This is a genomic window from Methyloversatilis discipulorum, from assembly GCF_000385375.1.
GTDB lineage: Bacteria > Pseudomonadota > Gammaproteobacteria > Burkholderiales > Rhodocyclaceae > Methyloversatilis > Methyloversatilis discipulorum_A.
Genome location: NZ_ARVV01000001.1, coordinates 2,863,840 through 3,088,971 on the forward strand (window position 1 = coordinate 2,863,840; position 225,132 = coordinate 3,088,971).

Annotated in this window: 212 protein-coding genes and 1 tRNA gene (2 of these 213 cut by a window edge); 71 read left to right on the forward strand and 142 right to left on the reverse strand. The window is 66.4% G+C overall.

Features of this window, described 5'->3' with window-relative positions; genetic code table 11:
* From METRZ18153_RS0113425 to METRZ18153_RS0113455, 7 genes are all read right to left on the reverse strand, one after another.
* A protein-coding gene (locus METRZ18153_RS0113425; protein WP_020165206.1) for a transglutaminase family protein crosses the window boundary here: on the reverse strand, positions 1–89 show its 5' end (the start). The gene continues 721 nt to the left of window position 1, outside the view; 89 of the gene's 810 nt are visible here — the first part of the coding sequence; the start codon lies at positions 87–89; its stop codon lies off the left edge, out of view.
* Between the two features lie 11 nt (positions 90–100).
* Positions 101–1,051 (reverse strand): alpha-E domain-containing protein, encoded by a 951-nt coding sequence (locus METRZ18153_RS0113430; protein WP_020165207.1) that lies wholly within the window; start codon positions 1,049–1,051, stop codon positions 101–103.
* A gap of 2 nt (positions 1,052–1,053) precedes the next feature.
* Positions 1,054–2,475, reverse strand: coding sequence for a circularly permuted type 2 ATP-grasp protein (locus METRZ18153_RS0113435; protein WP_029143767.1), 1,422 nt, complete (start codon positions 2,473–2,475; stop codon positions 1,054–1,056).
* Between the two features lie 211 nt (positions 2,476–2,686).
* Positions 2,687–3,874 (reverse strand): beta-ketothiolase BktB, encoded by a 1,188-nt coding sequence (gene bktB, locus METRZ18153_RS0113440; protein WP_020165209.1) that lies wholly within the window; start codon positions 3,872–3,874, stop codon positions 2,687–2,689.
* Between the two features lie 20 nt (positions 3,875–3,894).
* Complete coding sequence (locus METRZ18153_RS0113445; RefSeq protein WP_019917615.1) at positions 3,895–4,821, reverse strand: CobD/CbiB family protein; 927 nt, start codon at positions 4,819–4,821, stop codon at positions 3,895–3,897.
* Positions 4,822–4,961: 140 nt separating this feature from the next.
* The gene (locus METRZ18153_RS0113450; RefSeq protein WP_020165210.1) at positions 4,962–5,555 is read right to left on the reverse strand and encodes a CoA pyrophosphatase; all 594 of its coding nucleotides are present in this window, start codon (positions 5,553–5,555) and stop codon (positions 4,962–4,964) included.
* Positions 5,555–6,220: a retropepsin-like aspartic protease family protein gene (locus METRZ18153_RS0113455; protein ID WP_020165211.1), complete on the reverse strand. Its 666-nt coding sequence runs from the start codon at positions 6,218–6,220 to the stop codon at positions 5,555–5,557. The genes METRZ18153_RS0113450 and METRZ18153_RS0113455 overlap by 1 nt, the downstream gene beginning before the upstream one ends.
* Between METRZ18153_RS0113455 and METRZ18153_RS0113460 the strand changes: the two genes are divergently transcribed.
* A complete protein-coding gene (locus METRZ18153_RS0113460) occupies positions 6,210–6,914 on the forward strand; it encodes a type 1 glutamine amidotransferase (protein WP_020165212.1) in 705 nt (234 codons plus the stop codon). The two genes, METRZ18153_RS0113455 and METRZ18153_RS0113460, sit on opposite strands and share 11 nt — an antisense overlap.
* Positions 6,915–6,970: 56 nt before the next feature.
* On the opposite strand, the gene METRZ18153_RS0113465 is transcribed toward METRZ18153_RS0113460, so the two are convergent.
* From METRZ18153_RS0113465 to METRZ18153_RS0113490, 6 genes are all read right to left on the reverse strand, one after another.
* The gene (locus tag METRZ18153_RS0113465) at positions 6,971–7,456 is read right to left on the reverse strand and encodes a YajQ family cyclic di-GMP-binding protein (RefSeq protein WP_020165213.1); all 486 of its coding nucleotides are present in this window, start codon (positions 7,454–7,456) and stop codon (positions 6,971–6,973) included.
* Positions 7,457–7,473: 17 nt separating this feature from the next.
* Positions 7,474–7,788: a pyrimidine/purine nucleoside phosphorylase gene (gene ppnP, locus METRZ18153_RS0113470; RefSeq protein ID WP_008062806.1), complete on the reverse strand. Its 315-nt coding sequence runs from the start codon at positions 7,786–7,788 to the stop codon at positions 7,474–7,476.
* Between the two features lie 114 nt (positions 7,789–7,902).
* Positions 7,903–9,135 carry an argininosuccinate synthase gene (locus METRZ18153_RS0113475; RefSeq protein ID WP_020165214.1) on the reverse strand — a complete coding sequence of 411 codons (1,233 nt, stop codon included), beginning with the start codon at positions 9,133–9,135 and terminating at the stop codon, positions 7,903–7,905.
* A 31-nt stretch (positions 9,136–9,166) separates the two neighbouring features.
* On the reverse strand, positions 9,167–10,090 hold the full coding sequence (argF, locus tag METRZ18153_RS0113480) for an ornithine carbamoyltransferase (RefSeq protein WP_020165215.1): 924 nt from the start codon (positions 10,088–10,090) through the stop codon (positions 9,167–9,169).
* Between the two features lies 1 nt (position 10,091).
* Entirely contained in the window at positions 10,092–11,279 is a 1,188-nt protein-coding gene (locus METRZ18153_RS0113485) for an aspartate aminotransferase family protein (protein ID WP_020165216.1), read from the reverse strand.
* Positions 11,280–11,535: 256 nt separating this feature from the next.
* Positions 11,536–11,721, reverse strand: a complete 186-nt coding sequence (locus METRZ18153_RS0113490) for a hypothetical protein (protein WP_020165217.1) — start codon at positions 11,719–11,721, stop codon at positions 11,536–11,538.
* Between the two features lie 190 nt (positions 11,722–11,911).
* Between METRZ18153_RS0113490 and METRZ18153_RS0113495 the strand changes: the two genes are divergently transcribed.
* Positions 11,912–12,382 carry a DUF3579 domain-containing protein gene (locus METRZ18153_RS0113495; RefSeq protein ID WP_232416046.1) on the forward strand — a complete coding sequence of 157 codons (471 nt, stop codon included), beginning with the start codon at positions 11,912–11,914 and terminating at the stop codon, positions 12,380–12,382.
* A gap of 210 nt (positions 12,383–12,592) precedes the next feature.
* On the opposite strand, the gene rpsT is transcribed toward METRZ18153_RS0113495, so the two are convergent.
* Positions 12,593–12,865, reverse strand: a complete 273-nt coding sequence (gene rpsT / locus METRZ18153_RS0113500; protein ID WP_019917602.1) for a 30S ribosomal protein S20 — start codon at positions 12,863–12,865, stop codon at positions 12,593–12,595.
* A 143-nt stretch (positions 12,866–13,008) separates the two neighbouring features.
* On the opposite strand from rpsT, the gene murJ reads away from it, so the two are divergent.
* A complete protein-coding gene (murJ, locus tag METRZ18153_RS0113505; protein WP_020165219.1) occupies positions 13,009–14,547 on the forward strand; it encodes a murein biosynthesis integral membrane protein MurJ in 1,539 nt (512 codons plus the stop codon).
* Positions 14,548–14,563: 16 nt separating this feature from the next.
* Complete coding sequence (locus tag METRZ18153_RS0113510) at positions 14,564–15,190, forward strand: YbhB/YbcL family Raf kinase inhibitor-like protein (RefSeq protein ID WP_020165220.1); 627 nt, start codon at positions 14,564–14,566, stop codon at positions 15,188–15,190.
* On the opposite strand, the gene METRZ18153_RS0113515 is transcribed toward METRZ18153_RS0113510, so the two are convergent.
* The gene (locus METRZ18153_RS0113515) at positions 15,176–16,726 is read right to left on the reverse strand and encodes a glycoside hydrolase family 17 protein (RefSeq protein WP_029143768.1); all 1,551 of its coding nucleotides are present in this window, start codon (positions 16,724–16,726) and stop codon (positions 15,176–15,178) included. The genes METRZ18153_RS0113510 and METRZ18153_RS0113515 overlap by 15 nt on opposite strands.
* A 4-nt stretch (positions 16,727–16,730) precedes the next feature.
* The gene (locus tag METRZ18153_RS0113520) at positions 16,731–19,304 is read right to left on the reverse strand and encodes a glycosyltransferase (protein WP_020165222.1); all 2,574 of its coding nucleotides are present in this window, start codon (positions 19,302–19,304) and stop codon (positions 16,731–16,733) included.
* Positions 19,305–19,502: 198 nt separating this feature from the next.
* Here METRZ18153_RS0113520 and METRZ18153_RS0113525 point away from each other — a divergent pair, with 198 nt between their 5' ends.
* From METRZ18153_RS0113525 to METRZ18153_RS0113535, 3 genes are all read left to right on the forward strand, one after another.
* Positions 19,503–19,898, forward strand: coding sequence for a hypothetical protein (locus tag METRZ18153_RS0113525; RefSeq protein WP_157257244.1), 396 nt, complete (start codon positions 19,503–19,505; stop codon positions 19,896–19,898).
* A gap of 63 nt (positions 19,899–19,961) precedes the next feature.
* Entirely contained in the window at positions 19,962–20,687 is a 726-nt protein-coding gene (locus METRZ18153_RS0113530) for a response regulator (RefSeq protein ID WP_020165224.1), read from the forward strand.
* Positions 20,684–22,105 (forward strand): ATP-binding protein, encoded by a 1,422-nt coding sequence (locus METRZ18153_RS0113535; protein WP_020165225.1) that lies wholly within the window; start codon positions 20,684–20,686, stop codon positions 22,103–22,105. The genes METRZ18153_RS0113530 and METRZ18153_RS0113535 overlap by 4 nt, the downstream gene beginning before the upstream one ends.
* Before the next feature lie 120 nt (positions 22,106–22,225).
* Here METRZ18153_RS0113535 and METRZ18153_RS0113540 read toward each other — a convergent pair whose 3' ends face one another.
* Positions 22,226–23,059 (reverse strand): tetratricopeptide repeat protein, encoded by an 834-nt coding sequence (locus METRZ18153_RS0113540; RefSeq protein WP_020165226.1) that lies wholly within the window; start codon positions 23,057–23,059, stop codon positions 22,226–22,228.
* A gap of 213 nt (positions 23,060–23,272) precedes the next feature.
* Between METRZ18153_RS0113540 and METRZ18153_RS0113545 the strand changes: the two genes are divergently transcribed.
* Positions 23,273–25,411: a 4Fe-4S binding protein gene (locus tag METRZ18153_RS0113545; protein WP_020165227.1), complete on the forward strand. Its 2,139-nt coding sequence runs from the start codon at positions 23,273–23,275 to the stop codon at positions 25,409–25,411.
* A gap of 4 nt (positions 25,412–25,415) precedes the next feature.
* On the opposite strand, the gene moaE is transcribed toward METRZ18153_RS0113545, so the two are convergent.
* The 8 genes from moaE to METRZ18153_RS0113585 form a co-directional block, all read right to left on the reverse strand.
* Entirely contained in the window at positions 25,416–25,874 is a 459-nt protein-coding gene (moaE, locus tag METRZ18153_RS0113550) for a molybdopterin synthase catalytic subunit MoaE (RefSeq protein ID WP_020165228.1), read from the reverse strand.
* Positions 25,875–25,895: 21 nt separating this feature from the next.
* Complete coding sequence (gene moaD / locus METRZ18153_RS0113555; RefSeq protein WP_020165229.1) at positions 25,896–26,150, reverse strand: molybdopterin converting factor subunit 1; 255 nt, start codon at positions 26,148–26,150, stop codon at positions 25,896–25,898.
* Between the two features lie 5 nt (positions 26,151–26,155).
* The gene (locus METRZ18153_RS0113560; protein WP_020165230.1) at positions 26,156–27,373 is read right to left on the reverse strand and encodes a molybdopterin molybdotransferase MoeA; all 1,218 of its coding nucleotides are present in this window, start codon (positions 27,371–27,373) and stop codon (positions 26,156–26,158) included.
* Positions 27,370–27,864 (reverse strand): molybdopterin-guanine dinucleotide biosynthesis protein B, encoded by a 495-nt coding sequence (gene mobB, locus METRZ18153_RS0113565; protein ID WP_020165231.1) that lies wholly within the window; start codon positions 27,862–27,864, stop codon positions 27,370–27,372. Before mobB ends, METRZ18153_RS0113560 begins: the two co-directional genes overlap by 4 nt.
* A 148-nt stretch (positions 27,865–28,012) precedes the next feature.
* Positions 28,013–29,050, reverse strand: a complete 1,038-nt coding sequence (locus METRZ18153_RS0113570; RefSeq protein ID WP_020165232.1) for an isocitrate/isopropylmalate family dehydrogenase — start codon at positions 29,048–29,050, stop codon at positions 28,013–28,015.
* Between the two features lie 127 nt (positions 29,051–29,177).
* Positions 29,178–29,897 carry a DNA polymerase III subunit epsilon gene (gene dnaQ, locus METRZ18153_RS0113575; RefSeq protein ID WP_020165233.1) on the reverse strand — a complete coding sequence of 240 codons (720 nt, stop codon included), beginning with the start codon at positions 29,895–29,897 and terminating at the stop codon, positions 29,178–29,180.
* Between the two features lie 67 nt (positions 29,898–29,964).
* A complete protein-coding gene (rnhA, locus tag METRZ18153_RS0113580; RefSeq protein WP_020165234.1) occupies positions 29,965–30,399 on the reverse strand; it encodes a ribonuclease HI in 435 nt (144 codons plus the stop codon).
* A gap of 30 nt (positions 30,400–30,429) precedes the next feature.
* Positions 30,430–31,167 carry a class I SAM-dependent methyltransferase gene (locus METRZ18153_RS0113585; protein WP_020165235.1) on the reverse strand — a complete coding sequence of 246 codons (738 nt, stop codon included), beginning with the start codon at positions 31,165–31,167 and terminating at the stop codon, positions 30,430–30,432.
* 75 nt (positions 31,168–31,242) lie between these two features.
* Here METRZ18153_RS0113585 and gloB point away from each other — a divergent pair, with 75 nt between their 5' ends.
* The gene (gene gloB / locus METRZ18153_RS0113590) at positions 31,243–32,004 is read left to right on the forward strand and encodes a hydroxyacylglutathione hydrolase (RefSeq protein ID WP_020165236.1); all 762 of its coding nucleotides are present in this window, start codon (positions 31,243–31,245) and stop codon (positions 32,002–32,004) included.
* 21 nt (positions 32,005–32,025) lie between these two features.
* Here gloB and METRZ18153_RS0113595 read toward each other — a convergent pair whose 3' ends face one another.
* Positions 32,026–32,982, reverse strand: a complete 957-nt coding sequence (locus tag METRZ18153_RS0113595; RefSeq protein WP_043363908.1) for a GGDEF domain-containing response regulator — start codon at positions 32,980–32,982, stop codon at positions 32,026–32,028.
* A 725-nt stretch (positions 32,983–33,707) separates the two neighbouring features.
* Here METRZ18153_RS0113595 and METRZ18153_RS21225 point away from each other — a divergent pair.
* On the forward strand, positions 33,708–34,697 hold the full coding sequence (locus METRZ18153_RS21225; protein WP_269744945.1) for a transglycosylase SLT domain-containing protein: 990 nt from the start codon (positions 33,708–33,710) through the stop codon (positions 34,695–34,697).
* A gap of 39 nt (positions 34,698–34,736) precedes the next feature.
* On the opposite strand, the gene METRZ18153_RS0113605 is transcribed toward METRZ18153_RS21225, so the two are convergent.
* Genes METRZ18153_RS0113605 through METRZ18153_RS0113625 form a run of 5 tightly spaced genes read right to left on the reverse strand, consistent with a single transcriptional unit; the run spans position 34,737 to position 42,399 of the window.
* Positions 34,737–35,780, reverse strand: a complete 1,044-nt coding sequence (locus tag METRZ18153_RS0113605) for an NAD(P)H-dependent flavin oxidoreductase (protein WP_020165240.1) — start codon at positions 35,778–35,780, stop codon at positions 34,737–34,739.
* A 25-nt stretch (positions 35,781–35,805) separates the two neighbouring features.
* A complete protein-coding gene (locus tag METRZ18153_RS0113610; protein ID WP_020165241.1) occupies positions 35,806–37,827 on the reverse strand; it encodes an ABC transporter ATP-binding protein in 2,022 nt (673 codons plus the stop codon).
* Positions 37,788–39,248 (reverse strand): ABC transporter permease, encoded by a 1,461-nt coding sequence (locus METRZ18153_RS0113615; protein WP_020165242.1) that lies wholly within the window; start codon positions 39,246–39,248, stop codon positions 37,788–37,790. Before METRZ18153_RS0113615 ends, METRZ18153_RS0113610 begins: the two co-directional genes overlap by 40 nt.
* Positions 39,248–40,225 carry an ABC transporter permease gene (locus METRZ18153_RS0113620; protein WP_020165243.1) on the reverse strand — a complete coding sequence of 326 codons (978 nt, stop codon included), beginning with the start codon at positions 40,223–40,225 and terminating at the stop codon, positions 39,248–39,250. The genes METRZ18153_RS0113615 and METRZ18153_RS0113620 overlap by 1 nt, the downstream gene beginning before the upstream one ends.
* On the reverse strand, positions 40,222–42,399 hold the full coding sequence (locus METRZ18153_RS0113625) for an ABC transporter substrate-binding protein (protein WP_020165244.1): 2,178 nt from the start codon (positions 42,397–42,399) through the stop codon (positions 40,222–40,224). The genes METRZ18153_RS0113620 and METRZ18153_RS0113625 overlap by 4 nt, the downstream gene beginning before the upstream one ends.
* Before the next feature lie 134 nt (positions 42,400–42,533).
* On the opposite strand from METRZ18153_RS0113625, the gene METRZ18153_RS0113630 reads away from it, so the two are divergent.
* On the forward strand, positions 42,534–43,412 hold the full coding sequence (locus METRZ18153_RS0113630) for a DUF6279 family lipoprotein (RefSeq protein WP_020165245.1): 879 nt from the start codon (positions 42,534–42,536) through the stop codon (positions 43,410–43,412).
* The gene (locus METRZ18153_RS0113635; RefSeq protein ID WP_020165246.1) at positions 43,409–44,035 is read left to right on the forward strand and encodes an LON peptidase substrate-binding domain-containing protein; all 627 of its coding nucleotides are present in this window, start codon (positions 43,409–43,411) and stop codon (positions 44,033–44,035) included. Before METRZ18153_RS0113630 ends, METRZ18153_RS0113635 begins: the two co-directional genes overlap by 4 nt.
* Positions 44,036–44,063: 28 nt before the next feature.
* On the opposite strand, the gene METRZ18153_RS0113640 is transcribed toward METRZ18153_RS0113635, so the two are convergent.
* Complete coding sequence (locus tag METRZ18153_RS0113640; protein ID WP_020165247.1) at positions 44,064–44,810, reverse strand: sulfite exporter TauE/SafE family protein; 747 nt, start codon at positions 44,808–44,810, stop codon at positions 44,064–44,066.
* A gap of 97 nt (positions 44,811–44,907) precedes the next feature.
* Between METRZ18153_RS0113640 and METRZ18153_RS0113645 the strand changes: the two genes are divergently transcribed.
* The 3 genes from METRZ18153_RS0113645 to METRZ18153_RS0113655 all read left to right on the forward strand — a co-directional run bounded on the left by METRZ18153_RS0113645 (position 44,908) and on the right by METRZ18153_RS0113655 (position 48,244).
* Positions 44,908–45,831: a LysR family transcriptional regulator gene (locus tag METRZ18153_RS0113645; RefSeq protein ID WP_020165248.1), complete on the forward strand. Its 924-nt coding sequence runs from the start codon at positions 44,908–44,910 to the stop codon at positions 45,829–45,831.
* Between the two features lie 69 nt (positions 45,832–45,900).
* Positions 45,901–47,040: a rhomboid family intramembrane serine protease gene (locus tag METRZ18153_RS0113650; protein WP_020165249.1), complete on the forward strand. Its 1,140-nt coding sequence runs from the start codon at positions 45,901–45,903 to the stop codon at positions 47,038–47,040.
* Between the two features lie 16 nt (positions 47,041–47,056).
* The gene (locus METRZ18153_RS0113655) at positions 47,057–48,244 is read left to right on the forward strand and encodes a Y-family DNA polymerase (protein ID WP_020165250.1); all 1,188 of its coding nucleotides are present in this window, start codon (positions 47,057–47,059) and stop codon (positions 48,242–48,244) included.
* Positions 48,245–48,579: 335 nt separating this feature from the next.
* On the opposite strand, the gene METRZ18153_RS0113660 is transcribed toward METRZ18153_RS0113655, so the two are convergent.
* The 15 genes from METRZ18153_RS0113660 to guaB form a co-directional block, all read right to left on the reverse strand.
* Positions 48,580–51,924, reverse strand: coding sequence for an EAL domain-containing protein (locus tag METRZ18153_RS0113660; RefSeq protein WP_020165251.1), 3,345 nt, complete (start codon positions 51,922–51,924; stop codon positions 48,580–48,582).
* Positions 51,924–52,370, reverse strand: coding sequence for a response regulator (locus METRZ18153_RS0113665; RefSeq protein WP_020165252.1), 447 nt, complete (start codon positions 52,368–52,370; stop codon positions 51,924–51,926). The genes METRZ18153_RS0113660 and METRZ18153_RS0113665 overlap by 1 nt, the downstream gene beginning before the upstream one ends.
* Positions 52,367–55,375, reverse strand: coding sequence for a PAS domain S-box protein (locus tag METRZ18153_RS0113670; RefSeq protein ID WP_020165253.1), 3,009 nt, complete (start codon positions 55,373–55,375; stop codon positions 52,367–52,369). The genes METRZ18153_RS0113665 and METRZ18153_RS0113670 overlap by 4 nt, the downstream gene beginning before the upstream one ends.
* On the reverse strand, positions 55,372–56,385 hold the full coding sequence (locus METRZ18153_RS0113675) for an ABC transporter substrate-binding protein (protein ID WP_020165254.1): 1,014 nt from the start codon (positions 56,383–56,385) through the stop codon (positions 55,372–55,374). The genes METRZ18153_RS0113670 and METRZ18153_RS0113675 overlap by 4 nt, the downstream gene beginning before the upstream one ends.
* Before the next feature lie 208 nt (positions 56,386–56,593).
* A complete protein-coding gene (locus METRZ18153_RS0113680) occupies positions 56,594–59,470 on the reverse strand; it encodes a PAS domain-containing sensor histidine kinase (protein ID WP_232416047.1) in 2,877 nt (958 codons plus the stop codon).
* Positions 59,454–60,560: an HD-GYP domain-containing protein gene (locus METRZ18153_RS0113685; protein ID WP_269744946.1), complete on the reverse strand. Its 1,107-nt coding sequence runs from the start codon at positions 60,558–60,560 to the stop codon at positions 59,454–59,456. Before METRZ18153_RS0113685 ends, METRZ18153_RS0113680 begins: the two co-directional genes overlap by 17 nt.
* A gap of 150 nt (positions 60,561–60,710) precedes the next feature.
* The gene (locus METRZ18153_RS0113690) at positions 60,711–61,451 is read right to left on the reverse strand and encodes a DUF4198 domain-containing protein (protein ID WP_029143772.1); all 741 of its coding nucleotides are present in this window, start codon (positions 61,449–61,451) and stop codon (positions 60,711–60,713) included.
* Positions 61,452–61,467: 16 nt separating this feature from the next.
* Positions 61,468–63,939, reverse strand: a complete 2,472-nt coding sequence (locus METRZ18153_RS0113695; protein WP_029143773.1) for a TonB-dependent receptor — start codon at positions 63,937–63,939, stop codon at positions 61,468–61,470.
* Positions 63,940–64,055: 116 nt separating this feature from the next.
* Positions 64,056–65,063 carry a FecR domain-containing protein gene (locus METRZ18153_RS0113700; RefSeq protein ID WP_020165259.1) on the reverse strand — a complete coding sequence of 336 codons (1,008 nt, stop codon included), beginning with the start codon at positions 65,061–65,063 and terminating at the stop codon, positions 64,056–64,058.
* Entirely contained in the window at positions 65,060–65,572 is a 513-nt protein-coding gene (locus tag METRZ18153_RS0113705; protein WP_020165260.1) for a sigma-70 family RNA polymerase sigma factor, read from the reverse strand. Before METRZ18153_RS0113705 ends, METRZ18153_RS0113700 begins: the two co-directional genes overlap by 4 nt.
* 297 nt (positions 65,573–65,869) lie before the next feature.
* Positions 65,870–66,343: a nucleotidyl transferase AbiEii/AbiGii toxin family protein gene (locus METRZ18153_RS20245; RefSeq protein WP_332308878.1), complete on the reverse strand. Its 474-nt coding sequence runs from the start codon at positions 66,341–66,343 to the stop codon at positions 65,870–65,872.
* Positions 66,232–66,510 carry a nucleotidyl transferase AbiEii/AbiGii toxin family protein gene (locus METRZ18153_RS21160; protein WP_232416048.1) on the reverse strand — a complete coding sequence of 93 codons (279 nt, stop codon included), beginning with the start codon at positions 66,508–66,510 and terminating at the stop codon, positions 66,232–66,234. Before METRZ18153_RS21160 ends, METRZ18153_RS20245 begins: the two co-directional genes overlap by 112 nt.
* A complete protein-coding gene (locus tag METRZ18153_RS0113715) occupies positions 66,494–67,315 on the reverse strand; it encodes a type IV toxin-antitoxin system AbiEi family antitoxin domain-containing protein (RefSeq protein ID WP_029143774.1) in 822 nt (273 codons plus the stop codon). The genes METRZ18153_RS21160 and METRZ18153_RS0113715 overlap by 17 nt, the downstream gene beginning before the upstream one ends.
* Before the next feature lie 275 nt (positions 67,316–67,590).
* Entirely contained in the window at positions 67,591–69,195 is a 1,605-nt protein-coding gene (gene guaA / locus METRZ18153_RS0113720; protein WP_020165263.1) for a glutamine-hydrolyzing GMP synthase, read from the reverse strand.
* 127 nt (positions 69,196–69,322) lie between these two features.
* Positions 69,323–70,783 (reverse strand): IMP dehydrogenase, encoded by a 1,461-nt coding sequence (gene guaB, locus METRZ18153_RS0113725; protein WP_020165264.1) that lies wholly within the window; start codon positions 70,781–70,783, stop codon positions 69,323–69,325.
* A gap of 106 nt (positions 70,784–70,889) precedes the next feature.
* Here guaB and METRZ18153_RS0113730 point away from each other — a divergent pair, with 106 nt between their 5' ends.
* Entirely contained in the window at positions 70,890–71,327 is a 438-nt protein-coding gene (locus METRZ18153_RS0113730; protein WP_020165265.1) for a DUF4124 domain-containing protein, read from the forward strand.
* Between the two features lie 9 nt (positions 71,328–71,336).
* On the opposite strand, the gene METRZ18153_RS0113735 is transcribed toward METRZ18153_RS0113730, so the two are convergent.
* Positions 71,337–71,660, reverse strand: a complete 324-nt coding sequence (locus tag METRZ18153_RS0113735; RefSeq protein ID WP_019917544.1) for an RnfH family protein — start codon at positions 71,658–71,660, stop codon at positions 71,337–71,339.
* Positions 71,660–72,103 carry a type II toxin-antitoxin system RatA family toxin gene (locus METRZ18153_RS0113740; protein ID WP_020165266.1) on the reverse strand — a complete coding sequence of 148 codons (444 nt, stop codon included), beginning with the start codon at positions 72,101–72,103 and terminating at the stop codon, positions 71,660–71,662. Before METRZ18153_RS0113740 ends, METRZ18153_RS0113735 begins: the two co-directional genes overlap by 1 nt.
* Positions 72,104–72,196: 93 nt before the next feature.
* On the opposite strand from METRZ18153_RS0113740, the gene smpB reads away from it, so the two are divergent.
* A complete protein-coding gene (smpB, locus tag METRZ18153_RS0113745) occupies positions 72,197–72,643 on the forward strand; it encodes an SsrA-binding protein SmpB (RefSeq protein WP_020165267.1) in 447 nt (148 codons plus the stop codon).
* A gap of 9 nt (positions 72,644–72,652) precedes the next feature.
* On the opposite strand, the gene METRZ18153_RS0113750 is transcribed toward smpB, so the two are convergent.
* Entirely contained in the window at positions 72,653–73,078 is a 426-nt protein-coding gene (locus METRZ18153_RS0113750; protein ID WP_020165268.1) for a hemerythrin domain-containing protein, read from the reverse strand.
* 162 nt (positions 73,079–73,240) lie between these two features.
* Here METRZ18153_RS0113750 and folK point away from each other — a divergent pair, with 162 nt between their 5' ends.
* Entirely contained in the window at positions 73,241–73,741 is a 501-nt protein-coding gene (folK, locus tag METRZ18153_RS0113755) for a 2-amino-4-hydroxy-6-hydroxymethyldihydropteridine diphosphokinase (protein ID WP_020165269.1), read from the forward strand.
* Positions 73,742–73,998: 257 nt separating this feature from the next.
* On the opposite strand, the gene METRZ18153_RS0113760 is transcribed toward folK, so the two are convergent.
* The 26 genes from METRZ18153_RS0113760 to METRZ18153_RS0113885 all read right to left on the reverse strand — a co-directional run bounded on the left by METRZ18153_RS0113760 (position 73,999) and on the right by METRZ18153_RS0113885 (position 100,779).
* On the reverse strand, positions 73,999–74,547 hold the full coding sequence (locus tag METRZ18153_RS0113760; protein WP_020165270.1) for an NUDIX domain-containing protein: 549 nt from the start codon (positions 74,545–74,547) through the stop codon (positions 73,999–74,001).
* Between the two features lie 7 nt (positions 74,548–74,554).
* Entirely contained in the window at positions 74,555–76,036 is a 1,482-nt protein-coding gene (nuoN, locus tag METRZ18153_RS0113765) for an NADH-quinone oxidoreductase subunit NuoN (RefSeq protein WP_020165271.1), read from the reverse strand.
* A gap of 12 nt (positions 76,037–76,048) precedes the next feature.
* A complete protein-coding gene (locus METRZ18153_RS0113770; protein WP_020165272.1) occupies positions 76,049–77,527 on the reverse strand; it encodes an NADH-quinone oxidoreductase subunit M in 1,479 nt (492 codons plus the stop codon).
* A gap of 102 nt (positions 77,528–77,629) precedes the next feature.
* Entirely contained in the window at positions 77,630–79,651 is a 2,022-nt protein-coding gene (nuoL, locus tag METRZ18153_RS0113775; protein ID WP_020165273.1) for an NADH-quinone oxidoreductase subunit L, read from the reverse strand.
* 5 nt (positions 79,652–79,656) lie between these two features.
* Positions 79,657–79,968: an NADH-quinone oxidoreductase subunit NuoK gene (nuoK, locus tag METRZ18153_RS0113780; protein ID WP_020165274.1), complete on the reverse strand. Its 312-nt coding sequence runs from the start codon at positions 79,966–79,968 to the stop codon at positions 79,657–79,659.
* Positions 79,969–79,985: 17 nt separating this feature from the next.
* Positions 79,986–80,588, reverse strand: a complete 603-nt coding sequence (locus tag METRZ18153_RS0113785; protein WP_020165275.1) for an NADH-quinone oxidoreductase subunit J — start codon at positions 80,586–80,588, stop codon at positions 79,986–79,988.
* 57 nt (positions 80,589–80,645) lie between these two features.
* On the reverse strand, positions 80,646–81,125 hold the full coding sequence (nuoI, locus tag METRZ18153_RS0113790; protein ID WP_198291215.1) for an NADH-quinone oxidoreductase subunit NuoI: 480 nt from the start codon (positions 81,123–81,125) through the stop codon (positions 80,646–80,648).
* Between the two features lie 19 nt (positions 81,126–81,144).
* Positions 81,145–82,212, reverse strand: coding sequence for an NADH-quinone oxidoreductase subunit NuoH (gene nuoH, locus METRZ18153_RS0113795; protein ID WP_020165277.1), 1,068 nt, complete (start codon positions 82,210–82,212; stop codon positions 81,145–81,147).
* A complete protein-coding gene (gene nuoG, locus METRZ18153_RS0113800; RefSeq protein WP_020165278.1) occupies positions 82,212–84,536 on the reverse strand; it encodes an NADH-quinone oxidoreductase subunit NuoG in 2,325 nt (774 codons plus the stop codon). Before nuoG ends, nuoH begins: the two co-directional genes overlap by 1 nt.
* Positions 84,530–85,864 carry an NADH-quinone oxidoreductase subunit NuoF gene (nuoF, locus tag METRZ18153_RS0113805; protein WP_020165279.1) on the reverse strand — a complete coding sequence of 445 codons (1,335 nt, stop codon included), beginning with the start codon at positions 85,862–85,864 and terminating at the stop codon, positions 84,530–84,532. Before nuoF ends, nuoG begins: the two co-directional genes overlap by 7 nt.
* Positions 85,861–86,343: an NADH-quinone oxidoreductase subunit NuoE gene (gene nuoE, locus METRZ18153_RS0113810; RefSeq protein ID WP_020165280.1), complete on the reverse strand. Its 483-nt coding sequence runs from the start codon at positions 86,341–86,343 to the stop codon at positions 85,861–85,863. The genes nuoF and nuoE overlap by 4 nt, the downstream gene beginning before the upstream one ends.
* A 43-nt stretch (positions 86,344–86,386) precedes the next feature.
* On the reverse strand, positions 86,387–87,640 hold the full coding sequence (locus METRZ18153_RS0113815; protein ID WP_020165281.1) for an NADH-quinone oxidoreductase subunit D: 1,254 nt from the start codon (positions 87,638–87,640) through the stop codon (positions 86,387–86,389).
* Positions 87,633–88,235: an NADH-quinone oxidoreductase subunit C gene (locus METRZ18153_RS0113820; protein ID WP_020165282.1), complete on the reverse strand. Its 603-nt coding sequence runs from the start codon at positions 88,233–88,235 to the stop codon at positions 87,633–87,635. Before METRZ18153_RS0113820 ends, METRZ18153_RS0113815 begins: the two co-directional genes overlap by 8 nt.
* A 5-nt stretch (positions 88,236–88,240) precedes the next feature.
* A complete protein-coding gene (locus METRZ18153_RS0113825) occupies positions 88,241–88,717 on the reverse strand; it encodes a NuoB/complex I 20 kDa subunit family protein (RefSeq protein WP_008058281.1) in 477 nt (158 codons plus the stop codon).
* A gap of 54 nt (positions 88,718–88,771) precedes the next feature.
* Complete coding sequence (locus METRZ18153_RS0113830) at positions 88,772–89,128, reverse strand: NADH-quinone oxidoreductase subunit A (RefSeq protein WP_019917521.1); 357 nt, start codon at positions 89,126–89,128, stop codon at positions 88,772–88,774.
* Between the two features lie 147 nt (positions 89,129–89,275).
* Positions 89,276–89,647, reverse strand: a complete 372-nt coding sequence (secG, locus tag METRZ18153_RS0113835) for a preprotein translocase subunit SecG (protein WP_019917520.1) — start codon at positions 89,645–89,647, stop codon at positions 89,276–89,278.
* A 9-nt stretch (positions 89,648–89,656) separates the two neighbouring features.
* A complete protein-coding gene (tpiA, locus tag METRZ18153_RS0113840) occupies positions 89,657–90,406 on the reverse strand; it encodes a triose-phosphate isomerase (protein ID WP_029143776.1) in 750 nt (249 codons plus the stop codon).
* 137 nt (positions 90,407–90,543) lie between these two features.
* On the reverse strand, positions 90,544–91,329 hold the full coding sequence (gene pstB, locus METRZ18153_RS0113845) for a phosphate ABC transporter ATP-binding protein PstB (RefSeq protein ID WP_020165284.1): 786 nt from the start codon (positions 91,327–91,329) through the stop codon (positions 90,544–90,546).
* Positions 91,330–91,372: 43 nt separating this feature from the next.
* Positions 91,373–92,296, reverse strand: a complete 924-nt coding sequence (pstA, locus tag METRZ18153_RS0113850) for a phosphate ABC transporter permease PstA (RefSeq protein WP_020165285.1) — start codon at positions 92,294–92,296, stop codon at positions 91,373–91,375.
* A 3-nt stretch (positions 92,297–92,299) separates the two neighbouring features.
* A complete protein-coding gene (gene pstC / locus METRZ18153_RS0113855; protein WP_020165286.1) occupies positions 92,300–93,256 on the reverse strand; it encodes a phosphate ABC transporter permease subunit PstC in 957 nt (318 codons plus the stop codon).
* A 93-nt stretch (positions 93,257–93,349) separates the two neighbouring features.
* Complete coding sequence (locus METRZ18153_RS0113860; protein ID WP_020165287.1) at positions 93,350–94,351, reverse strand: PstS family phosphate ABC transporter substrate-binding protein; 1,002 nt, start codon at positions 94,349–94,351, stop codon at positions 93,350–93,352.
* Between the two features lie 114 nt (positions 94,352–94,465).
* Positions 94,466–95,737 (reverse strand): O-acetylhomoserine aminocarboxypropyltransferase/cysteine synthase family protein, encoded by a 1,272-nt coding sequence (locus tag METRZ18153_RS0113865; RefSeq protein WP_029143777.1) that lies wholly within the window; start codon positions 95,735–95,737, stop codon positions 94,466–94,468.
* 130 nt (positions 95,738–95,867) lie between these two features.
* Positions 95,868–97,223, reverse strand: coding sequence for a phosphoglucosamine mutase (gene glmM, locus METRZ18153_RS0113870; RefSeq protein WP_020165289.1), 1,356 nt, complete (start codon positions 97,221–97,223; stop codon positions 95,868–95,870).
* A 17-nt stretch (positions 97,224–97,240) separates the two neighbouring features.
* Positions 97,241–98,083 carry a dihydropteroate synthase gene (folP, locus tag METRZ18153_RS0113875; protein ID WP_020165290.1) on the reverse strand — a complete coding sequence of 281 codons (843 nt, stop codon included), beginning with the start codon at positions 98,081–98,083 and terminating at the stop codon, positions 97,241–97,243.
* A gap of 61 nt (positions 98,084–98,144) precedes the next feature.
* Positions 98,145–100,031: an ATP-dependent zinc metalloprotease FtsH gene (gene ftsH, locus METRZ18153_RS0113880; RefSeq protein ID WP_019917509.1), complete on the reverse strand. Its 1,887-nt coding sequence runs from the start codon at positions 100,029–100,031 to the stop codon at positions 98,145–98,147.
* A gap of 115 nt (positions 100,032–100,146) precedes the next feature.
* Positions 100,147–100,779: an RlmE family RNA methyltransferase gene (locus METRZ18153_RS0113885; protein ID WP_020165291.1), complete on the reverse strand. Its 633-nt coding sequence runs from the start codon at positions 100,777–100,779 to the stop codon at positions 100,147–100,149.
* A 39-nt stretch (positions 100,780–100,818) separates the two neighbouring features.
* Between METRZ18153_RS0113885 and METRZ18153_RS0113890 the strand changes: the two genes are divergently transcribed.
* The gene (locus METRZ18153_RS0113890) at positions 100,819–101,271 is read left to right on the forward strand and encodes a YhbY family RNA-binding protein (protein WP_020165292.1); all 453 of its coding nucleotides are present in this window, start codon (positions 100,819–100,821) and stop codon (positions 101,269–101,271) included.
* Between the two features lie 15 nt (positions 101,272–101,286).
* Here the strand turns inward: METRZ18153_RS0113890 and greA are convergent, their stop codons facing one another.
* The 6 genes from greA to METRZ18153_RS0113920 all read right to left on the reverse strand — a co-directional run bounded on the left by greA (position 101,287) and on the right by METRZ18153_RS0113920 (position 110,332).
* The gene (gene greA / locus METRZ18153_RS0113895) at positions 101,287–101,760 is read right to left on the reverse strand and encodes a transcription elongation factor GreA (protein ID WP_020165293.1); all 474 of its coding nucleotides are present in this window, start codon (positions 101,758–101,760) and stop codon (positions 101,287–101,289) included.
* 5 nt (positions 101,761–101,765) lie between these two features.
* Positions 101,766–104,981, reverse strand: a complete 3,216-nt coding sequence (carB, locus tag METRZ18153_RS0113900; protein ID WP_020165294.1) for a carbamoyl-phosphate synthase large subunit — start codon at positions 104,979–104,981, stop codon at positions 101,766–101,768.
* A gap of 82 nt (positions 104,982–105,063) precedes the next feature.
* Positions 105,064–106,206 (reverse strand): glutamine-hydrolyzing carbamoyl-phosphate synthase small subunit, encoded by a 1,143-nt coding sequence (gene carA, locus METRZ18153_RS0113905; protein WP_020165295.1) that lies wholly within the window; start codon positions 106,204–106,206, stop codon positions 105,064–105,066.
* Between the two features lie 161 nt (positions 106,207–106,367).
* Entirely contained in the window at positions 106,368–108,947 is a 2,580-nt protein-coding gene (locus METRZ18153_RS0113910) for a response regulator (RefSeq protein ID WP_020165296.1), read from the reverse strand.
* Between the two features lie 76 nt (positions 108,948–109,023).
* On the reverse strand, positions 109,024–109,821 hold the full coding sequence (gene dapB / locus METRZ18153_RS0113915; RefSeq protein WP_029143778.1) for a 4-hydroxy-tetrahydrodipicolinate reductase: 798 nt from the start codon (positions 109,819–109,821) through the stop codon (positions 109,024–109,026).
* A 55-nt stretch (positions 109,822–109,876) separates the two neighbouring features.
* Entirely contained in the window at positions 109,877–110,332 is a 456-nt protein-coding gene (locus METRZ18153_RS0113920; RefSeq protein ID WP_198291216.1) for an outer membrane protein assembly factor BamE, read from the reverse strand.
* Between the two features lie 105 nt (positions 110,333–110,437).
* Here METRZ18153_RS0113920 and fur point away from each other — a divergent pair, with 105 nt between their 5' ends.
* Both fur and METRZ18153_RS0113930 read left to right on the forward strand, forming a co-directional pair.
* Complete coding sequence (gene fur, locus METRZ18153_RS0113925) at positions 110,438–110,884, forward strand: ferric iron uptake transcriptional regulator (RefSeq protein ID WP_019917499.1); 447 nt, start codon at positions 110,438–110,440, stop codon at positions 110,882–110,884.
* 42 nt (positions 110,885–110,926) lie between these two features.
* Positions 110,927–111,490, forward strand: coding sequence for a TMEM165/GDT1 family protein (locus METRZ18153_RS0113930; protein WP_020165299.1), 564 nt, complete (start codon positions 110,927–110,929; stop codon positions 111,488–111,490).
* Here METRZ18153_RS0113930 and recN read toward each other — a convergent pair whose 3' ends face one another.
* Both recN and METRZ18153_RS0113940 read right to left on the reverse strand, forming a co-directional pair.
* On the reverse strand, positions 111,491–113,146 hold the full coding sequence (gene recN, locus METRZ18153_RS0113935; protein WP_020165300.1) for a DNA repair protein RecN: 1,656 nt from the start codon (positions 113,144–113,146) through the stop codon (positions 111,491–111,493).
* A 27-nt stretch (positions 113,147–113,173) separates the two neighbouring features.
* Positions 113,174–114,064 (reverse strand): NAD kinase, encoded by an 891-nt coding sequence (locus tag METRZ18153_RS0113940; protein WP_020165301.1) that lies wholly within the window; start codon positions 114,062–114,064, stop codon positions 113,174–113,176.
* A gap of 158 nt (positions 114,065–114,222) precedes the next feature.
* Between METRZ18153_RS0113940 and hrcA the strand changes: the two genes are divergently transcribed.
* Positions 114,223–115,242, forward strand: a complete 1,020-nt coding sequence (hrcA, locus tag METRZ18153_RS0113945) for a heat-inducible transcriptional repressor HrcA (protein ID WP_020165302.1) — start codon at positions 114,223–114,225, stop codon at positions 115,240–115,242.
* A gap of 43 nt (positions 115,243–115,285) precedes the next feature.
* Complete coding sequence (gene hemH, locus METRZ18153_RS0113950; RefSeq protein ID WP_020165303.1) at positions 115,286–116,383, forward strand: ferrochelatase; 1,098 nt, start codon at positions 115,286–115,288, stop codon at positions 116,381–116,383.
* A gap of 47 nt (positions 116,384–116,430) precedes the next feature.
* Here the strand turns inward: hemH and METRZ18153_RS0113955 are convergent, their stop codons facing one another.
* Both METRZ18153_RS0113955 and METRZ18153_RS0113960 read right to left on the reverse strand, forming a co-directional pair.
* Positions 116,431–116,964 (reverse strand): AP2 domain-containing protein, encoded by a 534-nt coding sequence (locus tag METRZ18153_RS0113955; protein ID WP_020165304.1) that lies wholly within the window; start codon positions 116,962–116,964, stop codon positions 116,431–116,433.
* A 123-nt stretch (positions 116,965–117,087) separates the two neighbouring features.
* Positions 117,088–118,470, reverse strand: a complete 1,383-nt coding sequence (locus tag METRZ18153_RS0113960) for a protein kinase domain-containing protein (protein ID WP_019917489.1) — start codon at positions 118,468–118,470, stop codon at positions 117,088–117,090.
* Between the two features lie 164 nt (positions 118,471–118,634).
* Here METRZ18153_RS0113960 and grpE point away from each other — a divergent pair, with 164 nt between their 5' ends.
* The 3 genes from grpE to dnaJ all read left to right on the forward strand — a co-directional run bounded on the left by grpE (position 118,635) and on the right by dnaJ (position 122,425).
* Complete coding sequence (gene grpE, locus METRZ18153_RS0113965) at positions 118,635–119,171, forward strand: nucleotide exchange factor GrpE (RefSeq protein WP_020165305.1); 537 nt, start codon at positions 118,635–118,637, stop codon at positions 119,169–119,171.
* An 89-nt stretch (positions 119,172–119,260) separates the two neighbouring features.
* The gene (dnaK, locus tag METRZ18153_RS0113970; protein ID WP_020165306.1) at positions 119,261–121,186 is read left to right on the forward strand and encodes a molecular chaperone DnaK; all 1,926 of its coding nucleotides are present in this window, start codon (positions 119,261–119,263) and stop codon (positions 121,184–121,186) included.
* Between the two features lie 105 nt (positions 121,187–121,291).
* Entirely contained in the window at positions 121,292–122,425 is a 1,134-nt protein-coding gene (gene dnaJ, locus METRZ18153_RS0113975; RefSeq protein WP_020165307.1) for a molecular chaperone DnaJ, read from the forward strand.
* A gap of 103 nt (positions 122,426–122,528) precedes the next feature.
* Here dnaJ and METRZ18153_RS0113980 read toward each other — a convergent pair whose 3' ends face one another.
* The 3 genes from METRZ18153_RS0113980 to cysS form a co-directional block, all read right to left on the reverse strand.
* Positions 122,529–124,394, reverse strand: a complete 1,866-nt coding sequence (locus METRZ18153_RS0113980) for a phosphoenolpyruvate carboxykinase (GTP) (RefSeq protein ID WP_020165308.1) — start codon at positions 124,392–124,394, stop codon at positions 122,529–122,531.
* 267 nt (positions 124,395–124,661) lie between these two features.
* Positions 124,662–125,390: a Crp/Fnr family transcriptional regulator gene (locus METRZ18153_RS0113985; RefSeq protein ID WP_020165309.1), complete on the reverse strand. Its 729-nt coding sequence runs from the start codon at positions 125,388–125,390 to the stop codon at positions 124,662–124,664.
* Positions 125,391–125,411: 21 nt separating this feature from the next.
* Positions 125,412–126,791, reverse strand: coding sequence for a cysteine--tRNA ligase (gene cysS / locus METRZ18153_RS0113990; protein ID WP_020165310.1), 1,380 nt, complete (start codon positions 126,789–126,791; stop codon positions 125,412–125,414).
* Positions 126,792–126,939: 148 nt separating this feature from the next.
* On the opposite strand from cysS, the gene METRZ18153_RS0113995 reads away from it, so the two are divergent.
* The 6 genes from METRZ18153_RS0113995 to METRZ18153_RS0114020 are packed head-to-tail and all read left to right on the forward strand — an operon-like array spanning position 126,940 to position 131,671.
* Positions 126,940–128,079: a nuclear transport factor 2 family protein gene (locus tag METRZ18153_RS0113995; protein ID WP_020165311.1), complete on the forward strand. Its 1,140-nt coding sequence runs from the start codon at positions 126,940–126,942 to the stop codon at positions 128,077–128,079.
* Positions 128,076–129,305, forward strand: coding sequence for a L,D-transpeptidase family protein (locus METRZ18153_RS0114000; protein WP_020165312.1), 1,230 nt, complete (start codon positions 128,076–128,078; stop codon positions 129,303–129,305). The genes METRZ18153_RS0113995 and METRZ18153_RS0114000 overlap by 4 nt, the downstream gene beginning before the upstream one ends.
* A 55-nt stretch (positions 129,306–129,360) precedes the next feature.
* Positions 129,361–129,936, forward strand: a complete 576-nt coding sequence (locus METRZ18153_RS0114005) for a peptidylprolyl isomerase (RefSeq protein ID WP_019917475.1) — start codon at positions 129,361–129,363, stop codon at positions 129,934–129,936.
* A gap of 35 nt (positions 129,937–129,971) precedes the next feature.
* Complete coding sequence (locus tag METRZ18153_RS0114010) at positions 129,972–130,460, forward strand: peptidylprolyl isomerase (protein ID WP_020165313.1); 489 nt, start codon at positions 129,972–129,974, stop codon at positions 130,458–130,460.
* A gap of 15 nt (positions 130,461–130,475) precedes the next feature.
* A complete protein-coding gene (locus METRZ18153_RS0114015; protein ID WP_020165314.1) occupies positions 130,476–131,234 on the forward strand; it encodes a UDP-2,3-diacylglucosamine diphosphatase in 759 nt (252 codons plus the stop codon).
* 11 nt (positions 131,235–131,245) lie between these two features.
* On the forward strand, positions 131,246–131,671 hold the full coding sequence (locus METRZ18153_RS0114020) for a hypothetical protein (protein ID WP_020165315.1): 426 nt from the start codon (positions 131,246–131,248) through the stop codon (positions 131,669–131,671).
* 69 nt (positions 131,672–131,740) lie between these two features.
* Here METRZ18153_RS0114020 and METRZ18153_RS0114025 read toward each other — a convergent pair.
* Positions 131,741–131,816: transfer RNA gene (locus METRZ18153_RS0114025), tRNA-Thr, on the reverse strand.
* A gap of 142 nt (positions 131,817–131,958) precedes the next feature.
* Here METRZ18153_RS0114025 and METRZ18153_RS0114030 point away from each other — a divergent pair.
* The 14 genes from METRZ18153_RS0114030 (at position 131,959) to METRZ18153_RS0114095 (ending at position 145,586) form a co-directional block, all read left to right on the forward strand.
* Positions 131,959–133,479 (forward strand): hybrid sensor histidine kinase/response regulator, encoded by a 1,521-nt coding sequence (locus tag METRZ18153_RS0114030; RefSeq protein WP_020165316.1) that lies wholly within the window; start codon positions 131,959–131,961, stop codon positions 133,477–133,479.
* Positions 133,476–134,114 (forward strand): response regulator, encoded by a 639-nt coding sequence (locus tag METRZ18153_RS0114035; RefSeq protein WP_019917469.1) that lies wholly within the window; start codon positions 133,476–133,478, stop codon positions 134,112–134,114. Before METRZ18153_RS0114030 ends, METRZ18153_RS0114035 begins: the two co-directional genes overlap by 4 nt.
* A gap of 128 nt (positions 134,115–134,242) precedes the next feature.
* A complete protein-coding gene (locus METRZ18153_RS0114040; RefSeq protein WP_020165317.1) occupies positions 134,243–135,982 on the forward strand; it encodes a GGDEF domain-containing protein in 1,740 nt (579 codons plus the stop codon).
* Positions 135,983–136,314: 332 nt separating this feature from the next.
* Positions 136,315–137,508: a flagellin N-terminal helical domain-containing protein gene (locus METRZ18153_RS0114045; RefSeq protein ID WP_020165318.1), complete on the forward strand. Its 1,194-nt coding sequence runs from the start codon at positions 136,315–136,317 to the stop codon at positions 137,506–137,508.
* Between the two features lie 65 nt (positions 137,509–137,573).
* Positions 137,574–137,924 (forward strand): flagellar protein FlaG, encoded by a 351-nt coding sequence (locus METRZ18153_RS0114050; protein ID WP_232416050.1) that lies wholly within the window; start codon positions 137,574–137,576, stop codon positions 137,922–137,924.
* 10 nt (positions 137,925–137,934) lie between these two features.
* Positions 137,935–139,350, forward strand: coding sequence for a flagellar filament capping protein FliD (gene fliD, locus METRZ18153_RS0114055; protein WP_020165320.1), 1,416 nt, complete (start codon positions 137,935–137,937; stop codon positions 139,348–139,350).
* 73 nt (positions 139,351–139,423) lie between these two features.
* Positions 139,424–139,810: a flagellar export chaperone FliS gene (gene fliS, locus METRZ18153_RS0114060; protein ID WP_020165321.1), complete on the forward strand. Its 387-nt coding sequence runs from the start codon at positions 139,424–139,426 to the stop codon at positions 139,808–139,810.
* 145 nt (positions 139,811–139,955) lie between these two features.
* The gene (locus METRZ18153_RS0114065) at positions 139,956–140,255 is read left to right on the forward strand and encodes a flagellar protein FliT (protein ID WP_019917461.1); all 300 of its coding nucleotides are present in this window, start codon (positions 139,956–139,958) and stop codon (positions 140,253–140,255) included.
* A gap of 7 nt (positions 140,256–140,262) precedes the next feature.
* Complete coding sequence (gene fliK, locus METRZ18153_RS0114070; protein WP_020165322.1) at positions 140,263–141,504, forward strand: flagellar hook-length control protein FliK; 1,242 nt, start codon at positions 140,263–140,265, stop codon at positions 141,502–141,504.
* Positions 141,504–141,806 carry an EscU/YscU/HrcU family type III secretion system export apparatus switch protein gene (locus METRZ18153_RS0114075; protein WP_020165323.1) on the forward strand — a complete coding sequence of 101 codons (303 nt, stop codon included), beginning with the start codon at positions 141,504–141,506 and terminating at the stop codon, positions 141,804–141,806. Before fliK ends, METRZ18153_RS0114075 begins: the two co-directional genes overlap by 1 nt.
* Before the next feature lie 57 nt (positions 141,807–141,863).
* Positions 141,864–142,616: a flagellar brake protein gene (locus METRZ18153_RS0114080; RefSeq protein ID WP_020165324.1), complete on the forward strand. Its 753-nt coding sequence runs from the start codon at positions 141,864–141,866 to the stop codon at positions 142,614–142,616.
* A 122-nt stretch (positions 142,617–142,738) separates the two neighbouring features.
* Positions 142,739–143,623, forward strand: coding sequence for a DUF4394 domain-containing protein (locus tag METRZ18153_RS0114085; RefSeq protein ID WP_020165325.1), 885 nt, complete (start codon positions 142,739–142,741; stop codon positions 143,621–143,623).
* Between the two features lie 342 nt (positions 143,624–143,965).
* Complete coding sequence (locus tag METRZ18153_RS0114090; protein WP_020165326.1) at positions 143,966–145,162, forward strand: sensor histidine kinase; 1,197 nt, start codon at positions 143,966–143,968, stop codon at positions 145,160–145,162.
* Entirely contained in the window at positions 145,143–145,586 is a 444-nt protein-coding gene (locus METRZ18153_RS0114095) for a response regulator (RefSeq protein ID WP_020165327.1), read from the forward strand. The genes METRZ18153_RS0114090 and METRZ18153_RS0114095 overlap by 20 nt, the downstream gene beginning before the upstream one ends.
* A 41-nt stretch (positions 145,587–145,627) precedes the next feature.
* Here METRZ18153_RS0114095 and METRZ18153_RS0114100 read toward each other — a convergent pair whose 3' ends face one another.
* The 6 genes from METRZ18153_RS0114100 to METRZ18153_RS0114125 all read right to left on the reverse strand — a co-directional run bounded on the left by METRZ18153_RS0114100 (position 145,628) and on the right by METRZ18153_RS0114125 (position 152,219).
* Complete coding sequence (locus METRZ18153_RS0114100; protein ID WP_020165328.1) at positions 145,628–146,983, reverse strand: MBL fold metallo-hydrolase RNA specificity domain-containing protein; 1,356 nt, start codon at positions 146,981–146,983, stop codon at positions 145,628–145,630.
* Between the two features lie 88 nt (positions 146,984–147,071).
* Complete coding sequence (locus METRZ18153_RS0114105) at positions 147,072–148,028, reverse strand: PEP-CTERM sorting domain-containing protein (RefSeq protein WP_020165329.1); 957 nt, start codon at positions 148,026–148,028, stop codon at positions 147,072–147,074.
* A complete protein-coding gene (locus tag METRZ18153_RS20250; protein ID WP_020165330.1) occupies positions 148,021–148,818 on the reverse strand; it encodes a PEP-CTERM sorting domain-containing protein in 798 nt (265 codons plus the stop codon). The genes METRZ18153_RS0114105 and METRZ18153_RS20250 overlap by 8 nt, the downstream gene beginning before the upstream one ends.
* A gap of 338 nt (positions 148,819–149,156) precedes the next feature.
* The gene (fliE, locus tag METRZ18153_RS0114115; protein ID WP_019917450.1) at positions 149,157–149,480 is read right to left on the reverse strand and encodes a flagellar hook-basal body complex protein FliE; all 324 of its coding nucleotides are present in this window, start codon (positions 149,478–149,480) and stop codon (positions 149,157–149,159) included.
* 127 nt (positions 149,481–149,607) lie between these two features.
* Positions 149,608–151,014: a sigma-54-dependent transcriptional regulator gene (locus tag METRZ18153_RS0114120; RefSeq protein ID WP_020165331.1), complete on the reverse strand. Its 1,407-nt coding sequence runs from the start codon at positions 151,012–151,014 to the stop codon at positions 149,608–149,610.
* Complete coding sequence (locus tag METRZ18153_RS0114125; protein ID WP_020165332.1) at positions 151,011–152,219, reverse strand: sensor histidine kinase; 1,209 nt, start codon at positions 152,217–152,219, stop codon at positions 151,011–151,013. The genes METRZ18153_RS0114120 and METRZ18153_RS0114125 overlap by 4 nt, the downstream gene beginning before the upstream one ends.
* Positions 152,220–152,416: 197 nt before the next feature.
* On the opposite strand from METRZ18153_RS0114125, the gene fliF reads away from it, so the two are divergent.
* From fliF to fliN, 9 genes are all read left to right on the forward strand, one after another.
* The gene (fliF, locus tag METRZ18153_RS0114130) at positions 152,417–154,141 is read left to right on the forward strand and encodes a flagellar basal-body MS-ring/collar protein FliF (protein WP_020165333.1); all 1,725 of its coding nucleotides are present in this window, start codon (positions 152,417–152,419) and stop codon (positions 154,139–154,141) included.
* On the forward strand, positions 154,134–155,126 hold the full coding sequence (gene fliG, locus METRZ18153_RS0114135; protein WP_020165334.1) for a flagellar motor switch protein FliG: 993 nt from the start codon (positions 154,134–154,136) through the stop codon (positions 155,124–155,126). The genes fliF and fliG overlap by 8 nt, the downstream gene beginning before the upstream one ends.
* A gap of 31 nt (positions 155,127–155,157) precedes the next feature.
* Positions 155,158–155,844, forward strand: a complete 687-nt coding sequence (locus tag METRZ18153_RS0114140; protein ID WP_020165335.1) for a flagellar assembly protein FliH — start codon at positions 155,158–155,160, stop codon at positions 155,842–155,844.
* Positions 155,837–157,309: a flagellar protein export ATPase FliI gene (gene fliI, locus METRZ18153_RS0114145; protein ID WP_029143784.1), complete on the forward strand. Its 1,473-nt coding sequence runs from the start codon at positions 155,837–155,839 to the stop codon at positions 157,307–157,309. The genes METRZ18153_RS0114140 and fliI overlap by 8 nt, the downstream gene beginning before the upstream one ends.
* Before the next feature lie 80 nt (positions 157,310–157,389).
* The gene (gene fliJ / locus METRZ18153_RS0114150; protein WP_029143785.1) at positions 157,390–157,827 is read left to right on the forward strand and encodes a flagellar export protein FliJ; all 438 of its coding nucleotides are present in this window, start codon (positions 157,390–157,392) and stop codon (positions 157,825–157,827) included.
* 68 nt (positions 157,828–157,895) lie between these two features.
* Entirely contained in the window at positions 157,896–158,906 is a 1,011-nt protein-coding gene (locus METRZ18153_RS0114155) for a flagellar hook-length control protein FliK (protein WP_020165338.1), read from the forward strand.
* A gap of 157 nt (positions 158,907–159,063) precedes the next feature.
* Positions 159,064–159,672: a flagellar basal body-associated FliL family protein gene (locus METRZ18153_RS0114160; RefSeq protein WP_020165339.1), complete on the forward strand. Its 609-nt coding sequence runs from the start codon at positions 159,064–159,066 to the stop codon at positions 159,670–159,672.
* A 26-nt stretch (positions 159,673–159,698) separates the two neighbouring features.
* Complete coding sequence (fliM, locus tag METRZ18153_RS0114165; protein ID WP_020165340.1) at positions 159,699–160,724, forward strand: flagellar motor switch protein FliM; 1,026 nt, start codon at positions 159,699–159,701, stop codon at positions 160,722–160,724.
* The gene (gene fliN, locus METRZ18153_RS0114170; RefSeq protein ID WP_020165341.1) at positions 160,721–161,167 is read left to right on the forward strand and encodes a flagellar motor switch protein FliN; all 447 of its coding nucleotides are present in this window, start codon (positions 160,721–160,723) and stop codon (positions 161,165–161,167) included. Before fliM ends, fliN begins: the two co-directional genes overlap by 4 nt.
* Positions 161,168–161,261: 94 nt before the next feature.
* Here the strand turns inward: fliN and eutC are convergent, their stop codons facing one another.
* The 4 genes from eutC to eat form a co-directional block, all read right to left on the reverse strand.
* The gene (eutC, locus tag METRZ18153_RS0114175; RefSeq protein ID WP_020165342.1) at positions 161,262–162,065 is read right to left on the reverse strand and encodes an ethanolamine ammonia-lyase subunit EutC; all 804 of its coding nucleotides are present in this window, start codon (positions 162,063–162,065) and stop codon (positions 161,262–161,264) included.
* A gap of 62 nt (positions 162,066–162,127) precedes the next feature.
* Positions 162,128–162,973, reverse strand: a complete 846-nt coding sequence (locus METRZ18153_RS0114180) for a TorF family putative porin (protein WP_020165343.1) — start codon at positions 162,971–162,973, stop codon at positions 162,128–162,130.
* Between the two features lie 38 nt (positions 162,974–163,011).
* Positions 163,012–164,418: an ethanolamine ammonia-lyase subunit EutB gene (locus METRZ18153_RS0114185; protein WP_020165344.1), complete on the reverse strand. Its 1,407-nt coding sequence runs from the start codon at positions 164,416–164,418 to the stop codon at positions 163,012–163,014.
* Positions 164,419–164,428: 10 nt separating this feature from the next.
* Positions 164,429–165,832 (reverse strand): ethanolamine permease, encoded by a 1,404-nt coding sequence (eat, locus tag METRZ18153_RS0114190; protein ID WP_020165345.1) that lies wholly within the window; start codon positions 165,830–165,832, stop codon positions 164,429–164,431.
* 213 nt (positions 165,833–166,045) lie between these two features.
* On the opposite strand from eat, the gene METRZ18153_RS0114195 reads away from it, so the two are divergent.
* The gene (locus METRZ18153_RS0114195) at positions 166,046–167,065 is read left to right on the forward strand and encodes a helix-turn-helix domain-containing protein (protein ID WP_029143786.1); all 1,020 of its coding nucleotides are present in this window, start codon (positions 166,046–166,048) and stop codon (positions 167,063–167,065) included.
* 358 nt (positions 167,066–167,423) lie between these two features.
* On the opposite strand, the gene METRZ18153_RS21230 is transcribed toward METRZ18153_RS0114195, so the two are convergent.
* Positions 167,424–167,555: a hypothetical protein gene (locus tag METRZ18153_RS21230; RefSeq protein WP_269744947.1), complete on the reverse strand. Its 132-nt coding sequence runs from the start codon at positions 167,553–167,555 to the stop codon at positions 167,424–167,426.
* A 78-nt stretch (positions 167,556–167,633) separates the two neighbouring features.
* Between METRZ18153_RS21230 and METRZ18153_RS0114205 the strand changes: the two genes are divergently transcribed.
* Positions 167,634–168,419, forward strand: a complete 786-nt coding sequence (locus METRZ18153_RS0114205) for a M90 family metallopeptidase (RefSeq protein ID WP_020165348.1) — start codon at positions 167,634–167,636, stop codon at positions 168,417–168,419.
* Positions 168,416–169,192, forward strand: coding sequence for a hypothetical protein (locus METRZ18153_RS0114210; RefSeq protein ID WP_020165349.1), 777 nt, complete (start codon positions 168,416–168,418; stop codon positions 169,190–169,192). The genes METRZ18153_RS0114205 and METRZ18153_RS0114210 overlap by 4 nt, the downstream gene beginning before the upstream one ends.
* 283 nt (positions 169,193–169,475) lie before the next feature.
* Here METRZ18153_RS0114210 and METRZ18153_RS0114215 read toward each other — a convergent pair whose 3' ends face one another.
* Positions 169,476–170,078 carry a TetR/AcrR family transcriptional regulator gene (locus METRZ18153_RS0114215; protein ID WP_020165350.1) on the reverse strand — a complete coding sequence of 201 codons (603 nt, stop codon included), beginning with the start codon at positions 170,076–170,078 and terminating at the stop codon, positions 169,476–169,478.
* Between the two features lie 80 nt (positions 170,079–170,158).
* Here METRZ18153_RS0114215 and METRZ18153_RS0114220 point away from each other — a divergent pair, with 80 nt between their 5' ends.
* Positions 170,159–170,632: a nuclear transport factor 2 family protein gene (locus METRZ18153_RS0114220; RefSeq protein WP_020165351.1), complete on the forward strand. Its 474-nt coding sequence runs from the start codon at positions 170,159–170,161 to the stop codon at positions 170,630–170,632.
* A gap of 109 nt (positions 170,633–170,741) precedes the next feature.
* Positions 170,742–171,836, forward strand: coding sequence for an NADH:flavin oxidoreductase/NADH oxidase (locus tag METRZ18153_RS0114225; RefSeq protein ID WP_020165352.1), 1,095 nt, complete (start codon positions 170,742–170,744; stop codon positions 171,834–171,836).
* A gap of 64 nt (positions 171,837–171,900) precedes the next feature.
* On the opposite strand, the gene METRZ18153_RS0114230 is transcribed toward METRZ18153_RS0114225, so the two are convergent.
* From METRZ18153_RS0114230 to aroC, 4 genes are all read right to left on the reverse strand, one after another.
* A complete protein-coding gene (locus METRZ18153_RS0114230; protein ID WP_020165353.1) occupies positions 171,901–172,677 on the reverse strand; it encodes a PEP-CTERM sorting domain-containing protein in 777 nt (258 codons plus the stop codon).
* Between the two features lie 36 nt (positions 172,678–172,713).
* Entirely contained in the window at positions 172,714–173,670 is a 957-nt protein-coding gene (locus METRZ18153_RS0114235; RefSeq protein WP_232416051.1) for a PEP-CTERM sorting domain-containing protein, read from the reverse strand.
* A 97-nt stretch (positions 173,671–173,767) separates the two neighbouring features.
* Positions 173,768–176,308 (reverse strand): TonB-dependent receptor, encoded by a 2,541-nt coding sequence (locus METRZ18153_RS0114240; protein ID WP_020165355.1) that lies wholly within the window; start codon positions 176,306–176,308, stop codon positions 173,768–173,770.
* Positions 176,309–176,892: 584 nt separating this feature from the next.
* Positions 176,893–178,062 (reverse strand): chorismate synthase, encoded by a 1,170-nt coding sequence (gene aroC / locus METRZ18153_RS0114245; protein ID WP_029143787.1) that lies wholly within the window; start codon positions 178,060–178,062, stop codon positions 176,893–176,895.
* An 84-nt stretch (positions 178,063–178,146) separates the two neighbouring features.
* Between aroC and METRZ18153_RS0114250 the strand changes: the two genes are divergently transcribed.
* A complete protein-coding gene (locus METRZ18153_RS0114250; RefSeq protein ID WP_020165357.1) occupies positions 178,147–178,821 on the forward strand; it encodes a hypothetical protein in 675 nt (224 codons plus the stop codon).
* A gap of 10 nt (positions 178,822–178,831) precedes the next feature.
* On the forward strand, positions 178,832–180,334 hold the full coding sequence (locus METRZ18153_RS0114255; protein WP_020165358.1) for a hypothetical protein: 1,503 nt from the start codon (positions 178,832–178,834) through the stop codon (positions 180,332–180,334).
* A gap of 16 nt (positions 180,335–180,350) precedes the next feature.
* Here METRZ18153_RS0114255 and METRZ18153_RS0114260 read toward each other — a convergent pair whose 3' ends face one another.
* The 9 genes from METRZ18153_RS0114260 to METRZ18153_RS0114300 form a co-directional block, all read right to left on the reverse strand.
* Complete coding sequence (locus METRZ18153_RS0114260; protein ID WP_020165359.1) at positions 180,351–181,139, reverse strand: SDR family NAD(P)-dependent oxidoreductase; 789 nt, start codon at positions 181,137–181,139, stop codon at positions 180,351–180,353.
* A complete protein-coding gene (locus METRZ18153_RS0114265) occupies positions 181,139–181,678 on the reverse strand; it encodes a DUF3833 domain-containing protein (RefSeq protein ID WP_020165360.1) in 540 nt (179 codons plus the stop codon). Before METRZ18153_RS0114265 ends, METRZ18153_RS0114260 begins: the two co-directional genes overlap by 1 nt.
* Positions 181,675–182,931, reverse strand: a complete 1,257-nt coding sequence (locus METRZ18153_RS0114270; RefSeq protein WP_020165361.1) for an MFS transporter — start codon at positions 182,929–182,931, stop codon at positions 181,675–181,677. The genes METRZ18153_RS0114265 and METRZ18153_RS0114270 overlap by 4 nt, the downstream gene beginning before the upstream one ends.
* The gene (locus METRZ18153_RS0114275) at positions 182,928–183,455 is read right to left on the reverse strand and encodes a chalcone isomerase family protein (protein ID WP_020165362.1); all 528 of its coding nucleotides are present in this window, start codon (positions 183,453–183,455) and stop codon (positions 182,928–182,930) included. The genes METRZ18153_RS0114270 and METRZ18153_RS0114275 overlap by 4 nt, the downstream gene beginning before the upstream one ends.
* Complete coding sequence (locus tag METRZ18153_RS0114280) at positions 183,452–184,666, reverse strand: SAM-dependent methyltransferase (protein ID WP_020165363.1); 1,215 nt, start codon at positions 184,664–184,666, stop codon at positions 183,452–183,454. The genes METRZ18153_RS0114275 and METRZ18153_RS0114280 overlap by 4 nt, the downstream gene beginning before the upstream one ends.
* Positions 184,663–185,433 carry a DUF1365 domain-containing protein gene (locus METRZ18153_RS0114285; protein WP_020165364.1) on the reverse strand — a complete coding sequence of 257 codons (771 nt, stop codon included), beginning with the start codon at positions 185,431–185,433 and terminating at the stop codon, positions 184,663–184,665. Before METRZ18153_RS0114285 ends, METRZ18153_RS0114280 begins: the two co-directional genes overlap by 4 nt.
* Positions 185,430–186,713 carry an NAD(P)/FAD-dependent oxidoreductase gene (locus tag METRZ18153_RS0114290; RefSeq protein ID WP_020165365.1) on the reverse strand — a complete coding sequence of 428 codons (1,284 nt, stop codon included), beginning with the start codon at positions 186,711–186,713 and terminating at the stop codon, positions 185,430–185,432. The genes METRZ18153_RS0114285 and METRZ18153_RS0114290 overlap by 4 nt, the downstream gene beginning before the upstream one ends.
* An 88-nt stretch (positions 186,714–186,801) precedes the next feature.
* On the reverse strand, positions 186,802–187,362 hold the full coding sequence (locus METRZ18153_RS0114295; protein ID WP_020165366.1) for a glutathione peroxidase: 561 nt from the start codon (positions 187,360–187,362) through the stop codon (positions 186,802–186,804).
* The gene (locus tag METRZ18153_RS0114300; protein WP_020165367.1) at positions 187,349–187,615 is read right to left on the reverse strand and encodes a hypothetical protein; all 267 of its coding nucleotides are present in this window, start codon (positions 187,613–187,615) and stop codon (positions 187,349–187,351) included. Before METRZ18153_RS0114300 ends, METRZ18153_RS0114295 begins: the two co-directional genes overlap by 14 nt.
* Positions 187,616–187,704: 89 nt before the next feature.
* On the opposite strand from METRZ18153_RS0114300, the gene METRZ18153_RS0114305 reads away from it, so the two are divergent.
* From METRZ18153_RS0114305 to METRZ18153_RS0114325, 5 genes are all read left to right on the forward strand, one after another.
* The gene (locus METRZ18153_RS0114305) at positions 187,705–188,619 is read left to right on the forward strand and encodes a MerR family transcriptional regulator (protein WP_020165368.1); all 915 of its coding nucleotides are present in this window, start codon (positions 187,705–187,707) and stop codon (positions 188,617–188,619) included.
* A 171-nt stretch (positions 188,620–188,790) separates the two neighbouring features.
* Complete coding sequence (locus METRZ18153_RS0114310; RefSeq protein WP_020165369.1) at positions 188,791–189,621, forward strand: ferritin family protein; 831 nt, start codon at positions 188,791–188,793, stop codon at positions 189,619–189,621.
* Positions 189,621–190,109, forward strand: a complete 489-nt coding sequence (rfaE2, locus tag METRZ18153_RS0114315) for a D-glycero-beta-D-manno-heptose 1-phosphate adenylyltransferase (RefSeq protein ID WP_020165370.1) — start codon at positions 189,621–189,623, stop codon at positions 190,107–190,109. The genes METRZ18153_RS0114310 and rfaE2 overlap by 1 nt, the downstream gene beginning before the upstream one ends.
* 93 nt (positions 190,110–190,202) lie before the next feature.
* The gene (locus tag METRZ18153_RS0114320) at positions 190,203–190,928 is read left to right on the forward strand and encodes a c-type cytochrome (RefSeq protein WP_020165371.1); all 726 of its coding nucleotides are present in this window, start codon (positions 190,203–190,205) and stop codon (positions 190,926–190,928) included.
* A complete protein-coding gene (locus METRZ18153_RS0114325; protein WP_020165372.1) occupies positions 190,925–192,187 on the forward strand; it encodes a c-type cytochrome in 1,263 nt (420 codons plus the stop codon). The genes METRZ18153_RS0114320 and METRZ18153_RS0114325 overlap by 4 nt, the downstream gene beginning before the upstream one ends.
* Before the next feature lie 90 nt (positions 192,188–192,277).
* Here the strand turns inward: METRZ18153_RS0114325 and METRZ18153_RS0114330 are convergent, their stop codons facing one another.
* The 11 genes from METRZ18153_RS0114330 to METRZ18153_RS0114380 form a co-directional block, all read right to left on the reverse strand.
* Positions 192,278–192,952 carry a PEP-CTERM sorting domain-containing protein gene (locus METRZ18153_RS0114330; protein WP_020165373.1) on the reverse strand — a complete coding sequence of 225 codons (675 nt, stop codon included), beginning with the start codon at positions 192,950–192,952 and terminating at the stop codon, positions 192,278–192,280.
* 255 nt (positions 192,953–193,207) lie between these two features.
* The gene (locus METRZ18153_RS0114335) at positions 193,208–193,903 is read right to left on the reverse strand and encodes an EF-hand domain-containing protein (protein WP_020165374.1); all 696 of its coding nucleotides are present in this window, start codon (positions 193,901–193,903) and stop codon (positions 193,208–193,210) included.
* A gap of 320 nt (positions 193,904–194,223) precedes the next feature.
* On the reverse strand, positions 194,224–195,507 hold the full coding sequence (locus METRZ18153_RS0114340; RefSeq protein WP_020165375.1) for a sensor histidine kinase: 1,284 nt from the start codon (positions 195,505–195,507) through the stop codon (positions 194,224–194,226).
* Positions 195,507–196,208, reverse strand: coding sequence for a response regulator (locus METRZ18153_RS0114345; RefSeq protein WP_020165376.1), 702 nt, complete (start codon positions 196,206–196,208; stop codon positions 195,507–195,509). The genes METRZ18153_RS0114340 and METRZ18153_RS0114345 overlap by 1 nt, the downstream gene beginning before the upstream one ends.
* 171 nt (positions 196,209–196,379) lie before the next feature.
* Positions 196,380–197,174 (reverse strand): ABC transporter ATP-binding protein, encoded by a 795-nt coding sequence (locus tag METRZ18153_RS0114350; protein ID WP_019917394.1) that lies wholly within the window; start codon positions 197,172–197,174, stop codon positions 196,380–196,382.
* A gap of 63 nt (positions 197,175–197,237) precedes the next feature.
* Positions 197,238–198,152 carry a nitrate ABC transporter permease gene (gene ntrB / locus METRZ18153_RS0114355; protein WP_029143789.1) on the reverse strand — a complete coding sequence of 305 codons (915 nt, stop codon included), beginning with the start codon at positions 198,150–198,152 and terminating at the stop codon, positions 197,238–197,240.
* Positions 198,153–198,205: 53 nt separating this feature from the next.
* Complete coding sequence (locus METRZ18153_RS0114360) at positions 198,206–199,492, reverse strand: CmpA/NrtA family ABC transporter substrate-binding protein (RefSeq protein ID WP_020165378.1); 1,287 nt, start codon at positions 199,490–199,492, stop codon at positions 198,206–198,208.
* 448 nt (positions 199,493–199,940) lie between these two features.
* Positions 199,941–200,522, reverse strand: coding sequence for an ANTAR domain-containing response regulator (locus METRZ18153_RS0114365; RefSeq protein ID WP_020165379.1), 582 nt, complete (start codon positions 200,520–200,522; stop codon positions 199,941–199,943).
* A 105-nt stretch (positions 200,523–200,627) separates the two neighbouring features.
* Positions 200,628–201,800: a PP2C family protein-serine/threonine phosphatase gene (locus tag METRZ18153_RS0114370; protein ID WP_020165380.1), complete on the reverse strand. Its 1,173-nt coding sequence runs from the start codon at positions 201,798–201,800 to the stop codon at positions 200,628–200,630.
* A complete protein-coding gene (locus tag METRZ18153_RS0114375; RefSeq protein WP_020165381.1) occupies positions 201,797–202,702 on the reverse strand; it encodes a response regulator in 906 nt (301 codons plus the stop codon). Before METRZ18153_RS0114375 ends, METRZ18153_RS0114370 begins: the two co-directional genes overlap by 4 nt.
* Before the next feature lie 102 nt (positions 202,703–202,804).
* A complete protein-coding gene (locus METRZ18153_RS0114380) occupies positions 202,805–203,176 on the reverse strand; it encodes a sirohydrochlorin chelatase (protein WP_020165382.1) in 372 nt (123 codons plus the stop codon).
* An 84-nt stretch (positions 203,177–203,260) separates the two neighbouring features.
* On the opposite strand from METRZ18153_RS0114380, the gene METRZ18153_RS0114385 reads away from it, so the two are divergent.
* On the forward strand, positions 203,261–203,926 hold the full coding sequence (locus tag METRZ18153_RS0114385; protein ID WP_029143790.1) for a response regulator: 666 nt from the start codon (positions 203,261–203,263) through the stop codon (positions 203,924–203,926).
* 4 nt (positions 203,927–203,930) lie between these two features.
* On the opposite strand, the gene METRZ18153_RS0114390 is transcribed toward METRZ18153_RS0114385, so the two are convergent.
* The 13 genes from METRZ18153_RS0114390 to METRZ18153_RS0114450 all read right to left on the reverse strand — a co-directional run bounded on the left by METRZ18153_RS0114390 (position 203,931) and on the right by METRZ18153_RS0114450 (position 222,119).
* A complete protein-coding gene (locus tag METRZ18153_RS0114390; RefSeq protein ID WP_020165384.1) occupies positions 203,931–205,826 on the reverse strand; it encodes a hybrid sensor histidine kinase/response regulator in 1,896 nt (631 codons plus the stop codon).
* A 109-nt stretch (positions 205,827–205,935) separates the two neighbouring features.
* Positions 205,936–207,966, reverse strand: coding sequence for a TonB-dependent receptor plug domain-containing protein (locus tag METRZ18153_RS0114395; RefSeq protein ID WP_020165385.1), 2,031 nt, complete (start codon positions 207,964–207,966; stop codon positions 205,936–205,938).
* Positions 207,967–208,078: 112 nt separating this feature from the next.
* A complete protein-coding gene (locus tag METRZ18153_RS0114400; RefSeq protein WP_020165386.1) occupies positions 208,079–208,723 on the reverse strand; it encodes a LutC/YkgG family protein in 645 nt (214 codons plus the stop codon).
* On the reverse strand, positions 208,720–210,138 hold the full coding sequence (locus tag METRZ18153_RS0114405; protein WP_020165387.1) for a LutB/LldF family L-lactate oxidation iron-sulfur protein: 1,419 nt from the start codon (positions 210,136–210,138) through the stop codon (positions 208,720–208,722). The genes METRZ18153_RS0114400 and METRZ18153_RS0114405 overlap by 4 nt, the downstream gene beginning before the upstream one ends.
* Before the next feature lies 1 nt (position 210,139).
* Positions 210,140–210,898, reverse strand: a complete 759-nt coding sequence (locus tag METRZ18153_RS0114410; protein WP_020165388.1) for a (Fe-S)-binding protein — start codon at positions 210,896–210,898, stop codon at positions 210,140–210,142.
* 4 nt (positions 210,899–210,902) lie between these two features.
* Positions 210,903–211,904 (reverse strand): D-alanyl-D-alanine endopeptidase, encoded by a 1,002-nt coding sequence (pbpG, locus tag METRZ18153_RS0114415; RefSeq protein ID WP_020165389.1) that lies wholly within the window; start codon positions 211,902–211,904, stop codon positions 210,903–210,905.
* A 102-nt stretch (positions 211,905–212,006) separates the two neighbouring features.
* A complete protein-coding gene (locus METRZ18153_RS0114420; protein WP_043364242.1) occupies positions 212,007–213,155 on the reverse strand; it encodes a patatin-like phospholipase family protein in 1,149 nt (382 codons plus the stop codon).
* A gap of 60 nt (positions 213,156–213,215) precedes the next feature.
* Complete coding sequence (locus METRZ18153_RS0114425) at positions 213,216–215,489, reverse strand: NADP-dependent malic enzyme (RefSeq protein ID WP_020165391.1); 2,274 nt, start codon at positions 215,487–215,489, stop codon at positions 213,216–213,218.
* A gap of 174 nt (positions 215,490–215,663) precedes the next feature.
* On the reverse strand, positions 215,664–216,380 hold the full coding sequence (locus METRZ18153_RS0114430) for a transglycosylase SLT domain-containing protein (protein WP_020165392.1): 717 nt from the start codon (positions 216,378–216,380) through the stop codon (positions 215,664–215,666).
* A 402-nt stretch (positions 216,381–216,782) separates the two neighbouring features.
* Positions 216,783–217,370 carry a hypothetical protein gene (locus METRZ18153_RS0114435; RefSeq protein ID WP_020165393.1) on the reverse strand — a complete coding sequence of 196 codons (588 nt, stop codon included), beginning with the start codon at positions 217,368–217,370 and terminating at the stop codon, positions 216,783–216,785.
* Between the two features lie 900 nt (positions 217,371–218,270).
* The gene (locus tag METRZ18153_RS0114440; RefSeq protein WP_020165394.1) at positions 218,271–220,355 is read right to left on the reverse strand and encodes an ATP-dependent helicase; all 2,085 of its coding nucleotides are present in this window, start codon (positions 220,353–220,355) and stop codon (positions 218,271–218,273) included.
* Between the two features lie 59 nt (positions 220,356–220,414).
* Positions 220,415–221,620 carry an MFS transporter gene (locus METRZ18153_RS0114445; RefSeq protein WP_029143792.1) on the reverse strand — a complete coding sequence of 402 codons (1,206 nt, stop codon included), beginning with the start codon at positions 221,618–221,620 and terminating at the stop codon, positions 220,415–220,417.
* Between the two features lie 61 nt (positions 221,621–221,681).
* Positions 221,682–222,119, reverse strand: a complete 438-nt coding sequence (locus tag METRZ18153_RS0114450; RefSeq protein WP_232416053.1) for a RidA family protein — start codon at positions 222,117–222,119, stop codon at positions 221,682–221,684.
* A gap of 74 nt (positions 222,120–222,193) precedes the next feature.
* Between METRZ18153_RS0114450 and soxR the strand changes: the two genes are divergently transcribed.
* The 3 genes from soxR (at position 222,194) to METRZ18153_RS0114465 (ending at position 224,042) form a co-directional block, all read left to right on the forward strand.
* A complete protein-coding gene (gene soxR / locus METRZ18153_RS0114455; RefSeq protein ID WP_020165397.1) occupies positions 222,194–222,661 on the forward strand; it encodes a redox-sensitive transcriptional activator SoxR in 468 nt (155 codons plus the stop codon).
* 185 nt (positions 222,662–222,846) lie between these two features.
* Positions 222,847–223,497 carry an OmpA family protein gene (locus tag METRZ18153_RS0114460; protein WP_020165398.1) on the forward strand — a complete coding sequence of 217 codons (651 nt, stop codon included), beginning with the start codon at positions 222,847–222,849 and terminating at the stop codon, positions 223,495–223,497.
* 65 nt (positions 223,498–223,562) lie between these two features.
* Complete coding sequence (locus METRZ18153_RS0114465) at positions 223,563–224,042, forward strand: LEA/WHy family protein (RefSeq protein WP_020165399.1); 480 nt, start codon at positions 223,563–223,565, stop codon at positions 224,040–224,042.
* Between the two features lie 27 nt (positions 224,043–224,069).
* On the opposite strand, the gene METRZ18153_RS0114470 is transcribed toward METRZ18153_RS0114465, so the two are convergent.
* From METRZ18153_RS0114470 to METRZ18153_RS0114480, 3 genes are all read right to left on the reverse strand, one after another.
* Positions 224,070–224,435, reverse strand: coding sequence for a bleomycin resistance protein (locus tag METRZ18153_RS0114470; protein WP_020165400.1), 366 nt, complete (start codon positions 224,433–224,435; stop codon positions 224,070–224,072).
* Positions 224,436–224,481: 46 nt separating this feature from the next.
* Positions 224,482–224,766 carry a hypothetical protein gene (locus METRZ18153_RS0114475; RefSeq protein WP_020165401.1) on the reverse strand — a complete coding sequence of 95 codons (285 nt, stop codon included), beginning with the start codon at positions 224,764–224,766 and terminating at the stop codon, positions 224,482–224,484.
* A gap of 144 nt (positions 224,767–224,910) precedes the next feature.
* Positions 224,911–225,132, reverse strand: partial view of a PHA/PHB synthase family protein gene (locus tag METRZ18153_RS0114480; protein WP_020165402.1) — the 3' end only. 1,551 nt of this gene lie beyond the right edge of the window; only the last 222 of its 1,773 coding nucleotides appear in the window; the start codon falls outside the window, past its right edge; it ends in the stop codon at positions 224,911–224,913.

The following is a 225,132-nucleotide window of genomic DNA, read 5'->3' on the forward strand; positions in this document are numbered from 1 at the left end:
TCGCGCGGCGTAAGCCGCAACTGCTGGATGCTGTAGTTGACCGGGCTGGCGTACTGCAGCGTGGTTTCGTGACGGATATCGAGCAGCATGGCGATCTCCTTCAACTGGATGACATCGGAACCAGGAAATCGTTTGAAATGCGGTTGCCAAGGTCGTTCACGCGCACGATGAACTGCGTCAGGTACTCGTGCAGCCCGCGCGCGAACACGTCCTCGATACGGCCGAACTTCAGGCTGGCCTGCAGTTCGCCGGCACGGCGCTGGGTTTCCTTCGAGCGGTAGTTCGACACCGCCAGCAGGTTCTCGTACACCTCGACCATGCTGGTACGCAGTGAGCGCGGCATCTGGTCGTTCAGGATCAGCAGTTCGGTCACCTTCACCGGCGTGATCAGGTCGCGATACACCTTGCGATAGACCTCGAAGGCCGACACCGATCGCAGCAGCGCGCTCCACTGGTAGTAATCGGCGGCCGCGTCGGGTGGCGCCTTGCCGTCGACCAGCATGTGGTACTTCACGTCGATGAAGCGCGCGGTCGCGTCGGCCCGTTCGAGGAAGGTGCCGAGGCGGATGAAGTGAAAGGCTTCGTCGCGCAGCATGGTGCCCAGCGTGACGCCGCGCGACAGATGCGAGCGGAACTTCACCCACTCGAAGAATTCGCCGATCTCGCTGCCCGACAGTTTCCAGCGCGGGTAGTCGCGCATCTTGAGCCAGGTGTCGTTGGTGGTTTCCCACATTTCCGACGTGATGGTGCCGCGCACCGCGTGCGCGTTTTCGCGCGCCATGCGCAGGCAGCTCATGATGGACGACGGATTGCTGCCGTCGAACACCATGAATTCGAGCACCGATTCCATCGTCGCTGCCGGGTACTTGGCGCGGAAGGCGTCCTCCAGACCGGTGATCGACAGCGTCGCACCCCAGCCGGCATCGATGCCGCCATCGGCCTGCGGCACCATGGACATCCGGTAATTCACGTCCAGCATGCGGGCGACGTTCTCGGCGCGTTCGATGTAGCGCGCCATCCAGTAGAGGTGGTCTGCGGTTCGGCTCAGCATGTTCAGACCTCCAGAACCCAAGTGTCCTTGGTGCCGCCGCCCTGCGACGAATTCACCACCAGAGAGCCTTCGCGCAGCGCCACCCGGGTCAGACCGCCGGGCACCATGTTGATGTCCTTGCCGGACAGCACGAAGGGGCGCAGGTCGATATGGCGCGGCGCGATGCCAGCGTCGACGAAGGTCGGGCAGGCCGACAGCGACAGCGTCGGTTGCGCGATGTAGCGCTCCGGCGTCTCGGTCAGCAGCTGACGGAAACGCTCGATCTCCTCCTTCGACGCACGCGGCCCGATCAGCATGCCGTAGCCGCCGGCGCCGTGCGTTTCCTTTACCACCAGCTCGTCGAGGTGGGCCAGTACGTAGGCGAGGTCCTCCTTCTTGCGGCACATATAGGTGGGCACGTTGTTCAGCAGCGGCTCCTCGCCGAGGTAGAAACGGATCATGTCCGGCACGTAGGGATAGATGGACTTGTCGTCCGCCACCCCGGTGCCGATCGCGTTGGCCAGCGTTACGTGGCCGGCGCGATAGACCTGCAGCAGGCCCGGCACGCCCAGCATGGAATCGGCGCGGAAGGCCAGCGGATCGAGGAAGTCGTCGTCGATGCGGCGATAGATCACATCGACGCGCTGCGGTCCCTGAGTGGTGCGCATGTACAGATGCTCGTCGCGCACGAAGAGGTCCTGCCCCTCGACCAGTTCGACGCCCATCTGCTGGGCGAGGAAGGCGTGTTCGAAGTAGGCCGAGTTGTAGGCGCCCGGCGTCAGCACGATGACGGTCGGGTCGAGTACGCCGGCCGGTGCGACCGCCCGCAGATTGCTCAGCAGCATGTCCGGGTAGTGCTCGACCGGCGCCACGCGGTAGCGCGAGAACAGTTCCGGGAACAGCCGCATCATCATGCGGCGGTCCTCCAGCATGTAGGACACGCCGGACGGCACACGCAGGTTGTCCTCCAGCACATAGAACTCGCCCGCCCCGGCGCGCACGACGTCGACGCCGGCGATGTGGGCGTAGATGCCGCCCGGCACATCGACGCCCTGCATTTCCGGCCGGTACTGGCTGTTCGACAGCACCTGCTCGGCCGGAATCTTGCCGGCCTTGATGATCTCCTGGTCGTGGTAGACGTCGTGCAGGAACATGTTCAGCGCCTTCACGCGCTGACGCAGGCCGGCGGCCAATTGCTTCCATTCCTGGGCGGGGATGATGCGCGGCACGACGTCGAACGGAATCAGACGTTCCTTGCCCTCTTCTTCGCCGTAGACCGCGAAGGTGATGCCGACCCGGTGGAACACCAGATCCGCTTCGGCACGCTTTTGCGCGATGCGCTCCGGCGGTGTTTCCGCCAGCCACTTCTGGTAGCCGGCGTAATGAGCGCGCACCGTGCCGTCGGCGCCGTTCATTTCGTCATAGATCGAGGACGGGTTGGCCATGATCGGGTTGTCTCGTGTGATTGTTTGGCGCGTATCCGCATTCAGCGAAAAATGTGCCATGCCGGAAAACGGCGCCAGGACTGGAAACCTTCCGCTTTGAAGGGTTTTACGCACCAAGCGGGTGCGAAGCCCGGATTCATGTGGTGCAAGGTGTTGAAACGAAAACGCCCCGCACTGGGCGGGGCGTTTTTTCAGACCGATGAAGCGGCGATCAGATGCGTTCGATGATGCCCGCAATGCCCTGGCCACCACCGATACACATGGTGATCAGGCCGTAGCGACCACCGGTGCGCTGCAGTTCGTACAGGCACTTGACGGTCAGGATGGCGCCGGTCGCACCGACCGGGTGACCCAGACCGACCGCGCCGCCATTCGGGTTCACCTTGGCCGGGTCCAGGCCCAGTTCGCGCGTGCAGCACATCGCCTGCACGGCGAAGGCTTCGTTCGATTCGATCACGTCGAGATCGGATGCCTTCAGACCGGCACGCTGCAGCGCCAGCTTGACGGCCGGGATCGGGCCGGTACCCATGATGGTCGGATCGACGCCGGCGACCGCGTAGGACACCAGACGGGCCAGCGGCTTGGCGCCAGCGCGGGCGGCCGCACCGGCTTCCATCATGACGATGGCAGCGGCGCCGTCGTTGATGCCCGAGGCATTGCCGGCGGTGACCGAACCGTCCTTCTTGAACACCGGGCGCAGCTTGGCCATGCCTTCGAGCGAGGCGTCACGGCGGAAGTGCTCGTCGGTGTCGATGACGGTGGTGCCCTTCTTGGTCACCACTTCCAGCGGAGCGATCTGCGACTTGAAGTGGCCGGCGTCGGTCGCGGCAGCGGCCTTCTGGTGCGAGGCGACGGCGAAGGCATCCTGCTCCTCGCGGTTGAAGCCGAACTGGCTGGCGATGTTTTCCGCGGTGATGCCCATGTGCACCGTGTCGAACGGATCGGTCAGCGCGCCGACCATCATGTCGATCATCTTGGTGTCGTTCATGCGGGCGCCCCAGCGGGCCGCCGGCATCAGGTAACCACCACGGCTCATCGTTTCGACGCCGCCACCGACTGCGCAGTCGGCATCGCCGAGCTGGATCGCGTTGGCCGCCGACACGATGGCCTGGAAGCCGGAGCCGCACAGGCGGTTCACGCCCATGGCGCACGATTCCTTCGACATGCCGCCGTTGATCGCCACCACGCGCGACACGTACATGTCGCGGGCTTCGGTGTGGATCACGTTGCCCAGCACCAGGTGCTGCGCTTCCTTCGCGTCGACGCCGGCGCGCGCGAAGGCGGCCTTGACCACGTGCGCGCCCAGATCGCAGGCCGTGAAGTCCTTCAGCGAACCGCCGTATGCGCCGATCGGCGTACGTGCAGCACCTACGATCACCACTTCTCTCTTGTCAGCCATCAGTACCACCTCCGTTGAAATCAGCTACCGACATAGCCAGCCAGCGTGAGCAGGCCGAGCAAAAGAAGACAAAATATAAGTGTGCGCCAAACAAGGCCGATCGCGCTTTGCATGAGATCAACATCGGCGTCGTCGCCCATGCCCAGTTCGGGCCGGTCCGCGACTTCGCCGAGTTCGAACAGCGGTGCGCCGAGCTTCACGCCGAGCGCCCCGCCGCCGCTGGCGAGCAGAATGCCCGCCGCCTGCTCAGGCCATTTTGCGGCCTGCGTGCGCCAGCAATGCACTGCGTCCTCGAAGTCGCCAACGATGGCGAAGGTCGCGGCAGTCATGCGCACAGGGATGAAATCCAGCCATTCGTACATGTTCCGCGCGAAGCGGCCGAAGGCACCGAACTCTATGTTTTCGCGCCGTGCCCACGACCATGACAGGCGTTCGGTCAGGCGATAGAGCAAGGGGCCGGTCGGCCCAGGCAGCAGCGCGAACAGCGCCAGCGGTGCGAACACATGGCGATGCGCCGCCAGCAGGCCCTGTTCGATCGCCAGACGGGCGATCTCCTCCTGCTTCATCCGGTCGGTGTTGCGCGACAGCCAGTTGCCCAGTTCGCGCCGCGCGGTGTCGGTGTCGCCGGCACGCAGTGCGTCGGCGGTGGCTTCGAAATGGTGGCTGAACTGGCGGAAGCCCATGGTCACGTAGAGCACGATGACATTGAGCACCCAGCCGAGCACCGGGTTGATCCAGACGAGGAAAAGATAGAGGAACCAGACGGCCGCCACCGGCAGGCCGACGGCCAGCGACCACGCGACCACACCGTGGCGCGCCTCGCCGGCGTTCAGGCGCTGTTCGAACCAGGCCGCATAGCGGGCAAGAGGGCCTGCGACGACGCGCTCATAGGAAAGCGGTTTGTACTGCTCGATCAGCAGTGCGACAAAAAGAGACAGCCAGGTCATGTGATGCGTTATCGCCTTACGAGCATGCGGACGATATCACAGTGAAGCTTGCGGGAGCCTTGCAAGCCGTCATCCCGACGAACCCGGCAGGTCGTGCAAGCCGGCCGGTCGCCCGGTGACCGTCATGCCGCCCGGCAGCTTCAGTCCTTCAGCAGGTGTTCGGCGAAGCTGACGATCATGCCGGCAGTGGCGCCCCAGATGTCGTAGCCCTGCCAGGGCATGGCCCAGAATTCGCGGGTGATGCCCTGGTGTTCGATGCTGCCGCGTCGCCGGTTGGCCGGATCGAGCAGGAAGGACAGCGGCGTCTCGAAGGCCTCGGCCACCTCGAAGGCGTCGAGCTGCAGCTGCAGCGGTGTGCGCAACAGTCCGACCACCGGGGTAACGCGAAAGCCGCTGGCGGTGATGTAGTAATCCGGCAGGCGGCCGATCAGTTCGACCTGCTCCGGCGCCAGGCCGATTTCTTCCTGCGCTTCGCGCAGGGCGGTCGCCTCGGGCGACGTGTCGCCGGCATCGACGCGACCGCCGGGAAAGGCGATCTGGCCCGGATGATCGTGCAGATGGGCGCTGCGCCGGGTCAGCAGCAGCGTCGGTTCGACCCCGCCGACCACCACCGGGACCAGTACCGCCGCCGGCGTGAAACCGGCGAAGCGAACGTCCGGCTGCGCCGCCGGCAGAGACAGACGGGTACGCAGGCGATCGATGTCGAAGCCTGCAGCGGGCGCGGTGAAGTCCATCAGAAGCGCTGCCTCAGGGTCATGACCTGTCCGTTGCGCTGCATGTCCATGCGGTTCAGGAAACTCATGCCGAGCAGCACCTGCGGCATTTCGGCGTCCATCACGGCCGCTTCGACATTGGCCTGGGTCACGCTGCCGAGCTTCACGCTGGCCAGCCGTACGCGCCAGGCGCGGACCACCCCATTGGCGGTCTGCACCCGCATCGCCTCGGCGCGAGACAGATCGATGCCGGCACGGCGAGCCTGGTTGCGGTCCATCGCGATCACGGTGGCGCCGGTGTCGAGCAGGAATTTCATCGGCACGCCATTGATCGACCCGTCGGCGGAGAAATGCCCCTGCTGATCGGCGTTCAGATGGATGACCGAGGCCGACGTTTCGGCACTGCGCTGCGACGCCACGTTCTCGCCGATACGCAGTTGCACGCGCCGGCCGTCGATGTCGACCCAGGCGCGGTCGCCCTCGACCGACAGCAGCTTCACGCCCTCCGGCGAACGGGCACCCGGTGCCAGCGTGCGCGGCGCGCCGCCGTCTATCACCAGCACCGCCTTGCCGCCGAACACCCCGGCCAGCGACACGTCTGCAGCCTGCGCACCGCCTGCCGCAGCCAGGACGGCGAGCGCGAGCGTGGCTAGAATGCGGCGAGGAGGTGTTTCGATGAAACCCATTGCAGTGTTCCGTCACAGTCCGACCGAAGGACCCGGTCATTTTGCTACATATATCAACGGCCTGGGCCGTGAAATCCGCCTGTTCGCGATGGATTGCGGCGACCCGGTACCGACCGACCCGTCGGCTTTCGCCGGTCTCTGCTTCATGGGCGGGCCGATGAGCGTGAACGATCCTCTGCCGTGGATTCCGCCTGTGCTCGAACTGATACGCAAGGCAGTCGCCGCCGACATTCCGGTGATCGGCCACTGCCTCGGCGGTCAGCTGATGTCGAAAGCGCTCGGTGGCACGGTAGGCCGCAACCGCTGCAAGGAAATCGGCTGGCTGGACGTCCATGCCACGGACCCGACGGCCGCGGAATGGTTCGGTGACCGGGCGCGCTTTCCGTCCTTCCACTGGCACGGCGAAACCTTCACCGTGCCGAGCGGCGCCACCCGGGTGCTGGCCTCGGACGGCTGCGACAACCAGGCATGGACGATGGGCAAACATCTGGCGATGCAGTGCCACATCGAAATGACCGAAGAACTGGTGAAGTCGTGGTGCGCGGGCGGCGCCGACGAAATCGCCGAGGCGGCGGCCCAGCCGACGGTGCAGCAGCCGGCGGACATCCAGCGCGACCTGGAGAAACGGGTGGCAGCGCTGCACGCCGTGGCCGAAACCGCCTACGCGAAGTGGGTCAAAGGCCTGAAGGACTGAACAGGGGTTACAGGCCGCTACCGCAGCAGCGGTAGCGGCAGCGCCCGAATCGGCGCTCAGTCGCGGAAATTGCCGAACTGCAGCGGAATGTCGGTCACCTGCTTGCGCAGCAGCGCGATCGCCTCCTGCAGCACGTCGCGCTTGGCGCCGGTGACACGCACCTCCTCGCCCTGGATGCTGCCCTGCACCTTGAGCTTGCTGTCCTTCAGGATGCGCACGATCTTCTTGGCGGATTCGCTCTCGATGCCGACCTTGAGCTTCAGCTCCTGCTTCATCTTGTTGCCGCTGATCTTCTGCGCGTCGCCACGCTCGACCGAGCGCACGTCGATGCCGCGCTTGGCGAACTTGCCGAGCAGCACGTCATAGACCTGATCGAGCTTGAAGTCGTCGTCGGCGAACAGCGTCAGCAGCTTGTCGCCCTGCTCCACGCGCGCGTCCGAGCCCTTGAAGTCGAACCGGTTGCCGATTTCCTTGTTCGCCTGGTCGACCGCGTTGCGCAGTTCGACCATGTCGATTTCGGAACTGATGTCGAAGGACGGCATGACCTGGCGCTCCGCGCTCAGCCGAAATGGCAGACGTAGTGGTAGGGCTCGCCGCTCACTTCGATGTCGAAGGAGGAATTGCCCGGCACGTTGTAGGACTCACCGGCGCCATAGGTCTTCCACTCCGTCTCGCCCTTCAGGCGCACGCGGCAGCTGCCGGCCACGCCTTCCATGATTTCCGGCGCGCCGGTATTGAAGGTGAGCGTGGCCGGCAGGATGACGCCAACCGACTTCTTGGTGCCGTCGGCGAACTGGATGCTGTGGCTGACGCACTTGCCGTCGAAATAGACATTGGCCTTCTTGACGACGCTGATGTTGTCGAACTGGGACATGCTCGGATTCCTCGTGTTGTCGGTACCGGACGGCACCGCGGGTGTCGGTTGACGTGCCTGCACGCATGGCAGGCGGGGCGACGGGAAGACCCGTCGCCCATCTCATCGAACGGCTTACTTGCCGCGCTTGATCGCCGCGTTGGCAGCGATGCGCATGCGCAGCGCGTTCAGCTTGATGAAGCCGGCCGCGTCCTTCTGGTCGTAGGCACCGGCATCGTCCTCGAAAGTGGCGATGGTCGGGTCGAACAGCGAGTCGGTCTTCGAGTCGCGCGCGACGACGATGACGTTGCCCTTGTACAGCTTGAGCCGCACCCAGCCATTGACCGTCTGCTGCGTGTGGTCGATCAGCGCCTGCAGCGCGCGGCGCTCCGGGCTCCACCAGTAGCCGGTGTAGATGATGCTGGCGTAGCGCGGCATCAGATCGTCCTTCAGGTGGGCGACTTCTCGGTCCAGCGTGATCGACTCGATGGCGCGGTGAGCGCGCAGCAGGATGGTGCCGCCCGGGGTTTCGTAGCAGCCGCGCGACTTCATGCCGACGTAGCGGTTCTCGACCAGGTCGAGACGGCCGATGCCGTGCTTGCCGCCGATCTTGTTCAGCGTGGCCAGCAGTTCGTGCGCCGGCATGCGGGTGCCATTGATGCTGACCAGATCGCCGCGCTCGAACTCGAGGTCGAGGTATTCGGCGGCATCCGGCGCCGCTTCCGGCGACACCGTCCAGCGCCACATCGACTCCTCGGCCTCGGCCGACGGATCTTCGAGGTGACGGCCTTCGTAGCTGATATGCAGCAGGTTGGCGTCCATCGAGTAGGGCGAGCCACCCTGCTTGTGCTTCATCTCGATCGGGATGCCGTGCTTCTCGGCATAGGCCAGCAGCTTTTCGCGCGACAGCAGGTCCCACTCGCGCCACGGCGCGATCACCTTCACGTTCGGCATCAGCGCGTAGGCGCCGAGTTCGAAGCGGACCTGGTCGTTGCCCTTGCCGGTGGCGCCGTGCGAAATGGCGTTGGCACCGGTTTCGCGTGCGATGTCGATCAGGCGCTTGGCGATCAGCGGACGCGCGATCGAGGTGCCGAGCAGGTATTCGCCTTCGTAGATCGTGTTGGCGCGGAACATCGGGAACACGAAATCACGGACGAACTCTTCGCGCAGATCGTCGATGTAGATGTTCTCCGGCTTGATGCCCAGCTTGATCGCCTTGGCACGCGCCGGTTCGAGTTCCTCACCCTGGCCGAGGTCGGCGGTGAAGGTGACGATTTCGCACTGATACACATCCTGCAGCCACTTCAGGATGACCGAGGTGTCCAGGCCGCCCGAATAGGCGAGGACCACTTTCTTGATGTCGCTCATCGTTGCTCGTCTTTCAATAAGAGTCGTCGGTTCAGCTGCCGGACACGCGTCCGAGCAGCAGGAATTCCATCAGCGCCTTCTGCGCATGCAGGCGGTTTTCGGCCTCGTCCCACACCACCGAGTGCGGGCCGTCGATCACCTCGGCCGACACCTCCTCGCCGCGATGCGCCGGCAGGCAGTGCATGAACAGCGAGTCGGCCTTGGCCACCTTCATCATGTCGGCATCGACCTGCCAGTCGGCGAAGGCGGCACAGCGTGCCTCGTTCTCCGCTTCCCAGCCCATCGAGGTCCACACGTCGGTGGTGACCAGATCGGCGCCGCGCGCGGCGTCCATCGGGTCGGCAAAGCACTCGTGGTGGCTGCCGGCCACGCCCACCTTTTCCGGCTCGACTTCGTAGCCGGGCGGGGTAGAAATGTTCAGCTTGAAGTCGAAAATCTCGGCCGCCTGCATCCAGGTGTGGCACATATTGTTCGAGTCGCCGATCCACGCCACGGTGCGACCGGACAGGTCTCCGCGGTGCTCGATCCAGGTATAGATGTCGGCCAGCACCTGGCAGGGGTGGTACTCGTTGGTCAGGCCATTGATCACCGGCACGCGCGAATTGGCGGCGAAGCGCTCGATGATGGTCTGTTCGAAGGTGCGGATCATGACCACGTCGCACATGCGCGAAATGACCTGGGCCGCGTCCTCGACCGGCTCGCCGCGGCCGAGCTGGGAGTCGCGCGTGTTCAGGTAGATCGCGCTGCCGCCCATCTGGTGCATGCCGGCTTCGAAGGACAGGCGGGTGCGCGTGCTCTGCTTCTCGAAGATCATCACCAGCGTGCGGTCCTGCAGCGGCCAGTACTGTTCGTAGCGCTTGAACTTGTCCTTGATCCAGCGGGTGCGCGCGAACACGTAGTCGAGCTCTTCGCGCGTCAGGTCCTTCAGTTGCAGAAAGTGTCTGGGTTCAGTCATTTCATGCGGCGAGCTGTGCGCCCGCAAGGAAGTTGCGGATGATCGGCGACAGCCGGTCGACCAGCTCGCGGCTGTCGGCGTCGGTGAACACCAGCGGCGGCACCAGACGTATCGTGCTGTCGGCCGTGACGTTGATCAGCAGACCGGCTTCGAGTGCCTGACCCACCAGCGCGCCGCAGGGGCGGTCGAGTTCGATGCCTATCATCATGCCGGCACCGCGGATGTCCTTCACGCCCGCGACGTCCTTCAGCGCGTCACGGAAGCCGGCACGAATCGCGTCGCCCTGACGCACGGCATTGCCGCGCAGATCGTCACGTGCGACGACGTCGAGCGTGGTCAGCGCAGCGGCGCAGGCGAGCGGGTTGCCGCCGAAGGTCGAACCATGGGTGCCCGGTTTGAAAACACCGGCCGCCGGCCCGCGCGCCAGGCAGGCGCCGATCGGCACGCCGGAGCCCAGGCCCTTGGCCAGCGTCATCACGTCCGGTTCGATACCGGCGTGCTGGAAGGCGAACCAGCTGCCGGTACGGCCAATGCCGCACTGCACCTCGTCGACCATGAACAGCCATTGCTGCTCGTCGCACAGCGTGCGCAGTTCGCGCATATAGGCCAGATCGGCCGCATGGATGCCGCCCTCGCCCTGCACCGGCTCGAACAGCACGGCGACGATGTTGCGCGTGTGCTCGGCGATCGCGCGCACCGCGGCGATATCGCTGAACGGCACCCGGTGGAAACCCGGCGTGAGCGGCTCGAAACCGGCCTGCACCTTACGGTTGCCGGTGGCCGACAACGTCGCCAGCGTGCGGCCGTGGAAAGCGTGCTCCATCACGATGATGCCCGGCAGTTCGACGCCGCGCTGGTGGCCGTAAAGACGAGCCAGCTTTATCGCCGCCTCGTTCGCTTCACAACCGGAATTGCAGAAGAACACCTCGTCCATGCCGGACAGCTCGGCTAGACGGTCCGACAGCTTTTCCTGTGCCAGCACGCGGTACAGATTGGAGCAGTGGATCATTTCCGCCGCCTGCCGGGACACCGCCTGAACCAGGTCGGGATGACCGTGACCCAGCGTGTTCACGGCAACACCGGCCATCGCGTCGAGGTATTCGCGACCGTTCTCGTCATACAGCCGTACGCCCTTGCCGTGGGTGAAGGCGACCGGCTGGCGGCCGTAGGTATTCATCAGATGCGTCATCGAAACAGCTCCGTGACCCTGCTGCCGCATCAACGGCGCGCCAGCTGGCGGCGTGATGCGGAAAACGAAAAAAGCACGGCGGCTCGCGCCGCCGTGCTTGATGAGAGAGCAATTTTAGTTCAAAGCCCGCGCGCTGTGTAGCAGGCGCCGCTCATGTTGCGGCGCACATTGTCACCTCGCGCAGCAGACGACACAGCAGCAGGGCCGCCCGCCACCGGGCCCGCAGCGGGCGGCGAAAATCCGTTGCGGCAGGGACTTAGCCGACCCGGCGGGCGGCGCCGGGCCCGATCTGAGGGTCTGGCACAAAGCGTGCTAACACCGAGCAGCCCATATAGATCTGCCGCAGCTTGCGTTCGGCCTCTTCGGCGCTGGCACCGGGTATGGACAGGTTGTCGATCAGCACGCCGCCTCGCGTGCGGATCCTGAAACCGAAGCGGGCCATCTGAGCCCGAGGCGCCGGAGACGACACACTGCCAAGTACTTTGGACTGCCTGGATCTGAGGCTGGAATTGAGCATAAAGCGCCGTCTCCTCATAGGGATAGCGCGAGTATAGAAACAGTATATTAGCTTTACAACAGCTAAACCTTGTTTTTAAAGATAAAAAAGAGCCCTGTTTTACCGCTATAACTGAGTGAAGCACCACCCCGGCTGCGCCGCACCCCCTGCCACGTGCGGCGCAGCCGGATCGAACACAGAACTGCCCGAGGCCACAGACCCGAACATGAGCGCGATTCCGCATGTACACGACGGCGACGCCGCAGCCCCTCTCCCGCCCGCAAACGACACCCTGGTGCGCAAGCAGATGGACGACCCGCGCCGCGCGCGCAGTTTCACCATCATCGGAGCCACGAGCAAGGGCCGCACCTTCCGCCCCAGCGACTGGTCCGACCGCCTGTGCGGCGTCATGTCCTCGTTCGGCAGCCAGCGCAAGATGCGCTATTCACCGTACGTGCGGCCGGGTTGCTGGATCACCGGCGAAAAATGCGTGTTCGTCGATGCCCGTCTGTATGAACTCGAACCGCTGGCCTACAACTTCCTGATGCATTTCGCGCGCGATAACGATCTGCGCGTGGACTACGAGACCGGCGCGGCAGAGATCTGAATCCCTGTCGGCGTGCGATCCGGACGCAGGGCGAACGCCGTCCGGAATGCGTCCGCCCCGCACCTGCACCGACGAGCAGGACGAAAGGCGCCTTTCTGGCTCGGTGCACGGCAGATATGGACAATAAAAGGACAATAAAAAAGCCGACCATCGGGTCGGCTTTTTTATTGCTGCGGCCCGTACGGCCGCGGGCGGGTCAGGCTGCGGAACTCAGGCCGCGGCGCCCATCGCCTTGATCGCACCGGACAGACGGCTCTTGTGGCGAGCTGCCTTGTTCTTGTGGATGATGTTCTTGTCGGCGATGCTGTCGATCGTCGTCTGGGCCTGCACGAACACGGCTTGCGCAGCTGCCTTGTCGCCGGCCAGGATGGCCTTGCGAACGTTCTTGATGGCGGTGCGCAGCTCCGAGCGCTGGCTCATGTTGTGATCACGACGAACGTTCGCCTGACGGGCGCGCTTGCGTGCTTGTGCGGAATTGGCCATGTTCTTGCGGTTGGGTGTTCGGGAAAACGCGCGAGTATACGCACTAAGAGTTGCCGGTGCAAGACCCTGTTCGGCGCATCGCGTGGCCGGCAGCCCGCACGGCTCTGGTAAGGTGCGCGCTGTCTCTCCATACGCATCGCCTGATGAATCTGCTTCGTGCCCTCGCGACCGTCAGCAGCATGACGCTGCTGTCGCGCATCCTCGGCTTCGTCCGCGATTTCTTCATCGCCCGGGCCTTCGGCGCCGGCGCCGCCACCGACGCCTTCTTCGTCGCCTTCCGCCTGCCCAACCTGCTGCGCCGCATGTTCGCCGAGGGCGCCTTCTCGCAGGCCTTCGTGCCCATACTCGGCGAATACCGCAACCGGCGCGGCGTCGACGACACGCGGGCACTGATCGACCATGTCGCGACCCTGCTCGCCCTGGTGGTCGCTGTCGTCACGGTGATCGGCATCGTCGCCGCGCCGCTCATCATATATATATCCGCCCCCGGCTTTGCTGCCGACGCCGACAAGTTCGACCTGACGGTGACGCTCACCCGCATCACCTTCCCCTACATCCTGTTCATGTCGCTGGTCGCCATGGCCGGCGGCGTGCTGAACACCTTCAGCCGCTTCGCGATTCCCGCCTTCACGCCAGTACTGCTCAATCTGAGCTTCATCGGCATGAGCCTGTTCGCCGCGCCGTATTTCGATCCGCCGGTGCTGGCGCTGGCCTGGGCGGTATTCATCGGCGGCGCGCTGCAGCTGGCCTTGCAGGTGCCGGCGCTGATGCGCATCGGCATGCTGCCGCGGGTGCGGCTCGACCTGAAGGACCCGGGCGTACGGCGCATCTTCAAGCTGATGCTGCCCGCCATCCTCGGTGTGTCGGTGTCGCAGATTTCGCTGCTGATCAACACCATATTCGCGTCCTTCCTCGAAAGCGGTTCGGTGTCCTGGCTCTACTACGCCGACCGTCTGATGGAATTCCCGGCCGGCCTGCTCGGCGTGGCGCTCGGCACGATACTGCTGCCTTCGCTGTCGCGCAGCCACGCGGACGGCAATGGCGGTGAGTTTTCGGCGCTGCTCGACTGGGGTCTGCGGCTGACGCTGCTGCTCACGCTGCCGGCGGCACTCGCCCTGGGCCTGCTCGCCACGCCGCTGATCGCCACGCTGTTCCACCACGGGCAGTTCACCGCGCACGACGTGCTGGCGACGCGCGAGGCGCTGCTCGCTTACAGCGTCGGCCTGACCGGACTGATTCTGGTGAAGGTGCTCGCACCCGGTTTCTATTCGCGGCAGGACATCCGCACGCCGGTCAAGATCGCGCTCGGCGTTCTGGTGCTGACCCAGTTGATGAACCTCGTTTTCATCGGTCCGCTGGCGCACGCCGGCCTGGCCCTGTCGATCGGCCTTGCGTCGCTGGTGAACGCCGGTTTCCTCTACCGCGGACTGCGCCGCATCGGCGCCTACACGCCGGCGCCTGGCTGGCGGAGCTTCTGGCTCAAGATGCTGTCTGCACTTGCAGCGATGGGGCTGGTGCTTTACTTCGGCGCCCAGGTGCCGGGCGACTGGCTGCAGATGGGCACGCTCAGCCGTATCCTGCACCTGGGCTGGCTGGTGCCGGCTGGCGCTGGCGCCTATTTCGCCGTGCTGTTCGCACTGGGTTTCCGGCTGCGCGACTTTTCGCGTCGCGCGGCGTCCTGAACGAGGAGCTGACTAGATGAAATTGACGAGCAACACCTTCGCCGACGGTGCCCGCATCCCGGGCAGCAACGCGTTCTGCATTCCGGACGGCAAGGGTCACGCGCAACTTGGCGACAACCGCAACCCGCACCTCGCCTGGTCCGACCTGCCGGCTGGCACGCGTTCGCTGGTGCTGATCTGCCACGACCCCGACGTACCGACCCGGCCGGACGACGTGAACCAGGAAGGTCGCACCGTGCCGGCCTCGCTGCCGCGCTGCGACTTCACGCACTGGATACTGGTCGACCTCGCGCCGACCGGCGAAATCGCCGAAGGCGAGTTCTCGTCGGCGGTGACCGCCTGCGGCAAGCCCGGTCCGGCCGGCCCGCGCGGCACCCGCCAGGGCATCAACGATTACACCGCCTGGTTCGCCGGCGACGCGCAGATGACCGGCGACTACCACGGCTACGACGGCCCCTGCCCGCCGTGGAACGACGAGATCGTCCATCACTACGTGTTCACGCTGTACGCGCTGGACGTGGAACGCCTTCCGGCAGACGGCCGGCTTACGCTGGATGTCGTGAAGCAGGCGATGCAGGGCCACGTGCTCGGCCAGGCCAGCCTGACCGGTCTGTACGCGCTGAACCCTTCAGTCCGCTGCTGAGCGCTTTTGCAGATAGGCGGCCGCCAGCACGGCGGCCATCAGCGCCCAGCCCAGCGCCTGCGGATTGCGCCAGTCGACAAGCCAGGCGATGACACTGCCGGCCACAGCAATCAGCGCGAAGACGCGTGCCTCGGGCAATCGCGGCATCACGTCGAAACCGGCCCAGCGCGCAGCCAGACCGAACTGCACGGTCGGCAGCACGAACAGCAGGAAGGGGAAATCGCGGTAGCGACCATCGACCGCGAGCAACAGGCCGCCGGTGGCGAGGCCGAACAGCAGCACGCGCACGGCGAACGCCATCGCAGCTCGTGCGCGACCGGTCATCACGAAGGGCAGCAGCGCCCACGCCAGACCGCCGGCCAGCGCGACCGCGCCCATGGCCAGCCACTCCGCGGGATTGCGGCAGGCGAGCGACAGGTATTCCCACTGCAGCCATCCGATCAGTCCTGCCAGTGCCCCGGACAGCGCGTAGGCCGCGGCAGCGCCGGAGCGACGCACGCGTGCGGCCAGCACGATCAGCACGCCGAGCGCCAGCCCGACCGCGCCGGCAGTCAGCGGCGTGGCACCGTCGTCGCGTTCGGCCAGCGCGCCATGCCAGCCGAACTTGGCGCGGCCGTGCGAATCGAGCACTCCCCAGTAACCGCCGACGGTGCCTTCGAGCAGGCGCTTCCACGGCTGGTCATAGGCTTCGATCACGTTGTACTGCCAGCCGCGCGCCTGTGCCGCAAGCAGGAATTCGCGCAGATAACGCGCCTGCTCGATCAGCCCGGGCCGAGCGCCGTCGCGCTGCTTGCCCAGACTGGGCCAGCCGGTCTCGCCGATCAGCAGCGGCTTGCCCAGTTCGGCCGCCATCGTATCCATCACCGCCGTCACATGGGTGATCGCGTCGTCGATCGCCCGCGGCTCGTCCTCCCAGTAGGGCAGGATGTGCACGGTGGCGAAATCGACGCTGGCCGCGAGTGAGCGGTGCTTGAGCCAGAACTCCCAGACGTCGGCATAAGTCACCGGCACCTCGGTTTCGCGCTGCGCACGCTCGATGTAACGGCGCATCGCATCCTCGGTCTGCTCGCGGCGCAACAGCACCTCGTTGCCGACGATAAGGCCGCGTACCACGTCGCGGTGGCGGTTGGCCAGCGCGATGGCCTGCGTCAGCTCGATGTCGTTCTTCTTCAGATCGCCGCCTATCCAGGCGCCCACCAGCACCTTCAGTCCGTGGCGACCGGCCAGCTCGGGCACGGCGGACAGCCCCTGATCGACCGAATACAGACGCACGCAGTCAGTGATGCGCGCCAGCCGTGCGAGGTCGGCGTCGATGCGCTCGCGGCTCACCTGGAAATCGCGGATCAGCGGCGATTCGCCCGGCCGGTAATAGGGTGCGTACGACACGCACTGCAGACGGGCCTGGTCCGGCGGCACGTCGGCCAGCGCCTGCGGCTGGTTGGCGCGCCAGATCCAGAACGCGATCAGCGCCAGCGCGATCAGATGGACCAGCGCATAACGCGCCCAGCGCGGCGCGCGGTTCAGCGGTTCCATCATCGCGTCAGGCTGCCTGTGTCGCCGACGCTGCCGGCAGCGGCTTCTCCGGCAGCTGGGCGATGAACTGACAGGCCAGTGCGGCGATGTAGGGCAGCGACTGCAGGCCCAGCATGGTCACCCACAGCAGCACCTCGACGCTGTCGGTGCCGCGCATGTAGAGCATGGCGCCAGCGGCGGAGATCAATGACAGCAGCAGGTACATCTCTTCGCGTATCGGCTGGAAGAACTTTGCCAGACCACCCTCCGCCTTGCCCTTCGCGGTGCGCAGGAAGACACCTCGCTTGTGCGTGATGCCGGCGATGATGCCGCGCGCGATCGCGTGTGACAGGCCCAGGCTCACCAGCGATGCGCCGGCGATGTCGGCCCACGGACAGTCCATCGCGCGACGGTACAGGATGGGCCCCATCGCCGCCTTGGCGACCAGCAGGCCAAGCACCGGCGCCAGCATGATGGTGACCGGCAGCGAGAACATCTTCGGCCAGATCAGCATCGCGGCCGTCCAGCCTATGGCGCCCAGCGCGAACAGGAACTGCAGCGCGTCGCCGAACCACGAGAACCAGCCGGTAATGAAGTGATAGCGCTGGCCGGCGGTGAGCTTGCTCTTGCCAACCAGCGCCTTCCAGTGACCCTTCATGATCTGCATCGCGCCGAAAGCCCAACGGAAACGCTGCGACTTCAGTGCGGCGAAGCTGGACGGCGTCAGACCGCGGCCGAACACGCGGTCGATGTAGCGCAGTTCGTCGCCGTTCTCGAGCAGGCGCAGCCCGAGTTCGGTGTCCTCGCAGATGCACCATTCCGACCAGTTGCCGGATTCCTCCAGGCGCGAGCGGCGCACCAGCGTCATCGTGCCGTGCTGGATCAGCGCATTGCGCTCGTGGCGATGGTGCATGCCGATGCGGAAGAAGCCGTCGAATTCCCAGTTGCACATGCGCTTGAAGAAATGGCGTTCCCACTCGCGGTGCGCCTGCGGTGCCTGCACGACGGCCACCTTGGGGTCGCGGAAATGCGGCACCAGCGCGCTGAGCCAGTCGGTGGTCACGACGTAGTCGGCGTCGACCACGCCGACCACGGCGGTGCGCGGGTCGATCTGTTTCATCGCGAAATTCAGCGCGCCGGCCTTGAAACCCGGCCACTGCGGCAGATGGAAGAAACGGAAGCGCGGGCCCAGTTCGGCCATGCGCGCCTCGACCGGCTTCCACAGCGCCTCGTCCTTGGTGTTGTTGTCGACGACGATGACTTCGAAGTTCTGGTAGTCCATCGCCGCCAGGCTGTCGATGGTGGCGATCACCATTTCCGGCGGCTCGTTGCAGCAGGCCAGGTGCACCGACACGAAGGGCTGCTGTTCCGGCGGCAGTGGCTCGGCCGGTTTGTAGGCGCGGCGCCAGCGCGGCTTGAAGAACACTTCGGCGAACTCGAAACCGTTGGTCAGCAGTACGCCGGCCGTCAGCACGACGCCGAACACCAGGCCGATCAGCGCGGTGAGATCGCGCAGCGTGAAGTAGTAGTCGGCCGGCAGGCGCGCTGCAATGACGATGGCGGTGACGCAGGACTGCACCAGTATGCACATCCACAACTGGCCGCCTATGCTCATGCCGCGCTGCGCCAGGCAGAGCAGCAGCATCGGCACCAGCGCGAACACGGTGGCGATCAGCGCGTCGTCTATCCAGCCACTGTTCGGATCCACGCTTCCTTCGAGCGGGAACTTCAGTTGGCGGTCGGCGTTGAACACGCCCCAGTAGGCGCCTGCCCAGCCCTCGATATCGATCTTCCAAGGCTGGTCGTAGGCCTCGATCAGGAAGTAGTCGAGGTTCTTGCACAGCGCGCGGTAGAGGAATTCGCGCACGAAGCGCGCCTGGTTCTCTTCCGACGCGACCGCCGCCTGTATGGTCGGCCCCTTGCTCGGCCAGCCTATTTCGGAAATCAGGATGGAGCGGCCGGGGAAGGCGTCGAGCAGCTCCTGGTAACGCGCCATCGCGTAGTCGACCGCCTTGTCCACCGGCACGCCCTCGTGATACGGCAGAAGATGGACGGCAAGGAAATCGACGTGGTCCGCCAGTTCAGGGTTCTTCAGCCAGACGTGCCAGGGTTCGGCGGTCGATACCGGCAGATCGGTCGCGTTGCGCACCTCGTCCAGGTAGGCATACATCTCGGGGAAGGTCAGGTCGTCGCGCAACAGCACCTCGTTGCCGACGATGATGCGGTCGATGTTCTCGTGCAGCCGGGCGTCCGCCAGCACGGCACCGATCTCGCGCCGGTTCTTCACCTTGTCGCGGTCCAGCCAGGCGCCGGCGGTCACGCGCAGTTCGTTCTGGCCGGCCAGATCGGACACCTCGGGGTTCTCGGTCGAGTTGTAGGTGCGCACCCGGTGAGCGATGCCGCCGAGCTGCTTCATGTCCTGCTCGATCTCGGCGTAGCTCGGATAGACGCCCTTGAGCGGCGTCTGGTCACGCCGGTAGGGGCTGTAGGAAAAGCCGTCGATGTAGTCCAGCGGCTCGACCACGCTGACCGGACGGTTCATCACCGCCCACAGCGCGAAGTGCACCGCCGCCACGCCACCTGCTATCAGCAGGGCGATCATGACGCGGGCAAGGGAAATCTGTCTTTTCATGCGAGATCGGTGTCGGTCGTCCGGCTGGGCCGGGCGCAGCGTTTCCGGTAAGGTGAGGACTGCGGCCGGTCACCGGATGACGGTGTCGATGCTGCAGCGCGGCGATGCTAACACAGCGAAAATCCGCGGTTCGCCCGTGACGGAAAGTGCCTACAGATGAATACCCCGATGCCCACCTCTTCCCTTGCTGTCGACCTGCGCAAACGCCTTGGCTGGCCGCTGCTCATCGCGCTGACGGTCGTCGCCGCGGCCAGCGCCGGCCTGCGCTACGGCCTGATGGAATCCGACCTGCTGCACGGCCTGTGCGCCGGCGGCGCCGACGACTGGCGCTGCCTCGTGCGCCGCATTGCGCCTCAGCTGTTCATGCAGGAGCGCATCGGCGTGCTTGCGCTGGCCGCCGGTGCGCTCGCACTGCTGTTGCGCCACGCCTTCGTGGCGCGCCTCGCCGTCGTCACGGGTGCGGCCGGCCTGGTGCTGTACAGCGCCGATTTCGCCGCCGTCGGCCTGCTTGCCGGAATGCTCGTGCTGCTGGCGCGCGCGCCGGCCTCTGTAAACACTGCGTAAATACAATGTCCCGAATTGTCCGGATCGCCCACCGCGCCGGCGCGAGCCGCTAAGCTGAAGGGCATGAACGGACACCCACCGAAGCCGCGCATCCTGGTGGTCGACGACGACCCGGACCTGCGCGATCTGCTGCGCGACTACCTCGGCAAGCAGGACATGGACGTGCGCACCGTCGCCGACGGCGACGCACTGCGTGTCGCGCTCGAACGCGACGGCTGCGACCTGCTCATCCTCGACGTGATGCTGCCGGGCGACGACGGCCTCGCGCTGTGCCGCGAAATCCGCGCGAAGTCGCGCCTGCCCATCCTGATGCTGACCGCCCGCGGCGACGAACTGGACCGCATCATCGGCCTGGAGATGGGTGCAGACGACTACCTGCCCAAGCCTTTCCATCCGCGCGAACTGCTGGCGCGCGTGCGCAGCATCCTGCGCCGGGCGCCGGAACACCCGGACGGCGACGGCAGCGTGCGCGCATTGAAGTTCTCCGGCTGGACGCTCGATCTCGGCGCCCGCCATCTGGTCGACGAGGCCGGCGTAGTGACGCCACTGTCCAGCGGCGAATTCCGCATGCTCAATGCGCTGGCCGAGAACGCCAACCGCGTACTGTCGCGCGACCAGCTGATGGACGTACTGGCCGGCCGCGACGCCGGCCCCTTCGACCGCACCGTCGACGTGATGATCAGCCGTCTGCGCCGCCGGCTCGGCGACGACGGCCGCGAACCGCGCATCATCCGCACGCTGCGCAACGAAGGCTATGTGCTGAACGGTCCGGTGGAGAAGCTGCTTTGACATGGGCGTCGCGGCTGCTGCCGCGCACGCTGTTCGGTCAGATCCTGTGCGTGCTGCTGGGCGGTCTGCTGCTCGCCAACGCGCTCGGCCTGTGGCTGGTGGTCGAGGACCGCGTGCGCCTGTCGCGCCAGATGCGCAGCGACTACGCCGCGACACGGCTGGCCGAGTCGGTCGCCCTGGTCGACGAGACGCCGGTGGCCGGCCGCGAGCGGTTGCTGCGCATGCTTGAAAGCCCGAGCACCCGACTGTCTCTCGACGAACCCTGGTATGACGACGCCAAGGCGGTGCCGGACGATTTCGACGCCTTTGCGCAACGTGTCGATGAACGGCTGGACGCGCGCTTCGAACACCAGGTGGTGAGGCGGGAACAGGCCATGCTCACCCCGCATGGCGACGCACACCCGCTGCGCCCGCCACCACCGCCCCCGCCCAAGCTGGCGCGACTGCTGCCGTCGCCGCCGGCGATCGACGTATCGACCCAGGCCAGGCTGAGCGACGGCAGCGTACTCACCTTCCGCTACTCGCCACCGCCCCCGCCGGTGGACCGCCCGCTGCGCATCATCGTCGGCCTGCTGCTGGTCGCCGTCGTGGTGAGCGTGCTGTCGGTGTGGGTGGTGCGCCGCCTCACCCGCCCGCTGGCCATGTTCGCGCGCGCCGCGGATGGTCTGGCGCGCGACCTCGATCAGGCGCCGCTCGATACCGGAGGGCCGCGCGAAGTGGCCGGTGCGGCGCACGCCTTCAACCGCATGCAGGGCGCACTGCGCGCGCTGATCCAGACACGCGCGCAGGCGCTCGCCGGCGTGTCGCACGACCTGCGCCTGCCGATCACCCGCGTGCGCCTGCGCCTTGAGCAATTGCCGGACGGCCCGGTGCGCGAAGCGATCGAACGCGATCTGGCCGAGATGGAAACGCTGATCGACGACACGCTCGCTTTCCTGCGCGCCGGCGACAGCTCGGAAAGCGCCGCGCCGACCCGGCTCGACGCGCTAGTCGAAGGCGTGGCCGACGACATCGCCGCGCTGGGCGCGGACATCGAGGTGAGCGGCAGTCTGGCGCAGCCTGTCGTGCTGCGCCCGACGCTGACCCGCCGCGCACTCGCCAACCTGATGGACAACGCGCGCCGCTATGGCGGCGGCCGCGTACGGGTGACGCTGTCGTCGGCCGACGGCGAGGCACGGATAGACATCGACGACGACGGGCCAGGCATACCGGACGCCGAACTCGAGCGCGTGTTCGAACCCTATGTGCGCCTCGAGGCATCGCGCGCCCGCCACACCGGCGGCAGCGGCCTGGGGCTGGCCATTTCGCGCGCCGTCATCCGTGCCCAGGGCGGCGAGGTGACGCTGTCGCGCCGCGCCGAGGGCGGCCTGCGGGCGCGCGTCGCGCTGCCCTTGCAGGGCCGGAAGCCGGCCGGTTGAGCCGGCCGGCGGCAGCGGACCGAACGCATTTACCGTGCGCGCAGTCGGCTGATCGCGACAGCGCCCTCAACAATCGCACGCGGAATTCGGTCGCTCATTCCACCGCAAGACCCGCTCCGCTCAGTTCCTCGCCTGCAGCGCCTGCACCGCCGGCGGATAGTTCTGCCCGGCGGAAGCACGCAGCCAGCGCAGCGCTTCGTCCGCGTTGCGCGTCTGCCCGGCGCCGGTGTCCAGCATGACCGACAACGCGTACTGCGCCTCCGCCCCGCCCTGCTCCGCCGCGACGCGGAACAGCCGCGCCGCTTCCGCCAGATTGCGCTGCACGCCGCGGCCGGCTTCATAGGCCCAGGCCAGCCGCGTCACGCCGCGCACGTCGCCGAAATCGGCCAGCTTGCGGTACATCGCCGCCGCGTCGGCGTGCCGGCCCTCGGCTTCGAAGCGGCGCGCTTCGGCCAGTTCGCGGTCGCGGATGCTGCCGCCCTGCGGGTCGTTCAGCGCTGCAAGGTGGGTGGCCGCCTCCTGGTCACCGGCGTCGGCCGCCACCTTGAGCCAGCGGCGTGCGCCGTCGATGTCGCGCTGGCCGAGCTTGCCACCCTGCAGCAGCAGACCGAGTCGCAGCGCCGAATTGCGGCTGCCCGCCTGGGCGCCGTTCTCGTACAGGCGACGCGCCTCGTGTGGATTCTGCGGCTCACCCAGCCCGTCCTCGGCGAGAATGCCCAGGTTGAACCAGGCCTCGCCGTTGCCGCGCTCGGCCAGCGCGGTCCAGATGCGCTTCGCGTCGGCGTAGTGCGCCATCTTGAATTCGGCGTAACCCTTGTACAGTCCCCACGACGGTTTCTGCACCGCCTCGGCGATGTCGTCGTCGGTGATGGCCCACGCGCTCAGCGGCAGCAGGCCGGCAAGCAGCGTCAGGCACAGGCGGCGCAGCGAGGGGGCAAGAGGGAATGCGGACATATCGGTTCTCCGGAGCGGAAGCGCCCGTTCTTCAGGGCGTGCCTGTGACAGGCGCGGCGCAGTCTAAGTTACATCGCGCGCTCACGAATGCCGCTTGTTCGGGCATTTTCCATGGCAGGCGTCGAGCTGCGTCCGATTAGCATGCGTGTCTGCGGGGTGCGCCAGAACGAGCATGCGGTCGGTTTGCCCCGTCGTCCCACTCGGCCCGTCTTCATGCCCCCGATCTCCTGTGCGTCCTTCGGCGCGCTTGCCCGCCGCGCCCTGCTGCTTGCGTCCTGTCTGTGCGGCACAGCACTGGCCGGCGATCTCGGCCACGACGATCTCGCCCGCCGCTTCCAGCCGCCGCTGCACGTACAGCCCAAACTGGCCGACCTGCCAGTGTGGCCGATCACCAGCGAACTCGAACCGGAGGCGGGGCCTGTGGGCTATGTGTTCGAGTCGATCGATCTGGCGCCGATACCGGGCTTCGAGGGCACGCCGATGAACCTGCTGGTCGCCATCGACCGCAAGGGCGGCTTCATCGACGTCGAGGTGCTGCGCCAGCACGAACCGGTCTTTCTCAGCGGTCTGGGCGAAGCGCCGCTGAAGGAATTCGTGCAGCAGTACGCCGGCCGCAATCTGAAGCAGGAGATCACCGTGTCGTCGGCCTACGGCAATACGCGCGCCGGCGGCAGCGACAGCCGCGTCGTACTCGACGGCGTGACCAAGGCGACCGCCTCGGTGCGCATCGTGAACCAGACGGTGCTGGCGGCCGGCCTCGCAGTGGCGCGCGAGAAACTCGGCTTCGCCGACCCCGGCGCGCGCGGTCCGGCTGCGCGGGCGCGCGCCGACCTGTTCGAGAAGATCGACTTCGCCACGCTCGTGAAGCGCGGGCTGATCGGCCACCTGCGCGTCAGCAACGCCGAGGCCGAAAAGCTGTTCGCCGGCACCGACGGCGAAGGCGCGGACGACGTCGCGCTGGCCGAACCGGAGGCCACGCTGGTCGACCTCTACGTCGGCTATCTGAATGCGCCGACGGTGGGCCGCGCCGTGCTCGGCGACGCCCGTTACGCCGATCTGATGAAGAAGCTGGAGGACGGCCAGCACGCGCTGTGGATCGCCAGCGCCGGCCGCATCGCGATGCTGGACGAAGGCTTCGTGCCGGGTACACCGCCGCCCAGCCTGTCACTGACGCAGGGCGGGCTGCCGGTCGAAATGCGCGATCTCGTGTTCGAGCACCCGGCTCCTGCAGGCGCGCCAGCCTTCAACGCGTCCGGCGTGTTCCGCATCTACGCCCAGGCCGGGCTGGACCCGGCGCGACCGATGCAGCTCACGCTGACACTGACCCGCGCCAAGGGCATGATGCTGCCGCGCATCACGCACCAGACCGTGTCCTTCGACTACGCGCCGGACAGCGAACTGTTCGTCTATCCGCCCCAGCCGCTGCCGGAATGGCTGCTTGCCTGGCAGGGCCGCTGGCCCGACCTGGCGGCGATCGGTGTCGCGCTCGCGCTGCTGTGCGTGGTGCTGGCGAAGCCGGACTGGATGGCGCGTGAGGCCCGCCGGCTCGCGCTGTTCCGCAACGCCTTCCTGCTGTTTACGCTGGTGTTCATCGGCTGGCACGCGCAGGGCCAGCTGTCCATCGTGCAAATCACCGGCGCGATCAAGACGCTGACCGCCGGCGCCGATCTGTCGAGCTTCCTGTACGACCCGGTGTCGCTGCTGCTGATCGCCTTCACCGTCGCGAGCTTCTTCATCTGGGGTCGCGGCACCTTCTGCGGCTGGCTCTGCCCCTTCGGCGCGCTGCAGGAATTCGTCGCGATGGCGGCGCAGAAGCTGCGCATCCCGCAGATCCGGTTGCCGCGGCCACTGGCACGCGTGCTCGACCGCGGCCGTTATGCGCTGCTGCTCGCACTGGTGCTGTCAGCGGCGCTGGCGCCGCAGCTGGCGGAGAGCATGGTCGAGGTCGAACCGTTCAAGACCGCGATCACGGTCGGCTTCGACCGTTCGTGGCCTTACGTCGCCTGGGCGGTCGGGCTGCTGCTGGCAGGCGCCTTCAGCTACAAGTTCTTCTGCCGCTACCTGTGCCCGCTCGGGGCGGCGATGACGCTGGGCGGCAAGCTGCGTCGCCTGGACTGGCTGGTGCGCCGCGCCGAATGCGGCAAGCCCTGTCAGACCTGTCGCCACCGCTGCCAGTACGACGCGATCGAGCGCAGCGGGGACATCCGCTACGACGACTGTTTCCAGTGCCTGGACTGCGTCGGCATCCACGCCGACCCGCAGCGCTGCGCACCGTTACTGCTTTATGCGAAGAAGGGCCGCACGGTGACGCCGTTCCCCGTTCCGGTGCGGGCGGCGGACGTCACGAACTGAGCGTTCAGCCGCCCTGCTTCCAGCGCTCGGCGGCGCTGTCGTCGGATTCGCGCGCATCGACCCAGCGGCTGCCTTCCGGCGTGTCCTCGCGCTTCCAGAACGGCGCGCGAGTCTTCAGGTAATCCATGATGAATTCGCAGGCGGCGAAAGCTTCGCCGCGGTGACTGCCGGCAACGACGACCAGCACGATGCGATCGGCCGGCTGCAGCGTGCCGACGCGGTGGATCACCCGCACGGCGAGGATGTCCCAGCGTGATTTCGCCTGCGCGACGATGTCCTCCAGCGCCGCTTCGGTCATGCCCGGGTAGTGCTCCAGCGTCATCGCATGCACGCCGGAGCCGTCATTGATGTCGCGCACCAGACCGGTAAAGGTGGCGACCGCGCCGACGTCGGTACGGCCGGCCAGCAGCGCGTCAATCTCGGCGCCGATGTCGAAATCGGCCTGCTGCACGCTCACGCTCATGCTCGTCTCCTCAGTGCCGGCTCAGCCGCCGGTGACCGGCGGGAAGAAGGCCACTTCGTCGCCGTCGGCGACCACGGCATCCGGCTCGGCCATGCGCTGGTTCACTGCTGCGCGCAGGTTCTTCATCTGCGCGAGCTTGTCCCAGTCGCCGCCGCGGCCGGCGATCAGCGCACGCACCGCGGTCAGCGTGGTCGCGCTCTCGGACAGTTCGATCGTTTCGCCGGGCGAACCCAGCGCTTCGCGCAGTGCGGCGAAATAGAGCACCTTGATCTTCATGGTTTTCAATAAAGCAGGGATTCGAAGGACAGGAAGGGCACGGTGTCGCCCCGCTTCACCACCTGGCCGGCGGCGATATCGGCAAGCCCGCTGCCCCACACGGTGGAGGTCAGCACGCCCGAACTCTGGTTCGGAAACAGTTCCAGCCCGCCGTCGGGGTTGCGGCGCACGCGCAGGAATTCGCGCCGGCGGTCGGGGCGCGGCCAGTCGAAATCGGCGCGCACCATGAATGGCTGCGCGGCAACGTCGGCCACGCCCACGCGACGCAGGATGAAGGGGCGCACCAGCAGCAGGAAGGTGACGAAGCTGGACACCGGATTGCCGGGCAGGCCGAGGAAATCGGCATGACCGCCGTCGGTGCGCTTCACATGGCCGTGCGCCAGCGGCTTGCCCGGCTTCATCGCGATCTTCCAGCTGTCCAGCCCGCCTTCGGCGGTCAGCGCCGGCTTGATGTGGTCTTCCTCGCCGACGCCGACGCCGCCGCTGGTCAGGATCAGGTCGCAGTTCGCCGCGGCCTCGCGGAGCGCGGCACGGGTGGCGTCGAGCCGGTCCGGCACGATGCCCAGATCGAGCACTTCGCAGCCCAGCGTTTCGCACAGCGCGCGCAGCGTGTAACGGTTGGAGTTGTAGATGCCACCTGGCGGCAGCGGCTCGCCCGGCATGACCAGTTCGTCGCCGGTCGAGAACAGCGCGACGCGCGGCCGACGCACCACTGGCACGTCGGCCAGTCCGATCGACGCGGCCAGTCCGACTTCCTGCGCGCGCAGCCGGGTACCGGCGGCGAGCACCACATCACCCTCACGGATGTCCTCGCCGGCGCGGCGTATCCACGCACCGGCCTTCGGTATCTCGTCGAAGCAGACGCCGGCCTCCGTCGTGCGTGTCGACTCCTGCATCACGATGGCGTCGGCGCCCGGCGGCACCGGCGCGCCGGTAAAGATGCGCGCACAGGTGCCAGCGGCCAGCGGCGCACCGACATGACCGGCCGGAATGCGCTGGCTCACCGGCAGGCAGCAGCCGGGTGCGTCGAGGTCGGCCAGACGCACGGCGTAGCCGTCCATGCTGGAGTTGTCGTGCGGCGGCACGGTGAGCGTCGACCGCTGATCGACGGCCAGCACGCGGCCGGCGGCGGCGAAGGTCGATACGGTTTCGGCGTCGCCAATCGGACGTGCCGCCGCAAGCAGGCGGTCGAGCGCGGCGTCCAGCGTGAGCATTTCGTTCATCTGAATCCCTGGTGGCGAAGGATGAAGCCGGCGATGGCTTCCACGTCATTCAGGTCGAGCCGGGGCAGCGGAAGTTCCATCGGCTCGTCGGTGGCGACCGCTACCACGTACGGATTGTCCGGGTACATCAACGGGCGGCCGTAGGACGGGCGGTGAATTTCCAGCTTCGGGATCGGCGACGCCTTGTAGCCTTCGACCAGCAGCAGATCGCAGTCGCCCATCGCGGCGATCTGCTCGTCCAGCGTCGGCTCGGGCCGACCGCGCAGTTCGTGCATGAGCACCCAGCGGTTGTTCGACACCAGCATCACTTCGGTGCAGCCGGCTTCGCGCAGCCGGTGCGAATCCTTGCCCGGCTTGTCGATGTCGAAGCCCGCGTGCGCGTGCTTGATCAGCGACACGGTCAGCCCCTCCAGCACGAAGTGAGGAATCAGCTGCTCGATCAGCGTGGTCTTGCCGGAACCGCTGTAGCCGGCAAATCCGAAAACTTTCATGGGGTGGGCGGGCGCGGGAAAAGCGCGATTATCGCCCGGAAGACGGGCGGCCTGTCGGATCGCGTCCGGAAACCGGACCCGGACGGGTCGATCTCCGGACGGCCGGACCGGATGCTCCGGCCCGGGTACACATCGCTCAGCCGCTGTTTCAGCCGCCCGAGCGGATGCGGGCGACCAGCGCGGTGGTGTACTCCTTCGTGCTGGCACGGCCGCCGAGGTCACCGGTGCGGACGTTGTCGATGTTCAGGGTCTCCGACACCGCCTTGCGGATGCGGTCGCCCTTGTCCTGCATGTTCACGTGGTCGAGCATCAGCGCGGCGGCCAGCACCAGCGCGGTCGGATTGGCGATGCCCTTGCCCGCGATGTCCGGTGCCGAGCCGTGCACCGCTTCGAAGATGGCCGCGTCGGCACCGATGTTGGAACCGGGCGCCATGCCCAGGCCGCCGACCAGGCCGGCGGTCAGGTCGGACAGGATGTCGCCGAACAGGTTGGTGGTGACCAGCACGTCGAACTGCCAGGGGTTCATCACCAGCTTCATGCAGCAGGCGTCGACGATGACCTGTTCGAACTGGATCTTGCCCTTGTAGCGCTCCTCGTACATCTGCTCGGCCGTCTCCAGGAAGATGCCGGTCAGCGCCTTCATGATGTTGGCCTTGTGCACCACGGTCACTTTCTTGCGGCCGAGCGCGATCGCGTGTTCGAAGGCGTATTCAAGGATGTGGCGTGCGCCCTGGCGGGTGTTCACGCCGGTCGACATCGCCACCGCGTGCGGGTCGCCCTCGATCGGGATGAAGTGCTCGTAGCCCATGTACAGGCCTTCGAGGTTCTCGCGGCAGACGATGAGGTCGATGTTGTCGTAACGGCCACCCGGGATCAGCGTGCGCGCCGGGCGGATGTTGGCGTACAGCTTGAACTCCTCGCGCAGGCGCACGTTGATCGAGCGGAAACCGCCGCCGACCGGGGTTTCCAGCGGCCCCTTCAGTGCCAGCCTTGTACGGCGGATGCTGTCCAGCGTCTTGGCCGGCAGCGGGTCGCCCTCGTTCTTCAGCGCCCCCATGCCGGCAGGCATCTCTTCCCACTCGAACGGAGCCCCCACCGCTTCGAGCGCCGCCAGCGCGGCTTCCATGATTTCCGGTCCGATGCCGTCACCGGGGATCAGTGTGGCGGGGATTTTCTGCGCGCTCATTCGGGGGTCTCCTGTAATGGTTCATTGTCCCCGGACCGCGTCACCGGGTTGGCGACGCATCCGGAAATGTCCGGCCGCTGAAGCAAGAAACCTGCCTCGGCTTCGGGTCTGCCGGCCGACCCTGTATTCATCCGGCTTGCACCGGTTCGAGCTTGCGCCAGACCGTGGCGCCGCCGCTGGCCTTGTCGATCTCGGCCAGCACGCGTTCGTGTTCGGCCCGTTCAGCCTCGCTTGCCTGCACCCGACGCAATGCACCACGCGGGCGCGCCGCCGCGGCAGCACGCACCGCGGAGGTCTCCGGTTCGAGGTCGATGATCAGGCTTTCCTGACCCCGGGTCATCGCCAGATAGACCTCGACCAGCAGTTCCGCGTCGAGCAGCGCGCCGTGGAACTCACGGTGCGAGTTCTCGATGCCGAAGCGCTCGCACAGCGCGTCGAGGTTGGCGCGCTTGCCCGGGAACATGTCGCGCGCCATGCGCACGGTATCGATCGCCGGCCACACGCAGGTTTCGCGCAACGGCGGCCGGCCGACGATATTCAGTTCGTTGTCGAGGAAGCCGACGTCGAAGGCTGCGTTGTGGATGACCAGTTCCGCGTCGCGCACGAAATCGACGAACTCATCGACCACGTCGCGGAATTTCGGTTTGTCGGCGAGGAAGTCGGTGGTGATGCCGTGCACCGCCACCGCGCCCTCCGGCACCTCGCGCTCCGGATTCACGTACATGTGCAGCCGACGGCCGGTGCGCTTGCGCCCGACCAGTTCGACGCAGCCGATTTCGATCAGCCGGTCGCCGTTCTGCCACTCCAGTCCGGTGGTTTCGGTATCGAGGATGATCTGGCGAATCATGGGGAAAGGCGGCTCCTTGAGGCGGGCCGCATTGTACCGGCCAGAACTTGCAGTTCGCTGACAGCGATCAACGACGGGCCGGGATGGCGTCCCGGGCCAGCCGGTCGGCGCGTTCGTTCTCCGGGTGACCGGCGTGACCCCTCACCCATTTCCATTCGACCTGATGCACGCCGGCCGCGGCGTCGAGCGCCTTCCACAGGTCCACGTTCTTGACCGGATCGCCGGCGGCCGTCTTCCAGCCCTTGCGCTTCCAGCCGTGTATCCACTCGCTGATGCCCTTCTGCACGTACTGCGAGTCGGTATAGACCACCGCGCGCACCGGTTTCTTCAGTGCGTTCAGTGCCTCGATCACCGCCATCAGTTCCATTCGGTTGTTGGTGGTCGACAGTTCGCCGCCCGACATTTCCTTCTCGTGCGCGCCGCTCTTCAGCAGCGCGCCCCAGCCGCCCGGGCCCGGATTGCCGCTGCAGGCGCCGTCGGTATAGATGATGACTTCTTCCAATGAATGCTCCGTAATCGAGGTGGCGGTGCGTCACTGCCCCGCCGCCTTGTCCTTCTGCGCACGCGGGCTGACGGTTGCCAGCGCGCGCGCGGCCGCCCGGCGGTCGCGCCAGGTCGGCATGATGAGACGCATGCCGCGCACGCGCTTGATTCCCTGCAGCACGTAGGTGCCACCGAGAAAGGGCCACCAGCGATCGCCGGCGGTTTCCATGAAGTGCCAGCGCGCCAGCCATTTCTCGCTGAGTACCGGCGGGCAGTAACAGCCGAAGCAGCCGGCCTGGGTGTCCAGGCTGAGCAGCTTGAACCAGTCGCGCAGGCGCGGCACCGACAGCCAGTCGCCATTCCACGGGAAAGGGTCGCGCTCGCGCAGGCGCCGTCGCGCCCCCCACAGGCTGAACGGATTGAAGCCGGTCACCAGCACCTGCCCCTCCGGCACCAGCACGCGTTCGACCTCGCGCAGCACCGCGTGCGGATCGCTGGCGAATTCGAGCACGTGCGGCAGCACGACCAGATCGACACTGGTCGCCGCAAACGGCAACTGCACCGGATCGCAGATCAGCGCCCGCGGCGGGCCCGGCTTCGCGTCCTCGCAATAGAGCTTGAACGGCATCCGGTTGGCGCGCAGGTAGTCGTGTTCCAGCAGCCCGATCTGCACCGCGTTGTAGCCGAACACGTCGGCCACGATCTGGTCGACCCGCGCGTGCTCCCAGCGCTGGACATACTGTCCCTGCGGCGTGTCCAACCATTCGTGCAGACCGGGAATCGACATGGGCAAGAGGCGTGGGGCGGGCGGATCGTGGCCGGTGCATTGTCAACGCAGAGCCCAGCCGCCAGAATCGGGCGGATGAAGATATATCCGATCCCCGCATTTGGCGACAACTATCTTTGGCTCGCCGCCGCAGGTGACCGGGCGCTGGTGGTCGATCCGGGCGATGCCGCCCCGGTGCTGGCCGCACTCGACGAACATTCGCTGCGCCTGGACACCATCCTGATCACCCATCACCACGCCGACCACATCGGCGGCCTCGGCGAACTGAAACGGCGCACCGGCGCCCGCGTGTTCGGCCCGGCCGACGAGCGCATCGAGCACATCGACGAGGTGGTGCGCGAAGGATCGCGCGTCGCCCTGCCCGCGCTCGCGGCCAACTTCGCCGTGCTGGAAGTGCCCGGTCACACGCGCAGCCACATCGCCTACGTCGGCGGCGACCTGCTGTTCTGCGGCGACACGTTGTTCGCCGCCGGCTGTGGGCGGCTGTTCGAGGGCAGCGCGGAACAGATGTGGCACTCGCTGTCGCGGCTTGCCTCGCTGCCGCTGCACACCCGTGTGTACTGCGCGCACGAATACACGCAGGCCAATCTTCGCTTTGCGCTGGCGGTCGAACCGGACAATCAGGCGTTGCTGGCGCGCATCCGCCGCGTGGCGAAGCAGCGCGAGGCCGGTCTGCCAAGCGTGCCGAGCGCTCTGGCCGACGAACTGGCGACCAACCCCTTCCTGCGTGCTCGCGAGCCGGCGGTCATCCGCGCGGCGGAAGCGCGCGCAGGCCGCAGACTGGACAGCCCGGTCGAGGTGTTCGCGGTATTGCGTGAATGGAAGAACGTGTTCTGAAATCGCCGGCCTGCGCGGGCGTCAGCCCGCGACGGTCTCGACCTGTCTGAAACCCACGCGATCGCGCCCACCCGACTTCGCCGCGTAGAGCGCGAGGTCGGCTTCGGCGATCAGGTTCTGCGGGCCGCCGGCGCCGTTGCCCGGCATCAGGCTGGCCACGCCGACGCTGATCGTCACGTGGCCCGACGCCGCAGCCGCGTGCGGCAGCTGCAGCGCACGGATCGCGTCGCACAGGCCTTCGGCCACGCTGCGCGCGCCGGACAGATCGGTCTCCGGCAGCACCAGCGCGAATTCCTCGCCACCATAGCGCGCCACCAGATCGCTCGGCCGGCGCGACACCGCCTGCAATGCACTGGCCACCGTCTTCAGACACTCGTCGCCTGCCAGATGGCCGTAGGTGTCGTTGTACTGCTTGAAATGATCGACATCGACCAGCACCAGCGACAGCGGACGCTTGTAGCGCGCCGCACGGCGCCACTCGCGCAGCATCGTTTCGTCGAAATGGCGACGGTTGGAGAGGCCGGTCAGGCCGTCGAGCGAGGTGAGGCGGGTGAGTTCCTGGTTGGCAGCGTCGAGCTTGCGCGTCAGCACCACCAGCGAGTAACGCATCTGCAGGATGCGCTGCATCGCACGCACCTTGGCGGCGAGCACCACTTCGCTGATCGGCTTGAAAAGATAGTCGTCGCCGCCGGCAGTGATGCCCTGCACGAGATCGGTATCGGCCGTGCGCGCGGTCAGGAAGATGATGGGTGTCCATTCGCCCGACTGCTCGATGGCGCGGATGCGGCGCGCGACTTCGTAGCCGTCCATGCCCGGCAGCACCACGTCGAGCAGCACGATGTCCGGATTGTGCTGGCGGAACGCCGCCACACCACTCTCTCCGTCGGTGGCGGCAATAGGCAGTATCCCCATCCGCTCCAGATGCTGGCTGACGACAGCGAGCCCTGTCTGGGAATCTTCGATGACCAGCGCTTTCATGGACACACCCTTTTTTTATTCGCCATCATAACCTTACAAAGCCATAGGACAATACCGACGAACCCCGTCCGCGACGTGCGGTCAATCCGCACTCCTTCAACCCCGCCCCGACAGCAAGGTTTGACGCTGGCCGCTCAGGCTGGCTAGCATTCGGGGTTTGGCTCTTTCGCCGCAATGCCGCATTTCATCGTTTCCCTGCTGCGCCGTTCGCTGCTCGTGCTGGCGGCCGCAACGCTCGCCGGCTGCGCGGCCACGGGCGTCGTGCCCGAAGAACCGGCCGAGCCCCCGGGCGCTTCGGCTGGTGCCCGCACGGTCGAACGCCCGGCAGCACGTCGAACCCCGGAGGCCCCCGCCCGTACCACGCCTGGCATCAAGCCGGGCAAGGCGGAGCCGATTCCCTTTCCGCAACCGACCGAAGTGATCGCCAATGAAGAAGAAGCGATCAGGCCGATCGACCTCACCGTGCCGCCGGACGACCTGTGGGAACGCATCCGCAAGGGTTTCGGCATGGCCGATCTGGACCACCCGCTGGTGGCGGAGCACCAGGCCTGGTACCTGAACCGCCCGGACTACTTCCGGCGGATGACCGAGCGCGGCCGCCGCTACATGTTCCACATCGTCGAGGAAATCGAGAAGCGCGGCCTGCCGACCGAACTGGCGCTGCTGCCCATGGTGGAAAGCGCCTACAACCCGGAGGCGCTGTCGGTCGCCAAGGCGTCCGGGCTGTGGCAGTTCATCCCGTCGTGTGGCAGTTCATCCCGTCGACCGGCAAGCTCTACGGCCTGGAACAGAACGCGCAGCGCGACGACCGTCGCGACATCGTCGCCTCGACAGCGGCGGCGCTCGAATATCTGCAGCGTATCTACGAAATGCACGGCGACTGGCACCTGGCGCTCGCCTCGTACAACTGGGGTGAAGGCGCGGTCGGTCGCGCGGTCATGCGCAATCAGGCGGCCGGCCTGCCGACCGACTACGCCTCGCTGAACATGCCCAACGAAACGCGGCACTACGTGCCCAAGCTGCAGGCGCTGAAGAACATCATTGCCCAGCCGGAACTGTTCGGCATCGAACTCGATACGGTTGAGAACAAGCCCTACTTCACGCTGGTGGCCGAAGCGCCGACCATGGATCTGGCCACTGCGGCGCGACTGGCCGACGTGCCGGTGGCCGAGATCAAGGCGCTCAACCCGCAGCACAAGCGGCCGGTCATCCGCGCTGGCGAAGGCGGTGCGCAGCTGGTGCTGCCGTCGCACGCAGTCGACACCTTCATGTCCAACCTCAGCAACCGTGACGCCGATGCCGCACCGGCAGCCGGTGCGCCGTGGCGCACCTATACGCTGGGTCCGAAGGAAACGCTGGCCACCGTCATCCGCCGCTTCGGGGTGACCGAGTGGCGGCTGCGCCGCTTCAACGGCCTGTCACCGACAGTGAAGATCGGTCCGGGCACCACGCTGCTGGTGCCCGACGAGAACAGCAGCCTGTCGCTTGACGGTGCAGGCAACGCCGAAGAGGCGCCGCGTCTGGGCGTGACCAAGCCGAAGTACAAGCGGGTCAAGCGGAATGGACGCTGGGTGAACGTGCCGATCACGCCGCCATCCGGCAACAAGGCGGTGAAACCGGCAGTGCAGAAGAAAACTGCCGCGCCTGCCGCCAAGAAGAAGGCCGTCATTCCGGTGAAGAAACCTGCGGCAAAGAAGCCGGCACCGAAGAAATAGCAGCCCCCAGCTGCGTGCGCCCGGCCGCCCGACGCACGCTCAGAGCGCGAAGCCTGCCGACAGCAGCCGCGTCAGTTCGGCCGCGGGCACCGGCTGGCAGCCGGCGGCATTCTGGCCGCACCACAGCGGCGAGAAATCACCGCTTCCGGCCGCTTCGGCGCGCGCACGCAGCGGCGCCATCGCCGCCGTGGCGAGCGGAAACGTCGGCGCGTCGGCGCTGATCGGCCCCAGTTCGCGCATCGCTCGATTGACGATGCCACGCGCCGGTCGCCCGGAAAACACATTGGTCAGCGCGGTGTGACGTGCCGCCTCGCTGCCCAGCGCCGCGCGATGCACGGCCGAGGTCGTCGCCTCGGGACAGCACAGATAGGCGGTACCGACCTGCACCGCGCTCGCCCCCAGCGCCATCGCGGCCGCCACGCCCTGGGCGTCGGCAATGCCGCCGGCGGCGATGACGGGGCGCGACACCGCGCGCACCACCTGCGGCAGCAGCGCAAAGGTGCCGAGCTGTTCGCTCAGATCGTCGGACAGGAAATGTCCGCGGTGACCGCCCGCCTCCAGCCCCTGCGCGATGATCGCATCGGCGCCGTGCGCCTCGAGCCAGCGCGCCTCGGCCACCGTGGTGGCGGAGCCCAGCACGCACGCGCCCCAGGCCTTGACCCGCGCCAGCAGATCGGCCGCCGGCAGCCCGAAGTGGAAACTGACGACCGCCGGACGAAAGGCTTCGAGCACATCGGCCATGTCGGCACTGAAAGGCATGCGCCCCGGCCCGGCCGACACTTGCGCCGGATCGACATCGAACTCGGCGTAATACGGCGCAAGCGCAGCGCGCCAGCGAGCCTCGCGCGCCGCGTCCGGCGACGGCTGCACATGACAGAAGAAATTGACGTTGATCGGCCGGTCGGTGAGCGCCTGCAGCGCGCTCAGCTGATCGTGCAAAGCGTCCGCACCCAGCATGGCGGCCGGCAGCGAACCGAGACCGCCTGCGTTCGACACGGCAGCGGCAAGCCGGTGATCCTGCACACCGGCCATCGGCGCCTGGATCAGTGGCAGGCGCAGGCCCGCGATAGCCGGAAATGTCATCGTTTCCTCCTTGCGTCGACCGCGCTCAGTCCGGATACCAGCAGGCCACGGCCTGACGGTCGTCCTCGCCCGCCAGCGGCGGCAGCTCGGTCGAACATCGCGCCTGCGCACGCGGACAGCGCGGGTGGAAAGCACAGCCGGACGGCGGACTGGCCGGCGACGGCAGATCGCCCGCCAGCTTCTGCGGCTGCTGCGCGCCATCGATGCGCGGTACCGCCGACAGCAGCGCCTGCGTGTAGGGATGACGCGGCGCGCGCAGCACGCGATCGACCGAACCGCTCTCGACTATCCGCCCCAGATACATCACCGCGACGTCGTGCGCCAGGTGCTCGACCACCGCGATGTTGTGTGTAATGAAGAGGTAGGCGAGCTCCAGTTCGCGCTGCAGCCGGCGCAGCAGATTCAGTATCTGCGCCTGCACCGACACATCGAGTGCCGAGGTCGGTTCGTCGCACACGATGAGTCGCGGCTGCACCGCGAGCGCGCGCGCGATCGCGATGCGCTGGCGCTGGCCACCGGAGAATTCGTGCGGGTAACGATCGGCCATGTCCGGTCGCAGGCCCACCTGTTCGAGCAGTGCGCGCACCGCCTCGTCACCGCCGGCGCGCTTCAGCGCCGACATGCCCTCGGCGATGATTTCGCCGACCCGCATGCGCGGGTTCAGCGAGCCGTACGGGTCCTGGAACACCATCTGCATCTGCGCCCGCAGTTCGCGCAATGCCAAGCCCGATGCGGCGCCGACATCCTGACCGCCCAGCGTCACGCTGCCGGCGGTCGGATCGATCAGTCGCAGCACGGCCTTGCCGGCGGTGGTCTTGCCACAGCCGGATTCGCCGACCAGCGCCAGCGTGCGCCCGGCGCGGATGTCCAGCGAAACGCCATCGACCGCACGCACGTGGCCCACCGTGCGCTGCAGGATGCCGCGGCGGATGGGGAAGTGCACCTTCAGCTCGCGCACGCTCAGCAGCGGCTGCGCCTCGCCCGCCTGCGCGGCTTCGGCGGCACCGGCGGACGGTGCGACGTGCTGTGAACCGCGGCCCGCCTCGGCCGGGTCGTACAGGTGGCAACGCACCTGCTGGCCCTCGCCCGCCGTCTGCCAGGCCGGCGCCTCGTCGTGGCAGCGTGCCCAGGCCCGTGGGCAGCGCTCGGCGAAGCGGCAACCGCGGAAATCGGAGGTCAGCGGCGGCACCGAACCGCGGATGGTGGCGAGCTCGCCCCGCCGTGAGGTGTCCGGCAAGGCGGCGAACAGCAGCTGCGAATACGGATGCGCCGGCTGCGCGAAGAAGGCCGCGCGCGGCGCGCGCTCGATCAGCTGGCCGGCGTACATGACGCCCACCTGATGCGCCATGCGCGCAACGACGCCGAGGTCGTGCGTGATCAGCAGCAGCGCCATGCCCTGTTCGCGCTGCAGCCTCGCCAGAAGGTCGAGCACCTGTGCCTGTATCGTCACGTCGAGCGCGGTGGTCGGTTCGTCGGCGATCAGCAGTTTCGGCTCGCCGGCCAGCGCCATCGCGATCATGACGCGCTGCTTCATGCCGCCGGAAAACTGGAAGGGATATTCGTCGAGCCGGCGCGCCGCGTCCGGAATGCCGACCGCGGCCAGCAGTTCGCGCGCGCGCGCGCGCGCCGCCGCGCCGCGCAGCCCGCGGTGCAGCGACAGTACCTCGCCAATCTGCTGCATCACGGTGAGCACCGGATTCAGGCTGGTGCCCGGCTCCTGGAAAATCATCGCCATGTCGCGGCCGCGCGCCTGGCGCATGTCGGCCTCGGTCAGCGCCGTCAGTTCGCGGCCGGACAGTCGCACGCTGCCACCGGCGATGTAGCCGACGTCGGGCAGCAGCCGCATCAGCGCGTTCGCGGTCATCGACTTACCGCAGCCGGATTCGCCGAGCAGCGCCATCGTTTCGCCGGCGCGCACGTCGAAGTCGAGCGCATCGACGGCGCGCGCGATGCCGGCCGGCGTGTCGAGTTCGGCGGTCAGGCCGCGCACTTCGAGCAGCGGTGCGTTCATGCCGGCACCCTCCGCAGCGTGCGGCGCGCCCGCCACTGGAAGCGCGGATCGAAGGCGTCGCGCACCGCGTCGGCGAACAGGTTGGCGGCCAGCACCAGCGCCAGCATCAGCACGAAGGCAGCGGCCAGCGACCACCACACGACCGGCTCGCGCGACAGTTCGAGGCGCGCGGCGTTGATCATCGTGCCGAAGCTGTTCATCGAGCTGTCGACGCCGATGCCGATGTAGGACAGCACGGCCTCCGACAGCACCAGGCCGGAGAAATCCATCACCAGCGCGATCAGCACGATGTGCATCAGGTTGGGCAGCACGTGGCGCGCCATGATGCGCGCATCGCTGACACCGAAGGCGCGCGCCGCCTGCACGTAATCGAGTTCGCGCAGCTTCAGCGTCTCGGCGCGCAGCAGCCGGCACAGACCGGTCCACGAGGTCAGGCCGAGGATGAAGCACAGCGCCAGCAGGCGCGCGTCGGCACGCTCGGCGGCGGTTTCGAACCACTCCGGGTGGGTGTCGATGATCACCTGCATCATCAGCACCATGGCGGCGATCAGCAGCACGCCGGGGATGGAGTTCAGCACCGTGTACAAGTACTGGATCGCGTCGTCCCACCAGCCGCCACGGAAACCGGCGATCAGGCCGAGCGCGATCGCCAGTGGCAGCGTCACCAGCGTGGTCAGCGTGCCGATCAGCAGCGCGGTACGCACCGATTTCAGCGACAGGTAGAGCACGTCCTGCCCCACCTTGTCGGTGCCGAACACGTGGTAGCCGTCGGCCCAGGCGGCGATGACGCCGCCGAGCACACAGAGCACGGCGGCGGTGACGAAGACGGCGCGCCAGGCGATCGTTCGCTCGGCCGACAGCTGAGGTCGCCATACCGCGCGACAGGTGTCGGCATAGCTGCGCCGCTGCGCCAGCGCGAGCAGGCCGGCGACGAGGCCGGTGAACGCCGCCCACAGCACGGCGCCCTTGAGCGCGCCCGACAGCGCGCGACTGCGCAGGTCGGCCTCATGCTGCGACAGATCGTCGAGGTGGGCGCCGCCGAACAGCAGGCGCGGATAGTCGCGCGTCTGCACGCCGTCGCGCTCCATCGTTTCCTTGGCGAAGCCGTGCGTGGCCAGCGGCGCCGAATAGGTCTTTTCCTTGTTCAGCCTGAGGTCGGCGAACAGCGCGTCGAGGGCCGACAGCACTTCCGGCGCGTACTGGATTTCGCTGCTGCCCTGCTGCGCCGGCAGGCGCGGCTGGTAGTGCAGCGAATCGAGCAGGCCGACCGCGACGAATACCGCCAGTACCGTGACCGAGGCCATCGCCGCCGCCGATTCGCCGACCCGCCGCCAGGCGCGTCGCAGGTAGTCCTGACTGCGGCAGTACATGGCCAGCAGCACGGCGCCGGCGACCAGCGCCCACAGCAGGAGGTCGGACCAGAGGAAGACCGGTTTCACGCCAATAAGGTCGGCCATCAGTTCAGTCTCACGCGTGGGTCGACCAACGTGTACGAAATATCGGTCAGCAGCAGGCCGACGATGTAGAGCACCGAGCCGATGAACACCATCGAGCGCACGACCGCGAAGTCCTGGGAGTTGATCGCGTCTATCGTGTAGCTGCCCAGGCCCGGGATGCCGAAGAAGCTCTCCAGCAGCAGCGAGCCCATGAACAGCAGCGGGATCACGACGACCACACCGGTCAGGATGGGGATCATCGCGTTCTTCAGCACGTGGCGGAACAGCACACGCAGTTCCGACAGCCCCTTGGCGCGGGCGGTGCGGACGTAGTCCTTGTTGATCTCTTCTAGAAACAGCGTGCGGTACCAGCGCGCCGACGAACCGATGCCGCCGACCACGCTGATCAGCACCGGCAGTATCAGGAACTTGCCGGCGTCCAGTCCGGGCGCGTAGCCGGAAATCGGCACCAGGTTCCACACCTTGCTGACCAGATACTGGCCGCCGATGATGTAGAACAGGCCGGAGATCGACATCGCCGCGACGCACAGCACGACGCCGCCGACGTCGAGCGCGGTGTTGCGGAAGAACACCAGCAGCAGCGCGAAGCTCACCGTGACGAACAGGCCGAGCAGGAAGGTCGGTATCGCGATGGCGAGGCTGGGCCCCATGCGGTTGCCGATCTCCAGCGCGATGTCGCGGCCGTCGTCGGCGCGACCGAAGTCGAACACGAACATGCGCATCGATTTGTCGAACAGTATCGTGTCGGTCGCCTTAGCCAGTCCGGCCGCATCGGCGTTCCACACCAGCGGCCGGTCGTAGCCGCGCTCGGCCTTCCATTTCTCGATCGCCTCCGGCGTCACCCGCTTGGCGCCGAGCTGCATGCGCGCCATGTCGTCCGGCGAATTGACGACGAAGAACAGCACGAAGGTGATCAGGTTCACCCCTATAAGAATCGGGATGGCATAGAGCAGGCGGCGGATGATGTAGGCGATCATGTGCCCGCTCCCACCGCACGCGCCTGTTCCGAGCGCTTCCAGTGGCGCCAGGCGGGCCAAACCAGCGCGAGCAGCAGCGCGGCGAAGGCGAACAGCGGCCAGCGCACCGGACGGTTCCATTCGGCGCGTTTCGCCTCACGCAGCGCCGGATCGATGCGGGTGTATTTCATCGTGTTGTTGGCCACGGTCGATGGTTTGCGGTTGAACACCCAGCTGTGTTCCAGCCCGTAGCTCTTCGGGTGGTAACCCCACACCCAGGGCGCGTCGTGGCGCAGCACTTCGAGCATGCGGTCGAGGATGGCCTGGCGCTCCGGGCCGTTGTCCATCGCCTTCATCCGCTCGAACAGGCGGTCGAATTCGGCGCTCTCGTAATTGGCCGCGTTCTCGCCCTGCACCTTCACCTTGGACTGCGGGCCGTAGAGCAGGAAGAGGAAGTTCTCCGGATCCGGGTAGTCAGCGTTCCAGCCCCAGAAGAAGAGCTGGGCAGCGCCCTTGCGTATCTTGTCCTGGAAGCGGTTGTAGTCGGTGCTGCGCACCACCAGCTGCACGCCCAGCTTGTCGAACTGCTTGGTGAGCCAGTCGATGCGCGCCTTGCTGCCGAGGCCGGTGCCGGTGGTGTCCAGATTGATCACCAGCGGCTCGCCGGTCTTCGCATCGCGCCCGCCCGGCCAGCCCGCTTCGGCCAGCAAGGTCTTCGCCGCCTCGATCGGCTTGCGCCGCGGCTCGCCGTCCACCCAGTCGTACATGAAGGCGTTCATGCCTTCGCGGCCGTCGCGGTAACCGAAGATGCCGGGCGGCAGCGGTGACTGCGCCGGCAGTCCGCGGCCGTTCTGGAAGATGGAAATGAACTCCTCCTGGTCGAGTGCGATGCCGATGGCCTGACGCAGCTTGCGCCCGCGCTCGCCCATGCCGCCGACCACCGGGTCCAGCATGTTGAAGCCCATGTACATGGTCGAGGTGGACACCGAGGTCTGCAGCCGTATGCCCTGCGCCTTCATGTCGTCGCTCAGGTTCACCTCGCCGGTCTGGCCGAACTGCACCGCCTGATCGAAGGAATCGGAACTGATGCCGGAGGCGTCGTAATAGCCCTGCAGGAACTTGTTCCAGTACGGAATCTGTTCCTTCTCGCGCGTGAACACGACCTGATCGACCAGCGGCAGACGCTTGCCGCAGTCGGCCAGCAGTCCGGCCTCGCGATCGCCCTCCTCCCCTTCGCAGGGATAGGTTTCGTCGCGGAAGTTAGGATTGCGCGTCAGCACCATGCGCGCGTTCGGGTCGTTCTGGCTCAGCATGTAGGGGCCGGTGCCTATCGGATACCAGTCCAGCGTCAGGTTGCGCTCCGCCATGCCCGGCTGCGCATGGAAGCGGTCGGCTTCCCACGGCACCGGCGCGAAGAAGGGCATGGCCAGCCAGTACAGGAACTGCGGGTACTTGCCCTTGAGACGTATGCGGTAGGTGTGGCGGTCCACCAGTTCGACCCCGGCGAGCTCGTGCTTGCGCAGATCCAGCCAGCCGCCCGGCGGCAGCGACTTCGCCGCCGCCTTCAGCGTGTCGCCGTATTCCTTCAGACCGACGATGTAGTCGCTCATCAGCCCGAACACCGGCGAATGCAGGCCCGGGTGCGCCAGGCGCTTGATCTGGTAGATGTAGTCGGCCGCTTCCAGTTCGCGCGTGCCGGTCCGCTCGAAGTCGTACAGCGTGCGCCGCTCTCCGGGGCCGCCCTCGTGATACAGGTAGTTGCCGGCGTCGTCGCGCGCCAGTGCCGGGTGCGGCTGGTAGCGGATGCCCGGCTTGATGCGGATCTCATACACCGACTCGGCGATATCGGCGGCCGGCGCGTCGGCCGGCAGTTCGCGGCCCGATGCGTCGTAGAAGCGCGGCAACGGCATCGCCTCGGCGGTCGCGGTAACCAGTTCGAACGGGCGCTTCAGGTAGTGATACTGCAGCGGTGCTTCGTAGATCTGCGCCGTGAAGGTGATTTCGTTCTCGCTGTACGACTGCACCGGATCGAGGTGCTTCGGCCGGTCGGTGAAAGCGGTGTAGAGGATGTTCTGTCCGCTCTCGGCCGCCGGGTAGGGGTCGTTCCATACCTCGCCGCAGGCCGCCAGCAGCAGCGTCGACGACAAGGCCAGCAGGCGGCGCAGGGAGCGGATCGACAGGCGCGGTCGGGTCATGGGCGCGATTGTAGGCGGCGGCGTTCGCTCTGTGAGCAGGCCGGCGGAAAAAGGTTTCGCACGAACCCGTGGCCGCGATACGGGTCTAGAGTCCATCCTGTGCCCGATCGCGCAGCCCTCATCCCGACATTGCAATGGCCGACTGGCGACGCCTCCTGCTGCTTTTTCTGACCACCGTGCTGCTTGCCGCCTGCAGCATGGTGCAGGTCGGCTACAACCAGCTCGACCGGCTGATCGCCTGGCGACTGGACGACTACCTGCCGCTGAACAGCACGCAGCGCGCCGCCGTGCAGCCGGCGCTGACGCGCTGGGTGGACTGGCACTGCAGCAGCCAGCTGCCGGGTTACGCCGGCTGGCTGAGGCAGGTCGATGCCGATCTGCGCGCCGGTGCCGACGTGGCGCGCATCGACGCTCACATCGACACCGTGCTCGGCTTCGCCCGCACCGCCGCCAGCGAAGCCGCGCGCGAAATCGGGCCGCTGGTCGCCGGCGCGAAGCCGGAGCAGATCGCCGCACTGAAGCGCCGCTTCGAACGCAATACCCGCGAATACGTGAAGGACTGGGTCGAGCCGTCCGCGGAAGACATCGTGCGCGAGCGCAGCACGCGGCTGCGCGAACGCATCGAGAACTGGATCGGCCGGCTCACGCCGGCACAGCGCGACATCGTCGACCGCTGGGCGCGCGAGGTGCGCAGTCGCAGCGACGACAGTCTGGAAAGCCGGCGCCGCTGGCAGGCTGCGATGGCCGATCTGCTGGCGCGCACCGACCTCGCACCGGATGCGTTCAGGCGCGAACTCGAGGCCATGTTCGTCGCACCCGAAAGACACTGGACGCCGGGCTACGCCCAGGCCTTCCGCGACAACCGGGCGCGCGCCGCGCAGGCGCTGAGCGAACTGTCGGCTTCGCTGACCGACGCGCAGCGCCGGCACCTGCAGCGCGAAGTTTCCAGCTTCGCCGCCGAACTCGATGGCATCACCTGCCGCACGCCGACCACCCAGCAGGCCCGCTCATGACGACCACGCTGACCGACCAAGCCATTCCGCTGTTCCCGCTGGGCACCGTGCTGTTTCCGGACGGCCTGCTGCCGCTGCGCATCTTCGAGGTGCGCTACCTCGACATGATCAAGAAGTGCCACCGCGCCGGCACGCCCTTCGGCGTCGTGTCGCTGATCCAGGGCAACGAAGTGATGCGCGCTGGCGCGCCGGCGCCCGAGCGCTTTCACGCCGTCGGCACGCGAGCGGTGATTACCCACTTCGCGCAACCGCAGCCCGGGCTGTACGAAATATTCACCCGCGGCAGCACGCGCTTCCGCGTCACCGCCAGTTCGCAGACGCCGCACGGACTGTGGATGGCCGACGTCGAGGACATTCCGGCCGACCCGCCCTGCGCCGTGCCGCCCGACCTCACCTACGTCGCGGCCGCTCTGGTACGCGTGCTCGACGCGCTGACCGCATCCGAATTCACGCCGTCGGATACACCGAAGCATTTCGACAACGCGGGCTGGGTCGCCAACCGCTGGTGCGAACTGCTGCCGCTGCAGCCGGACGACAAACAGCGGCTGATGGAAATGCGCGACCCGCTGCTGCGGCTCGAACTGGTCGGCGACGTGCTCGACCGCAGCAGTTTCGAGGGCTGAAGCCGCCGCCCCTCGGAACCGACCGCCCTTACTGCACGGCCATCGCGACCGCGGTGGCCATCAGCAGCAGCGCGAACAGCTTCTGCATCTGCCGCTCCGGCAGCCTGTGCGCCAGCGCAACGCCGGCCGCCACCGTGAACAGCCCGCCCGCGGCCAGCGGCAGCCCCATGCTCCAGTCGACCTTGTGCGCCTGTGCGTAGCTGGCCAGCGCGACGACGGCGCTCGGCGTCACCAGCGCCAGCGCGAGGCTCTGCGCCACCGTCTGCCGCTGGCCGAACAGACGCACGAACAGCGGCGTCGCGACCAGCCCGCCGCCAACGCCGAGCAGGCCCATGCTGCTGCCGCCGACCACGCCGACCAGCGGAATCAGCGTGTCGCGCGGCCGCGGTGCAGCGCTCTGTGCCGACGGCACCGAGCGCCACAGCAGCGACACCGACAGCGCCGCCATGAAGCCGCCGAACAGCACGCGCAGCAGGGTCGGGTCCAGCCGCGCCGCGAAATGGGCGGTCACGGCGGTGGTGGCGGTGGCGACGGCGGCAATCGCCAGCACGCGCGAAACAGGCACCGGGTGCCGGCGCTGGTAGCGCCACCAGCCGACGAGCAGATTGGGCACCATCATCACCAGCGCCGTGCCCTGGGCCAGCGCCTGATCCATGCCGAAGGCGAGCGCCAGCAGCGGAATGGCGATGACGCCGCCGCCGATGCCGAACAGGCCGCCGAAGAAGCCCAGCGCGGCGCCGAGCGGAAGCGTGATCAGAAGGTCTTGGAAAGCCATCACTGAGCAGGGAGAGATCGATGGCAACCATGCTATTCAAGCCATCCATAACTACAATGATCAGAAATTCAAACGATCATTGCTTTCCAAGTCATTAATGAAAGACGCCGCCGATCTGCTCTTCTTCAGCGCGCTGGCCCGCCAGCCCAGCCTCGCCGCGGCGGCCCAGCAGCTAGGCGTCACGCCGCCCGCGGTGAGCCGGCGGCTGGCGGCGCTGGAAGCGCGGCTCGGTGTGCGCCTGCTCAACCGCACGACGCGCCGGGTCAGCCTGACCGCCGAGGGCGAGCGCTATCTCGAAGAAGGCGAACGCATCCTGCGCGACATCGACGCGCTCGAACGCTCGCTCGCCGCCAGCCGGGCGGTGCCGAGCGGCCTGCTGCGCATCAATGCCACCTTCGGTTTCGGTCGCCGCCATCTGGCGCCAGCGGTGTCCGAGTTCGCGCGGCTCTGGCCCGAAGTCGAGGTCGTGCTGCACCTGACCGACCGCCCGCTCGACCTCGAAAGCCACGGCATGGATCTGGCGATCCGCTTCGGTCCGCCGCCCGACACCCACGTGCATGCGCGGCGCATCGCCCGCAACCGCCGGCTGCTGTGCGCGGCGCCGTCCTATGTGGCCGCGTTCGGCGCACCGGATACGCCACAGGCGCTGCGCGCGCACCGCTGCATCGTCATCCGCGAGAACGACGACGCCTTCAACACCTGGGTACTGTCCGACGGCACGCGCGAAGTGAAGGTGAAGGTGGCCGGACCGCTCGGTACCAACCACGGCGAAATCGCGGTCGACTGGGCGCTGGACGGCCACGGCATCCTGCTGCGCTCGGAATGGGACATCGCACCGCAGCTGCGCGACGGCCAGCTCGTGCGCCTGCTCGAACCCTGGGCCGGCACTGCGGCCGACATCCACGCCATCTGGCCGCCGCACCACCAGCTGTCGGCGCGTGTACGTGCCTTCGTCGACTTCCTGGCCGAGCGCTTCGCCGATTTCCGGCCCGGCGCAGATGAAAGCGTTACCGGCCGGTAACGGTTGCCGTCGGCTGCCGGTGCTAACCTCGCATACGTTGCACATCGAACACCACCACGCCCGCCTTTCGTGACCGTCGCACCGCTCCCCCTGATCGACCAGCTGATCGCCCGCCGCCGCCGCATCCCGGTGACGACGGCGCTCATCGTCGCCAACCTGGCAGTGTTCGCCGCCATGCTGCTGTCCGGTGCCGGGCTGTGGCATTCGGCCAACGGCATCCAGCTCGCCTGGGGCGCCAACTTCGGGCCAGCGACCAAGGACGGCGAATGGTGGCGGCTGGGCAGTGCGCTGTTCCTGCACTTCGGCCTGCTGCACCTGGGCATGAACATGCTGTCGCTGCTCGACGGCGGTCGCCTGGTCGAGCGCATGTTCGGGCCGGTCCGTTTCGTCGCGATCTATTTCGTCAGCGGTCTCACCGGCAACCTGCTGTCGCTGATCGTGCAGGGCGACCGCGCCGTATCGGGCGGCGCATCGGGCGCGATCTTCGGCGTCTATGGCGCGCTGCTCTCCTTCCTGTGGCAGCAGCGTGCCACGCTGGACCGGCGCGAATTCGTACGCCTGTTCTGGGGCGCCTGCCTGTTCGCCGCCGTCACCATCGTGCTCGGGCTGAACATTGCCGGCATCGACAACGGCGCCCACATCGGCGGCTTCGTCGCCGGCCTGCTGGCCGGCGCGGCGCTGGTGCGCCCACTGGACGACAGCGCCGTACTTGGCCGCTACCGCCAGCCGGTGGCCTCGGCCGGGCAATGGCTGGCCGGCCTCGGGCTGGCGCTGATGGTCATCGTGCTGGTGATCGCGATACCGGCGCCGCGTTACCGCTGGAGCGAAGAGGTGATGGCGCGCGACGAAATCCGCGACTTCATCGGCGCCGACCGCCGCATCGCCCACCGCTGGAACACGCTGATTGGCGACGCCCAGCGCAATGGCGCCAGCTTCGACGACCTTGCCGGGCAGATCGAAAGCGAGGTTGCGCAACCCTACCAGCAGAGCTTCGAGGACCTGAGCGAACTGCACCTGAGCCCCGCCGCGCCGTCGGCGGCTACGTTGCGCGAACTGCGCCAGTACGCGGAAGCTCGCCGCGATGCCTCGCGCGCGCTGGTCGAGGGCCTGCGCGCGCACGACATGGACGCCGTGCGCGATGCGCTCGAAGCGGCCAGCCGCGCCGGCGAGCGACCGCCCGCCGCAAGTCGCCCCGCCCCGGCCCGCTGATCATCCGGACCCCGCTGTGCCGCGCCGCTGGATCGCCCACCTCGACATGGACGCCTTCTTCGCGTCGGTCGAACTGCTGCGCTACCCCGAACTGCGCGGCCAGCCCATGGTGGTCGGCGGCGGTGCCCGGCATCAGCCGGAACTGCAGGCCGACGGCACGCGCCGCTTCGCCCGGCTGCGCGACTACGTCGGCCGCGGCGTGGCCACCACCGCCACCTACGAGGCGCGCGCCTTCGGCGTGCATTCGGGCATCGGTCTGATGAAGGCCGCTGCGCTGGCTCCGGACGCCGTGCTGCTGCCGACCGACTTCGACGAGTACAAGCGCATGTCGCGGCTGTTCAAGCAGACAGTGCTGGCGCACGTGCCGCAAATCGACGACCGCGGCATCGATGAGATCTATTTCGAACTGACCGACCAGCCGGGCGCGCAGGACGCCGTCGGCGACGACCCGCACGGCGGCGCGCGGGCGATCGCGAGCCGCATCCAGCAGGCGGTGAACGCGGCGACCGGGCTCAGCTGCTCGATCGGTCTGTCGCCGAACAAGCTGCTGTCCAAGATCTGTTCCGACCTCGAAAAACCACGCGGCCTGACGGTGATCACCGAAGCCGACATCGCCACCCGCATCTGGCCGCTGCCGGCCAAGCGCATCAACGGCATCGGCCCGAAGGCGAGCGCGAAGCTCGAATCTCTGGGCATACGCACCATCGGCGAGCTGGCGGCCGCCGAGCCGCACTGGCTGATCGAACAGTTCGGCCGCAGCTACGGCGCCTGGCTCGCCGCCGCTGCACGTGGGCACGACGAGCGCCCGCTCAGCTACAGCCGCGACCCGAAATCGATCAGCCGTGAAACCACCTTCGAACGCGACCTGCACGCGAAACACGACCGCGAGGAACTGGGTGGCATCTTCACCTGGCTGTGCGAGCGGCTGGCCGACGACCTCAGACGCAAAGGTGTCGTCGCGAAATCGGTGGGCGTGAAACTGCGGCAGGACGACTTCCGCATCGTCACGCGCGAAATCACGATGGATGCCTACACCGCGGATGCAACGGTGATCCGCCGCCACGCCGGCCTGTGTCTGAAACGGATGCCGCTTGAACGTCGGTTCAGACTGCTCGGCGTGCGCGCAGGGCACCTGCTGTCGGCGGAAGATCTCGCTGACGCGCCCACCGGCCACGACGAAGGCCAGCTCGCGCTGCCGTTCTGAGCACGCCCTGCGCAGCGCGGGCCAGGCGCCCATCCGGTCGGAGCAGCCTCAAGCTCGACGCCGTCGCCGCAGTCCGCGGGCTTCGATGCACGCTGCCGTCGGGGTCAAGACCCCTCCCACAGAACCCCGCGCTGGCTCCACCCGCGAATCGGGCGCGATCCCTGTGGGAGCGGCCTTGGCCGCGACAGGGCCTTGGCAGTCCGCAGGCTTCGATGCAGGCTGCTGTCGGGGTCAAGACCCCTCCCACAGAACTTGGTCCTGGCTCGATACACAGATCTGGCGCAGGTCTCCTGTGGGAGCGGCCTTGGCCGCGACGCGGCCAGGGCCGCAGAGCTTCAGGTGCGCAGGAAGCGCGCCTCGAACTCCTCAGCCGGCACCGGCTTGCTGCACAGATAGCCCTGCCAGGCGTCGCATTCGCGGTCCTTCAGGAAGGCGAGCTGCTCCTCGGTTTCGACGCCTTCGGCGACCACGCGCATCTTCAGTGTGTGCGCCATCGCGATGATGGTGGCGGCAATCTCCATGTCGTTGCGGTCCTGCGGGATGTCGCGCACGAAGCTCTGGTCGATCTTCAGCACGTCGATCGGGAAGCGCTTGAGGTAGGCCAGAGACGAGTAGCCGGTGCCGAAGTCGTCGATCGACAGCGCAACGCCGAGCGCCTTCAGCGCGCGCAGGCGCTCTTCGGTCTGCTGAAGATCGTCAGCCAGCATCGATTCGGTCAGTTCGAATTCGAGCCGTCCGGCCTGCAGACCGGACTCGGCCATCAGCGCCGACAGGTACTGCGCCATGTCGGCGTGCTGCAACTGGCGCGCTGACAGGTTGACGGCGATGCTGAGCGCATGGCCGGCCTCCTGCCAGGCACGCGCCTGAGCACAGGCGGTGCGCAGCACCCACTCGCCGATCGGCACGATGAGGCCGCTTTCCTCGGCCACCGGAATGAAACGGGCCGGCGACACCATGCCCTCGTCCGGATCGATCCAGCGGATCAGCGCCTCGGCCCCGACGACGCGGCCGCTCGCCATGTCGATCTGCGGCTGGTAATGCAGACGGAATTCGCCACGTTCGAGCGCGCGGCGCAGTCGCGTATCCAGATGCAGTCTGTCCTGCGCGGCCCGGCTCATCGCCTCGGTGTAGAAGCGGAAGGCGCCGCGGCCGGCCTCCTTCGCCTGATACATCGCGACGTCGGAATGCTGGATCAGTTCGGTCACCGTGGTGCCGTCTTCCGGATAGACGGCGATGCCGATGCTGGCGCCGATGTAGATGTCGCGCCCCTGGGCGAGGCGGAACGGTGCCCGCATCAGTTCGAGCAGCGAATGGGCCACGTGGGCGGCATCCTCGGGCGCGGTCATGCTCTCGATCAGCAGCACGAATTCGTCGCCGCCCAGACGTGCCAGCGTGTCGGCCTCGCGCAGGCGCGCGCGCAGGCGCTGCGCGATGGCGCTCAGCAGTTCGTCGCCAACCGGGTGGCCCAGGCTGTCGTTGACGTTCTTGAAGCGGTCGAGGTCGATGAACAGCAGCCCGACGTGCTCGTGCTGCCGTTCGGCACGCTCGATCGCGTGCTGCACACGCGACTGCAGCAGCAGGCGGTTCGGCAGGTCGGTCAGCGGGTCGTGATGCGCGAGGTGATCGAGCTTGGCTTCGGAGCGCTTGAGCTGGCTGATGTCGGTCATCACCGCGACGTAATGACTGGCCTGCCCCGATTCGTCACGCACCGTGCTGATGTTCAGCAACTGCTGATACAGCTCGCCGTTCTTGCGCCGGTTCCACACCTCGCCCTGCCAGAAGCCGCTGTCCAGAACGGCGCGCCACATCGCCTTGTAGAAGGCCGGTTCGTGACGACCCGACTGCAGGATGCGCGGATTGTTTCCCAGCACCTCGAATTCGCTGTAGCCGGTGATGTCGGTGAAGGCACGATTGACGGCGACGATGCTGGCGTCCAGATCGGTGATGAACACGCCGTCGCGCGTGCTCTCGAACACGGCCGCCGCCTGCCGCAGCGCGCGACCGGCGCGTACCTTCTGCACGGCCAGCGCAGTGATGCGGCTGAATTCGACGATGAGCTTGAACTGTTCGTCATCGGGCAGGCCGGGGGCGTCGTGATAGACGGCGAAGGAGCCGAGCACGCGACCGGCCTCGTCCTTGAACGGCACCGACCAGCAGGAGCGGAAACCGACGCGACGCGCGAGATCGACATAGGGCGCCCAGTACGGGTGGTCCATCACGTCGGCCGCCAGCACCGGCTCGCCGCTCCAGATCGCCGTGCCGCATGAGCCGACGCCTTCGCCCGGCTGCAGCGCCTCGAGTGCCTGGTTGTAGTAATCGGGCAGACTGGGCGCCGCCCCATTGCGCAGATGACCGCTGGCTTCGTCGAGCAGCACGATGGACACGCGCATGTCGGCCTCGATCGCCTGCATGCGCAGCGCGATCGTTTCGAGCACGGATTCCAGCGGTGCCACCTGCACCACGCGGTCGAGCACGTCGACGCGCGCCTCGTTCACCAGCGCGGCGCGCTTGTTCGCCGTGATGTCGGTCCACGAGCCGACGATGTCGACCACCGGTGCGCCTGCCTCGCTGACCCGCCGCAGTTCGTCGCGCACCCAGATCTCGCGGCCGTCGCCGCAGCGGAAGCGGTATTCGTGGCTGAGATGACCGTCACGCATCAGCGTCGCCATGCCGGCGAGTGCGCGGTCGCGATCCTGCGGATGCAGATGATCGATCCACCAGCCCGGCTGCATCGCCTCGGCGATCGAGTAGCCGAGAATGCGGCTGACGTTCTCGCTCACCCAGGTCGCGTGCGCCGTGCCATCGAGCACACGCAGGCTATAGACGATGGTCGGACTGGACGCCAGCAGTTGCGCCATGCGCTGGTTGGTGTCGCGCAGGCGCCGCTCCTCGCGCGCCAGTTCGGCACGGCGATGCACCTTCTCCAGCGTGGACGGCAGTTCGTACAGATAGCCCTCGTGCTGCACGAGGTAGTCATCGACGCCCAGATGCAGTGCGCTGGACGCGAGTTCTTCGCTTTCGCGGCCGGCCATCATGACCACGGGCAGCTGCAGCAGGCGCTCCAGCCGGATGCGTCGGACCAGTTCAAGCGCGTCCGCCGGATGCGGACCGGCATCGAGCAGCAGCACGTCGAATTCGGCTTCTTCGCCGGTGGCCGGCAAGCGGGGCGCAACGTCGTCGACGCGGACGACCGCATCGAGCCGGATGTGCGGCGCATGCTTCAGCAAGTGCCGGCGCATGCGCTCCAGTTCGTTTCCGCTGGCAGCGGCCGACAGTACGCGTATCGGCCGGTCGCGCCGCGCCTTCATCGAGCGCTGGCGCAGTACGGCCGCTTCCATCACGCGCGGCAGGCGTTCCAGATACTGGTCGCGCTTGATCAGGTAGTCGTCGGCACCCGCCTTCAACGCGGCGATCGCCGCGTCGCCGTCGCCCGAGCCGGTCAGCACGACGACGGCGAGCGGCCAGCCCTGTTCGCGCACGTGGGCGAGCAGTTCCAGCCCGGTGCCGTCCGGCAGCTTGAGGTCGGTCAGCAGCAGGTCGAACTGCCCGGATTCGAGCAGGCTGCGCGAACGCGCCAGCGTGGTCGCGATCTGCAGCTCGATGTCGCGCCCGCAGCGTGCCAGCGCCCGCTGCGTGAGATCGGCGTCGAACTCCGAATCTTCGGTATAGAGGACGCGCATCACACCGGACGCTGGTTGAGTTCGCACCAGTAGCGTTCGATCTGTCCCGCCGCCTCGACGAAACGATCGAAATCCACCGGTTTGACGATGAAGGAATTGACGCCCAGCGCGTAGGCGTCGTGCAGGTCGCGGTCTTCCGACGACGAACTGAGCACGACCACCGGAATGCGCCGGTACTTCGGATGCGCCTTCAGGTGGCGCAGCACCTCGATGCCATTCACGCGCGGCAGGTTGATGTCGAGCAGAATCAGCGACGGCGGCGTCTCGCCCGCCTCCCAGCGGTCAATCAGGCCGATCGCCTCCTCGCCGTCACGGGCGATGCTGATCGGGTTGTGCAGGTGGCTGCGCGCAAAGGCGCGACAGGTGAGGTCGATGTCGACCGGATTGTCCTCGACCAGCAGTATGGGCAGCGTGAAGGGTTGCTGCTGGTTGACCGCAGTGATCATGCAGGAAACTCCAGATTGAAACAGGCGCCTTCGCCGGGCGCACTTTCCGCCCACACGCGACCGCCCATGCGCTGCATCGCCTTGCGCACCAGCGCCAGGCCTACGCCGGTACCGGCGAACTCTTCGCTGCGGTGCAGGCGCTGGAATATCTCAAAAATCCGCTCGTGGTACTTCATGTCGAATCCGATGCCATTGTCGCGTATCGACAGCACGATGCGCTCCCCTTCGCTTCGCGCACTCAGCGTGATGGTCGGCGGCTTCGCATCGCGGCTGAACTTCAGCGCGTTGTCGATCAGATTGCGCAACACCAGGTCCAGTCCCTGCCGGTCGGCGCGCACGATGAGCGACGGCACCTCGCCGACGATCTGCGCCGACGCTGCCGCGATCTCGTCGGCACGACGGGTCAGCACGCTGCGCATCAGCTCGCCCAGATCGACGCGGCTCGCCTCCAGCGCGCGCCGCTCCATGCGCGAATAGGCCAGCAGGTCCTCGATCAGGGCGTGCATCTGTGACGCACCGTTGCGGATATTGCCGAGAAAACGTCGCCCCTGCTCGTCGAGCCGGTCACCGTAGTCCTCGATCAGGATGCGGCTGTAGCCGTCGATGCCGCGCAGCGGCGCCTTCAGGTCGTGCGACACGGCGTAGGAAAAGGATTCGAGCTCCTTCATCGCCGCGGTGAGCGCCTGCGTGCGCTCGCTCACCCGCTGTTCGAGGTCGCGGTTGAGCGCGCGCAGTTCGTCCTGCGCATCGCGCAGTTCGGTGATGTTGCGCGCCATGCCGAGCACGCCGATCAGCGTGCCGTCCTCGCTGCGCATCGGTACCTTGATCGTCTGCACGCGCAGGCATTCGCCGGTCACGTCCGAACTGACCGTGGATTCATGGATGCTGCGCAGCCCGGTGCGCACGGTTTCCTCGTCCTGCGCGCGGAAAAGGTCCGCCACCTCGGTCGGGAAAAAGTCGTGGTCGGTCTTGCCGGCGAGATCGGCCTCCGGCAGGCCGAAGAACTGTTCGACCATGCGGTTGCACGACAGGTAGCGGCCTTCGATGTCCTTCACCCAGACGAAATCGGGCAGCGCCGAAAACAGCGTGCGCAGGTAGGTGCGTTCCTTTTCGACCGCCTTTTCCGCGCTGCGCCGCGCCGTCACGTCGACGTCCATGCAGACGAAGATCGGTTCGCCCTGCAGGCCCGGAATGGCAAAGGTGCTGGCCTCGACCTGGCGCAACGTACCACTGCGGTGGCGCACCGTGTATTCGAGCGGTCCGATGCGCACCTTGTCGCGCTCGACGCGCGCCAGCAGTTCGACGAAATCGCGAGCTTCGTCGCTGCCGAACATCAGTTCGTCGACGCCGCGCCCCAGTGCCTCGTCCATGCTCCATCCGTACAGCGTTGCCGAGGCGTGGTTCCAGTACAGCACGCGACCGTCGCGATCGAACCACTGCACCGCCACGTTCGGCGCGTATTCCAGCGTCGCGCGCAGGCGTTCCTCCGACGCGCGCAGCGCCTGTTCGGCCTCGACCGAGGCGCTCACGTCGAGCAGCATGCCGGTGTACTTGATCACCCGGCCGGCGGCGTCGGTGACGCATTCGGCCGACGGTTGCAGGTAGCGGACCGGTCCGCGCTCAGGGGCCGTGCGGTAGATCGTCGGCGTAAGGTGGGGCGCCGCCTCGGCCATCTGCCGCATGGCCTGCGCCACGCTCGGCCGGTCGTCCGGGTGAATGCAGGCGAGGTAGTCGTCGATCGGCGGGATGCCGGCAGCCGGATCGAGCCCGAAGAACTCGTACATCTGCTCAGACCACCAGCCGCGCCCGAGCGCCGGATAGAACTCCCAGCTGCCGAGGCGGGCGATGCGCTCCGCCGCCTGCAGACGATTGCGCTCCAGCTTGAGCGCCTGCTCCGCCTCGTGCCGCGACGTGATGTCCTGCACGACCGCGATGTGGTAGTCCGGCGCCTCACCGGGCGCCCACAGCGGCGTCACGCTGAAGTTCACCCAGACGATGTGACCGTCCTTGTGGACCAGGCGCTTGTCCATCGAGAACTCACGGATGTCGCCGCGCTTGAGCGCCTCCATGTGCTGCAGGTCGACCGCCAGATCGTCGCGGTAGGTGATGCGCATGAAATCGAGCGCCAGCATTTCGTCGCGGCTGTAGCCGACGATGGCGCAATACTTCGCGTTCACGTCGACGAAGCGTCCCAGCCGGCTGTCGATGCGGGCGACACCGACGCCGGCCTGCTCGAACACGGCGCGCATGCGCGTCTCGCTGTCGCGCAGCGCCGTGTGCTGCGCCTGCAGCTTCAGCGCCATGTCGTTGATCGCACTGCCGATCTGCGCCAGTTCGTCGCGGCCGTCGATGCTGACGCGGGTGTCGAGCCGCCCGCGGCCGACCTCGCGCACCGCATCGACCAGCCGCTGTGTGCGACGGAACCAGATCAGGTGCAGGAACAGCGCCAGCAGCAGCGCGGACAGCAGGATGGTCGCCGCATGGCGCCACAGTTCGAGCCGGCTCGCGTGCAGCCGCTGCGCCAGCGGCAGTTCGAGGTCGGTACGCACCAGCAGGCGGTGACCGGCGGCCAGCGTCAGCACGGCCAGCAGAGCCCGGCCGTCGGCCGAACGCTCGATGCGCAAGGAGCGGTCAGGGGACGTGTTCAACGCAAGCAGCGGGTTGCCGGCCGGGTCCATCACCTTGTCGACCAGCGGCTGCCCGACGTCGGCGCGCGCCAGCGAACCGACGACGCGTCCGCCGGGCGCGATCAGGTAGGCGTGCGTCAGGTTCGGGCGCAGGCCGAGCTCGGCCACCATGCGGCGCAACTGCGGAAGGTTGTCGTTGGCGATGTGCAGGTCGAGCACCGACTGCTCGACACCGAGGCGCTCGGTCAGCGACTGCGACTGTTCGTACTCCACCAGTTGCCGGTATTCGCGCACCTGCAAAATGTTGTTCAACACGGCCAGCAGCAGCGCAAACACGGTCAGCAGCAACGGCACCAGCGTGCGCGAGGGCAGCTTCATTGCGCGCCCTTCCCGTCACGGGCCGGTGCCAGGCCGGACACGAACAGGCGCGACCAGTCGGGGTCGGCCATCATGCGGCCGCTGGCCTTGAGATCGCTCGACAGCCGTGCCAGACCCAGCGCCGGCGCATCGGTCGGTGCGGCGAGCAGTGCCCGGCTCTGCGCGTCGCTGTAAATGTTCAGGCGGGACAGCGCCAGCGCGTACTCATCGACGCTGAGGTCGGCGCCGGCCGCCAGCGAATTCGCCGCCTCGGCCGGACGTGCCAGCATTTCGCGTCGGCCGGCTTCGAACGCATCGAGCAGCACCTGCACCTGATGCGGTCGCGCCTGCAACGCGTCGGCGCGCACCACCAGCACATCGACGACCTCGCCCATCATGTTGGCGCTGTCGAGCACGACGACGAAGCCGTCCGACGACAGTCTGGAAATGACCGGCTCGAAGGTGATCACCGCATCGACGCGGCCTGCCTTCAGCGCCGATTCGTGCTCGACCACCGGCAGCATGACCAGGCTCACCTCGTCACGCCGCAGGCCGCCTGTTTCGAGCAGGCGCTGCAGCATGATGGCTGCCAGCGCGGTGTCTTCGAGGCCGATGCGCCCACCTCGCAGGCGATCGGCCGAACCGATGCCGGGGCGCGCAAGCACCGCGTCGGCGCCCCTGGACAGGCTGAGCACCGCCACCACCCGCACGTCGATGCCCGCCGCCGCCAGTTCGACCGCTTCCGGCAGCGTCAACCCGGCGGCCTCGATCAGGCCGTTGCGCAACTGGCGCGCGCTTTCACTGCTCGTTTCGAGCTCGACCACACGCAGATCGGACGGATCGAACAGGCCACGCTCGCGCGCCAGCACCAGCGGATCGTAGCCCACCCACGGATTGAGACCGACGCGCAGAGGCAGTTGCGGCGCCTCGCCACAGCCGGCAAGCAGAGTCAGCGCCAGGCCGGCGACGAACGCGCGCAAGGCGGACACGACACGGCCGGGCAGACGGCCCGCAATCGGTTGTTCTGTCATGCAGCAGGTTCCGGGCGGCAGGAATGTTGGCGGCAACTCGGCAGGGCGGCATCGCTCGCGCGTCCGCAATTCTGCACGCCGGTCGCGCCGTCCCGGCGCAAGCGCGTGCCCGCTGCCGGACGCACGAATCGATGATCAACAGACCCTACCATGACCTGCAGGGTGCAACGGCTGCCCCAGATCAATCTTTAGTGCGGACGGTCTGGCGTCAGGTCGCCGCCAGCAACGCGTGCGCCGCCGCCAGGGCGGCATCGTAGTCAAAGGCGGCAATGCAGCGCAGCAGGTTCGCGCCATCCGGCCCCAGCGCGTGCAGGACGGCCGCCGACTCGCGCGCCAGCTCGCCGGCACGGGTGTCTCCGGCTTCGAGCAGCGGCAGCAGGCGCTCGACCACCGCCCTGGCCTCGCCGATACACGGCTGCGGCGACTGCTCCGAAGCCGCGTCGCCGGCGCCGAGCCAGCGCAGCAGCAGCGTGTAGAAGGCTTCCGGCTCGACCGGCTTGGCGATGAAGTCGTCCAGTCCCGCCGCCGCACAGGCGGCACGGTCGTCGGCGAAGGCGTTGGCAGTGACGGCGACGACCGGCACCGCCTCCCAGCCGGGCAGCGCACGCAGCTGGCGCGTGGCGTCGATGCCGTTCAGGCGCGGCATCTGCAGATCCATCAGCACCAGGTCGTAGCGCTCGCCGGCCGCGCGCTCCAGCGCCTCGACACCGTCGGCGGCGACGTCGGCCTGCAGGCCGGCATCACGCAGCAGCGCCAGCAGCACCTCGCGGTTGATATCGTGGTCTTCGACCAGCAGGATGCGTTTGCGGCCGAAATCCCGCTCCAGACGCGCCCGCGCGTCAACCACGAACGGCACCGCCGGGTCGACCATGTCGGCCACCACGCCGAGCCGGGCGGTGAACCAGAAACGGCTGCCGCGCCCCGGCTCGCTGCTGACGCCGGCATCGCCGCCCATCAGGTGCGCCAGTCGGCGTGTGATCGACAGCCCCAGTCCGCTGCCGCCGTACTTGCGCGTGGTCGATGCATCGGCCTGCTCGAAGGCGCTGAACAGGCGGGCGAGATCGTGCGCCTCGATGCCGATACCGGTGTCGCTGACCTCGAAGCGCAGCAGCACACTGTCGTCGCCACGCTCGACCACGGCGACGCTCAGCGTGACGCTGCCCTGCTCGGTGAACTTGACCGCATTGCTGAGGTAGTTGAGCAGCGCCTGGCGCAAGCGGGTGACGTCGCCACGCAGCGTCGCCGGCACGCCGTCGTCCGTCTGCACGCGCAACGCCAGGCCGCGTTCCTCGGCGCGCTCTATCATCATCGAGCGCACCTGGTCGAGCAGCCCGTCGAGGCGGAAGGCGGCCGATTCGAGCACCAGCTTCTCCGCTTCGACGCGCGACAGGTCGAGCACGTCGTCGATGATGTGCCGCAGATGTTTGGCTGCCGCGCCGATCTTCTGCGCGTGCTCGCGCTGCGAGGCGTCGAGCGGCGATTTCCACAACAGGTGCGTCAAGCCGATGATGGCGTTCATCGGTGTCCGCATCTCATGACTCATATTGGCGAGAAACAGGCTCTTCGACCGGTTCGCCGCTTCGGCCGCCTCCTTGGCGACAGCCAGTTCGGCGGTGCGCGACTGCACCTGCTCCTCCAGATGCGTGCGGTGGCGGCTCAGTTCGAGTTCCATCCGCCGGCGTTCGGTGATGTCCTGTACGGTGCCACGCAGGCGCACCACGCGACCGTGCTCGGTCACCGGCGTGCCGAGCACGCGCACCCACTTCTGGCGCCCAGCCCGGGTGGACATCTGCGCCTCGATATCCCACGGTTCGCCCCGCTCGACCGCGCCTTCGATGACCGCCTCGATGCGCACCCTGTCCTGCTCGCAGAAGAACTGCAGCGCGCTGGCCAGCGTATCGACCGACGCCGGATCTGCTTCATGGATGCGCGCCACCTCGTCGGTGGCGCTCAGTCGACCGCTTTCGAGATCGACCGCCCAGGCGCCGATGTGCGCCAGCTCGCCGATCTGGCGCAACAGCGTCTCGCGCTCTTCCTGCGCCTGCACCGCCGCCACCCGCTCGTTCAGATCGGCAAGCACGCAATGCGTGCGCTCGAAGTTCCCCCGCGCATCGAGTTGCACGCGCCCGACCAGCCAGACAACCACGGCGTGGCCGTCGCGATGCTGCAGCCGCAGTTCGGCCTGTATGCGCTCGTCGCGCTTGAAGCGCTCGAAGGTGGCCGCGAATTCCGCGCGCTCGGCGGGCATCCAGAAGTCGCCGAAGGCGCGGCCCAGCAGTTCGCCCTCGCGATAGCCGAGCAAGGCGCACAGCATCGGATTGACGTGGATGAAACGCCCTTGCGCATCGAGCGACTGGTAGGCCACCGGGAAATGCTCGAACAGGGTGCGGAACCGCTCCTCGCTGTCGCGCAGCGCGCGCTCGGCGGTCAGCCGTTCGGTGATGTCGCGCGCCACGCCGTACAGACCAATCACATGCCCACCGGCGTCGCGCAGCGGGCCCTTGGTACTGAGGAAGATGCGTTCGCCGTCGGCGGTCGGCAGGTGCTCCTCGAAGCGCACCACCTGACCGCCCGCCATGACGATGCGGTCGTTGTCCATTACCCGGCGGGCCACCTCCGGCGGCAGCAGGTCGGCGTCGGTGCGGCCGAGCATGGCCTGCTCCGGAATGCCGAGCAGGCGCACGACTTCCGGATTGCTGACCAGGTAGCGCCCTTCGCTGTCCTTGGCGAACACCGGATCGGAGGCGCTGCGAATGATGGCGTCGAGCAGCGATTCGGCGCGCGCCCGCGCCGTCAGCGACACGTTCTCGCGTTCGAGCGCGTCGAGGGCACGCCCGGTCAGGCGGCGCATCAGCAGATAGAGCGCACCGGCGGTGACGGCGACGAAGGCCCAGCCCTTGAAGGTGCTGGCCAGCGCGAACCGCTTCGGATCGTCGGTCAGCGCGAGCAGCAGTTCGTCCGACAGCAGTATCCACAGCGACGCGATGCCGGTGTAGGCGAGCACCGTCATCCGCATGCCCCAGATTGCGTCGCTGCGCGCCTGCGCCGACGGCGACGCGGCAGACCACTCAGGTCGGGTCGGCATGTCGCCTCGCGATGTCGATGAAATCGGGATAACGCTCGATGAACACGTCGACGACGTCCGGATCGAAATGCGAGCCCCGTCGCTCGACAATGTAGGCGCGCACCTCATCGGCCGGGAAAGGCGACTTGTAGACGCGGCGCGACATCATCGCGTCGAACACGTCGGCCACCGTCATCAGCCGTGCCGCCAGCGGGATCGCGTCGCCGGCCAGCCCGTCCGGATAGCCGCTGCCATCCCAGTGTTCGTGATGCCAGTGCGCGATGTCGCGCGCCAGTGCGAGGAAGGCGGCCGGCTTGACCTCGTCGCGCTCGGCAAACTCGATGGCACGCGCGCCCATTTCGGCGTGGGTCTTCATCACCGCCCACTCGTCGGCGTCGAGCTTGCCGCGCTTCTGCAGGATGTGGTCCGGAATGCCGACCTTGCCGATGTCGTGCAGCGGCGCCGACCGGGTGAGCAGGTCGATCCAGGCCGGCGTCAGCACCGGTGCGAAGCGCGGATCGTCCGCCAGCGCCTCGGCCAGCACGCGAACGTAGGCCTGGGTGCGGCGGATGTGCCGTCCGGTCTCGTGGTCGCGCGTCTCGGCCAGATTGGCCAGCGCGCGGATGCTCACCGCCTGGATCTGCTCGTTCTCTTCCATGCGCCGGCTGACTTCGGCCTCCAGCCAGGCGTTCTGGTCGCGCATCAGGTCGCGCGCCAGCTTGGCCTGCAGATGGGTGCGCACACGCGCCAGCAGCACGGCGGGCTTGATCGGCTTGGAGATGTAGTCCGCCGCGCCCATCGCCAGCCCGGCTTCCTCGTCGCCGGCTTCGGTTAGCGCCGTGACGAAGATGACCGGAATCCCGCTGGTCGCCGGGTCCTTCTGCAGCCTCTCGAGAACCGTGTAACCGTCCATGCCGGGCATCATCACATCAAGCAGGACGAGCGACGGTGCATCGCGGTCGCTTGCCAGGCGCAGTGCTGCGGCACCGTTCTTCGCCGCCTTGACGCGATAACCAGCGCTGCGCAGCAGGCCGTCGAGCACCTCGAGGTTTTCCGACATGTCGTCGACGATCAGTATCGTCGTGCTCGCTGGGTCCAGTCTTCGGTGCAAGGTAGTGATTTCCGCGTGCGCTTTGTGACAGGCGGAGACTGCACCGGTTCGGGGGCGGCCGACAACATCTGTGTGCGCAAACAGATCGGAAACGCAGAAATTTTTACAGTCTGCCCGCCACCGCGGCCGCTGGCGGACAGACCGTCGCGGTCAGTCGGCGGGCGGCTTCAGCGTGAAACTGAGGGTGGCGAAATGTTCGACCAGATCGACCTTGCCATCGGCATCGCCGCGTACGGCGTGTTCGGTGTACTCGGCGCGGATCACGTTGAGGCCCTGGTTGCGCACCGTGATGGTCGCCAGCCCGTTGGCGTCGGTCCGCACCGAGGCGCCGTCCGGGTCATTGACCAGGTCCGGCCACACCTCGACGCCGGACACCGGCCGGCCTTCATGCAGTACGCGTACGGTAATCGGATCACCACTGCGCTGCGGAAAGCGACCGCCCACAGACACGATCTGGAGAGCCATGCCGGTCACCGGCTGCATCTCGCCGACCGGCGCCATCAGAAGATGCGTGCCGTACTTCAGGTAGCGACCGGTAGTGGTCGCCGTGGGCACGCTTTCCTTCGTGCCGGCCATCCACTTGCCCGACGGCAGGCGCGACCAGTAGCCGTTGTCCATCGTCGTCGCCAGCACGACTGCCGCGGCATCGGCGCTGACGAACACCATGGGCTCGACCGGCACGGTGTGCACCGGCAGCGGCCGACCGGCCGCGTCGAAGGCCTGCAGCGCCGTGATGCGGTCACGTCGGCTGAACACCTCGACGTCCTCGGCGCCCTCGCCATAGACCAGCGCCAGCCGGCCGGCGCGCTGGGCGAACCAGATGCCGTGCGCCCAGCCGGGCGTTGCCATCGTCAGCAGCAGCAGCGCCGCCATCATGCGGGATGCGTTCATCGCGCTCACCCCGCGCTCAGAAATCGACGCTAGCCGACAGCAGCAGCATGCGCGGCGCACCCTGCACCAGGCTGCCGTACTGCGACACGCCGGCCCAGTAGCTGCGGTCGAAGGCATTGCGCAGCTGGGCGCGGAAGACGGTAGCGCGGCCGGCGACCGTCGTGCGATAGCGCGCGCCGACATCGACGGTGGTCCAGTCCGGCACGCGCAGCGTGTTGGCACGATCGACGTACTGGCTGCCGGTGTGCACCACGTTGCCGGTCAGCGTCACGCCGGGCAGGAAGGTGGCGTCCCACTCGGCGCCGAGGTTGGCCATGAAGGACGGCACGCCGACCGCCGTGCGGCCCAGCGTGGCGGCGGAATTGGTCTGCGTCAGATCGGCGTCGAGCAAGGTCAGGCCGCCAAGCAGGCGCAGGCCCGGCGCCGCTTCGCCGGCCAGCGCCAGTTCGACGCCGCGGTTGCGCTGTTCGCCATCGACCGCGAACACGGTGCCGGTCAGCTGGCCGCTCGGCTTGGTGATCTGGAAGGCGCTCAGCGTAGCGATGACGCCGCCGATCTCGGCCTTCACGCCGACCTCGTTCTGCCGCGCCTTGTAAGGTGCGAACACCTCGCCGGCGTTGCTGGCCGACGGCGGCGCGGTGTCACCGCGGCTCAGACCCTGGATGTGATTGGCGTACAACGCCACTCCCTGCCATGGCTTGACGACAATGCCGACCAGCGGCGTCAGCGCGTGCTCGTCGTACGCCGTCGTCAGCGCACCGGTCAGCGGATTGAAGTTGTCGGTTTCCACCCGCTGGCGGCGCACGCCCAGCGTCAGCTGCAGGCGCTCGTCGTACATCGACAGCGTGTCGGACAGCGCGAGGCCGCTCAGTTCGGTGTCCGACACGCGCGGCACGTCGCCCGCCAGCTGCACGTCCTGCGCCGGGCTGTCGAAGGGCGCGTACAGATTCGACAGCACCGCGGTGCCATTGGCCGAAATGCGGCCGAGGCGGTCGCGGTAGGTGCTGACCTGTGCGCTCACCACGTGACGCAGCGGACCGGTCTCGAAACGCGCGCGCAGGCCCGCTTCGGCGGTGCTGCGGTCAACGTCGAAGCGGAAGCGCTGTGGCACCGTGCTGGTATCGCCGGCCGCATTCAGTACGGTCGGGTTGCCGAACAGGCGATCGACCCGGGTGCGCCCGCCACCGACGCCGGCGAACAGCGTGAGCTGCTCGCTCGCCGCGTACTCGACGCGGGCCAGCACCGACTGGTCCTCGGTTTCGAAACGCTCCCAGCGCTGCGACACGTTGCGCCGTCCGTCGGGCGCCGACGGCACGGCCACACCGGCGCCGAGGAAAGGACGGCGCGACGGCGCGTCGATGTCTTCCCGCTGATCGACGATGTCCAGCGTGGCGCGCAGTCTGTCGCCGCTGTAATCCAGCGCCAGCGCGCCCACCGTGGCGGCGCGCGACTGCTTGTCGATGCCGGTGTCGCCGTCGTGCACGCTGCCGTTGAAACGGATGCCGACGCGACGATCAGGCCCGAAGCGGCGGCTCAGGTCGAGGTGGCCACCGTACTGCGCGTTCGGCGACGCGCTCGCGGTGAAGCGCGTGAGGTCATCGGCGCCGGCGCGCTTGGGCACGATATTGATGGTGCCGCCCACGCTGCTGGCCGGAGACATGCCGTAGAGCAGCGCGGTCGGCCCCTTGATCACCTCGGTGCGCTCGGCGTAGTCGACCAGCACGCGGTAGTTCGGCGCCACGCCGTAAACACCGTCGAAGGCTATCTCGCCCGAGTTCTGGTCGCCGACCGGAAAGCCGCGGATGAAGAAGGTGTCGAGGATGTCGCCCGGATGGCCGGAAATGCGGATCGACGGGTCGTTGCCGACAACGTCGGCCACGCTGACCGCCTGCCTGTCCTCGATCATGCCGACGCTGTAGCTCGTGACGCTGAAGGGGGCGTCCATCACGTCGGCGTTGCCCAGCATGCCCAGGCGTCCGCCGCGCGCCATCTGGCCGCCCGCCTGCAAAGGCGGCAGCGGATGGAGGGATTCGGCGTCGGCGCGCACGCGCACCGCGTCCAGCACCGGCACTTCGCCACCGGCCGCCGACGGACGCGCGGCCCCCCGGCGGACGGCGTAGCCGCCCCCGCGTGCGACGGCCTCGAACCCGGTATCGGCCAGCAGCGCCTGCAGCGCGCCCTCGACCGTGTAGTCGCCCTCCAGCCCGCGCGAACGCACGCCGGCCAGCTGTGCCGCCTCGTAGGACACGTTGACGCCGGCGATGCGCGCGTAGCGGTCGAGCGTCGTGGCCAGCGGTCCGGCAGGCAGACTGAAATGCAGCACGCCGGCGGCCGACGGCGCGGCAGCCTCCTGCGCACGGACAGCGTGCGGCAGTGCGGCCGCCGTCAGGGTCAGGCCCAGCAGGGCGATACGCAACGCGGCAGCGAGCGTCTTCAACGGGGGATGCGCGCGCGCCGGCGACGCGTAAGCGGAAAGAGGAGCATTCATGACGGTGTTCGAGTCCGGTTGGAAGAAGCGCCACCCAAACGGGCGCCTTCACTGCAGAGGCCGGACGAGACCGCGCATCCCCTCACTTCAGTCGAAGATTTCTTGCGTGGCCGTGTTCAGCCTGCCCGGTCCGCCTCGACGATGACCCAGTAGCGGGTGCGGTAGCGCACGGTCACCGGCTGCACCTGCGCCAGGAAACGCAGCGCGCGGTCGGTGTCGCGCACGTGGAACACGCCGGACACGCGCCAGTCCGCGATCTGCGGATCGCAGACGATGCGGCCGCTGCGATAGCGCGACAGCTCGGCCAGCAGGTCGGCCAGCCGCATGTCGCGACCGGTGATGACGCCGTCCGTCCACGCGTCGTCATCCGCATCCGCCACGACCGGCGACGAGATGCCTGCCGGACCGAGCGTGCTGCGCTCGCCGTCGTGGATGACGACGGTCTCGCCGCCATCGGCAGGATGCGCCTCGACTGCGCCCTCCTGCACGCTGACCCGAACCTCGGAGCGCTCGAGCCGCACGACGAAACGGGTGCCCAGCGCACGCAACGAGCCGAAGGGCGTGCTGACCCAGAACGGGCGCTTCGCGGCAGCGCCTGCATCGTCGCCAGTGGTGATCATGATTTCGCCACGATGCAGCACCAGCACGCGGCGCTCGGCCGAGTAATCGGTGCTGATCGCGCTGTCCGTGTTCAGCATGACGACGCTGCCGTCGGCCAGACGCAGCGTGCGCTGTTCGCCGACCGCCGTGCTCGCGTCAGCCAACAGACGCTGCCAGGGCGTGGTCTCGCGCACCGCCCATCCGCTCGCCAGCGCGACGCCGGACAGCGACAGCACGCGCAGGGCGCGTCGCCGGCCGGCAGCGGCCCCGCGGCGCCCGGCCTCGGCGGCCTGCAGCACGTCCTGCGCCAACCTTGCCGGCAGGCCGGAGAAACCGCTGCGCAGCGCCGCCACCCTGCTCCACGCCTGCGCGTGGCGTGGGTCGGCGTCGAGCCAGCGCGCAAAGGCCTGCTTCGCCGCCGGCGTCGCAGCGTTGTAGTCGAGCCGCACCGACCACGCGATCGCCGCATCGACGATGTCGTCCGGCAGGCGCTCGCCGGCCGCGGCAGACAGTCCGCCGCTCACGATTCGAAACGCAGCGCGTAGCAGTGACGGAGCGCGCGGGCGACGTAGCGCTCGGCGGTGGCCAGCGACACACCGAGCCGGCTGGCGATCTGCGGGCAGCTCAGGCCTTCGAGCTGCGCCCACAGGAAGGCGGTGCGCACCTGCGGCTTCAGGCTGTCGAGCATGCGATCGATCTCGATCAGCGCCTCCAGCACCAGCGCGCGGCTTTCCGGCGACGGCGCTTCGGCTTCCGGCAGCACGGCCAGCGTATCGAGCCAGGCGCGTTCGAGAGCACGTCGGCGCCAGTGGTCGATCACCAGGCCGCGCGCGATGGTCGATAGATAGGCGCGCGGCTCATGCGCACGCACCGGCTGTTGCCGCGTCAGCACGCGGATGAACACGTCCTGCGCAATGTCCGCCGCCTCGATCGCGTCGCCCAGCTTGCGGCGCAGCCAGCCCTGCAGCCAGCCGTGATGACCCCGGTAGAGATCCTCCGCCTCCCGCTGCAGCTCACATTCGACAGTCCGCACAGCGCGCTCCCCTCGCGTCCGGTCCGCCGTGGCGGACAGGCATTAATGCAATTGATAATTGTTCGCATTGTAGGGACAGAGGAGCAGTGCGGCAATCGGGCGTGGAATACGGCGCGCGAAAAAAGCCCGGCACAGTTCCGGGGGATTCATGCAGTTTTCTCGTCCCCGCCTTTGATACTTGTCGGGTCCTGGTCCTGCCACCCGCCCACTGGCGAAGGGCGCCTTCCTGCAGCCCGATGCGCGAATCCAGTTCATAGACCGGCGTCAGATCGTGAACCGTTGCGCCGGTCGCCTTCGTCATCTGGAGTCAGCGATCCGCGCCAGCGCGTCGTCAAGCAGCCGACGATCTGCCTCGCGCTTTGCCGCCGTCCGCTGGGCCAAGTTGTGCAGCTTGCGTCGCACTCCCGGCAACTCAGCCGCATGGGCAAGTCCGATCAAATTGAAATCCGGCTGCTCATCCTCGACTGAGTGCAGGAAGGCGCGCGACGGCTCATCCAGCCACGCCGCCACACGCGACAAAAGGCGCTCGCGGCTTTCCAGCAGCGCCCCTGCTTCGATAGGCTGCGTCGTCATGCCCTTGAAATGCGCCTCGAAGGTGGCCTCGAAATCTGCAGGCACGCGCGGCGCCAGCATTTCCCACGTCGGCTTGGGACTGCAGGTCAGGTACACGAGGAAGGTGTGCCAGAGCGCTTTGTCCGCCCGCTGGTCCTCCAGCAGCAGGCCAACGTCGAATAGATCGCGCGGGTGTTGCCGCGACAGCGCCGCCGCCAGCTTGCCGGCATAGCCGACAGACGCGGCAGATCATGTTCGAACAGGTTGATGGCGGTGCCGCCCTTGAGCGCAAAACGCGGCTCCTGCGCCAGCACCGGCAGGATCTCGACCAGCAAGCGCACCCTGTCCGCGTACCGCCGATCCCAATGGTCAAGCCAGGTGCTCATCGAGGTCTCCCGGCAAGGTGATCTGGTAGGTCGGATGGAGGCGTCCGCCGGGCACCAGCGCGCGCTTGCCACGCCCCAGATCAACGCCATCCAATGGCACGTGCGGCAACCACGCATGCCGATGGCGATCGGCCAGGGCCAGGAACAGCCGCTTGGCCTTGATGCTGCGGCAGTGGCGCAACATCATGCCGACACGCTGCGGACGCAGCGTGCTCATGGCCTGCATCAGCGCATCGGCCTCGTAGACCCCTGCCGCATCCGATATACCGTCGCACAGTTCCAGCATGGCCCGCTCAGGTGTCGAGCAGACCAGCGCATCGGTGCCCGGCGCCACGGAATGCCAAGCCAAGCCCGCTTCCGACAACGCCTTGTCGGAGACTTCCGCCGTGACGGGCACAGCCGGGAGATCAAGCAGATCCCTGCCCAGGTGCTCGAAGCGCTGCGCCAGTGGAAGCTTGCCCAGCCAGCCCGGCGGCCGCTGTGGCCCATACAGCGTGATCGTCCCGGCATCGCCCAGACGCAGGTAATGCTCGTGTCCCTGCAGAGCCAGTGCGAAACGCCCCCCGACGTGCAGCGGCATGCCCTCCCCGACCTGCAGGCTGCGAACCACTCCATCCCATTGCAGCCGTCCGCCGGTGCGCATGTAGACGCCACGGGCCGGCGACACCAGCCATCCGCTGCCCACGTAGCGCGCGACCAGGCTGTTGGAGTAGCCGTGCGCCCGTAACCAGCGACTGGACACGAGGCGCGTATCGCCCAGCTCGGCCAGCAATCGGTTCAGCTTCCCTGAATTTTCAGCACTCATAGTGCTCAAATTATCAGATCAATAAACCATCGCCAAGGGCTGACAGTTTGTCAAAATACGATAATGATCACTCATAGTGATCTTTTATCAATTTATGCAAACCTTTCGTGCCTCCGATGGCGACGAGCCCTGATTAGGGCTGGCTGCGGCCCTCTGCCTTATCGAGCACAGGGATAGATGGGCCTTCCGGCAGCACCTTCGGGATACGAATAACAAAAAAGCCCACAGTTACGCGGGCTTTTTGTGCATTCATGATACTCGATGCAACTGCCGAGTCACTCCCACTCGATCGTCGCCGGCGGCTTGCCCGAGATGTCGTACACCACCCGGTTGATGCCGCGCACCTCGTTGATGATGCGGTTGCTGACACGGCCGAGCAGGCTGTGCGGCAGTTCAGCCCAGTGGGCGGTCATGAAGTCCTGCGTCTGCACCGCGCGCAGCGCGACGACCCATTCGTAGGTGCGGCCGTCGCCCATCACGCCGACCGACTTCACCGGCAGGAAGACGGCAAAGGCCTGGCTGGTGAGGTCGTACCAGCTCTTGCCGGTCTGCGGGTCGATGGTGGCGCGCAGTTCCTCGATGAAAATGGCGTCGGCGCGGCGCAGCAGGTCGGCATACTCGGCGTGGATTTCACCGAGGATACGCACCCCCAGACCCGGTCCCGGGAAGGGGTGGCGATACACCATGTCGCGCGGCAGGCCGAGCGCCACACCCAGCTCGCGCACTTCGTCCTTGAACAGCTCGCGCAGCGGCTCCAGCAGCTTCAGCCCAAGCTGTTCCGGCAGACCGCCGACGTTGTGGTGGCTCTTGATCGTCGTGGCTTTCTTGCTCTTGGCGCCGCCGGACTCGATCACGTCCGGGTAGATGGTGCCCTGGGCGAGGAAGGTGGCGCCCTTGTGGCCGCCGTCGCCCGCCTTCAGCTTGGCGGCTTCCGCCTTGAACACCTCGACGAATTCGCGGCCGATGATCTTGCGCTTGGCTTCCGGGTCGGACACGCCCTTCAGGTGGCCGAGGAACTGGTCGGCCGCGTCGACGTGGATCACCCGCGCGTGCAGGCGGCCGGCGAACATGTCCATCACCATCTGCCCCTCGTTCAGGCGCAGCAGGCCGTGATCGACGAACACGCAGGTGAGCTGGTCGCCGATCGCGCGATGGATCAGCGCGGCAGCGACCGACGAATCGACGCCGCCCGACAGGCCGAGGATGACCTCTTCGTCACCGACCTGTTCGCGGATGCGCTCGACCGCTTCGGCAATGTAGTCGCCCATGATCCAGTCGCCCTGGCAGCCGCACACGTCGAGCACGAAGCGGCGCAGCAGGTCGGCGCCGCGCGCGGTGTGGGTGACTTCCGGGTGGAACTGCACGCCGTAGAAGCGGCGCGCCTCGTCCGCCATGCCGGCGATCGGACAGCTGTCGGTGGACGCCATCACGACGAAGCCCGGCGGCAGTTCGGTCACCTTGTCGCCGTGGCTCATCCACACCTTGAGCATGCCGTGGCCCTGCTCGGTGCGGAAATCCTCGATGCCGTCGAGCAGTTTCGTGTGGCCGCGGGCGCGCACTTCGGCGTAACCGAACTCGCGCACCGTGCCCGCCTCCACCTTGCCGCCCAGCTGCTGCGCCATGGTCTGCATGCCGTAGCAGATGCCCAGTACCGGCACGCCCAGTTCGAACACCGCCTGCGGCGCGCGGTCGGTCGATTCCTCGTAGGCCGACATGTGGCTGCCGGACAGGATGACGCCCTGCGCGCCGAAGCCGCGCACGAAATCGTCGCTCACGTCGCACGGATGGATTTCGCAATACACATGCGCCTCGCGTACACGGCGCGCGATGAGCTGGGTGACCTGGGAGCCGAAATCGAGGATGAGGATCTTGTTGTGCATGGCAGATCGGATGCAAGACTTAAGAGACAAGATTCAAGAAAAAGCGCGGCGGGTCAAAAGACCCGCCGCGGGACTGGGAACAGGCTGCTGCAAGACCCCTTGGATCTTGCAGCTTGAACCTTGAATCTCAATCAACGTGATAGTTCGGCGCTTCCTTGGTGATCTGCACGTCGTGCACGTGCGACTCTCGGATGCCGGCCGAGGTGATTTCGACGAACTGCGCCTTCGAGCGCATTTCGTCCACGGTGGCGCAGCCGCAGTAGCCCATCGATGCGCGCAGGCCGCCCATCAGCTGGGTGATCACGTTCACCACCGGGCCCTTGTAGGGCACGCGGCCCTCGACGCCTTCCGGCACCAGCTTGTCGGCGTTGGACGCCGGATCCTGGAAGTAGCGGTCGGCGGCGCCCTGCTGCATCGCGCCGAGCGAACCCATGCCGCGGTAGGACTTGTAGGAACGGCCCTGGAACAGTTCGATCTCGCCCGGGGCCTCTTCGGTACCGGCCAGCAGACCGCCCAGCATGACCGCGTTGGCGCCAGCCGCGACCGCCTTGGCGATGTCGCCGGAGTAGCGGATGCCGCCGTCGGCAATCATCGGCACGTCGGTCGAGGCGAGCGCGGTGGCGACGTTGTCGATGGCGGTGATCTGCGGCACGCCGACACCGGCGACGATGCGTGTGGTGCAGATCGAACCGGGGCCGATGCCGACCTTGACGCCGTCGGCGCCAGCATCGACCAGCGCGCGGGCAGCGTCGGCGGTGGCGATGTTGCCGCCGATCACGTCGATGTGCGGGAAGGTGCGCTTGACCCAGCTGACGCGGTCGAGCACGCCCTGCGAATGGCCGTGCGCGGTATCGACGACGATGACGTCAACGCCTGCTTCGGCCAGCGCGGCGGCGCGGTCTTCGGTGCCTTCACCGACACCGATCGCAGCGCCGACACGCAGACGGCCGTGCGCGTCCTTGGCGGCGAGCGGGTGTTCGGTCGACTTCAGCATGTCCTTGACCGTGATCAGGCCACGCAGCGTGTCGTTCTCGCCCAGCACCAGCACGCGTTCGAGGCGGTTCTTGTGCATCAGCGAACGCGCTTCGTCGAGCGACGCGCCTTCGCGCACGAATACGACGCGCTCGCGCGGCGTCATGATGCGCGAGACCGGCTGGTCGAGATTGGTTTCGAAGCGCAGATCGCGGTTGGTCACGATGCCGACCACGCGATCACCGTCGAGCACCGGGAAACCGGAGATGCGGTGACTGCGTGTCAACCCGTGCAGCTCGCGAACCGTCATATCGGGAGAGATGGTGATCGGGTCCTTCAGGACGCCGGCCTCGAAACGCTTCACCTTGGCCACTTCGGCGGCCTGCTGCTTGGCGGTGAGGTTCTTGTGGATGATCGCGAGGCCGCCTTCCTGGGCCAGCGCGATGGCCAGCCGGGCTTCGCTGACGGTGTCCATCGCGGCGGACAGCAGCGGAAGATTGACGCGGATGTTGCGGGAGATACGGGTACTGAGACTGACGTCGCGCGGCAGCACGTTGGAGTGGGCCGGCACGAGGAGCACGTCGTCGAAGGTCAGCGCCTTCTGGATAACACGCATGACTACTTTCCCAACTAGCAAAAACGTATTATACGCCGGTCGACGCAGCCGTCTGCACCCGGCCCTGAAAGCCGCGCCAGAAGGCGCTCAATCGAGGAGTTGTGAAGTGCTCGTCCGTATCGCCGCAGCCGTGCTGCTCAGTGTTCCGCTCGCCTGCGCCGCCCAGGTCTACCAGTACAAGGACGCCCAGGGACGCACCGTTTTTTCCGACACTCCACCGCCGGGCGCCAACGCGACGAAGAAGAACATCAATCCGCCGCCGCCGTCCGGCGACAGTTCGGGCTCGGTCAAGGAGAAGCTGCAGGAGTTCCAGAAACGCCGCGACGAGCGTCTGGAATCGGAAGCCAAACAGGCCAAGGAACAGGCCGAGAAAGACCGGATGGCCGAAAACTGCACACGGGCGCGCAGCAAGCTCGCCGCGCTGCAGTCGGGGCAGCGCATCGTGCGCTTCAACACGCAGGGCGAACGCGAATTCCTCGACGACGCCGGGCGCGCGAAGGAAATGGAAGAAGCGCAGAAGTCGGTGTCGGAGTGGTGCAAGTAAGGGCGCGGATCAGGCCGCCGGTTCGGCCTCGCCGCCGCCCTTCTTGAGTACCTTGCCCTCGGCGGCGCGCTGTCGCCGCACTTCCTTCGGGTCGGCGATCAACGCACGGTAGATTTCGACGCGGTCGCGATCGCGCAGCACCTGGTCGGCCTTGACCAGCTTGGAAAAGACGCCGAGCTTGTTCTTCGCCAGATCAATGTCCGGATACTTCTGCAGCAGTCCGGAAGCCTCGACTGCCTGCTGAGCGGTGGCGCCTGCGACCAGTTCCATCGTCACGATGTCCTGCCGCTCGGGCAGCGCGTAGGCAACCTGCACGTGGATCTTGTCGCTCATCACTGCGTTCCCTGTCCGTACTGGCGATCCGCCTGCTTCACGAAGGCGTCGACAAAGGTGTTGGCGATATGGCTGAACACCGGCCCGACCACCTTCTCGATCAGCCGGCTCGAAAACTCGTAATGCAGGTTGAACTCGACCTTGCAGGCGGCCTCGCCCAGCGGTGTGAACAGCCAAGTGCCGTCCAGCCGGTTGAAAGGTCCTTCGACCAGACGGATGGTCATGCTGCGCGGGAACACCTTGTCGTTGGCGGTGACGAAGTGAGCCTTGACGCCGTGGTAGTTGATGTCGATGCGCGCGCGTGTCAGCACTTCGGTGCGCTCGATCAGCTGGCTGCCGCCACACCAGGGCAGGAACTGCGGATAGTGTTCCACGTCATCGACGAGGCGGAACATCTGTTCGGCACTGCGCTCGATGAGCACGGTTTTTCGGACTTCAGCCATGTCATCAGAAGGTAAAATCGCGATTCTATCCGCGGCAGCGCCCCCTACGCAGCCCCGATTTCATTTCAGCACGCCTCTCACCGGTTTCACTTCATGAGCATTGCCGACAACAAGAAGGCCTTTCACGACTACTTCATCGAGGAACGCTTCGAAGCGGGCCTCGTGCTCGAAGGCTGGGAGGTGAAGGCGATCCGCGCCGGCCGCACGCAGCTGAAGGAAGCCTACGTGGTGCTCAAGGGCGAAGAGGTGTACGTGATCGGCATGCACGTGTCGCCCCTGCCGACCGCCTCCACCCACATCAAACCGGACCCGACGCGCAGCCGCAAGCTGCTGCTGCACGCCAACGAGATCAGCAAGCTGATCGGTCTGGTCGAGCGCGCCGGCTACACGCTGGTGCCGCTGAACCTGCACTACACCCGTGGCCGCATCAAGCTGGAGATCGGTCTGGCCAAGGGCAAGAAGCAGTTCGACAAGCGCGAGACCGAGAAGAAGCGCGACTGGGAGCGCGAGAAGGCGCGCCTGATGCGCGACCGCGTCTGAGCGGAACGATCAGGCTTCCGCCAGTTCCGGCAGCGTGGTCCGGGCGTCGTAGCCGGTGAGTGCGATGTGCTCGGCCAGCATGGTGTCCATGGTCGAGGCGTGGTGCTCGAACCACACCGGCAGTTCGCGCGCCAGCGTGCGCACGATGCCCGCGTCGCCGGCCGCGGCCAGGCGTCTGACCTCGCGCAGCACCTCGAGAACGCGCTCGTGTTCGCCGCGATGGCAGTGCAGCGGCGGAAAGTCCGACGCCTCCATCCACACGTCCTCCTGCGCGAAATGCGCTTCTGTGTGCGCCACCAGCTCGTCCAGCACGGTCAGCGCCGCCGATGCCGAAGCGTCGTCCAGACGGGCCAGCAGCTGCATGAATTCGCGGTGGATGTCGTCCATCGGCGCCAGGCCGAGCACGTGCTCCTGCTTCAGTTCGAGTGCGGACATCGCGCCTCCTTGCGGTAATGGCGCGCACTGTGCCCGCTGAACGGACGGTGCACCTTGATCCAGATTAGGTTTGCGCCGTGTCGAGGCCGCCACAATGGCGCTGCGGCGCGGAGGCGCCACGGCCGGCGGTGCTAAAGTTCGGCCAGATCAAGAGAACACGACATGAGCCAAGAAGCCCCCACCCACATCGCCCACATCGGGCTCGGCGCCAACCTGGCAGATCCGGAAAAGCAGGTACGCGCAGCGCTCGACGAACTGGCCGCTGCGCCGGGCATCGTGCTCGAACGGAAATCGTCGCTCTACCGCACGGCGCCGATCGGCTACGACAACCAGCCCGATTTCATCAACGCGGTGGCGCGCGTGCGCACGACACTCGAACCGCAGGCCCTGCTCGACGCCCTGCTCGAAATCGAGCGCACGCACGGCCGCGTGCGCGAATTCCTGAACGCGCCACGCACGCTGGATCTGGACGTGCTGCTGTACGAGGACCGCGTGATCAACACCGACACCCTGAACGTGCCGCACCCGCGGGCGCATCTGCGCGCCTTCGTGCTGCTGCCGCTGCTGGAGGTGTCGCCGGATGTGATCATTCCGGGCATCGGGCCGGCGAGCGCCTGGCTCGCCCACTGTCAGGATCAGCCGATTCAGCGCATCGCCGACTAAGTCGGACGTCGCTGTCGATGGTGCCCCTGTCGGACCGCCGCAGTCGCGGCCAAGGCCGCTCCCACAGGGAGAGGCGCCCGAGCCGTGGCCGGAGTCCGAGCGACGGTTCTGTGGGAGGGGTCTTCTGACCCCGACAGCGGCCTGTGCCAAAGCCAGCGGACTGCGGCGCCCGCTCCAACGGTGCAATCTCGATCATTCGTGCTGCCGCGCTTGATGGCCCCGGCGGGCCGCCGGATCAGCGACTCAGATGCAGGGGCTCAGAAGCCCTGGGCGAACACGCGCTGCGCCCAGATCAGGGCGGCCAGCGTCTTGGCGTCGGTCAGTTCACCGCGCCACACGGCCGACATCGCGGCCTCCAGCGACAGCGCGGTCACTTCGAGGAACTCGCCTTCGTCGAGCGAGGCGCCGACGTGGCGAAGTCCGCGGGCGAGGAAGATTTCGATGCGCTCGTCGGAGTATCCGATGCAGGGGTGCATCGTGCCCAGGTGTTCCCAGCTGTCGGCCTCGTGGCCGGTTTCCTCGCGCAGTTCGCGGATGGCCGTCTGTTCGATCGGCTCGCCCGGATCGATCTTGCCGGCCGGAAATTCGAGGAAGACACGGCGCGGGCCGTAGCGGTACTGGCGCTCGAACACCATGCGCCCGTCCGGCAGGATGGCGATGATGACCACCGCTCCCGGATGCTTCACGTACTCACGGACGGCCTGTTTGCCGTCCGGCAGACGGACCTGATCCTGATAGACCTTGAGCAGGACGCCGTCGTAGACCTGACGGCTGTCCAGCGTACTTTCGGTCAGGTCTTCCGCCATCCGTCGCTTACTTCAGCGCCTGACCGAGGGCCGACGCACACAGTGCGAGCAGCGACTGCGGCATCAGGCCGATCAGCGCGATCGCCAGCGCATTGACCGACAGCAGCGCGCGCATCTCGCCGGAGGCGACCAGCGGGCTGTAGTCGAGCGGCTCGTCGAAGTACATCAGCTTGACCACGCGCAGGTAGAAGAAGGCGCCGACCAGCGACAGCAGCACCGCGAACACGGCGGTGTAGATGTAACCGGCCGCGACGACTGCCTGCAGCACGGCAAGCTTGGCAAAGAAGCCGATGAAGAACGGAATGCCGGCCATCGAGAACATGACCATCATCAGCACCGCCGCGAACCAGGGGCTGCGGCGGTTCAGGCCCTTCAGGTCGTCCAGCGTTTCCGCCTCGACACCGGCGCGCGTCAGCACCAGCAGCGTGCCGAAGGCGGCAGCGCTCATCAGCACGTAGGCGATGGTGTAGAACATCGCGCTGCCGAAGGCGTAGGAGAGGTGGATGTCACCCGACGCACGCAGTTCGATCACGCCGCTGACCAGGCCGAGCAGCATGAAGCCCATGTGCGAAATGGTCGAATAGGCCAGCATGCGCTTGACGTTGGTCTGCGCGATGGCGACCACGTTGCCGAGCGCGATCGACAGGATGGCGAGCAGCATCAGCATCTGCTGCCACTCGACCGCCAGCGTCGGCAGGCCGTCGACCAGCAGGCGGATCGCCATCGCGAAACCGGCGAGCTTCGGCGCCGAACCGATCAGCAGTGTGATCGCGGTCGGCGCGCCGTGATAGACGTCGGGAATCCACATATGGAAAGGCACGACGCCGATCTTGAAGGCCAGGCCGGCCACCAGGAACACCAGGCCGAAGCGCAGCACGTCCATATTGGTCGCGGGGTCGGACAGCTTGCGGGCGATGGCCGAAATCTCCAGCGTGCCGGTGGCGCCGTAGATCATCGACATGCCGTACAGCAGCAGACCGGACGCCAGCGCGCCCAGCACGAAGTACTTCATCGCCGCCTCGGTCGCGCGCGCCGATTCGCGGTCCAGCGCAACCAGCGCGTAGATCGCCAGCGACAGCAGTTCCAGGCCCAGATAGAGCGTCAGGAAGTGGTTGGCCGAAATCATCACCTGCATGCCCAGCGTCGCGAACAGCACCAGCAGGTAGTACTCGCCACGCTCCAGACCGCGTGCCATCAGGTAATCGCGGCTGTAGACGACGACCGTGAACACCGTGATGTAGAGGCAGCCCTTCAGCACGTCGGCGAGACGGTCATCGACGAACATGCCGCTGAAGGTGAGCGTGGTGTCCGGTCCGGCGGTGCCAACCTGGATGGCGAAGGCGCCGGCCAGCGTCGCCAGCGTCAGCACGTAGGGCAGCCAGCCCTGGCGTTCGGACTTGAAGAGGTCTGCGAGCAGCACGACGCAGGCCATCACCAGCACGAAGATTTCGGCCGATGCGGGGAAGAAGTCAGGCAGAGGGAAGTTCATTCTTTTGGTCCGTCAGAGCTTGCCGGCTGCGACATGGTCGAGCAGCTGGTTCACGGTCGCATGCATGATTTCGGTCACCGGCTGCGGCCAGATGCCCATGGCCAGCGTGCAGATCGCCAGCACGCCGAGGATGAGCATTTCGCGCGCATTGATGTCGCTCAGTTCGGCGACGTGGCTGTTGGCGACGTCGCCGAACACCACGCGCTTGTACATCCACAAGGTGTAGGCCGCGCCGAGGATCAGCGTGGTGGCGGCGGCAAAGCCGGTCCAGAAATTGAACTGGATGGCGCCGAGCACGACCATGAATTCGCCGATGAAGCCCGAGGTGGCCGGCAGGCCGGCATTGGCCATCGCGAACAGCAGGAACAGCGCGGCGAACTTCGGCATCGTGTTCACGACGCCGCCGTAGTCGGCGATGTTGCGGGTGTGCATGCGGTCGTACAGCACGCCGATGCAGAGGAACATCGCGGCCGACACGAAGCCGTGCGAAATCATCTGCACCAGGGCGCCTTCAACGCCCAGCGGATTGAAGATGAAGAAGCCCAGCGTGACGAAGCCCATGTGCGAGATCGACGAATAGGCGACCAGCTTCTTCATGTCGGTCTGCGCCAGCGCGACCAGACCGATGTAGATCACCGCGATCAGCGACAGGCCGATCACCACCGGTGCGAAGTGCTGTGCCGCGTCCGGCACGATGGGCAGCGAAAACCGCAGGAAGCCGTAGGCACCGAGCTTCAGGCCGATCGCCGCCAGCACGGCCGAACCGCCGGTCGGCGCCTCGACGTGGGCGTCCGGCAGCCAGGTATGCACCGGCCACATCGGCACCTTCACCGCGAAGCTGGCGAAGAAGGCCCAGAAGATCAGCGATTGCGCGGTCATCGCGAGCGGCTCGCGGTGCCAGTCGAGGATGGCGAAACTGCCGCTCTTGTGGAACAGGTAGAGCAGCGCGACCAGCATCAGCAGCGAGCCGAGCAGCGTGTAGAGGAAGAACTTGAAGGCCGCATAGACGCGGTTCTTGCCGCCCCAGACGCCGATGACCAGATACAGCGGGATCAGCGACGCTTCGAAGAACACGTAGAACAGGATGCCGTCGAGCGCCGAGAAGATGCCGTTCAGCAGACCCGACATGATCAGGAAGGCCGCGAAGTACTGCGAGGGCTTGTACTCGATCACCGTCCAGCCGGCCATCACCACCAGCACGGTGATGAAGCTGTTCAGGATGACGAAGGGCATCGAGATGCCATCGACACCCAGGTGGTAGTTGATGTTGTAGTCGCGCACCCAGGGCATCAGCTCGACGAACTGCATGCCGGCGCTCGCGGTATCGAAGCCGGTGTAGAGCGGAATCGTGACCAGGAAGCCGAAGATGGCCGTGACCAGCGCGATCAGTTTCGAGAAGGCCACATTGCGGCCGTCGCCACTGGCGAGCACGAGCAGACCACCGGCAATCGGCAGCCATACGGCAAGACTGAGAAGGGGAATATCGGTCATTTCTTTGTTTGTTCAGCCGACACGTTCACCGGTCAGGGCAACCGCGTCTGGCACTCCCTCTGAATTCACGCCACGGGCGGCAGCCTCACCGCCCGCACCACATCACTTGAAGCCCAGTCTCCACAGCAGCAGGAGACAGACACCGATCACCATTGCAAACGCGTAGCGGTAGATGTACCCGGTCTGTATGCCGCGGGCGAGGCGCGCAAACGCGCCGACAGCCGAGGCGGAACCGTTGATCAGCACACCGTCGATGATCGTGCGGTCGCCCGCGGCCCACAGGCCGCGACCCAGCAGACGGGCGCCACCAGCGAAGACGATCTCGTTGAAGCGGTCGAAGTAGTACTTGTTCTCGAGCACCGCATTGATCGGGCGGAAGATCGGCGCGATGCGGCCCGGCAGCGAGGGCATCGCGATGTACATGACCCAGGCCAGCACGACACCACCCAGCGCGAGCCAGAACGGCAGCGCGGTGAAACCGTGCATCGCCATGCCGGCGGCCGAGTGGAAGTGCTCACCGACCTTGGCCAGCACGTCGTGCTCCGGCAGCACGGTCACGACGCCGTCGAACCAGTCGCCGAACAGCATGGGCTGCACGGTGAAGTAGCCAATGAACACCGACGGGATGGCCAGCAGCGCCAGCGGCACCCACACCACCCACGGCGACTCGTGCGGCTTCTCGCCCGGGGCGAGGCCATGGTGCTCGTCGTGGTGGTCATCGTCGTGATGATCGTCGCCGTGCGCAGGGTGATCGTCATGCGCCTTGCCGAAGTTCTCCGGGCCGTGGAACACGCGGAAATACATGCGGAAGGAGTAGAAGGCGGTGATGAACACACCGGCGACCACGCAGAAGTAGGCGTAGCCGGCACCCGGGATCGTCGAGAAATGCACTGCCTCGATGATCGAGTCCTTCGAGTAGAAGCCGGACAGGAACGGCACACCGATCAGCGCCAGCGAACCGAGCAGCGACGTGAACCAGGTGATGGGCATGTATTTCCACAGGCCGCCCATATTGCGCATGTCCTGGTCGTGGTGCATGCCCATGATGACCGAACCGGCACCGAGGAAGAGCAGCGCCTTGAAGAAGGCGTGGGTCATCAGGTGAAACACCGCGGCCGAGTATGCCGACACGCCCAGCGCGACCGTCATGTAGCCAAGCTGCGACAGCGTCGAGTAGGCGACGACGCGCTTGATGTCGTTCTGGATGATGCCGAGGAAACCCATGAACAGCGCGGTCGTCGCGCCGATCACCAGCACGAAGGACAGTGCGGTTTCCGACAGTTCGAACAGCGGCGACATGCGGGTGACCATGAAGATGCCGGCCGTCACCATCGTCGCCGCGTGGATCAGCGCCGAGATCGGAGTCGGGCCTTCCATCGAATCCGGCAGCCAAACGTGCAGCGGCACCTGGGCCGACTTGCCCATCGCGCCGATGAACAGGCCGATACACACCGCGGTCAGCAGCGGCCAGTCGGTACCGGCGACCGTCATGCCGACCAGTTCCTCGCGCTTGGCGAACACCTCGGCGTAATTCAGCGTGCCGGCGTAGGCCGCGATCAGGCCGATGCCGAGCAGGAAGCCGAAGTCACCGACGCGGTTCACCAGGAAGGCCTTCAGGTTGGCGTACACCGCGGTCGGGCGCTTGAACCAGAAGCCGATCAGCAGATAGGACACCAGACCCACCGCTTCCCAGCCGAAGAACAGCTGCACGAAGTTGTTGCTCATGACGAGCATCAGCATCGAGAAGGTGAACAGCGAAATGTAGGAGAAGAAGCGGTTGTAGCCCGGGTCTTCGGCCATGTAGCCGATGGTGTAGAGGTGCACCATCAGCGACACCGAGGTGACGACCAGCATCATCATCACGGTGAGCTTGTCGATCTGGAAACCGATTTCCATCTTCAGATCGCCGCTGGTCGCCCAGGTGTAGAGCGCGCCATTGAAGCTGTTGCCGGCCTGCACGTCCTGGAAGATGACCCAGGACGCGACCAGTGCCACGGCGACGCCGAGGATGGTGACGCTGTGCGCGACCCAGCGCGGAATGACGCGGCAGAACAGGCCGGCGATGATGGCGCCGAACAGCGGCGCGAGCGGGACGAGCAGATAGAGCTTTTGCATCGATGTCATGTCGCTCAACCTTTCAGGCTGTCCAGATCATCGACGTGGATGGTGTTCAGGTTGCGGAACAGCACCACGAGGATGGCCAGCCCGATCGCGGATTCCGCGGCGGCTACGGTAAGGATGAAGAAAACGAAGATCTGGCCGGACGGGTCGCCGAGGTAGTGCGAGAAGGCGACGAAATTCATGTTCACCGCCAGCAGCATCAGTTCGATCGCCATCAGCAGAACGATGAGGTTCTTCCGGTTAAGGAAGATGCCGACCACGCTGATCGCGAACAGCACGGCGCCCAGCATCAGGAAATAGGAAAGGGGCAAGGAGGTCATGTCGTGCGCTTCTTTTCTCAGTCTTTCTCGGCCGGCATCGACACCAGGCGCACGCGGTCCTCACGGCGCACCGCGATCTGCTTGGCCGGTTCCTGGAACTTGGTGTCCTTGCGCTTGCGCATGGTCAGTGCGATGGCCGCGATGATGGCGACCAGCAGGATGACCGAAGCCAGTTCGAACGGATACACGTACTCGGTGTAGATCAGGCGCCCCAGTTCCTTGGTGTTGCTGTAGCCGGCGGCGGCGGCCTCGGGTGCCGGCATGCGATCCGCCGAGAAGTACTTCGCGCCCAGCACGGCGAACATCTCGGCCAGCATCAGGCCGGCGACGATGAGCCCCGGTACCAGATTCGCCCAGAAGCCCTCACGCATCCGTTCGATATTGATGTCCAGCATCATCACGACGAAGAGGAAGAGCACCATCACCGCGCCGACGTAGACCAGTACCAGCGCGATCGCGAGGAACTCGGCCTGCAACAGCATCCAGATGCCACCGGCGGTAAAGAAGGACAGCACCAAGTAGAGCGCCGCGTGCACCGGATTGCGCGCAGTGATGACGCGCAGCGATGCAGCGACCAGGATGGCGCTGAGGAAAAAGAAAACTGCGGTCTGGAAATCCATCATCGGTTCGTTCTTGTCCGTTCCCTTGAGCCCTGCCCGCTCACGCGGGCCCGGCCATCAGCGGTACTTCGAGTCCGCTTCCCTGTCCTTGGCGATCTGCGTTTCATAGCGGTCGCCGACGGCCAGCAGCATCTGCTTGGTGTAGTACAGGTCGCCGCGCTTTTCACCGTGGTACTCGAGCACCCGCGTTTCGACGATGGCATCGACCGGACAGGCTTCCTCGCAGAAACCGCAGAAGATGCACTTGGTCAGATCGATGTCGTAACGCGTGGTACGACGGGTGCCGTCGTCACGCTGGTCCGACTCGATGGTGATGGCCATCGCCGGGCACACCGCCTCGCACAGCTTGCAGGCGATGCAGCGTTCCTCGCCGTTCGGATAGCGGCGCAGCGCGTGCAGGCCGCGGAAACGCGGCGACTGCGGCGTCTTCTCTTCCGGAAACTGCAGGGTGATCTTGCGCGCGAACAGGTGACGGCCGGTCAGCGCCATGCCCTTCACCAGTTCGGTCAGCATCAGCCCGCCGAACAAATCTCTCATCGAACCCATAACGCGTCCCTTACTTCCAGATCGACAGCGGAGACATCATCCAGCCGCCGATGAACACGAGCCACACGATGGTGACCGGGATGAAAACCTTCCAGCCCAGACGCATGATCTGGTCATAGCGGTAGCGCGGGAAAGTCGCGCGCAGCCACAGGAAGAAGAACAGGCAGAAAGCGCTCTTCACTGCCAGCCAGTGGAAACCGTCCGGCAGGAAACCGACCGGCGACAGCCAGCCGCCGAGGAACATGATCGAGGTCAGCGTCGCGATCAGGATCATGTTGGCGTACTCGGCCAGGAAGAACAGCGCGAACGCCATGCCCGAGTACTCGATCATGTGACCGGCCACGATTTCCGATTCGCCTTCCACCACGTCGAACGGCGAGCGGTTGGTTTCGGCCACGCCGGCGATGAAGTAGACGATGAACATCGGGAACAGCGGCAGCCAGTTCCACGACAGCACGCCCAGACCCATGTTGGCGAACATGCCCTCGCCCTGCCCGCGCACGATGTCCGACAGGTTCAGGCTCTGCGACACCATCAGCACGGTCACCAGCGCGAAGCCCATGGCGATTTCGTAGGCGACGATCTGCGCCGCCGAGCGCAGGCTGCCGAGGAAGGCGTACTTCGAGTTCGACGCCCAGCCGGCGATGATGACGCCGTACACACCCATCGACGTGATGGCCATGATGTAGAGCAGACCGGCGTTGATGTCGGCCAGCACCAGACCGTCGTTGAACGGGATGACTGCCCAGGCGGCCAGCGACGGCGCCAGCGCCAGCACCGGAGCGAGCACGAACAGCGTCTTGCTCGACGCCGACGGCAGCACGATTTCCTTGAACAGCAGCTTGAGACCGTCGGCGATCGGCTGCGCCAGACCGCCCAGCGCCTTGATGCCGAAGAAGGTGACGCGGTTCGGGCCGTTGCGCACCTGCATCCAGCCGATGATCTTGCGCTCGGCCAGCGTCAGGTAGGCGACACAGCCCATCAGCGGCAGGATGATCGCGAAGATCTTGACCAGGGTCCATACCGGCACCCAGGCGGCGCCGAGCAGGTCCTGCACGGGTTGCAGCAGCGCGTCCATTACAGGGCCTCCACGTTCAGGATGCCGGACAGCGTGCCCAGCGGCGCGGTCTGCGGCCAACCGGCCGACACGCGCACGCAGCCCGCGGGCACCGTCTCATCCAGCGCAAGATCGAGTTCGCTCGACCAGGCCGAGCCACGCACCCGCGCGCGCTTCGCCTCGGTCAGGCCCTGCGCCGCGGCGGTCGCTGCATTCAGGCGGGCGGTCGGCGCGGCCGAGTCGCGTGCGGCGGCCAGCGCCGGCGCGCGACGCACCAGTGCGTCGTTGCGGTAGATCGGGAAATCGGCGATGCGCTGCAGGCCGCTCACGGCAGTTGCGCGCGCGAACGGTACGTCGCTCGCCGTGTTGTCCAGCTTGTATTCGGGCAGCCAGCCATTGGCACCGGCCAGCGCTTCGTCGCGCACCGCTTCCGACGAATCGAACTTGAAGCCGCCCAGTTCGAGCATGCTGCCGAGCACGCGCAGCACCTTCCACGCCGGACGGGTTTCGCCCTTCGGACGCACCACCGCGTGGAAGCTCTGGATGCGGCCTTCGCAGCTCACGTAGGTGCCGGACGTTTCGGTGAAGGGCGACACCGGCAGCAGGCAGTCGGCGTAGTCGAGACCGGTCTTGAACGGCGACATGACGATGACCGTGTCGGCGCCCTTCAGCGCTTCGACCGCCATCGGCGCGTTGGCCGCGTCGAGTTCGGGTTCGGTGTGCAGCAGCACGTAGGCGCGCAGGCCGCCGAGCAGCATCTGCTGCGCGTTCAGGCCGGATTGCGCACCGACCGCGGCGGCGCCGACGCTGTTCGCGGCTTCGCCCAGATAACCCAGCGTGGCGCCGGTCAGGCGCGCCAGTTCCTGCGCCAGTGCGTGCAGGCCGGCGGCGTCCGGATGCTGCTGGACGACGGAACCGAGGAAGATGGCGCGTTCGCCGTCGTCACACAGGCTCTGTGCAGTGCGCCGGGCCGCATCCGACACCTCGGCCGATTCAGCACCGGCGGGCACGGCGACGCCGCGGATCTCGGCGGCGGCCTTCACCAGCGCGGCCAGTTCGCCGGCCAGTGCCGACGGCGCGACGGTGACGCGCGCGAAGGTGGTCATCAGCCAATCTTCGTTGCTGACGCCGAGCGCGCTGACGCGGGTGCCACGACGGGCTGCCTGACGCAGGCGCTGCGCCATCAGCGGGTGATCCTTGCGCAGGAAGCTGCCGACAACCAGCGCTGCGGACAGCTTCGATACGTCGGCAACCTTCATGCCCAGCCAGGGGATGCCGGCCAGCTTGCCGTCCAGCCCGAAGTCGGTCTGGCGCAGGCGGTGATCGATGCTGCCGCCACCGAGGCCGCGCATCAGTTGCGCGCCCAGATAAAGCTCTTCGGTCGTCGAGTACGGCGCAGCCAGCATGCCGATCTTCGCCGCACCGTGTTCGTCGGCGACGCGCTTCAGGCTGTTGGCGGCGTATTCGAGCGCGGTCTGCCAATCGACCTCGATCCACTTGCCGTCCTGCTTGATCATCGGCGTGGTCAGACGGTCTTCACCGTTCAGCGCTTCGTAGGAGAAGCGGTCACGGTCGGAAATCCAGCACTCGTTGACCTCTTCGTTCTCCAGCGGCAGCACGCGCTTCACTTCGTCGTGTTTGACCTGGACGACGACGTTGGTACCCAGGCTGTCGTGCGGACTTACGGTCTTGCGGCGCGACAGTTCCCAGGTACGGGCCGAATAGCGGAACGGCTTGGACGTGAGCGCACCGACCGGGCACAGGTCGATCATATTGCCCGACAGTTCGGAATCGACGGTGTGACCGACGAAGGTCATGATTTCCGAATGCTCGCCGCGGTTGGCCATGCCCAGTTCCATGACGCCGGCGATTTCCTGGCCGAAGCGCACGCAGCGGGTGCAGTGGATGCAGCGGGTCATGTCGGTCGAAATCAGCGGACCGAGATTCTTGTTCATCACCACCCGCTTCTCTTCCTGATAGCGGGAGGCCGACGCGCCGTAGCCCACGGCGAGATCCTGCAGCTGGCACTCGCCGCCCTGATCGCAGATCGGGCAGTCGAGCGGGTGATTGATCAGCAGGAACTCCATCACGCCCTTCTGCGCGGTGATGGCCTGATCGGAGTGCGTCTGCACCTTCATGCCGTTGGTGACCGGCGTGGCACACGCCGGCAGCGGCTTCGGCGCGCGCTCGACCTGCACCAGACACATGCGGCAGTTGGCGGCGATGGACAGCTTCTTGTGATAGCAGAAGTGCGGAATGTGCAGGCCCAGACGGTTGGCCGCATCCATCACGGTGCTGCCGTCCGGCACTTCCAGCTTCTGGCCGTCGATTTCGATCTCTAGCATGCTGCGTGTTCCACGTAAATGCGGCTGCCTTCGCGCTGCACGTCCACCGGGACGAGGCAGTGCTTGTGCTCGACGTGATACTCAAATTCGGACCGGAAGTGCTTGATGAAGCTCTTCACCGGGAAAGCGGCGGCGTCGCCCAGCGCGCAGATGGTGCGGCCGGCGATGTTGCTGGCGACGTTGTCCAGCGTGTCGAGGTCGTCCGGGCGGCCCTGGCCGTGCTCGATGCGATGCACCATGCGGTACAGCCAGCCGGTACCTTCGCGGCAGGGCGTGCACTGGCCGCAGGATTCCTCGTGATAGAAGTAGGACAGACGCTCCAGCGACTTCACCATGCAGGTGGTTTCGTCCATCACGATGACCGCGCCCGAGCCCAGCATCGAGCCGGCCTTGGAGATGGAGTCATAGTCCATCGTGCAGTCCATCATGATGTCGGCCGGCAGCACCGGTGCAGACGAGCCGCCGGGAATGACCGCCTTCAGCTTGCGGCCGCCGCGCATGCCGCCGCACATTTCGAGCAGCGCCGCGAACGGCGTGCCGAGCGGAATTTCATAGACACCCGGGCGATTGACGTGGCCCGACACCGAGAAGATCTTGGTGCCGCCGTTGTTCGGCTTGCCCAGCGCCTGGAAGGCCTCACCACCGTTGTTGATGATCCACGGAATGGCCGCGAAGGTTTCCGTGTTGTTGATCGTGGTCGGCTTGCCGTACAGGCCGTGACTGGCCGGGAAAGGCGGCTTGAAGCGCGGCTGACCCTTCTTGCCTTCGATCGATTCGAGCAGCGCGGTTTCTTCGCCGCAGATGTAGGCGCCCCAGCCGTGGTGCGCGAACAGGTCGAAATCGAAGCCCTTGCCGAGGATGTTCTTGCCGATGAAGCCGGCGGCGCGCGCCTCGGCCAGCGCTTCCTCGAAGCGCTGGTACAGCGAGAACACCTCGCCGTGGATGTAGTTGTAGCCGCGGGTGCAGCCCATCACGAAGCCGGCGATGGCCATGCCCTCGATGACCAGATGCGGGTTGTAGCGCAGCAGGTCGCGGTCCTTGAAGGTGCCCGGTTCGCCTTCGTCCGAATTGCAGACGACGTACTTGTCCATCGGAAACTGGCGCGGCATGAAGCTCCACTTCAGGCCGGTCGGGAAACCTGCGCCGCCACGGCCGCGCAGGTCGGATTTCTTCACCTCGGCGATGATCTGGTCCGCCGTCATGCCGGATTCGAGAATCTTGCGCAGCGCCGAATAGCCGCCGCGCTTGATGTAGTGCTCGATGCCCCAGGTGTTGTCGCCGTCGAGGCCGGCGAGCAGGATGGCTTGCGGGTTCTCGGGGGCGTTCATTTCAGTTCGTCCAGCAGTGCGTCGATCTTTTCGCGGCTCATCCAGCTGCACAGACGCGTGTTGTTGACGATGATGGCCGGCGCGTCGCCGCACACGCCCATGCACTCGCCTTCCTTCAGCGTGAAGCGGCCGTCGGCCGTGGTTTCGTTGAAACCGATGCCCAGCTTCTCCTTCACGTACTCGGCCGCCTGCTCGCCGCCGGACAGCGCACAGGGCAGATTGGTGCAGACGGTGATCTTCCAGCGACCGACCGGCTTCACGTCGTACATGTTGTAGAAGGTGGCCACTTCCATCGCCGCCATCGGCGGGATGTTCAGATGCAGGGCCACGGCTTCGATCGCCTCGGGCGACAGCCAGCCGTTCTGTTCCTGCGCGATGCGCAGGCCGGCCATCACGGCGGAGATCGCCTGGCCTTCGGGGTACTTCGCGACTTCGCGGTCGATCGCCGCGCGCGAAGCGTCACTCAGCGCAAAACTCATTCTGTCCATGCTCACCGGTTACTCGCGGTCACTGAGCGGTCGCTCAACGGTCAATCTCGCCGAACACGATGTCCATCGTGCCGATGATGGCGACGACGTCGGAAATCATGTGTCCGCGGGACATTTCATCCATCGCCGCCAGGTGTGCGAAACCGGGCGCGCGGATCTTCAGGCGGTAGGGCTTGTTGGCACCGTCCGACATCGCGTAGATGCCGAACTCGCCCTTCGGGTGCTCCACCGCGGCATAACACTCGCCTTTCGGCACGTGGATGCCTTCGGTGAACAGCTTGAAGTGGTGGATCAGCTCTTCCATATTGCCCTTCATCGCTTCGCGCGACGGCGGTGCAACCTTGTGGTTGGGGCTGATGACCGGACCCGGGTTCTTGCGCAGCCAGTCGATGCACTGACGGATGATGCGGTTGGACTGGCGCATCTCTTCGATGCGGACCAGATAGCGGTCGTAGCTGTCGCCGTTGGTGCCGACCGGGATGTCGAAATCCATGCGGTCGTACACTTCGTAGGGCTGCTTCTTGCGCAGGTCCCAGGCGATGCCCGAACCACGCAGCATCGGGCCGGTGAAGCCCAGCGCCTTGGCACGTTCCGGCGTCACGATGCCGATATCGACCAGACGCTGCTTCCAGATACGGTTGTCGGTGAGCAGGGTTTCGTACTCATCGACATAGCGCGGGAAGCGGTTGGTAAAGTCCTCGAGGAAGTCGAGCATCGAACCGCTGCGGTTCTCGTTCAGGCGCTTGATCGCTTCGGCGTTCTTGAACTTGTTCGCCTGGTACTGCGGCATCGTGTCCGGCAGGTCGCGATAGACGCCGCCCGGACGGTAGTAGGCCGCGTGCATGCGCGCACCCGACACCGCCTCGTAGGCGTCCATCAGGTCTTCGCGCTCGCGGAAGGCGTACAGGAACACCGTCATCGCGCCGACGTCGAGCGCATGCGCGCCGAGCCACAGCAGGTGATTCAGGATGCGCGTGATCTCGTCGAACATGACGCGGATGTACTGCGCGCGCTCCGGCACGTCGATCTGCAGCAGCTTCTCGATCGCCATGCAGTAGGCGTGCTCGTTGCACATCATCGACACGTAGTCGAGACGGTCCATGTAGGGCACGCTCTGCACCCAGGTACGGGTTTCGGCCAGCTTCTCGGTCGCGCGATGCAGAAGACCGATGTGCGGGTCGGCGCGCTGGACGACTTCGCCGTCCAGTTCGAGCACCAGGCGCAGCACGCCGTGGGCCGCCGGATGCTGCGGCCCGAAGTTCATCGTGTAGTTGCGGATTTCAGCCATGGCCGACGTCCCCGTAGTTTTCTTCGCGCACGACGCGCGGTGTGACTTCGCGCGGTGCGATGGTGACCGGCTGGTAGATGACGCGCTTGGTTTCCGGGTCGTAGCGCATTTCGACGTGACCGGAAATCGGGAAGTCCTTGCGGAACGGGTGACCGACGAAACCGTAATCGGTCAGCAGGCGACGCAGGTCGCCGTGTCCGGCGAACATGATGCCGAACAGGTCGAAGGCTTCGCGCTCGAACCAGTTGGCCGCAGGCCATACGTCGTTCACCGAGGCGATGACCGGAAAGTCCTCGTCCGCCACGAAGGCGCGCAGGCGCAGCCGCAGGTTGGCGGCGATCGACATCAGATGCACCACGACCGCGTAGCGAGCGCCCGAAGAGCGGGTCGCGTGCGTCGACAGATCGAGGCCGCACAGGTCGATCAGCTGCTCGAACGGTGTGTCGGCATGATCGCGCAGTGCGAGCGCGATGTCGTGGTAATCGTCGGCGCCGACCTCGATGGTCAGCTCGCCCAGTTCGACGGAGGCAGTGCGGATCTTGTCGCCGAACTGCGCCGTCAGCGCGTCGCGCAGGGATTCAATGCGTGTGCTCATGACGTTCAGCGGGCGATGGTGCTGGTACGGCGGATCTTGTTCTGCAGCTGCATCAGGCCGTAGATCAGCGCCTCGGCCGTCGGCGGACAGCCCGGCACATAGACGTCGACCGGCACGATGCGGTCGCAGCCGCGCACCACCGAATAGGAGTAATGGTAGTAACCACCGCCGTTGGCACAGGAGCCCATCGACAGCACCCAGCGCGGCTCGGGCATCTGGTCATAGACGCGACGCAGCGCCGGCGCCATCTTGTTGCACAGCGTGCCGGCCACGATCATCAGATCGGACTGCCGGGGGCTCGGGCGAAACACGATGCCGAAGCGGTCGAGGTCGTAACGCGAAGCACCCGCCTGCATCATCTCGACAGCACAGCAAGCCAGACCGAAGGTCATCGGCCACAGCGAGCCGGTGCGGGTCCAGTTGATCAGCTTGTCGAGCTGAGTCGTGACGAAGCCTTCCTGAAGAACGCCTTCAATGCTCATCGATCAATCCGTCGTAATAACTTAATTGGGCAGACGCCCGACCGCCTGGCAGGATTACTCCCAGTCCAGCGCGCCCTTCTTCCATTCGTAGACGAAACCCACGACCAGAATGCCGAGGAAAATCATCATCGCGACAAAACCGAACATGCCGATCTCTTCGAGCACGATGGCCCACGGGAAGAGGAAGGCGATTTCCAGGTCGAACAGGATGAACAGGATGGCCACGAGGTAGTAGCGCACGTCGAACTTCATGCGCGTGTCTTCGAACGCTTCGAAGCCGCACTCGTAGGGGGAGAGCTTGTCGGGGTCCGGGCGGCTGGGGCCGACCAGCTTGCCGGCGATCATCGGCACGAAACCGAAACCGATGCCGATGAGAATGAACAGAAGGATCGGAAAGTATTCGATCAACATGACGGGTTATTCATGCGTGAAATCATTTCCGGCGGCACGGGGAGTAATCCGGGGCCGGCTCACGGCGCACCACCGATCGGCTGCGCACCACGTTGCACTGCAGCGTGAAACGCGCGGAGTATAGCGCGTTTCACGATCAATGCGGACTTACTTGGGAATATCCGCCGCCTTGGAATCAGGCTGGGCGGGCGTTGCAGCCGGTTGTTGCGGTGCATCAGGTGTAGCGGGAACGGTGACAGTCTTGGCCGCATCGATGACCGAACTGGCACCCGATTTCGGCTGATTGGTCGCCATATAGCTCAGCGCAAGGCTAGTGCAGAAGAACACGGCGGCCAGTGCAGCGGTCGTGCGGCTGAGGAAGTTCGCCGAACCGGACGAACCGAAAAGGCTGCCCGAAGCACCGCTGCCGAAGGCGGCACCCATGTCGGCGCCCTTGCCATGCTGCAGCAGCACGAGAACGATGACACCGATGCCGACCAGCACATGGACCGACAGCACAAGCGAAAAAACGATACCCATCAAATCACCTCAGGATGCTGCAGCGGCCACGATGGCGAGGAAATCCCCGGCCACCAGCGACGCACCGCCAATAAGTCCACCATCGATATCCGCCTGACCGAAAAGCTCGGCGGCGTTCTGCGGCTTGACACTGCCGCCGTAAAGAATCGTCGTGCGCGCGGCGACGTCGGCACCGCACCATGCAGCGAGTCGCCCGCGGATGAAGGCATGCACCGCCTGCGCCTGCGCCGGCGTCGCCGTCTTGCCGGTGCCGATGGCCCACACCGGTTCGTAGGCGATCACGCAGGCAGCCAGTGCCGCTGCGCCACCGCGCTCGAATACCGCCTTGAGCTGACGTTCGACCACCGCTTCGGTCACCCCGCCCTCGCGTTCGTCCAGCGTTTCGCCGACACACAGGATGGGTTGCAGCTTGACGGCGAGCGCGGCATCCACCTTGGCGGCGACACGCTCGTCAGTGTCGCCGAACAGCGCGCGCCGTTCAGAGTGACCGACGATGACGTAACGACAACCGAAGTCGTTCAGCATCGCACCGGACACTTCGCCGGTATAGGCACCGACCTCGTGCTCACTCAGATCCTGTGCGCCCCACGCAATGGCCGAACCTTCGAGCAGCGACTTCGCCTGCTGCAGATAGGGGAAGGGCACGCACACCGCCGACGGACATCCCTGCCCGCCTGCCTCGCGCAGCGCACCGAGCAGTGCAGCATTGGCGTCCAGCCCGCCATGCATCTTCCAGTTGCCTACGACCAGTTTTCGCATCGCCAAAACGCTCGCGCGCCAAAAGCAAAACCCCGGATTCTAGCGCATCGCAGCGCAAAAATCCGGGGCTCGGCAGATGACGGGGCCAGGGTCTGTGGATATTGAATCGCGGGCCGCGTTGCGCTCCTTGCCGAGGATCAGCCGAAGCGGCCGGTGATGTAGTCCTCGGTTTCCTTCTTCTGCGGCTTGATGAAGATCTGATCGGTCAGGCCGAACTCGACCAGCTCGCCCATGTACATGTAGGCGGTGTAGTCGGACACCCGCGCCGCCTGCTGCATGTTGTGGGTGACGATCAGTATGGTCACCTTGTCCTTCAGCTCGGTCACCAGCTCTTCGATGCTGGCGGTGGCGATCGGGTCGAGCGCCGAAGTCGGCTCGTCGAACAGGATGATTTCCGGGTCGGTCGCCAGCGCGCGCGCGATGCACAGGCGCTGCTGCTGGCCGCCGGACAGATTGGCGCCCAGCTCGTTCAGGCGGTTCTTCACTTCGTCCCACAGCGCCGCACCGCGCAACGCTTGCTCCACCCGCTCGTCGATCACCGAGCGACGCTTCTCGCCGCGCACGCGCAGACCGTAGGCCACGTTCTCGTAGATCGACTTGGGGAAGGGATTGGGCTTCTGGAACACCATGCTGATGCGCATGCGCACCTCGATCGGATCAACGTCGTCGTCGAGCAGATTGGTGTTGTCCGGGTGCAGCAGGATCTTGCCGTCGTAGCGGTTGCCCGGATACAGATCGTGCATGCGGTTGAAACAACGCAGCAGCGTCGACTTGCCGCAACCGGACGGGCCGATCAGCGCGGTCACCTTCTTCTCATGCACCGGCATGTTGATGCCCTTCAGCGCATGGAAGGCACCGTAGTGGAAATTCAGGTTCTTGACTTCGGCCTTGGCAGCGGAGCGCACATCGGTCGCAGTGGTCATGGTCGGATTCTCTTGAAGGTTGTATGCGGTGCGGATGATCGGCTTACCACTTGATGTTGCGGCGCAGGCGGTAGCGCAGCCAGATCGCGACGCCATTCATCGCCAGCGTCATGAAGACCAGGATGAAGCCGGCCGCAGCGGCATTGACCTGGAAGGCCGCTTCCGGACGCGAGGTCCAGTTGAACATCTGGATCGGCATCACGGTGAAGGGCGCGGTCAGCCACTCGAAGTTGATGAACGGGAACACGTCGGTCACCGGCGCTGGCGGCAGGAAGGCGATGAAGGTGAGCGCGCCGATGGTGATGATGGGCGCCGTTTCGCCGATCGCTCGCGCCATGCCGATGATGACGCCGGTCAGGATGCCGGCGCTCGAATACGGCACGATGTGATCGCGCACCGTCTGCCAGGTCGTTGCACCGCAGGCGTACGCGCCTTCGCGCACCATCTGCGGAATCGCACGGATCGATTCGCGCGTCGCCACGATGACCACCGGCAGGATGAGCAGACCGAGCGTCAGGCCGGCGGACAGGATGGACTGACCGAAGCCGAACTTGTACACGAACAGACCCAGCGCCAGCAGGCCATACACGATGGACGGCACGCCCGCGAGGTTGGTCACGTTGATTTCGATGATGTCGGTGACCCAGTTCTTCGGCGCGTACTCTTCCAGATAGATGCCGGCTGCCACGCCCAGCGGCACCGCCGAGAAGGCGGTCACCAGCATCACGAGTATGGTGCCGACCCAGGCCGACAGGATGCCGGCGCTGCCGGCACGACGCGACGGGAAATTGGTCAGGAAGTCATAGTCGATGCGCGCTGCCCCCTTGATCGCCATGTCGGCGAACAGCGCGGTCAGCGTGAGCACGCCGACCATCAGCGCGAGCAGCCCGAGCAGGCCGAACAGCATGTCCCAGCGCTTGTGGCGCGCGATGATGGCCCGGATGGCCTGGATGTCCTGTTGGTTCATGGATCAATAGACCTCGCGGAAGCGCTTGCGCAGGTAGTAGCCGAGCAGGTTGAAGCCCAGGGTCATCAGCATCAGCGTCAGACCGGCGGCGAAGATGGTCTGGTAACCGATGGAGCCGTGCGGCAGGTCACCGAGGGCCACCTGCACGATGTAGGAGGTGATGGTTGCGCCCGGCTCGGCCGGATTGAAGGTCAGGTTGGGCTGCATGCCGGCCGCGACCGCGAGAATCATCGTCTCGCCGACCGCACGCGAAATGCCCAGGATGTAGGCCGAGGCGATGCCCGAGGTCGCTGCCGGCACCACGGTGCGCAGCGCCGTCTGCAGACGGGTCGCGCCCATCGCGTAGGAACCTTCGCGCAGGCTCATCGGCACCGCACGCATCGCATCCTCGGACAGCGAACTGACGTAGGGGATGATCATGATGCCCATCACCAGACCGGCCGAAAGCAGGCTGAAACCGGGCAGTTCGGGGAACAGGTACTGCAGCGCCGGCGTCACCACCATCAGTGCGAAGTAGCCGTAGATGATGGTCGGCACGCCACCCAGCAGTTCGAGAATGGGTTTGGCGATCTCACGCGTCTTGAACGACGCGAACTCCGACAGGTAGATCGCGATGATGGTGCCCAGAGGCAGCGCGACGGCCAGCGCGACGAAGGAACTGGTGAGCGTGCCCGACAGCAGCACCATGATGCCGTAGTGCGCATCGTCGAACAGCGGGGTCCATTGCGTGTCGGTCAGGAAGTCCCACAGCGACACGTGCTCGAACAGCGTCAGCGATTCGCTGACCAGGATGTAGACGATGGCTATCGTCGTCAGGACGGAGATCGACGCCGCAGTGAACAGGATGAATTCGATCACCCTTTCCTTCACGTGGCGGGACGCGCGCTTGCGCAGGCGATCGCTGACCGCATCGGGCGCAGTCGACGGAGGAGCTGACATGGTCTGGGCGTGGGCGGTCATGTTGGGGCGCTCATTTTACGGGTCGCCATCCACCGCCGTGCGGAAGATGACAAAAAGCCCCGGGATGAACCCGGGGCCCTTGCAGCGGAATCCTTATTCCTTCGGATCGCGCTTGAGCAGGTCGGACACCTTGACGCCCACTTCCGAATGACCGCCGAAGGCCGTACCGGTCTTCTTCTTCGTGAAGTTCTCCAGCGCGTGCTTGTAGTCCGCGTCGGTCAGCGGCACGTACTTCACTTCCTTGGTCAGCGCGGCGGCGTTCTTCAGGTAGAACTCGACGAATTCCTTCACTTCCGGCTTGTCGACCGAAGCGGCATTCACGTAGATGAAGATCGGGCGCGACAGCGGCTGGTAGTCGCCCGAGATCACCGCTTCCAGCGACGGCTCGACCGCCTTGCCAGTCTTCGGATTGACCACCGGCACGGCCTTCAGCTTGTCCTTGTTCTCGACGTAGTAGGCGAAGCCGAAGTAGCCGAGTGCGCCGGCGTCACGCGACACGCCCTGCACCAGCACGTTGTCGTCTTCCGACGCGGTGAAGTCGCCACGGCTGGACTTGGACTTGCCGACGATGGCTTCGGTGAAGTAGTCGAAGGTGCCGGAATCGGCGCCCGGGCCGAACAGCTTCAGACCGGTGTCGGGCCAAGCAGCGTTGACCTGGTTCCACTTCAGGATCTTGCCCTGAGCGGCCGGTTCCCACATGGTCTTCAGCTCGGCAGCGGTGATCTGCTTCAGGAAGCTGTTCTTCGGGTTCATCACCAGCGTCAGCGCATCGAAAGCGACCGGCAGTTCGATGTACTTGATGCCGGCAGCCTTGCAGTCAGCCATCTCCTTGTCGAGGATGGGACGCGAGGCGTTCGACACGTCGATCTCGCCGCGGCAGAACTTCTTGAAACCGCCGCCGGTACCGGAAATGCCGACGGTGACCTGAACAGTGCCCTTCTTTGCCTTCTGGAATTCTTCCGCCACCGCTTCGGTGATCGGGAAAACAGTGCTCGAACCGTCGATCTTGACCAGCGTCGGGGCTGCCAGGGCGGATGCGGAAGCAAACAGGGCGCCGACAGCGGCGGTCAGGGTGGCGATCTTGCGTACGTTCATCAGGACTCTCCGTAAGGTTGCGTCGTGTTGCGATGCGACGAAGCGCAGTTTATGAATGCTTTGTTACACCCATGTGAAGGTGAAACAATTCATCCAGCCACCCCATGACCGTCGTCAAACCGCCTGCAGAGCCTGATCCAGGTCCTCGATGATGTCGTCGATGTGCTCGATGCCGATCGACAGTCTGACCATGTCTTCCGACACGCCCGCCCGCTTCAGCTCGTCGGGCGAGAGCTGGCGATGGGTGGTCGAGGCCGGATGGCAGGCCAGCGATTTGGCGTCGCCGATATTGACCAGCCGGGTGATCAGCTTCAGCGCGTCCTGGAAGCGCGCCCCGGCTTCGCGCCCGCCCTTGACGCCGAAGGTGAGCAGGCCGGAGGCCTTGCCGCCGAAATAGCGCTGCACCAGCCCGTGGCTGGGGTGGTCCGGCAGGCCGGCGTAATTGACCCATTCGACCTTCGGATGCGAGCTGAGGTGGCGGGCGACCGCGGTCGCGTTTTCGCAGTGCCGGTCCATGCGCAGCGCCAGCGTCTCCAGCCCCTGCATGATCAGGAAGCTGTTGAACGGCGAGATCGCCGCGCCCATATTGCGCAGCGGTACCGTACGCGCGCGACCGATGTAGGCGGCCGGCCCGAGCGCTTCGGTGTAGATCACGCCGTGGTAGCTCACTTCCGGCTCGTTCAGCCGGCGGAAGCGGGTCTTGTGTTCGGCCCACGGGAAGCGGCCGCCATCGACGATGATGCCGCCGATGCTGGTGCCGTGACCACCCATGTACTTGGTCAGCGAATGCACGACGATGTCGGCGCCGTGCTCGATTGGCCGCGTCAGATAGGGCGACGGCACCGTGTTATCGACGATCAGCGGCACGCCGCCCTCGTGCGCCACCTTGGCGAACGCGGCGAAATCGACCACGTTGCCGAGCGGGTTGCCGATCGACTCGCAGAACACCGCCTTGGTACGTGCGTCGATCTTCGCCGCAGCGGCGGCCGGATCGGCCGCATCGACAAAGCGCACCTCGATGCCGTACTGCGGCAGCGTGTGCGCGAACAGATTGTAGGTGCCGCCGTACAGCGCCGACGTGGCGACGATATTGTCGCCCGCCTCGGCGATGGTCATGATCGCGTAGGTGATCGCCGCCTGGCCGGACGCCAGCGCCAGCGCCGCGATACCGCCCTCCAGCGCGGCGACGCGCTGTTCCAGCACGTCGCTGGTCGGGTTCATGATGCGGGTGTAGATGTTGCCCTTGACCTTGAGGTCGAACAGGTCGGCCCCGTGCTGCGTATCGTCGAAGGCGTAGCTGGTGGTCTGGTAAATCGGCACCGCGACCGCCTTGGTGGTCGGATCGGGCGAATAGCCGGCGTGAATGGCGAGCGTGTCGAAACGCATGTTCATGTCCTCCCTCGGGTTGAGGGCCGAAATCTACACGCGGACGGCATCACGCACAAAAGCGGTGCAGCAAACAAAAATGCCGCCCCGCGAATGCGGTGGCGGCATTTCGGGGAGAAGCGTCTGCCGCTCAGGCGGCCATTGCCGACTCGACCACCTGCGCCAGGCGCTGGGCCAGCCGGCCGACTTCGGCGGCGTCCTGTCCTTCGACCATCACGCGCAGCAGCGGCTCGGTGCCCGACGGACGCAGCAGCACGCGGCCGCGCTGCGCCAGTTCGCTTTCGACCTCGATGCGGGTCTGGTCGATGATGGGCGCCTTCTTCCAGTCGAAACCGGGGCGCAGCTTCACGTTCACCAGCTTCTGCGGGTAGAGCTTGAGACCGGAACAGGCCTGCTCCAGGCTGATGTCCTGCGCCCGCAGCGCGGCCAGCACCTGCAGCGCCGCGACGATGCCGTCGCCCGTCGTGTGGCGGTCGAGGTCGATGATGTGACCCGAGTTCTCGCCGCCGAGGCGCCAGCCCTGCTGGTGCAAGGTTTCCAGCACGTAGCGGTCGCCCACCTTGGCGCGCGCCAGACCGACCCCCATTTCGTTCAGCGCGTGTTCGAGCGCCAGATTGGTCATCAGCGTGCCGACCACGCCGTTCAGCCGGCCTTCGCGCAGGCGCTGGGCGGCGATGACGTAGAGCAATTCGTCGCCGTCGTAGATGCGGCCGGAAGCGTCGCACATCATCAGGCGGTCGGCGTCGCCGTCGAGGGCGATGCCGATATCGGCGCCGGTCGCACGCACCGCCTCGGACAGCGACTTCGGCACCGTGGCGCCGACGCCGTCGTTGATGTTCATGCCGTTCGGGCTGCAGCCGACGGTCACCACCTCGGCGCCCAGTTCGTGGAACACCTTGGGCGCGATGCTGTAGGCGGCGCCGTGCGCGCAGTCGAGCGCGATCTTCAGGCCGCGCAGGTCCAGTTCGGTCGGGAAGGTGCTCTTGCAGAACTCGATATAGCGGCCTGGCGCATCCTCGATCCGTCGCGCCTTGCCGAGGCGGGACGACTCCATGCAGCCCATCGGCTCATCGAGCAGTGCCTCGATCTGCAGTTCGACCTCGTCCGGCAGCTTGGTGCCGCGAGCGGAGAAGAACTTGATTCCGTTGTCTTCGAAGGGGTTGTGCGAGGCGCTGATCACCACTCCCGCCTGCAGGCGCAACGCGCGGGTGAGATAGGCGACGGCCGGCGTCGGCACCACCTTGGCCAGCACGGTGTCGACACCGGCGGCGGCAAAACCGGCTTCCAGCGCGGCTTCGAGCATGTAGCCGGACACCCGGGTGTCCTTGCCGATCAGCACCGCCGGGTGTTCGCCCGCGGGCAGATGTTCGGTGGCCACCAGCGCGCGGCCGGCCGCGTAGCCGAGGCGCATCACGAAATCCGGCGTGATCGGGGCCTGACCGACCCGACCGCGTACGCCGTCCGTACCGAAATAGCGTCTCGACATCTGCACCGTCTCCTGTTCTATCTTCCGTGTTCGAAAATGCCCGCCACCTGCCAGACCGAGATCGCGTCGCGGGTGGCTGCAACGTCGTGCACGCGCACCATGTGTGCGCCCCGCGCAACCGACGCCAGCGCGGCCGCCACGCTGGCCGCCACCCGATCGGTCACCGGTCGCCCGGTCAGCCGTCCCAGCACCGACTTGCGCGACAGTCCGACGAGCAATGGATAACCATAATCGGCCAACGCACGCAGTCCCTTGAGCAAGGTCAGGTTGTGTTCGGAGGTTTTTCCGAAGCCGAACCCAGGGTCGAGCATGATGCGTTCGCGCGCGATGCCGGCATCTTCCGCGGCGCGGGCCTGTTGCAGAAGGAAATCAGTCACTTCCGCGCACACATCGGCATATCGGGGATCGTTCTGCATGGTCTGCGGCGTGCCCTGCATGTGCATGATGCAGACGCCCGCATCGGTGGCCGCCACCGCCTCCACCGCACCGGGAGCGCGCAGGCCGTTGATGTCGTTCACCAGCGTGGCGCCGGCCGCCAGCGCCGCGCGCATCACCTCCGGCTTCCAGGTGTCGATGGACAGCGGCACACCCAGACCGGACAGCGCCTCGATCACTGGCACGACGCGGCGGATTTCCTCGTCCGCCGGCACCGGATCGGAGCCGGGACGCGTCGATTCGCCGCCGATGTCGAGCATGTCGGCGCCGTCAGCGATGAATTTCTCGGCCTGGGCGACCGCCCGGCCGACGTCGAAGGCGATGCCGTCACCGGAAAAGGAGTCGGGCGTGGCGTTGATGATGCCCATCACGAGCGGGCGATCGAGCGAGAGGCGGTAGGGGCCGCAGTGCAAGGTCGTGTTCATGGTCGTCACAAATGAAAACCGGAGGCAGCGCCTCCGGTCGTGGGTTGAAGTGCAGCAGGTGTCAGGCCGGCGCTGCGGCGTTCGCTGCCGCTCCCGGAGCACCGCCGTCGGACGATGCCTTGGGCGGACGCGAGGTCGGCTTCGGCGGGCGCACCGGCCGATCGTTCATGATGTCGTCGATCTGGTCGGCATCGATGGTTTCGAAGTCGAGCAGAGCCCGGGTCATCGCCTCGACCTTGTCGCGGTTGTCCTCCAGCAGCTTGCGGGCTACGGCGTAGCGCTCGTCGATGATGCTGCGGATTTCCGCATCGACGTGCTGCATCGTCGTTTCCGACATGTTCCGGTGGGTGGCGACAGAGCGGCCGAGGAATACCTCGCCTTCCTCCTCGCCATACACCATCGGGCCCATCGCATCGGACATGCCCCACTGGGTCACCATGCGGCGCGCAAGGTCGGTCGCGCGCTGAAAGTCGTTGGCGGCGCCGTTGGTCATCTGGTTCATGAAGATCTCTTCGGCGATGCGGCCGGACAGCATCATCGAAATGAGCTGCAGGCAGTAATCCTTGTCGTAGCTGTAGCGGTCCTTCTCAGGCAGCGACATGGTCACGCCCAGCGCGCGACCGCGCGGGATGATGGTGACCTTGTGCACCGGATCGCACTTGGGCAGCAGCATGCCGACGATGGCGTGGCCGGACTCGTGATAGGCGGTGTTCTTCTTCTCTTCCTCGTCCATCACCATGGTGCGGCGTTCGGCGCCCATGATGATCTTGTCCTTGGCGCGCTCGAAGTCCTCCATGTCCACGACACGCTTGTTGCCGCGCGCAGCGAACAGCGCCGCTTCGTTCACCAGGTTGGCGAGGTCGGCGCCGGAGAAGCCGGGCGTGCCGCGGGCGATGATTTCCGCCTTGACGTCGGGCGCCAGCGGCACCTTGCGCATGTGCACGGCGAGGATCTGTTCGCGACCGCGGATGTCCGGCAGCGGCACCACGACCTGACGGTCGAAGCGGCCCGGGCGCAGCAGCGCCGGGTCGAGCACGTCCGGACGGTTGGTCGCGGCGATGACGATGATGCCGGTCTGGCCCTCGAAGCCGTCCATTTCGACCAGCAGCTGGTTCAGCGTCTGTTCGCGCTCGTCATTGCCACCGCCGAGGCCGGCACCGCGCTGGCGGCCGACCGCGTCGATTTCATCGATGAAGATGATGCACGGCGCCTGCTTCTTGGCCTGTTCGAACATGTCGCGCACGCGGGCCGCGCCGACGCCGACGAACATTTCAACGAAATCGGAACCCGAAATCGAGAAGAACGGCACCTTGGCTTCGCCAGCGATGGCCTTGGCCAGCAGCGTCTTGCCGGTACCCGGCGAACCGACCATCAGAACGCCCTTCGGAATGCGACCGCCCAGCTTCTGGAACTTGGACGGATCGCGCAGGAATTCGACCAGTTCACCCACTTCTTCCTTCGCTTCGTCGCAACCGGCGACGTCGGCGAAAGTGACGGTATTGGTGGACTCGTCCAGCATGCGTGCCTTGGACTTGCCGAAGGAGAAGGCGCCGCCGCGGCCACCGCCCTGCATCTGGCGCATGAAGAAGATCCAGACGCCGATCAGCAGCAGCATCGGGAACCACGACACGAAGATGCTCATCAGGAAGCTCTGTTCCTCTTCCGGCTTGGCGACCACCTTGACATTGCTCTTCAGCAGATCGCTGATCAGCCAGATGTCCTGCGGCGGTGCGTAGGAGGTGATGCGCTTGCCGTCAGCGGTCTGGGCGTTCAGCGAACGGCCCTGGATTTCGACCTTGGTGATCCGGCCGGCCTTCACCTCTTCGAGGAATTCCGAATACTCGACCATGCCTTGCGTGGCCTGGCGCTGATTGAACTGGTTGAAAACCGTCATCAGCACGATGCCGATCACAAGCCAGATCGCAAGATTTTTGAACATGTTGTTCAAGGCATTTCCTCTGTATTCCCGGAACCGGATTGACCGGTCCGATCAATGCAACATCACGAATCGACCACCGACAGACCGGAATCGGCCGCGTATGTTCCGCGCCCGCACCTGCATGTCACGCACCAGGCTCTCCACGCCTGCCACGACACAGAAGATACACCTCTGAACTGCGATCGCGCGAACTGTCAGGTTTGCGCACGGCCACCGACGTGAAAAGTTGTTCCATTTCGCGTCTGAGCTCGTCGAAACCCGAGCCCTGAAACACTTTTACGAGCATGTCACCGCCGCTCTTGAGGTGTTCGCGTGCGAATTCGAGCGCCAGTTCGAGCAGATGAATGGATCTCGCCTGATCGGTGACCGCGATTCCGGACAGGTTGGGGGCCATATCGGACAAAACAAGGTCCACGCGACGGCCGTCCAGCGCTTCCACCAGTTCGGCCAGCGCCTCATCCTCACGGAAATCGCCGAGGATGAAATGCACGCCGTGCACCGGCTCCATCGGCAACAGGTCTATCGCCACCACCCTGCCGGCCGCGCCGACCTTTTTCGACGCCACCTGCGACCAGCCGCCGGGCGTGCTGCCGAGGTCCACCACCACCTTGCCCGGGGCCAGCAGACGGTCCTTGTCGTCGATCTGCATCAGCTTGAACGCGGCGCGCGAGCGAAAGCCCTGCGCCTGCGCCTGCTTTACATAGGGGTCGTTGATGTGGTCGTGTACCCACTGGCGGCTGGTTTTGTTCTTGGCCATGACTTAGCTTAGACTTGCGCGCCTTTCTGGAAGAACGCCATGTTGACCCTGACTCCCGATGAACGCCGCGCGCTGCGCGCGCAAGCCCACCCGCTGAAGCCGGTCGTGATGATCGCGCAGAACGGCTTGACCGCTGCGGTACTGAAGGAAATCGAACTGGCGCTCAAGTCGCACGAGCTGATCAAGGTACGCGTGTTCGACGCGGACCGCGAACAGCGCGACGCCTGGCTGGCGGAAACCTGCGAAACGCTCGGTGCCGCGCCGGTACAGCGCATCGGCAACATCCTGGTGCTGTACCGCCCCAACCCCGAGCTGCACGTGCCGGCCGAGCCGGTCAAGCCGGCGCGCAAGAGCGCCGCCAAGACGTCTGCCGCCAAGCCCGGCAAGCCGGTCCCGACGCGCAGTGCGCCGGCCAAGCCGGTGGCCAATCGCCGCGGCGTCGCCCGCAACAGCACGAAGCCGCTCAGGCCGCGCGCCCGTCCGACGCGCTGAGCCTCGGCGCTGCGCTCAGACGTAGCGCACGTCCACTATTTCGTATTCGCGGATGCCGCCCGGGGCCTGCACTTCGGCCACGTCACCGGCGTACTTGCCGATCAGCGCGCGCGCGATCGGTGAATTCACCGAAATCATGCCCGCCTTCAGATCTGCCTCGTCGTCCCCGACGATCTGGTAAGTCACCGGCTTGCCGGCTTCCACGTCTTCCAGATCGACTGTCGCACCGAACACGATGCGCCCGTCGGCGTCGAGCGCCTTCGGATCGATGATCTGGGCGTTCGACAGCTTGCCTTCGACTTCGGCAATCCGGCCTTCGATGAAGCCCTGACGCTCCTTCGCCGCGTCGTACTCGGCGTTTTCGGACAGGTCGCCGTGCGAGCGCGCTTCGGCGATCGCCGCGATGACATTGGGACGATCCACGGTTTTCAGTCGGTGCAGCTCAGCCTTGAGCTTTTCGGCACCATTGACGGTAAGAGGTACGCTCATATCGTTCAGTCGATCTGCGCGTGCAGGGCCTGCAGCGCATAGGTTTCGAGTTCGGAAATGCGCATGCCTGCACACGCGGCACGCGCGCCTTCGACGGTGGTGAACAGCGTCACGCGGCTGGCGAGTGCGCTGGTGCGGATCGAGCGCGAATCGTTGATGGCGCTGCGCTTTTCATCCACCGTATTGACGATGAAGGTGATTTCATCGTTCTTGATCATGTCCACGATGTGCGGACGGCCTTCATTCACCTTGTTCACCGGGGTGACCGGCAGACCGGCGGCGGCGATGGCTGCTGCAGTGCCGCGGGTGGCGACCAGCGTGAAGCCCAGTTCGTGCAGCTCGCGCGCGACCTCGATCGCCTTGGCCTTGTCGGCCGGCTTGACCGAAATGAAGGCGCGACCGCCGGTCGGCAGACGCACGCCAGCCGCGAGCTGGCTCTTCACGAAGGCCTCGCCAAAGGTGCGACCGACGCCCATCACTTCGCCGGTGGACTTCATTTCCGGGCCGAGGATGGTGTCCACGCCCGGGAATTTCACGAAGGGGAATACCGCTTCCTTGACCGAGAAGTAAGGCGGCACGACTTCGTGCGTGACACCCTGGTCGACCAGCGAGCGGCCGGCCATGCAGCGCGCGGCGATCTTGGCCAGCGGCAGGCCGCAGGCCTTGGACACGAAGGGCACGGTGCGCGAGGCACGCGGGTTCACTTCGAGCACATAGACGGTGTCGCCGGAGGCATCGCGCTGGATCGCGAACTGCACGTTCATCAGGCCGACCACGTTCAGACCGCGCGCCATCAGTTCGGTCTGGCGACGCAGTTCGTCGCACAGTTCCGGCGTCAGCGAGAACGGCGGCAGCGAGCAGGCGGAGTCCCCCGAGTGCACGCCGGCCTGCTCGATGTGCTCCATGATGCCGCCGATGATGACCTGCTGGCCGTCGGAGAAGGCATCCACGTCCACCTCGGTAGCGTCGTTCAGGAAGCGGTCCAGCAGCACTGGCGAGTCGTTGCTCACCTTGACCGCCTCGCGCATGTAGCGCTCGAGGTCGGACTGCTGATGCACGATTTCCATCGCCCGGCCGCCCAGCACATAGCTCGGGCGCACCACCAGCGGGTAGCCGATCTCGGCCGCCAGACGCACCGCCTGGTCTTCCGCACGAGCGGTGCGGTTGGGCGGCTGCTTGAGGCCGAGGTCGTTCAGCAGCTTCTGGAAGCGCTCGCGGTCTTCCGCGGCGTCGATCATGTCCGGCGTGGTACCGATGATGGGTACGCCATTGGCTTCCAGGTCACGTGCCAGCTTCAGCGGCGTCTGGCCGCCGAACTGGACGATCACGCCTTCCGGCTTCTCGATGGCGACGATCTCCAGCACGTCTTCCAGCGTCAGCGGCTCGAAATAGAGACGGTCGGAGGTGTCGTAGTCGGTCGACACGGTTTCCGGGTTGCAGTTGACCATGATGGTTTCGAACCCGTCCTCGCGCAGCGCGAGGGCCGCGTGCACGCAGCAGTAGTCGAATTCGATACCCTGGCCGATGCGGTTCGGGCCACCGCCCAGCACCATGATCTTGCGCGCCGAGCTCGGGTTGGCTTCGCACTCCTCTTCATAGCTGGAGTACATGTAGGCAGTGTCGGTCGCGAATTCCGCCGCGCAGGTATCGACCCGCTTGAACACCGGGCGCACGCCCAGGGTCTGGCGGTGCAGGCGCAGCGCGGTTTCGTCGCACTGGAACAGCCGCGCCAGGCGACGGTCGGCGAAGCCCTTGCGCTTCAGATCGCGCATCGTCGCGGCATCGACGCTCTTCAGGCTGCGGCCGAAGAAGGCGCGCTCGGTCAGGATGATGTCCTCGATCTGCGCCAGGAACCACGGATCGATCTTGGTCAGCTGATGCACTTCGTCCAGGCTCATGCCGTTGCGGAAGGCCTGACCGACATACCAGATGCGCTGCGGACCGGGCAGCGCCAGTTCGCGTTCCATCTCGTCCTGGTCGGTCTCGATCTCGTCGAAACCATAGACGCCGACTTCGAGGCCGCGCAGCGCCTTCTGCATCGATTCCTGGAAGCTGCGGCCCATGGCCATCACTTCGCCGACCGACTTCATCTGCGTGGTCAGGCGGTCGTTGGCCTGCGGGAACTTCTCGAACGCGAAACGCGGAATCTTGGTGACCACGTAGTCGATCGACGGCTCGAAGGACGCCGGCGTGGCACCACCGGTGATGTCGTTCTTCAGCTCGTCGAGCGTGAAACCGACCGCCAGCTTGGCGGCGATCTTGGCAATCGGGAAGCCGGTCGCCTTGGACGCCAGCGCCGACGAACGCGACACGCGCGGATTCATTTCGATCACGATCATGCGGCCATCGGCCGGGTTGATCGAGAACTGCACGTTGGAACCGCCGGTATCGACGCCGATCTCGCGCAGCACCGCGATCGACGCGTTGCGCATGATCTGGTACTCGCGATCGGTCAGCGTCTGCGCCGGCGCCACGGTGATCGAGTCACCGGTGTGCACGCCCATCGGGTCGAGGTTTTCGATCGAACAGACGATGATGCAGTTGTCGGCGCTGTCGCGCACGACTTCCATCTCGTATTCCTTCCAGCCGAGCAGCGATTCCTCGATCAGCAGCTCGTTGGTCGGCGAGGCTTCGAGACCGCGCTTGCAGATCTCGACGAATTCCTCGTGGTTGTAGGCGATACCGCCGCCGCTGCCGCCCATCGTGAAGGACGGGCGGATGATGGCCGGGAAGCCGATGCTGGCCTGCACCTGCAGCGCCTCTTCCATCGAGTGGGCGATGCCGGAGCGGGCCGAACCGAGGCCGATCTTGGTCATCGCCTGCTTGAACTTCTCGCGGTCCTCGGCCTTGTCGATCGCCTCCTGCTTGGCGCCGATCAGCTCGACCTTGTACTTGTCGAGCACGCCGTGGCGGGCGAGATCGAGCGCGCAGTTCAGTGCGGTCTGGCCGCCCATGGTCGGCAGCAGCGCGTCCGGACGCTCCTTCTCGATGATCTTCTCGACCATCTGCCAGGTGATCGGCTCGATATAGGTCACGTCGGCCATGCCGGGGTCGGTCATGATCGTGGCCGGGTTGGAATTCACCAGCACGACGCGGTAACCCTCTTCACGCAGCGCCTTGCAGGCCTGGGCGCCGGAGTAGTCGAACTCGCAGGCCTGGCCGATCACGATGGGACCGGCGCCGATGATCAGGATGGATTGGATGTCTGTACGTTTGGGCATTTGTCTTTGAGGGGTCAGGGACTAGGGATCAGGGACCAGGGGACACATCACGGCGGCTTCGCCGCCGCATGCTCTCCAGCCTCTAGCCCCTCTTCCCCAGCCCCTCCTCCATCATCTTCACGAATCGATCGAACAGATAGGCCACGTCGTGCGGGCCCGGGCTGGCTTCCGGGTGGCCCTGGAAGCAGAAGGCCGGCCGGTCGGTCCAGGCCATGCCCTGCAGGCTGCCGTCGAACAGCGACACGTGGGTGACCCGCACATTGGCCGGCAGCGTGGCCGGATCGACCGCGAAGCCGTGGTTCTGGCTGGTGATCAGCACACGGCCGGAATCGTTGTCCTTGACCGGGTGGTTGGCGCCGTGGTGGCCGAACTTCATCTTCAGCGTCTTCGCGCCCGCAGCCAGACCCATCAGCTGGTGGCCGAGACAGATGCCGAAGGTCGGAATCTTGCGGTCGAGGAAGGTGCGGATCGCGGCAATCGCGTAGTCGCAGGGTTCCGGATCACCCGGGCCGTTGGACAGGAACACGCCGTCCGGATTCATCGCCAGCACGGTGTCGGCCGGCGTCTGCGCCGGCACCACGGTCAGGCGGCAGCCGCGGCTGGCCAGCATGCGCAGGATGTTGCGCTTGACGCCGAAATCGTAGGCGACGACATGGAAAGGCGTCGCGTCCGGCTTGACGAAACCGCGGCCGAGTTGCCACTCGCCCTCGGTCCATTCATAGGGCGCGGTCGCGCTGACCACCTTGGCCAGGTCCATGCCTGCGAGGCCGGCAAACTCGCGCGCCTTGGCCACCGCCTCGGCCGCGTCGACCTTGCCGGCCATCAGACAGGCGCTCTGCGCACCCTTTTCGCGCAGCAGGCGGGTGAGCTTGCGGGTATCTATATTGGCGATGCCGGGAATGCCCTGCTCGCGCAGGTAGCCGTCCAGCGTCTGGTGACTGCGGAAGTTGGACGAGCGCAGCGGCAGGTCGCGGATGACGAGGCCGGCAGCGAACACGCGGCCGGCTTCGACGTCCTCGACATTGACGCCGGTATTGCCGATGTGCGGATAGGTCAGCGTGACGATCTGGCGGGTATAGCTCGGATCGGTCAGGATTTCCTGATAGCCGGTGAGCGCGGTGTTGAACACCACTTCGCCGGTCGTGACCGTTTCCGCCCCTATGCTTTTGCCGTGAAAGACCGATCCATCGGCGAGTGCGAGCAGCGCGGGCGCATGGGCGGACACGTAGTAACTCCTGAATTTCTGATCGGGGGACGGCGGCGCGCGCGTGCGCCACATATGCGAAGCGGGAGGCGCCGTTCGAGGCGTCTCCCGCTGAGTGTGCGAATTATACCTCGGGGTGGTGCGGCGCGCAATTTTGGTGCGCAGAGGCACGCCGCTGCCGGTCAGACCATTGCGGCCACACTCGTCCGACCACCGGAAAGCGCGTCGCCCAGACGGGCCAGTTGCTGGTCTGCGTCCTTGTGCAGCGTTGCCAGATCGGAAAGATCGCCGCCGCGTGCGGCATCTTCGAGGCGGGTCACGCTCACCTCGGCACCGGCAGCGCCGAAAACAGACAGCGAACCGCGCAGCCGATGACAGATACGCGCCGCCCCGCCGCCGTCCTGCGCCTGCACGCAGACGCCAAGTCCGCGACGCAATTCGGGCAATTCGCCGAGGAACACGTCGATCACGCGCAACACCATGGCACGGTCGCCTTCCAGCGTGGCCAGCGTATGTTCGAGATCCATCACCGGATCGGCCGCATCCGGGCGTTCGCGCATCAGGCCATTCACGTCGGTGATCGCGGTCTGCGACATGCTGTCGTCCGGTCGCGCCAGCACCCGTTCGAGCGCCGCCAGCAGATCGTCCGCCTTGACCGGCTTGCTCACGTAGTCGTCCATGCCTTCGTCCAGGCACAGTTCGCGGTCGCCCTTCATCGCATTGGCGGTCATCGCGATGATGGGCAGATGCTCGACGTGGTCGGTGTCGATGACCCAGGAGCGGCGCTGCTCGCGCGCTCGTATCGCACGCGTGGCCTCGATGCCACCCATGACCGGCATCTGCACGTCCATCAGCACGACATCGAAGCTCTCGCGCTCGAGCAGGTCCAGCGCTTCCTGCCCGTTGTTGGCGACGGTTACCTTGTAGCCGGCACGCTCCAGCGTGCGCACGGCCACCAGCTGGTTGACCGGATTGTCCTCGGCCAGCAGCACGCGCCGGCTCGGACTTTCGCCCAGGCCCTCGTGCGCCAGCGAGCGCTCGATGTCCAGGTCACCGATGGCCAGCGCGAAATCGTCCAGTTCGTGCACCTCGTCCGGCCGGCTGCTCAGTGCCTCGCCCAGCGCCGACGCCAGCTCGTGGGCCGAGAACGGCTTGTGCAGGCGCCCGCGCACGCCCAGCGTGCGTGCGTGCGCGTTGTCGGCGGCCTGATTGGCACCACTGAACATCATCACCACCCGGTTCAGCCGGTTCGGGCCTTCGCAGAAGCCGGACACGAAATCGAAGGCGTCGGCGTCGGGCAGCGTGCGATCGACCAGCAGGATGTCGAAGGGCCGGCCGCTCTCGTGCGCCTGCTTGAGCGCCTGCCTCGCCGCCTGCACGGTACCGACCGCCAGCGCCGACGCACCCATGTCGCCCAGCATCGCGGCGACCACGCCGCGGCTGGGTGGATGATCCTCGATCAGCAGCACGCGCAGACCGGTGAAACGCTGGAAGTTCGGCGACAACCCAGCCTGCTCGACCACCCGGCAGCGCATCGTGAAATGGAAGGTAGACCCCTGCCCCGGCGTGCTTTCCAGCCACAGGCGGCCGCCCATCAGCGTGGCCAGGCGATTGCAGATGGCCAGTCCGAGGCCGGTGCCGCCGAAGCGGCGCGTGGTCGAGGTATCGGCCTGCGCGAAGGCTTCGAACACCAGCGCCTGTTTGGTCGCGTCGATGCCGATGCCGGTATCGCGCACCCACAGGTGCAGTTCGGCTTCGGCACCGGTCGCAGCCGGAATGCCGACCGCTTCGCAACCGACCTCGATCTCGCCGCGCTGGGTGAACTTGACCGCGTTACCGATCAGGTTGACCAGGATCTGTCGCAGCCGGCCAGGGTCGCCGAGCACGCGTACCGGCAGATCCGGCGCGATGCGGCAGTACAGCTCCAGCCCCTTCTGCTGGGCACCGATGGCCAGCCCGCGGGCGGCCTCGCCGACCAGCTCGCCGGGCGAGCATTCGACTTCCTCGATCGCCAGCTTGCCGGCCTCGATCTTCGAGAAATCAAGGATGTCGTTGATGATGACCAGCAGCGCATCGGCCGAGGTCTTGATCGCATTGACGTATTCGCGCTGTTCGCTGTCCAGCGTGGTATCGAGCATCAGCGCCGACATGCCCATGATGCCGTTCATCGGCGTGCGGATTTCGTGGCTCATATTGGCCAGGAAATCGCTCTTGGCGCGGCTGGCCGCCTCCGCCTTCTCCTTGGCACGCAACAGCTCGACCTCGGCCTGACGGCGCGCATCGAGCTGACCTATCAGGCCGGACACGCTGCCCACACGGCCGCGCTCGTCGCGCTCGGTGGCGGTCGCCTCGATGCGCATCCACACCATGCCGCCATCGACACGCCGCATCCGGACATCGATCGCCGGCTGACCCGACGCTCCCGCCAGACGGTCCTCCAGCCAGGCGTCGAAGCTGCCGAGATCGTCTTCGTGCAGGATGTCGCGCCACACCGCCAGCAGGTCCGGCAGCTCGGCCTGGCTGTAGCCCAGCGACTGCCGGCATTCGGCCGACACGACGAAGTGTGCGCTGGAAGGTATCCATTGCCAGGCGTGGCGCGATGCGTCCGTTCCGCCTGCCGATTCGAGCAGGCGATCGATCTCGCGCAGCGCTCCGGCCAGCGCCGAAGGTTCGGACTGAGCCGCCAGCCAGGCGCCGACAGTCCTGTCGTCAAGCGACGACAGACCGAGCTGTTGCAGCAGTGTATTCAGCGCTGGGTGCATGAATGACCTGAACCGGATCCTGCAGAATTAACGACACACACCCGCAGCACTGAAGCGCCACTGCAGCCGTTGCGATTCAGCGCAGGCCGAGCACGTCCTGCATGTCGTACAGACCGCTGCTGCGCTCGACCAGCCAGCGCGCAGCGCGCAGGCTGCCCAGCGCGTAGGGCATGCGGCTGGCCGCCTTGTGCGTGATCTCGACCCGCTCGCCGATGCCGGCGAACAGCACCGTATGATCGCCGACGATGTCACCGCCGCGCACGGTGGCGAATCCTATGGTGTTCGCATCGCGCTCGCCGGTATGTCCTTCGCGACCGTAGATTGCGCAGTCGGCAAGCGAGCGGCCCAGCGCGTCGGCCACCACCTCGCCCATGCGCAGCGCGGTACCCGACGGCGCATCGACCTTCATCCGGTGGTGCGCCTCGATCACCTCGATGTCGTAGCCGCTGTTCAGGATGCGCGCCGCGACGTCGAGCAGCTTGAACACGGCGTTGACGCCGACCGCCATGTTCGGCGCGAACACGATGGCCAGTTCCTTCGACGCCTCGGTCAGTTGCGCACGCTGTGCGTCGCTGAAGCCGGTGGTGCCGATGATCATCTTGACGCCCAGGCGCTTGCACGCGTCGAGGTGAGCCAGCGTGGCCTCGGGGCGGGTGAAGTCGATCAGGAAATCGGCGCCGGCGAGCGCCGCCTCGACATCGCCGCGGATCAGCACGCCGCTCCGGATACCGAGGAAGGCGCAGGCGTCCTCGCCGATCGCAGGCGAGTCCGGGCGATCGAGGGCTGCGACCAGCGTCGCCCCCTCGTCACGCGTGGTGGCTTCGATCAGCATGCGGCCCATGCGGCCGGATGCCCCCGCGATCGCTATGCGCATCGGTGACATGAAATCCTTTCAGTTCGCTGTGTGCGGACGCTCGCAGCGCCCGGTTTCACTTCTTCTCGGGCGCCGCAACCTCGCCCAGATCGAGCGTGCGCGTGCGCGGCTCGGGCGGCTGGATTTCGCCATCTTCCGCAGCGACCACATCGCCGCCCACGCTGACCAGCTTGTCGTCCTCGAAGTAGACGATGAGCCGGCGCTGCTGCGTGTCTTCCGGTTTGTTGCCCGGCTTGAAGTAATAGACGTAATCCCAGCGGTCCGGATGGAACACGTCGGCCAGCATCGGCGAACCGAGTACGAAGCGGACCTGCTCGCGGCTCATGCCCGCCTTGAGCTGGCCCACCATGTCCTGGGTGACCAGATTGCCCTGGCGGATGTCGATACGGTAGGGATTGAGCTTGCTGGTGACGTCGAGCGCATCGGGCACCTCGAAGCTGCTGCAGCCGGCAATCAACGGAACAAGCGCTATACAGACGCGGCTCAGGGTGACGAAGGGAGCGAGGGACATCGCGGGCAGGACTCGGGTGATGATCGGGCGACCGCAGGCGGAACGCCGGGCCGGACGCGAAAGTCTATATTATAGCGACCTTGCCATAGCCTCCAGACGACCCGGATGAGCGCAAATTCCCAGAACCTGAAGAACATCGGCCTCAAGGCCACGCTGCCGCGACTTAAGATACTCGAGCTTTTCCAGCGTGCAGACGTGCGCCACATGAGCGCCGAGGACGTCTACAAGGCCCTGCTGCAGGAGGACATGGACATCGGTCTCGCCACGGTCTATCGCGTGCTGACCCAGTTCGAGCAAGCTGGCCTGCTCGAACGCCATTTCTTCGAGTCGGGCAAGGCGGTGTTCGAACTGAACGAAGGCCACCACCATGATCACCTGGTGTGCATCCAGTGTGGCAAGGTCGAGGAGTTCTACGACGCCGAGATCGAACGCCGCCAGATCAAGGTGGCCAAGGAACGCGGCTTCACCGTACACGACCATGCGCTGACCATCTTCGCCGACTGCTCGACCGAAGCCTGCCCGAACAAGCGCAAGACCACACCCCGCGGCTGAGTCCAGCCGCGCTCACCCTCGCCGCCGTCCGGCGGCTTGCCCATGGATGCCCTGATCGCTTCCACCGCGCTGGTCGCGCTCGCCGAAATCGGCGACAAGACCCAGCTGCTGTCCTTCGTGCTGGCGGCGCGCATGCGCCGGCCGCGCGCCATCTGCCTCGGCATACTGGTGGCCACCGTGCTGAACCACGCGCTGGCCGCCTGGCTCGGCGCGCTGGTCGCTTCCGTCCTGTCGCCGGAGGTGCTGCGCTGGATCGTCGGCCTCGCCTTCATCGGCTGCGGGCTGTGGGCGCTGGTGCCGGACAAGCTGGAGGAAACCGAGGTCGGCAGCGCGCACGGCGTGTTCCTGACCTCGACCCTGCTGTTCTTCATGGCCGAAATGGGCGACAAGACGCAGCTGGCCACAGTCGCCCTCGGCGCCCGCTTCGAGGACGCCTATGTCTGGGTGGTCGCCGGCACCACGCTGGGCATGATGATCGCGAACGTACCAGCGGTGTATGTCGGCCAGAGGCTGGCGCAGCGGCTGCCGGTGAACTGGATACGACGCATCGCCGCTGGTCTGTTCGTCGCCACCGGCATCATCACGCTCTACGTCGGACTGAACTGATCAGGCGCCGAGCATTTCGCGCGCATGTGCGCGCGTGGTGTCGGTGATCACCTCGCCGCCCAGCATGCGGGCGATTTCGTCGACGCGCGCCGGCGCATCCAGCGGCGTGACCGAGCTGCGCGTCTGCCCGCCCTCGCTGCGCTTGGCGATCGACCACTGCCAGGCCGCCCGCGCCGCCACCTGCGGCAGATGGGTCACGCACAGCACCTGACGTGCCTCGCCCAGACGGGCGAGCTGGCGTCCGACCACCTCGGCGACGCGACCGCCAATGCCGACATCGACCTCGTCGAACACCAGCGTCGGCGTGCCGCTGCGCGCGCTGGCAATGACCTGGATGGCCAGTCCGATGCGTGACAGCTCGCCGCCCGAAGCCACCTTGGCCAGCGGTGCAAGCGGCTGGCCCGGGTTGGCAGCGACATGGAATTCGACCTCTTCGAGGCCGGTGGCCGACGGCTGATCGAGCGGCTTCAGCACCACTTCGAAGCGCCCGCCCTGCATCGCCAGCTCGGACATTGCCGCGGTCACCGCCTGTGACAGCTGCTTTGCGGCCGGCCGGCGCGCATTGGACAGCTCCTTGGCCGCCTCGACACAGGCCGCCCGCGCGGCATCGCGCGCCGCTTCGAGCGCGGCCGGGTCGGATTCCGCCTCCAGCCGCTGCAGCCCTTCCTGGCTGTCGGCCAGCAGCTGCGGCAGTTCATCCGGATCGACACGATACTTGCGTGCGCAGGCCAGCACCGTCGCGATCCGCTCGTCGGCACGCGCCAGCGCGGCCGGGTCGGCATCGATGCGATGCGCGTAGGCGCGCAGCGCACGCGCCGCCTCGTCGACCTGTGTGGCGGCCGATTCGATCAGGCCACGACATTCGCCGAGCGAAGCATCGAATGCTTCCAGCCGGCCAAGCAGCGACGCGATGTGCGCCAGTTGCCCGTCGAGCGCCGCCTCGCCCTCCTCGATCAGCGCCAGCGCCTCGGCCGAGCCTTCGAGCAATTGTGTGGCGTGCGCCAGTCGGCCGTGATCCTGTTGCAGTTCGGCCCAGGCCTGCGGCTCGAAGGCCAGTGCGTTCAGCTCCTCGACCTGCCATTGCAGCCGCTCGCGCTCGCGCTCGGCGGCGTCGCGGTCCTGCAGCGCGCGGGCCAGCGCCTGTTCGCGCTGCTGCCATTCGCGATGCAGCCGCCCGACGGTCGCCACCTGCGCAGTCAGACCAGCGTGCTGGTCGAACAGCGCGCGCTGCGCCGTCTCGCGCATCAGCGCCTGATGGGCGTGCTGGCCGTGGATGTCGACCAGCTGGCCACCCAGATCGCGCAGCTGGCTCACGCTGGCCGGCGCACCGTTGATGTAGGCGCGCGAACGACCGCCGGCGTCGATGACCCGACGAGCGATCACCAAGCCCTCTTCCAGTTCGAAATCCTGCTCCTTCAGCCAGCTGGCGACAGCGCTGTCGGCGGCACAGGAAAATTCGGCCGACAGTTCCGCCCGGTCACAGCCGGCGCGCACGACCGAGGCGTCGGCGCGGCCACCGAGCAGCAGCCCCAGCGCATCGACCAGGATGGATTTGCCGGCGCCGGTCTCGCCGGTCAGCGCGCCGAAGCCGGACGCAAAATCGAGTTCGAGCCGGTCGACCAGGATGAAGTCGCGGATGAAAAGACGTTCGAGCATGAAACGAAAGGGACTCAGACGTGAGGTTCAGACTTCCTTGGGCGCCTCGCTCCAGCGCAGCTTTTCGCGCAGCATCGAGAAGTAGCTGTAGCCGGGCGGGTGCAGCAAGGTAACGCGATACGGCGAACGCTCGATGCGCAGCACGTCGTCGCCCTGCAGATTGCAGTGTTCCTGGCCGTCGAAGTGCGCCCGTGCGTCGTGCCGCGAGAACAGGCGTACCTTCAGCACGGCCGAGTCGCCCAGCACGATGGGGCGCGACGACAGCGCGTGCGGGCACAGCGGCACGATGAGCATGCCGCCGAGCGACGGATGCAGGATGGGTCCGTTGGCCGACAGCGAGTAGGCGGTCGAGCCGGTCGGCGTCGATACGATGAGCCCGTCGGAGCGCTGGCTGTAGACGAATTCGTCGTCGACCCGCATTTCGAACTCGATCATGCGGCCGAGGTCGCCTTTCGAAATGACCACGTCGTTGAAGGCGAAAGCGGAGAACACCTCGGCCCCGTCGCGCAGCACCGATGCCTGCATCAGCGCGCGCCGCTCCGGACGGAACTGGCCGTGCATCAGCGATTCCATCGCCGCCAGCATGTTGGAGCGGGCGACGTCGGTCAGGAAGCCGAGACGGCCCTGATTGATGCCGACCAGCGGCACGTCGTGCGGCGCCAGCTTGCGTGCGGCACTGATCAGCGAGCCATCGCCGCCCACGACCACAGCGAGCTTTGCGCGGCGGCCCAGGGTATCGAAATCGGCCGCCTCGAAGCGGTCGTCCGGCAGCACTTCGGCCGATGCCTGCTCGATCAGCACCTCGCGCCCGGACTCGCTCAGCCAGTGCGCCAGTGCGCGCAGTGACTCGGCCACTTCGGCGCTCTGGTACTTGCCGATCAGCGCGACGCAGCCAAAGGCCGGGGATTCGTTTTTCATCGGCGAATTAAACCACAAAGCCCCGAGCCGTCATCGACGGCACGGCGGTGTGACGGCGGCTGTGTCAATATCGGTGCGCTGACGGCGCCAACACGCCGGCGCTGCTCTAGAATCAGTCTCCGCAACCGCATCAGGATCCGTATCCCGCCACCCGCGCCATGCTTGAAGATCGATCGAGACTGCTGCTCAAGACCCTGGTCGAGCGCTACATCGCCGACGGCCAACCGGTGGGTTCGCGCACGCTGTCGAAGTACTCCGGCCTCGACCTGTCGCCGGCGACCATCCGCAATGTCATGTCCGACCTTGAGGACATGGGCTACATCGCCAGCCCGCACACCTCGGCCGGCCGCATCCCGACGCCGCGCGGCTACCGCTTCTTCGTCGACACGCTGCTGTCGGTGCAACCGCTGGAGCCCGGCCAGATCAGCGAACTGAAAGGTGAACTGCGCCCGGCCGATCCGCGGCTGCTGGTCAATCAGGCGTCGCAGCTGCTGTCGCAGCTCACCCGCTTCGCCGGCATCGTCGTCGCGCCGCGCCGCCAGTTGCCGCGCATCCGCCAGATCGAATTCCTGAGCCTGTCGGACAAACGCATCCTGCTCATCATCGTGACCGACACCGGCGAGGTGCAGAACCGCATCCTGCTGACCGAACGCAACTTTTCGCCGTCGGAGCTGGTCAGTGCGGCCAACTACCTGAACCAGCACTACGTCGGCTTCGATTTCGACGAGATCCGCGGCCGGCTGCAGGCGGAACTGAAGCAGTTGCACGGCGATCTGACCACGCTGATGTCGGCCGCGCTGCAGGCCGGCAACGAGGCCTTCTCCGACGACAAGGGGCAGTACGTCATCACCGGCGAGCGCAACCTGCTCGAGGTCGACGATCTCGCGTCCAACATGTCGCGGCTGCGCGAGCTGTTCTCGCTGTTCGATCAGCGCACGCAGCTGGCCAGTCTGCTCGACCTGTCGCAACGGGCCGATGGCGTGCAGATCTTCATCGGCGGCGAGTCCGGTCTGGCCCCGCTCGACGAATGCAGCGTGGTGACCGCGCCGTACGAGGTGCAGGGCCAGGTGGTCGGCACGGTCGGCGTGATCGGACCAACGCGCATGGCCTACGAGCGCGTGATTCCGATCGTCGACGTCACCGCCAAACTGCTGTCGAGCGCGCTGAGCCAGACCTGAAAACCCGTCTCCACCGGGACGGATCACAACAAGAAAACCGGATATGTCCCGCTTCGTCGAAGAACCGTCTTATTCACACGGCCAGATGCCGCGCACCGGCGTGCTGCTGGTCAATCTGGGCACGCCGGACCAGGCTGATGCGCCTTCGCTGCGCCGCTACCTGAAGGAATTCCTGTCCGACGACCGCGTGGTCGAGGTGCCGAAGCCGCTGTGGTGGCTGATCCTGAACGGCATCATCCTGAATGTCCGGCCGAAGCAGTCGGCCGAGAAGTACGCCACCGTGTGGACCGACGAGGGCTCGCCGCTGCGCGTGCACACCGAAAGGCAGGCCAAGCTGCTGCGCGGCTGGATGGTGGCGGCAGGGCAGCGCGAGATCGAGGTGCGACACGCGATGCGCTACGGCAGCCCGTCGATTGCCGACGTACTGCAGCAGATGAAGGCCGACGGCTTCACGCGCATCCTGATGGTGCCGATGTACCCGCAGGGCGCCTCCAGCACCACCGGTTCGGTGGTGGACGAAATGGCGCGCGCGCTGCTGCGCTGGCGCAACCTGCCGGAGATGCGCTACGTCCGCGCCTTCGCCGGTGACCGCGGCTATATCGACGCGCTGGCCGCCAGCGTGCGCGAGCACTGGCAGAAGAACGGCCGCGCCGACAAGCTGGTCATGTCCTTCCATGGCGTGCCGCACTTCCACCTGGAAAAGGGCGACCCCTACCACTGCGAATGCCACAAGACCGGCCGGCTGATTGCCGAGGCGCTCGGTCTGGCGAAGGAGGACTATCTGGTCACCTTCCAGTCGCGCTTCGGCCGCGCCCGCTGGCTCGAACCGTACACGCAGCCGACGCTGGAGAAGCTGGCCGAAGGCGGCCTGCGCAGTGTCGAGGTGATGTGTCCGGGCTTCGTCGCTGACTGTCTTGAAACGCTGGAGGAAATCGCGGTCGAGAACCGCGATGCCTTCATCGGTCGCGGCGGCAAGCAGTTCAGCTACATCCCCTGCCTGAACGAGCGGCCGGACTGGATCGCCGCGCTGGGCGGCATCGTGCGCCGCGAACTGGGCCACTGGTGGGACGAAGCCGGCCAGCCGCCGGCCGATCTGGCGCTGCAGGCGCGCAACGCGACGGCGATGGGCGCGAAGCAATAAAAAAGGCGACCTCGCGGTCGCCTTTCTGTTGCGCAATGCAGTCCTGTTCAGGCCGCAGCGCGCGTCGGCACGATGTTCTCGTCGTTCTTCGCCTTGCGCGGACGACCGCGCCGCGAAGCACCCGGATCGAACTGGCCGTCGAGCTTCTTCAGCGCATCCTTGCGCGCCTTCAGCGCCATCTTGAACGCACCTTCCTCGCCGTACTTGTTCACCGAGAACTTGACCCGCTTGCGACGCCCGGACGGCAGCGGCCACGACGCCACCCAGAACCAGCGCTGCTTGTCCTCCGGCATGTCACGGGTTTCGGAGGCGCAGTAGCGGCACACGCCGACCACGCCGGAACGGTTGTTCTTCTTGACGATGCTCGAATACTCGCGCAGCGAGAACGGCGGGAACTTCGAAATGATGTCGTCGCGAAACTGCTTCGCGGCGGCAAAGGCCTTCTGCTTGCCACCGAAGACACCATCGCTGAAGTGCTTCCGGTGTATCACTCCGCGTCGCTGTATGGTCACGAGCCAGCCATGCGTGCGGCTGGCTTCGTTGTCCACGCGGCTGATGCCATAAACTGAATTGCGGCTCAAGGTCGGTCTCCTTCCGATAGCACAGGCGTCGCCATGTGCTTGTGAGGAGAGTTTCGGCCTGCCGTGTCGAAACTTTAGCCGGGGCGGCGGGCGTTCTTCACGCCGCAGGGGTTGCGGGCGCGCTCAGCGTCGTGCCGGCGTATCGGGCAGCAGTTCGAGATCGATGCCGCCGCCGATGACGGAAAAACCCGATTCGGTTGCCAGCACCACCTGCTCGCCCTGGGCGGCAAGGGCGGAATTGGCGCGGGCCAGCCGTTGCACCACGGTGCTGATGAGCTGGGCGCGGAAGTGTTCCAGACACTCTTCCGACGCCAGCGCCAGCGCCGACGGGCTGACTTCGAGAAAAGCCACCGGCGAGGACGCGATCACGGTCGCCGAGCGGCGAAGGTGGTTGGGGTCGAGATAGCCCATTTCGCCGACCACCTCGCCCGGGCCCAGTTCGGCCAGCAGCCGGCCACCGACCACCACCCGGACATGGCCGGACACGATCAGCCCGAAGCGGTTGTCGCTGTCGCCCTCGCGCATCAGCACCGTGCCCTCGGTGTACTGCCGCCAGTTCGAGAAGCGCAGCACCTCCCACACCTCGACGTCGTCGAATTCGGTGAAGAAGGTCATCTTGCGCAGGATGGAGAAGCGCGTGGTGTCCGGCGGCACGTACTTGTCGTCGAGGATCTTGAACCGCACCGTCGACAGGTCCTTCGCGAACTCGGCGCCGTTCTTGTAGCGCGAGTAGAGGTCCTTCTCCAGCGCCTTGCGGATCACCCGATCCATCGCTTCCGGCACTTCCGGGTTCAGTTGCGACGCCGACGGCGGGTCGGCGTTGATGATCTTGTAGATGAGCTGGGCCGGATGCTTGGCGCGGAAGGGCAGCCGCCCGGTCAGCAGGTGGAACAGCACGACTCCCAGCGAATAGAGGTCGGTCTTCTGGTTCAGCGGATAGCCCTTCACCTGTTCCGGACTCATGTAGGCCGGCGAGCCGACGCCCATGATGAAGGTCGAATCCTTGTCGTTTTCCTTCGCGACGTTCAGCGCCAGACCGAAATCGGTCACCTTCACCAGGTCGTTGGCGCCGATCAGGATGTTGGCCGGCTTGATGTCGCGGTGCACGACGCCGTGGCGGAAGGCGTAATCGAGAGCCATCGCGCACTTGAACACGATGCTCACCGCGCGCGGCAGCGGCAGCATCGTGTTGAATTCGCAGTAGTGGTCGAGCGGCTGGCCGTCGATGAACTCCATGACCAGATAGGCCCGGTTCTCCTCGACCTGCGCATCGTAGATGCGGATGATGTTCGGATGGTCGAGCTTGGCGGCGATCGCCGCCTCGGTCAGGAAAAGCTTGCGCATGCGCCGCGACCACTTGCCCTGATCGCGGTTCTTGTCGCCGAAATCGACCAGCTTGACGGCGACCATTTCCTCGATGTCGTCGCACTTGCACAGGTAGACAGTCGCGGTGGCGCCCTTGCCGATCTCGCGGATTACCCTGTATTTGCCAATGCGTTCGAGCATGTCGTGTGGAGCGATGGACGCGTCATGAACCGCGAATGATAGGCCATCGCCAAGCGCCGGACAAAGAATGGGTCAAAAGGCTGATGGAAAGTCCACTTTCCGGGCTTGAAATGTGTCCGGACGCCCCCATTTCCGGCGGGTCTCAGATTCAGAGGATTTCCCGCATGACCGAGCAGACCCCGCAACCGGTGCCCGAAGAACAGCAGGCCGCCCCCAACACCGAAGCCGCTACGCCGGCCGCTGCCGTGACGCCCGAGGCGCTGGCCGCCGCCGAGCAAAAGGTGGCCGAACTGCAGGACGCGCTGCTGCGCGCCAAGGCCGAAACCGAAAACATGCGCCGTCGCGCCGCCGAGGACGTGATCAAGGCGGGCAAATTCGCCGGCGAGAAGTTCGCTTCCGCCATGGTGCCGGTCAAGGACAGCCTGGAAGCGGCGCTGGCCGACACCTCGAACGACGCCGCCAAGATCCGCGAAGGCGTCGAACTGACGCTGAAGCAGCTGGTGCAGGCTTTTTCGGGCGCCAGCGTCGAGGAAGTGAACCCGCTGGGCGAGAAGTTCGACCCGCACAAGCACCAGGCGATCAGCCAGATCGAGGCGCCGGGCGAGCCGAATCACGTGGTGCAGGTGCTGCAGAAGGGTTATCTGCTGCACGACCGCGTGCTGCGCCCCGCCCTGGTCATCGTTTCGAAGGCTGCGGGCTGAAAAGCCCCTTGAAATGCAGGGGCAAACGCCCCACTTCGACCTCAGACAAGCTCTCTCCTCCAACCGCATATATATAGAGGACCCCGAACATGGGAAAAATCATCGGTATCGACCTGGGCACCACCAATAGCTGCGTTTCCGTGATGGAAGGCGGCAAGCCCAAGGTGATCGAGAACTCCGAAGGCGCGCGCACGACGCCGTCCATCGTCGCCTACACCGACGACGGCGAAATCCTCGTTGGCGCCTCGGCCAAGCGCCAGGCCGTCACCAACGCCGCCAACACGCTGTTCGCCGTCAAGCGCCTGATCGGCCGCCGCTTCGAAGAGAAGGAAGTGCAGAAGGACATCGCGCTGATGCCCTACAAGATCTCCAAGGCCGACAACGGCGACGCCTGGGTCGAGGTGCGCGGCAAGAAGATCGCGCCGCCGCAGGTGTCGGCCGAAGTGCTGCGCAAGATGAAGAAAACCGCCGAGGACTACCTGGGCGAGGAAGTGACCGAAGCCGTCATCACGGTGCCGGCCTACTTCAACGACAGCCAGCGTCAGGCCACCAAGGACGCCGGCCGCATCGCCGGTCTGGACGTCAAGCGCATCATCAACGAGCCGACCGCTGCCGCGCTCGCCTTCGGCATGGACAAGAAGCCGGGCGACTCCAAGATCGCCGTGTATGACCTCGGCGGCGGCACCTTCGACGTGTCCATCATCGAAATCGCTGACGTCGATGGCGAACACCAGTTCGAAGTGCTGGCCACCAACGGCGACACCTTCCTCGGCGGCGAGGACTTCGACCAGCGCATCATCGATTACGTGATCGACGAGTTCAAGAAGGACCAGGGCGTCGACCTGAAGAAGGACATCCTCGCGCTGCAGCGCCTGAAGGAAGCGGCCGAAAAGGCGAAGATCGAGCTGTCGTCGAGCGCGCAGACCGAAATCAACCTGCCCTACATCACCGCCGACGCGTCCGGCCCGAAGCACCTGGCGATCAAGATCACCCGCGCCAAGTTCGAGTCGCTGGTGGAAGAGCTGATCGAGCGTTCGATCGAGCCCTGCCGCATCGCGCTGAAGGATTCGGGCGTCAAGATCGGCGACATCGACGACGTCATCCTGGTCGGCGGCATGACCCGCATGCCCAAGGTGCAGGAAAAGGTGCGCGAATTCTTCGGCAAGGAGCCGCGCAAGGACGTGAACCCGGATGAGGCGGTCGCCGTCGGCGCGTCCATCCAGGGTGGCGTGCTGCAGGGCGACGTCAAGGACGTGCTGCTGCTCGACGTGACCCCGCTGTCGCTGGGCATCGAGACGCTGGGCGGCGTCATGACCAAGATGATCCAGAAGAACACGACGGTGCCGACCAAGTTCTCGCAAACCTTCTCGACCGCCGACGACAACCAGCCGGCCGTGACCATCAAGGTCTACCAGGGCGAGCGCGAGATGGCATCGGGCAACAAGTCGCTCGGCGAATTCAACCTGGAAGGCATCGCCCCGGCGCCGCGCGGCATGCCGCAGATCGAGGTCACCTTCGACATCGACGCCAACGGCATCCTGCACGTGTCGGCCAAGGACAAGGGCACGGGCAAGGAAAACAAGATCACCATCAAGGCGAACTCGGGTCTGTCGGAAGAAGAGATCCAGCGCATGGTGAAGGACGCCGAACTGCACGCCGAAGAAGACAAGCGCGCGCACGAGATGGCCGACGCCCGCAACCAGGCCGACGCGCTGGTCCATTCGACGCGCAAGGCGCTGGCCGAGCACGGCGACAAGGTCGACGCCGGCGAGAAGGAGAAGATCGAAGCCGCGCTGAAGGAAGTGGAAGAAGCCATCCGCTCCGGCGACAAGGAAGCGATCGACGCCAAGAGCGCCGCGCTTGCGACTGCCGCGCAGAAGCTGGGTGAGGCGATGTACGCCGAACAGCAGGCCGCGGCCGGTGAAGCTGCCGGCGGTGCTGCACCCGGCAGCCGCAAGGACGACGACGGCGACGTGGTCGATGCGGAATTCACCGAGGTGAAGGACAAGAAGTAAGCTGCGCTCCCGACGCTGACAGCGAGCAGTTCAACGACCGAGGCACAGCGCGGCAGGAGCCCTTCCTGACGCGCTGTGCCTTTGGCGCATCTGTGGTGAAAACGAATGGCGAAGAAAGATTTTTACGACATCCTGGGCGTCAACCGCGACGCCTCCGATGACGAGATCAAGAAGGCTTACCGCAAGCTGGCGATGAAGTACCACCCGGACCGCAATCCGGACAGCAAGGAAGCCGAAGACAAGTTCAAGGAAGCGAAGGAAGCCTACGAAATCCTGTCCGACGGACAGAAACGTGCGGCCTACGACCAGTACGGACACGCCGGCGTCGACCCGAACATGGGCGGCGGCGGGGGCGGCGGTCAGGGCTTCGGCGGTTTCGGCGACGCCTTCGGCGACATCTTCGGCGAAATCTTCGGCAACCAGGGCGGACGCGGCGGCGGCCGCAGCGGTGTCTATCGCGGCGCCGACCTGCGCTACAACCTCGAAGTATCGCTCGAAGAGGCGGCGCGCGGCACCGACACGCGCATCCGCATCCCGACCATGGACGACTGCGGCACCTGCGGCGGCACCGGCGCCAAGCCGGGCACCAAGCCGGTCACCTGCACCACCTGCAACGGTGTCGGCCAGGTGCGCATGCAGCAGGGCTTCTTCTCTATCCAGCAGACCTGCCCGAAGTGCCACGGCACCGGCAAGATGGTGAAGGATCCGTGCAATGACTGCCACGGCGCCGGGCGCGTCAAGGGCAGCAAGACGCTGCAGGTGAAGATTCCGGCCGGCATCGACGAGGGCGACCGCATCCGCCTGGCCGGCGAAGGCGAGCGCGGCCAGGGCGGCGGTCCGGCCGGCGACCTGTACGTGCAGATCCACATCAAGCCGCACACCGTGTTCCAGCGCGAAGGCGACGACCTGCACTGCGAAATGCCGATCGGCTTCGCCACCGCCGCGCTGGGCGGCGAGATCGAAATCCCGACGCTGGATGGCGCAGCCAAGATCAAGATCCCGGCCGAAACCCAGTCGGGCAAGGTGTTCCGCCTGCGCGGAAAAGGCATCAAGGGCGTGCGCAGCAGCTATCCGGGCGACCTGATGTGCCACGTCGTGGTCGAGACGCCGGTGAACCTGACGGCACGTCAGCGCGAACTGCTGAAGGAATTCGACGACATCAACCGCAGCGACGAGGCGAGCCACAGCCCGCGAGCCAAGTCGTGGATGGACAAGATGAAGGATTTCTTCGCCGGCTGACGCAGGCAGCACGCCCAATGAAAAAGCCCGCACAAGCGGGCTTTTTCATTGGCGAAGCCGGCAACTGCCGACCGCGGCACCCCCGCGGTCGGTAAGCACCTGATCAGGCAGCCAGCTTTTTCGCGATCTGCGCTTTCACTGCGGCCAGCGCCTCAGGCAGGCGGTGCTGTAGGCGATCGAACAGTTCGTCGTGCAGCGCGATTTCCTGCTGCCAGGCGGCCACGTCGATCGAGGTGATGCGCTCGAACAGTTCGCGGCTGAACTCGGTGCCAGCCCAACTCAGGTCGTCGTAGCGCGGGCTGGTACCGAACAGGTGTTCGGCACCGTCGGCGCCACCGGCCACGCGGTCCAGCATCCACTTCAGCACGCGCATGTTCTCGCCGAAGCCCGGCCACACGAACTTGCCGTTGTCGTCGGTACGGAACCAGTTCACGCAGAAGATGCGCGGCAGCGCGCCGCCCTGCGCGGACAGGTTCTGGCCGAGCTTGAGCCAGTGCGCAAAGTAGTCGCTCATGTTGTAGCCGCAGAAGGGCAGCATGGCGAACGGGTCGCGGCGCACCACGCCCTGCTGGCCGGCGGCGGCAGCGGTGGTTTCCGAACCCATGGTTGCAGCCATGTAGACGCCTTCGATCCAGTTGCGCGCCTCGGTCACCAGCGGCACCGTGGTCGAACGACGACCGCCGAAGATGAAGGCCGAGATCGGCACGCCGGCCGGATCGTCCCAGGCCGGGTCGATGACCGGGTTCTGGGTGGCGGCGACGGTGAAGCGGGCGTTCGGGTGAGCGGCCTTGGCGCCGGTCTGCTTGGCGATTTCAGGCGTCCAGTCCTTGCCCTGCCAGTCGGTCAGATGGGCCGGCGGCGTTTTCGTCATGCCTTCCCACCAGACGTCGCCGTCGTCGGTCAGCGCGACATTGGTGAAGATGGTGTCGGAACGCAGCGAAGCCATGCAGTTGGCATTGGTGCTGTCGTTGGTGCCGGGGGCGACGCCGAAGTAGCCGGCTTCCGGGTTGATCGCGTACAGGCGGCCGTCCTTGCCCGGCTTGATCCAGGCGATGTCGTCGCCGATGGTGGTCACCTTCCAGCCCTCGAAACCCTTGGGCGGGATGAGCATCGCGAAATTGGTCTTGCCGCAGGCCGACGGGAAAGCGGCCGCGACGTAGTGCTTCTCGCCCTGCGGGTTCTGCACGCCAAGGATGAGCATGTGTTCGGCCAGCCAGCCTTCGTCGCGGCCCATGGTCGAGGCGATGCGCAGCGCGAAGCACTTCTTGCCGAGCAGCGCGTTGCCGCCGTAGCCGGAACCGAAACTCCAGATTTCGCGGGTTTCCGGGTAATGCACGATGTACTTGGTGGCGTTGCACGGCCACGGCACGTCCTGCTCGCCGGCGGCCAGCGGCTTGCCGACGGTGTGCACGCAGGGCACGTACTCGCCGTCCTCGCCCAGCACGTCGTAAACAGCCTTGCCCATGCGGGTCATGATGCGCATGTTGACGGCGACATAGGGCGAATCGGACAGCTCGATGCCGATCTGCGAAATGTGCGAACCGAGCGGACCCATCGAGAACGGCACGACGTACATCGTGCGGCCGCGCATGCAGCCGTCGAACAGGCCGTTCAGCGTCTGCCGCATTTCGGCCGGGGCCATCCAGTTGTTGGTCGGGCCGGCGTCTTCCTGGCGTTCGGAACAGATGAAGGTGCGGTCTTCGACACGCGCCACGTCGGACGGGTCGGACCAGGCGAGATAGGAATTCGGGCGCTTCTCGGGGTTCAGGCGGCGCATGGTGCCGGCGGCGACCATGTCGGCGCACAGGCGGTCGTACTCCTCCTGCGAACCATCACACCAGTGGATCGCGGCGGGCTTGGTCAGCGCAGCGATCTCGGCAACCCATTTCACCAGCTTGCGGTTTTTGACCCAGGCCGGAACGGGGATCTCTCCGGAGTTCAGCTGCTCCGGCGACAGGACGACTTTCATTGCGACGCTCTCCAAAATCCACCGGAATCGGACAAGGGTGGTAACCATTGCCGTCCCGGTTCGACGGTTGAAACAGACTCGGCATCCACCGGGTAGGTGTATGCGTCGGACCCTGCTGACCGCCGACTGCGCCTGCGGTCATCCTTACGGAGGTCGCACTTTAACCATAACGGGGTCTTATGTCTGCTATAAGAGTCACGAATGATGCGATTTGTTCAGGCGCAGCAGGTCCTGCCTAAGAAAGGCATTGCATTCGGCAACGTTGGATCAGTTTTCTTGATCGTGCGCCGCAAGAAGTGCGGCGAGACCTGAAGCGTCGATGCGCCAGTGGTAGCGGCTGTCCGCGTCAGTGAGCAGGTTGCTGCGTCGCAACAACCCGAGCGCACGACTGGCCGATTCCGGGGCGACGCCGAGGATGGCGCCGATGTCTTCCAGACTGAGGCGGATCGCCCTGCCGGGTGCCTCTTCGGTGCGCAGTCGCAGCAGCAGGCGCGCCACCCGCGTTTTCACGTCGGCGTGTCCGGCGGCCAGTTCGGCCAGCCAGGCGTCCGCTTCGGCCAGTGCGGCGTACCAGTGCTCGAACAGCGGTTTCTGCAGTCGCGGCGTTTCCCGATTGAGGCGTTCAATCAAGATGCGCGGGATGCGGCAGATCTTGGTCGGCGCCAGTGTGATTGCCGTGTGATCGTAGCCAGGCCGTACCAGCGCTTCGAGGCCGCACACGTCGCCCGGCCGCAGCACGCGCAGGATGCGCTGGTTGCCGTCGTTGCTGTAGCGCACCAGCTTGATCGCGCCAGCGCGCAAGGTGAACAGCCAGTCGCCATGGGCGCCGGCGTGATAGATGACGGCGCTGGAGGGGTAATCCAGGTCGTCTATCTGCTCATGCAGAAGCGCGAAATCGGCCTCCACCAGGTCGGCGAACAGCACCGACTGGCGGATGCTGCAGCCTTCGCAGTCACTGTGGCCGTTCCACGCCGATTTGATCGTGATCGCACGCATGCCCGACTGCAAAACTCCATGTTACGCACGGCGCCAAGTCGTTCCAGCGGCCGAATCTTCGAGGATGACGCCCTGCTGCTTCAGTTCGTCGCGCACGCGGTCGGCGGTCGCGAAGTCGCGTGCCTTCTTGGCGGCCACCCGTTGCGCGATCAATGCCTCGATCTGCGCGTCATCCAGACCGCCAGCCTGTGCACGGCCTTTGAGGAAGTCTTCGGGAGAACGTTCCAGCAGACCGAGCACCCCGGCCAGCGCGCGCAGTTCGCCCGCCACGGCTGCGTCGCCGCTGCGGTTGGCTTCGGCCGACAGGTCGAACAGCACTGCCATCGCTTCAGGCGTGTTGAAATCGTCGTCCATCGCTGTGCGGAAGCGGCTTCCTGCCGGCGTCGACCAGTCAGGCGCACGGCTGACGGGCGGCACGTTCTTCAGTGTCGTATAAAGTCGGGTCAGTGCGCCGCGCGCGTCGTCGAGATGGGCGTCGGAGTAATTGAGCGGGCTGCGGTAATGGGCGCGCAGAATGAAGAAGCGCACCACCTCGGCGTCGTACTTCTGCAGCACCTCGCGGATGGTGAAGAAGTTGCCCAGCGACTTCGACATCTTCTCGTCGTCGACGCGGACGAAACCGTTGTGCATCCAGTAATTGACGAAGGTGTGGCCGTGCGCGCCCTCGCTCTGGGCGATCTCGTTCTCGTGGTGCGGGAACTGCAGGTCGGCACCGCCGCCGTGGATGTCGAACTGGTCGCCGAGCAGCTGCGAACTCATGGCCGAGCACTCGATGTGCCAGCCCGGGCGGCCGTCGCCCCACGGTGACGCCCACTTCGCCTCGGCCGGCTCGGCCGGCTTGGCGTGCTTCCAAAGCACGAAATCGAGCGGGTCCTGCTTGTCGTCGATCACATCGACGCGCTCGCCGGCACGCAGGTCGTCGAGCGACTTGCCCGACAGCTTGCCGTAGCCGTCGAACTTGCGGACGCTGTAGTTCACGTCGCCGCTGGCCGCGCGATAGGCCAGGCCCTTCTGCTCCAGGCGCTGGATCAGCGACTGCATCTGCGGCACGAATTCGGTGGCGCGCGGCTCGTGATCCGGTCGCAGCACGCCCAGCGCATCCGCGTCCTCGTGCATCGCGGCGATGAAGCGGTCGGTCAGCGCGCGCATCGTTTCACCGTTCTCGGCCGCCCGCTTGATGATCTTGTCGTCGATGTCGGTGATGTTGCGGACGTAGGTGACCTGATAATCCGCTGCGCGCAGCCAGCGCGTCACCATGTCGAACACGACCATCACGCGGGCGTGGCCGAGGTGGCAGTAGTCGTACACAGTCATGCCGCACACGTACATGCGCACCCGGCCGGGTTCGATCGGAACGAAATCCTGCTTCTCGCGGGTGAGGGTGTTGTAAATCTTGAGCATGGCTGGCCGTAAATCGGGAGGGCTGCGAAGAGGAAGACCCGCTCTGCGGGCAAGTACTCGAATCAGACGCAACGACAGGACGCCGGCACGCCTTCTTGATAAGATCCGGGGTTGTCAAACGACGCATTCACGCCAAAAAGTCTAACACATGGCCTTTACGCACCGCTCCGCCTCCCGCCTCGTTTCCAGCCTGATCGCCGGCCTGATGATGCTGTGCGCATCGGTCTCACCGGTCTTCGCCGACAGCATCCAGGAAGCGGAACAGCTATTGCGCCTGAAGCAGCCGCAACAGGCGCTTGAAAAGATCGACATCTACCTTGCGCAGCGACCGCGCGATCCGCAGGGCCGTTTCTTCAAGGGCCTCATCCTGACCGAACTGGGCAAGATCCCGGAGGCGACCCTGGTATTCCAGAAGCTGACCGAGGACTACCCGGAGCTGCCCGAGCCCTACAACAACCTGGCTGTGCTGTACGCGCAGCAGAAGCAGTACGACAAGGCCAAGACCGCGCTCGAAATGGCGATCCGCACCCATCCGAGCTACGCGGTGGCGCACGAGAACCTCGGCGACATCTACGCCCGCATGGCGACGCAGGCCTACGACCGCGCGCTGCAGCTCGATTCGTCGAACAAGGCGGCACAGAGCAAGCTGAACCTGATCCGCGAAATGGTCGGCAACGGCAGTCGTGGCAACCAGAAGCCACGCGCCATTGCGCCGATCGCCGCCGCGCCGTCGACAGCGACCGCCACGCCGGCACCGGCTGCTCCGCCCGCGCCGAGCACGCCGGCAGCTCCGGCAGCTCCGGCGAAGCAGCCCGAGGCGGCCAAACCCGCCGAAGTACCGAAACCGCCGGCGCCGACCGCTGCCGCACCCGCGCCCGTACCGGCACCCGCCGCCGCAGTGCCGGCACCCGCGCCAAAGGCGGATGTTCCGGCAGCCACTGTGCCGCCGGTCGCGGAACTCACCCGCACCGTGCAGGACTGGGCGGCCGCCTGGTCGCGCAAGGATGTGAAGAGCTACCTTGGCTATTACGCGGCCGACTTCAAGGTACCGGACGGCAAACCCCGCGGTGCCTGGGAAACCGAGCGCCGGTCGCGCATCGCCAAGCCGGGCGCAATCGAGGTCCGCGTCGAGAACGTGAAGGTGAAGTCGGTCGCCACAGACCGTGCCGACGCCACCTTCCGCCAGCACTACAAGGCGGTCGGCCTGAAGACAAGCACGACCAAGACGCTGACGCTGGTGCGCCGCGACGGCCGCTGGCTGATCCAGCAGGAGCGGGTCGGCGGATGAGCACGGCCCCGGTCGCCCGCAGCCGCGCGCTCACACGCGTACTGCGCAACGCCCTTTTCCTGTCCTCGCTGTGCGTGCCGCTGGCCATCGGCTCAGGCCAGTCGGGCAATGCCGTCCGCTATTCCGACAGCGGTCCCGAACCGATGCTCGAACAGGTGTTCCGACAGATCGAGAGCAAGCGGCTCGACCTCGCGCTGGAACAGGTCGATGCCCTGCTCCACATCTGGCCGAACTTCCGTCTCGCCCACCTGATACGCGGCGACCTGCTGATGGCGCGCGCCAGCGCGCTGACGACGATAGGCAATGCGCCGAATGCGCCGGCCGAGCGCCTGGCCGACCTGCGCGACGAGGCGATCGCGCGCATCCGCGCCTACCGCGACAAGCCGCCGGTCGATCGCGTACCGCGCTACCTGATGCAATTGCCAGCGGATCAGCGCCACGCGCTGGTAGTCGATGCGCGCCGTTCGCGCCTCTACCTGTACGAGAACGTCGACGGCAAGCCGCGCTTCGTGGCCGACTGGTATGTATCGCACGGTCGCCTCGGCATCGAGAAAATGCGCGAGGGCGACAAGAAGACGCCGCTGGGCGTCTATCAGGTGACCGGCTTCCTGCCGCCGGAGAAGCTGACCGATTTCTATGGCGCGGGCGCATTGCCGATCAACTATCCGAACGCCTGGGACCGCAAGCAGGGCCGCAACGGCCACGGCATCTGGCTGCATGGTGTGCCGTCGGACACCTTCTCGCGACCGCCGCGTGCCTCGGACGGCTGTGTCGTGCTGGCCAATCCCGATTTCCAGGCGCTGAACAGGTATGTACAGGGCGCGCCGGTACCGGTGGTCATCAGCGATCAGGTCGAATGGCTGACGCTGGACGACTGGCAGGCCGAGCGGGCCGAGTTCAACCGCGCGCTGGAACAGTGGCGCGTCGACTGGGAAAGCCGCGACACCGACCGCCTGCTGTCGCACTACTCGCCGCAGTTCAGCGCCGACGGCAAGAACTTCGACGCCTTCGCGAAGAACAAGCGCGAGGTGAATGCGGCGAAGAAATGGATCAAGGTCGGCGTGCGCAATCTGAGCACCTTCCGCAATCCCGGCCGGGACCACCTGGTGGTCGTCACCTTCGAACAGGACTACCGCAGCGACAATCTGAGCAACGTGATGCGCAAGCAGCAATATTGGCAAAAGGAAAACGGCCGCTGGCGCATCGTCTTCGAGGGCTCGGCCTGAACCGGCCGCCGCTCCACCTGTCTTTCACGCTTCCCACCCACACGGAGTCACCCGCATGAAGAAGTTCCTGTTCGGCCTGCTGGCCGGCCTGCTGCCGCTGTTCGCCCTCGCCGCCAACCCGCAGGTCGAAATGAAGACCAGCCAGGGCACCATCGTGATCGAGCTGTTCCCGGAAGCCGCCCCGGCCACGGTCGACAATTTCGTCGAATATGTCAAAGCTGGTTTCTACGACGGTCTGATCTTCCATCGCGTGATCAACGGCTTCATGATTCAGGGCGGCGGTTTCGACCCGCAGATGAACCAGAAGGCCACCCGGGCGCCGGTGAAGAACGAGGCGCAACGGGCGCTCGACAAGGGCGTGCGCAATGCGCCGGGCACGCTGGCGATGGCACGCACCAACGACCCGCACTCGGCGACGGCGCAGTTCTTCATCAATCTGGTCGATAACCGCATGCTCGACTACCCGTCACGCGACGGCTATGGCTATACCGCATTCGCCAAGGTGATCAAGGGCATGGAAGTCGTGAACAACATCGCCACGGTGCGCACCGGCAACGCCGGCATGCACCAGGACGTTCCGCTGACGCCGGTGGTCATCCAGTCCGTCCGCGTCCTCGAAGCCAAACCCTGACCGCCGCGCCAGCGGCCCCAACCGGAGAACACAACATGGTCAAACTGCACACCAATCACGGCGTCATCACGCTCGAACTGGACGCCGAAAAGGCCCCGCAGACGGTGGCCAACTTCCTCGCCTACGTCGAGGCCGGCCACTACAACAACACCATCTTCCACCGCGTGATCGGCAATTTCATGATCCAGGGCGGCGGCTTCGAGCCCGGCATGAAGCAGAAGGACACCCAGGCCCCGATCAAGAACGAAGCCGGCAACGGCCTTTCGAACACGGTCGGCACCATCGCCATGGCGCGCACTTCCGACCCGCATTCCGCGACTGCCCAGTTCTTCATCAACGTCGGCGACAACCTGTTTCTCGACAAGGAACAGTCGCAGGACGGCTGGGGCTACTGCGTGTTCGGCCGCGTTACCGAAGGCATGGACGTGGTGAACAAGATCAAGGGCGTGGCCACCGGCCGCTCCGGCTTCCACCAGGACGTGCCGAAGGAAGACGTGGTGATCGAACGCGCCGAAGTGGCGTAACACCGCGTGCGTGGCATGGACCTGCTCTGTTCCGATCTTCATCTGTCCGCCGCCACGCCTGCACTGAACGCGGCCTTCGTGGCCTTGCTCGAAGGCCGCGCGCGCGATGCGCAGCGCGTGTTCCTGCTCGGCGATCTGTTCGAGGCCTGGGCCGGCGACGAGGACGTCGACGACCCCGCTGTGCGTCCGGTGATCCGTGCTCTGCGGGCGCTGCACGAGCGCGGCATCGAACTGCACGTGCTGCCTGGCAATCGCGACTTCCTGCTCGGCGCGGGCTTCACCGCGGCCACCGGTGCGCGCATTCACGGCGACTGGCTGATTGCCGACATCGGCGGCGAACCGACGCTGCTGCTGCACGGCGACACGCTGTGCACCGACGACCTGCCCTACATGCAGTTCCGCGCCATGGTGCGCAACCCGCAATGGCAGACCGCCTTCCTCGCCAAGCCGCTGGCCGAGCGCCACGCGATCGCCGAGGACATGCGCCGGCGCAGCAAGGAAGCCACGGCCGGCAAGGGCGAATACCTGATGGACGCCAACGCCGACGCGATCGCATCGATGTTCCGCCACCACGACGTCGCGCGGATGATCCACGGCCACACACACCGGCCGGCCCGTCATCTGCACGAAGTCGATGGCGGCGCCTGCGTGCGCCACGTGCTGGCCGACTGGCGCGACCGCGCCTGCTGGTTCGAGGCCGACGGCAGCGGCCTGCGCGCCTTCACCACCGACGATGCGGGCGCGCCGTTGCCGGACGCCCGCTACACCGCTTGAGGAGACCTCAGATGAGCACTTCCGAACTGCGCATCCGCCTGGCCGCCGACGGCCGCATCGAGTGCCGCAAGGGCGATGCCGCACCGGCGATCACGCTGGACCCGGACTTCTTCGGCAATCCCGAGTCGGCCGAGGCCCAGCGCGCACTCGGCCGCTTCGTGTTCGCCGTGCTGCAGGGCGTCACGCCTGCGGCCGACGCAGACGCCCCTGCAGCCGCCGACCCGAACAGCCCGGACGCGCTGTACCAGAACTTCGTCACGCTGCAGAGCGAAGCGATGAAGAGCTACTCGGCCAACATGCTGGCCATGGCCGAACAGGCGCTGCAGCAGTCGGCCGCCGCCGGCTTCGGACCGGCCGTCGAGGCGATGAAGGACTGGCCGTCGATCCGCACGGTCGCCGACATGCTGATCGCGCGCGGACCGGAACAGAAGAACTGAGCGCCGTGCTGAACGCAGCGGCGACGCATGTGAAAAAGGCCGATTCGAAGGAATCGGCCTTTTCTTTATTGGTGCCGCTTGTCGGAATCGAACTGACGACCTACCGCTTACAAGGCGGTTGCTCTACCAACTGAGCTAAAGCGGCGAGTTGCGGATTATATCGCTGCTGTCGCCTCGCGCGGCGCTGTCGCTGCGCAATGTGCATGGATTAAACTGCAGGACACTACAACAATGCCTTCGCGCGTCAGCGTGGCGAGCCGTTCGCCGCGGACGAAGGCCCTGATCCGATGCCCGATCCCGTCACGCCTGTTCTGACCGCCCAGCGCACGCTCGATGTCCTGCTGATCGAGGACTCCGAAGACGACGCGGTGCTGCTGCTGCATCGCTTCCGTCAGGCCGGCTACACCGTGCGCTCGATCCGTGTCGAGGACGAGAAGGGGCTGCGCGCCGCGTTGCGCTCGGCTTCCTGGGATGTCGTGCTGTCCGACCACAACATGCCGCAGTTCTCGGCCATGGCGGCGCTGGGCATCCTGCAGGAACTGGGGCTGGATCTGCCCTTCATCATCGTGTCGGGCGTGATCGAGGAAGACATCGCCGTGTCGGCGATGCGCGCCGGCGCCCACGATTACCTGAGCAAGACCAATCTCGACCGCCTGGTGCCGGCGGTCGAGCGCGAAATGCGCGAAGCGCGCAACCGCGCCGAGCGGCACAGCGCACTCGACGCCGTGCGCGACAGCGAAGCACGCTTCCGTGCGCTGGCGGCCAACATCCCCGGCATGGTGTTCCAGCTGCTGCGCCACGACGACGGCGGCTGGCGCTTCCTGTTCGTCAGTGACGGTTGTCTCGCCCTGCTCGCGCTGAAGCCGTCGGAACTGATCGCCCAACCCGGCCGCTTCCTCGAAATGGTGCTGCCGGAGGACATGCCGGAACTGAACCGCGCAATGAAGCAGTCGGCGCAGTCGCAGTCCACGGTGAACTGGGAAGGCCGCATCCGGCTGCCGGACGGCGACGTGAAATGGGTGAACCTGCGCTCGTCGCCGCGGCTGCTCGCCTCCGGCGTACCGATCTGGGAAGGCATCGTTTCCAACATCACGCAGAGCAAGCTGACCGAGCGCGAATTGCGTCAGTCGCGCGGCCAGCTGGCCGAGCTGTCGTCGCACCTGCAGATCGCGAAGGAGGAGGAACGCGAACGGATCGCGCGCGACATCCACGACGAACTGGGCGGCCTGCTGGTGGCGTTGAAGTTCGAAGTTTCGCTGCTGGCGAACAAGACCGCCGCCGACCCCGACGCCATCCGTGCACGTTCACAGAGCATGGGCAAGCTGGTGGATGACGCGATCACCACGGTCGGCCGCATCGCGCGCGAACTGCGTCCGGGCATCCTGAAGGAGTTCGGACTGGCCCCAGCGATCGAGAGCCATGCCGAGGATTTTTCCGCACGCACCGGCCTGCAGTGCGAACTGCTGTGCATCGACCACGACATCGAGCCGGACGAGGAGACGGCGATCGCGCTGTTCCGCGTGTTCCAGGAGGCGCTGACCAATGTGTCCAAGCACGCTCAGGCGCACAAGGTCGAAGTCAGGCTGACGCAGGAAGACGACGACATCGTGCTGGAAATCGCCGACGATGGTCGCGGTCTTGCGCCCGCCGATCTGAACAAGCCCAAATCATTCGGCCTGCGCGGCATACGCGAGCGGGTCGCCCACCTGAACGGCCGCTTCGAGGCGAGCGGCCGCGACGGCGGCGGCACCCGGCTGCTGCTGCGTGTACCGGCCTGCCGCCGCACCGTACTGGAGTTCGCACGATGAGCAGCATCCGCATCCTGATCGCCGACGACCACGCCATCGTGCGTTCGGGTCTGCGCCAGATCCTGTCCGACAGCCCCGACCTGGTGGTCACCGGCGAGGCCGAGAACGGCGTCGAGGCCATGCACAAGCTGCGCGACGGCAGCTTCGACATGGTGCTGATGGACGTGTCCATGCCCGACCGCAACGGCATCGACACCCTGAAGCTCGTGCGCAAGGAGTTTCCCAAGCTGCCGGTGCTGGTGCTGTCGATGCATCCGGAAGACCAGTACGCCATCCGCGCGCTGAAGGCCGGCGCCTCCGGCTATCTGACCAAGCAGAGTGCGCCGGAGCAGCTGGTGACCGCCATCCGTCAGGTCGCCAGCGGCAAGAAGTACGTGTCGCCGACACTGGCGATGGAGCTGGCCAACGCCATCACCGACGACAGCGAGCGCCCGCCGCACGAAAAGCTGTCTGACCGCGAGTACCAGACGCTGGTGATGATCGCGTCGGGCAAGACGCTGACGCAGATCGGCGAAGAACTGAATCTGAGCGTCAAGACGGTCAGCGTCTATCGCGCCCGGTTGCTGGAGAAGATGCGCATGAAGAACAACGCCGAACTGACCCACTACGGGCTGAAGCATGGTCTGGTCGACTGAATATGGGCTGCGCCAGCGTTGCAGCGCCCGGTGACAAATTTCGCACGGCTTCCCCCTAAAGGCCGCAGGGCGATTGCCGTAGTTTGCATTCGTTACAAACCGTTAATAGTCCGCACATGTCAGACGCCATGCAGCCGCTCGAAATCGCTCGTGAAGCCCTGCGGCGGCTCGCCATGCGTCAGCTGCAGCCGACGCCGGAGAACTATCGCGCGCTGTACCACGAGATCGCAGGCACCAAGCCGGAAGACCTCTTCCCCGAGCGTGCGCTGAAACTGGTCTGCAGCACGCTGCCGCGGCTCAACCAGGCGCAGATCGAGTTCGTGCAGCGCCTCGAAAGCGCAGTCACCAGCCGCAGCTGGTCGGCGATCAGCGGGTCGCTGGTCGGCCTGCTGCGCGCCCAGGCAGCGCCTCAGCGCAAATGGACGGCCCTGCTGAAGGACGTGTTCAAGCAGCTCGAACGCAACCACGCGGCGCTGACCTTCGCGCAGAAACACCAGGCATTGCAGCAGGTTCTGGATTCCTCGAACGGCGAACTGGATGCGCTGTACTCGCGCATGAGCGCACTGGCCGACAAGTGGGAATCGGCGGAGGACGGCAAGGCCGTCCCTGCGGTGCAGCTGGTCACCGACAGCGCCGCACCGACCGACAACAGCGACGCGGCACTGCGCGATCTGTTCGCGCGCACGCTCGAGGGCGTCGTATCCAGCCTGCTCATTACCGCACCTGAACTGCGCGACGAAGCGATCGAACTGGGTCAGGTGCTGCGTGAAGTGCGCGACATGCGTGGCGTGGATGACCTCGCATCAAAGCTGCGCAACCTGATCTACCGCCTGAACTGGGTGGTGGATGATCAGGCGGAAATCCGCACCGGTCTGCTTTCGCTGCTCGACCTGCTGCTGCGCAATATCAGCGATCTGGTCATCGACGACCGCTGGATGCGCGGCCAGATCGATGCGTTGCGCGGCCTGTGCGATCACCCGATCAGTGCGCGCGAGCTCGACGAAGTCGAGCGCCGCCTGCGCGAGGTGATCGAACGCCAGGGCTCGCTGCGCGGCAATATCGACGACGCCAAGCACCAGATCAAGCTGATGCTGGCCGGCTTCGTCGAGCAGCTGAGCAGCTTCACCGACGCCACGTCGGGCTTCGGCGACAAGATGGAAGGCTATGCGCGCACCATCGCGGAAGCCGACGACATCGGCGCGCTGCAGGGCGTGATCGCCGACGTGATCACGGCAACGCATGAAATGCGCGCCACCACGGAACGCTCTCGCAACGAGGTCGACACCATGCGCGATCGCGTGCGTGCGGCCGAAGCGGAGATCGAGCGTCTGCAGATCGAGCTCGAACAGACCAGCGAGAAGATGCGCCACGACCCGCTGACCGGCGCACTCAACCGCAAGGGTCTGGAAGAGTCCTATGCGAAAGAGGTGTCGCGCGCATCGCGCCGCGGCACCCAGCTCTGCCTGGCCGTGCTCGACATCGACAATTTCAAGCGCCTGAACGACACCTACGGCCACAACACCGGCGACGATGCGCTGCTGCATCTGGTGGCCACCGTGCGCGACTGCCTGCGTCCGCACGACACGCTGTCGCGTTATGGCGGCGAGGAGTTCGTCATACTGCTGCCGGAAACTTCGGTCGATGACTCCGTCGTCGTGCTGCAGCGACTGCAGCGCGAACTGACCAAGCGCTACTTCCTCGCAAACAATGACAAGCTGCTGATCACCTTCAGCGCAGGTGTCACCGTCGTGCAGCAGGACGAAGCCCAGAGTTCGGCCATCGAACGTGCCGACGTCGCGATGTATCAGGCCAAGGCGACCGGCAAGAACCGCGTCGTCGTCGCACCGGGCACCGCCATCGCTGCGTGAGCGCCGCTGTGTCACCTGCGCAGCGGCAATCACAATTGGTAACAGTTGAAATCAAGCGCTGACGCGGCTTTCCGGGCGAATTTCACGCCATCCCCAAAGCACAAGGCACTCTTCGGGGCAACCCTAAAGTTTTTGCCCCTCGAACCTACACCGCAGCGGCAAGCCATTTCGCGATGCCTGCGCCTGAAAGCCACGAGCACAAAGGCTTTCATTGAGATAGCGGGCTAAAGTTTTCTCTCCCCTCTCCGTTACTTGAATCATCGGCGACATCAACATCGGGTCATGCAACCCAGGGCGCCGTAACTACACCACTTCGTGACAGGAGAAAGAAAATGCCGCAAATCATCAACACCAACGTTGCCTCGCTCACCGCTCAGCGCAACCTCAATTCTTCGCAGAGCTCGCTCGCCACTTCGCTGCAGCGCCTGTCGTCCGGTCTGCGCATCAACAGCGCCCGTGACGATGCCGCTGGTCTGGCGATTTCGCAGCGCATGAACGCCCAGGTCAAGTCGCTGAACCAGGCTGCCCGTAACGCCAGCGACGGTATCTCGATGATCCAGACCGCTGAAGGCGGCATGTCGCAGATCCAGGACATGCTCATCCGCATGAAGGAACTGGCCACCCAGGGTTCGAACTCGACGCTGGCTGACGCAGAGCGCTCCTTCATCGCCGACGAAATGACCCAGCTGCGCGACGAGATCAACAACATCTCGACCCGTACCAAGTTCAACGGCCAGCAACTGCTGAACGGTTCCTTCGGCAAGGCACTGGACACGACCTCGACCGTGCAGGCTGGCCGCAACCTCGCGACCGGCACCGCAGCCGCGGTGACCAAGGTCGACATCACGGGTGCCCAGGCTGGTACGACCTTCACTTTCTCGAACGCAGCCGGCGTGCTCACCCTCAGCGACGGCACCAACTCGCAGGCGATCGACCTGACCGCCGTCACGGTCGCCGCAGGTGGCAGCTTCGAATTGAACTACAACGAGCTGGGCGTGAAGGTGACTGTGGCTGCAGCCGCTGCCGCCAAGACCGGCGCGAACATCGCTACCGACCTGAACACCGGTACTGTCATCACCACCGCAGCCACCGGCGCTGAAATCCAGGTCGGTGCCGACGATGCCGCCGACAACCGTCTGACGCTGACCTTCGGTGACACGCAGATCAACGGCGCCAACTCGGATGCCCGCATGGTTGCCCTGGACACCGACATCACCGCGTTCTCGGGCGCGACGACTGCGGCCAACTCGCAGGCGCTGCTGACCTCGGTCGAAGACGCACTGACCTACGTGTCGGAACAGCGTGCCGCCCTCGGTGCCCAGCAGAACCGCCTCGACTACACCGTGGCCAACCTGCAGACGCAAGCGGAAAACATCTCCGCCTCGAAGAGCCGCATCACCGACGCGGACTTCGCTGCCGAAACCGCCAACCTGACCCGCGCGCAGATCCTGCAGCAGGCCGGTACCGCGATGCTGGCGCAAGCCAACTCGCTGCCGCAGAACGTGCTGAGCCTGCTCCGCGGCTGATCGCGTAAGGCAGCAATGAGGGGGCGCGGGCGACCGCGCTCCCCACCCAGCATAGGGAGAACATCATGGCCGTACAGCCTATCCCGAACAGCGCAACGATCTCTGCCCCGGGCGTCCAGGCGACCACCGGGGCAAAGCCCGTTATGCCCGAGAGCAAGAAGGCGGAAGCGCCGCCCAGCGAGGCCGCGCTCAGCAACGAACAGATCGAACAGACGGTGGACGAGATTCGTCGCAGGATCGAACCGGTGGCACAGAACCTGCTATTCACGATCGACAAGGACACAGGGAAAACCATCGTGCGGCTGATCGACTCGACCACCAAGGAAGTACTGCGGCAGATTCCTTCCGAAGAACTGATTGCGATTGCGCGGTCGCTCGGCAAGAGCCAGAGTGGACTGATCGAACGCAAGGCCTGAGGAGACTGCCATGGCATCGTCGCTCGCATTCGGTACCAACCTGGACATCAACTCCATCGTCACGCAGCTGATGACGGTCGAGAAGCGTCCGCTCACGCTGCTCTCGGAGAAGCAGGCCAAGCTCGAAACGAAGATTTCCAGCTACGGCATGATCAAGGGCGCGATGTCCACGCTGCAGACAGCAGCGGAAGCACTCGGCAAGGCGGAAATCTTTGCCTCCCGCAAGGCAACGATTGCCGACAGCGCGGTGGCAACGGTTGCCGCCTCGACGACGGCGACGCCCGGCAACTATTCAATCGAGGTGAGCAGCCTGGCCCGCGCGCAGGTCACGGCGTCGGCAGCTTTCGCCGGCGGCAGCACCGCGAACGTCGGCAGCGGCACGCTGACCATAGAACTGGGCAGCTACAGCGGCGGCGCATTCACCGCGAACCCCGACAAGACAGCGGTCAACATCGACATTTCCAGCGGCGCTGCGACACTTGCCGACGTGCGTGACGCGATCAACGCGGCCGACGCCGGCGTGACGGCATCCCTGCTCAACGACGGCACCGGCACCCGCCTCGTGCTGACCTCGCAGGATGGCGGCACCGCGAATACTGTGCGCATCACCGCCGCCGATGGCGACGGCAACAACACGGACAACGCGGGCCTGTCGCGGCTGATCTATGACGCCTCGACCGGCGGCACCTCCAATCTTTCGGAGAAGGTGACCGCTTCGGATGCCGTGCTCAAGATCAATGGCATTGACGTCACCTCGAGCAGCAACACGCTGACGGACACCATCGAAGGCGTCACGCTGACGCTGAAAAGCACCAACGTCGGCAACCCGACGACGCTGACGGTCGGTGCCGATTACACCGGCGCGAAGAGCGCCGTCGAAAAGCTGGTCAAGAGCTACAACGACGCCATCCTGACCATCAAGAACCAGACGTCGTACAACACGACCACCCAGACCGGTGCGGCACTGAACGGCGAGAGCACCGTGCTCAGCCTGCGCTCGCGTCTCGCTTCCGCCGTCACCGAAGAGATCGCGCCGGGTGTTTCGCTCGCCAGCATCGGTGTGTCGGTGCAGAAGGACGGCTCGCTGAAGATCGACTCCGACAAGCTCACGACGGCGCTGGAGAGCGGTGCCGCAAAGTCGCTGTTCATGGGCAGTACCGGCGTGACCGGTCTGGCCTCCAAGATCGACTCGATGATCTCGTCCGTGATCGACGAGGACGGCCTGATCGGCAACCGTCTCGAAGGCATGGAAGAGACGAAGAAGGCGATGAACCGCCAGCGCGACGCGCTGAACGTCCGCATGGAACAGATCGAGGCCCGCTACCGCCGACAGTTCACCGCGCTCGATTCGCTGATCAGCAGCATGAACACGACCAGTACCTTCCTCACACAACAACTCGCCAGCCTGCCGACCTATTCGAGCTGACAGAGCAGCGGACGATACAGCCATCCTCTAACGGGACCAGAACATCATGTTTGCATCACTTTCCAACCCGCGCATGGCCTACAACCAGGTCGGCGTCGAGGCACGCGTGGCCAGCGCCGATCCGCACCAGCTCATCCTGATGCTGTTCGACGGCGCGATGATGTCGGTATCGACCGCCAGCCACCAGATCGACATGGGCGACACGGCGGGCAAGGGTCAGTCGATCTCGCGTGCGATCGACATCGTCGGCAACGGTCTCAAGGTCAGCCTGGATCTCGAAGCTGGCGGCGAACTCGCACAGCGCCTGTACGCGCTGTACGACTACATGTGCGTGCGCCTGCTGCATGCCAACTCACAGAACGACAAGGCCGCGCTTGATGAGGTGGCCCACCTGCTGGGCGAGCTGAAGGGCGCCTGGGAGGACATCCGGCAAAAACTGGTCCAAGGGGCGCCGGTCTGACCGGCAAACCGGGAAAATAGAAAGGTAAAAGGCGTCTACATGCACGCCTCGGAGCACGGGGTCCGCTGTAGTCTTTACACACCATTCACCGCCGGCCGAACGACGGAATTGCCGCGGCGACACTTACGCAAAACGGCCTGATCACATGAACTCTCTGTCACTGCTCGAAAACATGCGTCAGATCTCCAGCGACATGGTGGAGGCCGCGCGCGCGAACGACTGGGACCGTCTGGTCAATCTCGAACAGGCCGTCGCGTCGATGCGCAGCCGACTCGCCGACAACGACGAGCCGGTGTCCTCACCGGCCGAGCGTGCGCGCAAGTTCGACCTGATGAAGCAGATTCTCGCCGACGACGCCGAAGTGCGCCGTCACGTCGAACCGTGGATGCAGCAGGTCACCAGCTATCTGGGCAAGCTGCCGGCGGGCACGGCGGACAACGGCTGAGCACACCATGAACAACCTGCTGCCAGGGCTCGCACAGCGTCTGGCGGCGCTGACGCGCGAATCGGTCCAGACCACCGGCCCGATCGCAGCGCTTTCCGACCAGTTGCCCGAGTTCGAGCCGGGCGAACGCTACACCGCACGCATCCTGCAGAACCTGCGCGACGGCCTCGCCCGCGCCGACGTGGGCGGACAGACCGTCACCCTGCGCCTGCCGCAGACCATTCCCGAAGGTCGCACCGTTGCCCTCACGCACGTGAGTCGCAGCGCGCAGACGCTGGTGGCCACGCTCGACGGTGACAATGCGGCGCCGACCGACGGCGATGCGCCGGCCGACAATGCCGGCAGCCCGGTACGCCTGAGCGTGCCGGCCCGCACCATCGCCGGACTGCTCGACGGTCCCGAGCCGCAGCCGACCCGACTCGCCAGTGGAAAGCCGATGATAGATCCGGCCGCCATGCTGAACGCCGCCACCGGCACGCTCGAAAACGACGCCACGCCCCAGATCGCCAGCCGTCTGGCGCAGGCGATCGGCACCAGCGGGCTGTTCTACGAAGCGCATCAGGCGCAGTGGGTCAGTGGCGAACGGCCGCTCGAATCGACCGCAGCCGAGCCGCAGCGCGCCTTCGACCCCGAGAAACCGGCGCCACGCGCCGGCCTGCCAGTCGCGCAATCGACAGCGACCGACGACACGCCGGAACCCGGACAGGTCGCAAACAGCACGATCAGCGCTCGCGCCGACGACGAATCGATGCCGGACACCGGCACCCTGCGCAGCGACACCGGCGTGCGCGAACGCGCCGAAGCGGCCAAGGCCGATACCGGCCCGCCCGCCGAACTGCGGCCGCTGGTGCAGAACCAGCTGCTCGGCCTGTCCCAGCACACGCTGGCCTGGGAAGGTCTGGCCTGGCCGGGGCAGACGATGAAGATCGAGATCGACGACCCGGAGCCTCAGCGTCACGGCGAACCGGGCAGCGAAGGTGACAGCGCGCCGGAAGTCCCGTGGACATCCCGCGTGCGGCTGGTCCTGCCGGGCCTGGGCGAGGTCGAAACTTCGCTCACGCTGTGGAAGGACCACGGACTGACGCTGGGCATATCCGCCGACGATGATGCCCGCCTGCGCATGGGCACCGCTCTGCTCGACCTGCAGCAGCGCATGACCGATGCCGGTCTGCGCCTGGGCAGCGTGAACTTCAGCCAGCTGGACGAGGCCCTTGCGGCCACGCCCGACGACGGCACGGGCAGCGTCTGATGAACACCTCGCCGCGCGCCCAGGCCGTTGCGCTCGCCTACGGTGCCGGCGACGCCGCGCCGCGTGTCGTCGCCAAGGGGCGCGGCATGGTGGCCGACGAAATCATCCGCCGCGCGCGTGAAGCGGGCGTTTTCGTGCATGAATCGCGCGAAATGGTGTCGCTGCTGATGGGACTGGATCTGGACCAGCGCATTCCGCCCGAACTGTATGTCGCGGTCGCCGAGCTGCTGGCCTGGATCTACCGCATCGAGAAGGGAATGACCGACGTTCCGGCGCCAACCGTTAAACTGCCATCTGAATGAATTCGTGCCTGGTGCGCCGCCGCACCGGGTAATTGCCCATAGACAGGGATGCACCCAATGACCGAGAACATCCGGTTCGATCTGCTGGAAGCAGACGATTTCGCACGCTACGTGCTCGACGGCCAGACCGATATCGCCTTTTACCTGCGGGCAATGCGGGATCGCCGCGTCAATCTGTCCGTCTATGCCGGCCGCGCGCCCGACCCGTTTCTGACCGCCGTACTGGCCGTCGACGACGCACGCGGCATGGTCGTACTCGACGCACCGCGTGACCCGGCGCAGCTCGAGCAGGCGGTGAAGGCGTCGCCACTGGTGTTCCTGACCTCGCTCGAGAAGGTGAAGGTGCAGTTCATGGTCGGCCAGTGCGCCGCAATCGAGCACGAAGACCATCCGGCGCTGGAAATCCCCTTCCCGACGCGCATGCTGCGCCTGCAGCGGCGCGACTACTACCGCCTCATCCTGCCGCAGAACCCGCCTCTGCGCTGTCTGCTGCCGGCCGGCGAAGGCGAGGGGCGCATGGTCGAAGCCATGGTGGTGGATATTTCCGGCGGCGGTCTCGCCGTCGTCGCACCGCCGAGCGGCATCGAGCTGAAGGTCGACAGCGTGATCGACAACTGCCAGATCACGCTGCCCGAGATCGGCACCATCACCGCAACGCTGCAGGTGCGCAACATGTTCCGCGTGACCGAACGCGGCGGCAGCGAACTGCGTGCGGGCTGCCAGTTCATCGGCCTGCCCGGCGCCGCCGACGCGCTGATCCAGCGCTACATCCTGCGCATGGAAAGAGAGCGCAACGCGCGCGAAGTCTGACCGGCGCCGCCGGATGAATTTTCGGTGACAGCTGCATCCATGCGGCCCCCTCCTGTGTAGAGCGGGTGACGACTCACTCTGGTGACGCGTCCTCCCCCTACTTTTTTCAGGAAAGGTCAGACATGTCAGCACGCACCCTCACCGTCCTCGCCGCCGCTCTCACTCTGTCCGGCACCGCCGCCCACGCGGCCGATTTCGTCGGTCTCACCACCGGCAACCAGATCGGCATCTTCAGCAGCGGCAATACCGCCAGCGCCAGCTTCATGTCCATCACCGGACTGGGCAGCGGCGAACGCATCCTCGGCATCGACCTGCGACCGAGCGACAACATGATCTACGGCGTCAGCAGCCTGAACCGCATCTACGCGCTGGACGTCACGACCGGGGCGGCAAGCTTCGTGTCGGCGCTCGACATCCCGCTGGTGAATCCGTCGCTGTCCTACGGCATCGACTTCAACCCGGTGGCCGACTTCGCCGGCGCAGCCTCGCTGCGCCTGGTGAGCCAGACCGGCAGCAATCTGGCCATCAACGCGAACACCGGCGTGGTCGGCAACGCCGCCAGCGTCATCCCGGGCGGCATCACGGCTGTCGCCTACACCAACTCCGATGCTTCGCAATCCAGCGGCCCTGCCAGTACGGCGCTCTATTACATCGACACGGCAACCGACACGCTGCGTTTCGCACCCGGCGCCTTCAATGCACCCACCATCAGCCAGGTCGGGGCGCTGGGCGTTGCCGGTAACGTGATCGGCGCCAACGGCTTCGAGATCGACGCGATGGGCATGGGCTGGGCCGCACTGACGCTGGACAATGGCGACAGCGGTCTGTACTCGATCAACCTGATGACCGGGCTCGCCACCTTCAACGGAGCGCTCAACGCGAACCTGCGTGGCCTGACCTCGGCGCCGTTCATGGCGCCGGTACCCGAGCCTGAAACCTACGCGATGTTGCTGGCCGGTCTCGGTTTGATCGGTGCCGCCGCGCGCCGCCGCATCGCTCGCCCGTAAGCGGCGTTGCGGAGACATGAAGAGCACCTCTATCCCACGTCAGCACACGGCTGAGCGGCGCGAGACAGGCAGCACATCGCCTGGCGCTCCAATAAAACGACACGCTCCGACTTAAGCAGGCATTGCGTGCCCGGGCGGTTCCGCCTCGGGCACGCAATGACCGGTACGTCTCGCCCCCTTCCTGCGGCAGCCCCCTCCGGAAACACGGTGCAGCATCGCGCTGTCACAGCGACCGACCACACTGATGGGTGAACGCGCACGCCTCCAGTAATGCGCGGGCTATAGTGCGCTCGTCAACGCGAGCGTTCGGGCTATGCGCGACGTCTTTGGAGCGGCAGCACCATGACGGAACTGAACACCCTCCTTCCACACGGCTACTGCTTTTCGTGGCAACGCGACCTGCTGCTATTGCATGTGTTGTCGGACACGCTGATCGCGCTGGCCTACTTCACGATACCGATTACGCTCTGGGTGTTCGTGCGAAGACGTGCCGATCTTGGTTTCCGCTCGGCCTTCGTCATGTTCGGCGTATTCATCATGGCCTGTGGCGTTACCCACGTAATGGACGTGTGGACGCTGTGGAACCCCGACTTCTGGCTGGACGGCTGGATACGCGCCTTCACCGCGGTGGTATCGCTGGCCACCGCGGTATTGCTGTGGCGACTGATTCCGCTGGCGCTCGCCCTGCCCTCACCTGACAGCCTGCGCCGCGCCAACGAGGAACTGCGCGCCGAGATCGACCGCCGGCAGCAGTACGAAGCACAGTTGCAGGCGATGAACGAGCGAATGCGCCTGCAGATCGACGAACTGGAAGCGATGTCCTACGCCATCGCGCACGACGTGCGCGGCCCGCTGCGCCACATCGACGGTTTCGCGCGGGTACTGGGCGATCGCCTCGGCGTCGCCGACACCGAACCCGCCTCGTTGAGCTATCTGCAGCGCATCCGCGCCTCGGTGCGGCATCTGAGCGACATCGTCGAGGGGCTACTTGCTTTCTCCCGCGCCAGCCGCGCCGAGATGCATCTGGAACGTTGCGATGCGCGCGCCCTGGTCGACGACGTGCTCGAAGAGCTGGCGCCCGAACTCGACGGACGCGAACTCGATATCAGCATCGGTGAGCTGCCGCGCATCCGCGCCGACCGGACCTTGATGTTCCAGGTCTTCTACAACCTGATCGCCAATGCCGTGAAGTACACGCGAGGCTGCAACCCGGCCCGCATCCGCATCGAATGCGAGCGCAGCGACGATGGCCAGTACACCTTCCAAGTGCGCGACAACGGCGCCGGTTTCGACATGAAATACGCATCCAAGCTGTTCGGCGTATTCCAGCGGCTGCATCACGCGTCCGAGTTCGAAGGCACCGGCATCGGCCTGGCAAACGTGAAGCGCATCGTCGACCGTCACGGCGGTCGCATCTGGGCCGAAGCCTCGCCCGGTCACGGCGCCAGCTTTCACTTCACCCTTCCCAACCCATCCGACCTACCCCCGGCCGACGCCGCCCACTCAACGGGAGCCACTGATGTCGCTGCACTTGCGTGAAATCCTGGTCGTCGATGACAACGACAACGACGTCGAACTGATGCTGCTCGGCCTGCGCGTGCTGAATCTGGCAAACGAAATCGTCGTCGTACGCGATGGTGCGGAAGGGCTGGACTACCTCTACAAGCGTGGCAGCTTCGCCGGCCGCAGAGGTGACGCGCCGCTTTTCGTGCTGCTCGACCTGCACATGCCGCGCATGGACGGCATCGAAATGCTGGCCGAACTGCGCGCCGACGAGAACATGCGCGCGCTGCCCGTCATCATCATGAGTTCATCGAAAGAAGACCCCGATCTGCGTCGCTGCTACGGCCTGGGCATCAACGCCTACGTTGTAAAACCCGTCGATTTCGACCAGTTCTCGCGCACGGTGACGCAGATGGGCGTGTTCTGGGCGCTGATCAACGAGCCGCCGCCTCTGCTCTGAGCACCGCAGCGAAGCTGTCGTCGCGGTCGACGGGCATCGGTTCAGTCAAGGTCGAACTCCTCGTCCTGCTCCGGCACCTGCGCCGACCACGCGAGCTCGTGCTCGAGCTTCTGCCGCAAGCTGTCGGCGGCGACCGGCTCGCCGTGCGTGACGAACACGCGCTGCGGGGCGCGATCGACCGGACGCAGCCAGTCCAATATTTCCTTCCAGTCGGCATGCGCCGACAGACCTTCGACCTGCGCCACCTCGCAGGCTATCGGCACATCACGACCGAAGATGCGCAGGCTGCGCTTGCCCTTGAGCAGTGCATCGCCACGCGTGCCTTCAGCCTGGTAACCGGCGATCACCACCGCATTTCGCGGGTCGGCTCCGAAGGCGATCAGGTGGTGCAGTATGCGGCCGCCATTGAGCATGCCGGCGCCGGCGATGATGATCTTCGGGTAACGATTTGACGCAAGCGCTTCCGAATCCTCCGGCGAACGCGTGTAGGTGACCATGGCATGCAGCCGGTCGCAGGCGTCCTGGGTCAGCCGGTGCTCGCTGCGGAAATGACGGAACACGCCGGTCACGTCTATCGCCATCGGACTGTCGAGAAAAACCGGCAGTTCGGGGATGCGGTGTTCGTCCATCAGGCGCGACAGCAGATACATCAGCGCCTGCGAACGACCGACCGCGAACGACGGCAGCAGCACGGTGCCACCGCGAGCGGCGGTGCGGTTCACGATGCCGGCCAGCGTTTCGTACGGATCTTCGTCCGGGTGCAGGCGGTCGCCATAGGTCGATTCGAGCACCAGCCAGTCGGTGGCGGCGAGACGGTCCGGCGCGTACATGACCGGATCCTCCGGCCGCCCGAGATCGCCACTGAAGGTGATGCTGCGCCCAGCGCAGTCGACGCGCACGCTGGCCGCACCGAGGATGTGGCCGGCGCGCGTGAAGGTAACGCGGAAGGGCCCGATCTCGATCGGCTCGTCGAAACCGGTGCTGCGGAACTGCTTCATCACCTGCCGCGCGTCTTCCGTGGTGTAGAGCGGTTCGGCCGGATGGTGCTTGCTGTAGCCGTAGCGGTTGGCGTGGCGGGCGTCCTCCTCCTGCAAATGGGCACTGTCTTCGAGCAGGATGTCGACCAGTTCTCGGGTGGCCGAGGTCGACCACACTGGGCCGTGAAAGCCCTCGCGCATCAGCCGCGGAAGGAAGCCGGAGTGATCGAGGTGGGCATGCGTCAGCACCACCGCCTCGATATCGCGCGGCGCGATCGGAAAGGGTTTCCAGTTGCGACTTCGGATGTTCTTCACACCCTGGAACAGGCCGCAATCGACGAGCAGGCGATGACCGCCATGCGTCAGCAGGTAACGTGAACCGGTGACCGTACCGGCCGCACCGAGAAAGCGGATTTTCATGATGAATGTTTCCTCCGGCGGTCAGTGTAACGCCGCACCTGCACGCCGGATCAGAGCGAAGCCCGCGTCCGCTCAGTTGCACCCGGCTTCAGGCAGGCCGACGTCGCCGCACGACCGCGACGATGCCGACACCGCTCAGCAGCAGCGCCCAGCCAGCCGGCTCCGGCACCGCCGATACCTGCCAGCCGATGTCGGCGAATCCGGCATAGTCGAGCGCAGTCGGCAGCTGGCGCTCACCGGCAGGCGTGCTCGGATCCATCATCGCTTCCTGCAGCAGGCCGTCACGCAGGCTGTACGTACCTTCGGCCCAGTGGCTGCCGTAGCGGTCCAGCGGCACGCCACCGCCGTAGGCCACGACCGCGTTCGCACCGACGAACAGTCCGCTGTCCGGATCGACATTGGCGTACCAGGAGTCAGCCTCGCCAAAGCCGAGGATGTGTCCGATCTCGTGCGTCGCAGTGGTCAGGAAATCGGGTCGACCGGCAGTCAGACCGCCGGCGTCCGCGCCAAAGTACCAGTCGTTGCTGGCGTTGAACCAGATATAGCCGCCCCAGGTGGCGTAGTCGGTCCCCTGCGCCACGCCGGCCTGCCCACGCGTCATCACTGCGTCGACGAAAGCCGCGTCGCCGCTGGCCTGCAGGTTTGATCCGGTGCCGGCGAAACCAAGCACGCCCGGCGCACTCGGCGAGCCGCCGACGTAGATGCGCAGCATGTCGGCGGCGATCGTTTCGTTCACCAGCGTCACGCCCGGGCCGCCGAGGCTGGGATGCACGAAGGACACCGACCAGTTGTCGTCCGCTCCGGGCGCGATGGCGGTCAGCGTGTCGGTGAAACCACCGTAGAACGACGCGGCAAGATCGAGCAGCGCGCGACGTTCGGCCAGCGGCTCGCCAGTCGCCAGATCGGTGAAGAAGCCGCGCGTGTCGTAGCGGTAGTCAAACTCGATCTGCAGCGCCGACACCGCATTCGGAACGCCGGCAAACAGCGCCAGGGCGAGCGCCGCGCGGGCGCTCCGCCGGTGAAATCTGCATGCACGCTCAGCCATGACGCCCGCTCCCCCGCGATGCGCGACCCTGCGTCCTCGCGCACAACACAGCCAGGCCTGCGAGCAACAGCACCGCAGCGCCGGGCTCCGGCACCGGCGACAGCGGCGTCACTGAACCGACGCCTGCACCATACACGCCCTGCAGCGCGGCCCGAGTGGCCTCGTCGAGCGGGAACACCGGCCCTTCGTAGGACAGCAACGCAGCCGGTCCGACAGTGACCGTATCGTCGCTGACGTAATGCCCCATGCCCAGCGAATGACCCAGCTCGTGCTGGGCGACCGCGTAGAACCAGAGCGGCGTCCAGTCGTTTCCGAAGCGCCCGGCATTGAACACGATGTCACCGGCCAGACCGCTGTCGGGCGAGAACGGGAAATAGGCATAGGCGTTCGCGTCGGCGATATGCGCCACCTGCCCCACGCGGATGTCGGCCAGGCCGGTCGGGTCGTACTCGCCGGTTTCCGGCAGCGGTCCGCCGTCGGTCACCTCTATGAAATGGATGGGCAGCACCGCGGCGTAGTCCCACAGCGCGAGTTCGAACGCGCTGCGCAACAGCGACACGGGCATTGGCGCGCCGGTCGCAGCGTCGAACAGGCTGCCATCGAGCAGATTGCTGAAACTGTAGGTCAGCGTGATCGCGCTGCCTGGACCGTCCGGTTGTGCCCAGGCGGCGTACATCGGAAAGTGACCGGCGGATGCCGGTGCCGCCATGCACAGCGCAATCAGGCTGCACGCGGCGGCATGCCGCAGGGCGCGAACGACGCGGAGCGTCAGGTCTATCGGTACTGACATCGGATACCTCTGCAGTCGGATCGGCGGTACATGCACCGCCGACGAAGGACGAAGAGGCTGGCAACGCGGCTCCGGGGCGGGCGCGGCTGGCGACGGATGGAAGCGGAGGCTTGCGGGGCGGCGGACGCCGACAGGCTGGCGGAACTGCGGTCGGAGCGGCAATGTGGATGTGCCGTTCCGGAATACCCGGCGGGCCGCGAAGGACCGACGCTCAGGTGCGGTGAGCTTCGTTCAAACGAGAATTATTGTCAATTGAAGGATGCTACCGGCGCGAGCCGGACGAAAAAAAACCGGCCTTGCGGCCGGTTCCTGTCGAGCGAGCTCGTGCGCGTCGGCGCTCAGACGCTCATGTTCATGATGTCCTGGTAGGCATTCACCAGCTTGTTGCGCACCTGCACCATCTGCTGGAAGGACAGGCTGGCCTTCTGCGACGCGATCATCACGTCCTGCAGATTGGCTTCGGTATTGCTGCCGGTGATGAAGCCCTCCGACATCTTCTGCGCTTCCTGCTGCGCGGCATTGACCTGTTCGATGGCGTTCTTCAGCGCTTCGCCGAAGTCGGCGCCGCCGGACGCCGCGTCGACCTTGCCGACCGGCTTGTTCGCCGCGGTCTGCGCGGTCGAGCGCAGCTCGGTAATCATCTGGTTGAGGCTGGTGTTCATGCAATTTCTCCTGTGCCCGCCGGCAAAAAATGCCGGTTACGGACTGCCCGCCGGGGCGATTCCGGCGTTCATGACCTGTTCAGCCGTTTCCTTGCAATAACCGGGCCAAGCAGGTGAAGAGCGCCACTTACCCCTCGCGCAGCAAACCATCCGCCTTGTAGCGTGCAAGTTTATACCGCAGCGTGCGTTCCGAAATACCCAGTTTCTCGATCGCCTTCTTGCGCGAGCCACCGACCGCGGCCAGCGTTTCGAGGATGAGGTCGCGTTCCATGTCGCGTACCGACTTCACCTTGAGCGGCGCGTCCGGCGTGGCACTCGGCGGTGCGTCGTTGGCGGCCGACACAGGTGCGGCAGCTGCGGCGACCGGCGCCGGCTCGCTCACCGGACGCGGCGCGACACGCTGGCTGCCGAGCACGATGTGCTCCGCCTCGACCGCATCACCCGGCGCCAGGATGGCGGCGCGCTGCATCGTGTTTTCCAGTTCGCGCACATTGCCGGGCCAGTCGTGGCCGGCAAGGATTGCCGCCGCCGATTCGCCCAGCTTCAGCGCCCTGCCCTGCGCCTTGGCGCAGGCGGCCAGAAAGTGGCGCGCCAGCGGCACGATGTCACCCGGCCGTTCGCGCAGCGACGGAATGGCGATCGGGAACACGTTCAGCCGGTAGTACAGATCCTCGCGGAAGCGGCCGGCGCGCGCCTCTGCTTCCATGTCGCGGTTGCTGGTGGCCAGTACGCGGATGTCCAGCGGCACCGGCTTCTTGCCGCCGACGCGCTCGACCTCGCGCTCCTGCAGCACGCGCAGCAGCTTGGCCTGCAGCGAAAGCGGCATTTCAGAAATTTCATCGAGCAGCAGCGTGCCGCCGTCGGCCTGTTCGAACTTGCCGGCCTGTGCAGTCGTGGCGCCGGTGAAGGCGCCCTTTTCGTAGCCGAACAAGGTCGCTTCGAGCAGGTTGTCCGGGATGGCCGCGCAGTTGATCGCGATGAAGGGCTTGCCGGCGCGCGCCGACTGCTGATGGATGTAGCGCGCGAACACTTCCTTGCCGGTGCCGGATTCGCCGGTCAGCAGCACGGTCGCCTCGGACTTCGCCACGCGCGACGCCAGACCGAGCACCTGGCGGGTGCGCGCGTCCTCCGCCACCATGTCGGTCGGTGCCACCACCGGCGCGGCGTAGCGATCGATGTGGGCAAGCAGCACGTCCGGCTCGAACGGCTTGAGCAGGAAGTCGCAGGCGCCGGCGCGCATCGCCGCCACCGCCTTCTCGACGTCGCCGAAGGCGGTCATCAGCAGCACCGGCAGTACCGGCTCGCGGGCGCGGATTTCGCGCAGCAGCGTGAGACCGTCCATCGGCTGCATCTTCAGGTCGGTGATGACCAGGTTCAGCGCGTGCTCGCCGGTGTTGCGCTCCAGCATGCGCAGCGCCTGCGGGCCGTCGGCCGCACCGATGACGCGGTGACCGGCGCACTCGATCGCCAGGCACAGCGCATCGCGCAGATTGGGTTCGTCCTCGACCACCAGGATGTTCAGCTTCTCGCTCATTGCCCGTTCTCCAGCACTACGTCTTCAGGCGTCTGCGCAGGCAGGCGCAAGGTGAAACGGCTGCCCGCGCCCGGCGCGGACTCGCATTCGATGTCGCCGCCGTGCACGCGCGCCACGCCGCGTGCGATCGCCAGCCCCAGCCCGGTCCCCTCTTCCCGCGTGGTGAAGAAGGGTTCGAACAATCTTTCCTGTATCTCGCGCGGGATGCCGCGACCGTTGTCACGCACGACGAAACTGACACTGCCCTCGGTCGCCTCGACCGCCAGCGCCACTTCGCCGCCGTCAGCGCAGGCCTGCACCGCGTTTTCGAGCAGGCTCACCAGCGCACTGGCTACCGCCTTGCGGTCGCCGGACACGCTGCCGGATGCCGGTTCCACCGTCAGCCGCACACCGGCCTGGCGCGCCACCGGCTCGACCGTGTGCTGCAGTTCGTCGACCAGCATCGCCACGTCTATCGCTTCGCGGCCGAGCACCTCGCCGCGCGCGAACATCAGCGTGTCGCGGATCAGGCGCTCCAAGTGACGCAGCCGGCCCTGCGCGCGTGACGCTATCGACTTGACGTCGTCCGGCGCCAGGTCGCGCGAAATCAGCGTGCCCACGTACAAGGTCGCCGCCGCCAGCGGCGTGCGCAACTGGTGCGCCAGCGAGGCGGCCATTTCGCCCATCGCCGCCAGCCGCTCGTTGCGCGCGGCGGCGATCTTCAGCGCGTGCTGACGCGTCATGTCGTGCAGCAGCACGATGCGCGCGTCCTCGCCCGCCAGTCGCGCCTCGCTCATCGACAGCCGGCGCGGCTGTCCGTCGGCGCCGGTGCAGTCCCATTCGGCCGGCGCGTCTGCCGACTGCAGCCGGGCCGCACAAGCGTCCCAGCGCGCGCCGGCGCGCGCGCCCACCATGTCCAGTGCGGCCGGATTGGCCTGTTCGATCGCCCCCGCTCCATCCACCACGACCACGCCGGCCGGCAGCTGGTTCAGCAGCGTGCTCAGACGATCGGTCAGGCGCGCCTTTTCCTCGTACTGACGGCGCAGTTCGCCGTTGGCCTGCGCCAGTTCCTCAGTCAGGCTGGCCACCTGCTTTTCCAGCGCGCCATAGGCCTCGGTCAGTTCGGCCGAAGCGGCATTGAACAGACGGAAAGCTTCCGCCAGCCGCGCCGCCTCCTCGGGGGCGATGCGGGCCGGTTCGGCTGCGCTGGCGGACGGCTCTGACATGCGTGTCGTAGACAGTGGATTGATCGACGGTGCCAGCGTAGCAAGCGTCAAGCCACGGATTGGCCGGAATCAGCCGGTCAAAAACCCGCCTTATCCGTGGAACGCCCCGCGCGAGGGAGGCAGAGAATCCGTCCCATCCTCGATGGTGTGTCGGTACGTCGACACCCGGCATTCGAGCAACTTGCAAGAGACGAACCATGGCCGACGCCGTACTCGATCCGAACGCCGCCCCCGCCTCGCCGGCAACGCCGCTGGCGCTGGCCCAGCAACGGCTGGCCGAAATGCCGATGCAGAAGAAGATGGCGCTGGCCGGTGGGCTGGCGATGGCCATCGCGCTGCTGGTCGGGCTGATGCTGTGGAGCCGCACGCCCGACTACGAGGTGCTGTTCTCCAATATCAACGACAAGGACGGCGGCGCCATCGTCGCCGCGCTGCAGCAGGGCAACGTGCCCTACAAGTTCTCCGAGGGTGGTCACGCCATCCTGGTGCCGTCGCAGTTCGTCCACGACACCCGCCTGAAACTGGCGGCGCAGGGGCTGCCGCGCGGCGGATCGGTCGGTTTCGAGCTGATGGAAAGCCAGAAGCTCGGCCAGTCGCAGTTCTCCGAACAGGTGACCTACCAGCGCGCACTCGAAGGCGAGCTGGCGCGCACCATCGGTACGCTGGCTGCGGTCGATGGCGCACGCGTACACCTGGCCATCCCGAAACAGAGCGCCTTCCTGCGCGACGACCAGAAGCCGTCGGCGTCCGTCGTGGTCAGCCTGCTCGGCGGCCGCACGCTGACGCCGGAACAGGTCGGCGGCATCGTGCATCTGGTCGCTTCCAGCGTGCCGCAGCTGCAGCCGACCAGCGTGTCGGTACTGGACCAGAACGGCAATCTGCTGTCGAACAACCGCGATGCCAAGGACAACGCGTCGCTGAACCCGACCCAGCTGAAGTACGTGGGCGAGATCGAGGCGGCCACGATACGGCGCATCGAAGGCATCCTCGAACCGCTGGTCGGCCGCGGCAATTACCGCGTGCAGACGGCGGCCGACATCGACTTCAACCAGGCCGAACAGACGGCTGAAACCTACAAGCCGAACCCGACGCCGAACGCGGCCATCCGCAGCCAGCAGCTCAGCGAGTCGGAAACCAATCAGCCGAACGCCGCCGGCGTGCCGGGCGCACTGACCAACCAGCCGCCGACGCCGGCTACCGCTCCGGTTACCACGCCGCCGGCCCCGGGTACGCCGGCGGTCGAAGGCGCCAACGGCCAGCCGGCGATGCTGCCGATCAACACGCGCAAGGACTCGACCACCAATTACGAACTCGACAAGACGGTGCAGCACGTGCGCCAGTCGGTCGGCCAGATCAAGCGGCTGTCGGTGGCGGTGCTGGTGAACCACAAGACCGAGACCGACAAGGACGGCAAGGTGGTTCAGGTGCCGTTGAACGAGGAAGAGATCCAGCGCATCACCGCGCTGACGCGCGAGGCGATGGGCTTCAACGAAGGTCGCGGCGACACGATCAATGTTGCCTCCGCGCCTTTCACCGAAGTGGTCGATGCAGCCCCCGAAACGCCGCTGTGGAAAGACCCGGAAACCATGGGCTTTGCACGCGAACTGCTGAAGTATCTGCTGGTCGCTGGCGTCGCCGCCTACCTGCTGCTCGGCGTGCTGCGCCCGCTGGTGCGCAATCTCACCACGCCGGCAGAGGCGGACGAGAACGAGCCCGAAGTGCGCGACGTGACGCTCGACGAGAACGGCCAGCCCATACCGGGCGCTCTGGCCGGCGGCTCGGCTGCGCAGCTCGAGATGTCGCCGGAGGCGCGGGCCCAGCTCGACTTCGAAACGAAACTCGAATCGGCGCGCGAATTCGCGAAGAACGATCCGAAGGCGGTGGCCGAGGTGATCAAGCACTGGGTGAGCGGCGATGAATGACGAAGGAATCGAACGCAGTGCCCTGCTGCTGGTGACGCTGGGCGAGGACGCCGCCGCCGAGGTGCTGCGCCACCTCGGCCCGCGAGAGGTGCAGAAGATCGGCACCGCGATGGCTGGACTGAAGAACGTGCCGCGCGAGAAGGTGCAGGCGGTGCTCGACCTGTTCGACGAGGCGACCGCTGCCGGCAGCCGCGTGTCGGCGGACGAGACGCTGATCCGCAACATGCTTACCAAAGCACTGGGCGAGGAACGCGCCGGTCACCTGCTGTCGCGCATCCTGAACGACTCCGACACCGCCGGCATCGAAGGCCTAAAGTGGCTCGATGCCGCCACCATCGCCAACCTGATCAAGAACGAGCACCCGCAGATCATCGCCACCATCCTGACCCACCTGGAATTCGACCAGGCGGCCGAAGTGCTCAAGCTCTTCGTCGAACGGCTGCGCAACGACGTGGTGCTGCGCATTGCCACGCTCGACGGCGTGCAGCCGGTGGCACTGCGCGAACTGAACGAGGCGATGTCGCGCGTGCTGTCCGGCTCGGCCAAGATGAAGAAGACGACGCTGGGCGGCATCAAGGCGACCGCGGAAATTCTCGGCTTCGTCGGCAGCGCCAACGAGTCGGCCATCCTCGACGCGGTGAAGGAATACGACGCCGATCTGGCCCAGAAGATCGTCGACGAAATGTTCGTGTTCGAGAACCTGCTGGACATCGACGACCGCGGCATCCAGACGCTGCTGCGCGAAGTCAGCGGCGATCAGCTGGTGCTGTCGCTCAAGGGTGCCTCGCCGGAGTTGCGCGAGAAGATATTCAAGAACATGTCCTCGCGCGCCGCCGAGGCGCTGCGCGAAGACCTCGAAGGCCGCGGTCCGGTGAAGCTGTCGGAAGTCGAGGCCGAACAGAAGGAAATCCTGAAGATCGCCCGCCGTCTGGCCGAGGAAGGCCAGATCGTCATGGGCGGCAAGGGTGGCGAGGAAATGCTTTGACGATGGCCCGCGCTGAGGCAGGCTGCGCACGATGAACAGCGAATCCTTCACTGCCTGGCAGATGCCGGTGTTCGATACGCCGGAAGCTGCAGCTGCGCCGGCACCCGAACCGGCTGTCGACGCCGACCCAGCGCCTCCCCCCGCGATGGCGCCGGAGGAGGCGGCTGCGGCCGACACGGACGACGAGACGGCGGCGCCCTTCCGCTTTCCCACCGCGGACGACATCGAGAAACTGCAGCAGGAGGCGCACCGCGAGGGTTATGCCGCCGGCTACGAGGAGGGCACGGCGCGCGTGCGCATGGAAGCGATGCGCCTGCACAGCGTGGTCGAGCAGCTGGAAGAGGCGCTCGCCGCACTGGACAATTCGATCGCCCGCGAGGTACTGAACCTCGGCGTCGAAATCGCGCGCAACGTCGTGCGCCAGACCATACGTGTGAATCCCGAGGTGGTGGTCGCCGTCGTGCGCGAAGCGATCAACCAGTTGCCGCACCAGCACACCGCCATCTATCTGAACCCGGAGGATGCCTCGGTCGTGCGCAGCCACATCGGCGACCAGCTCACGCACGCCGGCCACCGCATCTTCGAGGACGGCGCCATCGCGCGTGGCGGCTGCAAGGTCGAATCCGGCGGCAGCCAGATCGACGCCACGGTCCCGACGCGCTGGGACCGCATCGTCGAATCGCTGGTCGATGGCGCGGAGTGGCTGGAACATGACTGAATCGACGTTGGAGCCGGACAGCGCGGACAGCACGGACGAGCAACCGGAGGCGGCCGGCAAACCGAATGCCCATGTGCGCAAGTGGTCCGGCTTCCTGACCGACTGCGGCACGCTCGCCGGACGCGTCAATCCGTATCAGCACGCCGGTCGCCTGACCCGCATCAACGGTCTGGTGATGGAAGCGGCCGGCCTCAAACTGCCGCTGGGTTCGGGCTGCCGCATCATGGTGCCGGGCGGCAACAGCTGCGAAGCGGAGGTGGTCGGCTTCAACGGCGAAAAGCTGTTCATGATGCCAACCGACGACGTGGTCGGCCTCGCACCGGGTGCCCAGGTCATCCCGCTCGAAACCGCTCCGCAACGACCGACACCGACCGAGCGGCTGGAGCCGCGCCGTCGCGCCTCCGACCGCGCCAAGCACCTGCCGGTCGGCGACGCCCTGCTCGGCCGCGTGGTCGACGGCGCTGGCCGTCCGCTCGACGGCATGGGGCCCATCGTCACCCGCCATTCGCGCTCGGTCGCCAGCCGCGCGGTCAATCCGCTGCTGCGCGAGCCGATCAAGCGCACGATGGACACCGGCATCCGCTCAATCAATTCGCTGCTCACCGTCGGCCGCGGCCAGCGCGTCGGCCTGTTCGCCGGCTCCGGCGTCGGCAAGTCGGTGCTGCTGGGCATGATGGCGCGCTTCACTTCCGCCGAGGTCGTGGTGGTCGGGCTGATCGGCGAACGGGGCCGCGAAGTGAAGGAATTCATCGAGCAGATCCTCGGCGCCGCCGGACTGAAGCGTTCGGTGGTGGTCGCAGCACCTGCCGACACCAGCCCGCTGATGCGGCTGCAAGGTGCCGCCTATGCGACCACGGTGGCGGAATGGTTCCGCGACCAGGGGCGGCACGTGCTGCTCATCATGGATTCGCTGACCCGCTATGCGATGGCGCAACGCGAAATCGCGCTGGCCATCGGCGAGCCGCCCGTCACCCGCGGTTACCCGCCGAGCGTGTTCGCGCGGCTGCCACAGCTGGTCGAGCGCGCCGGCAACGGCCCGGAAGGTGGTGGTTCGATCACCGCCTTCTACACTGTGCTGGCCGAAGGCGACGACCAGCAGGACCCGATCGCCGACTCGGCGCGCGCCATCCTCGACGGCCACTTCGTGCTCACGCGCCAGCTGGCCGACTCCGGCCACTACCCGGCGATCGATATCGAACAGTCGGTATCGCGGGCGATGCACGGCCTGGTCAAACCCAGTCATTTCGATCTGGTGCGCCGCTTCAAGGGCTACTGGTCGCGCTATCAGCGTGCGCGCGACCTGATCGCCGTCGGCGCCTATGCCCCCGGCTCCGACCCGCAACTGGACCAGGCAGTGAACATGTTCCCGACGCTGGAGGCCTTCCTGCAGCAGCGCATGGACGAACGCGAAGGCTACGAGGATGCGGTCATGAAGCTGCACCAGATCTTCGGTCAGACGCCATGATTGCAAAAATCCGTCACTGGCCGAAAATGCGTGATCTGGATCACGCCCGGCCCCGATGATCGGAACGATGCTTTCAAGTCATGGCTGAACAATTCCGACTCCAATCCATCCTGGATCTCAGCGTCACGCGCATGGACGAAGCCGCCCGCGCGCTGGCTGCGCTGATGGCCAGCGAACAGGACAACACGCGCAAGCTCGACATGCTCGAGCAGTACCGCAACGAGTACCAGGGCCAGTTCATGGCGGCTGCACGCAGCGGCCTGACGCCCAACCAGTGGTCCAATTACCGCGCCTTCCTTGCCCGCATCGACGACGCCATCTGTCACCAGCAGCGTCAGGTCGAGCGCTCACGCGATCTCGCCCAGGCAGGCCAGCGCGAGTGGCTGGACACGCGTACCCGGGTCAAGGCGTTCGAAACGCTGTCCGACCGCCACCACGCAGGCGTCGCCCGCAAACAGGCGCGTGCCGAGCAGCGGGTGAACGACGACCGTTCGGGCCGTCAGGTCAACGACGACTGAACTGCTCCACCCTTCCCGGCAACTGGCACGGATAGTGCTGTGGTCCCTCCGTCACAGGAGAGATCACCATGCCGGCACCGACGCTTAACCTGCCTACTTCATCGAATCCGCTCGCCACGTCCGGCCCGGTCGGAGAGATCCGCGGCATTGCTGGCGAACTGAGCGGCGAAGACGCCGCCGCCTTCGCCAACCTGCTCAAGGACAACCTGCTGGCCAGCGGACAGGGGCGCGAGCTTCCGCCCGAGCTGCTGGCCGATCTGATGGCCGACGCCATCAAGCCGGACGAGGACGCGCAGGAACTGATCACCACCGAAACCCCGCAAAGCGGCGCCGACATGCTCGCCGCCGGCCTGCTGCTGACACCTGTGCTGCAGCTGGCCGATGCGCTGAAAACGGCCGCTTCCAGCGAAAGCGAAGCCACGACGGCGTTGTCCGACCTCACCGGCGGCAATGGCGGCAAAGCGGCAAAGGGCAATACCGACCCGCTGGCGGCAGGGATTGCCGCCCAGGCCGGCAGCGACATGGAGGTGGACGGCAAAACGCTGCCGGACTTCGACCTCGCTGCCGACGTGCTGCCCGACGCCTTCGCCGACAACACCACCGGCACGATGCAGCAGGCACAGCACGCCGACTTCCGCGCCCATATGGCGGCAGCCCAGCAGCCGAAGACCGAAATGACGGTCGCCACGCCGGTGAGCCAGCCGGGCTGGGCCGACGACGTCGGCCACCAGATCAGCTGGCTGGCCGATCAGGGCATGAGCAAGGCCGAACTGGTGCTGACGCCGCCGCATCTGGGTCGCATCGAAATCACGCTGGAGATCGGCTCCGACCTCAGCACCGCACAATTCGTATCGGCCAATCCGCTGGTGCGTGAAGCGCTCGAACAGGCCATGCCCCGTCTGCGTGAAATGCTGGCCGAAGGCGGTATTTCGCTCGGCGAGGCGAACGTCAGCAGCGACCAGCCCTCGCGCGAGGGTCAGGGCGGCGAACAGCGCGGCCAGCGCGGTCGCGACAGCGGCGAGCTCGCGGTCAGCCAGACCGCGCGGCGCGGCACCGGTCTGGTCGATCTGTTCGCCTGACGGCTCCCCGAAATCCGTGGCAGCCGCAAAGGTCGGGATGCACCTGTCGAGCAAAAAACCGCTCCGGCACTAAAAAAACGGATCAATCAGCCGTTATTCGGACATTGAAAGGCATGTGTGCCCGCCGACAATTCCGAATCAGACAGGAGCATCGAATATGGCCAAAGCAGCCGCCACCCCGGACGAAGCCGGAGCAGACGCACCGAAGAAGAAGGGCAACAAGATGCTCGTCATCGTCATCGCCTTGCTGGTGGTGGTGATACTGGGCGGCGCCGCGGCCTTCTTCATGATGGGTGGCAGTCACGCTGAGGAAGGCGAGGACGGCGAGGAAGTCGTTGCCGAGGACGATCATGAGGCAGCCGCCAAGGAAGCGAAGAAGGCCAAGCTGAAGAAGAAGAAGGACGCGGAAGCCAAGGGCCTGCCGCCGGTCTTCGTCGAACTCGACCCCTTCACCGTCAATCTGCAGCCCGAAACCGCAGTCGACCAGTACCTGCAGGTCAAGGCGACGCTGCGCGTCGATGAACAACCTGCGGCCGACAACCTGAAGGCCTACATGCCGGAAATCCGCCACCGCGTGCTGATGCTGCTGTCCGGCAAGAAAGCCTCGGAACTTGGTAGCGCGGAAGGCCGCGAGCAACTGGCGGAAGACATCAAGCACGCGGTCAATGCCATCGTCGGCGAGGTACCGCGCAACCGCAAGGGCGAGCCCGAGGAACCGATAGGTCCGGTCGAATCGGTGCTCTTCACCTCCTTCATCGTGCAGTAGCGCCGAAGAGAACAGCGAGGAAGATCATGTCCGACTTTCTTTCCCAGGAAGAGGTCGATGCCCTGCTGAAGGGCGTCACCGGCGAAACCGACGAAGCCGTCCAGGAGGACGACACCGGCGGCATTCGCCCTTACAACCTCGGCACCCAGGAAAGAATCGTCCGCGGGCGCATGCCCACGCTGGAGCTGATCCACGAGCGTTTCGCCCGTTACCTGCGCATCGGCCTGTTCAATTTCATGCAGCGCAGCGCCGAGATTTCGCTCGGCCCGATCCGCCTGCAGAAGTATTCGGAATTCATCCGCAATCTGGTGGTACCGACCAACCTGAACCTGGTCCAGGTGAAGCCACTGCGCGGTACGGGTCTCGTCGTGTTCGACCCGAACCTGGTGTTCCTGGTCATCGACAACATGTTCGGCGGCGACGGACGCTTCCATACGCGGGTCGAAGGGCGCGATTTCACGGCGACCGAACAGCGCATCATCCACGGCCTGCTCGACGTGTTCTTCGCCGAGTACGAGCGCTCGTGGGAGCCGGTGCACAAGATCAAGTTCGAGTACATGCGCTCGGAAATGAACTCGCAGTTCGCCAACATCGCCACGCCGTCGGAAATCGTCGTCGCCTCGACCTTCACCGTCGAGCTGGGCGGTGTGTCGGCGGAGATGCACATCTGCCTGCCCTATTCGATGGTGGAGCCGCTGCGCGACATCCTGAATTCATCGATGCAGAGCGACAGCGTCAGTTCGGACAACCGCTGGATCAAGCTGCTGACCCGTCAGGTGCAGGACGCCGCGGTCGAACTGTCGGTGAACCTCGGCGACGGCTCGCTGACGCTGGGCGGCCTCAACAACCTAAAGGTTGGCGACATCATTCCGATAACTATCCCAGAGACGGTGACGGCCGCGGTCGATGGCATAGACGTGTTGCAGTGCAAGTACGGCGTTCAGAACGGGCACTACGCATTGCGCATCGAGCGTTTCATGGCCGGCGAGGAAGAGTTGATCGAGCACGCCCTGAACGCCCAGGGCAAGAAGACAGGTGAGGAAAAACCATGAGCGATCTGGCCGAAGCCGAAGAACAAGTCAGTGACGATGACTGGGCCGCCGCGATGGCGGAACAGACCACCGCAGACGAAGCACTCGCCGCACTGGACGCCGACCACGCAACTGTGGAGGCGCAGCCGGCGAACATATTCCAGCAGTTCGGGGAAAGCGCGAACAAGCCTGCCGAAGGCCTGCGCGACTTCGAAATGATCCTCGACATCCCGGTGCAGCTGACCGTGGAACTGGGCCGTACCAAGATTTCGATCCGCAATCTGCTGCAACTGGGCCACGGCTCGGTGGTCGAGCTCGACGGCATGGCCGGCGAGCCGATGGATGTGCTGGTCAATGGCACGCTGATTGCGCAGGGCGAGGTGGTGGTGGTGAACGACAAGTTCGGCATCCGCCTCACCGACATCATTACCCCGGCCGAGCGCATGAAGAAGCTCAAGCGCTGAAGCCTACGAACCTCCTCCTGATTCGACCAGATTGAATCGGGTTTCAGGGCGACGCAGATGCGTCGCCCTTTTTCTTTGCCGCCGCGCCTTGCTCTCAGTCGAGCCGCGGCGCGCCCGCCCGGTCGATCAGCGGCAGCGTGTGGTCGCTCTCGTCCTTCAGTCCGATGCCGGTCAGGCGCAGTGCACTCGCCTGCTGCATCAGCCAGTTCAGGCGATAGGCGGCGGCACCATAGGGCTGGCCCTCGGGCCGCACATTCGATATGCAGTTGCGCTCGGCGTCCGACCGGCCGACGCGCGGCGCCCAGGTCAGGTAGACGCCGAGGCTGTCCGGCGAACTGAGCCCCGGCCGCTCGCCGATCAGCATGGCCACCATGCGTGCGCCCAGCGCCTCGCCGACCTCGTCGGCCAGCGCCACGCGCGCCTGGGTGGCGATCACCACCGGCGCGATGCACCAGTCCTCTGGCAGCAGCGGATACAACGCCGCGAGCAGCGGCACCGCGTGCCGCGCCACCGCCGCCGACGACAGGCCGTCGCCGATCACCACCGCCAGATCGCAGCCCTCGCCGCGCATGCCATCCAGCCGTACGCGGTCATCGGGGTCGAGCCGGCGGCCGAGGTCGGGCCGGCGCAGATAGGTTTCGCGGTCGGGCGCACGGCTTTTCACCGGCAGTGCCGGCCAGTCCTGCGCGTTCAGTTCGGAGGCCAGCGCCGCCACGTCGAGCGGCGTGTGGATGGCGTCGCGGGCCAGCGCGTGGGCCAGACCGAAGCCCAGCGCTTCCGCGGTGGGCACGGCGTTGCCGACGCGGCCCAGGCCGATGCGCGCCGACGTGAAACCGCGCCACAGCGCCCAGGCATCCTTGCTGTCGCTCAGCGCGCCGTCCTTGTCTTCATCCTTCATCGCACATCTCTTCACGTTCCTTGCGCCGGCCCCGACCGTCGCTGCCCGGGACCGGCGTCATCTCAGAAGGCCTTGGTCACGCTGACGAACAGCTTGTCCTTCGCAATATCGGAATCCGACCGCCCGTTGTCCAGGCTGACGAAGTCCTTGTACGCGTTCGGCTCGCTCGACGCCGAGTAGAACACGCCGGCCGACCAGCCATCCGGCAGCGCGCGGGTGACGCCGACCTTGTAGTAGGTAATGTCCAGTCCAGTTGAATTGCGCACGATCTGGCGGCCGATCTGACCGCTGACGTTCCACCCTTCGGCCACGTCGTAGGCCGCGTTCAGTTCGAAGTAATGCGAACCGCGCGTATTGCCGGTGACGCCGGCCGACAGGTCACCGAAGAAGCCGCCATTGACCGGCGAATTGTTGGTGCTCCAGCCGAAGTATTCGTTCAGCGTGCGCCCGGTCTTGAAGGTGAGCCATTCCCAGTTCAGCGCGACATAGGCTTCGGCAGTGTCGAGACGGTTGCGTGCGTTGAAGCCGGTGAAGGGCGAATCGTCCCAGTTGGCTCCCGGGTACATGTAATACACGGCGCCGACATCGACGCCTATCGTGTCCGCCACCTTGGTGCGGTAGCCACCGTAGAGGTCGGTTTCGACCGCTGCGCCCGGCAGCCAGTGATCGGATACGTTCGACGCGAAGAAGCCGGCGTAGAAGCCCGAACTGTGCACCGCCTCGATGCTGAACTGCAGCGCCGGACCGCCCCAGGTCTGCGACTGGCCGCGGAAGATGTAGTCGCTGACCAGCGTGACGCTCATCGGCACCGTCCAGTCGGAGGCCGGCGCGGCCTCTTCGGCGTGTGCCAGCGGTGCGGCGGCGAACAGGGCTGCACAAAGCAGCGTGGTGTGGCGGATCGAAGTCATGAAGAAAGCTCCCGGTCTGTTTGAAATGGATGTGGGTTTCATGCGGCGCGCGGCGAGGGCAACGCAGCCAGCGAGGTGATGCCGTCGACCAGCGCGCGGCCGCTGCCGTGCAGCAGTTCGCCGTTCGGATCGGTGAGGCCAATGGACTGCAGCCAGCGCTCGAATTCGGGCGCGCGCTTCAGGCCCAGCGTGCGGCGAAGGAACAGCGCGTCGTGGAAGGAGGTGCTCTGGTAGTTGAGCATGATGTCGTCCGCCCCCGGCACGCCGATCACGAACGGAATGCCGGCGGCGCCGAGCAGCACCAGCAGCGTGTCCATGTCGTCCTGGTCGGCTTCGGCGTGATTGGTGTAGCAGACGTCGCAGCCCAGCGGCAGGCCGAGCAGCTTGCCGCAGAAGTGATCCTCCAGCCCGGCGCGGATGATCTGCTTACCGTCGTACAGGTACTCCGGGCCGATGAAGCCGACCACGGTATTGATCAGCAGCGGCTTGTAGCGGCGCGCCACCGCGTAGGCGCGCGCCTCGCAGGTCTGCTGGTCCACGCCGTGGTGGGCGTTGGCGGACAATGCGCTGCCCTGCCCGGTCTCGAAATACATGACGTTGTCGCCGAGCGTGCCGCGGCCGAGCGACAGCGCTGCGTCATACGCCTCGTCGAGCACGGCGAGGCTGACGCCAAAGGACGTGTTCGTCTTCTCGGTGCCGCCAACCGACTGGAACACCAGGTCGACCGGTGCGCCCTGCTCGATCAGCTTCACCGTGTTGGTCACGTGCGTCAGCACGCAGCTCTGGGTCGGGATGTCGAAGCGTTCGATCAGTTCGTCCAGCATGTGCAGCAGGCTGGCGATGGCGGGCAGGCTGTCGGAGGCCGGATTGATGCCGATCACCGCATCACCGGCGCCGCACAGCAGACCGTCCAGCGTCGAGGCCGCCACGCCGCGCAGATCGTCGGTCGGGTGGTTCGGCTGCAGCCGCACCGCCAGATGGCCGGGCAGGCCTATCGTGTTGCGGAACTGCGTCACCACGCGGCATTTGCGCGCCACCGCGATCAGGTCCTGGTTGCGCATGAGCTTGCTTACCGCCGCCACCATTTCCGGCGTCAGGCCCGGCGATACCGCGGTCAGCGCGTCGGCGTCGGCCGCGTCGTCGAGCAGCCACTCGCGGAAACCGCCCACCGTCAGATGGGCAATGGTCGCGAAGGCGGCGCGGTCATGGCTGTCGACGATGAGGCGGGTGATCTCGTCCTCCTCGTACGGCACCAGCGCCTCGTTCAGGAAGGTGGCCAGCGGGATGTCGGCCAGCGCGTGCCGCGCCGCCACACGGCGCAGCGCGGAGCCTGCTGCCACGCCGGCCAGCACGTCGCCGGAGCGGGCCGGGCTGGCGCAGGCCATCACCGTCTTCAGGTCGGGGAAGCTGAACGCCTCCCCGCCCACCGTCACGCGATAAGCCATTGCGCTCTCCTCAGCGGCTGCCGGCCAGCATCACGTCTTCCGGTGCGTCGGCGCGCTGCTGGCCGGTCAGGAAGAAGTAGGCCGAGGCGAGCGCGAACAGGCCGAGGAAGACGCCGGCCAGCAGCGTGTTGAACCACACCATCGCGCCGAGGCAGAACACGCCCAGCGCCAGCGCAATGGCCGGGAATACCGGATAGAACGGCGCGCGGTACGGACGTTCCAGCAGCGGCTCGCTCTTGCGCAGCTTGAACAGCGAGGCCATGGACATGATGTACATGACGATGGCACCGAATACCGACATCGTGACGATGTTGGCGGTCAGCGTCTGGCCGCCGAAGCTGATCCACGAGTCGCTGAAGATGGCGACCACGCCGATCACGCCCCCCGCCAGCAGTGCGCGGTGCGGCGTCTGGAAACGCGGGCTGAGTGCGGCGAAGTAGCGCGGCAGGTAGCCGGCACGGGCGAGCGCGAAGATCTGCCGCGAGTAGCCCATGATGATGCCGTGGAAGGAGGCGATCAGGCCGAACAGGCCGATCCATACCAGCATGTGCAGCCAGCCGCTGTTCTCGCCCACCACCGCCTTCATCGCCTGCGGCAGCGGATCGTTGATGTTGGCGATCTGGCGCCAGTCGCCGACGCCGCCGGCGAAGATCATGACGCCGAAGGCGAGCACCAGCAGGGTAAGGATGCCGGCCACGTAGGCGACCGGAATCGTGCGCTTCGGGTCACGTGCCTCCTCGGCCGCCATCGCCGCGCCCTCGATCGCCAGGAAGAACCAGATGGCGAACGGGATGGACGCGAAGATGCCCGCCAGCGCGACGCCGGAGAACTCGTTCTGGCCGGCCCAGCCATTGGCGACGAAGTTCGCCATGCTCCAGCCGGGCGCGACGATGCCCATGAAGAGCAGCAGTTCGAAGATGGCGAGCAGCGTCACGAACAGTTCGAAGGTGGCGGCGATGCTCACCCCCACCCAGTTCAGCGCGATGAACACGACGTAGGCGCCGAGCGCGATCATCTTCGGATCGACGCTGGGGAACTGCACGTTCAGGTAGGCGCCGATGGCCAGCGAGATCGCCGGCGGCGCGAATACGAATTCGACCAGCGTGGCGAAACCGGCGATGAAGCCGCCGAAGGGTCCGAAGGCGCGCCGCGCGTAGGCGAAGGGACCGCCGGCGTGCGGGATGGCGGTAGACAGTTCGGTGAAGCTGAAGATGAAGGTCGCGTACATGGCCGCAACCAGCACGGTGGCGCACAGGAAGCCCAGCGTGCCGGCCGAGTTCCAGCCATAGCTCCAGCCGAAGTACTCGCCCGAAATGACCAGTCCGACCGCGATGCCCCACAGCTGCAGCGGACCCAGCACCTTCTTCAGCGACTGCGGGCCGCCCGCTCCGGTCGCATTCAGTGTTGACGACATGTTTTCCTCTCCCGGATCTGTTCCGCCCGGCGCGGAACCTCTTTTTCATTCGATCACCGGGAAGGCGTCCCCGCTATCCGGAATCGGAAAAGTCGCGGCAGTGCACTATCCCGAATCGGAAAAGCTGTTTGCGGCAGTTGGCACGGGGAATGCTAAGTCCCTGCAATCACGGTACATTCCTGTTCGCGCGAGCGACAGGAGGAGAGGCAGAACATGGGACATGACATCGCGCCAGCCCCGACCGCGGAGGACGCCACCAGAAGCGCCCCGAAGGACGGAATCCGCGTGTGCCGCAGCGACGACGTCGCCGAGCACGCGGACAATATTTCGCGCTGGCATCAGGAATACGAGCAGTTGTCGGGTGGCGTGTTCAGCGGCTGCATCCGCGAAATGCTGGTCGAGGACGGCCCGCGCTTGCAGGTGTTCCACGAATACACCGAACAGGAAACCAGCCAGCAGTGCGGCCCGTGGTCGGGCTCGGTGTGGATGGGCCTGCCCGATCTGTCGCGCACCGGTGAAGTGCGCTTCTGCGGCCGGCCGCACAGCGATGGGGTGCATCTGATGATGGCGCGCGCCAGCAGCGGCTTCACGCTGCGCACGCCGCGCGACTTCGGCATCTACGGCATCGTCGCCGACGAAGGCTGGCTCGCCTCGCGCCTGACCGGCCGCCACGGACACAAGCTCGAACAGCTGCTGCTGCACGGCTCGGTCGCCAGCCGCGCGCTCAGTCCATCGCGGCACAGCGAACTGTGTTTCCTGATCGAAGGCCTGCTGGAACCGGTCGGTGCCACCACCCCGTCCGGCGATCTGTGCGCCGATCTGGTCGATCTGCTGCTCGACAGCCTGGGCGACGACCCGGCGCCGCCATCGCGCACAGCACTCGAACAGCGCCGCTTCGACATCGTGATGCAGGCGCGGCGCATCGCGCTGAAGCCGGAAAGCTCGGTCGACGGCGTAGACGAACTGTGCGAACGCCTGCACGTCACGCGCCGCACGCTGCAGAACCACTTCAACAGCGTGCTTGGCATGGCGCCGAAGGATTACCTGAAACGCGTGCGGCTGAACGCCGTGCGGCGCGCGCTGCAGCACGGCAGTGACCCGGCGCGCAGCGTGCACGACATCGCGATGCAATGGGGCTTCTGGCATCTCGGCCACTTCTCGCACGACTACCGCGAACTGTTCGGCGAACTGCCGTCCAGCACGCTGCGGCGGGCGCTGAACGGTACGTTCTGAAGCGGGCGGCAGTGAGCGCCGTCGTTGTGGGAGCGGTCTTCTGACCGCGACGCGGCGGTTGCAGGCCACCGGCTTCGATACAGGCTGCTGTCGGGGTCGGAAGACCCCTCCCACAGAACTCCGGCTCCGATCACCGATTGGGCGCGATTCCTTTGGGATCGGCCTTGGCCGCGACGCAGCCGCTGCAGGCCCGCGGTATTCGATTCACGGCGCAGTCTTCGCCCGATGACCGCCACAGACGCCCACACGTCATTCACCACCCCCGCAGGGTGAGTTCCCGACGCACCAGGTCAACGAAAAAGGGCGACCGCTTTCGCGGTCGCCCCTCGCACACCTGTCTCACGACAGTTGCGCGGAATCAGGTCTTTGGCTTCTCCGGCTGGGAGCTCTGGGGTTTGGCGTCGCCGTGCTTTTCGCCCGGGCATGCAAGAACGGCACTGGACGACGCAAACATCGCCAGCCCCAGCAGGATCGCGAGACGTTTCATCACGGATCACCTCCTTTCGTGGTTGCAGAGCCTTCACAATAGGCGCTGCCCCCACCCCGCGCAAGAGAGGATTACTTCCGGATGTTGCACTGGCTGCGCCGACTCGTTTCCGCCGTCGAACCCGAACTGCCCGACGTACCCGACGAACAGTGGGCCCGCATCGAGGCCCGGCTGCCCTGGCTCGATTTCCTCGACCCCGCCGACCGGCCGCGCCTGCGTGAACTGGCGCGGCAGTTCATCGCCAGCAAGGAATTCCACGGCGCCCACGACACCGTGCTGACCGACGACATGCTGCTCGAAATCGCGCTGCAGGCCTGCGTGCCGGTGCTCAACCTCGGGCTGGACTGGTACGACGACTGGGTCGGCGTGGTGGTCTACCCGGGCGACTTCGTCGTGCCGCGGCGGGTGACCGACGACGCTGGCGTCGTGCACGAATACGAGGACACGCTGGTCGGCGAGGCGTGGGAAGGCGGCCCGGTACTGCTGTCCTGGCAGCCGGAATCGCTGGCGGCCGACGGCATCAATGTGGTCATCCACGAGTTCGCGCACAAGCTGGACATGCGCAACGGCGAGCCTGACGGTCTGCCGCCGCTGCATGCCGGCATGAGCGTGCAGCGCTGGGCGGCCGTGTGGTCGACCGCCTACGAGCGCTTCTGTGCCGACGTCGACGCCGGCGTGGACACCGGCATCGACGAATACGCCGCGGAAAGCCCGGCCGAGTTCTTCGCCGTCATGTCGGAGTGCTTCTTCGAAATCCCTGACCTGATACAGCAGGCCTGGCCGGATCTGTACGAGCAGTTGGCCCGCTTCTACCGGCTCGACCCGGCACCACGCGCCCGCGCGCTGTTCCCGCCGGACGCCGCATGATCGAGGAACTGATTGCCTGGGCACGCCTGGACTGTCTGCCGGCGGCGCAGCGCCTTGGTCTGCGCCGCGAGGCGGCCGCGCTCGCCGTGCGCCATCGCCGGCTGCGTACGCACTGGGCAGAGCACATCGCGCAGACGCGCGCCGCCTTGCTCGCCGCCGCCCGCCTTTCCGCCGCAGCACCTGATGCACCGCGGCGCGCATGGATCATGGGCGCAGGTCTGCTGCAGGACGTGCCACTGCGCGAACTGCTCGACCTGTTCGAAACCGTAGACCTCGTAGACGTGTGCTTCGGCCCGGCTGCGCGTGCTGCCGTTCGCAAGTACTCAGGGCGGGTGCGCTGTGTACGGCAGGACGTGAGCGGCGTGCTGGAGGACCTGTCGCGCGATCCGCTGCGCGCCGCACCCGCGATGCCGACCGACGCCTGGTGCGCCTCGGTGAACCTGCTGTCGCAACTGCCTCTGCTGTCGTGCGCGGCGCTTCTGGAGCGCGGCGAGGCTGAGTCGGCCGTCGAGCGCTACGGCGCGGCGATACAGCAGGCGCACATCGATGCACTCGGCCGCGTGCCGCACGCCTGCCTGATCATCGAATACGCGCAGACTCGAGCGAGTGCGCCGGACGAAGTGCTGCTGCCGGGTCTGCCGGAGCGCCTCGTCACCGACGGCTGGGCTGCCGGTCCCCGCTGGCACTGGCCACTGAACCCTGCCGGCGAAACCCTCGAGCCGACCGGCCGAACGATGCAGGCGTGGTGGCGCAGCGGTAACGCCGGCCGCTGACGACAAGCCCCGTCGCTGTACTTACCGCGCACACCACCTCTCCCTGTGAGAGCGGCCTTGGCAGCGACAGGGCCTTTGCGGACTTCGATGCGGGCTGCTGTCGGGGTCAAGGCCCCTCCCACAGAACCCCGGCCCTGGTTCCAGTCACGAGTCAGGCGCGATCCCTGTGGGGGTGGCCTTGGCCGCGACACGGCCGCTGCCGTCCTCGGACTTCGATGCAGGCTGCTGTCGGGGTCAAGGCCCCTCCAGAACCCCGGCCCCGACTCCAGCCACGAATCAGGTGTCAGACGCATGCGCGCTCCGCCCCGGCGAGCACCCGCGCAAACACCCGTGCCAGCGGCGCGCGGGCCGCGTCCGCGCCTTCCATCTGCGCGCGCACGATGGCGCCCTCGATGAGCAGCAGCAGATCGGCGGCGACCTCGTCCGGTCGAGCGAAACCCACCTCGCGACAGGCCACTTCGATCCGCGCCGCCAGTTCCCGCTTGTGCGTCACCGTCATCGGCGGCGCGTCCGTGCCGGCTTCGGCGTGACCATTGATGAAGGCGCAGCCGCGAAAGCCGGGCGCGCGGAACCAGTCGTCCAGCGCATCGGGCAGCGCAGCCAACCAGGCGCGGGCATCCGGCGCAGCGGCAAGCCGGCTTTCCAGCCAGCCCATCCAGCGCGCGTGACGCAGGTCCAGATAGGCCTCGACCAGCGCCTGCTTGGTCGGAAAGTGGCGGTAGAACGAAGCCTTGGCGACGCCCGACTCGGCAATGATGCGGTCGATGCCGGTGGCGCGCAGGCCGTGGCGGTAGAACAGCCGATAGGCGCATTCGAGTACGCGGGTCCGCGCATCCTGTTCGGACAGCGGACCGGGTCCGGCGAGATCGTCGAGAGATGTGAACATCCATTCATGTTGACAGACAGACCTGTCTTGTTCAAGTATGTAGACAGACCTGTCTCTTTTCAACCCCCGGAGCCTTTGCCATGACCGACGCCCCCCGCCCGCCCCTGCCGCCCTTCACGTCCGAAACCGCTGCGCAGAAGGTGCGCGCCGCCGAAGACGGCTGGAACAGCCGCGACCCGCAACGCGTATCGCTCGCCTACACCGCCGACAGCCGGTGGCGCAACCGCTCGGAGTTCCTGCGCGGCCGCGCCGAGATCGTCGACTTCCTGACCCGCAAGTGGGCGAAGGAGCGCGAGTACCGGCTGATCAAGGAACTGTGGTGCACCGCCGGCAACCGCATCGCCGTGCGCTTCGCCTACGAATGGCAGGACGACGCCGGCAACTGGTTCCGCTCCTACGGCAACGAGAACTGGGAATTCGACGACAAGGGCCTGATGGCGCATCGCCACGCCAGCATCAACGACCTGGCGATCAGCGAGTCGGAACGCCTGTTCCGCTGGCCGCAGGGACGGCGTCCCGACGATCATCCCGGCCTGTCCGAACTGGGGCTCTGACGATGCAGCCGCCGGTGTCGCGAAAGTCGACGCGGGCCGGCGGTCGGCGGTAGATTGCAGGGCGCTGCGGCCGCGCCGCCCGCCCTTCAACGACCGCGAGATCCCATTCATGTCCAGCCCGCTCTTCCAGCCCTACGACCTCGGCGGCCTCAGGCTGTCCAACCGCATCGTCATCGCGCCGATGTGCCAGTACTCGGCCAGCGACGGCAACGCGACCGACTGGCACCTGATGCACATCGGCCAGATGGCGCTGTCGGGCGCCGGCCTGTTCGTGATCGAAGCGACTGCGGTCGAAGCCGACGGTCGCATTTCTGCCGCCGACCTCGGCCTGTGGAACGATGACAACGAAGCCGCATTGCGTCGCGTGCTCGACGGTGTGCGTGCCCACTCCAGCATGCCGATCGCGATCCAGCTCGGCCATGCCGGCCGCAAGGCTTCGGTGGCACGACCTTGGGAGGGCGGCGCGCAGATCGCGCCGACCGCCGGCGGCTGGCAGACCGTGGCGCCCTCCTCGATTCCGCACGCCGCGCACGAGAACCCGCCACATTCACTCGACGCCGACGGCCTGCGCCGGGTGTGCGCTGCCTTCGCCGACGCGGCAAAGCGCGCGGCGCGGCTCGAACTGGACGCCATCGAGGTGCACGGCGCACACGGCTACCTGCTGCACCAGTTCCTGTCGCCGCTGGCCAATGCACGTGATGACGCCTACGGCGGCACGCTCGAGAACCGGCTGCGCTTTCCGCTCGAGGTGTTCGACGCGGTGCGCGAAGCCTTCCCTCACGACCGGCCGGTCGGCATGCGCATTTCCGCCAGCGACTGGGTGGACGGCGGCTGGGACATCGAACAGAGCGTGGTCCTCGCGCAGGCGCTCAAGGCGCGCGGCGCGAGCTTCATCCACGTATCGAGCGGCGGCGTATCGACCGCGCAGCAGATTCCGCTCACGCCGGGCTATCAGGTCGCCTTCGCCGAACGCATCCGCGCCGAAACAGGACTGCCGACCATCGCGGTCGGCCTGATCACCGAGCCGGAGCACGCCGAAGCCATACTCGCCGCCGGCCAGGCCGACCTGATCGGCGTCGCCCGCGCGATGCTGTACGACCCGCGCTGGCCCTGGCACGCCGCAGCCAAGCTCGGCGCGCAGATCAAGGTAGCGCCACAGTATCTGCGCTGCGCACCGCGTGAGGTCGCCAGGCTGTTCGGATGAAAAAAAGCCAGGCACGAGGCCTGGCTCAAAGAAACGCCCGGTTGCCCGGGTCGAGGCGTGAAACTCAGATGCGGTTCATGCGGCGGCGGGCAACGAAGCCGACCATGCCCAGACCGGCGAGGAACATCGCGTACTCGGACGGTTCCGGCACCGGCGCGGCGATCGGCGCGAAACCTTCGAAGTTGGCGACGCGCAGCGGCGGCGACGTGCCGTCGAGGCTCGGTGCCTGACGGATGGTCACTGCGCCCGTGAGGTATTCGAACTCGGTCGCGTTGGTCTTGATCACGTACCAGCCGGTGGTCGGGTTGCCTTCCTCGACCGAAATGTCGGTGCGGAAATCGACCACGTTGTCGTCGAACACATCGACCGGATTGGTCGGACGCGTACGCACGCCATTCGACGTGTGCGCGACACTCTGCAGACGGAAATCGCTGTCAGTGCCCGAGTCGTACCAGCCGACCGACACGTCGTAGCCGGCGAAACCGCTGCGCAGGATGTCGTTGATTTCGACTTCGTACTCGAGGTCGCCGATCTCGATCTCGCCGACTTCCAGCGTGAAACGCGATGCGAAGGCCAGCGTGCCGTCGGTATAGCGATAGACGTAGTCGTAGAAAGTGCCGACGTCGGTGCCGTCATAGATCACCGAGCTGATGCGGCGGGCAACTTGGGTGTAGCCGTTGTCGGCCGGAGCCCAGTCGGCGCCGAGGAAGAGCGGATCGGTCGCCGTGTTGTTGGTACCGGTGATGCGCAGCGTGCCGCTTTCCGGCAGCGCGACGAAAGCCCAGGCAGAGTGAGCGGAAAAGCCGAGCAGCAGGGACAGTGCAAGGTTCTTGATCTTCATGGGGAATATCCTCTTGTTGGTGTGTGTGTCAGAGCATCAGGCGCGCAGACGACGGCGCACGACGGCACCGATCAGGCCCAGACCTGCAAGGAACATGGCGTACTCGGAAGGCTCCGGAACGGCCGCGACGGTCGGCGCGAAACCGCCGATCGAGCTGTACAGCAGCGCCTGGCCTTCTTCGCCTGCCTGGTAGTAGCCGATCGCGTCCGCCATCCACTTGTAGTCGGTGGCGTCGGTCTTCAGCAGATACATTCCGCTGAAGGGGTTGCCCTCGGACAGGTTCACGTCGGCCTGGAAAGCAACCGCGTTCAGGTCGAGGAGCGGCGTGCCGGTGAGCGAACGGACGTCGCTGCGCGAGGCGTTGTACATGCGCAGATCGAAGTCGCCATAGAACAGCCAGGCGGCCTTCACGTCGAACACCTTGTCGCCTTCGACGAAACCGTAGCGGTACATGAAGTTCAGTTCCGCATCGTCGGCATAGGAGGGCGACTGACCGAGCACGAAGCGGGTGCCGAACACCAGCGAGTTGTCGCGCGAGTCACGGAACACGAAGTCGTAGGCGTCACCGATGGTGTCGCTGCCCAGCGTGATGCCGGTCGTGACGTGGTAGTCGATCAGCGACAAGGTGCCCGACGCTGTCGGCGTGCCGCGCGGAACCGTGCCGCCGATCGCGGCCGTACGCCACTCGGTCGCCGAATAGTCGATGCTCAGCGGCACGTTCGAGTTACTGCCGCTGGCAACGACATTGTTGGTCTGAAGATAGAGCTTGTCGCCGGCCGGCTGGTTGGCGCCGGACACCTTGACGGTCGTGTCGTCAGCGGTGCCCAGGATGCCGTCAACGCCGGGGCCGATGGCGTCCGTGTCGTCGGCCGTACCCCACTTCAGGTCCGGGCCGGGGCCGGTGTTTTCGAGCAGGCTGGTGAAGTCACCCGCCTGGGCTGGCGCAGCGATTGCCGCCAGCATTGCTGCCAGGGCTGTTGCGCGTAGTTTCATAGTGCCACCTCCTCAAGTTTCGATCCGCCGGAACGGATCATCAAGTTCGCGTTTGCACGACCGCGCGAACAATCGGTATGAAAATCGGATGCGAAAGTCAGTTGCTCCGCGGCATGTCGAACGCGTAGGTCAGGCCGATCCAGCCAGCGCGCGGCGAACCGGGGCCGACGAACTGCGAATGGGTCCAGGCGAAGGAGTTGTAGTTGAAGCCGGAGGCGTCACGGGCGCCGAAATTGCCGGCGACGAAGGGATTCAGTTCGAGTTCGCTGGCAGTGACGTACTGCTTGTCGAACAGGTTGTCGACCCGCGCAAACACCGTGAGCTGGGGCGTGATGCGATAGCGGCCGACGAAGTGGAACACCGCGTAGCCGGCGGTCGAACCCTTGCCGACATAGGCCCGACCGAGGCCGGCGGAGCCACCACCGAAGGAGTCGCCGTACTCATCGTCGCCACCCGCCTGATGCTCGTTGTTCTCGTTGCCGCGCGAGTACGAACCGGCGTGCGCAATCATGTTCACGCCGAAGCTGAGCTTGTCGGTGGCGTCGTAATTCCAGCCCAGACGCAGCACATCGCGCGGAATGCCGGGGATGTAGTCGCCCGGCTTGATCGTGAATTCGTTGAGCTGGCCCGGCGTCTTGTTCGAACTGCTGTTCGACTGGTTAACCACCCGCGCAGTCGAATCGAAGGTGGCTTCGAGCCGCGTATAGGCGGCGCGGAAGGTGTGCTTGCCCAACCGCGCGGTCATGCCCAGTTCGAAGCCTTCGCGCGTGGTGCTTTCGAAGGTGTCGAACACGCCGCGGTTCTTGCGGCCGAGCGACACGAACAGGATGTCGTCCTCGAGTTCGGTCACGAACACCGTGGCGTTGAAATCGATCTTGCCGTCGAGCGCCGTGCCGCGCAGGCCGAACTCGGTGCTGAGCGAACGCACCTGCGGCAGATAGGGGTCGCTGGTCAGCGCGGTCGGCACCGAACAGCCGATGCTCTTGCCGTTGTTCTGGTTCTCGACTTCCTTGTCGCGCGCGCAGCCCAGTTCGATCACCGACGGCGTGCGCGAGCCCTTGCTCACGTTCATGAAGAAATTCAGCTCGGGCGTCGGCAACCACGACATGCCAAAGGACGGATTGGCGCTGTAGTAGGTGTAATCGCCCTCCGAACAGAGGAAGCGCGCGGTGGCGTCGGCCAGCGTGCCGCAGCGCATCTGGCGGGTGTTCAGGAAGTTCTGCGTGAACTGGTAGAGCGGAATCGGCTTGTCCGACACCAGCTGGTTCTTCACGTGCGTGCGGCTCCAGCGCAGGCCGTAGTTCACGAAGAAGTTGTCCTGCACCGTCCAGGTGTCGGTGGCGAAGATCGCGACCGCCTCGTTCGACCCGGTCAGGTTGTTGCGCTGGATCAGCGTCTCCAGCGGCGCCAGTCCCAGTTCGTCGGCCTTCGACGGATCGGTGTAGATGTTGCGGTCACCGTCGATGAAACCGAGCAACTGGCCCTGGCCGTAGCTCATGTCATTGCGGTCGAAGGTGCCGCCGACGACCACCTGGTGTCGGTCGCCCACATGCACCCACTGCAGCGTCAGCCCCATCGCCTCCTGCGAGGTACCGCCGATATTGAACAGCCCGTTGGGCGCAAAGCCGGGGCAGCCGGGCGAGGTGGGACCACCGACCGGGTCGTAGGCGCCGTTGGCCGACACGTAGGGGAAGTTGCTCAGCGGGCAGTCGTCCAGACGGCCGTAGGACAGGCGATCGAAGTCGTCCCAGAAGTCGCCGCCGACCGAACGCTGGGTCAGCTTGCGCTGATACAGGCCGAGCGACAGGCTGTCGCGGTCGCTGATGTCGAGCCGGCCACGCAGATTGATGTGAGTGAGATCGTTGTCGTTGGTGTCGGGCGAGGTGAACACCGACTCCGGTCGCACCTGCCAGTCCTCGTAAGGCACCAGCCCGTTACCGGTGAGCTTGTTGTCGACCTTGAGCAGCGAGCCGGTCAGCTCGACCTTGCCGATGCGCGCATCGATACGGCCGAAGTACTGGTTCACGCTGCTCGGCGAGTTGTCACGCCAGCCGTCCTCACGGAACTCGCTGATCGCCAGGAAACCGGCCACCGTGCCGTTGTTGCCGCCGATCGCAAGCTGGTTCTGGGAACGACCCCACGAGCCCTGTGTCCTGGTCGCTTCGAAGCGCTGCGAAGTGAAGCCGGACTTGGTCTGCAGCGACAGCGCGCCACCTATGGTGTTCAGGCCAAACAGCGGATTCGAGCCGGGAATCAGGTCAGTGCGCTCGATCGCGATGGTCGGGATCAGATCCCAGTTCACCACCTCGCCGAAAGGCTCGTTGATGCGTACGCCATCGAGGTAGACCGACAGCCCCTGCGGTGTGCCGACCAGCGGCGACGCGGAAAAGCCGCGAAAACTCAGGTCCTGCTGGAAGGGGTTGCCTGCGTAGTCGTTGATCGTGATCGACTGTCCCGTCGTGTTCAGGAAGTCGGTGATGTTGATCGACTGCTGCTGGCGGATGTCCTCGGCGGTCGCGCTCTGCACATTGACGCTGGACTGGTCGCGATCGATCACCACGCCCGGCAGCGGCGTGATGATGCGCGGTGCGCGAATCTCGACCGGTGCCAGCTCGATCACCTCTTCCTCCTGCGCCATTGCGGTACCGGTGTATGGCCCAGCGGCCAGAGCGAGTGCCGCCAGCGACCTCGCCCCTCCTCTTCTTGTATGCCTTGTCATCGACCTCGATGTAGGACGGACTCCTACAACGCCACGGGCTATTTGTTTCCCGTCTTGTACCGAGGCGCGTCACGTGGAAACAGGGAAAACATCCCGTGCAGATAACGCGGGGAAAATTTCCCGGGCGGCGATTTCATTCCCGAGGAATGCACGCATGCCGCACGGGTAGGCCGGATCGGCCGACGGGCCCGGTCTGTGGCCGAACACCGGCTGTTGCCCTCCGACCGGGACCGAGTCCCGGTATTGACGGGAACATTTCCGAAAAGGTGACGATTTACTGCTTGGCGGCAACGGCGATTCCGCCTGACACGGGTCACGCGGACCGGTGTCGGCGACGGGATCGGACAGGCGGGAAGATCGGGAGGAAGGTGCTGCAGCCGGGCGCTGAGGTCAGGCCCGGGGAAGAACCGGAGGCGGGGCCGGCGAATTCACGGCGAGCAAGGCCGCGAACCGCTGCCGGGCCGCCGGTGCGCCAGCCAGGGCGCATCGGCGGACGGTGTCGCTCAGGCCTCGTCCGGCTCCGGGTCATCCACGGCGGCGTCGCGTTGCGCGCGCAGCCGTTCGATCACGTCGGCCGGGGCGGCCGCCGGAATGCGCGGCGTCGGGCAGTCGACGTCGCCGCACTGTGCGCGGTGGCGCAGCGCGTGGTCCATCAGCACCAGTGCCAGCATGGCTTCAGCCACCGGCGTGGCACGGATGCCGACGCAGGGGTCGTGCCGGCCGTGCGTATTGACGATGACCGGATTGCCGGCCTTGTCGATCGAGTGACGGTCCAGCCGGATGCTGGAGGTGGGCTTGATGGCGATCGACACACGCACGTCCTGCCCGGTCGAAATGCCGCCCAGCACGCCGCCGGCGTTGTTCGACAGGAAGCCCTGCGGCGACATTTCGTCCGAGTGCTCGGTGCCGCGCTGTTCGACGCTGGCGAAACCGGCGCCGATCTCGACACCCTTGACCGCGTTGATGCCCATCATCGCGTGCGCGATGTCGGCGTCCAGCCGGTCATACACCGGTTCGCCCCAGCCCACGGGCACGCCACTGGCAACCACGTCGATGCGGGCACCGCAGGAGTCGCCCGACTTGCGCAGCTGGTCCATGAACAGTTCGAGCTCGGGGACGATGGTGGCGTCCGGCGCGAAGAAGGGGTTGCTGGCGATCGCGTCGCGGTCGCGGTATTCGATGCGGATCGGGCCGAGCTGGCTCATCCAGCCGTGGATTTCGATGCCGTAGCGCTCGCGCAGCCACTTGCGGGCGATCGCACCGGCCGCCACGCGCACCGCGGTCTCGCGCGCCGACGAGCGGCCGCCGCCGCGGTGGTCGCGGATACCGTACTTCTGCCAGTAGCCGTAGTCGGCGTGTCCCGGGCGGAAGGTTTCGGCGATGTTGCCGTAGTCCTTCGAGCGCTGGTCCTGGTTGCGGATGAGCAGCGCGATCGGCGTGCCGGTGGTGACACCTTCGAACACGCCGGACAGGATTTCCACTTCGTCCGGCTCGCGCCGCTGCGTCACGTGGCGCGAGGTGCCGGGCTTGCGCCGGTCCAGTTCGGCCTGGATGTCGGCGGCGCTCAGCGCCAGCCCCGGCGGACAGCCGTCGACCACGCAGCCGATGGCCGGGCCATGCGACTCACCGAAGGAGGTGACACAGAAAAGCGTGCCCAAAGTATTGCCGGACATGGGAAAACCCGCGATTTTTCGAGGCGCAGAGTCTACCATGCAGGCCCGGCCGACCTCCCGCCCGGCCCGACCGCATATATATAGATGACCACGCCCTTCGCCCTCGCCATCGTGCTGACCATCGTCGGCGGCCTCTGGCTGGACGCGCATGGCGCCGCGTGGGCGCCGCACGTCGTCGCACTGTGGACCTGGGCACTGCTCGGCGCGCTCTGTCTGCGCGCCGCGCCCGGGCAGCGCGCGCAGTGGATGATCTGCCTCGCCTGGGCCACCTTCGGCGAAATCGTGCTGTCGCTGTGGTGGGGGCTGTACGACTACCGCCTCGGCAATCTGCCGCTGTTCGTGCCGCCGGGCCACGTGCTGCTGTTCGCGCTGGGCGTGTGGCTGAGCGAACGCCTGCCGCACGGTGTGACAGACGCCGTGCCGCCGCTTGCGCTCGGCCTGGTGGCGGCCTGTGCGCTGTTCGGGGCCGACGGCATCAGCCTGCCGCTGTTCGCGCTCTACCTGCTCGCGCTGCGCTTCGGTCCATCGCCGCGCCTGTACTCGACCATGTTCTTGCTGGCGCTGGCGATGGAGCTGTACGGCACCGAGCTCGGCTGCTGGATCTGGCGGCCCGAAGTCCCCGGCCTGCCGCTGACGGCCGCCAACCCGCCGCTGGCGGCCGGCGCCTTCTACTGCGCACTTGACTGGCTGACCGGTCTGTACGCGCGCCGCGCCGGAACACGCGCCACCCCGCTTGCCGACGCCTCACGCGCCGGTTGATCCTTAGCGCATGTTCCCGCCGCTCAGCGCCTCCCTGCCCGCCCTCGCCCGCCGCCTGCCGGGCGCCCTGGCCTCGGTGCACCGCTGGCTGGGCATCGCCGGCTGCCTGCTGTTCGTCATGTGGTTCGGCTCAGGACTGGTGATGAGCGTGGTCGGCTTCCCCGCGCTGAGCGACGCCGAACGCCTGCAGGGCCTGGGCGCGCTCGACGCGGCGCAGATCAGGGTGTCGCCCACCGCGGCGCTGCAGGCCGCCGGTGTTCACAGCTTCCCGCGGCGCCTGTGGCTGGAAGCGCTGCCGCGCGAGGACGGCAGCAGCGAGCCGGTGTGGCGCATGACCATGGCCGACGGCGGGCGACATGCCATCAGCGCGCGCAGCGGCGCACGCGTCACCGCCATCGACGTCGCCCGGGCCGAAGCCATCGCACGTGCCTTCTCCGGCCAGCCGGGCGCGCGCCACGTGGGCATCGTCGAACGCGACCAATGGACGGTGCTGGCGACGCTGGACCGCCAGCGCCCCTTCCACCGCATCGCGCTGGACGATGAAGCCGGCACCGAGCTCTACGTGTCGGCACGCAGCGGCGAGGTGGTGCGCGACAGCACCCAACGCGAGCGCTTCTGGAACTGGCTCGGCGCCGTGCCGCACTGGTTCTACTTCACGCCGCTGCGCGAACAGTCGGCGCTGTGGCGGCAGACCCTGCTGTGGGTGTCCGGCATCTGCTGCATTTCGGCACTGAGCGGGTTGCTGCTGGGCGTGCTGCGGCTGCGCCGGCGGGCGCCGCTCAGCCCCTTCTCCGGCTGGATGAAGCTGCACCATCTGGCCGGTCTGGGCGGCGGCCTGTTCGTGCTCGCCTGGATGGTCAGCGGCTGGCTGTCGATGTCGCCTGGCGACTGGCTGCGCAACACGCCGCCGGGCAACGCGGCGATGGCACGCTACACCGGCAGCGTGGCCGCCGCGTTTCCGTGGCCGCACGATGCACAGGCGCTGGTGCCGCTGTTCGCCGAGGCGGACTGGAAAGAGGTGCAGCTCTACTGGGTGCGCGGTCAGGCACGCATGACGCTCACCGCCGGCAACGGCTTCCGGCGCAGCGTGGACATGCCCGACCTCGGCCACCCGGACGTGACCGAACACCACGCCGAGGCGGTGGCGCGCGCGCTGATCCCGGACGCGCGGCTGGCGGCGATCGAACGTCTGATACACGAGGACGCCTGGTGGTACGCCCGCCGCGACGCGAGGGAACTGCCGGTCTGGCGCGTCAAACTGGAGGACGACGCGGAAACCTGGGTGCATATCGACGCGCTCGACGGTCGCCTGCTCGGCACCCTGGACCGCGACGCCCGCCTGCGCCGCTGGCTGTTCAACGCGCCGCACAGCTTCGAACTGCCGGCGCTGGCCGGGCGCCCGGCGCTGCGCTACACGCTGCTGTGGCTGGCCGCGCTGGCCGGCCTCACCTTATCGGTCAGCGCCGTGGTGATCGCCGCCCGGCGGCTGACGCGGCCCCGCGTCGATCGCTGAAGGGCGGGCGCTCCGCTCACAGGCCGGTCATTCGCCTGACTGCGGCGAAGTACAGCCGGTAGGGCAGCAGCCGCAGCACGCGCAACCAGCCGGTGAAGCGCTTCGGGAAATGGATGTGGAAATCGCCGCGCGCCAGGCCGGCGAGGATGTGGCCGGCAGCCTCGTCGGCGCTGATCAGCGCCGGCATCGTGAAGTCGTTCTGCGCGGTCAGCGGCGTCTCCACGAAGCCCGGGCACACCAGATGCACGCCCAGCCCGCGCGGGTGCACGTCCATGTACAGCGACTCGGCGAAATTGATCAGCGCCGCCTTGCTCGCGCCATAGACCAGCGCCTTCGGCAATCCGCGGTAACCGGCGACGCTGGACACGATGACCAGCGCACCGGACTGCTGCACCAGCATGCCGGGCAGCACCGCGGCGCAGCCATGCATGACGGCGGCAACGTTGGTGCGCAGCGTGGCGTCGACATCGTCGTCGTCCAGTTCCCAGGCGCGCACCGGACGGTAGCGCGCGGCGACGAAGAACACGGCATCCACCCCGCCCCAGCGTTTGCACAGTTCGGTGGACGCGTCCATCAACGCCCCCGGCTCGCTGACGTCGAGTGGAAGCTGCAGCACGTTCGGCGCGCGGCCGGCCACATCGGCCACATCCGCCAGTCGCGCCGCGTCGCGGGCGGACAGCGCGACACGCGCGCCCGACTCGATCAGCCGGCGCGCCAGTGCGGCGCCAATGCCGCTCGACGCACCGATCACCCAGACGCGTTTGCCAGCCCAGTCCTTCACGGGCGGATTCAGCGGCGCGAACATCAGGGCGCGCCGCGGGTGAAGGACAGCGTCACCTCGCCCAGATGAACGCCGAACTTGCTCATCGCCGAGCGGTTCAGCATCACCTTGTCGTCGATCAGATACATCCAGTCGTCGAAGTCGACGTTGTAGACCTTGTCGTCCACCGGCAGCGCCAGCACGTAGCGCCAGCGCAGCGAGTTGCCGCGCGCTTCGCCGGTCGCCTCGCCGACCACGTCGTCGGCGCGACCGCTGTAGCGGCCGTCGCCCAGGTGGCGGATGGTCCAGACGCGGCGACTCTGCGTGCCGTCGCTCCACTCGAAGCGCTCGTCCAGCGTACCGGTGTCGCCCTGCCAGCGGGCGTGGATGTGGACGACGAAGCGCTTGATCACCTCGCCGCTGCGGTCCTGGAACATGCCCCAGCCGGTCACCGGGCCATTGAAATACTGCTTCAGATCGAGCACCGGCTTCTGCGCCGCGTACTTCTCCACCGGCACACCGCCGCAGCCGGCCAGCGCGGCCAGCCCGAGCACCGACAGCAGCCGGCACAGCATTTTCTTCATGATGAAGCTCCTTGCAGATCGGGTTCGAGCCGGCGCGTGCCGGCCCACAGCAAACAGAGCGCTGCCGCCTTCAGCAGCAGCGGCAGCAGCGCATAGACGGCGGTCAGCGCGGCGCGCGCCTCGTCGCCCTGCTCGCCCGGCCGGTAGCCGAGCAGCGCCAGTGCAGGCAAGGCAACGCCGGCGGCCAGCGCAAGGTTGAGCTTGGTGACGAAGGTCCATACGCCGAAGCTGCCGCCGGCCGGCAGCGGCTCCTCGCGCCGCGCAATCAGACCGGCCAGCAGCGCTGGCGGCAGCGCGAGGTCGGCGCCCAGCGCGATGCCCGAGCCGACGCAGATGAGCATGAAGGCGGTGGCGTCGCCCGGCCCCAGCGTCCATGCCCAGCCGAACACGGCGATCGCCAGCAGCATCGACGCCGCCCAGCTGCGGGCGCGGCCGATGCGGTCGGCCAGCCGCGTCCACAGCGGCAGCGCCAGCACGCCGGCGACGAAGTAGAGCGCCAGGAAAAGACCTTCGCGCTCCGGCGCCTGCAGCACGTCGGCGATGAAGAAGAGCACCAGCGTGCCGGGCACCGCCGCCGCGATGCCATTGAGCGCGAACACCGCGAGCAGGCGGCGGAAGCGCGCGTGCCGCATCACCTCGCGCAGCGTCACCAGCAGCGGCTGCGCGACTGCCTGCGGCCGCAGATCGGGTACCGTGGTCGTGGTCAGCAGCGCGGCCAGCGCGAGCCAGGGCAGCCAGTACAGCACTGCGCGCCACAGGCCGGTCGGTGCGTCGTCGGCCAGCAGGCCGGGGGCGACCGACGCCGCGACGACGCCGACCAGTGCCCAGCCCTCGCGCGACGCCACCAGCCGGGTACCCAGCGCCGGCGTGGTCGACAGCTCGGCACCCCAGGCGGCGTAATGGATGGTGGCGATGCTGTAGCCGGCATAGACCAGCAGCAGCGCGCCGACCAGCCAGAGCAGCGGGTCGATGCCGGCCAGCGGCTTCACCAGCGCGGGCAGGCCGACCGCCAGCGGCAACAGCCCGAGCAGCACGATCAGGCGACGCCCGCGCGCACGGTCGCCGGCGGCGCCGATCAGCGGGTCGGCCAGCGCGTCGACCAGGCGTGCTACGAACAGCACGACGCCCAGCAGCGTCAGCGATACACCGTAATGTTCGGCGTACAGCTTCGGGATATGGATATAGATCGGCAGCGCGGCGGCCGCCAGTGGCGCACCGAGCAGGCCGTAGGCGAATACCCGCGCGGTGTTCACCGCGCCTGCCCGGCCTCGGCCAGCAGCTTCGCGCGCAGCGCCGGCTCGCGCGTGCGCGGATCGAGCCAGATGGCGAAGAAGGCGTCCGACAGTGCGCGATCGTCGACCGCCGGCAGCGCCCGCCCCTGGTGGAAGAAGCGTGCGCTGCCGTCGGCCAGCTTGACGCCGGTGATCACCTCGCCCGCCTTCACGTCCGGAAAGACGCGGGCCAGCACCTCATGCCAGCGCGCGATCTTCGCCTCGTCGCGCTCGCCCAGGCGGCGGATTTCGTCGATGCTGGCGCGCGCCAGCCGCACGCCGTCGAAGTCGCGGGCGTAGCGCAGGCTCAGCGCGAAGCCGCCGTCCGGCTGGTAACGGCCGCCACTTGCCCACAGCGTCGCGTCGTACAGCTTGAGACCGAACCAGCGCATCTCGCCGCTGCCCAGCGGCTTCGGATCGTCGAGCAGATCGACCACGCCCGCCGGCGGCTGTGCGAATGCGCAGGCCGAGGCGAACAGCAGCGCGCAGAGCAGACGCCTGATCACGGCTTCACCAGGTGGAACTGGTGCACGTCGATCGACCCGGCGCGGAAGCCCGCCTCGCAGTAGGCGAGGTAGAAGCGCCACAGCCGCTGGAAGCGGGTATCGAAGCCGAGCGCGCGCAAGGCGTCGGTGTGCTGTTCGAAGGTTTCGCGCCAGCGTGCCAGCGTGATCGCGTAGTCGATGCCGAAGCGGTAGTCGTCACGCAGCTGCAGACCGGCGCGCTGTGCCCGGTCCACGAACACCGACGGCGACGGCAGCATGCCGCCCGGGAACACGTACTGCTGGATGAAGTCGGTGCCCTTGCGGTAGCGCGGGAACAGATCGTCGGCGATGCTGATGGTCTGCACCACCGCCTCGCCGCCGACCGTGAGCAGGCCGTTCAGCTTGGCGAAATAGGTCGGCCACCAGCGCTCGCCGACCGCCTCCAGCATTTCGATCGACACGATGCGGCTGACCTGGCCACGCAGGTCGCGGTAGTCGCACAGTTCGAAGCTGGCCCGGTCGGCGAAGCCGCCGCGCTGGGCCCGTTCGCGCGCCCACGCCAGTTGCGCCGGCGACAGCGTCACGCCGTGCACGAAGGCACCGTTCTGCTGCGCCGCCACCTCGGCGAAGCCGCCCCAGCCACAGCCGATCTCGATCACCGGCTGATCGCGCTGCAGGCGCAGCACGCGGGCGATACGCGCGTACTTGGCATGCTGGGCGGCCGCCAGATCGCGCTGCGCGTCGCCTTCGAACAAGGCGCTCGAGTAGGTCATGCTGCGGTCCAGCCACAGCGCGTAGAAATCGTTGCCCAGATCGTAGTGCGCCATGATGTTGCGGCGGCTTCCGCTGCGCGTGTTGGCGCGGCACAGGTGGCGGATGCGGGCCATCGCCAGCGCCAGCAGGTTGCCGTGTATGGCGCGCCCGAGGGCCTCCCGGTTCAGCGCGAACAGCGTGAGCACGCGCGCCAGGTGGTCGCTGTCCCACAGTCCGTCGAACCACGCTTCGCCGAGGCCGATGTCGCCGCGCGCGATCACGTGATCGAAGGTGGCCCAGTCCTTCACCCGCATTTCCACCGGCTCGCCGTGGTGGCCGAAGGACAGCAGTTCACCGTTCGGCAGCGTCATCAGCAGCCAGCCGTGTTCGATACGCTCCAGCAGCCGGCACACCTGGCGTGCGGCGAACGGCAGCGCATTGCGGCGCTCGAGCGAAATCAGGACGTCGGGCTGATTCATCGGGTCATTTCCTGTACGGGAGGTTGCGGTTTGCTGAAGAAGGGCACGCGCGCGCGCCACAGATGGAAGGCCTGCACGTGGATGCGCGCGATCACCGCCAGCGTCATCAGCGGGTGCGCGGCCAATGCGCGCCAGGCGGCAGCCCGGCTCATGGTTTCGGCACGACCGGACACGCGTGTGCGCAGCCGGCGTTCCCCGCCGTCGTGGTAGTCGATGGCCACCGCGTGCAGATCGCCCCGCCGGTCGAAGCGGAAGCGGTAGCTGCCGCTGACCGGGAAGAAGGGCGATACGTGAAACACCTTGCGCGTCTCCATCCACTCGCCGTCGCCGATCGGCCGACCGTCGGCGTGCGCGACCAGATAGTCGTGACGTTCGCCAAAGGTGTTGTTCACCTCACACAGCACGGCGCGCAGCGCACCGGCACGGTCATGGCAGAACCAGAAGCTGACCGGGTTGAACACGTAGCCGAACAGTCGCGGCATGGTCTGCAGCACCACTTCGCCGTCGGCGCAGCCCAGACCTTCGCGCGCCAGCAGCGCGCGTATCCAGAGCAGCGGGTGCGATCCGTCGCGCGCGCCGTGGTCACGGAAGTGAAAGGACAGCGGCGCCCAGCGGTTCAGCGCCAGCATCGGCACCGGCTGCAGGCCAAGCCGGCTCAGCGCGATGCGCAGGAAGAACAGGCGGTAGGCGAAGCGGGTGCGCACCGGCGTCGCGCGGGCATGCATGACCGCGCCGCGACAGAGGCTGACCGCCAGCACATCGCTCATGCGGCGAGCACCTCGCCGCTGCGCTGCCACGGAATGTCTGCGCCCAGGTGACGCGCGACGCGCACCGCCGACGCGAGGCCGTCTTCGTGGAAGCCGTAGCCGGTCCACGCGCCGCAGTACCACAGGCGATCGCGCCCCTGGATTTCCGGCAGCCGCGCCTGCGCGTCGATGGCCGGACCGTCGAACAGCGGGTGCGCGTAGTCGATGCGGGCGATCACGCGGGCCGGGTCAGGTTCGATGAACGGATTCAGCGACACGACCACCGGCTGCTCGAAAGGCAGCGGCTGCAGCCGGTTCATCAGGTAGGACACGCTGACCGGCCGGCTGTCCGGCGCGCCGGCGCCCGCCATGTAGTTCCACGACGACCAGACGCGGCGGTTGCGCGGCAGCAATGCGGTGTCGGTGTGCAGCACCGCATGATTCTGCTGGTAGCGGATGGCGCCCAGAAGACGCCGCTCGGACGCCGTCGCCGTATCGCCGAGCAGCGTCAGCGACTCGTCGGAATGACAGGCCAGCACCACCTGGTCGTAGCGTTCGAGCACGCCGGCCGCCTGCACCAGCACGCCATCGGCCACACGCTGCAGGCCCTTCACCGCCGACGCACGGCGTACGTCGTGCAATGCGGCGGCCATGCGCTTCACGTACTCGCGCGACCCGCCGCGCACGGTGAGCCACTGCGGCCGGTCGTTCACCCGCAGCAGGCCGTGGTTGTGACAGAAGCGCGCAAAAGTGGCGAGCGGATAGCTCATCATGGTCTGCGTCGGACAGGACCAGATGGCCGCCGCCATCGGCAGCAGATACCAGTCGCGGAAGGCGTCGCCATAGCGGTTGCGCACCAGGAATTCGCCGAGCGAAATGTGCTCGGCGGTGCCGTTGGCCGCCCTCTCGGTAACCGCCGAATTGAAGCGCAGGATGTCCTGCAGCATGCCCCAGAAACGCGGGCGCGCCAGATTGGCCGGCTGCGCGAAAACGCTGGCCAGATTGGTGCCGGCCCACTCGATGTCCGGCTCGCGCAGCGACACGCCGAAGGACATGTCGCTGTCGGCGATCGACACGCCGAGCAGCGAGAACAGGCCGCACAGATTCGGATAGGTGTCGCGGTTGAACACGATGAAGCCGGTATCGACCGGATGGCTCACGCCGTCGATCTCGACATCCACCGTGTTCGAGTGACCGCCCAAGCGGCCCTCCTGCTCGTACAGCGTCACCTCGTGCCGGCGCGACAGCAGCCACGCTGCCGACAGGCCCGAAATGCCTGCCCCCACGACCGCAATCTTCATTCTTTTCTGCCTCCAGCCCACCGCTACACGCGAACGGGCGTTATGGATTCACCTGCTCGAATTCGCGTGTGCGATCCGCCGATCTGCGTCATCTGCCCAGAGCCGCTTCGATCTCGCGCAGCAGCACGTTCGAATCGGGGGCCACGTTGCTGGGGAAAGCGGTCACCGTCCGGCCATCGCGCCCGATCAGGTACTTATGGAAGTTCCACGCCGGCTCCGAACCCGAGGCCTTCGCCAGATCGGCGTAGAAGGGGTGGCGCTGGGCGCCCTTGACCGAGGTCTTCGAGAACATCGGAAACTTGACGCCATAGGTCATGCTGCAGAATTCGGCGATGTCCTTGTCGCTGCCCGGTTCCTGGTTGCCGAAGTCGTTCGACGGGAAGCCGAGCACGGTCAGGCCGCGTTTGCCGTAACTGTCCTGCAGCTTTTCCAGCCCGGCGTACTGGCCGGTGTAGCCACAGCGGCTGGCGGTATTGACCACCAGCAGCACGCGGCCGCTGTACTCGCACAGCGAGCGCGGCTTGCCGTCGAGCAGGCCGGGAATCGAACGATCGAGCAGCGTCGGGCAGGCGTCGGCCGCAGCCGCAGTCATCGAAGTCAAGGTCGTCACCAGCGCGAAGACGATGCGCAGCACGTCAGCGCGCAGCACGGGCCGACTCGCAGCAGCGCGCCGAAGCATCGACGACGAGGTGCGCCGGGAAGTAGGCACCGGTCGCCGCGCGGTGCAGATGAACCAGCGCGTCGGTCTGGCTCGACGCCGGCTGCGTCGTCGCAGACGTCTTTGCCGCTGGCGCCGCCGCACGCTCCTGCACGACCGGCTCGCCCGCCGACGGCATGACGGCCCACGCGGACACGCTGAACAGCACCGCCACCGCGCTTCCTGCACTCTTGATCGTGTTCATACCGCCCCCTTTTTGTCCTGGACAAAACAAGACTCAAGCCGTAATCTAGGACTCATGAGTCGCCATGTCAACGATTTGTCCAGGACAAAATGAGTGCTCACGCATCAGGGCTGTCCCTGCTGACCATCAGCGCGGTGGAGCGGGAGACCGGCCTTCTGAAAGACACGCTGCGCGTATGGGAACGGCGTTACGGTTTCCCCAAACCCATCCGCGACGAGGCCGGCGAGCGGCTGTACTCGCTCGAAGACGTTGGCAAGCTGCGCCTGATACGCCGCCTGATGGACCAGGGCTGGCGTCCGGGCAAGTTGCTTGCGGCCAGTGCGGCCGAATTGCAGCTCATCATCGAGGCCGAACAGGCTTCACGCGTGCCGGCCTTGTTGGCCGGTGAAATACTCGACGCCATCCGCAGCCATGACGTCGAGGCGCTGCGCCGGGTGTTCCAGCAGACGCTGCTGGAAAAGGGCCTGCAGGGGCTGGTCACCGATCTGGTCGCGCCGCTCAATGTAGACATCGGCGAAGCGTGGATGCGCGGCGACATCGGCGTGCCGGACGAGCATTTCTATACCGAACAGACGCAGTCCTTCCTGCGCGGAACGTTGGCCAGTTACGCGCGCACCGGCAAGCCGCCGCGCGTGCTGCTGACCACGCTGCCGGAGGAAGAACACGCGCTGGGCCTGCTGATGGTCGAAGTAATGCTGACCGCAGAAGGAGCGCAGTGCTGTTCGCTCGGGCCACGCATGCCGCTGGCCGACATCCGCACCTCGGCCCTCACCGCCAGCGCCGACATCGTGGCACTGTCCTTCAGTTCCGCCTTCCCGGTACGCCAGGCCATTGCCGGCATCCGCACGCTGCGCGAAGCCCTGCCGCCTACGGTGGAACTGTGGGTCGGCGGCGCCGGTGCGCGCGACAAGCTGCGCAACGAAGCCGGCGTGCGCGTGATACGCGGCATCGCCGACGTCGGGCCCGCTGTCCGCGCCTGGCGGGACGCCCACGCCAACCACTGAACCGGGCGACGGGAAACACGCGCTATTCCGGCGATCCGCCGGCGTCCATCCATGATTGAATAGGCAGCTGCGTAGCGGCCGGCTCGCGCATGCACGGACCTCGCCACGCGGAGAGCTGTCATCGGGCTGACTTCTGCTCGCGTAAAATGCCTTTTTCTTCAGGAGCCCTGCATGCTCTATCCCGAACTGTTCAAGTCACTCGAATCCGCCCGCTGGGACATGGCGAAAGACGTGCCCTGGGACAGTTTCGATGCCTCGCTGCTGTCCGACGAACAGGCGATGACGATCAAGATGAACGCCATCACCGAATGGTCGGCGCTGCCGGCCACCGAAATGTTCCTGCGCGACAACCGCGACGATTCCGACTTCTCGGCCTTCATGTCGATCTGGTTCTACGAGGAACAGAAGCACTCGCTGGTGCTGATCGAATACCTGCGCCGCTTCCGCCCCGATCTTGCGCCGACCGAAGAGGAACTGCACGAAGTGCGCTTCGAGTTCGACCCGGCGCCGGCGCTGGAAACGCTGATGCTGCATTTCTGCGGCGAGGTGCGCCTGACCCAGTGGTACCGCCGCGCTTCCGAATGGCATACCGAGCCGGTGATCAAGCACATCTACGACCTGCTGTCGCGCGACGAGGCCCGTCACGGCGGCGCCTATCTGAAGTACATGAAGCGGGCGATCGATCAGGCCGGCGACGCCGCGCGCGCCGCGTTCTCGAAGATCGGCATGCTGATGGCCGCCAGCGGCCGCGCCGGCAAGCCGATGCACCCGACCAATCTGCACGTGAGCAAGGCGCACTTCCCGCGCGACACCGTGCAGTCGCGACTGCCGGACCCGGAGTGGCTGGAGCGCTGGCTGGACGAGCAGATCCGCTTCGACAAGGACTGCGAGGCGCGCGTGATCGGCGGCATCCTGCGCAACCTGAGTTCGCTGTTCGGCGAAAGCTTCAAGACGGTGGGCGACCTGAACCGCTTCCGCAAGCAGTACGCTGGCGCCGCCTGATGCAGGGCGGCACGCCGGCCTTCGAAGCCAAGATCTGCCCGCCGGACGAACTCGCGGCACGCCGCCGCACGCTGCCCGGCCCGGTGGTGTTCACCAACGGCTGTTTCGACATCCTGCACCGCGGCCACGTCACCTGCCTCGCGCAGGCGCGCGCACTCGGCGGCTCGCTCATCGTCGCGCTGAACACTGACGCCTCGGTGAAGCGTCAGGGCAAGGGCGAGGACCGTCCGGTCAATGCACTGGAAGACCGCGCGGCGGTGATCGCCGCGCTGGAGTCGGTCAGCCTGGTCACCTGGTTCGACGCCGACACGCCGCTCGACCTGATCAAGGCGTGCACGCCGGACGTGCTGGTCAAGGGTGGCGACTGGCCGGTCGAGCGCATCGTCGGTGCGGCCGAAGTGCTGGCGCGCGGCGGCCGGGTCGAATCGATCGCCTTCGAACACGAGCGTTCGACCACCGCTCTGCTCCGTAAGATACGCAGCCTGTGACCGCACCGTTACGGTGCATCGGGTCATAACCCGGCGCCCGCGGCCGCTGCGCTTATCATCCGCACGCATCGTCGCACTGCTCTCAGCCTCACCATGATCCGCACCCCGCTCACCGCCGCCCTGTCCAGAGTTGCGGCCGTACTGGTCGCCGCAGCCGCTGCCAGCTCCGTCGTGCAGGCCTCGCCCACCGCTGGCGACATGGAGCAGCGCGTGCTCGCCTGTACCGGCTGCCACGGCGCCGAAGGCCGTGCCGCCGCCGACGGCTACTACCCGCGCATCGCCGGCAAACCGGCCGGCTATCTGTACAACCAGCTGCTGAACTTCCGCGACGGCCGCCGTCAGTACCCGCTGATGACCGGTCTGCTGCAGACGCTCAGCGACGACTACCTGCGCGAGATGGCCGGACACTTCGCGGCGCTCGAACTGCCCTACCCGCCGCCGGCGCGCAGCACGCAGAAGGCCGCGACACTGGCGCGCGGCGAGGCACTGGTGCGCCGCGGCGACGCGACGCGCGACATTCCGGCCTGCGAAAGCTGTCACGGCAGCGCACTGACCGGCGTCGCGCCGGCAATACCCGGCCTGCTCGGCCTGCCACGCGACTATCTGGCAGCCCAGCTCGCCGGCTGGAAAAGCGGCATCCGCCAGGCGCACGCGCCGGACTGCATGGCGCAGATCGCCCAGCGCATGAGCGCCGACGACATCCAGGCGGTCGCCCACTGGCTGTCGTCGCAGGCGGTCGCCCAAGGCGGCAAGCCGGCCGCGCATCTCGACAAGGCGCTGCCGATACGCTGCGGCGGCGTGCAGGAGGGTGCGCGATGAAGCGTCTCCTGATCGCAGCGCTGCTGCTCGCCGCATCGGCAGGCGTCTATCTCGCGCTGCAACCGGCAACGGATCCGCCGGCCACCGGCGCGGCGGACGAAGACCGCGCGGCACAGGTCGCGCGCGGTGAATACCTCGCGCGCGCCGGCAACTGCATGGCCTGCCACACCGCGCCGGGCGGCACGCCCTGGGCCGGCGGCCGGGCGATGGACACGCCCTTCGGCACGATCTACACCAGCAATCTGACGCCGGACCCGACAACCGGGCTCGGCCAATGGACGGCCGACGACTTCTGGAAGGCGCTGCACGAAGGTCGCGCGCGCGACGGCCGCCTGCTCTACCCGGCCTTCCCCTACACCAGCTACACCCGCGTCACGCGCGCCGATGCCGACGCGATCTGGGCCTGGCTGCAGACGCTGCCGCCGGTCGAACGGCCGAATCGGCCGCACGCGCTGCGCTTCCCCTACGACACGCAGGCGGCGCTGCTGGCCTGGCGGGCGCTCTATTTCAAGCCGGGCGTGTTCGTCGCCGACGCGACCAAGCCCGAGGACTGGAACCGCGGCGCCTATCTGGTGCAGGGTCTGGGCCACTGCAGCGCCTGCCACGCGCCGCGCAACGCACTCGGCGCGAGCAGCGATCCGGACGCGCTGGCCGGCGGACTGATGCCGGTGCAGAACTGGTACGCGCCCTCGCTCACCTCGCCGCACGAAGCTGGCGTCGCCGACTGGGCAAAGGACGACATCGTGGCGCTGCTGCGCGACGGCGTGAGCGGCAACGCGACCGCCGCCGGGCCGATGGCCGAAGTGGTGTTCGGCAGCACGCAATACCTGTCGGCGGCCGATCTCGACGCGATGGCGGTCTATCTGAAGTCGCTGCCGGTGACGCAGTCGGTGAAGGCGGAGTCGACCGGCGTACTGGACGAACTGCGACGCGAGCGCGGTGCCCAGCTCTACGGCGAGCACTGCGCCGACTGTCACGGCGAGCGCGGCGAGGGCAAGCCGGGCATCTGGCCGGGGCTGGCCGGCAACCGCGCAGTGACGATGGACCCGCCGGCGAACACGGTGCGCATCGTGCTGGGCGGCGGCTACGCGCCGGCCACGCGTGGCAACCCGCGCCCCTACGGCATGCCGCCCTTCGCCGCCGCACTCAGCGACGACGAAGTGGCGCTGGTGGTGTCGCACATCCGCGGCAGCTGGGGCAACACCGCGGCGCCAGTCAGTTCGCTCGACGTGCAGAGACTGCGCGGCAACCTGCGCTGAGGCGGATCGCTGGAGGTAAAAAGGGCGCCGCATGCGGCGCCCTTTGCTTTGCCGCGACCGCCGTCGACACGGCGGCTGGCGGACCGACGATCAGACGCCGCGCATCCGCCGACGCACCGACAGCGCGATCAGGCCGAGGCCGGGCAGCATCAGCGCATAGGTTTCCGGCTCCGGCACGGCAGCGACCTGGTCGATCTGGAAGGCCAGCATCTGCGAGAAACCGGCATTCAGCGTCAGCGTGTAGGCGCCGACAGGCGTGCCCAGCGCGCTCAGATCCCATGTGTAGCGGAAGTAGTCGCTGACGCCACCGTTCAGTGCGCTGTCAACCAGCGTGCCGGCGATGGCCTGGCTGCCGCCGTTGTAGCTCAGCGTCAGGCTGAACGGCGTGCCGCCAAACTGGCCGTCGAAGTCGTTGATGATGCCCTGGAACACCAGCGCGGTCGCGCCGGCATCGACGGTGATGTCGGTGAAGGTGAACGTGGAGGCGCCGCCGTACAGGCCGAAACCGGCCGGGTAGTGGTCGCCGCTGACGCGGGTGAACACCGCGTCGCCCGAGCCGGCGACATTCGAGCCGCTGCCGGCAACCAGTTCTTCGACCGTCAGCGCGCCGCCGGTGCGGTTGCGGTTGAGCTCGTTCCAGCCATCGAAGGACAGCGAAGCCGCCGGATCGACGAACTGCTCATGGGTGCCGTTGGCGTGGGCGAAGGCGGAAGCCGAAATCAGGGCAACGCTGACGACGGAACGGACGAGGACTGACTGCTTCATTGAATCTATCTCCCGATGAACGAAGGTGTTTGCCCGGCCTGGCCTTCTGTCTTCGCTGGGAGGCAATTCGAGGTACTGGCTCCGGACCGGACCTGCCGCCGGATGCCAGAGTGGATTCCCGTCAACACCCGGGCCGTGCCCGCGCTTTGATGAGAACGCTTCTCATTCTATATAACAACTGCCCGTCGTCAAGCCTGTCGTCGATCGGCCGGCATGTCCCGTTCCGGCGCGGGGGCCGGAACGGACATGCCCTGCTCAGGCGCTGACCGACAGCGTCGATCCGGTAGTCGCCGTGCTGGGGTCGCCCGCGTATTCCTGCAGCATCTGCAGCACGCGCGCCAGCATGCGCTCGTCGCGCGCGGCCTCGTCCGGCGGCGGCGGACGGCTGTCGGACGACTCACCCGAGGCGGCCGCTTCCGACTCGCGGAAAGCCATCGCCTCCTGGAAGCTCACCTTGCCGTCGCCGTCGGTGTCCGCCTCGTCGAAGGACTCGACCAGCGCCGCCAGTTCGCTCGCCCCGGCGCTGCCCGATGCCTCGGCCTCTTCCGCCATCGCGCCCAGCTGCTCGACGCTCATGCCTTCGTCCTCGCCCGCCGGCGGCGGGGGCGGCGGCGGACGGTTGCCCATCGCCTGGCCGACGCGCGCCGCGCCGAAACTGTCCTCCAGCTGGTCGGCCACCTTCTGCAGCAGGCTGCCCAGTTCCTGCTCGGTCACCTTGCCGTCGCCGTCGCTGTCCATCGCGCCGAGCAGGTCCTCGGCGGAGGCACTGCTGCCGGTCGATTCCAGCGCACCGGCCAGATCGCTGCTGTCGATATAGCCCTTGCCGCCGCTGTCCAGCAGCGCAAAGACATCCGCCGCCATCGCCGACGCATCCGGTTTCTGCGGCCGGTTGGCCTGCATTGCCGACTGCATCGCCGAAGCCATGCTGCTGCCCACGCCCGATATGCTCATGTTCATGCTCCTGTGTGTATGAGAAATGCGGCCGCCGGCATCGGCAGCCACCGGTCACAGGGCAAGTTATCGGCCCGAAACGGCGCGCCAACCGGCCGTTTCGGGTAAAAGCGCGTGAGCGTACGTAAAGGAAGCGGGATGCGTTGCGCCGTACTCTTTACACGGCGACACCGCGTCGCGTGCCGCAGCGACACCTTCGTCATGCGCCGGCAAGTTTCGCCGCCGTCCGCATCGTGCGGAAGCACCGATGGCCCTCACCGACGCAGCGGTCGACCGGTGCAGCGGCAAGCACTGCCGGCGCGCGACTGTGTAAAGACGCGTCAGCCCTCGGCCGGCAGCCGGATATCGACGCGCAGGCCACCGCCTTCGGCGTTCGACGCGCGGATGTCGCCTCCATGCGCCTCGACCGCGCGCCGCGCGATCGACAGGCCGAGGCCGGCGCCGTGGCTACCGTCGCTGCGCTCGCCGCGGAAGAAGGGATCGAAGATGCGCTCCAGCTCGCCGTCGGCGACGCCGCAACCGCCGTCGCTGATGCTGACGCAAGCACGCCCATCGGCCCGGCCCAGCGCGATGTGCACCACCGAACCGGCCGGCGCGTACTTCACCGCGTTGCGCAGCACGTTGTCGAAGGTGCGGCGCAGCAGTTCGACCTGACCCTTGACGACCGGCCCCGCGCCGTCGATCGACAGCACGACCTCGACATCGCGCGCAGCCGCCTCGAACCGCGCATCACCGGCGACATCGTGCAGCAGGGCGTCGAGCGCCACCGGCTGCGGCAGCGTGTGCGCGGCGTCGTGCTCCAGCCTCGCCAGACCCAGCAGTTCGCCGACCAGGGTGTCCAGCCGGGCCGTCTCGCGTTCGACGCGCTCCAGCATCGCTTCGATCCGCGACGGGTCCTGCCGTGCCAGACCGATGGCGGCACTCATCCGCGCGAGTGGCGAACGCAGTTCGTGCGACACGTCGTGCAGCAGCCGGCGCTGCGCGTCGACCAGCTGTTCGATGCGTGCCGCCATGCGGTCGAAGCCGCGGCCGAGATCGGCGATTTCGTCGCGCCGGCGGCCGATCCGTGCCGCCGTACGTACGCCCAGATCGCCACCGGCCAGCGCGTCGAACGCCTGGCTGAGGTGACGCACCGGGCGCGACAGATACCAGGCCAATGCGGCGCTGAAGGTGAGCGCGCCGATCAGCAGCGCGACCACTTCGAGAAAGGGCGGCGGCGGCAGTGGCACACCGGCCGCCGACGGCGGTCGATCACCGCGCGCGGCCGCCAGCACTTTCCACTGCGCGCCTTCGATGGACACGACCCGCGCGCCTTCCAGTCGTTCGGCGCTCACCGTACGCCCGAACTGCTCACTGCCGTCGGGCCGCACCAGCAGCGGCAGCGGCACCTGCTGCGCGCGCCAGATCTCAAGCAGCGCCACGGTCGCCGGCGGCCCCTGCTCGCGCAGCAGCACCTCGACCGTGTCGGCCATGAGCACCGATTGTGGCCGTGGCCCGCGGCCCTCCCGCGGCCAGATCAGCGACAGCGCCAGCGCCACCAGCAGCGCCGCCACCGCCAGCGCGGCGACGAAGGCGAAGAACAGCTTCCAGAACAACCGGCCCACTAGGCGCGCACCAACTGGTAGCCGACGCCCCGCACCGTCTGTATCAGCGGGCGACCGCCGCTGAGCGGCGCGAGCTTCTGCCGGATGGCGCTCACGTGCACGTCGATGTTGCGGTCGTAAGGGCCCATCGGCCGGCCCAGCGCCTGCAGCGACAGCTCGGCCTTGGACACCACGCTGCCGGCGTTGCGCGCGAGCACTTCGAGCAGGCCGTACTCGGAACTTGTGAGCGTGAGCGGCGTACTGCCGTACTCGGCGCAGCGCCGCTGCGGCCACACGGCCAGCGCGCCGACGACGATGGCGTCGTCGCTTGCCGCCTGCGCGCGCGCGCCGCCGATGCGCCGCAGGATCGCACGCAGCCGCGCCACCAGTTCGCGCGGCGTGCATGGCTTCTGCACGTAGTCGTCGGCACCCAGTTCGAGCGCGAGCACGCAGTCGATATCGTCGCCACGCGCGGTGAGCATCAGCACCGGCACGCCGGAGAAGGCGCGCAGCCGGCGCAGCACTTCGATGCCGGACACGCGCGGCATCATCACGTCGAGCACGACGATGGCGAAGTCGCCGTGGCGCAGCAGCGTCAGACCGCTCTCTCCATCGGCCGCGCGCTCGACCGCGTACCCTTCATTGGCGATGTACTCGCCAAGCATCGCACTGAGCTCGGCGTCGTCGTCGATCAGCAGAACCCTGTTTGCGTCGGCCGTCATCGGCATGCCTCAGCTGTATTCGATGACGGCGATGATAAGCGCGGGAGACTGCCGCGATGGGCGGGATACCGCCCGCGCCACGGTTCATTTCCGCGCCGAGCGCGAAGCGATGGCACAAATGGAAAAGGCGGGCCGCGGCCCGCCCTTCCCGACGACATGTTACTCAGGCCATCAGGCCGCCTTCTTCACCTGCTTCTGGTACAGGAACTCGAGCAGCGCGGCGCGGTACTCAACGAAATCGGCGTCGTGCGCCAGCTTCAGCCGGTCGCGCGGGCGCGCCAGCTTCACGTCGAGGATTTCGCCTATGGTGGCGGCCGGACCGTTGGTCATCATGACGATGCGGTCAGACAGCAGCACCGCCTCATCGACGTCGTGCGTCACCATCACCACGGTGGCGCCGGTCTTTTCCATCACGCCGTTCAGTTCGTCCTGCAGGCTGGCGCGGGTCAGCGCGTCGAGCGCGCCGAAGGGCTCGTCCATCAGCAGGATCTTCGGTTCCATCGCGAAGGCACGGGCGATGCCGACACGCTGCTTCATGCCGCCGGAAATCTCGTGCGGGTACTTATGCAGCGCATGGGTCATGTGCACCATGTCGAGCGCCGCCTCGGCGCGCGCCTTCAGCTTGGTCTTGCCCTCCTTTTTGCCGAACACGCGCTCGACCGCCAGCAGCACGTTCTCGAAACAGGTGAGCCAGGGCAGCAGCGAGTGATTCTGGAACACCACTGCGCGCTCCGGGCCCGGGCCGGCGATCTCGCGGCCGTCGCAGATCAGGTTGCCGGAGGTGGGCAGGGTCAGGCCGGCGATCAGGTTAAGCAGCGTGGACTTGCCGCAGCCGGAGTGGCCGATCAGCGTGACGAACTCGCCTTCGGCGATGGTGAGGTCGATGTCGCGCAACGCGACGAACTTGCCCTTCTTGGTATCGAAGGTCATGCCTGCGTTCTCGACTTTCACGATGGTCTTGCTCATGGTGGTCTCCTCGCGGGCCGACACAACGTGCCGGCCGCCTCAGTTCAATGCAGTTCGATGGGATCAGCTGTTGCCGTACGAGAAGCGACGGGCGAGCAGCAGCAGCGCCTGTTCGAGCAGCAGGCCGACGATGCCGATGACGAAGATGGCGATGATGATGTGCTCCACCTTCAGGTTGTTCCACTCGTCCCAAACCCAGAAACCGATGCCCACGCCGCCGGTCAGCATTTCCGCGGCAACGATGACCAGCCAGGCGGTGCCGATGGACAGGCGGATGCCGGTCAGCATGTAGGGCAGCACCGACGGGAACAGGATCTTGGTGACGATCTTCCACTCGTCGAGGTCGAGCACGCGGGCCACGTTCATGTAGTCCTGCGGCACGCGCTGCACGCCGACCGCGGTGTTGATGATCATCGGCCAGATCGAACAGATGAAGATGGTCCAGGTCGCCGCCGGATCCGCCTGCTTGAACACCAGCAGGCCGATCGGCAGCCAGGCCAGCGGACTGACCGGGCGCAGCAGCGAAATGACCGGATCGAACATCGCGTTCATGAAGGCGAAGCGGCCGATGATGAAGCCGAGCGGAATGCCCACCAGCGCCGCGAAGCCGAAGCCGATGCCGACGCGTTGCAGCGAGGACAGCACGTTCCAGCCTATGCCCATGTCGTTGGGGCCGTTGTTGTAGAAGGGATCGGCGAACAGCACCTTGGCCGCGTCCCAGACCGCGAGCGGACCGGGAATGCTGCCGCCCTTGGCCGCCAGCAGCGCCCACACGGCAACCAGCAGCGCCATGCCGGCGATCGGCGGGAACACCGCCTTGAACACCGCGAGCAGGATTTCGGAGATCGGCGTGCGCGGCTCGCGCGGCGCGGCCTTCGCGACCGGCGCGGCCGGCTCGTTGGCGGCCGGGGCCGGCACCGCGGACGGGGTGGCATGCATGGACACGACCTTGTCTGATGTGAGGGTTGCTGCACTCATGGCGTATTCCTTTCAGTACCGGTCGGCGCGGGGCAGGCCCCGCGCCGGGAACATTACGCGGCGTTGATCTTGAAGCTGCCGGCGTACTTCTTCGGGTCCTTGCCGTCCCACACGACGCCGTCGATCAGCTTGTGCGTGCGCATGTCGCTCTTCGGCACGGCGACACCGGCGGCGGCGGCGGCCTGCTTGTAGATGTCGGTGCGGTTGATCGCCTTGGCGACGGCCAGATAGTCGGGGTCGGTCTTGATCAGGCCCCAGCGCTTGTGCTGGGTCAGGAACCACATTCCGTCCGACAGGTAGGGGTAGTTCACCGCGCCGTCGTTGAAGAATTTCATCGCGTTCTTGTCGTCCCAGCTCTTGCCCAGGCCATTGGAATAGCGACCCAGCATGCGCTCCAGGATGACGTCCATGTCGGTGTTCACGTATGACTTGGCGGCCACGGTTTCCGCCGTCTTGCGACGGTTGGCCAGCGAGGCGTCGATCCAGCGGCCGGCATCGAGGATGGCGGCGGTCATTGCGCGTGCAGTGTTCGGGTTCTTCGCCACCCACTCGGCGGTGGTGCCGAGGATCTTCTCCGGGTGATCGACCCAGATGTCCTGAGTGGTGACCGCGGTGAAGCCGATCTTGTCGATGATGGCCCGGTTGTTCCACGGCTCGCCGACGCAGTAGCCGTCCATGTTACCGACGCGCATATTGGCGACCATCTGCGGAGGCGGCACGGTGATCACCTTGACGTCCTTCATCGGGTTGATGCCGTTGGCCGCCAGCCAGTAGTACAGCCACATCGCGTGGGTGCCGGTCGGGAAGGTCTGGGCGAAGGTGTATTCGCCCGGCTTGGCGGCGATCAGCTTCTGCAGGCTGGCGCCGTCGGTCACGCCCTGGTCCTTCAGCTTGTTGGCGAGCGTGATGGCCTGACCGTTGTTGTTCAGCGTCATCAGGTTGGCCATGTCCTTCTTCGGGCCGCCGATACCCATATGGACGCCATATACGAGGCCGTACAGCACGTGCGCGGCATCCAGTTCGCCATTGACCAGCTTGTCGCGCACCGCCGCCCACGACGCTTCCTTCGACGGGATGATCTTGATGCCGTACTTCTCGTCGAACTTCTCCACCGCCGCCATGACGACGCTGGAACAGTCGGTCAGCGGGATGAAGCCGATGCGCACTTCCTTCTTTTCGGGGGCGTCGGAACCGGCGGCCCAGGCCGCCGAACGCACGCCGGGGGGCACCATGCTCATCAGCGAAGCTCCCACACCGAGTGCGGCGCCCTGCTTGAGAAAGCTGCGGCGTGTTGCACTGGTGTCAATGACGCTGTCTGCCTGCTTCGGATGCTCAGCCATCGTGTTCTCCGTAGTTTCATGATCGATTCCAGAATGAAAAAAGGGTGTGCATCCGCGGCTGAGAAGCCGACCGGATGGACACCCTTGTCCCTTATGGAGGCTTCTCGCCTCGCTGGCCGCAACCACGTTGTTGCGCCTTGAACGGTGATTAGCACGGGCCGTGCCAACCCCGGAACACAACGCAAAACCTATTTTATTTCAATAACTTGAAGACACAACCAGAAACTGAACGCGAGGATACGGTTCGACACGGCCGCACTTGTGCGGTGCGACAGCAGCGTGCGTACGCACCATGTCGAACCGGCGCATGCATGTCGAAGGCGTGACGCCGGCCGCCGTCGGTCTTGTGGCACGCGTGTGCGGCGATGGCGGATGGCCATCCGCTGCGCAGCTGTGCGCTGCGCCGACGGCGAGGTGTGGCACTGGGGAGAAGTGAAGACTCGGCCGGTCAGCCGAGCAGGCGCGCGGTGGCGATGAAGTCCTCGGACACCGCGGCAATGGTCTTGCCGCGCTCCATCGCGAGTTTGCGCAGCGTGTGATAGGCCGCGTCCTCGTCGATGCCACGCAGCTTCATCAGGATGCCCTTGGCGCGATCGATCGAGATGCGCTCGCTCAGCTTCTGCCGCGCCTCGTCGCGCGAGCGTCGCAGTTCCTGGTGTTCTTCGAAACGCGCCAGCGCGACATCGATCACCGGCTTGATGCGCTTGGGCTCCAGGCCGTCGACGACATAGGCCGACACACCCGCCTTCATCGCGCGGCGTATGGTCTTGCTGTCGGAATCGTTGGCGAACACGACGACCGGGCGCGGCATTTCGCGGTCCATCGCCGCCATGTTCTCCAGCGTGTCACGCGACGGCGAATCGGTCTGGATCAGGATGACGTCCGGTTTTATTTCCTCGACCTTCATGTGCAGGTCGTAGGCGCTCGACAGTACCGCGGCCACCTGGTAACCGGCGCAGGCGAGCCCGGCGCAGATTTCAGCGGCGCGCTTGCGCGATTCGTCTACCACCAGGACATTCAGAACGGCCATTGTTCAGTCGGGAAAGGGATTCCGGACCTGCTCGATGCAATCGCCGTGCCAAGCACTGTCCGGAAGCCGCCAAACCAAGCTGTGACAAGGACTTGCGCGAAGGCCTCAGTCGAGGTCGATCACCATCAGCGACACGTCGTCGTGCGCCAGCGCCCCGTCCAGATGCATGGCGAGCGCCTCGCGCACCGCATCGTGGCGCTGCGCCGGCGCGCTGTCGTGCAGCACCTGTTCGAACCGCTGCTGGCCGAAGGCGTCACCGCGGATGCCCAGAGCCTCGACCAGTCCGTCCGAACACAGCACCAGCTGGTCGCCGGGCGTCCAGGTGAAGCGCTGCGGCGGCACGTCCATCGCGTCGTCACCGTCGATGCCCAGGGGCAGATTGGCCGACGCGAAGCGCTCGATCACCGCGCCGCTGCGATCCAGCCACAGCGCCTCGGGCGTGCCGCCCACCCAGACCTCGCCCTCGCCGGCGTCCAGACGCACCATGGTGGCCGCAACGAAACGGCCGACCGGCAGCGAGGACATCAGGTGACGATTGATTTCGCTGGCCATCAGGCCGAGCGACAGGTTCTTCTTGGCCATGCCGAAAAACACCTGCAGCACCGGCAGCACGCTGATCGCGGCCGCCAGACCGTGGCCGGTCGCGTCGGCCAGCAGCGCATAAAGAGCACCGGACGGCGAATGCGCCACGGCGACGATATCGCCGGAGAACTGCGCGGTCGGCGTGACCGAGTAGTGCACGCGAGGATCGTCGGCCGCCTTGCCCTGCACCTGGCGCTCGATCACGTGCCGCGCGAACTCGATTTCCTCCTCCTGCTCGGCGCGGTAGTTCGCCATGCTGGCATGCATGACGATCTGGCGCGCGCAGTTGGCGAGCTTGGCGGTCAGGATGGCGAAGTTGATCGGCTTGGTCAGGTAGTCGTCGGCGCCGGCTTCAAGACCGGCAATCATGTCGGCGTCGTCGGAGCGGGCGGACAGCAGCAGTATCGGCAGGAAGGTTTCGGCCGCCAGACGGCGCAGCTCGCGCGTTGCCTCCAGCCCGTCCATGCCGGGCATCACGACGTCCATCAGCACAACGTCGGGGCGGTAGGCGCGGTAGGCCTGCACCGCACCGGCACCGTCGGACGCCTCGATACAGCGATGGCCGAGCCGGCGCACCAGCGCGCTGACGGTCGCGCGGCCGACCAGGGTGTCGTCGACCACCAGCACCGTCATCTGCCTCAGCGGTGCAGCCTGCTGCGCCGGCGCCGCCTGCGCCATGCCGACTGCACTGCTCATGGCAGTTCCACCGTTGCCGTGACCACGTTGCCGCAGCCCTTGTATTCGAGGCTGCGGAAGCACAGCTGCCGTGCCATCGCGATGCCGCGACCGTTCGGATCGAAGGCGCGCCCGGGATCGAAATCGAGATAGCGCGCGAAATCGAATCCGGCGCCGTCGTCGCTGACCGTGTAGCGCACGGCCTCGTCGCCGCATTCGATCAGCAGTCGAGCACGGCGGTCGGCGTACTCCGGCAGCAGCAGACGCCGTTCGACCTCTTCCTGCCAGCAGTCCTCCAGCCGCAGCCGCGATTTCTCGGCATAGCTGATGCCGAGGTTGCCGTGCTCGACCGCGTTGATCATCAGCTCACTCAGGCCCATCACGATGTTCTCGGGCTCGGGCGATACCAGCGAGGCCAGCGAGGCCAGTTCGGTTGCCTGACCCAGCGTGCTGAACTCGAACTCGGCACGGCGCAGCGCAGCCATGGCGCGGCGCATGCCCTCGGCCTGCAACCGGATTTCGCGGGTGCGGTGCGCCTCTTCCAGCGCCGATTTGACGATGGCCAGCAGCGCATCCGGTTCGTAGGGCTTGGTCAGGTAGTAGCGGGCGCCGGCCTGCAGTCCCTCGCGCACCTGATCGGGCGTGGCGGCGGCAGTCTGCATGATGACCGGCAGACCGCTCAGACGCGGCGTGCGACGCACGCGCCGCAGCAGTTCCATGCCGTCCAGGCGCGGCATCATGCGGTCCAGCACCAGCAGGTCGAAATCGATCTCGGCGTTCTCGAGGTATTCCCATGCCTCGACGCCGTCGCGCGCCATGGTCAGCTCGTAACCCTGCCCGTCGAGGTACTCACCAATGATTTCGAGGTTGAAGGGCTCGTCATCGACGATCAGAAGTCTGACCGGGGCCGACATGCTCACCATAAGGAAGTGCTCCGCGTTGTAGGCGAGCGGCGGGCCTTGGAGTCCGTCGCCCCCCGCTCATCGCAAGCTGTAACGGCAGCGTAACCGACGGCTTGAGCGCGCTCAGCCGGCCAGCGCCGAACGCGCGACCTCGGCCATTACCGCCTGCACGCGCGGGTCTTCGCCGACCGCGGTAGCGAGGTCGATGCGCAGCGACGGGTGACGTGCGCGCGCCGCGTCGAGCTGCGCCGGCAGGTCGCGCCGCACATGACCGCTCTGCGCGATGAACATCGGCAGCACGGCAATGCGCGTGACGCCGGCCGCGGCGAGCCGGTCGCATGCCTGTTCCAGCGTCGGTTCGAGGAATTCGAGAAAGGCCAGCTCGACCTGCGGTGCGCCGTCGCCCGCCGCCACCTGCGCCGCCACTTCGCGCAGCGGGCGCGCCCATTCCGGATCGCGCGATCCGTGTCCAAACAGGATGAGGCCGTGATTCAAGACATGTTCTCCATTGCGCTGCGGCAGAATTGCAAACACTGCAGCATATAAAATCCGTCCGTCGCCCGATTGCGAGAAACGCCCATGCAGGTAATGATCGTCGAAGACCAGCCGCTCGTCGTGGAAGGCCTGCGCAGCGTGCTGACCGAAATCGACAGCGAGCCGGACATCCGCTGCGCCCTGCTCGCCTCGCGCGCGCTGACCATGCTGCGCGGCGGCCTGCGCCCCGATCTGGTCATGCTCGACCTCAACCTGCCGGACGCCGAAGGCACGACCTTGCTGACGCAGTTGCGCAGCGAATTCCCGGACGTGCCGGTGGTGGTCATTTCGGCACAGGACGACCGACACACGATCACCGACGCCATCGACCAGGGTGCGATGGGTTTCATCTCCAAAAGTTCGACCACTTCGGTGCTGGTGAGCGCTCTGCAGCTGGTGCTGAAGGGCGGCATCTACGTGCCGCAGCAGGTGCTCGACGACGCCATCCACCCGCAGCCGCCGCGGCCGACGATACAGGACCTCGCCGACATCGGCCTGACGCCGCGCCAGATACAGGTGCTCGGCCTGATGATCGAAGGCATGCCGAACAAGCTGATCTGCCGCGAACTGGGCATTTCGGACGGGACGGCCAAGACCCACATTTCGACCATCCTGCGTCTGCTCGCGGTGAAGAACCGCACGCAGGCGGTGTTCGCGCTGTCGCAGATGGGCATACGCCTGCCGCGACGGCCGCCGAAGGGCGGCGCATAGGCGGTCAGCCCTCCTCTGCGGCGTCGAGCAGGCCGCCGATCACCGCGTCGAGCACCACCGGTCGCACCGGTTTGGCGACCAGCGGAATGCCGTGCGTCTCCAGTTCGATCTCCAGCTCGCGCGTGGCCGCCAGTCCGGTCATGATCAGCGCCGGAATGTGCTCGCCCAGTTCCCGCCGCAGTGAGCGCACCGCCGACAGGCCATCTACACCGTCACCGAGCTGGTAATCGCTGATGATGAAGTCGGGCGCGCCCGCCTGGCGCAGCTGGCGCAGCACGAAATCGGGCGAGGTGCCCGACACCACGTCGATGCCGACCGACGCCAGCAGCGACTGCAGCGACTGCAGGATGGCCGGATCGTCGTCGATCAGTGCAACGCGACGCTTGGCCAGCCGCCGCAGGCCCTGCAGTTCGTCCTCGACCGGCGCCGGCACGAAGGCATGCACGCGCGGCACCGTCACGCTGAAGTTCGAACCGCGCCCGGGGCGTGAACGCACGGCCAGCGCATGACCGAGCAGCGTGCACAGCCGGCGCACGATGGCGAGCCCCAGTCCCATGCCGCGGCCACCGCTGCCGGGGTCGGTTCCGGGCAGGCGCACGAATTCGTCGAACACGTCGTCGATGCGCTCCGGCGGAATGCCCTGGCCGCTGTCGCGCACCTCGATGCGCAGCACCTCGTCGCCGAGCCAGCGGACGCCGACGAACACGGCACCCTGTGCGGTATAGCGCAGCGCGTTCGACACCAGGTTGGCGAGTACGCGTTCGAGCAGCAGCGGGTCGGAACGGCACCAGGCGCGCGTCGGATACAGTTCGAAGCGCAGGCCCTTCTCCGCCGCCTGTGCCTCGAAGGTGAGGCGCAGACTTTCGAACACGCGCCAGAGCGGAAAGTCGGTGATGCGCGGCTGGGTGGCGCCGGATTCCAGCCGTGCGACGTCGAGCAGCACGTCGCGCATGTTCTCCAGCTTCATCGACGAGCGCTCCAGCCGGGTCAGCAGACCGCTGCTTTCGTCGTCGCGCAGGCGCAGTTTCAGCGTGCGGATGTCGAGACCCATCGCCATCAGCGGCTGGCTCAGGTCGTGCAGCAGCGCGTCGACGAACTGGGTCTTGGCCCGGCTCGCCTGCTCGGCCCTCTCCTTCTGCTGCTGCAGCTGAGCGGTCGCGTCGAGCACCCGCTGTTCGAGGTCGGCCCGCGCCCCGCTGAGCGTGACGGCCATCCGGTTGATGCCGTCCTCCAGCACCTGCATGATGCCGCGCGCGCCGGTGCGCGCGCGCGCCGAGAAGTCGCCCTGTTCGATGCGGCGCACCGTGTCGGCCAGCGCGCGCACCGGCGCGGTGGCGCCGTCGGACAGGATGCGTGCGAACAGGCCCGCCAGCAGCAGGCCACCGGCGGTGATCAGCGCTGCACTGACGATCAGTTCGCGTCGCGCCTGCGCACTGCCCAGCCGCGACACCTGCACCACGACCACGCCAAGCCGGCTGACCGCGGGTGTCTCGTCACCGTCGTCGAACAGCGGGTCGGGTCGCGCCTGCACGCTGAACACGGGTGCGGCGAACAGATGGTAATCGTCGGTGCTTTCGAGCAGCGTCGGCGCGCCGAGGCCATCGGTCACGCTGCGTTCAGGCATGCGCGTACGCCCTGCCCGGGCCAGCACCACGTGGTCGCGGTCGAACACGACCAGCCCGTCGACATCGCGCTCGCGCAGCGAGGCATCGGCGATCGACTGCAGGATGTCGATGTTGCCGGCAAACAGACCGTACTCGGAAGCCGGCGCCAGGCTGGCGGTGAGCAGCATGGCGCGGTCGATCAGCGCGCGCTCGATGTCGGCGATGCGGGTGGACGTGAAATGGACAGCCAGCGCCAGCGCGATCGCCACCGATGGCAGCAGGGCCGCCACCAGCACACGGCTGCGGAATCCGAGTCGATTGAGTCCGAACCGACTCCGCACCCCGCCTCCTTGCGTAGACCGCCTGTTTATCCGGCGATCATGATACGGGATCGCAGCGCTCGCTTCAGAACCAGCTGGAGCGCAGCGTCAGCATGGTCTGGCGGGCGACGCGGTTGAACGGCACGCGCGCGCCCTGATCGTCGTTGAAGGTTTCGTAACCCTGACCGATGTCGGTTACTGCAAGGGCAGCTTCCCACGTCATGTTGCCGCTGCGGAATTTCTTCGCCACGCGTGCATCCATCGTCTGGTACGCACGCACGCGCTTGCTGCCATTCAGGTAGTGCGCCGAATTGACGCCGAACAGCGTTGCAGCGATCGACCAGTCGTGTCTGAACTGCTCCATCCAGGTCAGCGACCAGGACGACGTCGGAATCGTGTCCGCATAGCAGGTCTGCCCCGGGTCACACACCGGCTCCGAACTGATGCGCGGGATCGCGTGCGACCACCAGATTTCGCGGCCGTCGCCACGATAGCGATACTGGTACTCGATGCCGGTGATCTGCGCGCCCGGGCCTTCGATATAGGTCCGCCCGCGTTCGAGGTAATCCGGATCCTCGTAGCGCGTTTCGGTGATCAGGTGATTGAAGCGCTCGTGGAACACGCGCACGTCCAGCGTCGACGATCCGAACTGCCCGACGTAGCCCAGTTCCGCCGAATCGAGCCGTTCCGGCTGCAGGCCCGGCGTACCGACATAGGTGCGAATCACGCGGCCGGCAAACTGCGGCGGCAGGAGGGGAATGAGTTGCGGATAGATGAAGCGCGAATCGCCGCGTGCCTCGATCAGTGCCGGCTGGCGGAAGGCTCGGCTCACCCCGGCCTTGATCGCGTGCTGCGGCGTCACGTGCAGCGTGGCGAAAACGCGCGGCGACGCCTGCGGGCTCTGGTTCTGGAAGCGCTCGATCATGTTGCCGAAGTTGAAGGTCCAGTACTCGTTCGGCCGCCATTCGGCATTGGCGGACACGCGGAACAGACCCTGGGACTCGCGGCCGGTGACGAAGAACATGCGGTCCGAGCGCAGTTCGTCGCGACGGAATTCAGCCCCCAGCGCCAGCCGCCAGTCGCTCACCGGCACGAACTGGTACTGGAAATCAAGGTTCTGGCGGGTCGCGGTACGGTTGTAATCGATCGGCAGGCGCAGCGGGCCAAGTACGCCGAACCACTCTTCGCGCCCCTTGTCCTCGTTGTGGTAGTAGCCGACCGACCACTCGTGATCGGTCGCCACGATGCGGCGGAAGCGCAGATGGGCGAACCAGTTGTCGGTATGCACATCGCGGAAGCCGTTGGCGTTGTCTGTGTTGCCACTGACGCCGAAGGGGTAGCCGACGCCACGGTAGCCGCTGCTCTGTCCGGCCATCAGGCTGATCTCGTCGGAACCGTTCAGCGCCAGGTCGGCCCGTAGCGTCGAGGCGTTCAGCCGCGCATCGTCGTTGCGGTGTTCAAAACCCTCGTCGCCCATGGTGCGCGCATTGATGGCGACGCTGAGCGGGCCGAAACTGCGGCGCATACGCGCCGACAGGTCGGACACGTTGCGGCTGCCGCCGGTCAGCGCCACGCTGGCCGCCGGGCCGTCGATGCTGGATCGGGTGACGATATTGACCACGCCCGCCACCGCGTTCGATCCATAGGTGGCCGCGTTCGAACCGCGCACCACCTCGATGCGCTCGATCTCGTCCATCGTCAGCGGCAGCGCGTCCCAGTCCACATAGCCGTACAGATAGGGCGAATAGACCGAGCGGCCGTCGATCAGCACCTGCATCCGGTTCGGGTTCAGCGTGCCGAGGCCGTGATAGAACAGCGCCGGCGAATGCCCGGTGTCGCTCATCACGTTCATGCCGGGCACCAGGCGCAGCAGTTGCGGCAGGCGACGGTAGCCGAGGCGCTCGATGTCCTCGCGGGTGAACAGCGTGACCGCGCCCGGCGCGTCGTCGATGCGCTGCGGCATGCGGGTCATCGACAGCACGACCGGCAGGTCGTCGTCGAGGAAGGGCGATTCCGGCTCGTCCTGCGCCTGCGCGTCGTGCATCGCCGACGCGAGCGGAAACAGGCAGAGGACGAGATGGCGGCGGACGTAACGGCCTTTTGGCTGTGCGGACATATGCGGCTGGACAGGCGGTTCTTGTTCGGTGATTTCTTGGCGGGCCAAGCCTCGCTTGGCGCGGATTATCCGTGCAAACCGCTTCGGCCGACAGCCTCCGGGACTGTCGTGCTCAGCCGACGATCAGCAGATGCACGCGGTAGGGGCCATGGGCGCCAAGCACGATGGTCTGTTCGATATCGGCCGTGCGCGACGGTCCTGAAACGAAATTGACCGCCCGTGGCCAAGGTGCGAGTTCGCGCCGGGCATCGGCCCAGGCGGCTTCCATGTCGGCGACGATGTGCTGGCGCGGAACCACCGCGATATGCGTCTCCGGCAGCAGGCTGTTGACGGCCGGCGACTGCGACCCGGAACAGAGCATCAGCGTGCCGGTTTCGGCGATGGCGCGGAAGCAGCCGGTGACGCCGACCAGATCGTCGCCGGTCGCCGCCCCGATGCGTGCATCCAGACCGGCGCCGGCCCAGTCCAGCGTGGCGAGCGCCGGGGCGACGACCAGCGTCGTCGGCAGCCCCTGCCCGCGCAGCCAGTCGGCACAGTGCGCAGGCACTTCCGCTTCGGTGGCGCAGCGGTCGACGGTTGAAATCATTGCCAGCGCGCGTTCGATGAAACGGTCGAGCAAGCCGTCGGCGGCAGCGCGCGGCCCGGTTTGTGGCTGCGCTATCGTCGCCTCGACGCGCGCGCGTGCGGCGGCGCTTGTGCTGTCGGTGCGGCCCAGCTGGCGACGCAGGCGACCGAGGATGTCGTCACGCACGCTCATTTCCCGCCTCCGCGCTGGCGCTCAGCATAGAGCTCGCGGAAGGTCTTCGCCGCTGGCGCCGGAAAATCGCGCTGGGCGGTCCAGCCTGGCGCGACACCCATGACCTGAATGCGGTCGCGCCCGTCGGCCAGCCAGCGCAGATAGCGCACGGCGACGCGGGTGCCCAGCGCATACAGCTTCGGGCGTGCCGCGACCCAGGCCCACAGCCTGGTGGCGATGCGCTCCGACCAGGGCCTCAGGCCGCGCTCGACCTGCTTCTCACGCAGCGTGCGCATCAGTTCGGGCAGCGGAATCGACACCGGGCAGACGACGCCGCACTGATTGCACAGCGTCGCCGCCTGCGGCAGGTCCATCGCCTTGTCCAACCCCTGATAGAGCGGGGTCAGTACCGACCCCATCGGGCCCGGATAGACCCAGCCGTAGGAGTGACCGCCTATCGTCTGGTACACGGGGCAGTGGTTCATGCAGGCGCCGCAGCGTATGCAGCGCAGCATGGCTTCGAATTCGCTGCCCAGCAGATCGGCGCGACCGCCATCGACCAGCACGAAATACATGTGCTCCGGGCCATCCGCATCGCCGGCCTGCTTCGGGCCGGTCAGCATCGACACGTAATTGGTGATGGCCTGACCGGTGGCCGAACGCGGCAGGATGCGCAGCAGCGTGGCCAGATCCTCCAGCGTCGGAATCACCTTCTCGATGCCGGTCAGCGCGACATGCACGCGCGGCAGCGTGGTGCACAGCCGGCCGTTGCCCTCGTTGGTGACGATGGCGACCGAGCCGGTTTCGGCGACGAGAAAGTTGCCGCCGGACAGGCCCATGTCGGCGCCGAGGAATTCCGGCCGCAGCACCGCCCGCGCCTCGTGCGTCAGTTCCTCGATATCGGTCTTGGGCGCCGTGCCATGCACGCGCGCGAACAGTTCGGACACCTGCTCCTTCGACTTGTGAATCACCGGCATGATGATGTGCGACGGGGGCTCGTTGTCGTTGATCTGCAGGATGTACTCGCCGAGGTCGGTTTCGACCGGGCGGATGCCGGCGGCCTCCAGCGCGGCGTTCAGCCCGGCCTCCTCCGACACCATGGACTTGGATTTCACCACCGTGCGCACGCCGTGACGACGCGCGATGTCGATGATCAGTTCGCAGGCGTGGTCGCCGTCGCGCGCCCACAGCACGGTGGCGCCGCGCTCGATGGCCTTCTGCTCGAAACGCTCCAGCCAGACGTCGAGATCGCGCAGCACCGAGGCGCGGATTTCAGTGGCGCGTGCGCGCACCGCGTCGAAATCGGGGAAGGCGGCCACGGCCGCGGCACGCGATGCGGCATTGCGGCCGCGCGTGCGCTTCAGGTTGCGTTGCAGTTCCGGGTCGTCGAGCCGCTGGCGCACCCGCGACACGAAGTGCATCGAGCGGATTTCCATGTCAGTCCCGGCCCCCGGCGTCGCCGGCGAGCAGTTCGGCGATGTGGATCACCTGCGTCAGTTCGTCGCCGTTGCGGCGCAGCCGGCCTTCGATATTCATCATGCAGCCGAGGTCGCCGAGCGCCACTGCGTAGGCGCCAGTGCCACGTATCGCTTCGCACTTGCGCTGCACGATGGTGCCGGAAATGTCCGGATACTTGACCGCGAACAGGCCGCCGAAGCCGCAGCACTCCTCGCATTCGCGCATTTCGATCCGCTTGACGCCCGGCATGCGGTCGAGCAGCGCGCGCGGCTGCTGCTTCACACCCAGTTCGCGCAGGCCGGAACAGCTGTCGTGATAGGTGACCGAACCGTTGAAATCGCCCGGCACCTCGGTCACGCCAGCGACATCGACCAGGAATTGCGTCAGTTCGAAGGTTTTCGCCGCCAGCGCCTCTGCACGTGCCCGCCACGCGGGCTCGTCGCCGAACATATCGGGATAGTGCGTGCGCACCGTGCCGGCACAGGAGCCGGACGGCGCGACAATATAGGGGAAGCGTTCGAACTCGGCGATGAATTTGCGCGCCAGCGCGCGCGCCGCCGCGGTGTCGCCCGAGTTGTAGCCGGGCTGGCCGCAACAGGTCTGCGCCTCCGGCACGACGGCGACGTAACCGGCCGCCTCGATCAGCTTAAGTGCCGAGAAGGCGATGGACGGCCGCATCAGGTCGACCAGGCAGGTGACGAAGAGAGCGACCTCGCCGCGACTGCCCGGAGCGACCATGAGCTCAGCCCTGACGGGCGCCCTGCTGGGCCACCTGCTCGACCCAGCGGCGGATGCGGTTGGCGTCGCCGATGCGGGTCAGCCTGCCCCAGGAATCGAGCAGCACGATCACCACCGGCTTCTGGTTCATCCACGCCTGCATCACCAGGCACTTGCCCGCCTCGTTGGTGAAGCCGGTCTTCTGCAAACCGATTTCCCACTCGGGGTTCGATACCAGCGCGTTGGTGTTGTTGAAATGCACCATGCGGCCATTGACGGCGAAATAGCCGTCGCGCGTGGTCGAGAACTCGCGGATCAGCGGATAGCTGGCCGACGCCGCCACCATCTTCGCCAGATCGCGCGCCGACGACACATTGCGCGGATTCAGACCGGTGCTGTCGAAAAATTGCGTGTCGGCCAGACCGAGGTCGTGCGCCTTGCGGTTCATCGCTGCGATGAAGGCCGCGTGGCCGCCCGGGTAGTAGCGCGACAGCGCCGACGAGGCGCGGTTTTCCGACGACATCAGCGCCAGATGCAGCATTTCCTCGCGCGTCAGCCGGGTTCCGATCGCCAGACGCGAACGGGTGCCCTTGAGCTGGTCGATGTCCTCCTCGCTCACCTCAAGCACCTCGTCCAGCGCCGGCTTGGCGTCCAGCGCCACCATCGCGGTCATCAGCTTGGTGATCGAGGCGATCGGCACGATGGCCGACGAATTGCGCTCGAACAGCACTTCGCCCGTGTACTGGTCCTGCACCAGCACGGCGGTCGACTTCACATTCGGCAGACCGAGTGCGTCCATGTCGGGCATGGCGGCCTCGCGCGGCACTGCCGCGACGGACTTGCGGGAGGTTTTCTTGATGCTCGCCTGCTTGATGCGCGCAGACTTGGAGGATTTGGCGACCTTGACCGATTTCTTGCCGGCCTTGGCCTGGGTGGTCGTCTTGCCGGAGGCGGCTTCGACGGTGGGTGCGACGACGAAACTCAGCGCCATCGCGGTGCAGCTGACCATCAGGTACTTCAGGAACATGCGTGTGACCCCTGCTGGCGGTTCGATTGAGGCCGAAGTTTACCCCCCGATGTCAAATTCTCAAACGAAAATAAGAGCCTGGAAAGTATTCTTAGGGCGAATTCACGATCGTGAAGTAGTACTTGACGGCATTTCCGCAGCAAACTTCAGGCCAAGAAAGCTCACCACGTCGTCCGCGCGCGCCATCGTGTCACGGTAACCGAGGTCTATCAGTGCCCGGGTGAAGGGCTTTTCGAACAGCAGATAGCTGGCCAGACCGCCGCCGGCGCGCCGGGTGCCGCCGATGCCGCCGAGCAGGGTACGCACGCCTATCGGCAGCGCATCGACGTGGCGGGCGGCGATGTCGTCGAGCCGCTCCGATGGCGCGATCACCAGCGTTTCGATCGGCCGCAAGGGCACGCCCATCTGCTCCATCACGTGTGGCGGAATGCGGCCAAGGATGTCGTTGACGCGCTGCAACTGCTCGATGTCTATCATCAGCTGATCGAGAAAGATGCTGGCCAGCGCGTGGCCGGCGACCTGCGCCAGCGACGGGTAGCCGTGGCCGCGACGGCGCGGGTCCTTCTCGCTCATGCGCCCCACGCCGACGATGAAGATGCGTTCGGCGCCCAGATGCACCGCCGGACTGACCGGCGCCAGCTGGCGCATCGAGCCGTCGCCGAAATACTCGCGGTTGATGTGTACCGCCGGAAAGATGAAAGGCAACGCACTGCTGGCCAGCAGGTGCTCGACCTTGAGCGGCGTGCGCGAGGCGGCGCGCTGCATGCGCTTCCACGGCTCGATGCCGTCGCCGCCCTCGAAGAAGGCGACGCTGTCGCCCGAGGTATAGCCGGAGGCGGTGATCGACAGCGCGTACAGCGCACCGCGCTGGATGGCCCGGTCAACACGCGAGAAGTCGAGCCGGGCAGCCAGCAGTTCGCGCAGCGGCGTGTTGTCGAGCAGCGATTTCGGATAGCGGTCCACCGCCCAGCCGAACATCAGCGCCATCAGCCAGCGCGCGCCGGTCTTGCCTATGCCCCAGGGGTCGGCGCGATAGACCTGACCGGCTTCGAAATTGCGCCAGATGTACAGCAGGTTGTCGACGGCGTCGCCGAAGTCCTCGCTGTAGACACCCAGCGCGGCGGCGTTGATCGCGCCGGCCGAGGTGCCGCACAGGATGGGAAACGGATTGACCCGCTTGTCGGGCAGCAGCTCGCGCACCGCCGACAGCACGCCGACCTGGTAGGCGGCTCGAGCGCCGCCCCCGGACAACACCAGCGCCGTCCTTCCATGCTGCTCCACGCCCTCCCCCTTTCGGGCACGGGCCGTGGGTCAGCGAATCTGACTTGCCTCCACCACGGTCAGTGCAGTCATGTTCACGATGCGCCTCACCGTCGCCGTCGGCGTCAGGATGTGCACCGGCTGCTTTGCGCCGAGCAGGATGGGGCCGATGGTCATGCCCTCGCCTGCGGCGGTCTTCAGCAGATTGTAGGAAATGTTGGCTGCATCCAGCGTCGGGAAGATAAGCAGATTCGCCTCGTCCCGCAATCTGGAGTTGGGGAAGATGCGCGTGCGGATGTCGATGTCCAGCGCCGCGTCACCGTGCATTTCGCCTTCGACCTCCAGTTCGGGGTAATCGGCGTGCAGGATTTCGAGGGCGCGACGCATCTTGTCCGACGTCACCGTATTGTCGGAGCCGAAGTTCGAATGCGACAGCAGCGCGATCCTCGGTTCGATGCCAAAACGGCGCGCCTCTTCCGCTGCCAGCACGGTCATCTCGACCACCTGTTCCGCCGTCGGGTCGTAATTGACGTAGGTGTCGCACAGCATCAGCGTACGGCCCGGCAGGTTCAGCAGATTCATCGCGTAGAAGTTGCGCAGCCCTTCCTTCAGGCCGAGCACGTTGCGCACGAAATGCAGGTGGCGCGCGAAGTTGCCGAAGGTGCCGCAGATCAGACCATCGGCGTACCCGAGGCGCACCATCAGCGCACCTATCAGCGTGGTGCGACGACGCGCTTCCATCTTCGCGTAATCGACCGAAATGCCCTTGCGCTCGGTCAGTGCGTGGTAGGTGGTCCACAGCTCCTTGTAGCGCGGGTCGTTTTCCGGCGTCACCAGTTCGAAGTCGATCTCCGGACGCAGGCGCAGGCCCAGCTTCTGGATGCGACCCAGCACGACGTCGCGTCGGCCGATCAGGATGGGTCGGGCCATGCCCTCGTCGACCACGTTGCGCACCGCGCTGAGCACGCGTTCGTCCTCGCCCTCGGCGTAGATGATGCGCTTCGGGTTGCGCTTCGCTTCGGCGAACACCGGCTTCATCACCAGGCCGGAAATCCACACCAGGTTGTTCAGCTGCTGGCGATAGGCTTCGAAGTCCTCGATCGGACGCGTCGCCACGCCCGAATCCATCGCGGCCTGCGCCACCGCCGGTGCGATCTTGACGATGAGGCGCGGATCGAAAGGCTTGGGAATCAGGTATTCCGGACCGAAGGACATCGGCTGCTCGCCGTAGGCGGCACGCACGATTTCGCTCTGCTCGACCTGGGCCAGGTCGGCAATGGCACGCACCGCGGCCAGCTTCATCTCTTCGGTGATCGTGGTCGCGCCGACATCGAGCGCACCGCGGAAGATGAAGGGGAAGCACAGCACGTTGTTGACCTGGTTCGGATAGTCCGAACGACCGGTCGCGATCACGGCGTCGTCGCGTACCGCCTTCACCTCGTCCGGCATGATTTCCGGATTCGGATTGGCCAGCGCCAGGATGAGCGGCTTCGGCGCCATGCGCTTGACCATGTCGGCCTTCAGCACGCCGCCCGCCGACAGGCCGAGGAACACGTCGGCGTCGTGGATCACCTCGCCCAGCGTGCGCGCGTCAGTCACCTTCGCGTAGCGCGCCTTCAGCGGCTCCATGTCCTCGATGCGACCTTCGTACACAACGCCCTTGATGTCGGTCACCCAGATGTTCTCGATCGGCATGCCGAGCAGCACCAGCAGGTCGAGGCAGGCCAGCGCGGCTGCACCGGCGCCCGAAGTGACCAGCTTGACCTCCTTGATGTCCTTGCCGACCGCTTTCAGACCATTGAGCACGGCGGCACCGACAACGATTGCGGTGCCGTGCTGGTCGTCGTGGAAGACCGGGATCTTCATCCGCTCGCGCAGCTTGCGCTCGATGTAGAAGCACTCCGGTGCCTTGATGTCCTCGAGGTTGATGCCACCGAAAGTCGGTTCCATCGCCGCGATGATGTCGACCAGCTTGTCAGGGTCGCGCTCGTCCAGTTCGATGTCGAACACGTCGATGTTGGCGAACTTCTTGAACAGCACGCCCTTGCCTTCCATCACCGGCTTGGCGGCCAACGGGCCGATCGGACCAAGGCCGAGCACCGCGGTGCCGTTGGTGACGACACCGATCAGGTTGCCGCGGGCGGTCATCTGGCTGACCTGCAGCGGATCGGCAACGATCTCCTCGCAGGCGGCGGCGACACCCGGCGAGTAGGCCAGCGACAGGTCCTGCTGGTTGGTCAGCGCCTTGGTGGGGACGACGGAAATCTTGCCCGGGGTGGGCTTGCGGTGGTATTCGAGTGCAGCGTTGCGAAAGTGCTCATCCATGGTGAACGGCGACTCCTCCGGTCGAGTTGCATCGCCCTGCACCCGATGCCGCGCCTGATGGGCGAAACATGGTGCAGTGCGAAAACCAGAGATTTTAGCCGTTCGGCGCGCCCAGCGGGCTGTGGATAACCGTTGTATCGCGCCAGCCGGCCGTGCGGCCGACCAGGATAGGCGTCAGAGCGCCACTTCCGCCGTCTGCAGACGCGGACCGAAAGTCGCGGAAAGACGTCGGTATTCCGCCAGCACCTTGTTCGAATAGACCTGATCGGGATCCTCGATCGATCCGACATAGCGCTGCAGACCGCCCTCGACCGAGCCGGACAGGCGAATGTATTCACGCAGCACCTGTGCACCGACGAAGATGCTGGTTGTCGGGTCGAGCAGCGACGCATCGGGTCCGAACAGCGCCAGCTTTTCCGGATGATATTTCGGGATGACCTGGGTCAGCCCCTGCGCACCCCAGGCGCTCTCCGCCGTCGGGTTGAAGGCGGACTCGACCGAAATCAGCGCGATCAGCAACAGCGGATCGAGCTTGTAGCGGGATGCGGCGGCATAGACGTCGGTCACGTACTGCTCGACCGCGGCACGCGCTACACGGTGACGACGCGACACATGGTCGGCGACCGTCTTCTGCTGCGCGGTCAGTTCGACACCCGAGCCGGTGGCCGGCAGATCGGGCATCTGCAGATCGGTGTCTGCCGAAACCTGTTGCGCGCTGCCGAGCAACGAGAACTCGGGCAGTGAGGGCAGCATGCGCGGCGTCAGACCCGCTTCGGCCACACGCAGTACGACGAACACACTGACCATGAGACCGACGGCGAGCAGACCACCGTGCGCAAAGTGCAGCACTACTGCTGCGGTGCCCTTGAGGACGGAGAAAACCTTGTTCATGCAGCACTCCTTTCGCGCGTTCCGACGGACATCGCAGAAGCGATGGACGCAGCACGCCTGAGGAGCCCGTGCTAACGGGCTGTTGCCGTGCCTCGCAGCGTGGCGAAGCGTACGGAAAAGCTTGAATCGCGGCGTTCGCGGACCGCAGTGGCGGTCGGAACATTCTGGAAACCCGGACGGACAGGGCTAAGGCCCGGGTCAAACTGAAACTGCTGGTGGCGACGTATCTGTTACGTGTGCCGGAGGGAGCGATCAAGCAACGACGCGCGCATCTTCCTGATTTACAAGGGACAGGTCAAGTAAAGCTTCGTAACACCGGATCAGGATGGGCTCCTCGTCAAAGAAAAAAGCGGCATGGAGACAACGATCTCCATGCCGCTTTCGATGACGCAGGACGCGCGATCAGGACGGACGCGAACCCGTCGGGAAGGGCCATGCAGCAGCCGGATTCAGCGACGACTTGATACCCGGCGTGGCAGCCGTCGACGGCGTTGCCGGCGCCGGAGCAGCGGGCGCTTCCGACTTTGCGGCAGCGGCCGGCGCGGTTTCCGGTGCCTTGGTAACCGCCTTGGTCACTGCAGGTGCCGCCACCTTCTTCGCAGCAGGCTTGGCAGCCGGCTTTGCGGCAGGCTTGGCAGCCGGCTTCGCAGCGGCCTTCGCCGGTGCAGCCTTCTTCGCTGCCGGCTTTGCAGCAGCCTTCGCCGGTGCAGCCTTCTTCGCGGCCGGCTTTGCAGCAGCCTTGGCCGGTGCAGCCTTCTTCGCTGCCGGCTTTGCAGCGGCCTTCGCCGGTGCAGCCTTCTTCGCTGCCGGCTTTGCAGCGGCCTTCGCCGGTGCAGCCTTCTTCGCCGCCGGCTTTGCAGCAGCCTTCGCCGGTGCAGCCTTCTTCGCTACGGGCTTGGCAGCGGCCTTGGCCGGTGCGGCTTTCTTCGCAGCAGGTTTCGCCGGGGCACTCGCCTTCTTCGCCCCCTTCTTAGCTTCAGCTTCAGCCATGACTTCTCTCCTCTCGGATAACAGGATTGGACAGCACCTCAGCCCCTCCGGTGGCGGAAGGTCTGTTCGAGACGACGCACCGATGTGCGCCCGGTCAGGAACACCGCACGACATGCGCGGGCGACCTGCTCCCACGCACACCTCCGGGTCAACGACCCGAACGACACACGGGCGACGCATGCCGCCCGGATGCCGGATTCACACTCGCAAGCCATCGATGGACGCTTACGACATTCAACAGGACTAATGAAGGCTCGCTCGCCCCATACCGTGACATCCGTCGCTGTCGGCTGGCCTGACCGCCGACAGCACACGCGAGCATTCGAAACAGGGAGAGGTCGTACCGGCCATCAATGTGCCGACCACTCCGGAATGATGGATGCACTGACCCGCAGAGCGCCGACGGCGACTCGCGAGGTCGAGTGGATTCCATGCGCGCAGCGTGTCGCGACGCATGAGAAACGAAGACGATTTTTCGGGGGAAAGGACTTCCGACGCGCCGACGAAATCGGCAGCAGAGGTGAGGCTTGAAGATGACGTCGCAACGGACTGATTCATGGGCCGAAAGTATTGCACAACCATGAGCCGTTAAAGCAACAAACAACACAAAAGTCCAGAAATATTTTCAGCCTCAGCGCCGCGCAACTTATTGTTTTGGAATATTTTATTCAGCAACGAAACAACACCGAGCGCGCTGAAACCGTTGTACGACGCCACTTTCTGAACAATGACACCTGCACGAAAAGACGTCCACATCGTCAGCTGGCTCGAGGTCGGAGTGTTGCGCCGCGCAAACACCTTCTTACGCGTCAACGGCACCCGTAGTGTCCGATCCCGGGCCCGCTACTAGATGCAGTGTGCCGTGCGCGACACTGCGAACCGCCGAAAAACTTCGATCCGTCACTGCCACATCGCACGCATCTTCGCGGCGATATCGACCCGCGCTTCCGCCACCGTCATCGCCGGCACGCCGTCCATATCGACGCGTGGCCAGCTCGTCTGTTCGAACAGCGGGAGCAGTCGATTCGGAACGAAGCGGGTGCGCCCTGCGTAGACGTGACGATCACCGGTCGACGCCTGACCGGTGATGTAAAAGCGCTGCGGCACCACCAGCTCGAGCTGCTCCTTCGCACGCGTCATCGCAACGTAGAGCAGGCGTCTTTCCTCCTCGATCTCGGCCTGGCTGCCGGTCGACATTTCCGACGGAATGCCGCCGTCGACCGCGTTGAGCACCGACACCGCGTTCCACTCGCGCCCCTTGGCGGAGTGGATGGTCGACAGGATGAGGTAGTCCTCGTCGAGCAGCGGCGCGCCCGGCTCGTCGCTGGTCACTTCGGGAGGGTCCAGCGTGAGCTCGGTAAGGAAGCGCTCGCGACTCGGATAGGTCGACGCCAGCCGTGCGAGTTGCTGGATGTCCGCAGCGCGCACGACGGCATCCTCGTACAGACGATCCATCTGCGCTTCGTACCAGCGCGCCACCTGTTCGGCACTGGCCGGCCATTCGGCGCGCTCGGCACCGGCCGCTTCGACCAGCGCACTGAACTCGGACCAGCAGGCGCGCACGCCCTCGGGCACCGGCTGTTCGGCAAGCAGCGCGGCACCCGGCGGCGCAGCCTGGATGTTGTCGAGGATGCGTGCCGCAGTCTTCGGACCGATGCCGGCCAGCAACTGGATCGCGCGGAATCCGGCAACGCGGTCGCGCAGGTTCTGCGCCCAGCGCAGCACCGACAGCAGATCCTTCACGTGCGCCGCTTCGAGAAACTTCAGGCCGCCGAACTTCACGAAGGGAATGTTCCGCCGTGTCAGTTCGATCTCCAGCCGCATGCTGTGGCTGGAGGTGCGGAACAGCACCGCCTGCGACTTCAGCTTCATGCCGCCTTCGCGCCGCGCGAGTATCTGCGTGACGACGAACTCCGCCTGAGCAGCGTCGTCGCGCACCGATACCAGCAGCGGCTTCTGCGTGCCGCTGCGCGCACTCCACAACTGCTTGACGAAACGCTCGTCGGCTTCGCCGATCACCGCATTTGCCGCGTCGAGCAGCGGCGGTGTTGAGCGGTAGTTCTGCTCCAGCGTGATGCGCCGCGCCGGCGGATCGAACTGGTGCGGGAAGTCGAGGATGTTGCGTACCGTGGCACCACGGAAACTGTAGATGGACTGCGCGTCGTCACCGACCACGGTCAGGCCGCGGCCGTCGGGTTTGATCGACAGCAGGATGCTCGACTGCAGGCGGTTGGTGTCCTGGTACTCGTCGACCAGCACATGCGCGAAGCGCGCGCCGAGTTCGCGCGCGATGACCGGCTCGGCCGCCATCTGCGCCCAGTACAGCAGCAGGTCGTCGTAGTCGAGCACCTGCTGCGCCTGCTTGGCCTCGACATAGGCGCGGAACAGCGTTTTCAGATCGGCCTCCCACTCGGCACACCAGGGGAAGGACGACTGCAGCACATCGGCCAGCGGCGACTGCGTGTTCACCGCCGCCGAATAGATCGCCAGGCAGGTACCCTTCAACGGAAAGCGCTTGGCCTTGCTGGATAGGCCGATGTCGTGCCGCACCAGATTCATCAGATCGGCAGAGTCTTCGCGATCGTGGATGGTGAACGCCGGATCGAGCCCGATGCGTCCGGCGTACTCGCGCAGCAGCCGCGCACCGACACCGTGAAAGGTGCCCGACCACGGGAAGCCGGCACTGGCCAGCGTGGCGAAACGCGGCGACACCTGCGCGACGATGCGCTGCACCCGGCGCGTCATTTCGTCGGCCGCGCGTCGCGAGAAGGTGAGCAGCATGACGGACTCCGGCTGCGCGCCATTGACCAGCAGATGGGCAACGCGATGCGCCAGCGTATTCGTCTTGCCTGTGCCGGCGCCGGCGATCACCAGCAGCGGTCCGGCAAGAGCGTCGGGCGCAACGCCGAAGGTGGCGGCTTCGCGTTGCGCGTCGTTCAGGGAGGAGAGGTAATCGGGGCGACTGACGGTGCTGGATTCGGACACGGCGGAACACTTTCGATAGCTGTATCCATATACAGTACATCAAACAAAGCGGCGGCCGGTCAGCCTCGCCGCGCGAGGCGCCTGTCGTGCGCGAGCGCGACGGCAGTGAGCAGGCCGAGCCCGCCACCGACCGCGCAGGTGGCCGGCCAGCCGCCGTGTTGCCAGGCGAATGAGCCGAGGGCCGAGCCGCTTGCGGCACCGGCGAAATAGCAGGTCATGTACACCGCGTTGAGTCGCGCCCGTGCCTCCGGTGCGAGCCGGAACACGATGTGCTGGTTGCTGATGTGCACGCCCTGCAGCGCCATGTCGATCACGACGAAACCGCCGAGGAAGCAAGCCAGGCTGTCCGCACCCCACAGCAGTGCCACCCAGCTCGCGATCAGCAGCAGCACCGCGATCGCGCTTGCACGCATTGCGCCACCACGATCCGCTGCGCGGCCGACGACGTTGGCCATCAGCGCGCCGGCCGCCCCAGCCAGTCCGACCAGGCCGATGGAAACCTCGTCCATGCCGTGCCCCGGTCCGGCCAGCAACAGCGCCATCGTCGAGAACAGCACGCTGACCGAGGCGAAGGACAGCGCCCCGAGCAACGCACGACTGCGCAGACGCGGCAGGCTGCGGAACAGTGTGCCGAGCGATGCCAGCGTCTGCAGGTAAGGCCGCGGCGACGGATTGCGCGATTGCGGCAGCACCCTCCACAGCAGCAAGGCAACGACGAGCATGGCGAAGCCGGCGACCCGGTACACGGTCGACCAGCCGCCGAGCGGCGCGAGCAATCCGGCCACGCTGCGCGCCGCGAGGATGCCGGTCAGCAGACCGCTCATGACGACACCGACCGCCTGCCCCCTGCGCTGCGGTTCGGCCAGCGTCGCCGCCATCGGCACCAGTATCTGCGCCGCCACCGAGAACAGGCCGGCCACCGCGATGCCCGTCGACAGCAGCGAAAGCGAATCGGCGAAGCCGCTGATGAACTGGCCCAGTGCAGCCAGCAGCATGAGTCCCACCGCCAGTGCCCGCCGCTCGAGCATGTCGCCCAGCGGCACGAGCAGCAGCAGTCCGCAGGCGTAGGCGACCTGTGCGATGGTCACGGTGAATGCCACCGATGCCTCGTTCGCGTGCAGGTCGCGCGCGATGGCCGGCAGCAAAGGCTGGTTGAAGTAGTTGCCGCCGGCACACAGGCCCGCGGCCACGGCCATCAGCAGCAGTACCGGCGTCGACAAGGTGTCGCGTGCTGCGGACTGCGAAGAAGCGCTCGATCGATGCATGGAATCCTGGATCCGGAAGGTGTAGTCGTCCGCCGCGCGGCGGTGCAGGTCGATGGGCAGCTCAGCCGTGGATGACCGCCGTCGCATCGATCTCGAACAGCATGCCGTCGAGCGCCAGCCGCGGCACCGGCATCAGCGTGCAGGCGGGCGGAGGCGCCGCGCCCCACATCGCACGCAGTGCCTGCACGAACACGCCCAGCCGCTCCTGCGTGTGATCGACCACCAGCACCGTGAGCTTGACCACGTCCGAAGGCTTCGCCTGCGCCGCCTCCAGCGCGGTGGCGAGGTTGTGCAGTGCCTGCGCAACCTGCTGCGCGAAGTCGGGCGACAGTTCGCCGCGCGCGTTCTCGCCGCCCTGCCCTGCAATATATATATGGCGCGCCGGTGCTTCGGCGATCACCAGGTGCGAGTAGCCATTGGCCGTCGCGTCGTAAAGGCCTTGCGGCTGGATGAAGCGGGTGCGTCGGCCGTTCGGGGCGGCGGTGGAAGGCAAGGACATGGTGTGCTCCATTCGATGGAAGGACGCGTAGCATCAGACCTCAAGCAAGGTTGAGGTCAACCCCCGGAGATCGAATGTCAGAACTCGCCAAAGGCAACAAGTCCGTTACGGTCAGCCTGTCGGTCGGTGAAGTCGCCGCACGCAGCGGCGTCGCCGTATCGGCACTGCACTTCTATGAAAGCCGCGGGCTGATACACAGCACGCGCAACGCCGGCAACCAGCGGCGCTATCCGCGTTCGGTGCTGCGCCGCGTCGCGGTGATCAAGGTGGCGCAGCGCATGGGCATTCCGCTGGCCGCGATTGCTGAAGCACTGCAGGCATTGCCGAACCGGCGCACGCCCACCGTTGCCGACTGGCGCCGCCTGTCGGCGCGCTGGCAGCAGGAGCTGGACGCACGCATCCGCACGCTCACGCAGTTGCGCGACCGGCTCGACGGCTGCATCGGCTGCGGTTGCCTGTCGCTGAAGGCCTGCCCGCTGCGCAACGCGCAGGACACACTGGCCGGCGAAGGCGCAGGACCGCATTTCGACGAAGGACGCTGAAGCGCGACCCGACGTCGGCGCGTGCGTACATCGGGCGTACGCGTTGTCTGACAGGAGTACATCGGGGAATCGCCGAGACTTCAAAGGTGCCGCTGCGACATAAGGCGTCAGCAATGCGCCGCGCAGCGCGCACGAACAACTCGGCGCCGCATCGGACGCGGCCCGCATACCGGAGAGCACACATCATGAAAAAGACACTCATCCTGCTGACCGCCGGCGCCCTCGTCGCCACCGGCTGCGCCAACATGACCGAAACGCAGAAGCGAACCACGATAGGCACCGGCGTGGGTGCCGCAGCGGGCGCGGCACTGGGCAGCGCGGTCGGCGGCAGCGGCGGCGCTACGCGCAGCGGCGCGCTGATCGGCGCCGCGGTCGGCGGCATCGGCACCTATATCTGGTCGCAGAAGATGGAAGAACAGAAGCGGGCGATGGAACAGGCCACCGCCGGCACCGGCGTCGACGTGGTGCAGACCGCCGACAACCAGCTGAAGCTCGAAATCCCGAGCGACATTTCATTCGACGTCGGCCGCGCCGACATCAAACCGAACTTCCGGCCGGTGCTCGACCGCTTCGCGCAGACGCTGAACGCGAATCCGACCACCACGGTGCGCATCATCGGTCACACCGACAGCACCGGCAGTGACGCGGTGAACGATCCGCTGTCGGTCAATCGCGCCGCCAGCGCACGCAACTATCTGGCCGACCGCGGCGTAGCGTCGTCGCGTATCGTGATCGACGGCCGCGGCTCGCACGAACCGCTGGCCGACAACGGCAGCGAAGCCGGCCGAGCCAAGAACCGGCGCGTCGAGATCTTCGTCGGCGAACCGGGCAAGTAAGTCCCGACCGATGAAGGAAGGCCGGGCGGCACCCGCTGCCCGGCCCGACGACTACAGAGGTGACCATGTACCGGAATGCCACACGTCTGCTCCTCGTCCTGTGTGCCCTGCTCGCGCTGTCCGGCTGTGCCGGCCTGAGCACGCGCGACCCGGTGCGCGTCAATCTGGTCGGGCTGGAACCGCTGCAGGGCGAGGGATTCGAATTGCGCTTCGCACTGAAGCTGCGGGTGCAGAACCCGAACGACCATCCGATCGACTACGACGGCCTGGCGCTGCAACTCGATGTGAACGACCGTACCTTCGCCACCGGTGTCAGCGACGTGCGCGGCAGCGTGCCGCGTTTCGGCGAGGCGGTGGTGAGCGTGCCGGTCACCGTGTCGGCCCTGTCGGCCTTCCGTCAGGCGTTGGAACTGAGCAGCAGCGCCGACCTCGACCGCCTGCCCTACACGCTGAGCGGCAAGCTCGGCGGTGGTCCTTTCGGCGTGCAGCGCTTCAGCGAAAGAGGCACGCTCAGCCTTCCGGCTGCGACCGGCGGAAGTCAGTAATTCGGCGCCCGCGCCGCGATCGCCACGTCAGGTCGCGGTGCGCTCGTGGAAGGTGATCAGATTGCCGTCGCCATCGAGCACGGCAAACTCGCGCGTGCCCCAGGCGGTGTCGTGCAGCGGTGCATTCGGATGGACGATGCCCTGCCGCGTGCAGTGCGCGAACAGTGCATCCACGCCCTCGACGGCGATGCGGCAGCCGGTCGCTTCGGCGATGCGTCGGTCGCTGCAGGCCCAGAAATGGATGTGAACCCCGCCCAGCGCCACGATGCCGTAGACGCCCTGCTCCACATGCACCGCCGTCGCGCCCAGGCGCTGCACGTAGAAATCGACGGACTGCCGGATGTCGAGCGACGCCAGCACCGGCGTCGCCGCGACGAAGCGGATATCGCTCATCGGCAGGTCCGCCGTCGCAGCGCCCGGCTGAGCGGACGCTGCACGCTCAGCGCTTCTGTCCGAAGTAGAAGCCGATCACCAGCGTAAGCAGTGGAGGAACGATCTGCTGGCAGGCTTCGAACAGCTTCTGCGCGCGATCTGCGCTGCCGGCATCGGCCCAGTAGTACATCGCCATCGCGAGCATGAATACCAGCGCCAGCGCGGTCAGCACGACGGAACCGAAGTAGAGGTGACGGCTTTCCTGATCCTTGCCGTTGAGACGCGCGATCAGCGCCATCATGACGATCACGATGAACAATTCGCCTGCCGCAAAAAGCAGAACGTTATCCATGGAGCCTCCGTTGAGCGTGGCCAGGCTGGGCGAGATGACCATGTCCGCTATTGTTGTTGATCGGATGGCCGGCATCATCACACGGCGACGACATGGATTTCAATCTGCATCTGCACAAGTCCTGCCGGCGCGGCAGCAATCGGCTCAGCGCTCCATCACGTAGCCGCCCGGCGCCGGTGCCAGTTCCGGAAAATCGGCGGTGGCTGCCGGACGTGCCTTCACCAGCTTGCCGGCACGCGGCTTGAGCCAGGCCATCCAGTCTTCCCACCAGCTGCCGGGCTGCGCGTCGTTGTGCGCCAGCCAGCCCTCGGCACGGTCGGCGCGATGCACCTCGGCCGCGCGGAAGCTGCGCTTGGGCGGCGTCAC

Coding starts and splice junctions, on each gene's coding strand:
- METRZ18153_RS0113930 (WP_020165299.1), top strand. CDS start 110,927: ATGGATGCCCTGATCGCTTCCACCGCGCTGGTCGCGCTCGCCGAAATC.
- carB (WP_020165294.1), bottom strand. CDS start 104,981: ATGCCCAAACGTACAGACATCCAATCCATCCTGATCATCGGCGCCGGT.
- soxR (WP_020165397.1), top strand. CDS start 222,194: ATGTCAGAACTCGCCAAAGGCAACAAGTCCGTTACGGTCAGCCTGTCG.
- METRZ18153_RS0113585 (WP_020165235.1), bottom strand. CDS start 31,167: ATGTCGATTCCCGGTCTGCACGAATGGTTGGACACGCCGCAGGGACAG.
- glmM (WP_020165289.1), bottom strand. CDS start 97,223: ATGTCGAGACGCTATTTCGGTACGGACGGCGTACGCGGTCGGGTCGGT.
- ppnP (WP_008062806.1), bottom strand. CDS start 7,788: ATGTCCCAGTTCGACAACATCAGCGTCGTCAAGAAGGCCAATGTCTAT.
- fliG (WP_020165334.1), top strand. CDS start 154,134: ATGAATGACGAAGGAATCGAACGCAGTGCCCTGCTGCTGGTGACGCTG.
- METRZ18153_RS0113670 (WP_020165253.1), bottom strand. CDS start 55,375: ATGAAGCTGCCCTCGCGCACGCTGGTGCCGTTGCTGCTGACCGTGTTT.
- METRZ18153_RS0114290 (WP_020165365.1), bottom strand. CDS start 186,713: ATGAAGATTGCGGTCGTGGGGGCAGGCATTTCGGGCCTGTCGGCAGCG.
- gloB (WP_020165236.1), top strand. CDS start 31,243: ATGAAGATATATCCGATCCCCGCATTTGGCGACAACTATCTTTGGCTC.
- METRZ18153_RS0113960 (WP_019917489.1), bottom strand. CDS start 118,470: ATGCTCGAACGCATTGGCAAATACAGGGTAATCCGCGAGATCGGCAAG.
- recN (WP_020165300.1), bottom strand. CDS start 113,146: ATGCTCGAACGTCTTTTCATCCGCGACTTCATCCTGGTCGACCGGCTC.
- METRZ18153_RS0113510 (WP_020165220.1), top strand. CDS start 14,564: ATGAAATTGACGAGCAACACCTTCGCCGACGGTGCCCGCATCCCGGGC.
- argF (WP_020165215.1), bottom strand. CDS start 10,090: ATGACTGAACCCAGACACTTTCTGCAACTGAAGGACCTGACGCGCGAA.
- METRZ18153_RS0113680 (WP_232416047.1), bottom strand. CDS start 59,470: ATGCCGACCCGACCTGAGTGGTCTGCCGCGTCGCCGTCGGCGCAGGCG.
- METRZ18153_RS0113825 (WP_008058281.1), bottom strand. CDS start 88,717: ATGAGCATTGAAGGCGTTCTTCAGGAAGGCTTCGTCACGACTCAGCTC.
- METRZ18153_RS0114470 (WP_020165400.1), bottom strand. CDS start 224,435: ATGAGCGATATCCGCTTCGTCGCGGCGACGCCGGTGCTGGCGTCGCTC.
- METRZ18153_RS0114205 (WP_020165348.1), top strand. CDS start 167,634: ATGTTGCACTGGCTGCGCCGACTCGTTTCCGCCGTCGAACCCGAACTG.
- METRZ18153_RS0113620 (WP_020165243.1), bottom strand. CDS start 40,225: ATGATCGCCTACATCATCCGCCGCCTGCTCTATGCCATCCCGATTCTT.
- nuoI (WP_198291215.1), bottom strand. CDS start 81,125: ATGAGAGATTTGTTCGGCGGGCTGATGCTGACCGAACTGGTGAAGGGC.
- nuoF (WP_020165279.1), bottom strand. CDS start 85,864: ATGAACGCCCCCGAGAACCCGCAAGCCATCCTGCTCGCCGGCCTCGAC.
- dnaJ (WP_020165307.1), top strand. CDS start 121,292: ATGGCGAAGAAAGATTTTTACGACATCCTGGGCGTCAACCGCGACGCC.
- METRZ18153_RS0113485 (WP_020165216.1), bottom strand. CDS start 11,279: ATGACGCATCTGATGAATACCTACGGCCGCCAGCCGGTCGCCTTCACC.
- METRZ18153_RS0114330 (WP_020165373.1), bottom strand. CDS start 192,952: ATGAAGCAGTCAGTCCTCGTCCGTTCCGTCGTCAGCGTTGCCCTGATT.
- tpiA (WP_029143776.1), bottom strand. CDS start 90,406: ATGCGAAAACTGGTCGTAGGCAACTGGAAGATGCATGGCGGGCTGGAC.
- moaD (WP_020165229.1), bottom strand. CDS start 26,150: ATGAAGATCAAGGTGCTCTATTTCGCCGCACTGCGCGAAGCGCTGGGT.
- METRZ18153_RS0114015 (WP_020165314.1), top strand. CDS start 130,476: ATGGACCTGCTCTGTTCCGATCTTCATCTGTCCGCCGCCACGCCTGCA.
- METRZ18153_RS0114105 (WP_020165329.1), bottom strand. CDS start 148,028: ATGGCTGAGCGTGCATGCAGATTTCACCGGCGGAGCGCCCGCGCGGCG.
- METRZ18153_RS0114325 (WP_020165372.1), top strand. CDS start 190,925: ATGAAGCGTCTCCTGATCGCAGCGCTGCTGCTCGCCGCATCGGCAGGC.
- fliF (WP_020165333.1), top strand. CDS start 152,417: ATGGCCGACGCCGTACTCGATCCGAACGCCGCCCCCGCCTCGCCGGCA.
- eutC (WP_020165342.1), bottom strand. CDS start 162,065: ATGAAGGATGAAGACAAGGACGGCGCGCTGAGCGACAGCAAGGATGCC.
- folP (WP_020165290.1), bottom strand. CDS start 98,083: ATGAACACGACCTTGCACTGCGGCCCCTACCGCCTCTCGCTCGATCGC.
- METRZ18153_RS0113980 (WP_020165308.1), bottom strand. CDS start 124,394: ATGAAAGTCGTCCTGTCGCCGGAGCAGCTGAACTCCGGAGAGATCCCC.
- METRZ18153_RS0114240 (WP_020165355.1), bottom strand. CDS start 176,308: ATGGCGCAGGAGGAAGAGGTGATCGAGCTGGCACCGGTCGAGATTCGC.
- METRZ18153_RS0114300 (WP_020165367.1), bottom strand. CDS start 187,615: ATGAACACGATCAAGAGTGCAGGAAGCGCGGTGGCGGTGCTGTTCAGC.
- METRZ18153_RS0113940 (WP_020165301.1), bottom strand. CDS start 114,064: ATGAAAAACGAATCCCCGGCCTTTGGCTGCGTCGCGCTGATCGGCAAG.
- METRZ18153_RS0114095 (WP_020165327.1), top strand. CDS start 145,143: ATGTCGCTGCACTTGCGTGAAATCCTGGTCGTCGATGACAACGACAAC.
- METRZ18153_RS0114120 (WP_020165331.1), bottom strand. CDS start 151,014: ATGAGCGAGAAGCTGAACATCCTGGTGGTCGAGGACGAACCCAATCTG.
- METRZ18153_RS0114235 (WP_232416051.1), bottom strand. CDS start 173,670: ATGAAACTACGCGCAACAGCCCTGGCAGCAATGCTGGCGGCAATCGCT.
- METRZ18153_RS0113615 (WP_020165242.1), bottom strand. CDS start 39,248: ATGGCCGACCTTATTGGCGTGAAACCGGTCTTCCTCTGGTCCGACCTC.
- METRZ18153_RS0114385 (WP_029143790.1), top strand. CDS start 203,261: ATGCAGGTAATGATCGTCGAAGACCAGCCGCTCGTCGTGGAAGGCCTG.
- cysS (WP_020165310.1), bottom strand. CDS start 126,791: ATGCTCAAGATTTACAACACCCTCACCCGCGAGAAGCAGGATTTCGTT.
- METRZ18153_RS20250 (WP_020165330.1), bottom strand. CDS start 148,818: ATGTCAGTACCGATAGACCTGACGCTCCGCGTCGTTCGCGCCCTGCGG.
- METRZ18153_RS0114265 (WP_020165360.1), bottom strand. CDS start 181,678: ATGAAGAAAATGCTGTGCCGGCTGCTGTCGGTGCTCGGGCTGGCCGCG.
- METRZ18153_RS0113830 (WP_019917521.1), bottom strand. CDS start 89,128: ATGTTGATCGAATACTTTCCGATCCTTCTGTTCATTCTCATCGGCATC.
- METRZ18153_RS0114045 (WP_020165318.1), top strand. CDS start 136,315: ATGCCGCAAATCATCAACACCAACGTTGCCTCGCTCACCGCTCAGCGC.
- METRZ18153_RS0113530 (WP_020165224.1), top strand. CDS start 19,962: ATGAACGGACACCCACCGAAGCCGCGCATCCTGGTGGTCGACGACGAC.
- METRZ18153_RS0114320 (WP_020165371.1), top strand. CDS start 190,203: ATGATCCGCACCCCGCTCACCGCCGCCCTGTCCAGAGTTGCGGCCGTA.
- nuoL (WP_020165273.1), bottom strand. CDS start 79,651: ATGACATCGATGCAAAAGCTCTATCTGCTCGTCCCGCTCGCGCCGCTG.
- METRZ18153_RS0114155 (WP_020165338.1), top strand. CDS start 157,896: ATGCCGGCACCGACGCTTAACCTGCCTACTTCATCGAATCCGCTCGCC.
- METRZ18153_RS0113785 (WP_020165275.1), bottom strand. CDS start 80,588: ATGGATTTCCAGACCGCAGTTTTCTTTTTCCTCAGCGCCATCCTGGTC.
- METRZ18153_RS0114230 (WP_020165353.1), bottom strand. CDS start 172,677: ATGAAGATCAAGAACCTTGCACTGTCCCTGCTGCTCGGCTTTTCCGCT.
- METRZ18153_RS0114085 (WP_020165325.1), top strand. CDS start 142,739: ATGTCAGCACGCACCCTCACCGTCCTCGCCGCCGCTCTCACTCTGTCC.
- METRZ18153_RS0113465 (WP_020165213.1), bottom strand. CDS start 7,456: ATGCCGTCCTTCGACATCAGTTCCGAAATCGACATGGTCGAACTGCGC.
- METRZ18153_RS0113660 (WP_020165251.1), bottom strand. CDS start 51,924: ATGCGCGTCCTCTATACCGAAGATTCGGAGTTCGACGCCGATCTCACG.
- METRZ18153_RS0113640 (WP_020165247.1), bottom strand. CDS start 44,810: ATGGCTTTCCAAGACCTTCTGATCACGCTTCCGCTCGGCGCCGCGCTG.
- METRZ18153_RS0114345 (WP_020165376.1), bottom strand. CDS start 196,208: ATGACGGCCGACGCAAACAGGGTTCTGCTGATCGACGACGACGCCGAG.
- METRZ18153_RS0114185 (WP_020165344.1), bottom strand. CDS start 164,418: ATGGCTTATCGCGTGACGGTGGGCGGGGAGGCGTTCAGCTTCCCCGAC.
- grpE (WP_020165305.1), top strand. CDS start 118,635: ATGACCGAGCAGACCCCGCAACCGGTGCCCGAAGAACAGCAGGCCGCC.
- bktB (WP_020165209.1), bottom strand. CDS start 3,874: ATGGCTGACAAGAGAGAAGTGGTGATCGTAGGTGCTGCACGTACGCCG.
- METRZ18153_RS0113760 (WP_020165270.1), bottom strand. CDS start 74,547: ATGGCGGAAGACCTGACCGAAAGTACGCTGGACAGCCGTCAGGTCTAC.
- METRZ18153_RS0114005 (WP_019917475.1), top strand. CDS start 129,361: ATGAAGAAGTTCCTGTTCGGCCTGCTGGCCGGCCTGCTGCCGCTGTTC.
- METRZ18153_RS0114460 (WP_020165398.1), top strand. CDS start 222,847: ATGAAAAAGACACTCATCCTGCTGACCGCCGGCGCCCTCGTCGCCACC.
- METRZ18153_RS0113475 (WP_020165214.1), bottom strand. CDS start 9,135: ATGAGCGACATCAAGAAAGTGGTCCTCGCCTATTCGGGCGGCCTGGAC.
- fliI (WP_029143784.1), top strand. CDS start 155,837: ATGACTGAATCGACGTTGGAGCCGGACAGCGCGGACAGCACGGACGAG.
- fliE (WP_019917450.1), bottom strand. CDS start 149,480: ATGAACACCAGCCTCAACCAGATGATTACCGAGCTGCGCTCGACCGCG.
- nuoE (WP_020165280.1), bottom strand. CDS start 86,343: ATGAGTTTTGCGCTGAGTGACGCTTCGCGCGCGGCGATCGACCGCGAA.
- METRZ18153_RS0114090 (WP_020165326.1), top strand. CDS start 143,966: ATGACGGAACTGAACACCCTCCTTCCACACGGCTACTGCTTTTCGTGG.
- METRZ18153_RS0113715 (WP_029143774.1), bottom strand. CDS start 67,315: ATGAGTGCTGAAAATTCAGGGAAGCTGAACCGATTGCTGGCCGAGCTG.
- METRZ18153_RS0114425 (WP_020165391.1), bottom strand. CDS start 215,489: ATGGATGAGCACTTTCGCAACGCTGCACTCGAATACCACCGCAAGCCC.
- dnaQ (WP_020165233.1), bottom strand. CDS start 29,897: ATGATTCGCCAGATCATCCTCGATACCGAAACCACCGGACTGGAGTGG.
- METRZ18153_RS0114000 (WP_020165312.1), top strand. CDS start 128,076: ATGAGCACGGCCCCGGTCGCCCGCAGCCGCGCGCTCACACGCGTACTG.
- METRZ18153_RS0114430 (WP_020165392.1), bottom strand. CDS start 216,380: ATGAACAAGGTTTTCTCCGTCCTCAAGGGCACCGCAGCAGTAGTGCTG.
- METRZ18153_RS0114400 (WP_020165386.1), bottom strand. CDS start 208,723: ATGAGCGTGCGTGACGACATCCTCGGTCGCCTGCGTCGCCAGCTGGGC.
- METRZ18153_RS0113625 (WP_020165244.1), bottom strand. CDS start 42,399: ATGACCCGACCGCGCCTGTCGATCCGCTCCCTGCGCCGCCTGCTGGCC.
- METRZ18153_RS0114370 (WP_020165380.1), bottom strand. CDS start 201,800: ATGAGCAGTGCAGTCGGCATGGCGCAGGCGGCGCCGGCGCAGCAGGCT.
- fliM (WP_020165340.1), top strand. CDS start 159,699: ATGTCCGACTTTCTTTCCCAGGAAGAGGTCGATGCCCTGCTGAAGGGC.
- METRZ18153_RS0114125 (WP_020165332.1), bottom strand. CDS start 152,219: ATGTCAGAGCCGTCCGCCAGCGCAGCCGAACCGGCCCGCATCGCCCCC.
- METRZ18153_RS0113665 (WP_020165252.1), bottom strand. CDS start 52,370: ATGATCACTGCGGTCAACCAGCAGCAACCCTTCACGCTGCCCATACTG.
- greA (WP_020165293.1), bottom strand. CDS start 101,760: ATGAGCGTACCTCTTACCGTCAATGGTGCCGAAAAGCTCAAGGCTGAG.
- METRZ18153_RS0114350 (WP_019917394.1), bottom strand. CDS start 197,174: ATGAGCAAGACCATCGTGAAAGTCGAGAACGCAGGCATGACCTTCGAT.
- eat (WP_020165345.1), bottom strand. CDS start 165,832: ATGTCGTCAACACTGAATGCGACCGGAGCGGGCGGCCCGCAGTCGCTG.
- METRZ18153_RS0113450 (WP_020165210.1), bottom strand. CDS start 5,555: ATGGACTTCACCGCGCCCGCTGCAGGCTTCGACATCGATCGCCTGCGT.
- METRZ18153_RS0114305 (WP_020165368.1), top strand. CDS start 187,705: ATGAGTGCTCACGCATCAGGGCTGTCCCTGCTGACCATCAGCGCGGTG.
- METRZ18153_RS0113885 (WP_020165291.1), bottom strand. CDS start 100,779: ATGGCCAAGAACAAAACCAGCCGCCAGTGGGTACACGACCACATCAAC.
- rfaE2 (WP_020165370.1), top strand. CDS start 189,621: ATGCAGGGCGGCACGCCGGCCTTCGAAGCCAAGATCTGCCCGCCGGAC.
- METRZ18153_RS0114405 (WP_020165387.1), bottom strand. CDS start 210,138: ATGGAAATCCGCTCGATGCACTTCGTGTCGCGGGTGCGCCAGCGGCTC.
- METRZ18153_RS0113995 (WP_020165311.1), top strand. CDS start 126,940: ATGGCCTTTACGCACCGCTCCGCCTCCCGCCTCGTTTCCAGCCTGATC.
- METRZ18153_RS0113560 (WP_020165230.1), bottom strand. CDS start 27,373: ATGAACGAAATGCTCACGCTGGACGCCGCGCTCGACCGCCTGCTTGCG.
- METRZ18153_RS0114360 (WP_020165378.1), bottom strand. CDS start 199,492: ATGGCTGAGCATCCGAAGCAGGCAGACAGCGTCATTGACACCAGTGCA.
- METRZ18153_RS0113520 (WP_020165222.1), bottom strand. CDS start 19,304: ATGATCGCCCTGCTGATAGCAGGTGGCGTGGCGGCGGTGCACTTCGCG.
- fliN (WP_020165341.1), top strand. CDS start 160,721: ATGAGCGATCTGGCCGAAGCCGAAGAACAAGTCAGTGACGATGACTGG.
- pstA (WP_020165285.1), bottom strand. CDS start 92,296: ATGAACCAACAGGACATCCAGGCCATCCGGGCCATCATCGCGCGCCAC.
- METRZ18153_RS0113985 (WP_020165309.1), bottom strand. CDS start 125,390: ATGCGTGCGATCACGATCAAATCGGCGTGGAACGGCCACAGTGACTGC.
- METRZ18153_RS0113735 (WP_019917544.1), bottom strand. CDS start 71,660: ATGAGCGACAAGATCCACGTGCAGGTTGCCTACGCGCTGCCCGAGCGG.
- METRZ18153_RS0114040 (WP_020165317.1), top strand. CDS start 134,243: ATGCAGCCGCTCGAAATCGCTCGTGAAGCCCTGCGGCGGCTCGCCATG.
- METRZ18153_RS0113920 (WP_198291216.1), bottom strand. CDS start 110,332: ATGTCCCTCGCTCCCTTCGTCACCCTGAGCCGCGTCTGTATAGCGCTT.
- aroC (WP_029143787.1), bottom strand. CDS start 178,062: ATGTCCGGCAATACTTTGGGCACGCTTTTCTGTGTCACCTCCTTCGGT.
- METRZ18153_RS0114410 (WP_020165388.1), bottom strand. CDS start 210,898: ATGGTCGCTCCGGGCAGTCGCGGCGAGGTCGCTCTCTTCGTCACCTGC.
- METRZ18153_RS0113605 (WP_020165240.1), bottom strand. CDS start 35,780: ATGACATTTCCGGCTATCGCGGGCCTGCGCCTGCCACTGATCCAGGCG.
- nuoG (WP_020165278.1), bottom strand. CDS start 84,536: ATGCTAGAGATCGAAATCGACGGCCAGAAGCTGGAAGTGCCGGACGGC.
- METRZ18153_RS0113865 (WP_029143777.1), bottom strand. CDS start 95,737: ATGCGTTTCGACACGCTCGCCATTCACGCCGGCTATTCGCCCGATCCG.
- METRZ18153_RS0114435 (WP_020165393.1), bottom strand. CDS start 217,370: ATGGCTGAAGCTGAAGCTAAGAAGGGGGCGAAGAAGGCGAGTGCCCCG.
- secG (WP_019917520.1), bottom strand. CDS start 89,647: ATGGGTATCGTTTTTTCGCTTGTGCTGTCGGTCCATGTGCTGGTCGGC.
- METRZ18153_RS0113815 (WP_020165281.1), bottom strand. CDS start 87,640: ATGGCTGAAATCCGCAACTACACGATGAACTTCGGGCCGCAGCATCCG.
- METRZ18153_RS0113770 (WP_020165272.1), bottom strand. CDS start 77,527: ATGACCGATATTCCCCTTCTCAGTCTTGCCGTATGGCTGCCGATTGCC.
- METRZ18153_RS0113435 (WP_029143767.1), bottom strand. CDS start 2,475: ATGGCCAACCCGTCCTCGATCTATGACGAAATGAACGGCGCCGACGGC.
- METRZ18153_RS0113455 (WP_020165211.1), bottom strand. CDS start 6,220: ATGGGTTTCATCGAAACACCTCCTCGCCGCATTCTAGCCACGCTCGCG.
- METRZ18153_RS0114140 (WP_020165335.1), top strand. CDS start 155,158: ATGAACAGCGAATCCTTCACTGCCTGGCAGATGCCGGTGTTCGATACG.
- rpsT (WP_019917602.1), bottom strand. CDS start 12,865: ATGGCCAATTCCGCACAAGCACGCAAGCGCGCCCGTCAGGCGAACGTT.
- fliS (WP_020165321.1), top strand. CDS start 139,424: ATGGCCTACAACCAGGTCGGCGTCGAGGCACGCGTGGCCAGCGCCGAT.
- METRZ18153_RS0113675 (WP_020165254.1), bottom strand. CDS start 56,385: ATGACAGAACAACCGATTGCGGGCCGTCTGCCCGGCCGTGTCGTGTCC.
- murJ (WP_020165219.1), top strand. CDS start 13,009: ATGAATCTGCTTCGTGCCCTCGCGACCGTCAGCAGCATGACGCTGCTG.
- METRZ18153_RS0113910 (WP_020165296.1), bottom strand. CDS start 108,947: ATGCACCCAGCGCTGAATACACTGCTGCAACAGCTCGGTCTGTCGTCG.
- METRZ18153_RS0113740 (WP_020165266.1), bottom strand. CDS start 72,103: ATGGCTGAAGTCCGAAAAACCGTGCTCATCGAGCGCAGTGCCGAACAG.
- nuoH (WP_020165277.1), bottom strand. CDS start 82,212: ATGGACGCGCTGCTGCAACCCGTGCAGGACCTGCTCGGCGCCGCCTGG.
- fliJ (WP_029143785.1), top strand. CDS start 157,390: ATGGCTGAACAATTCCGACTCCAATCCATCCTGGATCTCAGCGTCACG.
- mobB (WP_020165231.1), bottom strand. CDS start 27,864: ATGAAAGTTTTCGGATTTGCCGGCTACAGCGGTTCCGGCAAGACCACG.
- guaA (WP_020165263.1), bottom strand. CDS start 69,195: ATGCACAACAAGATCCTCATCCTCGATTTCGGCTCCCAGGTCACCCAG.
- METRZ18153_RS0114280 (WP_020165363.1), bottom strand. CDS start 184,666: ATGAATCAGCCCGACGTCCTGATTTCGCTCGAGCGCCGCAATGCGCTG.
- dapB (WP_029143778.1), bottom strand. CDS start 109,821: ATGCGCATAGCGATCGCGGGGGCATCCGGCCGCATGGGCCGCATGCTG.
- METRZ18153_RS0114475 (WP_020165401.1), bottom strand. CDS start 224,766: ATGGATAACGTTCTGCTTTTTGCGGCAGGCGAATTGTTCATCGTGATC.
- METRZ18153_RS0113750 (WP_020165268.1), bottom strand. CDS start 73,078: ATGTCCGCACTCGAACTGAAGCAGGAGCACGTGCTCGGCCTGGCGCCG.
- METRZ18153_RS0114220 (WP_020165351.1), top strand. CDS start 170,159: ATGACCGACGCCCCCCGCCCGCCCCTGCCGCCCTTCACGTCCGAAACC.
- METRZ18153_RS0113890 (WP_020165292.1), top strand. CDS start 100,819: ATGTTGACCCTGACTCCCGATGAACGCCGCGCGCTGCGCGCGCAAGCC.
- dnaK (WP_020165306.1), top strand. CDS start 119,261: ATGGGAAAAATCATCGGTATCGACCTGGGCACCACCAATAGCTGCGTT.
- fur (WP_019917499.1), top strand. CDS start 110,438: ATGAGCGCAAATTCCCAGAACCTGAAGAACATCGGCCTCAAGGCCACG.
- METRZ18153_RS0113545 (WP_020165227.1), top strand. CDS start 23,273: ATGCCCCCGATCTCCTGTGCGTCCTTCGGCGCGCTTGCCCGCCGCGCC.
- METRZ18153_RS0114030 (WP_020165316.1), top strand. CDS start 131,959: ATGCCCGATCCCGTCACGCCTGTTCTGACCGCCCAGCGCACGCTCGAT.
- METRZ18153_RS0114365 (WP_020165379.1), bottom strand. CDS start 200,522: ATGGCCGTTCTGAATGTCCTGGTGGTAGACGAATCGCGCAAGCGCGCC.
- METRZ18153_RS0114210 (WP_020165349.1), top strand. CDS start 168,416: ATGATCGAGGAACTGATTGCCTGGGCACGCCTGGACTGTCTGCCGGCG.
- METRZ18153_RS0114010 (WP_020165313.1), top strand. CDS start 129,972: ATGGTCAAACTGCACACCAATCACGGCGTCATCACGCTCGAACTGGAC.
- METRZ18153_RS0113695 (WP_029143773.1), bottom strand. CDS start 63,939: ATGAATGCTCCTCTTTCCGCTTACGCGTCGCCGGCGCGCGCGCATCCC.
- METRZ18153_RS0113570 (WP_020165232.1), bottom strand. CDS start 29,050: ATGAGCGCGCAGAAAATCCCCGCCACACTGATCCCCGGTGACGGCATC.
- METRZ18153_RS0113525 (WP_157257244.1), top strand. CDS start 19,503: ATGCCCACCTCTTCCCTTGCTGTCGACCTGCGCAAACGCCTTGGCTGG.
- METRZ18153_RS0113645 (WP_020165248.1), top strand. CDS start 44,908: ATGAAAGACGCCGCCGATCTGCTCTTCTTCAGCGCGCTGGCCCGCCAG.
- METRZ18153_RS0113635 (WP_020165246.1), top strand. CDS start 43,409: ATGACGACCACGCTGACCGACCAAGCCATTCCGCTGTTCCCGCTGGGC.
- METRZ18153_RS0114255 (WP_020165358.1), top strand. CDS start 178,832: ATGTTCCCGCCGCTCAGCGCCTCCCTGCCCGCCCTCGCCCGCCGCCTG.
- pstB (WP_020165284.1), bottom strand. CDS start 91,329: ATGACCACTGCGACCGATGTGCGCTCCGCTGCCAAGGCCGAAGTCAAG.
- METRZ18153_RS0114310 (WP_020165369.1), top strand. CDS start 188,791: ATGCTCTATCCCGAACTGTTCAAGTCACTCGAATCCGCCCGCTGGGAC.
- hrcA (WP_020165302.1), top strand. CDS start 114,223: ATGCTTGAAGATCGATCGAGACTGCTGCTCAAGACCCTGGTCGAGCGC.
- METRZ18153_RS0113860 (WP_020165287.1), bottom strand. CDS start 94,351: ATGAACGTACGCAAGATCGCCACCCTGACCGCCGCTGTCGGCGCCCTG.
- METRZ18153_RS0113445 (WP_019917615.1), bottom strand. CDS start 4,821: ATGACCTGGCTGTCTCTTTTTGTCGCACTGCTGATCGAGCAGTACAAA.
- METRZ18153_RS0113690 (WP_029143772.1), bottom strand. CDS start 61,451: ATGAACGCATCCCGCATGATGGCGGCGCTGCTGCTGCTGACGATGGCA.
- METRZ18153_RS0114465 (WP_020165399.1), top strand. CDS start 223,563: ATGTACCGGAATGCCACACGTCTGCTCCTCGTCCTGTGTGCCCTGCTC.
- pbpG (WP_020165389.1), bottom strand. CDS start 211,904: ATGTTCCTGAAGTACCTGATGGTCAGCTGCACCGCGATGGCGCTGAGT.
- METRZ18153_RS0114445 (WP_029143792.1), bottom strand. CDS start 221,620: ATGCATCGATCGAGCGCTTCTTCGCAGTCCGCAGCACGCGACACCTTG.
- moaE (WP_020165228.1), bottom strand. CDS start 25,874: ATGAGCGTGAGCGTGCAGCAGGCCGATTTCGACATCGGCGCCGAGATT.
- METRZ18153_RS0114080 (WP_020165324.1), top strand. CDS start 141,864: ATGACCGAGAACATCCGGTTCGATCTGCTGGAAGCAGACGATTTCGCA.
- METRZ18153_RS0114050 (WP_232416050.1), top strand. CDS start 137,574: ATGGCCGTACAGCCTATCCCGAACAGCGCAACGATCTCTGCCCCGGGC.
- METRZ18153_RS0113460 (WP_020165212.1), top strand. CDS start 6,210: ATGAAACCCATTGCAGTGTTCCGTCACAGTCCGACCGAAGGACCCGGT.
- fliK (WP_020165322.1), top strand. CDS start 140,263: ATGAACAACCTGCTGCCAGGGCTCGCACAGCGTCTGGCGGCGCTGACG.
- METRZ18153_RS0114035 (WP_019917469.1), top strand. CDS start 133,476: ATGAGCAGCATCCGCATCCTGATCGCCGACGACCACGCCATCGTGCGT.
- METRZ18153_RS0114215 (WP_020165350.1), bottom strand. CDS start 170,078: ATGTTCACATCTCTCGACGATCTCGCCGGACCCGGTCCGCTGTCCGAA.
- METRZ18153_RS0114395 (WP_020165385.1), bottom strand. CDS start 207,966: ATGTCCGCACAGCCAAAAGGCCGTTACGTCCGCCGCCATCTCGTCCTC.
- nuoN (WP_020165271.1), bottom strand. CDS start 76,036: ATGAACTTCCCTCTGCCTGACTTCTTCCCCGCATCGGCCGAAATCTTC.
- METRZ18153_RS0114225 (WP_020165352.1), top strand. CDS start 170,742: ATGTCCAGCCCGCTCTTCCAGCCCTACGACCTCGGCGGCCTCAGGCTG.
- pstC (WP_020165286.1), bottom strand. CDS start 93,256: ATGACCGCCCACGCCCAGACCATGTCAGCTCCTCCGTCGACTGCGCCC.
- METRZ18153_RS0114335 (WP_020165374.1), bottom strand. CDS start 193,903: ATGAGCATATCGGGCGTGGGCAGCAGCATGGCTTCGGCGATGCAGTCG.
- METRZ18153_RS0114450 (WP_232416053.1), bottom strand. CDS start 222,119: ATGTCCTTGCCTTCCACCGCCGCCCCGAACGGCCGACGCACCCGCTTC.
- METRZ18153_RS0114260 (WP_020165359.1), bottom strand. CDS start 181,139: ATGTTCGCGCCGCTGAATCCGCCCGTGAAGGACTGGGCTGGCAAACGC.
- METRZ18153_RS21160 (WP_232416048.1), bottom strand. CDS start 66,510: ATGAGCACCTGGCTTGACCATTGGGATCGGCGGTACGCGGACAGGGTG.
- guaB (WP_020165264.1), bottom strand. CDS start 70,783: ATGCGTGTTATCCAGAAGGCGCTGACCTTCGACGACGTGCTCCTCGTG.
- ntrB (WP_029143789.1), bottom strand. CDS start 198,152: ATGAGTGCAGCAACCCTCACATCAGACAAGGTCGTGTCCATGCATGCC.
- METRZ18153_RS0113540 (WP_020165226.1), bottom strand. CDS start 23,059: ATGTCCGCATTCCCTCTTGCCCCCTCGCTGCGCCGCCTGTGCCTGACG.
- METRZ18153_RS0113820 (WP_020165282.1), bottom strand. CDS start 88,235: ATGAGCACACGCATTGAATCCCTGCGCGACGCGCTGACGGCGCAGTTC.
- METRZ18153_RS0114250 (WP_020165357.1), top strand. CDS start 178,147: ATGACCACGCCCTTCGCCCTCGCCATCGTGCTGACCATCGTCGGCGGC.
- METRZ18153_RS0114100 (WP_020165328.1), bottom strand. CDS start 146,983: ATGAAAATCCGCTTTCTCGGTGCGGCCGGTACGGTCACCGGTTCACGT.
- METRZ18153_RS0114075 (WP_020165323.1), top strand. CDS start 141,504: ATGAACACCTCGCCGCGCGCCCAGGCCGTTGCGCTCGCCTACGGTGCC.
- METRZ18153_RS0114195 (WP_029143786.1), top strand. CDS start 166,046: ATGGGACATGACATCGCGCCAGCCCCGACCGCGGAGGACGCCACCAGA.
- hemH (WP_020165303.1), top strand. CDS start 115,286: ATGTCCCGCTTCGTCGAAGAACCGTCTTATTCACACGGCCAGATGCCG.
- METRZ18153_RS0114020 (WP_020165315.1), top strand. CDS start 131,246: ATGAGCACTTCCGAACTGCGCATCCGCCTGGCCGCCGACGGCCGCATC.
- METRZ18153_RS0113490 (WP_020165217.1), bottom strand. CDS start 11,721: ATGGCCCGCTTCGGTTTCAGGATCCGCACGCGAGGCGGCGTGCTGATC.
- METRZ18153_RS0114065 (WP_019917461.1), top strand. CDS start 139,956: ATGAACTCTCTGTCACTGCTCGAAAACATGCGTCAGATCTCCAGCGAC.
- METRZ18153_RS0113595 (WP_043363908.1), bottom strand. CDS start 32,982: ATGAAAGCGCTGGTCATCGAAGATTCCCAGACAGGGCTCGCTGTCGTC.
- METRZ18153_RS0114375 (WP_020165381.1), bottom strand. CDS start 202,702: ATGGTGAGCATGTCGGCCCCGGTCAGACTTCTGATCGTCGATGACGAG.
- fliD (WP_020165320.1), top strand. CDS start 137,935: ATGGCATCGTCGCTCGCATTCGGTACCAACCTGGACATCAACTCCATC.
- METRZ18153_RS0114160 (WP_020165339.1), top strand. CDS start 159,064: ATGGCCAAAGCAGCCGCCACCCCGGACGAAGCCGGAGCAGACGCACCG.
- METRZ18153_RS0113515 (WP_029143768.1), bottom strand. CDS start 16,726: ATGATGGAACCGCTGAACCGCGCGCCGCGCTGGGCGCGTTATGCGCTG.
- folK (WP_020165269.1), top strand. CDS start 73,241: ATGAGCCAAGAAGCCCCCACCCACATCGCCCACATCGGGCTCGGCGCC.
- METRZ18153_RS0114180 (WP_020165343.1), bottom strand. CDS start 162,973: ATGACTTCGATCCGCCACACCACGCTGCTTTGTGCAGCCCTGTTCGCC.
- METRZ18153_RS0113630 (WP_020165245.1), top strand. CDS start 42,534: ATGGCCGACTGGCGACGCCTCCTGCTGCTTTTTCTGACCACCGTGCTG.
- nuoK (WP_020165274.1), bottom strand. CDS start 79,968: ATGACCTCCTTGCCCCTTTCCTATTTCCTGATGCTGGGCGCCGTGCTG.
- METRZ18153_RS0114285 (WP_020165364.1), bottom strand. CDS start 185,433: ATGAGCGATGTGCTGGCGGTCAGCCTCTGTCGCGGCGCGGTCATGCAT.
- METRZ18153_RS0113430 (WP_020165207.1), bottom strand. CDS start 1,051: ATGCTGAGCCGAACCGCAGACCACCTCTACTGGATGGCGCGCTACATC.
- smpB (WP_020165267.1), top strand. CDS start 72,197: ATGAGCATTGCCGACAACAAGAAGGCCTTTCACGACTACTTCATCGAG.